Source organism: Dyadobacter sp. HNCC25DJ184 (genome assembly GCF_056895215.1).
The window spans coordinates 115,343-299,107 of the sequence record NZ_JBXHAQ010000008.1; the positions used below are offsets into that span (position 1 = coordinate 115,343).

Below are 183,765 nucleotides of genomic sequence, written 5' to 3' on the forward strand. Positions count from 1 at the left end.
TATTGAGTCTTGCTACTCCGAGCGCAAGCCTTTTCTCCGGATCCAATGCTGACTTTGGTGGGTTTGATATTACTAAAACCGAAGCAGGGCACCCAATACAATCTTTCTATGGATGGCAGGTGGACGGAATCTTTCAAAGCCAGGACGAAATTAACGCGGCCAACGCACTTGATGGCGATGACAAGACCAAATATCAGGATCAGGCTGCACCGGGAGATATTCGTTTCAAGGACTTGAACGGGGATGGTAAAATTGATGCTTCCGACAGAGCTTATAACGGTAGTTTTATACCTAAATTCAGCTATGGTGCCAATTTTGGAGGCAGTTTCAAAAACTTCGACTTCACATTGTATCTCCAGGGAGTTCAGGGCAACAAGATCTACAACGGGACCAAAGTGATCGAGCAGGGTATGCTTCGATTGTTCAATGCCGGAACTGACGTGCTAAATGCTTGGACTCCCACGAATACTGATACTGACGTGCCAAGAGCCATTAGCGGAGACCCGAACAACAATAGCCGTTCGAGTGACAGATTTGTCGAAAACGGATCATATATGCGTGTTAAAAACCTCAGCATCGGCTACAACGTACCTACTAAAATGTTATCCTCGCTGACGAAACAGTTCATTACCAAGGCTCGTATCTACGTTTCTGCGACTAACCTTCTGACTTTCACAAAGTATTCAGGACTGGATCCGGAAGTTGGGGTTAACGGCTCTTCTACGGACACTGCAACTCAGCTTATCAATGGAATTGATTACGGAATGTATCCACAGCCAAGAACCCTCCAAGTGGGTTTGAGTGTAGGGTTTTGACATTGAAAAATTTTATAAAAGGAACTGAAATGAAAAAGAAACTAATCATTATTTACGCCTTACTGTTGGGGATAGTATTTGCCTGCAACGATGATATCCTTGAAAAGACGAACCCGAATGGGGTAACCGTGGACGGCTACTACAAAAATGGTTCTGAGCTTACCAGTGGAGTGACGAGCGTATATTCCATGTTTAAATCCAATAATCTGGTTGCAAGGGAATGGTTTTTCCTCCATGATCTGCGTGGCGATGACGTTTCGGCGGGCGGCGGACAGCTGGAAACACCGCGAAACCAGTTGCTGCTGGGTACGCACGACACCGGAAACTCAGTATTGGGAACCATATGGCTTGCCTACTACCGGATGATCCACAGAGCCAATGCGGTGGTAGATAACTCTGAGAAAGTGACTGATCTGGCGGATGCAGACAAGAAAAGGCTGCTTGGAGAAGCACGTTTTTTAAGGGCTTATTCTTACTATGAGCTGGTGAGTCTTTGGGGTGCTGTACCACTCTACAAAAATTATGTGTTGACAGTAGACGGAAGTTTGCCAAGGTCTCCGGTCGAAGAAGTTTACGCTTATCTGATCTCCGAATTGACGGAAATTCAGGCTGATTTACCGGCTACTTACGATGCCGCAAACCAGGGGCGTGCGACCAAAGGCGCTGCCCAAATGCTGCTTGCACGGGTTTATCTGCAGAAAGGAGATTATGCTAACGCGAAAACGGAACTTTTGAAGGTCTACAATTCGGGAGTATATTCATTGGTCGATAATTACAACGATAACTTCCTGGAAGAAACGGAGTTTAACAATGAATCCATTTTCGAGGTAAATTTCTTTCCTTCGGGCGGAGTTTATAATTGGGATGGAGATGGCAACGGCGCCACAGCCGGTACAGAGACGGTGCGTACACAAGAATATTCGGCCATCGGCTGGCGTAACCTGATCCCTTCGAATTCCCTTTTGGCGGAATTTGAAAAAACGTCGAAAGGCGATGCCAAGACGGACCCGCGTTACGACGACTCTTTTTATTTTACAGGCGAAAAATACAACAAGGGTGCCAATACCCTCACCGACGGACAGCAGAATGGCAATTCGTCGGTGGTGGATGGCGTTACACAGAAAGTGAGCTGGCAAAAATATTCGCTCATGTACAAAATGAACGAATCATTTTTAACAGGAGCTATCAATCAGCGGATTATGCGGTTTGCAGAAACTATTCTGTCGCTGGCCGAAGTGGAAAATGAGGCTGGGAATATTGCCGAAGCAGTTAAATACCTTAACATGATCCGCGCACGAAAAAGCGTAAGCATGCCAGCATATCCAACCGCTAATTATCCGGTTTCAACCAAAGATCAGGTATTCACGGCGATCGTTCATGAAAGACGTGTGGAGCAAAACGGAGAACAAATCCGGAACCGAGACCTTTTGAGATGGAGGGAGCTGGATAAATTGAAGGTGGAACCAATCACCTATTTCCAGGCTAACAAACATGAATTGTTACCAATTCCGCAACAAGAAGTGGACAACAATGCCAAAATTGAGCCTGCCGACCAAAATCCTGGCTATTAGATCAGCGTTTTTCTTCTTAATTTAACCATCAGCAACATCCTAACTGTTGCTGATGGTTTGTAATCGGGCATGTGTTTTTCCTTATGCGTATATTTTTACTTCCAGTCTGTATCTTCATCATTGTTACGCTTTGTTTTTCCTGCAAAAAAACAGAAGAAACCCTGTTCGTCTCTCACACTGCTGACGAAACCGGAATTTCTTTTTCCAATAATTTAACACCCAATGACTCTATCAACCCATTCACTTTTACCAACTTCTATAATGGTGGCGGCGTCGGGATTGGTGACGTTAATAATGACGGAAAACCGGATATCTTTTTTGGCGGAAATCAGGTAAGCTCCCGACTATATCTTAGTAAAATTGATACACTTTCAGGAAAATGGGCATTTGAAGACATTACCGAATCGGCGGGTGTGAAAACAAGCCGCTGGTGCACTGGTATTTCGATGGTGGATATCAATCAGGATGGCCTGCTTGATATTTATATAAGCGTCGCCAAGCATGTGAAAATGGCTTCAATCGATCCTTCTGCAAGTGAGAATTTGCTTTTTGTAAATCAGGGGTTAGGAGAGAATAAATTGCCGAGTTTTCGCGAAATGGGGAAAGAGTATGGTTTGAACGACCCTTCTTTTACAGTACAAACTGCTTTTTTCGACGCGGATCTGGACGGCGATCTGGACGCTTTTATGATGAACTCAGCGCCCGATCTACAGAATCCCAATTACCTCCGAAAGACTTATAATGATGGCTCTTATCCCAGTACCGGTAGGCTATACCGCAACGAGGGAACTGGAGGAAATGGAATTCCAGTCTTCACTAATATTTCCAAAGAAGCCGGGGTCAGGTACGAAGGACTTGGTCTTGGACTGGCAATAAGTGATTTAAATAAAGACGGTTATCCTGATATATATTGTTCCAATGACTTCATTAGCAGCGACATTCTTTACCTGAATAATGGTACCGGTGCACCTGGATTTAAGAATGTAATTCGCGAAGCGACCGCCCATACAAGTTTATACGGCATGGGTCTGGATGTTGCCGATATTAACAATGATACTTATCCGGATATTTTCCAATTAGATATGCTCCCGGAAGATAATTTCCGTCAGAAAAAGATGCTCGCCGGGCAGGACTATGATCGCAAGGAGATGAGTATTTCTGAACAGTATGCCTATCAGCTTCAGTACATGCGGAATATGCTGCAGCTCAACCTCGGACCGTCAACCGAAGAGGGGCAAAACGGGCTACCGAGGTTCAGTGAAATCGGGTTAATGGCGGGCATTGCGAAAACTGATTGGAGCTGGGCACCTCTTATCGCTGATTTTGATAACGACGGACTGAAAGATGTGTTTATTACCAATGGGTATCGCCGTGACGTGACAGACCGCGATTTTATCCAGTTCAAGGAGGACTTTTCAAGTTTTGGCACCAATAATTTCAAGCAACAAAATGCCCTGGAGCTAATCGAAAAGGTACCTGAGGTACAGATTGCCAACTATGCCTACAAAAATTCCGGTAATCTTTCGTTTTTGAATAGCTCCAATGAATGGGGACTTGACCAGCTATCTTATTCGAACGGAGCGGCCTACGCGGATCTGGATGGAGATGGGGACTTGGATTTGGTGGTTAACAATATTGATTCAGAGGCGTTTATTTATCAGAACAAAAGCCGGGAAAGGGGAGGCTCAAACTTTCTGAGTATCAAGGCGGAGGGAGTTAAAGGTAACCTCGCCGGAATAGGCAGCAAAGTGACGATATGGGCGGGTGAAGAGGTTCAATATGCAGAGTTAAGCGTTGTGCGAGGATTTCAATCGTCTGTAGATCCTGTACTTCATTTTGGCATCGGGAAAAAAAATCAGATTGATAGTCTGGAAGTTGTCTGGCCGGGAGGTAAGGCTCAAAAAATTTACAGAATCAAGGCAAATAGGCATCTTGTTTTGAAGCAGAAAGACGCATCAGATTCTAAAAAAGCTGATATGAAATCCTTACCGGCCTATTTTACAGATATATCCACGCAGGCAAATCTTGATTTTAATCATAAGGAAGGAAACTTTGTCGATTTCAAGCAAACGGCTGCAATGCATAAAATGCTTTCTAAAAGTGGCTTTCCGATTGCAACGGGTGACGTGAATGGGGATGGTTTGGAAGACATTTTTGCCGGTAGCAGTTATCAGGGAGGTAACCCGACGATTTTTATCCAAAAGGCTGGCGGGTACTTCGAAAAGAGAATAGTAACGAGAGATTCCTTGCATGAAAACACGGCAGCCGCGTTTATAGATGCAGACAACGACGGCGATCAGGACTTGCTGATCACCAACGGGAGCAATGAGCTTCCCGCGACAGATAAATCATTTTACAAAATACAACTGTATTTAAATAATGGCACTGGTAGCTTTACGCCAGCCCCGTTGACGGCGTTGCCAGAGCTTGCTTTGAGCAGTTCCTGCATTGCTGTCAATGATTTTGACAAAGACGGAGATTTGGATGTATTCATTGGCGGACGTAGTATCCCGGGAAAATATCCCTTGCCGGCCAGCAGTTATCTGCTCAGAAATGATTCGAAAGGCGGAACTCCTCAGTTCACAAATGTGACGTCGGAATACTGCCCGTCATTACTCGACGTAGGCATGGTTTGTTCGGCTTTGTGGGCTGATATCGATAAGGATGGGTATGAGGATCTCCTACTTGCTGGAGAATGGATGCCCATCAGGATTTTCGAAAACAAAAAAGGTAAATCATTGCAATCCCCGACCGCTCCAAACGGGCTGGGCCAGTTTACTGGTTGGTGGAATTCCTTAGCCGCCGGTGATTTTGATCACGACGGCGATATCGATTTCATTGCAGGAAATGAAGGACTAAATACATTTTACCGCGCCTCGGAAAAGGAACCGATCAAAATTGTGGCGAAAGATTTCAACGGTGACGGCACTTTCGACCCTTTGATGGGCTATTTTATCAAAGGTAAACGGTACCCCAGCATTCCTCGGGATGCCTTGAATCAGCAGGTAATCCAGTTCCGCCGCAAATTTCCGCATTACGCCGACTATGCCAAAGTAACTTTCGATGACTTACTTACTCCCGAAGAAACTAAAGGCGCATACAGTGCCGAGGTGACTTATCTGGAAAGTGCGTATATTGAAAATATGGGCAACAAGAACTTCAAAATCCATGCACTGCCAATCGAGGCTCAGAAGTCTCCCGTTTTCGGGATCGTGACTGATGACATCAATTCTGACGGGCATCAGGATGTAATCCTCACCGGTAATTTTTATCCGAATGAAGTAAACATGGGCAGGCAGGATGCGTCCAACGGACTCTTGCTCTTGGGAAATGGAAAGGGAAATTTTACGTCAGTGCGGAACTCGGAAAGTGGATTGATGATCCGCGGTGATGCACGTAGAAGTGTATTTATTAATAGGCCTGACCAACAGAAATGGCTTCTTACTGCCATTAATACCGGGTCAATCCAAATCAATAGATTAAATAATATCAAACAGAAATAACTATCATTATCAATGACTTACAAGTACAAATTAGCATTAGTCCTGACAATTTTTTGCTGCAGTCTGGAAGATTTGACAGCACAAACGTCAACCACAAAGCCAAAGCCATTGGTATCAGATATATATACTGCTGACCCTTCGGCTCATGTCTTCAATGGAAAGATATACATTTATCCTTCCCATGACGTGGAAGCTGATGTGCCGCAGGACGATGAAGGGGGACATTTTCAGATGAGGGATTACCATGTCTATTCAATGGATAAGATCGGAGGGAAAGTAACCGATCACGGAGTGGCACTAGATGTAAAGGACGTTCCCTGGGCGGAACGACAAATGTGGGCACCGGATGCTGCCTTTAAAAACGACAAGTACTTTCTCTACTTTCCTGCAAAAGATAAAGAGGGGGTTTTCCGGATAGGCGTCGCAACCAGTAAGTCGCCGACGGGACCTTTCAAGGCGGAAGCCAAGCCCATTCCGGGAAGTTTTAGTATCGATCCTGCCGTATTTACGGATACAGACGGCAAGTCTTATATGTATTTTGGAGGTATATGGGGCGGTCAGCTTCAGCGGTGGCATTCGGGAACTTATGATAAAACGTTGATGACCGATCTTGGGAAAGGTCATGAGAATGAGCCTGCGTTGAACGCCAAGGTTGCATTGATGAGTGGGGATATGTTGTCGTTTGCAGAACCGTTGCATGATGTTCAGATACTTGACGAGCATGGAAAACCTTTGCTGGCATCAGATACGAAACGACGTTTTTTCGAGGGAGCCTGGATGCATAAGTTCAATGGAAAGTATTACTTCTCATATTCAACGGGTGATACCCATCTACTTTGCTACGCCGAAAGTCCTTCTCCTTATGGGCCTTTTACTTATAAGGGCGTGATTATGAACCCGGTGGAAGGATGGACCACTCACCATTCAATCGTCGAAATAAAAGGGAAATGGTATATATTCTACCATGACTCAGAACTCTCAGGTAAAACACATCTTCGTACAGTCAAAGTGAGAGAACTGCTGAGAGACGCCGAGGGAAATATAAAAACGATTAATCCCTGACTAACTAAATATCAAATAAATTCTTCATGTGTAACCTTACCAAACATTACAATGCAAATCGAAAGGCGTGATTTTATCTCCACCTTGACGCTGGCAGGAGTGGCTACTTTATTTTCTGGAAATACATTATTGGCATCAACAGGCCCCAACAAGGAAAAGCTTGGAATCGCTTTGGTGGGACTGGGATATTACAGCACGGATCTGCTGGCGCCTGCGCTCCAGTTAACGGAGAAATGTTACCTGGCGGGCATCGTGACGGGTACACCTGCGAAAGCCGAAGCCTGGAAGGCCAAATATAATATTCCGGACAAGAATATCTACAACTATCAGAATTTCGACAAGATCGCAGACAATCCGGATATAGATATTGTTTATGTTGTCCTGCCGCCGTCAATGCACCGGGAGTTCGTCGTACGAGCAGCAAAAGCGGGCAAACATGTGTTCTGTGAAAAACCCATGGCACCCTCAGTTGCTGACTGCGAGGCGATGATCAGTGCTTGTAAGAGCAATAAGGTGAAGCTTGCCATAGGATACCGTTGCCAGCATGATCCGAATATTCAGGCAATAATGAAGATTGCGAAAGAGCAGAAGTTTGGTAAAGTTAAAATGGTGAACAGTGCAGCAGGATATTTCGATGCGCGTACCGATCACTGGAAGCAGAAGAAAGCACTTGGAGGAGGAGTCATGGGTGATATGGGCGTTTATGCACTGCAGGGGGCTCGTCTTGCCACAGGTGAAGAGCCGATTAGCGTAATTGCGCAGGCTTCCACAACGAGACCGGAGATATACAAGGAAGTGGAGGAAACGATGATGTTTATGCTGGACTTTCCGAGCGGAGCACGCGCGGCTTGCCAGACAAGCTTCGGCATCAATATGAATCATTTACAAGTCAATTATGAAAAGGGATGGGCGAAATTAGAACCCCAATCCGGATATAACGGCAATAAGGGCAGCATGTCGGATGGGACGATTATTAATTTCCCGATTAAAAGTCAGCAGGCAAAACAAATGGACGAGGATTGCACTGCACTTCTCACCAATACAGACCTGATAGCACCCGGGGAAGAGGGTCTTCGTGATATCCGTGTTGTGGAAGCGATCTACAAATCGGTGGCCTCGGGCAAAATGGTTGAAATCTAATTTGTTACTCATTCACTTTAATCATCAATTTTAAAATATTTATCCTATGCGATCTATATCGCTTATAGCAGGCATGCTATTATTCACATTCGCGTCACTTGCGCAAGAATCGTTGATGCAAATGCCAAAGGGGTTTGACGCCAGGCGAGAAGGAAATGCTGCCGGAAAAATTGACACGGTCGAATATCAATCCAAGACAGTGGGCAATCCAAGAAAAGCAGTTATTTACACTCCTCCCGGTTATTCAAAAAAGAAAAAGTACCCGGTTTTATATCTGCTGCACGGCATTGGCGGAGATGAGAAAGAATGGCTTAATGGTGGGAACCCGCAGCTAATCCTGGACAACCTCTACGCGGAGAAGAAAATCGAACCTATGATTGTGGTCTTGCCGAATGGAAGAGCCATGAAAGACGATCGTGCAACAGGCAATATAATGGCCCCCGATAAAGTCGCAGCTTTCGCAACTTTCGAACAGGATTTACTAACCGACCTGATTCCGTTCGTTGAAAAAAAATATGCTGTATTGACGGACCGCGAACACCGTGCAATCGCCGGATTGTCGATGGGAGGTGGGCAGTCGCTCAACTTCGGGTTAGGCAATCTTGACAAGTTTGCGTGGGTTGGCGGGTTTTCTTCTGCTCCAAATACCAAAAAACCTGAGGAGCTGATCCCAAATCCTGCGGAAGCAAAACAGAAATTAAAATTACTCTGGCTGTCATGTGGTGATGACGACAGGCTGATTTCTTTCAGCAAGCGAACTCATGATTATCTTTTCGAAAACAGTGTACCCCATGTTTATTATGTAGAACCGGGCGTCCACGATTTCAAAGTTTGGAAAAACGGACTGTATATGTTTTCTCAGTTTTTGTTCAAACCAGTCGATATATCCTCTTTGTCTAAATATACTATCCTCGGAACTCCCGCCGCTACAAATGTGCGGTCTGCCAAATATCCGCAGATATTGCCGGACAATCGCGTGGTGTTCCGCGTGAAGGCACCCAACGCTCAAAAAGTACAAATTGATCTTGGGAAAAAGTACGATATGGTAAAAGATACTTCCGGACTCTGGTCAGTTACTACAGATTCTGTCGGCAAAGGATTCCACTACTATTCACTATTAATCGATGGCGTGGCGCTGGCCGACCCGGCGAGTGAATCATTCTATGGAATGGGGCGCATGGCAAGCGGTATCGAGATACCTTATCGTGAAGGTGGCTATTATGCGATGAAGGATGTGCCTCACGGACAAATCAGTATTAAGCGGTATTTATCGGAGGCAAGTAGGGGATGGCGGGAAATGTACGTGTACACGCCGCCCGGTTATGAAAAATCCGGCGAGAAATATCCGGTGCTTTATCTGCTGCACGGAGGAGGTGAGGATCAGCGTGGCTGGGCAACCCAGGGGAAAACGGACATGATACTGGATAACCTGATTGCAGAAGGGAAGGCGAAGCCGATGCTGGTGGTCATGCTGGATGGTAATATGGGAGGTACTGGGGGTATTGCAGGCTTTAATGAGAACGCATTGAAAATGTTTGAAAATGAGCTGAAACTCGGAGCTCTGCCATTTATAGAAACCAACTATCGTGTAGAAACCAACGCTGCCGGGCGCGCATTGGCGGGGCTATCAATGGGTGGGTTGCAGACGTTATATGCAGGGGTAAAAAATAGTAACATGTTCTCTTATCTGGGTGTGTTCAGTTCCGGATGGTTTGCCAACAATCCAACACTTTCAGGGCCGCATTATGATTTTATCAAAACTAACGCAGCCACTATCAATTCTAATTTGAAACAGTTCTGGATCTCAATGGGTGGACAGGAAGACATTGCATATCAAAACTGCAAAATCATGCTTTCGAAGTATGACGAGCTTGGTATCAGATATAAATATAGCGAATATCCTGGCGGCCATACCTGGCCTGTGTGGAGGCATGATCTGTTCGGTTTTTCGCAGCTTTTGTTTAAATAAATTTACAATCAATACATTTCCTGTATGAAAATATTAGCCAACCTGGGGCTTCTTATCTGCGTCGTAATCCTGTCGGATCAAGTTTGGGGGCAATCTCAAAAGTCCCTGAAAGAGGCCTATAATGGGTATTTTCCTATTGGAGTAGCCGTATCGCCCAGGAGTTTGAAAGGTCCTGAGACCGCGCTGATCATTCAGCAGTTTAATAGCCTCACTCCTGAAAACGCGATGAAGATGGGTCCGATCCATCCTGAACCAAATCGGTACGCCTGGCAGGGGCCGGACGAGATCGTAGCTTTTGCATTGCAAAACGGGATGAAAGTACGCGGGCATACCCTTTGCTGGCATAATCAGACGCCGAAGTGGTTTTTTACAGACTCCGTTGGAAATCAGGTAAGCCGTGAAGTGCTTCTCGGCCGACTTAAAGAGCATATTAGCGATGTGGTGGGCCGGTACAAGGGTAAGATATATGCATGGGATGTAGTCAATGAAGCAGTACCAGACACGGGTACCAGCATATATCGCCGATCCAAATTTTACGAGATCATTGGGGAAGATTATATCGAAAAAGCATTTGAATATGCTCATGCCGCCGATCCGACGGCCAAATTGTTTTATAATGACTATAATACCGAGAGCACTGCGAAAAGAGAGAAGATCTTTCTTTTGTTAAAAAAATTGAAAGAGAAAAATGTGCCTGTACATGGAGTTGGTTTACAGGGCCATTGGTCTATATATGAACCTACGGCAGCCGAGTTGGAAAAATCTATTACTCAATTTGCAAGTCTGGGACTGGCGGTACAGATCACCGAACTCGATGTCTCGGTGCATCCGAAAGAACATGAACGACGCGAAAAAAAGCCAACGGATAACGGCGAGCTGACCGCAGAAATGCAAGAAAAACAGGCCGCCCAGTACAAAATGCTTTTTGAGATATTCAGGAAACATAAAGACGTTGTCACGGGTGTCACTTTTTGGAATGTGTCAGATAAATACAGTTGGCTGGATAATTTTCCGGTACCCAACCGAAAGGATTATCCGCTTTTGTTTGACCAGGACAATAACCCAAAAAAGGCTTTTCAAGGTGTCGTCGATTTTAAATAAAGGGCGGGCAAGTAATGGACAACTATCTTACAAATAAGCCCACCATATTTATGGGCTTACAATGTTCCCCTGACTATTCTCATCGTCGATAACCTCCTGGATCGCAGATTTTGATACGGGGTCACTGTCATCTTCTCCCAACAAAATCCCCCACGGATTAAGACCGTTCACACGGTCAAAAATAACCTTGAAAATAGCAATTACCGGAATGGATAAGAACATTCCGGTAATTCCCCAGATCATCTCACCAAGTACCAGACCGATCAAGGCAATAAGTGTATTGATCTTGACCTTGGAGCCAACGATTTTAGGCATGATGTAATTGCTGTCGACCAGGTGTAGGGCAACTATGGCTATTACAACGAAAATTAACTGACTTGTCCCCGCCGTTGCAAATGTGATCAGACAGGCCAGCAGCAGGGCTGTAAGAATGCCGATATAAGGGATCAGGTTTAGTATTCCGGTGATAAGTCCAAGCAATAGTCCGTATTTAACACCGAGCAACCAAAATGCCATACAGGAAAGCCCGGTTACCAACAGCATTTGTAAAAACAATCCAAAAACATACTTTTTTACAATGTATTGAATCTGGCTTACGATATCGTACACAATTACACTATGCTCCTGGTCAAACACTGAAATGATAAAGCGCAGCAGCAAGCGTCGGTGCAAGAGTAAGAAAAATGTATACAGGAAAGTAAATAGCAGAAACAACAAAACTGACGAAACCGAAAGGATCGTGTGACCTAAAATAGTAGTTCCGTTGTTGACTGCCTTTGATGCTGAATCGTTGATATAACTCATCTGCTCCTGACTATCCATGTGAAAAGTTACCTCGATCCATTTTTGAAGATCAACTGTCGTGTCGAGAACCTGCTGCCTGAATGCCGGCCAATCCTGGGCTAGTGCCGTAAGCTGTGAGCCAAGAAGAGTAAATATTCCGGCTATTGCACCGATCAGAGTCAGCAGAGAAACTATGGAGGATAATGCTCTGGGGAAACGAAGCCGAATTTCAAGAAATCCTGCAAGGGGGAGAAGTAAAAGCGAAAACAGGAATGCAAAAATCAATGGGGCCAAAAGCGTCTGGCCTATAATTGCAATGTAAAAGATGCATATGATGCTAACCAGCACCTGAGCAAGCCGCGTGTAAAAAGGAGGAGAGATTACCATATTGATTATATTTCCGTTGAATTTAAATTGTATTGATTATCGCACCGGATAAAAAAGTACGGTTTTGTAAAAGTGAGCTCGTGCACTAAAATAATGCCGGGCAAAATAAACCTCAAAATTTGCGACCAGGCTGATCGGCAACATCTCAGCCAACCCATCGGGTGGAGAAGGCCTCCAGCGTTTTATCAGATACGAATAAGGGAATGGAGTCAATTCCACGCTGTTACTTGTGCACTTTGAAATTATTGGATAACGCGGATATTTCAGCATATTATTGATAATTATTGGCTAACTCAGTATCCTGTTTGATTTTAATAGTTGCCCTGTAAAAACCTGATGTGAACCAACTATGAAATTTAGCTTTTCAATGACGCGCTACACATCGTCCTTCTTGATCGTTTCAAGATCCTGCTACACTCTCCAGATAAGCGTCAGGTGACAAAATGAGCTTAGTAAAACCGCTTAATAAATGAAACAAGAAGTATATGGCTTATTGTATTGATTAGTAGTACCTTATCGCATATATCGGAAGGCTTTGAGACGATGATTTGTTGGAATGTGCCGTGTTTTTACACCGTTGGCTGTATTATTTAACTCTTATATCTCAATCCTGAATCGTTATGAAACAAAGTCTGCTTCTTTTCGGCTTCCTTCTGTGGCGGCTTTTTGCTTTGGGTCAATGCGATACTACCCTGAAACCATCTGATAACGCAGCTGTTGCGTATAGGGATATAGGTAACAGATGTGAGGGAGCGTATGCTGCGAAAGTTGGTGCACCGACACTCGATCTCGTGGGGTTTACAATTGGTATTTTGGCATACAAACTGGATAGAAACGAAACCATTAAGATAGAAAATTTAACCGGTGCCGATTTAAACGTGCGATCTTCTGCTCTTCCATTAAATACTTATTACAGAATGGATGCGGTTTTGCCAAATGGTCAAACGCTGGATTGGGGAGTAAAGGATGTCCTTTTGGAATTGAAGATTCCATCAGGTTCTTTTGGCGTATATGGATGGAAAACAGTGGGAAAGGAAAAAGTGTATATTCCTGTCAAACCAGTATCGTCGTCATACAACGATGCTGACAAGAATTACTACCTGGTAGTTCGACCCAACGCCAGAGTGCTCGGTGTTAAGTATCGTTACGCGCCCGTAGGAGCATCGCTCAGCACATATCAGGAGGTGAACAAGTCTTTTAAGTCCGGGCAAGCGATTAGCCTCGCATTACCTCAAAGTTTGCATGGATCTTACCTTGTTGAAGTGGCGGCTATGCTGGAGGCGGGCACGGATTGGATCAAAGTGCAGTATAAAGTGGCAATCAAATGAAAGACGATCACACTTTAATAAGATTACAGCAGGAAGCCAATCGACGATTGAAGTTGGCGAAAGATGCATTGCTGAATGACGATAAAGATACTGCCCGAAATAATATTGAATGGGTAAATCTCTCGTCCTCGATTATTGAAAAATATAATAAAAAACCTGATATCAGAAAATTGTCGATCCTGATCGGGTTGGCAACTATCATGTTGATTGGAGCGGGATTGGTGATAAAAATTCCTAAAACGAATGTTTCTATCGATCTGACTACCAGAAGTGTAAGCATTAAATTGAAAAAGGATTGGACAATCAGTAACCGGTTCGTTCAGTCCAATTTAAGTATCTCAAATGTAAATGAGGTATATGGAGCGGGTGCGGAGGTGAATGTGAAAAATAAAGAGCCTTTCGGCGTAGATTTTACCGGTAAAAAGATTGTGGTCAACGAGCTCGATTTTCCAGTGAATTCGGAAATAACAATTCTGATAAAAGACACAATTCAAAATTGGATTATTAAAAATGCCCCGCTGGCCACCGATGTTCAGGTCGGCAAGGCACGAATGGATATAAACGATGGACAGGAAGATCGGAATTTCGACTACCAAATTCCGGAAATTATTACGGTTAAAACGTTTTCTTCTATCGCAATACCTGTTATAGTATCGATGAGCGATACGAGCAGTTGGTCGTTCAGAGGGATGTCTGTTTCCGATATTAACTTTCTGGAAGAAAGCCCCGTCGGTTCAGGAAAATTCACATCATCCATACGCTCCGGAAAGGTAAAGATTTTAGAAACAGAACAGGAATATGCTCTGGATGAAGCCGATTGGCTTCATTTGTCAGATCTTGAAAATAGAAAAATACAATTATCGAGAACAGGGCAGGTATTGAAACTGCACCTCGAAGGTGAGGTTTCTGAGGTTCGTGCCGGATCAGAATTGTTCGAGAAAACGCTGAATCCAAGTGTCGCTGAGTATATGTATTATGCAAAATCGTTCGCTTTCTTCTGGAGCTGTGTCGTCTTTATCTGGTCCATGATCTGGAGTGTCAAAAATTCGGTTTTCTCAAAGTAAGACTTACCATCATCGCTATGAAATTATGAAAAAGGGAATATCAGTAATCATCGGCATCACGTTGTTAATGAGTCGGTTGGCTTGTGCGCAAAATCAGTGTTCGTTTTGCCCGGAATTGAAAAATAACGTTGTTCAAATAAAGACAACGCTCTCTGACGGATCAGACGAAAATGGCTTTGGGACGGTCATATCCGAAGTGTCTGACAAGTTATATATCATGACTGCAAAACATGTGGTTTATCGGCTGGATGGCCGGGGATTTATTAGTGATGAGGCAAAACCAATAGCCGTCAAGGTGCGTTTTTTCAAAGATCAGGGTAAGGTATATACTGCTACACCGCTCCAGCTAAAATCTAATAATTTAGATATTACCCTTATCGAGATTGATAAACCTCGGAATTTCAAATGGACGAAGGAGTTTTATTCGAAAGCAATTGAGACTGGTACCAAGGTTTGGTTTATTGGGCGAGCGCAGGATTGGTATGTTCCAACCGGGGCGGCTGCAGGGTCTATAAATGATTTCAGCTCAAACGATGAAATAATTATTGATATCAACAGTATTCAGCCTGGTACATCCGGTGCTCCGTTGATAAGCTCTGATGGAATCGTTGGCCTGATTTACGAAGATTCACCCACCGGATCAAGAGCATATGCCATTGAAAAGGTAATGAAAGTGATCACGAGGGATTGGAGATATCAATGGCAAATGGACCTGAATTCTAATATCCCCCAGCCAGAAGTTTCGGACGCAGAGGACAAAGCCTGGGTTGAGATTGTGAAAGAAAAAAGGTCGAAAAACAAGATCGAGAAGCTGTCTGACTATGTCTCCAAAAACCAGGGAGGTCATATTGATGATGCAAAGGTGCAGCTTGAAGGGTTGCTTTTCGCGGACATCAATAAACCAAAATATCAGGAGCTGTATGTCAAACACTTTCCATCGGCTGCTCATATCAATGAAGTGGAAAATATTGTTTGGAAGACAAGTTCGAATGCAATTGACGATTTTAAATATACCACCTATTTGCAACTGTTTCCAACCGGCAGATATTACGACCGTGCATCGAAGGAACGAGAGAAAATTGATGCCGCCCTGAAGGTGAGCGAAGAAGATGCGATGTATGCGGATGTAAAAAAAGGACAGGTTTTTGCAGTAGAAAGGTATTTCGAGAAATACCCGCAGGGAAGGTATTTAGACGAAATTGATGAAGTATTATGGACGCAGGCGCTAGCCGATGAGACCAAACCTGCGTTTAAGGAACAAGGGTTTGAAGAGTATCTGAAGTATTTTCCAAAAGGAAAACACGCGTCAGCCGCTTTACAAAAAGTCAGACAATATAAGCGGAATTGAAAAATTTTTAGAATAAAACGTATGCTTTCTAACAGGACTCAATAACCGTTGTTTTTACGACGGCGTGAAAATATTGATATATACTGCCGACAGATTACGGCTTTTTTTGCTAACCAAGCTCGTTTTGCCTATTTTGTCTCAGTTTAATATCAGCCCTATGCAGCCGGAGCGTATCCCCACCATCGATTTTACCAAGCTTTATGAATCAGGGCAGGAGGATGTGTTGGCCAGACGATTTGCAGATTATTTACAGCAGCACCACAAAAATCTGGTGATGGCGCACCGCCACAATTTCTATCACCTTGTTTATTTTACCAAAGGCACGGGGAGTCATACAATAGATTTTACAAAATTTACTCTTGTGACTGACCAGATTTACTTTATGATTCCTGGTCAGGTTCACTCATGGGCCTTTGAAGGTGAGGTGGATGGTTTTGTTGTCAATTTCACTGAGTCTTATTTTAAAACCTTTCTTCTCAACGCTGATTACCTGGCCAATTTTTCATTTTTCAATGGGGTGGCTACGGATAATGTGATAAACATTCCGCCCGAACCGGCAGGGGATATCAAAGCAATATTTGAAAAAATACTCAGTCAGCGGGTTGGCGATGAGTTGTACAAGGATATGATCAGAGTATTGTTGCTGGAGTTGTTTATATTGGTTGAGCGTACGACTTTATCAGCAAGGATAGAGAGCATACCGCCTCACAATTATACAGTTATCCGAAATTTTCAGAAACTGGTCGAGGAGAATTATCTCACGTTACGATTACCAAAAGAATATGCAGAACTCCTTTCGGTCACGCCAAATCATCTCAATGCAGTATGCAAAGCATATTTGGGAATTCAGGCGGGCGAGCTGATCCGGAATCGCATTATTCTTGAGGCAAAACGACTTTTGGTAAATCTAAACCTGAATATTGCGCAGGTGGGATATGAGCTCAACTTCAGTGACAATTCCTACTTTACAAAATTTTTCAAAAAGCACACAGGATTAACGCCTGAAGAGTTTAGGACGCAGTATGTCTGATCGAAGGTATCGAGTAGTAATCAAGGTATTTTTCGAATCGTTGATTTTTACCATCAATCAAGTAAACGGTCTTTTGTTGACTTCCTGAAATCAGGGAAATTTGTATTGGGAATATCACTTGAATACAGAAGATCATGAGCAGCCATAGCAGATTTCACAGCGTCGTTTTTAACAAATGCCCGCGTTGCGGCGAGGGGGATTTTTTTATCACCAAAACCGCCTATTCCAGAAATTTTGATAAGATGAATAAATCGTGTCCGCATTGCGGGGAGAATCTGGTGCCGGAGCCAGGTTTCTACCAGGGAGCTTTATATATGAGCTATGCATTTTACGTGGCATTTATGCTGATATACTTCTTTTTGTTTAATTTCTTTTTCAGTAATTACTACAACTATTTTCTACTCACTATCATACCAATTCTAATCATCCTTACCCCGCTTGCATATCGGCTAGCCCGAAGAAGCTGGCTGGCGATTTTTATCAAACCAAGAGAGGCAAATGTAAAAGCTTAATTTTCTTCGTGCAGAAACTGTGAGACAAGTTCACGGGCCATCTTAATCAGACCTTCAAAACTGGACGGTTTAATAAAAAAGCTGTTGACCCCGCATTCGTATGCTCGGGCACTGAGAATCCTGTCGCTCGAGGTAGTGATCATTGCAAGGGGAATTTCGTCCAGACTGGGATTGGAACGAATAGCCGCTGCTGCCTCCAGCCCGTTCATTCGGGGCATATTCATGTCCAGAAGGATCAGGGCGGCAGATTTGGCATTGGAACCGACTATTCTATCCAGTAATTGTCTCCCATCAGTAACTTCAATAATATTGATCGTTGGTAAAATACTTTTTATGGCTTCGCAAATCAAGAACCGGTCATCGTCGTCGTCATCGGCCAGGTAAACATTTTTAATAATCGATTCCTTACTTATCATAAAGGTTGTTTGAATGGTGTAAAGATATCAAAGTTTTCTGCGAGCATTAATTATTTTATTTCTGCTGACGCATTTCCACAGGTTTAGTAGCCGACTCGACCTAATCAGGTTCGGAATGGTTATTGATCATACTTGGTTTAAACTAAGTATGTTATGAAAAAAGATTTCCTGCTCGTGGTGTGCATGATCCTGACTTTCCATTCCGGGCTGTTTGCTCAGCTGACGGTGTTTAATGTATCTTCTTCGGAAATCACCGATTATAGAAAGGTGAGTGTTCAGGAGCAGCTTGAAATTCAAAATGAGATAGAATCTTCTACTACCATGACCTATGGCTTAGGAAAAGGTTGGGAAATCGGGGTCAACCTGATCAATGTTGTGTACGGATTAGAAAGTAGGCACTTCGAAAGCAATGACACTTCGACAATCACACCATATGCTCCTGTTTTACTTTTGAATGCCCAAAAAGTGTTTCAGATCAACCGTGTTCTGTCTTTTGGATTAGGAGCTCTGGGTGGCACAAGCATACGTCATATTTCATCTCCAAAGCTGGTTTATTATACCTATGCGAATCTCAATGCGTCTTTTGGAGATCATGACCGTTTTCAGATTGCTGCCGGACCTTATTACGGGAATCACAAATATCTGAGTGACGGCCCAAACCATGGTTTTCAAACCGGAATGGATTTAGGGATATGGTACGAAAAATTACATTTTCTGGCCGATTGGATATCTGGTAGTCATGCGAAGGGCAGGCTGACAGTCGGTATCGGGATATTTCTGACGAAACAGTTGCCATTATCTCTTGGCTGGCAGCGTGCAAACGCCGATGGCTCGCAGGGAGGTGTATTGCAGCTTACGTTTTTACCCAAATAAATTGGGTATTAAAATTTGCTTAATTTAAACTCCTTACAATGTTTCCGACTCTCTAATGGCGTTTTTATGATAGTCGCCGTAGAATTAATTGTTTATTCTAAATAAATCACTGAAATTTATATACTTATTGGGCTCAAATTTGAGTAAATTAGTATAGGTCAATGAGGAAACGACACATTTAAACTGAGATATAAATTGACTTCACCAACACCGGAGACGCTGGATGAACTCAGAAATTTTGAGATTTTGTTCAGCCAGTCGGAAGACCTGCTTTGTATTGCAGGAACCGACGGATTCTTTAAAAAAGTGAACCCGGCTTTCACCCAGTTACTAGGCTGGGATGAGACCACTCTGCTTAAAACTTCCTATTTCGAATTGGTTCACCCCGACGACCTTGAGGTTTCGTATGATCAACTGTCCAGGTTGTTGTTGGGCGAAACGGTAAAGAACTTTATTACTAGATTTAAGAGTAAGAACGGAGAATACTTTCATATACAATGGAATGTTAAACCTAATGTCGAATCAGGGAATCTTATAGCGATCGGCCGGAACGTGTCTGCCCAGAAAATTACAGAAGATAAATTAAGGGCAAGTGAAGCACATTTCAGATCGTTTTTTGAAAATTCGCTTGGGCTAATGTGTACACATGACATAGATGGAAATTTTTTGACTGTAAATTTTTCCGGTGCCAATTTATTAGGGTATACTCCGGAGGAACTGTTGGGAACAAATCTTATATCGATCGTCCCACCGAAACACCATGGGGCCTTTCAACAATATCTGCGCCAAATCAGGGAAACAGGAAAGTCGGTTGGGCTGATGACCACACTGCATAAAAATGGCTCATACCGCATTTGGAACTACAACAATACGCTTGTTACCGATAATTATGGATCAACATATGTGGTAGCTAATTCGATTGATGTGACCGAAAGTTGCCATATGGAAAGAAATTTGCAAAGGACAAAGGAAATGCTTTTGCAAACAAATCAGGTCGCTCGTGTTGGTGGATGGGAGGTTGATACTATTTACAATACAGTTTTCTGGACGGAAATCACGAAAGACATTCATGAAGTTGGCCAGGCTTACATCCCGAATTTAGCAGCGGCCATGGCTTTTTACAAAGAAGGCGATAGCAGGAACCGAATGACAGCTGCTTTTGATGGGGCTGTTGCAGGGAGAGGCGATTTTGCAATTGAGGTAGAGTTAATAACGAGCAAAGGCAGGACGGTATGGGTGAGGGTGATTGGTAACGCGGAGTTTGAAAATGGTATTTGTAAAAGGGTTTATGGAACATTTCAAGACATAGACGAAAGAAAACGAATAGAGCTTGAAGTCAGTAATTCTCGGAGAATGCTGGCGAATATACTCGATTCGGCTTCCGAGGTCAGTATAATTGCGGCAGACACAAGTGGACTGATCACGTTGTTCAATAAAGGTGCTGAAAAATTATTAGGGTATACGCCCGAGGAAGTGGTCGGGAAAATGAACGTCGCTAAAATCCATTTGACTAGTGAAGTGGAGGCCCGTAGTGAGGAGCTTTCCAAAGAGTATGCAGTGCCAATATCAGGTTTCAGTACGTTTATTTACAAAGCAAAGCGAGAAACGTCAGAGGTTCGTGAATGGACGTATATCACCAAATCAGGTGCTGCAATACTGGTAAGCTTGGTTGTTACAGTCATTCGGGATCATCAAAATCAAATCATAGGCTATTTGGGCGTTGCGAATGATTTGTCAGCGAGACGAGAAGTAGAGCTTCAGCTGAAAGAGGAAAGGGCAAGGCTGATGGCTTTTGTGGAACATGCTCCGGCCGCCGTTGCAATGTTTGATAAGAATATCAAATATCTGGCAACGAGCCGAAGATGGATGGAGGATTATCGGTTAACGGGCAAAGAAATAATAGGATTGTCTCATTATGAGGTATTTACAAATATATCGGACGAATGGAAAGACATTCATCAGAGAGGCCTGCGCGGAGAAGTGATCATCAATCAGGAAGAAATGTGGCGCCCGATTGGTTGGGAAACAGATCAGTATCTAAACTGGGAAGTACGCCCATGGTTTAATTTCGAAGGTAAGGTTGGTGGGATTATGATGTTCACCCGTGATGTGACCGAATACGTCAGGCAGAGAGAAGAACTCAAACACGCACGCTATCAATCGGAGCAGGCGAGTGCCGCTAAATCTGAGTTCCTGGCCAATATGAGTCACGAAATTCGTACACCGCTCAATGGAATTATTGGTTTTACGGAACTCGTATTAAAAACCGGGTTGAGCCAGACGCAGAGTCAGTATTTAAATATCGTCAACCAGTCGGCCAATGCGTTATTGGCGGTCATCAACGACATTCTAGACTTCTCTAAAATAGAGGCAGGAAAACTCGAGCTGGATGTCGAGCGTTGTGATATATATGAGATACTGTCGCAGTCGTCAGATATTATTTCTTTTCCTGTTCAGAAAAAAGGTTTGGAAATGTTGCTGGATATACCCTCCAATCTTCCCCGATTTATCTGGGTCGACGGGGTGAGGTTGAAACAGGTTTTGATCAATTTGCTCAGCAACGCGGCAAAATTTACGGAGAAAGGAGAGATCGAGCTGAAAGTTGAAATACTGAAGAACCTTGATCAAGTGTCGGGTGAAGTTACCTGCAGATTTTTGGTAAGAGACACCGGAATCGGGATCAGGTCTGAAAAACAGACTAAAATATTTACTGCATTTGCGCAGGAAGATGGTACAACTACAAAAAAATACGGAGGAACAGGTTTGGGGCTCACCATATCCAACAAGCTTTTGGGTATGATGGGAAGTCGGCTGCAGTTGAGCAGTACGCATGGGAAAGGCAGTATTTTTTATTTTGACCTAACTTCAAAGGCAGAGCAGGGTATGCCTTCTGTGTGGGATCAGCCAGACGCCGTCAAAAAGATACTGGTGGTTGATGATAACGAGCATAACCGCCTCATCCTGCAAAAAATGCTGCAGTTTTTCTCTATCGATTGTGACTTGGCAGAAAGTGGCAACAAGGCTTTATCATTGATCGGGAGCAACGACTACGATGCAGTGCTGATGGACTACCACATGCCGGATATGGATGGCCTCGAAACCATTGCAGGTATTCGTAAAATTACTTCTGCGGAGCACATTCCGGTGGTGTTGCTGACCAGTTCGGCGGATGATGCCTCGGTGAACGCGGTAAGTGAATCATTGGGTATCAAACACCGCGTCACAAAACCGTTGAAATTAAACGACGTGTCACTGTCTCTTTCGCGGTTATTCAGGGAGGAGAAACTGTTGCCGGAAGAGCCGGTATCGCCTGATACCCTTCCGTTGTTGGAACAGAAAAATTCGATTCTGATTGTGGAGGACAATCCCGCCAATATGTTCCTTGCCAAAACAATTGTTCGACGTATCATGCCCAACTCGAGGCTATGGGATGCCGAAAATGGAATTGAGGCAATTAAGGTCTGCAAGTACAAATTTCCTGACCTCATCTTTATGGATATACAGATGCCGGAAAAAAATGGTTACGATACGGCAAAAGAGCTTAGATTATTACCTGGGGGAGCTGCGGTGCCCATAGTAGCCTTGACGGCAGGGAATGTTAAAGGCGAAAAAGAAAGGTGCCTGGAAGCCGGGATGAATGATTTTATATCCAAACCGTTTGTCGAAGAAAGCATAAGGCAGGTATTGGGAAAGTATCTCGCGAAATCTGATACCAAGTTGGAACAATTAGAAGTCGCCGATGTCCAGCATTTTGATATGGAAAAGGTGAAGGCCGTGTATATGGATGATGACTTGTTTATATCAGAATTTCTGATCCTTATTAAACAAACGCTGGCAAATGCATTACTTGATTTAAGAGCTGCGTTTGCAGAAGAGGATTTGAAATCGATCAAAGCTCACGGTCATAAATTAAAGGGTGCTGCTTCTTCTGCCTACCTGGGCGAAGTCACCAGAATTGCTCAGCAACTTGAAAACTCCATTTCTTTCGAACACCATAAATTGTTAGACCTGATTGACCAGCTGGAAAAGGAAATCGAGCTTCTAAATCCAGTGTTGGTTGAAATAATAAATTAGATACCCCATTGACATGAAAAGCCGGCAGATTTTCGAATTGCCGGCTTTTTTTATGTGTAATTGACGAATTTAGGTCCTTTATGTAACTATTTTATTAGTGGTAATCACAATATGTTGTGGTTTTGGAGTAGCATCAAATATTAATTAATTGCGTATGCTCTCTTTTATTTTATGTGAAAAAACATATAATTTGTAATACTACAATTATATATAACCCTCTATCGTGAAATTACCATTACTTCTCTTTTTTGCTACATTTATTTCTATATCGTCCAAAGCTCAAGGAATTTATCAGCTTTGGGGTATGTCCAGTCGGGGAGGTACTAATGATATCGGAACAATCTTTAGTACGGACGGTCAAGGTCGAAATATCGTCAACCGGCATAGCTTTGACATCGCAGTTCCCGGGCAAACTCCTGCTCATACTGAGCTCACCGAATACAATGGCCAATTGTTTGGAATTACCGCTGCTGGCGGGAAAAACCAGCTGGGAGTCATCTTTAAGTGGGATCCGGTAGCGAATATTTATACTGCTCTCTATGATTTTTCGTATTTAAATGGTGCTACACCACGTGGCAAACTGGCATTTTTTAACGGCAAATTCTATGGAATGACAGCGGACGGCGGCAGCAATGGACTCGGTGTAATTTTCGAATTTGACCCTTTATCTAATGGATATCTGAAAAAGCAGGACCTCACGTATACTTCCGGGTGTGTGCCTTCAGGAAGCCTTACCGTGCAGGGCGATAAATTATATGGAATGACCAATCAGGGCGGTGACGGCGGCAACGGGGTCATTTTTGAATGGGATCCCGTCCAGAATGTTTTCACAAAAACTTTTAAGCTAAGTTCTTCTGCTGGTGCCCATCCATTGGGAAGTATGACTTCATTCAATGGCAAACTTTATGGACTCACGTATGATGGAGGCGCAAACGGGTTGGGGGTTATTTTTGAATATGACCCGGCGACGGGCGGGTATACCCAAAAGCAGGATTTATCGCAGGACAGCGGATGTAATCCCTGGGGGAACCTCGTTTTAAAAGGGGAAAAGTTTTATGGGATAACTACTCGCGGTGGGAAGGCGGAAAATGGTTCCGGAGCCATCTTTGAATGGGATCCGATTGGGAATACTTATATCAAGAAACAGGTGCTAAGTGAACCTTCGGGAGAGTATCCATTTGCCAGCCTGACATTAGCAGGAGACAAATTTTACGGATCCGCCACAGGCGGTCCGAACCACTATGCCGTTATTTTTGAGTGGGAGCCCACTGGAAACGTATATCAGGTAAAGCAAAGCCTCAGTGAAGCAACCGGTTCACCTGTTACCAATAATTTGTTGTCATTTAATGGCAAGCTTTACGGGCTTACCTCAGACGGTGGAGTAAATGGAGCTGGCTCTCTATTCGGTTTTGACCCGATCAGCAATGCATATGAAAAAAAGATTGATTTTTCTGAAACCAACGGTTCGATGCCTCATGGGAGCCTGACCTTTAAAGATGGGAAGCTATATGGGATGACCACCGCCGGGGGGAAGTTTGGGAATGGGGTGATATTTGAGTGGGACCTGGCCACGAACAAGTACTCCCGTAAGCAGGATTTTGAGCCTTCCAAGGGTATCACGCCGTATGGAGATCTGACACCTTACGGAAACAAGTTGTACGGAATGACCAATCAGGGAGGGGATAATAATCTCGGCGTTATTTTTGAGTGGGACCCGGTTAGCAATACCTACACGAGAAAGGAGAGCTTTGAGTCTGGTAATGGCGCAAATCCATATGGCAGCCTGGTTGTTAAAGATGATAAATTATACGGGCTTACAAGCCTTGGAGGTAGCAATGGATATGGGGTAATATTTGAGTGGAATCCGCAAACAAGCTCATACCTGAAGAAACAGGACTTATCGGCGGCGAATGGCGGCAAACCGTTAGGTAATATGACGCTCAGAGATGGAATTTTTTATGGACTGAATAGTGCGGGGGGGAAGAATCAGGATGGTGTTCTGTTCAAATGGGATCCGGTTCGCAACTCCTACACGAAATTGTATGAATTCGTTGATTACGCAGATGTCAGCCCGTCAGGGAATTTGATATGGAAAGACGATGCATTTTACGGCATGACTAAACGAGGAATTTTTAAATATGGATTTACCTCCAATGTTTTTGCTGAAAAGAAAAATTTTGAAAGCTATGGCTCGGGAATCACACCACTCGGTAGTCTGACGCTGAGCGGCGACAAGTTTTACGGAACAACCTCTGACGGAGGTGGGCTCGGATATGGTGTTATTTTCGAATGGGATGCCGCTGGCAACTTGTATAAAAAGACGATCGATCTGGACTATAATTCAGGAACCCAGCCGCAATCAGGCGCGTTGACGCTTGTGCCTGCGCCTGTTTCATACGGTAACCCAGGCACTTGTCTATCAGCATCCGCTGTTTCGATTGACATTTCAAACAATAGTTCCTGGGTACCCATTACTGATTCGAAAGGGGATGCCATAGCCGAGATAAATGCCAACGGGAATAATCTGGGCAGTGTTCAGGCGTCTCTTTATGTCAATGCCGGAATCATACGAACTGACGGTCAGCAACGACTTTATCTGAATCGGAACATCACGATAACTCCCCAAAACAAAGTACTGAACCCGGGTACTAAGGTTGATGTTCGTTTCTACATTCCTAAAAGTGAGTACGAATCGGTCGCAGCAGCGTCGCAACAGTCGATTAGTACACCCGTTGAGTCCATTGCTGATGTAGGTATTTTCAAAAGTGAGGATAATACTTGCCAAACCAATATTAATTCGGCTGCTACTCTGATCGCTTCGACAACGAGTTCATGGGATCAGGATTTTGTTTTTACTACCAGCGTCACCTCTTTTTCAACCTTCTTTTTCGCAACAAAAAATGGTACCTCGTTGCCTGTAACACTTCTGTCTATGGAGGCAAAGCTGGTCGAGAGGCAAGGACTTATTACCTGGAAAACGATAAACGAGGTTGATTTTTCGCACTTTGAAATAGAACGCAGCGAAGATGGAAAGATTTTTGCGACAGTTGGCCGCGTGGAGTCCAACGAAAAGGCGGGCATTGGAAGTTACACATATTTGGATCAGCTTCTTTCCAATATATCATCTGCTACGCTTTACTATCGACTGAAAATGGTGGATCTGGATGGAAGCTACGCATACTCCGGAAAGATAGCGCTGAATCTTGGGGATATTGCAGGGACTTTGGCGGTATATCCTAATCCTTCAGGTGAACGCATTTTTATAAAGGCAAAATCGACGGATAATATTTCATGGAAAATATTTAATTCCAATGGAAAGAATGTGATTGGAGGGAGCGCGATAACCTCGGATTCCAGTATCGATATCAATTCTCTCGTCCCTGGTGCCTATATTCTAAGATACGAGTCTGACAACCAAATTTATACGTTCAAATTTGTGAAAAATTGATATGGGTATAAGCATATTAGGCACAACAAACAGCATCTTGGCGGGTATATCAAACCGGGGTAATTTTGTTTATTCTGGAAGGAATGCGGCCGAATGTTGCACCTTTAGAGGCTCAGTTTGCAGCAACCCGGTTAGACTATGACACCTCCGCAGAAGACGAAGAAATAGTGCACTCCCGATCTAGGGCATTGCCATTCTGTGTTCTTTAACCGTACAGCCACTGTTCGATATCGGACGTAGCTAGTGCGGTTAATTTTTTATAATACACTGATTTTTAATGGTTTGATAGTAGCCCAATGCGCTGGCAAGCTATTTTATCAGCAAAAATAGATTTAATTAGTTTGTATGAAACGCATATATCTTGGTGAGTTTGAGGAAATCGTATTGCTGGCCGTTGCCGTCATGGATGGACAGGCATATGGAGTTTTGTTGATGAACGAAATTTCGGAACAATCCGGCCGTGAGCTTCGCTTGAACCAGGTACATTCAGCCTTGCAGCGTCTGGAGGAAAAGGGGATGGTGAAGTCTAGCTTGGGAGAGCCTACTGCCGAACGTGGGGGGAAAAGGAAACGCATCTTTTCGATCACGGCATATGGACAGCGAACCTTGCATGAAATCAATCAAGTGAGGGTTAGTTTTTGGGAAAGACTAGTAAGTCCTCTTAAACTGGCTACCAATATATGATCGAGCCTAATCTTAACATAAAGCCTCCGAAGTGGGCAATCCGTTTCTTCAAATGGTTTTGCAGACCTGACCTGGTCGAGACCATCGAAGGAGATCTTCATGAAAGTTTTATACAACGGGTCAATAGGGTTGGGGAGGCGAAAGCGAATCGGCTCTACTGGCTGGAAGTTTTGGGATTTTTCAAGCCGGCATATATCAAGAAAATACCCTTCAGATCTTCCATATTTTTATTTAGCCATGATATGATACGTAACTATTTCAAAGTCGCCTGGCGTAATCTCGTCAAAAACAAGGCTTTTTCTTTTATCAATGTGGCCGGCCTTTCGCTCGGAATGGCGGTCGCGATACTGATCGGATTATGGATATATGATGAAGTAACTTATGACCGGTATTTCAAAAATTATGATCGCATTGCCAAGGTAATGCAGGGCGGAAGCTATGAAGGAACTGTCTTCAAAGGCGGCCATATGCCGTATCCGATGGGCGAAGAGCTCAGGACAGTTTTTGGGCAGGATTTCAAGTCTGTTGTGATGTCGTCGTGGACGAATGGCCATATCCTCGCTTATCAAGACAAAAAGTTCACCAATACCGGCAACTATTTTAGTCCGGAAGCTCCGGAAATGTTATCCCTCAAAATGATAGAAGGAACCTGGCAAGGGCTCAAAGATCCTGCATCCATTATGTTGTCGCAGTCGGCAGCAGAAGCCTTGTTTGGAACGCAGGATCCGATGGGCAAGATTGTAAAAATTGATAATAAATTCAACGTGAAAGTAACCGGTGTATATGAGGATTTGCCTTATAATACCGAGTTTCGCGATGTCAAATTCATAGCTCCGTGGGATTTATATGTTTCGTCGGAAGACTGGGTAAAACGGGCCCGCGACAATGCGGAATGGGGCAATAATTCATGGCAAATTTTGGCTCAAATCGCTCCCAAAGCCGATTTCGAACAAGTATCGAAAAAAATCAGGGACTTGCGTATCACACATGAACCGGAGACGGCATTCATGAAACCAGAGATATTTTTACATCCAATGAGCAAATGGCACCTTTACACCGGCTGGGATAAAAAAGGCAATCTGGATGCGAGGATTCAATATGTGTGGCTGTTTGGTATCATCGGCATTTTTGTTTTGTTTCTGGCCTGCATCAATTTTATGAATTTGTCGACGGCCCGTTCCGAAAAACGTGCCAGGGAAGTCGGAGTGCGGAAGGCAGTTGGCTCTCTTCGGGCCCAATTGGTTGGGCAGTTTTTTAGTGAATCGCTGCTGGTAGTTGGATTGGCTTTTTTATTTTCCATATTACTGGTGCTGCTCATATTGCCGATTTTCAACGAGGTAGCAGACAAGGATATAAGCATATTATGGACTGAACCTGTGTTTTGGGTAGTTGGTATTGCCTTTTGTTTTCTTACCGGAATCATCGCCGGTAGTTATCCTGCTCTATATCTTTCATCATTTAATCCGATCAGTGTTTTGAAAGGAACGTTTCGGGTCGGACGTTTCGCCGTGCTTCCGAGACAGGTGTTAGTTGTGATTCAGTTCACGGTTTCAGTTACGCTTATTATTGGTACTGTTATCGTTTTCCGACAAATCCAGTTTGCCAAAAATCGGCCGGTTGGGTATGACCGTGACGGCCTGATTACCATCGCGATGAATACTCCCGAACTTTTCCAGCATTATAATTTGCTGCGAGACGAGCTAATTAAAACCGGCGCGGTCGTGGATATGTCCACTTCTTCGGCGCCAACAACACATTTGAACTCTCAGAACGGAGGTTTTGAATGGGAAGGGAAAGATCCGGGACTGAAAGCGAGTTTCGGCACCATCGCCGTCTCTCATGATTTTGGAAGAACTGTCGGGTGGAAGTTTAAACAAGGGCGAGATTTTTCCAGACAATTTTCAACAGATTCCAGCGGAATAGTCCTGAACGAAACGGCGATCAGGTATATGGGGTTGAAAAATCCGATCGGAAAGTTGATAAGCTGGAACGGAACCCCGTTTCATGTAGTGGGTGTGATTGAGGATATGATCATGAGCTCGCCCTTCGAGCCGCCGTTGCAAACCGTTTTTATGTTGGACTACAACTGGGCTGGGGTCATCAGTATCAAACTAAATCCAGCAAAAAGAGCTACGGAATCTATTGCTGCCATTGAAAAAGTCTTCCGGAAGTTCAATCCCGGCAGTCCTTTTGACTTTCAATTTTCAGATCAGCAATATGCTTTGAAATTTGCAGTGGAAGAGCGGATCGGAAAACTTGCTTCGGGATTTGCAATTCTGGCTGTGGTAATCAGTTGTCTGGGCCTGTTCGGTTTGGCGTGGTTTGTTGCGGAACAGCGGACGAAGGAAATCGGTGTCCGGAAAGTATTAGGCGCTTCCGTTCTCAACTTGTGGGGGTTGCTGTCGAAAGATTTTCTCGTACTTGTCGTGATCGCCTTGGGAATTTCGGGACCAGTAGCTTATTATTTTCTCAACAATTGGCTCGAAAAATACCAATACCGGACAGAAATTTCATGGTGGATTTTCGTTTCTGCTGGCGCGGGAGCAATTATAGTAACCTTATTGACAGTTAGTTATCAAAGTATCAAAGCGGCGTTGCTGAATCCGGTGAAAAGTCTGCGTAGCGAATAATTCACTTTTGACACGATATAGGTGTCGCGCAAAGCAAAAAAAGTTAAGGGCAAAGTTCGCAAAGTCCATCGTTTTCGGTCCTTTGCGAACTTTACCTTTTGCTCATTTTGCCGTGCATGCAAATTGATCCAAACAATATTCTCGATTTTTGCCTGAATGTTAAAGCCAACAATTAATTCAATCAAAATACGATTAGTAGCGATCAAATCACAGGTTTAATTTTGCATTATTTAGATCTAAAATTACATTCCATATTCTGTTGAGCAGCCAGGAGGTCACAGGATTTGTACGATCAATAGCTCTAAATATACCCCGACTGTGAAAAGGCCAACTTTAATTTTCCTTCTTCCTGTATTCCTTCTTTTTGGAATCGCGCAGGGTCAGAATATGCAACTCGAAGCATTTTCGCTTTCGACTGTTCGGCTTTTAGACGGGCCATTCAAAGAAGCCCAACAGACTGATTTGAAATATATCCTTGAACTCTCTCCGGATCGTTTATTGGCTCCTTTTCGCAAAGAGTCATCGGTCAATTCGCCCGCAAAAAATTATCCAAACTGGGAAAATACCGGACTGGACGGTCATATCGGCGGCCACTATTTGACTGCGCTCGCTCAAATGGTGGCCGCGACAGGCAATCAGGAAGCAAAAAGAAGACTTGATTATATGGTCAGTGTGCTAGACAGCTGTCAGCGTGCAAATGGTAACGGATATGTTGGCGGAATTCCCGGAGGAAAGGCGATGTGGCAGGAAATTGCGAATGGGAAGATTGATGCCCATACTTTTTCTTTAAATCAAAAATGGGTTCCGCTATACAATATTCACAAACTTTTTGCCGGACTGCGGGATGCATATGTCATTGCTCAAAATCAGCAGGCAAAGCAAATTCTGATCAAGCTAACCGACTGGTTTACAAGTGTTACTGCTAATATCACGGATGTCCAAATGCAAGACATGCTGCGATCGGAACACGGGGGTTTGAATGAGGTTTTTGCGGATTTGGCTGTCATAACCGGTGATAAGAAATATTTGAATCTGGCGATAAGATGTTCGGATAAATCGACACTGATACCACTTCTGAAAAATGAGGATAAACTCAATGGTCTGCATGCCAATATGCAGATTCCGAAAGTGATTGGATATCAGCGGGTAGGGCATGAAGAAAAAGATTCCACCTGGACGAACGCGGCTAATTTTTTCTGGCAAACCGTGACTGATCATCGCACTGTTTCTATTGGAGGAAATAGCGTTCGGGAACACTTTCATCCGGCCGGTAATTTTTCATCCATGATCAATTCCGTGGAAGGCCCGGAAACCTGCAATAGCTACAATATGCTGAAACTGACCAGATTATTGTTTCTGGATAATCCGTCGGGCAAGTATATCGACTATTATGAGCGCACACTTTACAATCACATCCTTTCTACACAGCATCCTGAAACGGGCGGATTTGTCTATTTTACACCTATGCGCCCACAACACTACCGCGTTTACTGCAAGTCTCAGGAGGGTTTTTGGTGCTGTGTTGGCTCGGGAATGGAAAATCATGGGAAATATGGGGAGCTGATTTACGCGCACCATCAAAATGATCTATATGTCAATTTGTTTATTCCGTCAGTATTAAACTGGAATCAAAAAGGTATTGTGCTGACTCAGAAAACGGGTTTTCCTTTTGAGGAGAAAACAGAACTGCATTTGAAAATCAACAAACCATCTACATTCGGATTACATATTCATTACCCTGGCTGGACCTCGGATATGCGGGTTTTGATTAATAATCAGCTAGTTAGAGTCACAAAAGATCGATATTCATATATTATAATTAATCGTTTATGGAAATCAGGCGATAAGGTGCAGGTGGTTTTACCCATGTCGACGAAAACGGAAATGTTGCCAGATTCTTCGTCGTGGGTTTCATTTGTGCACGGCCCGATCGTCTTGGCCGCGGTTGCAGATAATCAAAATTTGACGGGGCTGTTTGCCGATAGCAGTCGCATGGGGCATATAGCCAGAGGTCCGCTTTATCCGTTGGCAAAGGCGCCGATACTGGTCAGTAATACCAAAGATTTTGCGAAATATCTGCAACCGGTTGCAGGTCAAACGCTGACATATTCTGTTGCAGAGATTTTGCCTCAAAAGCAATTCAGGAACTTGCGGTTGAAACCATTTTTCCAGATTCATGACAGTCGTTATGTGATCTATTTCCCATATTCAAGACCAGCGGAATTGGAAAGCACAGTTAAAGAGCTGACGAAAAACGACGACCTGACATTAGCACTCGAAAAAGAGACTGTAGACAAAGTGGCGCCTGGCGAGCAGCAACCGGAGTCAGATCACAACTTCAAAGGTGAGGATACAGAAATAGGAGTGTTTGAAGATGTTCATTACAGGCGAGCAAAAGGGTGGTTTAGTTATGACCTGAGAAATACCTCGAAAGCAGCGCAGGCGGTTCGCGTGACTTATAACACTGACATGAATCAGGACTTTGAGCTTTATTTAAATGATGTTCTTCTCAAAACGGTAAATCTGCGGCGCAAAAATGAAGCAATATTTTTTGAGGAACGCTATATGATCCCCGACGCGTTGAGGAAATCTGATATCCTGACAATCAGGTTTAAAGCCCTTCCCGGATCAGTCGCAGGTAATGTATACGATATTAGATTGATGAAATAATTCGCGATTCTTTCGGTTTTCGCCCCCCCGCCTTATCAGTTCGTTTCACAATTCTTGATGGAATTGATTTGATATTCAGCGCGTTACCAAATATTTATTTCCTACTACATGAAAAAAATATCATTTTTTTTCTGCGATGGTATTTTCCAAAAGTTCGCTGGTTTAGTTATATAAATAGTTCAACTATAGGCGTAAAGTTTAAGTTGCTGTTGTTATAGTTAAAAAAGTCCAACAGGCTTCGTTGAAACGTTTCAACCGCGGACGATTGCAGTTTAAACTAATTTATTTTTCCTTTCGTTACCCCGGTAATGTGCAATTATATTGCCAGAGTTTTTCTTTCACCAATTTTCATATGCATGGAAAAGAAAGCATCTTTAAAAAGTATCGCTGACAAAGTTGGAGTTTCTACTACCCTCGTTTCTTATGTTCTTAACAATAAAATGCAGAACCGGATCAAACCTGAGGTAGCTCAAAATATACGTGACACGGCCAAGGAACTAAATTATTACCCGAATCAGATCGCCCGTAGCCTTAAAAGTAAAAAGACCAATACGTTCGGTCTTATCGTGGCAGATATCTCAAACCCTTTTTCTTCCAGTTTAGCTCGCATTATTGAAGATGAGGCTGATAAAGCCGGATATACAGTACTTTACGGAAGTAGCGACGAAAACCCGGAGAAGTTCAGAAAGCTGATCAACACTTTTCTTAACAGACAGGTAGATGGCCTGATAATAGTACCATCAGAAGGCACAGAGCAGCAAATCGCAGAGCTGGAAAGTCGCGGAATACCATTTGTATTGCTGGATCGCTATTTTCCTGAAATCGCTACTAATTATGTGGCAATCGATAATTTCCAGGCTTCCTATATGGCCGCCAATCACTTGCTTGACCATGGGCACAAACGCATCGCGATGATTACGCTGGACACTCCGCTATATAATATGCAGGAAAGAAAGCGTGGTTTCGTGAAAGCGATGACCGAATACGACCGGGAAACGGAAGGCCGGATTATCGAACTGAGCGAAAAGTCATTGGCAACAGATATTGAAAAGACTTTTGACGATCTGCTAGGCAAAGAACTAGCTATTGATGCCCTGTATCTGACCACAAACCGTATAGGAATGTTTGGTTTGAAGTATATCAATTCCCGAAAAATCAAAGTGCCTCAACAGTTGGCCGTCATAAGTTTTGATGAAACCGAATTTCTGGACTTATTCAGTACTCCTGTGACTCAGCTGAGACAGCCACTTTTAGAAATGGGGCAGTCAGCGACCCGCATACTGATCGAATCAATTGACAATATTCACAAAATCACCCAGTTGAATCTTCAGCCGCTTTTGGTTATCAAAGGCTCTTCAACGATGAGGGCTGAGATCAAGGAGGTGGAGATATTGCCAAAAAGACCGCCGATTTTCGAGGCGGCTGTTCAATTGGAAACAAGGGCTGCTAAAACAAAATCAAAACCTAAAAACGGGTTGATCAAAGTTTATCCGAAGGAGGAGGCACTCCTGACGATATAGGTTCAAAGTATGTAAGATAGTAAAGACGTTGTCAACTCCTATGCTTTTTTGGTTAGGGCTTCTGGAATCACTTTATGTTGATGATCAGAAGCCCTTTTTTTGTTTTTGGCATTCGAAGCTATATTCTTGCCAAACACTTAAATAGATTTGAGCCACGTCCATTCCTGACAACAACTGACAAAACCTTATAAACGAGACAATCAAAACTTCAATTTCCTAAGATAATCGCGCGCCCCACTTCAATCTGCTCCAGAAAAACTTCATCGTGCGATATCACCAGCAATGTTCCGCGATAGTCATTAATTGCGGCGGTCAGTATTTCAGTGTTTTGAATATCCAGATTGTTGGTCGGTTCATCCAGTATAATCATATCTGGCGCCTGTTGGCTTATGGTTAACGAGCAGAGCATCAAGCGCATCTTTTCGCCCCCGCTAAGCGCCTCACAAGGTTTGTCCCATGATTCCCTGGTAAATAAAAATCTATTGAGACGAATCTTGATATCATGTTCCTGAAGTTCCCCTGAGTTAAACCGCTGTGCCTGTTCATATACACTAAGCATTTCGTCAATCAGCGAATAATCCTGATCGATGTAGATGGCTTTGGAAACCGCGGTGAAAATAGTGCCGTGAGTAGGTTCGAGTAGACCCAGTATCAATTTAATAAAAGTAGTTTTTCCGGCCCCGTTTGAACCTTTGATCGCGATTCTTTCGCCACTGGTGATTTCGATTGTTAGCTGCTGCCTCCATAGCATTTCGTCGCCATACCCAAAATTGATATCCCTGGTTGAAATCAAGACCTTTCCCTGATGCAATTTTGAGTTGTCAAACCCGATTTTCATTTTATCGATATCCGGTAATTCCCGTCGTAAATGGCTTATTTCCTGGGAAATATTGCCCACTTTTTCAGCATGCACACCCTTTATCCTGGAGGTGCTTTTCTCCGCACTGTTTTTTAGCGCACCCATCAAAATCGCCGGGAGTCCAGCCTTTTCCTGTTTCTTTTTCCCTCGTGCATCCAGCTTTTGCTGCCGTTCTATCGATTCCCGTTCAACCTCCTGAGCCTTTCGAAGTGCCTTTTCTTTGACTTTCAGATCCTGATTCAATGCCTCACTTTCTGCGTTTTTTTGTTCACGATAAAAATCATAATTACCTCCATACATGGTTATTCCACGTTTGCTAAGTTCGAAAACGGTATCCAGCATATTCAACAAATTCCGGTCATGGCTGACAATCACCAGCGTATCGGTTGTGGATTGTATATAGTGATAGAGAATATTTCTTGAGGATACATCCAAATGATTACTGGGTTCATCGAGCAGGACGATCTCGGGTTCGTGGATCATGATACCGGCCAAAAAAACCTTAGTTTTTTGCCCGCCACTGAGTGTCTCCATTTTTTCGGTTAACTCAAACTCGTCCAATTGCCAATTTGAAAAAGCTTGCTGACAGCGTTCCTCAATATTCCAATCGTCGTTTAGCAACGTCAGATTTTCATCTGTTACGATTCCCTCGAGAATTGCCCGCAAAGCAGAAAGTTTCCCGTCTATCCCCAATGCCTGCGCAATGGTGAGGTCATTGAACTGGCCAAAAATCTGAGGTATATAATATGGCTTCGAGTCGGCTCTGACAATACCTTCTGACGGAGGCAATAATCCTGCTAAAATTTTAAGCATGGAAGATTTTCCGGTGCCATTGTTGCCAATTAAAGCAACCTTATCTTGTTTGAGAATTGTGAGATTTATGTTCGCAAACAACACATCCCGATTCGGATGTGCATATGCGACACCGTGAAGAAAAAGCATAATTTCTTTCTTTTAAAGATGAATAATCGCACCCTCCGTTTTCAACGGAACCGCTTATTGTTCAGAAAAGAAATTATATCTCACATGCAGGTGATGTCTTTTTTAAAGCACAAAGTTAAAAAATTAATAGGAAAACGACAGTCGCCTCTATCAGGGCTTCCAAACTAATTCAGGCTAACCCACTGGTAGCCAGCGACCACGGCTCATTCATCCATTCAAAATTCACTCATTGTTCCTCTCTCGCGTCGGCCACGGCTCCGCCTGTCATTGTCTTTAGCAGTCCGAAAAACGCCTTCTTTCGATCACTGTTAATTCCCCAATCGACAGGCAAGTTTTGATACCCCTCCACAAAGGCTTCGTCAGTCCTTCTAAAGTCGAAATACCCCCAGGACGCGTGCATTTTTGTAGCTGATAGGAAGTTGTTCTCGGAGTTGTCGAAATTGTAATGATCATCTTCATTAAAAACGATAGGCTGACCGGCATATAAGGAATGATTTCGAACAGTTCTGACCATCCTTTCTATTTCCGCAGGGTTTCCCACACCGTTTCCGTGCAGCAGAATATAATCAGAAGCGGTAAGGACATTATCTGTCGGGATTTCGCCCCCGGTAAAACTTGTAGACACGGGAAGTCGCCTTCCTTTTAACTTGATAGACTTCACAAGTTCCATGAGCTCGTGTACCCGGGTTGGCGTCAAAATCGGGTGATCATACCTAAGGTCACACTCATTATTAATTTCAATCAGAATATTTTGATTTCGTGAGTAAAGAAGCCACTCCGTCAAATTGGTAACTGCCGCAATCACAGCCTTTTCATCTGTAATTCTTTCATCCTGACCAAAGTAGAAATAACCGACAATAACCACCATGCCCAACTGATCGGCTCTCTTAATGATTCTTTCCAGCCTTTTCAGATAGGCGCTATCAAGCGACCCGTCGGCATTAAATCCCGAATTATGCCAGGGCTGGGCACCCGAATATCCCTGTGGACTTCCTCCCTGAAAGTTTACCGTGATAGCCAAAAGTCCATGAGCTCGCCAGAGCGGCATCGCCTCAATGAATTCGTCGATATTACGCTCCGCGTCCCACACACCCGTATCCGGATATTTCCAACGACTGCGAGTTGCAGGATTTCTGTCATCAAATGTGCCCTGAACCATACGTGAGTTTGGTAGAAGCCCCTGCAAATTCATGCCTTTGTAGCTTTTACCACGCAGTGTAATCTGATTATTGATATAAAAATTTTCCCCTTTTATGGAAACTTTGGTGGCTGATATCTGAGCATAGGAATTTGTGGTTGTGCACAGAAAGGCAACAATACATAGATTTTTGAGAGTCATAGGATTGACGATTAAGAAAGTTGAGGTTTTATCAATTGGAATTAAAAACATGCCAGCTCAGGAGATATAATCAAAATAGCCTTCACTTTTATAAAATACTGAAAAATAGGGTGATAGGCTGAATTTCGAGCCCGTTGTAGTTCCGGTTTTGACGGTCGGTTAAAATCCTTCAGGTTTGAGTATAATAGTCTTAATTGAACGGATTTTAATTAAGCTTTCAACCATATTCACAACTCCTTCTGTGTCCGTTATCGGACGTTTCCTGTTCTTTTACGAACAGAAAACACTTTGTAGAAATACGCAAAAACGCCTTTTTGAGCGAATGGAGGGTCGTTTTAGGAAATGGCACGAGTTTGTACGATAAAATAGAAACTAATAGCAAATGTGTATGCGACACCACTGTTCAGAGGCGTTTCCGAATGTAGTTGCTGAGCTGACAATGTGTAGGTCATGAGAAGTAATATGTCCGTCCGTCACGACCCGCCTCGCTGGATGCTTTCGCTTTTAAAATGGCTTCACCCTGAAGATACCCTCGAAGAAGTGGAGGGTGACCTGGATGAGCTATATCAAGATTGGTATGCAAAATCCGGAAGAACGGTAGCGAATTTTCAATATGTACTGAATGTAATATCCGTATTACCGCCTTTTGTGCGGAAACGGAAATATAGTGCAGACTCCATTTGGCATGAAGCCGAAAATACCTCTAATTCTCAAATTATTATGCTCAGCAATTATTTCAAAATCGCATTCCGGAACCTCTCCAAAAGTATGAGGTTTTCGATGATCAATATTAGCGGTATGGCCGTTGGTATGGCTTGTGCCCTATTGATATTTATGATTGTCAAACATGAAACGGAATATGACTTGCACCAATCAAATCGCGACAGGATTTACCGGATTGAAAATCACAATATCAAAGAAGGTCACACATATCCCGGCACTTATACGGGAATGTTCAATGCCATAGCCAACGACTTACCTGAGGCCGAGCAGTTTGTTCCGATCGTACAGATGAGGGGGAGTACTTTTTCTGCCGGCGAAAATCGTTTTAAGGAAAGCTTTGTTTATACTACCCCAAGTATATTCAAGGTTCTTGATTATCAATGGATAGCAGGTAATAAGGAAAAGGCGCTGGACGAACCTAATACAGCTGTCTTATCTAAAAAATATGCTGAAAAATATTTTGGGAAAACAGATGTAGTCGGTCAGACTTTAAAACTGGATAACAAACAGGACTTGCGTATTACCGGGGTACTGGAAGACTATCCGTCCACTACGAGTTTTCCTTTTGATATTCTGATATCGATGCAAACTGTGAAAAATGTAAACCCTGATTACGATCTCAACAAATGGAACGGCTGGAATGATAATTCGCAAATGTACGTGTTATTGAAACCCGGTATGAAGCCGGAAAAACTGACCAGAAAGATGTCGGGTATTCTGGTCAAATATATGGGAAGAGAAGCCTTGGCAGAGAAGCGTTTTTTGTTCAATCCACTTTCTGAAATCCATTTTTCCGGGAATTTCAGCGGGCGGACGGCCAATGTAAAAATGCTAAAAACCTTATCGTTTATTGGTTTGCTGGTCTTACTGATTTCGTGTTTTAATTTCATTAATTTAAGTACCGCTCAAGCATTCCGTCGGGCGAAGGAAGTAAGTATCCGAAAAGTGGTGGGAAGCAATAGAATGTCACTTATCAATCAGTTTTTAACAGAGGCCGGGCTGATCAGCGCTTCAGCGGTTCTTCTTGCTGGTTTAATATCCTGGCTGACACTTCCTTATGCGGCCGCTATGCTCGATATCCCACTTTCAACTAATGATCTTTTCAATTGGCAGACAGCCGTTTTTGGCGTTGGTCTTGTGCTTATAACCACTTTACTGGCAGGTCTATATCCAGCACTTAGGATATCGGGCATGGCACCGATTCTGGCTTTGAAAAAGAATAATACGAAATCTGAAACCCAGTGGATTCCGCTACGACAAAGTTTGGTAGTAATGCAGTTTACAGTTTCGTTGGTGTTGATTATCAGTGCCTTATTAATCAATAAGCAGTTGGCGTTATTCCAGAATGCTGACCTCGGATTTAATAAAGAAGCGATTATCACCACAGGTTTGCCAGAAAACAGTCCTGCGAAATTAAGAGTACTTCGAAACCAGCTTTCGGATATACCTCAAATAAAAGACGTTAGCTTTTCACTTAACAGTGCCTCTTCGGAAGGCAACTGGATGCAGGGGATGGAGGCGAGAGACGGAGGCAAAACAGTCCCTATCAAAACTCAGATGAAACTCGTAGATGAACATTTTTTCAATACCTATGGAATACAACTGCTTGCGGGGCAATGGCTCAAAGATGCAGATACGCTTCACCAGGTTATTGCCAACGAGATAATGCTGGAAAGAATGGGAATCATCAACCCTGAGAAAGCAATCGGGCAAAAGATATATTATGGAGACGGGCCGGAGTGGGCGACTATTGTTGGTGTAGCTAAAAACTTTAATGTCAACTCATTGCACCAAAACATTGACCCTACTTTGATGGAGATAGTACCAAGACATTACTATCAGGCCGGCATAAAACTGGGAAGCAATGCGATGAATGCAGAGAGTTTGAAAGGAACGATTGAGCAGATAAGAAAGATTTGGACCGCGTCATTCCCCGGTCAGGTATTTGACTATAAATTTCTGGACGAGGAACTTCGCCTTGCCTATAAGTCGGAACTCCGCACTGCTCAACTCATTGAGACTGCTACGGTTATGGCTGTTTTGATTGCCTGTTTGGGTTTATTCGGATTGGCGACTTTCATGGCCGAACAACGAACCAAGGAAATCGGCGTTCGAAAGGTACTGGGTGCAAGTATTGGAAGTATTGTCGGTTTACTTTCAAGCGAATTTTTGAAACTGGTACTCATCGCCATCCTGATTGCCTCGCCGCTCGCATGGTTTGCGATGGAAGAATGGCTTGAAAGTTTTGCCTACAAAACCGAGATGGATTGGTGGATATTCATAATTGCAGGTTTGTCGGCAATTGTTGTCGCGTTGTTTACAGTTAGTTTTCAAAGTATTAAAGCTGCATTGATGAACCCGGTAAAAAGCTTGCGAAGCGAATAGTTGAACTGCGTTTGAATACCATGTTTTTAACTTAGTGAACACGAAGGTTTAAATATTTTTTTAACCTGAAAGTGCCTCAGTTTCGTCGCTGAGGCACTTTCGTGTTATTTATAAAATTTTTTCTTCCAATCTGTCCAAAACCGAAAACCCGATTGTCAGTTGGTTTTTACATTAACATTAATCAAAATGGAAAACAGACTGAATGTTCAGGAAAAAGGATTAAATGCGTTGAAACCACTTTTTGGAATAGGTGCATATTTGCATAAGTCACCAATTGAATTGGCTCTCAGAGAGCTGGTTAATTTCAGAGTATCTCAAATGAATAGCTGCGCATTTTGCCTGGATATGCATTACAAAGATGCCCGCGCAAAAGGTGAGACTGAACAAAGACTATATGGATTGAGCGCTTGGCGCGAAGCTCCATATTATACCGATCGCGAAAGAGCGGCATTTGAATGGGCGGAAGCAGTCACCAAATGTGTCGTGACGGACGAAATTTACAATAAAGTGAAACCCGAATTCACAGACGAAGAGCTTATTGACCTCACTATGGTGGTTACAACCATCAATACCTGGAACCGAATCAATATCTCTTTCCCGAACGTTGCAGGGACTTACAAAGTTGGGCAGTTTGGCTGAGATGCTTTAAAATGTCTAATTTCAAACTGAATTTCAACGACAAAAAAATAGCGAAATGGAAGAATTTATGGTGGCGATACACAGGGATATGAAAAGCAAAGATGCAAGTCCCTCGCCTGAACAGATGCAGGCTGCAATAAAGCCTTTTCAAGATTGGATCGGTGGTATTGCTGCTCAGAACAAACTCGTAGCTCCTCCCAGGCGTTGGGATGGGGACGGGAGAGTTGTGAAACCGAATAACTCGGTGACTAATGGCCCATATGCAGAAGTAAAAGAGTCGATTGGAGGGCTGTTTTTTATAAGAGCCGAAAATTACGATGAAGCTGTTGAGATTGCCAAAGGCTGTCCGATTTTGCAGTGGGGCGCGACGGTGGAAGTTCGAATGGCGCTGACTGCGGGTCAATAAGCTGCTACATAATATTCAATATTGTTTAAAGAAAGCAAACGTGAATGCCTTTGAAATTAGAAAGGCATTCATGTTGATTTTATGGAAGAACGAGAGCTCATACCAAAATTGTTCAGAACTGAATATCGGAATATTGTTTCTGTTCTATCATATCTGTTTGGTATTGAGCATATAGAAGTTGCTGAAGATATTGTCAGCGACACTTTCCTGACGGCAATGGAGACATGGAGCCTGAAAGGTATACCCGAAAATCCCACTGGCTGGCTCTATACTGTGGCGAAAAACAAAACATTGAATTACCTGAAAAGAAATTCGCTGTTCGAGAAAAAGCTGGTAGCAGAAATCGGACATACCTCGGAAAAAAGTGAAGAACTTGAGATTGATTTGTCAGCCAAAAACATATCCGATAGCCAGCTGGCGATGATTTTTGCCATATGTAATCCCTGTAATGCCAGCGAAACGCAGGTTGCCCTGGCGCTCAATATACTTTGTGGATTTGGAATTCAGGAAATTGCGGATGCATTTCTGACGAATAAGGAGGTAATTTATAAAAGGATTAGCCGTGGGAAAAATAGATTAAAAGAGAAGAAGATAAAGATCGAACAGCCTTCAATAAGTCAGATTAACGAACGACTTGACTCAGTTTTGACGACGGTATATCTGCTTTTTTCGGAAGGGTATTACTCTACCTCTCATTATACCTTGCTTCGGAAGGATCTCTGTGACGAAGCGATTCGTTTGACACAGCTTTTGGCAGAGAATGAAAATACCGGGAAACCATCTGTAGAAGCATTATTGGCATTGATGCACTTTCATTCTTCGCGGTTTGAAGCCAGAATAAACGCAGACGGAGAGGTGATTTTGTATGAAGATCAGGACGAAAATTTGTGGGATCGGCAGCGCATTGAAAAGGGGATATATTATCTGAATCGGGCGTCGCGGGGCGTTGAATTGATCAAATATCATCTTGAAGCCGGTATTGCTTACTGGCATACTTTGAAAGAAAATATTCCTGAAAAATGGGAGGAGATTTTGCAATTATACAATAGCCTGCTTATTCTGGAATACTCGCCAATCGCGGCATTGAACCGTACGTATGCGCTTTCCAAAGCCCGCGGCAAACTGGCCGCAATCGGGGAAGCAGAAAAATTAAACCTTAAAAGCAATCACTTTTATTACTCGTTGCTTGGAAATTTATACACAGAAATTGATAACAAGAGAGCGCTTCAACATTTCGAAAAAGCATATGAACTCGCCGTTTCGCCCATCGATAAAGCGACGGTCAACTCCCATATCCTCAAACTTCGCCATAGCATGTGATAAGGATAATATTAACTTTGTCAAAGGCAAATCTTTCAGAAAGGTATCCTTTAGACTTATCTAACGGTAACGACTACCTACCTGCATTTCATTAGATTTATATTGGATTAAGTATAAGACAATCAACTAATTATATTCTATCGATTGTCGTGATTCAGGTATCCCTTGGATTCCGGACAGTCCATATTCGATATATTCCAATTAATATAAATCATGGAAAAGAAAGCATCGGCCTTTCTCGAATTCGAACCTGGGCTCAACCAGGTTAATTCCAGGAAACAGCTTCGGCAAGGATTGTCTGTGTCTGTTCAGGTGGGCAATACATTATGGGTTGCGAATGACGAAACGATCACACTGGAGCGCCTAACTTTTCAGAGTAAAGACGAAAAAGGGAATATCACTTACGCCAACCATACCCAATTTGATTTGAAGGATTTTCTCGATCTACCCATATTGCCGACAGTCGACGAAAAAGGTAAACTGAGGATTGAAGAGATCGATATCGAAGGCCTCGATTATAAAGATGGCTATATATGGCTTATTGGTTCGCACAGTTCAAAAAGAGCAAAATTGGATAGCAGCGACTTCGAGTCTATTGCGGAGAGTTTCAAAAGGCTACGCAAAGTAACCCGCGAAGGCAACCGCTTTTTACTGGCGCGGATTCCGCTGGAAAAAGAAGGAGAAACATTTGTGCTGAAAAGGAAGGCTGAGGATAACGGCCGGAAGCGAACCGTTGCCCAATTGGTCGGAGGAACGGACGGAAATGAACTAACAGAAGCACTAATGGAAGACAAACACTTGCAGAATTTTTTGAATATTCCAGGCAAGGATAATGGTTTTGATATTGAAGGTTTGGCAGTAGCAGGTAATAAAATATTTGTCGGGCTCAGGGGGCCGGTGCTTCGTGGTTGGGCATTCATCCTGGAGCTAAAGCTAAAGGAAGAAAAGAAGAATGAACACACGATTTTGAAACTAAAAGGATTTAAAAAACACGCGCTTCAGTTGGATGGTCTGGGGATCAGAGACATCGCAATCCACGGTTCCGATTTGCTTATTTTAACGGGTCCGACAATGGACCTGGACGGACCTGTGCGTATATATCGTTGGGAGGGAGCAGTCAATGCCAGTGAAGAAAGCATAATTTTCAGGGGAGACAAAAAATTGATAAGGGCAGGAGAAGTTGCCTTTGGTGAGGGCAGCGACCACGCCGAAGGCATTGCATTGCTAACACCCGAAGGAAGTGATGAGGCAGATTCAATATTAGTCGTATACGACTCTGCGTCATCTGAGCGAAATATAGGTACTAGCGGAACTGAGGTGGATGTTTTTAGCCTTTAAAGAAGTGGTTAAAAGGTGAAAAGATGAACGGAGCATCGCTTAACCTACTAACCATTAACCGTTTTTAACCCTTTTCCACTTTAAACTCCTTGATATCTGCGTAAAGCTCCATCGACCTGATTATTGGATCCCATTCTTTTCCTGAGAATATTAATTTGAACCATGTTTGGTCGCGATTTTCATATTTAATGTTTATGAACAACCATATGGCCAAGTACGTAAATGAGAGCGTGATGAGTCCATTTATCAGGATGTAGGTAATGTTCCCACTCAGGATGGTACTTGAGGATAAATAAAAAGTTGTCCAGAGGGGTAATTGCAGAAAAAGAATACGTGCTGACCAAAGTGTGGACGATTTCAATTTGGTGAGCTTGCTTTGGGTTTCGATTATGTCCATTCCGATATCGACCTGGTGTATTAATACTAATTGGTAAATATAGATCACGATAGCAATGGCTGTTATAATGAGTTGAATAGCAGCTGAATAGAGGAAAAATAGGCTAATATGGTCATATGCATGAACAAAAAGATTTCCGGTTATAATACTTCCCAAAACAACCCAGATAATACCAGTCAGTAAGGTGAATAATTTTGCCGGGCGCATCGATTTCAACAGAGATTCGGTCTTCAGTTTTGTTACTTCCAACACCATATGTTTATTTATTGATATAGTCTCTTCCAGTTTCTTGTCGTGCGATTTCCAAAGATTTATCATGTTAGAATTTTCCATGTCAGCTATTTTTAATGGTCGCGAATTTAGTTTTTAAGAAACTCTTTATTCTGCTGATTTTCGTTGCCACATTGGTCTCAGTGATACCGATAATTTCAGCTATTTCTTTATAACTTTTTTCTTCCAGATGGAGTAAAATAAGTGCCCGATCCAGTTCTTTTAAGTCTCTGATGAAATCCTGTAATTTGCTTAGATCCTGATTTTCTTCTCCTGAAACCGAATCGTCAGGGAACTCCAATATACTTTCAGTTATCGACAACCTATTTACCCGATTATTCCTCTCCTTGCGATAGAATGAAATGGCGACGTTCAAAGCGATGCGGTATACCCAGGTGGAGTATTTGACTTGCCCATTATATTTATCGAGCGATCTCCAGAGTTGATATACCATTTCCTGCATAAGGTCCTTTCTGTCCTCATGGTCTTTGCAGTAGCAGTTGGCCACTTTGTACAAAATACCTTTGTGGCCTTCAAGAATTGTCAGGAAAATTTCCGTCTGCGTCACAAGCCTGAAAGAAATATGTGGGTATTAAAGGCGAACGAACAACTGTATTGAGATTTCATAGTGGACTGTTTAAATGCGTTAAACATATGTTTCTCAATTATTCGCAAAGGGGCTCAAAAAATCACAGTTTTTTTTTAAAAAAGTAGTGGTGGGAGAAAAACTTGCCGGGTTTTGAGACTATCAAGGTTTTGAAAACATTGATAGTCGGCAATGCGAGAGTCTAGAGGACGGAAAGGGATTCTTTGAACTGAGTGGGTTCGAAGTTCGGCCACCTTAATAGTTAACTCCTTCTCCCTCAATCCAATCGTTTTAAAATCCCCTTCTCCACACTTTCGTTGATCAGATCTTCGGCGAAGTTCCAGAGTGTAGCAGAACCATTTTTTATAGCTTTTTTCTTTTCATATACCTTTTGGTAATCGACATCAAATTCTCGCCATGTACCGCCATTGTTGGAAGTATTTTGCAGTAATGGTTCCAACCTGTCCATCGCACGGGCAAATTTTGCTTCGTTTGTTATACCCTCCTCAAATTCCTCCCAAACTGCAATAAATTCGTCAGCTTGCTTTGCGGGAAGCAGACCGAAAATCCGTTTGGCGGCAAGTAGTTCTTCGTCGGTATTAGTGTGGTTTTTCGTGGTGTCATATATGAAAGTATCACCGGCGTCGATCTCGACGACATCATGAATCAGCACCATTTTCAATACTTTAAGTACATCAACAGGCGTATCAGCATGTTCTGCCAAAACAATCGTCATCATAGCCAAATGCCAGCTATGTTCCGCATCATTCTCAGGTCTGTCGCTGTTGAACAACTTAGTCTTTCGCTGAATGTACTTCAACTTGTCGATCTCCTTTATGAAGTTGATTTGATTTATGAGTTGGTCGGAATCCATATTCTTGGGGTAAAACGGTTTATATTGGCTCAAATACGGGTGAAAGGTCAAGGGATAAACAGTTAACGGAGTTGCGAGTTTCAATAGGCCTTCTTTATTCACTTTCGAAGCTGAGATCAAGAACTTTCCAGCTAACTCGTTATCCCTTAACCTGTTAGTTTTTTCATCCTTTATGACGTAAAGTTTAGGACAAAAACTCAAAATCTGCACCCGTTAGCCGTTACCTTTTCACGGTTAACCCTGGGTCAACATTTCTTTCAATTCCAGATCTTCCGCTTCTGCCAAATCAAATATGGTTTTGCCATTCGCGTTCGGGACGCTTTTATCACCACCAGCTTGAATCAATAAGCGGACGCATTCCAAATGATTTGGCAAATCAGTTTTGTCGCCTTCCTTTAATCCATGAACTGCCCAAAAGATTGGAGTCGATTTGAAATCTATACACAGTTTATTTATCTCGGCACCCTCTTTAATCAATCTTGCCACGACCGCCGGTCGGCCACACCACGCGGCCCAATGCAAAGCAGTTCCGCCATGCGTTCCTGCGTGGAAGATATCCGCACCATTTTCTATATAAAAAACAGCCAGCTGATCGGCGTGTAAACTTGATGCTGCGATGAGAGGTGTATCCTTTTTTAATATTAATTCATTGCCATTAACATTGGCACCATATTCCAGAAGAATCTTGGCCATCTCAATGGCTTCTTCATCAGTACACTGACCGGTAAACACGGCGTCACAAAGTCTGTGAAGCGGGTGGGCTTTGGTGGTATTTGCTTCATCGTATGGAATTCCCTCGTTGGCAAGGGCGGGGTTTTCAGATAAGGCCCGTCTGAGGCCATCGTGATCTTTGTTCGCGAAGAGCTGTCTTATTAAGATTGAGTTCATAAATGGCGTTTGAGGCTGTGACGAATATAAAATTACTCATTTTCTAAAGGTTATAGCTCATCAAATTCTTTCGGATATCGAACTATACCTGTCACATTTTTCAATGAGCCTTCCTCTAATTCAAGCCCCATAAATACATTTGGGGGAACGTCAAAGGGGGCTCGGATATTCCATATACTGGTCGGTACGAAGCCGAAGCGTGGGTAATAATGTTCATGCCCGAGTACAATGACCGACGTATAGCCCAGGTTTTTAGCCGTAGAAAGGCCATAATGAACCAGTTTTTCACCAATTCCATGATTTTGATGCTCAGGAAGGACGGCCATCGGAGCCAACGCCAGACTCTCAGCTACTAAATCACCTTCTAAGATTTGAATTTTAGTAAAAAGAATATGTCCAACAATCTGATTTTCAAGAACAGCCACAATTGAAAGCTCCGGCACAAAAGCATCGTCATTTCGCCGCAACGCGTCTACCAGTCTGGCCTCGCCATCTTGCTCAAAGGCAAAGTGGTTCACGTCGAAAACTTTGGGGTAGTCGGAGGAAGACTCTTGTCTCAGGATCAGGTTTTCGTGCATCGGTATAAGCTTCTATCTATGTTAGAACGAATTCAAGTGGGTATTTTATTAAGAATTTGCGCCTTCTGGAAAACATTATCAAACTAAGTCATAATGATTTTATACTTTCCGAAATGGTTAACTATTTTGCTTTTTCATACACAATCCCTTCGCATTCATCTCCATCTCCGAGCGTAATCAATAGGGCAATATCTGATCCTTTGATTCCCAAACGTTCGACCGTAATTCCTTCTAATTCCATAGCGCAATCGGATTTTCCGTCGCAATAGAGTGACCATTTGCCTTGTTTGAGGTAGTTTTCCAATTGATTAAAAAATCGATATTGACCATCATTTGACAAGCTTAGGTTTATCGGCCAGCTCGTGAAATCTCTTTCGAGAAATTCTTGCGAATCCTTGCTGAGGACGTAACTCCCGACAATTTTTTCCCGTTCAGGAGGATTTATAACATTATCGTAATCAGAACTCCATCCACAATATATTGGATGACAAGAGGTTAGTAAAAGAGTGAAGATGATGGTTAATGATTTCACTTATGAGGTTATTAATTGCTGCCGGCTTCAAATACAACATATCCTTAATTGAGGGGAGGTTAGGACCCCAATTTAATTTGAATTTGCAAAATTTGCATAAATAGTGATGAATGTCGCTCGAGTAGTCAAAAATTGTCGGCCGATGAAACCTCCTACCCTGTTTCCATTGTTCCCCTCCTAAAATTGAAAAAATGATTCGAATATCTGCTCTCCCTTTGATTACTGACAAAGACCAGTTTTTGGCAGCTCAGCAAATATTACTGGTTGATGTACTGAATGTTGGCGATTCGCCGCGCGCGATGCGGGAGTATATCAAAGCAAATCACGGTGGATTTGTGTATAACAAACAGACTTATATGCCAATCACGCTTTCGGGCAATCCGGAGAGCTTGATCAAAAATGCGGAGAAGGGGATATTGTTCAAATTCGATAACGGTTTCCAAAATCTATACTCCTTGGCACCAAATCTGGACGCTATCATTTGGCATAAAAAGTTATATGATCTGTCGACATTTATCGGTCAGACTGATCTTCGTTTTGAACAGGAGGTGGATTTTATAATTGAGAGATATTTGGTTGGCTATCAGCCATATCCTCAAATTGGAGACAGTCTGCTTAAAGTGCCGACCATGCTTCCTGCAATTGGCAAAAAGGCAATGACTGGGTTGAAGTTGGTGAGGAAGTAGAACCAAGGCATTATGAAACTAGTCTACTCCATCTACCTCGATTTTCTTCGGAAAGTTTTGCTGCCTTTGCCGGAGGTGGTGGAGAAATTTTGTTTTGACTCGCCCGCCTTTTATGTTAAAGACAAGCTGTTTACCTTAGTTAAGGAAGACGGTGAGACATTGGCGTTATATCACGAAAACCGTGAGCCGCTTATGGAAGCAGACCCTGAAACGTTCTTCATCACTGAGCATTACCGGAACTACAAGTATGTGCTCATTAATATGAACAATATCAAACCGGATCTCCTTGAAGAATTGCTGGTGGAAGCCTGGCGGAGACGGGCTCCGAAGAGAATTGTCAGGAATATGGCCGCACGGACTAAGCATGATCAGTTTTCAGGGCGCAACATTGATAAAAACTTTTGACAATCCTCGTGCCCGTCGTATATTGCCTGCCTAACTCCGTTATGTATTACAATGGTTCACATTAATTTTAAGCTCTCCAAAGAAGAATTGACCAAAGGGCTGGTTGCATCGTCAAGGTCCCGATTTGTTACCAAATTGTTCCGAATTACTGGCAGTATCCTCTTGGCAGCCCTTGTTTTTTTCGTAACGGCGACGCTTGTGAAAGGGACATTCAAGTTCAGTGGAGGAATGATCATCGTCTTTTTACTGGCTGTTCAACAGTATTTCCTAGCCGAGATTTCGGCTTTAATTCAGGCACCGGCTTTGATCAAATCTAAAAATGCAGTGACTCAACAAATAGACGCCAAGATGGGTCGCAATGGAATTACGCTTAAAGGTGACGATTTTCAGAATCAGCTACCTTGGGAGAAACACCATTCAGTTATAGAAACAAATGACTTTTTTCTGATCAAACCCACAGAAGGAAGTGCCAATATTCTCCCTAAAAGAGCTTTTAAAGAAGAAGAAATCGCTGAACTAAAAGCAATATTGCACTCAGTCGATGGTCTGAAAATCAAACTGTTACCTTAGATAAACAAAGGCCGGGGAAAACGAACTTGAGTTGTCATATAAAAAAACTCTGCGTAACACCGCGTGGAACTCCCCTTAACACCGCGTTTAAACAGCTTACCAAAAGCTAACAGCTAAAACCTAACAACTAACTAAAAACTGTATTTTTGAATTCTATTCAATAGGATTCCAAAATCGCATGCATATGACTCCCGAAGAACAGATTCAACAACTGAGCGACAAATTAGAATATTACAATTCAAGGTACTATCAGGACAGCGTTTCCGAAATATCCGATTTGGATTTTGACCAATTACTGGAGCAACTCAAATCACTGGAAAATCAGTACCCGGAATTCCGTTCTCCTGACTCACCAACACAGCGTGTGGGCGGGACGATCACCAAGAACTTCAACGCGGTATATCACCGATATCCCATGTTGTCGCTCGACAATACTTATAACGAGCAGGAGCTTCGAAACTTTGACGAACGTGTGAGAAAAGGGCTGGATGGGGAGCCATATGAATATATTTGTGAATTGAAGTTTGACGGAATATCGCTCAGCTTTACATATGAAAATGGTATTTTGGTAAGAGGGGTTACTCGCGGAGATGGAACCCGTGGCGATGAAATCACCCACAATATAAAAACCATCAGAACTTTACCGTTAAAGGTGAAATCGGCTGCGGTACCACCATTATTTGAGATTCGCGGAGAAGGGTTTATGCCATTAAGTTCTTTCAAAAAACTCAACGATGAAATGGAGGCACTCGGTGAAAATCCATATGCAAATCCAAGAAATGCAGCTTCTGGTTCTTTTAAACTACAAGATTCCGGCGAAACGGCGCGCCGGGGCCTTGATTGTTATTTATATTCTTTTTTGAGTGATGTAGATACTTTCAAGAGTCATGAAGAAAGTTTGCTGCAGCTAAAAGCGTGGGGTTTTAATGTTTCTCCGGGCTGGAGAAAGGTATCGAGTGTTGATGAAGTAATTGCATTTATCCACGAATGGGAAGACAAACGTGGGACGCTTCCTTTGGCTACGGACGGTATTGTAATCAAAGTTAATTCTTTTGAACAACAGCGCGAGTTAGGTTTCACAGCCAAGAGCCCGAGGTGGGCGATAGCATTTAAATATAAAGCCGAAAATAAGCCGGCAGTTTTACGATCCGTTAACTTCCAGGTCGGTCGTACCGGTGCGGTTACACCCGTTGCCAATTTGTGCGATGAAACTGAAAGGGAATTGCCATATAATAAAGTAAAAGGTGTGCATTTGTCTGGTACACAAGTGAAACGGGCAACTTTGCATAATGCAAATGAACTTGAACGTTTGGGGTTGGAGCTAGGAGATACCGTTTTTGTTGAAAAAAGCGGTGAAATCATCCCCAAAATAACGGGTGTAGATTTTTCAAAACGAGAATTATATCCTACTCAGCCCATCATATTTCCGACAACATGCCCCGAATGTGGAGCGGGTTTGATGAGAAATGAAGGTGAAGTGGCATATTTCTGTCCGAATGACAGCCATTGTCCGCCACAACTGAAGGGTCGGATAGAGCATTTTATCCATCGGAAAGCGATGAATATTGAGAGTTTGGGTGAAGGAAAGATTGAATTGCTTTTCGATCTTGGGTTGGTTACTACCCCTGCAGATTTATATGATTTGAGATATGACACGCTTCTCGGACTGGAGAAAAGCATAGAAAATGAAGAAACCGGAAAGGTCAAGAAGATAAGTTTCCGTGAAAAAACGGTGGAGAATATTCTGAAGGGTATCGAACTTTCGAAAACGGTACCGTTCAAAAATGTGCTTTTCGGACTGGGTATTCGATATGTCGGAGCAACGGTCGGAGAGAAGCTGGCGACTTACTTTAAGTCTATGGATGCTTTGCAAGCTGCTACATATGAGCAACTTATAGGTGTTCCTGAAATTGGAGGGAGGATTGCGATGAGCATTGCGGAATATTTCTCAATTCCGGAAAACATTCAGTTGGTTGAGCGGCTAAAGGCAGCTGGTGTCCAAATGGAAACGGATGAGAAACCGATTGAGGTGGAAAGCAATGTATTGGAGGGGAAAACTTTCGTCATTTCGGGTGTTTTTGAGAATTTCGAAAGGGATGATTTGAAGGAAAAAATTGAAGCCAACGGAGGAAAAGTTTTGAGTGGTGTTTCCGGCAAGCTTAACTATCTTCTGGCAGGGGCGAATATGGGCCCGGCAAAGCTTGAAAAGGCCAGAAAATTAGGAGTTACGGTCATTTCAGAGGAAGAATTTTTGCAGATGCTGGGCTGACTTTGATCATCAATTTGCCATTTTTCGAAAATTATATAACTGAATATCAATACAATAACAAAAATTAGATTGTCATATCCCCCTTAAATCGGTTTATGACGATTTACCTTATTACCTTTGCGTTTTAATATTAAACATTAATATCGGAATAATGCCATTGGATGAACGTTTCAAAGGGGTTGGCGCAGCACTGATAACACCTTTTGATGAAGAGAACGAAGTTGACTATGCAGGTTTGAAAAATCTGATAGATCTTGTTTTGGAAGGCGGAGTTGACTATCTGGTTGTTCAGGGAACAACGGGGGAGTCGCCGACAGTAACTTCCGAAGAAAAGGATAAGATTCTTGAGTTTACGATAAAGCATAATTCCAAGTCCCTGCCGATCGTTTACGGCATCGGCGGAAACAATACCAAATCAGTTCTTGACACGATCAAAAAGACCAACTTCACTGGAGTTGACGCTATTTTGTCGGTTTGTCCATATTATAATAAGCCTACCCAGGAAGGTATTATAGCGCACTTTACTGCGATTGCTGATGCTTCACCAGTACCGGTTTTACTTTATAACGTACCGGGAAGAACGGTTACGAATATGAAGACGGATACAGTGGTGGCACTTTCAGCGCATCCGAATATCATAGGAATTAAAGAAGCCGGCGGGAGTATCGAGCAATGCATGGAGTTGGCGGCGAGAGCGCCAAAAGATTTTATCTTGCTTTCGGGTGACGACAATCTGGTAACGACGATGGTAAGCGTAGGCTGGCATGGAGTTATCTCGGTGATTGCCAATGCATTCCCAAGAGAGTTTACTGACTTAACCTGGCACGCGCTGGAAGGTCGTTTTAGCGAAGCGGCAAAATTACAGCTTGCTTTCCTTGAATTTGATACCTTACTATATATTGAGTCGAATCCGGTTGGAATCAAAAAATGCCTTGAAATAAAAGGAATTTGTAGCTCAGACGTTCGCCTGCCTTTGTTGAAAGCCTCAAAAGAATTGGGCGAAAAACTGGAAAAGGCGATGGTGAGAGAGGGGTTTATTTAGCTTTTAGCGGTTAGATTTTTTGCTGCCGACTTTTGCGAAAGCCCTTTAAATATTTTGCGTAAACAACAAAGGCTCTGAAAGGGGCCTTTGTTGTTTTAAGTTTTGTTGCCAAAATTAGCTGATATTCATATGATTACGTTCTATCCAGGTCCTTCCAAAGTTTATCCGCAGGTTGGGGAGTATATGCAGGATGCCGTCAATAGTGGTATTCTCAGCGTTAACCATAGGAGCGAGCCTTTTATGAAAATGCTTCGGTCGACGATTGAGTTAATGAAGGAGAAGCTGAATATCCCTGCTGATTATGAGGTGTGCTTTGTGTCGTCAGCCACCGAATGTTGGGAAATTATTGCTCAATCGCTCACAACTACGAGTTTTCATTATTTTAATGGCGCTTTTGGGGAAAAGTGGTCGGAGTATACCGGCAAGCTGATTGATAAAGTTACAGCTCGATCTTTCGATATCGGTTCCAATCCATCAGTAGATATTGTTGCCGACATTCAGTCAGAGGATATTGTATGTTTTACTCACAACGAAACCTCGAACGGAACTGCTATTTCTGATGCTTTTTTAAAAGAGTTCCGTTCAAAAAGTTCAAATATCATTGCGATTGATGCGACCTCTTCGATGGCGGGCGTAACCCTTCCCTGGGAATGTGGTGACGTTTGGTATGCATCGGTACAGAAGTGTTTTGGGTTGCCGGCCGGAATGGGGGTAATGATATTATCGCCAAAAGCGATTGAGCGTGCTATTCAGCTTAATGAAAACAACCATTACAATAGTTTGCTTTTCGTGCGAAACAATTTTCTGAAGTTTCAGACTCCATACACGCCCAATATCCTTGGTATATACCTGATGCAGAGGGTAATGGATCAAGTGGAGGGTATTCCGGAAATTGACGCTCTAACGAAGGAACGTGCAAAAGACTTATATTCGTTCTTTACCCAAAACGGACTTGATATTTCCAGTAATAATCCTGAAACCTGGTCAGACACAGTTCTGTCTGTTCAGGTCGAGGCTGAATTGTTGAAGACTATAAAGTTCAAAGCACTGGCAGCGGATATCACGCTCGGTAATGGATATGGCAATTGGAAAGACAATACTTTCAGAATCGCTAATTTTCCTGCAATTGACGATTCTGAAATTGAGACCTTAAAGAACTTTTTTACTGCGAATGTATTCTGAGCAATAAGTAGTAATTGATTGGAAAAAGTCTTTATGGGTTAATGAAGACGGAAATAAAGGTTTTGAATACTTTTGAAGGCAATGCTTCAATGCTCAGGCAAGTCCGTTAAAACACGAAATGAATCTGTTTATTTTCACTCACAAAAGTTGTGCAATTAGATATATTAAGGCAGTATCAAACTCAAACCAAAGTTCTAGTTGCTATCGATTCCATAATTTTCGGATTTGATGGTGAAGAGTTGAAATTGCTTCTGGTAAAAAGAGGTATTGAAAATGAAAGAAATACCTGGTCCTTAATGGGCGGCTGGGTTTTGCCAAGTGAGAGTCTGGAGCAGGCTTCTGCTCGTATTTTATATGAGCTGACTAGTTTAAAAGACATATACCTAGAGCAGCTCTACACTTTTGGAGCCCCTGAACGGGATCCCGTAGAGCGCACAGTATCAGTAGCTTATTTCGCTCTAATCAATGTGGATGACTACGAAAATACGATATCAAAGAACTACGAAGCACAATGGTTTTCGATGCAGGAGCTGCCGACACTCCTGTTTGACCATGGACAAATGGTACAGAAAGCCATCGATTATCTGAGATATAAGGCCTCTCAGCACCCAATCGGTTTTGAACTTTTGCCGGAGAAATTTACGATTCCCCAACTTCAGAAGTTGTATGAGGCGATATTCGGCACGGAGCTCGACAAACGGAATTTTAGCCGCAAACTGATGTCAACCAACCTGCTCGTGAAGTTGACGGAAAAACAAAAAGGATACTCCAAGAAAGGTGCCTTTTTCTACAAGATTGATGAAGAAAAGTATAAGAAGCAATTCAATACCTTCCTGAATTTCCTGCCAGGAAGTTTTGGTTGACAAGCAAATAATTCTCCTTTCTAATCCTTTTAGGTTCATCTCTTTAAAGGGAACTGGCAGCTAAATGACACTTTTACTGTGATGATCCTGGTAAAATAGGTTTGGGTATGCAAGGGCTTTTCATCAACTTTGCACCGAAATTTTATTTTCCCGGAGTTCGCGTTATGTTCGATTTTAAAGAGATCCTTTCTGTCACCCTCATTTTGTTTTCTGTCATCGACGTGCTGGGTTCAATTCCTGTGATCGTAGATTTTCGGCAAAAATTGGGGCATATAGAATCCGAGAAAGCGACGCTTGTGGCTGGATGTATCATGATTATTTTTCTCTTTTTGGGGGACAAACTTCTTGGACTTTTCGGGGTTGATGTTGCCTCCTTTGCCATTGCAGGGGCGATTATCCTATTTATTCTGGGATTGGAAATGATATTGGGAGTAACGATATTCAAACACGATGATTTCTCCGGCGGAACCGCCTCAATCGTGCCAATAGCCTTTCCAATCATTGCAGGAGCCGGGACTATGACAACCTTGTTATCACTTCGATCTGCATATGAAATCAGTAATATTCTGGTCGGTGTTTTATTAAATCTGGTTTTTGTATTTATTGTACTTAAATCATCCAACTGGATGGAGAAGAAACTTGGTAAGGGCGGAATTAATATTTTACGTAAGGTCTTCGGTATTATACTTTTGGCCATTGCCATTAAACTTTTTAAAACAAACGTTTTCATTGCTTAAAATCGAAAGACTGATTCACTTCTTTCATTCGTTTTGATATTCAAATTCTATTTAATATGCAGCAACTAGACAGCCTTAATCAGGTAGCAGAATTCCACAAAACATTCAAGCACCCAATTCTTGATATTCCAACTATTCCTTCTGAGGAACGCAGCCGGTTACGTGTGGCACTTTTGGCAGAAGAGTTAAAAGAACTGGAAGTAGCGATATTGGAAAAGGATATCGTTGAAGTCGCTGATGCGCTTTGTGACCTGCAATACGTATTATGCGGAGCAGTGTTGGAATTTGGCCTGGGAGAAAAATTCAGGACTCTTTTTGATGAAGTGCAACGGTCTAATATGTCCAAAGCATGTAATTCGGTTGCCGAAGCGGAAGCTACAGTGGCGCATTATCAGGCAAAAGGCACAGACTGTTATTTCAAGGAAGATGATGGCAAATACCTTGTGTATCGGGCCGGAGACAATAAAACACTGAAAAATATAAATTACTCTCCCGCCGATTTGGCATCAATAGTTCAAAAATAATTTATTTAGCCAGATACCATTATGTCCTCAGTATTGGAGCGATTTCTTCGTTACGTCAAGATTGATACGCAGTCTGATCCGCAGTCGGAAAGTTTCCCAAGTACTGCCAAACAGCGTGACCTGAGTAATCTGCTTGTTTCCGAATTGCAGGAGTTGGGAGTCGAGGATGCGCATTTGGATCAGCACGGATATGTGTACGCGACAATTCCTGCGACCTCGCAAAAGCCGAATATTCCAGTGATATGTTTTTGCTCGCATGTTGATACATCTCCTGATGTGACGGGCCATAACGTAAAACCGATTGTTCACGAAAATTGGGATGGTTCAGATATCGTATTGCCGGACGATCCGACTCAGGTGCTTCGGATGAGCGAACTTCATGATCTGGATCAACAAGTCGGCAATGATATCGTGACAGCCAGTGGCACAACTTTACTGGGCGCCGATAACAAAGCAGGCGTTGCAGAAATAATGGCGGCGGCAGAATATCTGATGGCTCACCCTGAGATTGCGCACGGCAAAATACGGATCCTTTTCACGCCTGATGAAGAAGTTGGGCGTGGAACCGAAAAGGTGGACTTGGAAAAATTGGGCGCTGATTTTGCATATACCGTAGATGGAGAAGCTATTGGTACTCTGGAAGATGAAACATTCTCGGCGGACGGCGTTCGAATTACAGTTCACGGTGTAAGCACACATCCCGGATACGGAAAAGGAAAGCTCGAAAACGCGCTGAAAATTGTGGCTGATATTCTGGCACGACTTCCGAAGGATTCTTTGTCGCCGGAAACCACAGATGATATGGAAGGCTTTATCCATCCCGTTCATTTTGAGGGAATTCAGGAAAAAGCGACAGTCGATTTTATTATTCGGGATTTCACAACCGCAGGCCTTATTGCAAAGGAAACGCTGCTTCAGGACATTGTAGATGATGTAATGAAAGCGTACCCGGGCTCATCGGCAGATATGAAGGTTAATCATCAATATCGCAATATGAAAGAGATATTGGATCAGAATCCTCAGGTAATTCAGAATGCCTTGACGGCAATGGCAAAGGCGGGTCTATCGCCGATTCAGCGCAGTATTCGTGGGGGAACAGATGGTTCGAGATTATCTTTTATGGGATTACCTTGCCCGAATATTTTTGCAGGAGAACATGCATTTCACTCCCGTTTAGAATGGGTTTCCGTTCAGGATATGGAAAAGGCGGTGGAGGTTATTGTAAATATTTGTGGGGTGTGGGAGGAGAATGCCGAATAAGCCGGGGGCGATTGGCGTATGAATGAATATATGGCGCGAATTTCATAGGCGGAATTATAAAATGAAGAATGCCGCTAATCGGCAATTTAACTGATAGCTAACAGCTTACCGCTAACAGCTAAAAAATGGCAAAAAAGACAAAATTTTACGTGGTTTGGCGAGGGCGACAGACAGGTATATTCACCGACTGGAAGGAATGTGAGCAGCAGATCAAAGGATTTGACGACGCGCAATTCAAGTCCTTTGATTCTATTCAAGAAGCAGAAAAGGCCATCCAACGTACATATTGGGAGTTTGTGACAAAAAAGGAATCCGGTCAGACTACAACTTTGAAAGAAGCACCGGCTAACATAGGGAAGCCTATAAAAAATAGCATTGCAGTAGATGCGGCCTGGAATACAGCCACTGGCGATATGGAGTACCAAGGGGTATATTTGGCGACCGGAACTCGAATCTTCCTTCAAGGTCCATTCAAAGATGCAACCAATAATATCGGTGAATTTTTGGCGATAGTGCATGGTTTGGCATACCTTCAAGGCAAAAATAGTGATGTGCCGATATATTCAGACTCGCGGACTGCGATCAGTTGGGTTAAGAAGAAACACGCGAATACAAAATTGGCGCTCACACCCCGCAACAAACCAGTTTTTGAGATGCTCCAACGTGCTGAACGCTGGCTGGCTTCCAACAAATTCCCGAACCCGATTCTAAAATGGGAAACTGAATATTGGGGTGAAAACCCGGCAGATTTTGGGAGGAAATAGCGATGGCAGGAAATTCATTTTTTCAATTCAAGCAATTCACGGTACATCAGGATAAATGCGCGATGAAGGTCTGTACTGACGCATGTACATTCGGAGCGATAGTTGATATCGCGTCAGCGGAACGAATATTGGATATTGGAGCTGGAACAGGATTGCTTTCACTTATGTCCGCTCAACGCAATTCAGGTGCGTTAATCGATTCCGTTGAAATTGATAAAGATGCATTTGAACAGGCAGTTGAAAACGCTGCTGCCAGCCCATATTCCGACAGGATATGTGTATTTCAAAATGCTATTCAGTATTTTCAGCCAGGCATTCAATATGATGTCATTATAAGCAATCCGCCTTTTTTTCAAAGCGATTTGAAGTCGCCATTTGGTAAAAAGAATGTTGCGCATCATGCGGAAACCTTGTCTTTCGATCAATTGTTGACCGATGCTGCTCGATTGCTGACGCCCAATGGAACGTTTCACGTATTGCTTCCTGTCGACGAAGCTCGGATTTTTCAGGAAGAAGCGGAAAAAAAAGGATGGTATTTGGCGGAAGAAGTAATGCTAAAACATGATCCTGTCAAAAAACCTTTTCGTCGTATTTTGACTTTAAAAATGGGTTACTCTGCTGATATACAAGCTCATAAAACTTGGATTGAGATATATGAAATCGCTGGTAAAGCCTATACCCCGGAATTTAAGAAATTACTGAGTCCTTTTTATTTGATATTTTGATCAGGAAAAAAGCGAACTTTGCAGCGAAATTAAGGTGTAATTCTTATCGCCCACGAAATTCATGACCGACTTGCCTATTCAGATATCCGTTTTGATTCCTCTTTATAATGAGGACGAATCTTTACCAGAACTCTGCGAATGGATTGAGCGGGTAATGGCTGAGAATAATTACAGCTATGAAATTCTGTTTGTGGACGACGGGAGCAAGGATAACTCGTGGAACGTCATTACGCGTCTTGCAGCTGCCAATCCAAATATAAGAAGTTTCCGCTTCGCAAAGAATTATGGTAAAACCGCCGCGTTGCAAACTGGATTTCAGGCGGCTCGCGGACAGGTAGTGATCACGATGGACGCAGATTTGCAGGACAGTCCCGATGAAATTCCAGAGTTGTACCGGATGATTACCGAGTCGGGATATGATCTGGTATCGGGATGGAAAAAGAAACGATATGACCCGATTACAAAGACACTGCCAACGAAACTTTTTAATGCTGCCACGAGAAGTATATCAGGTGTATCGCTGCACGATTTCAATTGCGGGCTAAAGGCGTATCGTTTGGATGTGGTTAAGAATATCACCATTTATGGCGAAATGCACCGATATATTCCGGTTATCGCCAAATGGAATGGTTTTGCAAAAATAGGAGAGCAAGTGGTGCAACACCGCGCAAGAAAATACGGTTACACAAAATTTGGGCTTGAAAGGTTTATTTTTGGCTTCCTCGATTTGCTTTCGATAGCCTTTGTTAATAAGTTTGGGCGTCGGCCGATGCATCTTTTTGGAAGTCTTGGGACATTGATGTTTTTTCTTGGAAGTGTGATAGCTCTCTGGCTGATTTCCTCTAAAATTTATAAAATATACATCTCCCACGAACAATACCGGAACGTGACAGAGAATCCCATGTTTTTTTTAGCATTGGTTTCAATCGTAGTCGGGTCGCAACTGTTTCTGGCAGGCTTTCTGGGTGAATTACTCGTGAAGCAATCTATTAACAAAACAGGTGATTATCTGATTTCGGACGTTACCAACAGTGAAAAGTCAGTCATAACAAATTGATATATAATTAAATAAGTAGTAGACATAGTACACATATAATGATAGCTAACGTACATAAAGCCCATCCCTGGCATGGAATTCCGATGGGAGAGAATGCGCCTGAACTGGTAACAGCATTTATTGAAATTGTTCCGACTGATACCGTAAAATACGAAATTGACAAGGCGACCGGCTATCTGAAAATTGACCGTCCTCAGAAATATTCGAACATTGTTCCGGCACTTTATGGTTTTATTCCGAAAACTTACTGCGCTGAGAAAATAGCTCAATTAGCACGTGAGAGATCTGGAAGAGACGTTACTGAGGGCGATGGTGACCCGTTGGATATCCTGGTTCTTTGTGAAAAGTTCATTTCCCACGGTGATATCATGTGCGAAGCGAAGCCAATTGGAGGAATTCGTTTACTGGATGGGGGCGAAGCAGATGATAAAATCATCGCTGTTTTAAAGGGTGATGGAGTATATGGAGGTTTCTCTGATCTGAGCGAACTACCTGATGGTATTGTTGAAAGGTTGAAACATTACTTTTTAACATACAAAAACCTTCCTGGAGAAAAAGCACATATCGAAATTACCAATGTATATGGCCGCGAGGAAGCGCATGAGGTGATCATGACTTCTGTTGAAGACTACAAGCACTCGTTTTATTGATCTGAAAATAAGATCGTTAAGATAAAGATCAAATTGAGCCGCTCCGGATTGGGGCGGCTTTTGTTTATTCGTATCTTTGTGGAAATTTAGAAGTAACCGACTTAATTCGGTCTCTCTCTCTATCCAAAAAGGTTAGCCAAAGCTTTCAAAAATATTTCAAGAGTTGTTAAAATCGGTTGCAGAAAGGGAAGCCGATTGCCGAAAGCCGATAGCAAAAAAAATTATGAGTAATATACAGGAAATAAAAAAACGACGGACTTTCGCGATTATAAGTCACCCCGATGCAGGAAAGACAACTTTGACCGAGAAGTTGCTTCTTTTCGGTGGTGCAATCCAGACGGCGGGGGCGGTAAAGTCCAACAAGATAAAGAAGACGGCGACCTCCGATTTCATGGAAATTGAAAAGCAAAGAGGTATATCAGTGGCGACTTCGGTAATGACATTTGAATATAATGATCTGTTGATCAATATATTGGATACGCCGGGACACAAGGATTTTGCGGAAGATACTTACAGAACTTTGACGGCTGTCGACAGCGTTATTTTGGTGATCGACTGTGTAAAAGGGGTGGAGGAACAGACAGAGCGGTTAATGGAGGTTTGTCGTATGCGTAAAACTCCTGTGATCGTTTTTGTCAATAAATTGGACCGTGAAGGTCAAAATCCGTTTGAGCTTCTCGATGAATTAGAGACAAAACTAGGTATCAGGGTAAGACCCTTAACCTGGCCGATTAATATGGGGGTGGAATTTAAAGGAGTATATAGTTTGTATGAGCAAATGCTATATTTCTTTAAAATCAATAAAACCAAAATTGAAAGAGACGTCGCGAAGATCGGTCTGGAAGATGATGGTCTGGCTGATTTATTAGGGGAGCGTGACGCTTTGCAACTTCTTGAAGATGTGGAATTGGTGGATGGAGTTTATGATCAGTTTTCGCAGGAAGCATATCAGAAAGGGGATTTAGCTCCGGTGTTTTTCGGAAGTGCAATTAACAACTTTGGTATTAAGGAGTTATTGGATACATTTTGTGAGATATCACCAATTCCTCAGCCGCGTCCGACAGATGTAAGAGAGGTGGAACCAATGGAGCCGAAATTCACCGGCTTTGTTTTCAAAATCCACGCTAACCTTGATCCACGCCACCGCGATCGTATTGCGTTTTTGCGTATATGTTCAGGTAAGTTCGAAAGAGGGAAATTTTATAAGCATGTGCGGTTAGGAAAGGAAGTGCGCTTTTCAAGTCCGTTTGCCTTTATGGCCTCTGATAAACGTGTCTTGGAAGAAGGTTTTCCAGGAGATGTGGTTGGTCTTTATGATACCGGAAGCTTTAAAATCGGAGATACTTTAACTGAGGGTGAAATTCTTCAGTTTTCAGGTATTCCAAGCTTCTCTCCAGAGATTTTTAAGGAATTGATCAATATGGATCCGATGAAATCCAAGCAATTGGAAAAAGGTATTCAGCAGCTGACCGATGAAGGAGTGGCTCAGTTGTTTACCATGGATCTGGGTAATCGTAAAATAGTGGGTACGGTTGGTGAACTTCAGTTTGATGTAATCCAATATCGTCTGGAACATGAATACGGTGCAAAATGTCGTTGGGTTCCAATGAACATCTCCCGCGCATGCTGGCTTACGGCCGATGAAAAACCGGCTATGGACCAGTTTATTCGCCTTAAAGGAAATCAGATTGCATATGATAAGGATAGAAATCCGGTTTTTCTGGCTGAGTCTGATTGGATGATACGGATGAACAGGGAGAATAATCCTGCTATTCATTTCCACTTTACGTCTGAGTTCAAAACAGAGGTAGCATACTAGGGGCGATAGCTATTATAAAAAGATATGATTTTGAACAACAAAAAAGAGACACCTTTCAGTGTCTCTTTTTTGTTGTCGTTAGTTCTGTGGTCGTCCACCGCCTCCACCGCGATTTCTCATTTCAGCAGCGAGCTCTTTGTATTTTTCCTGTTGCTCAGGTGTTAGTACTTTAGCAAGATCGGTATTGAACTTGTCCATTGATGCTCTCATTTTTTCACGGTCGGGATTTTCAGCACCACGAAGTGCATCCATTTCCTTAGCGCGCTCCAGATTTAGGGCATACACCTGTTTTTTCTGATCTTCGGTTAGTTTTAAACTTTCCGTTAGCCTTGTTGTTTGACGCTCCGCCCTTTGCTCAGGGGTCGCGTTGTTGTCTGGGCGCTGTGCAAAGGTGGTAAGACCTGCAAAAGCCAGAAACATTAAAATCATTACTTTTTTCATTGCTTTTCCATTTTTTGATACCAGTCTTAGAGTGGATAGAGGTGACTAGGTTTAATGAATAATGGAAATTTAATTTAAGTCAAGTTTAACAATATCAATACTCGCTAGCAGGTATATGAATATTACCGCACCAGTTTGACTAGCAAAGCCAGCAGTATCACACAAGTATAGCTCATCAACGTGCCTACGAGCACATATTCTGATTTTTTACTGATATAAGCGGCTGGAATTTCAGTGCCGATGGCCTTGTCGTTGTAACGTAACAGCGATTTGGCAGCTATCAGAAAGCCGATCGAAGAATACTCTCCGATCATGACAAAGAGGAAGATTAATATTCTTTCCGACATTCCTATCCAACGGCCGGCATTGGCTAAATTATCATTTGCGTTCGGAACGAGGCTTTCCAGTTCATCGCGCCAAGGCTTTGTGAGCATTCCTACTAAAAAGGAAATGGGTGTGAGACTGGTGAGAAGCCCCGCTATGGTCGCCACGATTTTGGGCGTGTGGTACCATTCCGTTAGTCGTTCGAAAAGGACATATGAGTCACTGCTTAGAAATATCGCGACAACGGCAATGGTGAGAATATGTAACGCTTGATCGGCAACGAACCATTTGGTGCTTCCGGTTTTGTCGTATTTAAGTTTGAATACATCAATCAAGCCATGAATAAGAGCAATTATGATTGCAGGCAGGGGATTAACCCAGTATCCGAGGAGGATGTATGAGCATACCAAAACTACGCATATGTGATAGTACAGATACTTGGAGTTTTGAATATTTTTTCGTTTTTCTATTACCCATTTTGTGGGCTGGAAATAGAAATCGGCCAATATGTGTGCAGCGAGAAGCAATAGAAATGGGGTCATATTTTAATATATCTGTTGATGAGTTCAGGGAAAGTTTGGATAAGCCGTTCTACGGCCCACCAGTTAGATGTTTTAAGTCGTTGACTAACAGCAGATCGGCTAATATTTAGCTTGGTGGCGAGCGTACTCACCGATTCGTTATTGAGTATACCTGATATAACTTCACATTGGGGTGCCGACCAGGTGCCGACCAAAGTCTCAAGAATATCCATTACAGCCGATAATGAATCGGTTTGTGATGGTAATGCAATCCCGATTCTGGCTTTATTTTGTTTAATTCGGTCGGCCAGGCTTCCTGATAGTCTGAAGGCTTCTCCATCTGATGTGCCCGGCCTATCGGTCATTCTATCAACTTTGCCTATTCCAATTGCGATTCGTATATCAACCTCAGGTATCTCTTTGTTTAAGGGAAGTGCAGCGTTTGTAATTCTTGCTATGTATATGGGCTCATCTGACCGTTCTTCGACAACGTTTTTCATACGAATCTTACTAGCCATTTTGATAGGGTTTGTTTTTCGTGATCTCAGAAATGTACGTGCTGAAATTGCAACTTTTAGTGAGTCTTCGGGATGTTCCAGAACTCCCTGAAAACTATCCCCTCTGTATATTTCCGGCGGCAATGCCCATTTAAATTCTTTTGAATTTTTTAGTATTAGTATGAGCTCATTTAGCCAGCGGTTACTAATATCCGGTGCAAATTGGGTTGAATTGAGTATATCCGCTGTAATTACTGCCTTAAAGTCGCTCATTTTGTTAAGTATTTTGCCTTAATTCACTCAAAAATAAGTCATTTGGCTTGTATTTACAAATATTAAGCCATTTAACTTAACCATTATTTAAGTAAGGCATATGGCTTAACTACAAAATTGAATTACCAGCGCCTCCCATTCGTCTTTGACAGAGCCTTTGAACACTTCGGCTCCGGCTCTTCTATACCAGTAACCAGCATTCCAGGTATCACCTTCTACCCGGTGAAGGTATGCGTGTATTCGGTCATAATTTTTAGTGCCTTCTTTACTCTGGGCAATTTCGTGTGCTGCTTCCCAGTTTCCGTTTGCATCATGCCAGAGTGCCAGCAGCCAAGGCGAAATATTATCGGGAGCAGTGGGGTGGGAAAGTGTAGATTTGAATTGTTCGGGCGTCATGCTATTAATATCTGAATTTCGGTTTATATGGGTTAAGTTGCGAAAATTTGAACCAACATAAAAATTTACAGAGGCTATTGCATGTTCCCGCGATTTAAAGCCGTATGAATAACAATGTATTTAATTGATATTATATTGTGTTTTAAAATCGCGCTAAAGCCTTATTATATGTTTAAAAAACTATCAATTATTGCCATCGGATTTATAGGGAGTGTCTCATGTTTCGCTCAGGAAACGTTTCCCGTAAACGGTGCAGTTGATGAACGAACGGGTCGGTATGCATTTACGAACGCAACTATCGTCGTTGATCCCAAAACCACTCTGACGAATGCTACTCTCCTTATTGAAAACGGAAGAATTCTGGAAGTAGGCCAGCAGGTCAAAATTCCAGCTGGCACAGTAGTAACCGACCTCAAATCAAAATATATATACCCGTCATTTATTGACCTTGATTCTGACTACGGTATGCCGGAAGTACGCCAGGCGGCCAGATCAACGGGCAGACAAACTCCGCAATTAAACTCCAACAAGAAGGGTGCATATGGCTGGAATCAGGCTATACAGCCAGAAATTGATGCAAGTCAATCATTTGCACCGGATGCAGCGAAGGCTCAAACGCTTCGAAAGCTGGGTTTCGGAACGGTGTTGATTCACGCGCACGACGGTATCGTCAGAGGCAGCGGTGCATTGGTGACATTGATTGATGAATTGGCGAACAAAGCATTAATTAAACCAAAAGCGTCCTCACATTTTTCTTTTAGCAAGGGAACTTCGTCCCAAACGTACCCTTCCTCAGGGATGGGCGTTGCTGCGCTGATACGCCAAACATATTATGATGCAGACTGGTATGCTAAGGCAAAAAATCCATCAGAAAACTTATCACTTGCCGCATTCAATAATCTCAAAACTTTGCCTTCATTTTTTGAAACACAAGACAAGTTCAGCTTGCTTCGGGCAGATAAAATTGGAGATGAGCTGGGAGTGCAATATATTATTCGGGGGGCTGGGGATGAATATCAGCGGATTGCAGAGGTAAAAGCCACGAAAGCGGCGGTAATATTGCCTCTTAATTTTCCGGCAGCCTACGACGTAGCAGATCCATGGGACGCAGATTTGATTTCAGTATCGGAACTAAAACATTGGGAACTGGCTCCTAAAAATGCTTCGGAAGTGGCCAAAGCTAATATCCCGTTTGCACTTTCTCTGGCAACATTAAAGAATACAAGTGATTTTTGGAAAAATCTCAGATTGGCTATTGATTATGGTTTGAGCAAGGAACAGGCCCTCGAAGCATTGACCGTAACGCCAGCCAAACTGATCAAAGCTGATAATGAAATCGGAGTGTTGAAAGCTGGATACCTGGCTAATTTTCTAATTACTTCGAAAGATATTTTCAACGCGGATAATATCATTTACGAAAACTGGGTACAGGGGAAAAAGTATATCAGTGCTCAGCTAAATGCTCCCGATATTCGTGGTACATATTCTCTATCGATTGACAATAAGCCAAGCGGGAAACTGCAGATTTCAGGCACCGTTGAAAAGCCGGATTATAAGGTGATTATTCAGGATAGCATTAAAATTTCGCCCAAAACGGAATTAACAAATAATCTATTGACACTGAGTTATCAGCCGGATAAGAAAATAAGCGGTAATATCAGATTGACAGGCTGGACAACTGCAACAGGTTTTTCGGGTGAAGGAGTTTTACCGGATGGGGTTACAGTACCATGGTTGGCAAAATTGACAGAAAAATACACTGCCACTGTACCTAAGGATACCCTGGCGAAATCAGTGAAAGAAACCGGAAAGGTTACATTTCCTTTTAATGGATATGGTAACGAATCCCTGCCAAAACAGGAAACCATTCTCGTAAAAAATGTAACGATATGGACTAATGAAGCCGCCGGAATAATTCAGAACAGCGATGTTTTGGTTCAAAATGGTAAAATAACGAAAGTTGGAAAAAGTCTTTCTGCACCTTCAGGGTCAAGAATAATCGACGGAACGGGCAAGCATTTAACCAGCGGCATTGTCGATGAACATTCTCATATCGCACTTTTTGCAATCAATGAAGGAGGTCAAACCAGTTCGGCCGAGGTGAAAATGAGCGATGTGATCAATCCGGATGACATCAATATATATCGTCAGCTGGCTGGAGGGGTTACAGCTTCTCACTTACTGCACGGTTCTGCCAATTCGATTGGTGGTCAGAGCGCATTCATTAAACTCAAATGGGGAGCGACTGCCAGCGAAATGTTGGTTCCCGATGTAAAAACGATCAAGTTTGCTTTGGGCGAAAATGTTAAACAATCCAACTGGGGTGATGTCGCAAGGGTTCGTTTTCCGCAAACTCGAATGGGTGTGGAGCAAGTATATTTTGATCACTTCCTTCGTGCAAAAGAATATGCCAAGAGCTGGAAGGATTACAAAGCTCTGAAAAACAAAGGCAATGTAACTCCTCCACGAAAAGATCTTGAGTTGGAAGCACTAGCAGAGATATTAGCCGGCGAAAGATCGATCACCTGTCACTCCTATGTGCAGTCTGAAATCAATATGCTGATGCACGTTGCTGATTCATTGAACTTCAAAGTAAATACATTCACGCACATTTTGGAAGGTTATAAAATGGCTGATAAAATGGCAAAAAGGGGAATTGGTGGCTCAACCTTCGCAGACTGGTGGGCTTATAAAATGGAAGTGAAAGAGGCGATTCCATATAATGCAGCTTTGATGTATAGCCAGGGAATTACCGTCGCAATCAATTCGGACGATGCCGAAATGGCTCGAAGACTGAATCAGGAAGCGGCCAAAACAATGGAATATGGTAATGTTCCTGAACAGGAAGCCTGGAAAATGGTGACACTCAATCCTGCTAAACTATTGCATGTCGACAACAGAATAGGAAGCGTAAAGGAAGGTAAAGACGCAGATCTTGTTTTGTGGACTACCAATCCGTTGTCGGTTTATGCCCGTCCGGAGTTTACGATGGTTGAAGGAACAATTTATTTTGATCGTCAGACAAATGAGAACAAACAAAAGGAAATTGCGATCGAACGTGAACGAATCATTCAAAAAATGATAGGTGATAAGTCGGAAGGAAAACCAACTCAAAAACCACAGGGAGTTCAACCGAAAATGTGGCACTGCGAAGATATCATTGGCGTATATACTGAACACGAAAACCATTGATCATGGGTCTCTCATCTTATTAGTAATCATCCGAACAGAATGAAAAATATAAAATATAATCTATCAGCGCGTACAATTGGCCTGTTCATGACGGCCGTGTTCTCAGCAACGACAATATTTGCGCAAAATCCGGCTCCGGCCAAAAAACAGTCCAGGGCGATATCCGTTACTGGTGCAACAATTCATGTCGGAAATGGGCAGGTATTTAAAAACGGAACTATATCGTTTGACAACGGCATCATCACTTATGTTGGCGATGGTGCCTCTCCCCAATCAGGCGCAGAGTTGATCGATGCAAAGGGAAAGCATATTTTCCCCGGAATGATATCACTGAATACAACGGTTGGTTTACAGGAAATCGCCACTGTGAGAGCGACCTTGGACTATGAGGAAGTAGGGGAGGTCAACCCTCACGTGCGTGCTCTGGTTGCCTACAATACCGACTCGGAAGTAATTCCAACACTTCGTGGAAATGGAATTCTGGCTTCGCAGGCGGTACCTCAAGGTGGGGCAATATCTGGGTCGTCATCAGTGTTTTATTCGGATGGATGGAATTGGGAAGACGCTGTTTTAACGAAGGACGATGGCATATGGCTTAATTGGCCTCCATTTCTGACAACAAAATTCAATTTTGACGACTTTACGACTTCTGTCAAACGGAATGACAAAAGACAGGAAGTAATTGATCTATTCAAATCAACATTTTCGGATGCAAAAGCATATGCGGAAATATCTGCTCCAAATCCAGTTAATCTGAGACTGGAAGCTATGAAAGGGCTGTTCACCGGAAAGCAAAATCTTTATGTTCGTGCGGACTATGCCAAGGATATCATCGAATCTATTGGACTTGCAAAAGAATTCGGCATAGCGAAGGTGGTGATTGTCGGCGGTAATGAATCGTTTAAAGTAGCTGCTTTTTTAGCAGAAAACAAGGTTCCGGTCATATTAAACCCGACCCACCGACTACCCGACCGTACCGATGAGAATGTATATCTTCCTTATGAGCTACCCGGAATTTTGCATAAGGCAGGAGTGAAAGTTGCCTTGACTTATGCCGACGAATGGTGGAGAACCAGAAATTTAGGATTCTTGGCTGGCACCGCTTCAGGTTTTAGCGGCATTGAACCAGAATTAGCACTACAATTTGTGACCAAAAATCCAGCCGAAATTATCGGATCAGACAAGTATGTCGGTACACTTGAAAAAGGAAAGCATGCATCTTTTGTAATATCGGAAGGTGATATTTTGAACATGAATACCAACGTGATCTTAGCTGCCTATATCAAAGGAGGCAAAGTCAATCTGGATGATAAGCAGAAGCGTTTGTATGAAAAGTATAAGGAGAAATACGGAACGAAATAGACTTTGCTGTTGATTTATAGCAATAAAAAAACGGTTTGAAAAAATGCCAGTCTGGCGTTTTCTCAAACCGTTTTTTATAAACAATGTATCTGCTACTCGCTCGGAATCAAATAAATCCCATCCGTCGCGATTTTGATCATGCCTTGTCTATACAACCCGCCGATTGCTTTTTTAAACACCTTTTTGCTCATTTGAAGATGTTTTTTGATCTCCTCAGGGTCGCTGTTGTCAGAAAGTTTCATATAACCATCACCCTTTTTTAGTAAATCCAGTATCTTTTGGGTTTCTGGTTCAACTGCCACGTAACCCTGTTTTTGCAAACTTAGGTCTAGCTTGTTTTCTTCGCGAATTTTTTTCACAAAACACTTTATCGTATCTCCGATTTGAATGTCTTTGAAAACTTCGTTGGCGTAAATCAGCCCCTTGTGATATTGGTTGACAATTATATTAAAACCGAGATCCGTTTTCATATATACCAATCCCTCCACTTCATCACCTTCTGCGACTGTGAGCCTTTCATTATCCAGGAATCGATCGATTTTGGTTGAGGCGATGAGTCGTGAAGATTTCTGATCCAGATAAAGAAACACAACGTACCATTCTCCGATCTGCATGGGAGTGCTTTGCTCTCTGAAAGGAACGAAAAGGTCTTTCAGTAATCCCCAATCCAGAAATGCACCATGTTCGGAAACGTCTTTAACCTCAAGATATGCGAATTCATTACGGATGATCTTCGGAGTTTCCGTTGTGGCAACGGGCCGATCCTCTGAATCGTTATATACAAATACCTTCAGCGTATCGTCAAGTTTCATATCGTCCGTCAGATATTGATTTGGAAGCAAAACTTCTTCGCCTTCTGGATCCGCTAAAAAGAGGCCGACACTTGTGACACGCTGAACAGTGAGATAATTGTATTTTCCGATAAAGAGCATTCCCGCTATAAATTTAATGAGTTCGCAAAGATACCAGATTCGTCGATAGAATCATTCACCTGTGCGAACTCATTAAAGAAGTGTTGGTACAAGATTCTAGCCCCAATACCTCGGGCCTAAAAAAATACAACAGGATTATTCCAATGTATTGGTTAGTCTTCTCAACTCTATTTCTGCGGATTTTGCAGCATAATTCAGGTTGGTAAGTCTATATCCGGAGTCCTGAAAACTGCGTTGCGCTTCGCGTACATCAATAATTGTTGCCTGAATAAGCTCAAATCTTTGCAAAGTCAGATCCAGAAGTTGTTGGCTCAATTTGTGATTTTCCATCTGAATTGCCAGCTGATCTATCGAGCTCAGATAAGTCTGATACCGCTGTACAATACTCGCATTGTAATCTCTCAGGAGTATGTCCCTCTGAATTCTGGCGTTAGATGTATTAATGTCAGCCACCTGTTTCTGCCTCTTGAAAACTGTTCCGTTATAGATTGGAACGGCTAAACTGACACCGGCATTCGGTCCAACCACCTGGTTTAAAAGTGTTAAACCAGCACCACTTTGGTTTCGGGAGTAGTTATATGCAAGATTTAATCGGATAGTGGGATATCGCAATGCGTTGGTTTCTTTCGCAATGAGTTCATTGATACGAATCTGCCCCTCTGCTGCTTTCACGTCTGCATTCTGGGCTACCTTATCCAAAATGGATTCCAATGGTACCCGTTTGTCAATTACAATCGTATCCTGGATAGCTACTTTTGACGATGGATCTAGTGTAAGAATTTTCAATAATTCAGTTTTAGCAACATTGGCAATCATTTGCTGATCCAAGAGGGTCTGATTGAGCGTATTGAGGTCAATCTGTGCCTGAAAGATATCCGCATTATTGGCCATGCCGGCAATCTTACGAACCTCCAGTATCTCGAGGCGTTTTTCAGAAGCTCGGATGGAAGTTCGAACCGTATTCAGATAACTTTGTTGACGCACAACATCATAGTAGCTTGTCATTACCAGAGCCATAGTGTTCTGAATCTGAGAGTTAAGGAACTCCTTGCTTTGAGATTCGAGCTCGCCAAGTCGTTTTTTTGTTGCGACAACCCGCCGTCCATTGTACAGTAATATACCTGCATTCAAACTGGCTTGGGTGTTGTTACCGGCGGCGCCATTTCGGTTAATTTCAACGCCCGTATTCAGCTTCTGCTTAACATTGGTAATTTGTTCTGTATTGGTAAGATTTCCAGATACAACAGGAAGCCCGCCTGCGACACCATAATTATTTAATATCGTGTTGGCCTCTACATTGTTTTTAGCGATCTGAATTTCAAGACTATTTTTAAGTGCTATGGATATCGCATCGTCTAATGTTAAACGTAACGTATCCTGTGCGTTTTGAGCAAAGCCGGAAAATGGTAGTATTGCCAGGAGACAAATCTTCAAATTAAGCTTCTTGGAATGGAAAGGGTTCATGAATGACCAAAAATTGAGTATGCAGGAATGTTTAAAATAGTTAGGCTACTAGTTCTTCTGTCAATTCTTCTTCCTTGAATATCTTATGTGTTTTTGGAGATATAAAAGTGTAAATGGCAGGAATAACCAATAAAGTGAGTAGCAGCGAGAACATTAGTCCGCCGACAATAACCACACCGAGCGGAACACGGCTGGTAGCAGCCGCCCCTAAACTCAATGCAATCGGCAATGCACCAAATGCTGTCGCCAGACTGGTCATTAAGATGGGCCTCAATCGTTGAGTTGCCGATTCTATCGCAGCCTCACGTCGTCCCATTCCAAGTTCTCGCTTCTGATTGGCGAACTCTACAATCAGGATACCATTCTTGGTAACCAGCCCGATAAGCATAATCATACCGATCTGAGAGAAGATATTGATCGTCATATCAAACATATATAAGCTAAGCAACGCACCGGCCAGCGCCAATGGCACGGTGATCATGATAATGAAAGGATCCGTAAAACTTTCAAACTGACCTGCCAAAACCAGATATACTAGAAGCAAGGCAAGTCCAAATGCAAAACTGGTATTGGATGAACTTTCCTCAAAGTCACGTGAGGGACCCGTAAGCGAAGTTTGGAAACTCTCATCGAGCAAGCGATTGCCGATGGCTCTCATGGCTGCTACACCGTCGCCAACTGTTTTTCCTTCTGCTAACGATGCTGATACTGTTGCACTTTTATATCTGTTGTAGTGATATATCGTTGGCGGACCGCTTTCTTCTTCCATATTTACAACAGCCGAAAGCGGTATGTTTTCACCTCGCGAATTTCTGACGTACAACTTCGTAATATCAGTTGGTTTATCTCTTTCAGCCTTTTCCACCTGTCCAATTACCTGATATTGCTGGCCATTCATGATAAAATATGCAAGTCTTCTTCCACTAAAAGCAGCCTGTATCGTAGCCGCAATATCAGAAGTGTTCAAGCCCAGATCTTTCGCTTTGACCCGATCAATTGTGAGCTGCACTTCCGGTTTGTTGAATTTTAGGTTGACGTCCACATTCTGAAAAGTGGGATCTTTACGAGCTTCATCCAGAAATTTCGGAAGTACTTCACTCAACTTATTAAAATCAAGATTTTGTAAGATAAACTGAACAGGAAGTGCTCCGCGGGAACCTATACCCACAGCGATCGTTTGCTCTTGTGTTGCGAAGATACGGGCATTATTAAACTCAGGAAGCCTCCTGCTAATAGCCTGGGCAATATCGTTTTGGCTCCTGATTCTGTCTTGCGAAGGCACAAGCCCAATCCGGCCAAAGGAACTGTTTACTCCTGAACCCCCGAAGCCAGGAGTAGATGAGAACGTAAACGATTTTTCAGGAATAGAATCATCCAGATACTTTGTGACGTTATCCGTAATTTGTTGCATTTGCTCAAAACTGGTTCCTTCCGGCGCAGTCATACTAAAACGTATACTATTGCGATCTTCCATTGGGGCCAGTTCACTTTGCAGATGACTGTAAGTAAACCATATGACGCCACCGCATATCACAACCAGTACCCATGCAGCCCATCTGATTTTCATAAAACCACGCAACGTACGATTGTAGCCGCTTTCCATTCCTTCAAAAAATGGTTCCGTTTTGTTGTAAAACCAGCCATGACCCGCATTTTTTCTATTCAATAAAACGTTCAGAACAGGGGTGATGGTCAGGGAAACAAATGCTGATATTAATACCGCCGATGCGACGACGATCCCGAATTCCCGGAAAAGACTACCTACAAAACCCTCCAGAAAGATCACCGGCAAAAACACCACAGCCAGTGTGAGCGAAGTCGATATAACTGCAAAAAAGATTTCCTTACTTCCTTCCAAAGCGGCCTCTCGAATGGGAAGTCCCATCTCAAGCTTTCGAAATATATTCTCCGTCACAACAATACCATCATCCACCACAAGACCAGTTGCCAGAACAATGCCTAAAAGGGTAAGGATATTGATAGAAAAACCACAAAGATACATCACGAAGAAGGTCGCAATCAATGAGATAGGTATATCAATCAGCGGCCGAACTGCCACGAGTATATTCCGGAAGAAGAACAGGATTACAATTACAACGAGGGAAAAAGCAATAATCAATGTCTCTTCCACTTCCTCGATGGATTGTTTAACCAAACGCGTATTGTCGATGAGAACACTAAAGGTGATATCCGACTTGTTCGACTTTTTGATTTCTTCAAGTCGCTTATTGAACTCCTCAGAGATCTGAACATAGTTGGCACCGGGTTGCGGTATAACAGCCAGACCGACCGCATATACACCATTGTATTTCCAGCTTTGTTCTTCATTTTCAGGCCCCAATTCTACCTTCGCAACATTACTAAGCCGAACAATTCCTGTGCTGTCATTTTTAATAACCAGGTCGCTGAATTCCTTTTCAGTCTTAAGTCGACCCATCGTTCTGATCGTCAACTCCGTGTTGTTTCCATAGATCTTACCAGCAGGAAGCTCGACGTTTTCAGCAGACAATGTGTTACTGATATCATTAAAAGAGACATTATATGCATTCATCTTATCGGCATCGACCCAGATACGCATCGCATATCGTTTCTGTCCGAAGATATTGATGGAGCTCACCCCGTTGATCGTTTGCAGGCTTTGCTGCAAGACGTTTTCTGCATATTCACTCAATTCCAAAAGTCCTTTCGTCGGACTTTGAACCGCAAGCATTAAAATAAAGTCGCTGTTGGCATCAGCTTTGCTCACGACGGGAGGCGCATCGATATCCTGTGGCAAATTTCGTTGAGCCTGACTCACTTTGTCACGCACATCGTTGGCAGCGGCTTCAAGATCAGCTTCAAGGTTGAACTCAACTGTGATATTGCTGGAACCAATCTGGCTGGACGAACTGATACTTTTTACACCCGGAATACCGTTGATACTTTTTTCAAGAGGTTCGGTAATCTGGCTTTCGATGATATCCGCATTGGCACCGACGTAGCTGGTACGCACGTTGACAATCGGCGGATCGATGGCGGGGTAGTCCCGGAGGGAGAGAAAACTATAACCCACTACCCCGAACAGGATAATGAGCAAGTTCATAACAATGGCCAAAACCGGCCTGTTAAGTGATAATTCTGAGATATTCATTGGCTTAGGAATGTATTAAGGGTTTGAAGCGAGCGCTTTCTTACCCTTTTGATTTCAAATTTCTGACACTTCTCACTTTCACAGGACTATCAGGTTTGGTAAACAATACACCTGAAACTACCACAGTGTCACCTGGCGCGACACCGCTCGTTATTTCTACGAAATCTGCTTGACGGTCGCCCGTTTCCACGACAACATATTGAGCTAAACCATTTTTTACAGTTACAATTTTTTTGCTTTTAGCCTCTGGAATGATGCAGTTGGCAGGAACAAGGATCGCGCTTTTATCCGTATTCGATGTTAAATATACTTTTGCAAATGCACCGGGGCTTGCGTTATTGCTGTTGCTCAACACAGCTCGCACCGTGATATTTCTCGTGCTCTGGTTTACCTGCGGTTCCAGAGCAATAATTCTGGCTGTTTCCGTCGACTGGTCGTTCAGACTGATGCCCACCGTACCGCCTTTGGAAATGTATTTCTGATAAACCTCCGGCACGGTAAAATCGACGCGAAGCTGGTTCAATTGCTGGATAGTGGCCAAGGTAGTAGCGGGAGTCACGTACGATCCTTCACTGACCTTGCGCAAACCAATTACTCCGGTGAATGGAGCCTTCAAAATCGTTTTATCAATCAAGGCTTGATAGTACGCAATGTCAGCTTTCAGCGTATTGGTTGTATTAATGGCCGCATCATAATCTGCCTGATTCACACCGTTAAGATCTATCAGCTTTTTCAGACGTTCCTGAGTTACTTCTGCCAGATTAAGCTGAACTTTTTGTTTGTTTTGCTGAGCGATCAGATCGGCATTGTTAATCTTTGCGATTATTGTTCCTTTTTCAATAGTTCTGCCTTCGGGGATATTCAAATAAGTTAGAAGGCCGCTTACCTCAGGCTTCAATTCAGCATACTCATTGGCGACAACCGTTCCGTTAACTTCAACACGGCTGCTCACTTTTGCAGTTTGCGCGATAATGACGTCCACGATTGCCGGGCCACTGCCTCCTTTTTTTTGAAAATTGTCTTTCTTTTCCTTGCAGCCAATTATAAGCAAGCATGCCGAAGTAAGTAGGATAGGGAGTGGATTCTTAATTCGTGGTAAAACCACGGGTAAATGATCTGAAAGTGGCCAATTCATAGGGGTGGGAAAAAATACACTTGATAGGTTTAGGATAAATTTATTAAAGGGGATATCTAATAAAACTGATTTGACTTCATTCTACCCTTTGGGTTTAAAAGCGTCGCTATATTTTAATATTGAGAAATGACCTGAAGCACCGTGTCACATTTCATTTCGGTCTCATTCCATTCACTTTCCGGGTCAGAATCTTCGGTGATGCCCGCGCCGGCAAAAAACGTGGCGCGATTGTCCTGAATGCGAACTGTTCTGAGATTTACATATATATTCGTTTCTCCATCAACCTGCACTGGTCCCAGAAAACCACTGTAATAGCTTCTGTCATATCCTTCAATCTGCGTTAAAAATTGAAGGCTGGGCTCTTTAGGTGTACCGCATATCGCAGAAGTCGGGTGGAGGAGTTTAATCATCACAGATGGTAGCTCCGGAAAGTTATGCTCGTTTGTGTCAACCTCAAAATTGGTTTGCAAGTGATAAAGGTTTCCAGCGAGAACCGTCTTCGGCCCTGTTTCTGTGTATTCACGTAATCGTATTTTCTTGAAGCATTCCACAATATAGCGGCTCACCAACGCCTGTTCTTCTATCTCTTTGCCACCCCATTTGATATCATTCTTCGGTAATACAAGTCCTTCTTTATCTTTGGAAGTCTGAGTTCCGGCCAGAGACATGGTTTTAAAAATGCCATTTGCTTTTTGCTGAACCAGCAATTCAGGAGAAGCCCCCATCCATATCTGTTTCTCCTCGGGTAAATTAACCATTGACACGAAGGCATGGGGGTATTCACCAGCCAACTTGCGAAAACCTTTGATAGGTTCAAATGCTTTAGATACTTCTAATTCCTTGGTTCTTGAAAGTACGACTTTATTAAACTGGTTTTGCCTGATCGCCAGGACCGCAATTTCAACCGCACGTTTGAAACGATCAGCTGTTGTTTGATTTTCAAGAAAAACCGGATTGAAAAATGTGCGCGGCGTGGTAGTTTCGTTTTTGGCGACCGTTTGGCTGAGGGCCAAAGAAATTAGTTGTTTAAAAGTCGGGTGGTCTTCTCCCAGACGATTTTCTATATGCGCTAATTTCCCGGACTCAGCATAGGTGACAATAATATCGCCTTCCACAAACTGAACATTCTGCCTCTCCTCCCAAATGAAACGACTAATAACAAACCCGGGCGACATTTTTTCGAACTCTGGCTGACAATGTTTGATGCTCTTATTGGTAGAAATAAGCAGCTTTATCTCTTTGCCAAGAGGCAATTTCCAGATGGCCGCGGGAAAGCCAAGGCCGATTGCCGCCTGCCACAGGGCGTCAATTTCGATTAATTCTGATATAGATACTGTAACTTCCTTCTGAACTGAAATCATTTTAGCCTGTAATCAATTGCGCTATCCCCAAACTCTCTGCAAATTACTTCTAACGATTTGCATCTACAATAGCAACCGTCAGCCTGCTTATGCATACAAGCTTGTTTTCTTCGTTAGTAATTTTTATTTCCCAAATATGAGTACTCCTACCCACATGAATCGGTGACACTCGACCATATACAAAGCCAGATTTAACCGGTCTTAAGTGGTTAGCATTGATCTCTAGCCCGACCGGATTTTTACCCGGCGTCTCTTTTATTATCATATACGATGCAATGCTCCCAAGAGTTTCAGCAAGGGCAACAGAAGCTCCGCCATGTAAAATTCCAAAGGGCTGATGCGTGCGGTGATCAACCGGCATTTTTGCAATAATATAATCTAATCCAACCTCAACAAACTCTATGCCAATAGTTTCCGCCAAAGTATTTTTTCCGAATTTTTCAAGTTCTTCCGGCGAAATGAAATTTGTGAACATATCTAAAAAATGTATAAATTTGTAACGGCTATATTAATCAAAAACAAGGTATTCGCAAAAAAAATATTTAAATAATACAAAAAATTGAAAAGAAAATCTATCTACCTGATCCGTCACGGAGAAACTGATCTAAATAGAAGGGGTGTGGTGCAGGGAAGTGGCGTAGATGCTCCTTTAAATGAGTGGGGTAAAGCACAGGCCGAAGCATTTTTTAATGCATATCAGCATGTTCCTTTTGATAAGATTTATACATCCAATTTGCAACGGACCCATCAGTCAGTGAAGGACTTTGTGAGGCTCGGAATTCCAAACGAGAGTTACGCGGGCTTAAACGAGATCTCGTGGGGAAGCAGAGAAGGCAAGGAGCCGAACACTGGTGACAGTACCTATTACAGAGAGCTGACCACTGCCTGGAGAAATGGACAGGTTGATATGGCAGCAGAGGGGGGAGAAAGCCCGGTCGATGTTCGTCTCAGGCAAATACCGGTAATTGAAACTATATTGAGCCGCCCAAGTGAACGTAATATTTTGGTGGCCATGCACGGTCGCGCCATGCGTGTTTTCCTGACAACTTTATTTAATCAGCCGCTGGTTCGTATGGATGATTATGAACATAGTAATTTATGTTTGTATAAAATCAATTACTGTTACGATACTGGCTTGTTTGAACTTGAAGTGTCTAACGATATTACACATCTTCTTTCACTGGAAATTCCCCAAACTTTATAAACACCGCTTATACATGGTGAACCCCTTTGATGTAGTTGCACTACGGAAAATGGGGTGCAGGGTTACTTTTGTCAATTAGTCAAAAGGGAATACATCAGCGGAATGAGCCATATGTCCAAAAGGAAAGTTTACTGGACCCTTCAAATTCTTGGGTGGACATTGCTCATTATGTTTGAATATCTGCCATATACCCTCGAATACGGGTTTGAGGTAGATGCTTTTTATGTAGCACTTACAAATATTTTCCTGGCAATAACGCTTACGCATGTCTATCGTCTTACGGTCAGGAAATGGAATTGGTCTTCGCTGCCATTGCCGCGCCTGGCTTTGAGGGTGATTATTTCAGTGTTGGTTTTGGGCTTTATAATGTCTATGATCAACGAGCCTTTGGATGCTGAAATTTTGGCCAATAACATTAAGAATCAGCCACTTGTATTTTGGGGTTATTATTCCAATTGGTGCAAGATCATGATGTCATGGGTATTGTCTTACACAGTATATCATTATGTTGAACAAACGAGAATTGCGGGATATGAGAAGATCATGCTCAAAATGTCGATGCGCGAGACTGAGGCGAAAGTACTAAGGTCCCAACTCAACCCGCATTTTACTTTTAATGCATTGAATAGCATCAGAGCGCTGGTATACGAAGATCCGGCCAAGGCTCAGGTAGGTATTACGCAGTTATCCAATATTTTACGAAACTCTCTTTTGGCAGATAGACGAAAAACGGTTGATCTGCAAGAGGAATTGAAAACGGTGGTTGACTATCTCGAATTGGAAAAGGTGAGATATGAAGACCGTCTTAAGTACACAATCACAACCGCGCCGCAATCAATATATTGGCAAGTCCCTCCGATGATGCTGCAGACTTTAGTCGAAAATGGAATAAAACATGGTGTGAGTAAAGAAGTTGCTGGAGGATTTATCGAAGTCACATCGGATATTGTTGAACAGGATTTATTAGTTAAAATCAGAAATTCGGGAAACCTTCTTACAACAGATTCGGGTGGGGTTGGACTAAAAAATACTGCAGAAAGACTTTCTATATTATATGGTAAAGAAGCATCTTTTAAGGTATATCAGGAAGAGAAGAACATAGTATGTGCCGAAGTGAAAATTCCTATGCTTTCCGACGGGATTATGGGTGGAACGCCCAGGAACGACGGGAGTGAAATTTGAAAGTTTGAATTCGAAGCCATATTTGTAAATTGCGAAAGCTATTAGTTTCGATAATACAAGGCCATTGTTCTTGAAATGGCGCTAAAATTGAAACGCGCTATTTGATATTTCTTTAAGAAATAACGAATCAAATCTAATTCCATATAACTAAAAGCTACAACCTAAAAGCTAAACACTACTTACCTTTTGCCATGAGAACACTGATTGTTGACGATGAGCGTCTTGCACGTAATGAACTGAAAAGACTTCTTGAGCCATACACAAAAATTGAGATAGTGGGCGAGGCGGCCAACGCGGACGAAGCATTGGGTTTGATTGACAGTTTGCAACCCGAATTGTTGTTTCTGGATATTCAAATGCCGGGGAAAAATGGTTTTGAATTGCTGTCTTCTATTGAAGGCAAAAGTCCTGAGGTGATATTTACCACTGCATATGATGAATATGCTATTAAAGCATTTGAATACAATGCGCTTGACTACCTGCTGAAGCCGATCGATGAAAACCGGTTGAAAGATGCGATTAATAGGATCGAGGAAAACCAGTCGCATGCCGAAGCACCGGTGTCAGAAAATGATCGTGCTGAGAAGATACTAGGTGAAAATGACCAGGTTTTTGTTAAAGACGGCGAAAAATGCTGGTTCGTTAAACTCGGAAAGATCAGGTTGTTTGAATCGATGGGCAATTATGTGAGGTTGCATTTTGATGATCAGAAGCCGCTTGTACTCAAATCATTGAATAATCTTGAGGAAAGACTGGATCAGAATTCTTACTTTCGTGCCAATCGCAAGCATATTATCAATCTCCAGTGGATTGACAAGATCGAACCTTGGTTTAGCGGTGGGTTGCTGGTAACACTGCACGGTGGTGATAAGATTGAAATATCGCGCAGACAGGCGATCCGTTTTAAAGAGTTAATGAGTTTGTGAGAAATAAATGGAAGGTGAGATTTGGAAAACGTTATGAATAAATGGCTGGTGATCGTTTTTGTGTTGTTTCTGGCCGCGTGCGGGAAACAGGAGGAGCAGCAAAGCGAACACACTAATAAAAAGGTTCAAGGCCTGAGCGATGGCAAGATTATAAGCGAATCGTTTGGAAATTGTGATACAATTACCACTTCCGGCGCGCGCATCGGTATCAAAATATGGGAATCTGTCGATAGTTCTTCCGTAGCACGTTCAATCAACGAAGTTATCAGAAGCAAAGTCATCGATCGAATCAATTCTCATGCGGATTCCGCTAGCCTGGATTCAGTTCCCAACGTACGGAAAAAGGCAAGTGTCGCTTACGAGGTTTTTGCGACCAATTACAGAAATTTTAAGGCTGATTTCCCGGACGCTCCGGGCTGTTGGGAGATCGATATTGCGGGCGATACGGTTATGGTAACTCCGAAGTTATTAATGTATCAAATTGATCATTATGCTTTTACGGGTGGCGCTCATCCTAATTCTTTCCGATCTGAGCATATTTTTGACGCTGCTTCCGGAAAGGAGTTAAGCCCATATACATTTGTCACCGATACGTCTGCTTTGCTGAAAATTGTTGAAAGGCAATTCCGAAAAACGGAAAAACTCTCAGACACGGCTGATTTAGAGGAGGCAGGATATTTTTTACAAGATCACCAGTTCTTCCTGCCAGCCAATTTTACGTTTGATCGCAAAGGGGTCGTATTTTATTACAACGCCTATGAAATTGCGGCATACGTTCGTGGAGTGATCGAATTTGTGATTCCCTACGATCAGCTGGAAGGGATTGTGAACAAGGAACAGATATTCTGACGGTGAGTATGTGTAGTCAGAAAATGGTCGTGCGTAGCGGAAGTTAAGAGGTATATGGTTGGAATATTTTCAGTTTAAAGCTCACCGCTTTCTGTGAAGCTGTAATATCCCTGATCAGCGAAGATGATATGATCCAAAACAGGGATATCCATAATCTGTCCGCTTGCAACAAGCTGTTCGGTTAGCTTAATATCTGCTCCACTAGGCTTTAACTGACCGGATGGGTGATTGTGAACCAATATGATTGAGCTTGCCAGATTTTCAACAGCCATTTTGAAAATCATCCTCGTATCCACGACAGTTCCGCTGATTCCACCGGCACTGATCTGGGCTATTTTGATCGCTTCATTGGCGCGATTCAGCAGAATAATCCAAAATTCTTCGTGTGCCTTGTCGAGCAGATATGGTTTCATTTCATCATATACATACCGCGCCTCTGTCAATTTCCGTTTTTTCTCTTCCGCATGATCCTTTCTGCGGCGTCCAAGTTCAAGTGCGGCAATAATCGTGATCGCTCTTGCTTCGCCAATACCACGATTGACCATGAGGTCTTTAACCGAAAGTTTGGCTAGGTTGTTTATATTATTATTCACGGATTGCATCACTGCCTTTCCTACATCCACGGCTGTCATTTCCGCAGTACCGCTACCTATTAATATGGCTAGCAATTCAGCATCAGTCAGTGCAGAGCGACCTCGTTGAAGCAGTTTTTCTCGCGGACGGTCCTCCTCCGCCCAACTCAGGATCTTTCTGGTATTGTTGTAATTTCCGTCCACTGCTGCTGGATTATGATTAAGCTTTCTGACGGACGTATATGGATAAAGTAATGATTCAGAATGCTTCCTGATTTCAGAACGACTATCTCCCTAATTCGGTTAACGCGGCCTGCGCCTTATTGTCAACGCTGTTTTTGTACTCGTGATTTTTGAAAGAAATGGCTTTGTTGAAATAGTAGGCGGCTTTGTCTTTATTATTTTGGTCCATATATATATACCCGCATTGCAAAGCGGCCGAGGCTGCAAAGCCAGCAGAAGTGCCATCAGCCAAAGCCAGGGTACGATTGTAAAATGGAATTGCCTGAACCGTTCTGCCTTTTTTCTGGAGAATCCTCCCTTTTCGATAATTCAATTCCGTTTTTTCTGAAATACTTTGAAAATCGGGCTCGCTATATTTTGAAATATATTCCCAAGCTTGGTCTAAATATCCGCCATCCGTAGTATATCTTGCCTTGAACAAAACTTTTTGAGAGGAAGTTATCTTTCCTTTTTTGTAATCGTCTGCCATACGCTGCGCAAATTGATCGGCCTCTAATACAGTTGCTCCTTTCTTCCCTATCTGAGAAATAAAAGTTGCCGCTTGGGCATCCTGGTTATCAAGCCAATTACACATGAAGAGTTTCAAATTGGCGTCTTTGATATAATTGAAACCCTTGTACTGATTAAGGAACAGCTTATATGACTTTTCCGCCAACTCATATTGCCCCTTTTGCAGCAATATTTCTCCTCTGAGGTATTCCAAAAAAGGAAAAGGGATATAAGCAGGACCTCGCGGAGCGTCGTTCAGATAAGTCAGAGCCTCTTCACTTTTGCCTTCCTTCATCAACGTCGTAACAGCAAAAAAATGAAATAGCAGATTGTCGGGTTGGTCCTTTGTTATTTCTATCAAGCGATTCAGTAAAGGAGGCGTTATCTTTAATGTGTAGGCATGAATGAGGATGTTGATCAGCTCGGCTTCCTGGCGAAAGACCGGCTCCTTTTGAATGACTGTATTGATTTCCGAAAGTCCAAGAGAAACGCTTCCTTTTAATCCCAGTATTTTACTAACCCATTGATACTGATCGGGAACCGAACCTATCATGATGTGGAGCAGGCCCAGGGTTTTATATGTTGGGTAGAAATTGGGAAACTTCTTTTTGTTCTCCTCGAGAAGTCGATAGGCTTTAATCACTTCCCAGGCACCACCGACCTGGCTCCCGAATTTGATTTTTGCGAAAGCCCAGTGTACCCTGATCTCTGCTAACAAAAATCTTTTATATGGTGATGAATCTGGTAAATCTGAAATCAGGTCCAGCCTTTCGTCTTCCTTTTTAATTAAAATTTGAAACGCCTGCTTATCCTCCGATATCATCAGATAATGCAGATCGGCATAGTTATCCATATATGCGATGACTGCATTGTTTTTATTTTTAACTCTTGCCTCGTCAATTAGTTGTCTGGCTGGCTCAATACGCAGTTTTTGAATTTCGAAATATGCCCGTTGCAGGGTAGGCGAGAAGTCAACTCCGTTAGAAGTATCGTCTGCCTTCAAAATATGAGAGGCCAAAAGGAATGTTAGTAAAAGGAACGAATACGCGGCGCTCGCAACTCCTTTTATACAGTTTTTTTGAAAGTGCATGTTTTGTTTAAACATGTACATATGGGTAGAATGTCTAATAAAAAAGGTTGCCTGGATAGACAACCTTTTTTGTACTTTATCAATATCGATTCAACTATCTGCGTTGGTGAACTGGTTCCACGCTTTCAACATCGGCGAAGATTCTTCCGCAGTGTTCGCAAACAATTAGTTTCTTTCTTTCACGGATATCTGCCTGCCGCTGAGGAGGAACGATGCTAAAGCATCCACCACAAGCTCCACGGGATACATTCACAACCGCCAGTCCGTTCATGGAATTGTCACGGATTTTTTGATATGACTTCAAAAGACGCTCTTCAATTTTCTTGATATGCTTTTCTCTTTCCGCCAGCAAACTTTGTTCATCCGCTTCGCTTTCGCTGGTGATAACCAACAATTCACCTTTTTTTGCTTTTAGATCTTCATTACGATCATTCAACACTGCCTCAGCACGATTTGCATCTTCTTCGATCAATCTGATGCGCGCACGTGCTTCGTTGATTTTCTTATCAGCCAATTGCATATCCAGTTCTTGCAATTCGATTTCTTTCGTAATCGCGTCGTATTCACGGTTGTTACGAACATTCATCTGCTGATCTTTGTATTTTTTGATCAGTTTCTCGCCATCTTTTTGAGAGCTTTTGAAGTTGTCCACCTCAGAATTAAGATTGCTGATCTCACTTTTAAATTTGCTCAACCGAGTTTCAATTCCGGCTATCTCATCTTCCAAATCTCTAACTTCTTCTGGAAGATCACCCCGGGTCTTACGAATTTCGTCTAGGCTTGAATCAATTTCCTGCAGTTTCAGGAGAGCGTCTAATTTTTGAGCTATTGTGTTTTCCATGTATGTCTTTTATGGACTTTGTTTCAATGCGATTGATGAAAGCTTATCAGCTATTTGAAATGGTGTATATCAGAGGTTAACAAAATCTCATGAATAATAACTCACGGGGTTAGTGTTGACGTCTGACAAACAGAGTGCAAAATTACTAAATTTTCCTGATAAATAGTCATATAGTAAATCTTTCGTAAACACTTCACTTTCATAATGACCAATATCGCAAATCATGAGGTGATTTTCAGCGTCAAAAAATTCATGATACTTATAATCGGCCGTAACGAAGACATCAGCCTGCTGCTTAACGGCATTGCCAAGTAAGAAACTTCCGGCCCCTCCACAAACGGCTATTTTACGGATCGTTTTGTCCAGTATGGCTGTATGGCGAATCACGGAAAGCTGCATTCTGGTTTTCAAGTACGCCAGGAATTCGCTGCCCGAAAATGGCTGTTCAAGCTCTCCGATCATTCCTGCGCCTACATCCTGATTTTCATTTTCCAATGCCTGGCAATAATAGGCAACCTCTTCATAGGGGTGGCTGCTCCGCAAAGCTCCCAGAATTTTATGTTCAAGATATGATGGCAAAATAACCTCAATCCTGGATTCTTCAACTTCTTCCAAAATTCCGCGTGTACCGATCACAGGCGTTGCTTTTTCGTTTGGAAGAAATGAACCAATACCTGCATTGGTAAAACTACATTCACTATAATTACCAACCTTACCAGCACCCGCCGCGAAGAGGGCATTCAAAACCTGATCACGATTTTCGCGGGGGACAAAAGTGGTAAGTTTAAGTAAAATGTTCTTCTTCGGCGCCAGAATACGGGTATTTTTCAAGCCAAGTTTCTCAGCAATCTTGTAGTTGACTCCATTTTGAACATGATCAAGATTGGTGTGGATGGCGTAGATGGCGATATCGTTTTTGATGGCCATCAGAACAGTCCGTTCCACATAATTGCGACCCGTTAAGCCTTTCAAGCCCTTGAATACGATCGGATGGTGGGCGACAATCAAATTGCAGTTTCGTCGAATCGCCTCTTCAACAACCGTCTCTGTGCAATCGAGCGAAATTAGCACACCGGATACTTCACAATTACTATCACCAACGATCAATCCCGAATTATCATATCCTTCCTGATAAGAAGGCGGTGCCAGCAATTCTAGTGCGTCGAGAATATCTTTAATTTTTTTTTGCATCCGGTAAAATTGCAACTAATTCAAAATCATCTGTTTCTCTCACCCTGAGAAGAACCGCTGCAAAATAAACAAAGATTCTCGCTCAAAAGTAGTTGCATGTAAAAAAATAAGTCTTACTTTTGCCCCACGTTTCAACGGAAACGAAATCTGGTTTGGTAGTTCAGTTGGTTAGAATACATGCCTGTCACGCATGGGGTCGCGGGTTCGAGTCCCGTCCAGACCGCCAGATACTTTGAGAATGACCGAAATTCACTGGGAGCCACATAGTCAACTATGTGGTTTTCTTGTTTTTACGCTCATCCATTCACGTGTTTTTTTCAGGTTACGGCATCGGTTACGGCACTTTTTCCCGGGTTACGGCAAAAGGTAAAGACTTTTTCCACCTCTACAGAAAATCGTGATTCACCAATTAACGTCTATGAAAATCTTATTCTGGTTTCGTAAGTCAGAAGCAAAGAATCAAATTAAAGAAGATGATCCTCTGGGGACCATCCAATGCCGCATTACTATTGATCAGGAATACATCGAAATCGGTGCGACAAAAGCGACTTGTAAGAAAAGCGCATGGAATGCTGCAAGCCAGGTGATCCTGGGATCCACCACACGTGTAGTAAAAGCAAACAAAATCCTGAACGAAACATCCGTGAACTTGTCACGGCTTTTTGATGTACTGTGCAGTCGCTATGAACATGTATCTCCGGCGATGGTGAAGGAGTATTACCTTGATAGAAAGAAGTTTATCTATTCAACCGATGAGATATTCAGCGCTTTTATGCTGCACCGTGCTAAAATGGTAATTCAGAAAACACTCGAGCCGGCTACTTATTCGATCAACGAAAATTATCTACGCCACATTAAGGACTACTTGGCCAGTATCGGGGTCGACCGGCCAATTGAATTGAAAGAAACCTTCTTTTCTGACCTGTTTGATTTCATGGCAGATACTGAGCGATCCGGTCAGCGGTTTGCTCGGAAGGTTTGTTCTTTTGCCAAACGTATATTAAAATGGGGGATAGGTAAAAAAATGTCTCCGGCATTGGCCTGTCTAAAAGAAAATCTTCCAGGTAAATCGGATTCCGAGGACTACATCGATACAACACACCTCTCGATTTTTCAGCTGGATCGTTTACTTAAATATGACTTTGACAAGCTGGTTACAGAAGGCCTAATCACTCAGCTTTCTGCTGACGTGCTCAGCGAGGAGCGGCACGCATTTGTTTTCAACTGTTTCACCGGTATGCACCACGTTGATTATACTCGCAAGGAGTTTTACATTGAGGAATACCGGGGAAGTATTTTTTTAAAAGGTAAACGCAAAAAGTCAAAAAAGCCTTTTACAATAAAGCTACTCGAACCTGCAGTTAAGATCCTCAATATCTACGGAGGTGACCTGAAAAAACTACCGGTGAAAAGCAATCAAAAACGTAATGGTACTCTCAAACTGATTGCAATGTATTGCAAAATACCTTTGCTGCTCACAACCAAAGTAGCCCGAAAAACCTTCTGTGACCTTGCATTAAATGAAATGCTAATGTCAGCTGACGACGTAGCTGCATGCTTGGGCCTGACGTCCACCAGGTATTTAAAAAACTACGGTCGGATAAGAGAAAAGCGATTAATGAAAGTAATGAAAAGCTGGGGAACGTTGCTCAGCGCTTCTTGAACAAAAGATCGCCCCTGAGAGGGCGATCTTTTTATTTAGCTCAATTCAGAAGAGATCTTACAAAATCAACTAAATGAGTAGTTAAAGTTTTTACGGTGCTTATCTTGTAAAACACTGATACTAAAATGAGATATTTTTATCAATGGGCCATTATAGCTGTTATCTTTTCAGGATGCGTTAGGCAACCAAGACTACCTGAAAATAGTGTCTTTAATGTGACTAGTGTTCTTAATGACACAGTCTGGTATGGCACCGGGAAAGTGTTACGCCTAAAAAAACGTGAGCAAAACCCAAATGATGTTCGAGAATTCAATTTGCTTGTCTACACCGACATCGATGTTCCCGGACTGGGCGACGAACCTAATCCAAATACTGAAAATGGTTGTCTGGACTTCGAATGTACGAGAACCCAAGCACTAGCTATCTTTAATATACCCCTAAGAAAAGGACGCTCCAAAATCTCAAAGCTCGATAAGCGCCGCCATTTTGACAATGAATATGCCAGTCTTTCGTACATAGGTAATTCTGGAGGTCTTCTGAACGAGTATGTATATAGCGGGTTAAAACCTGGCTGGATTAAGGTAACAAAGTTCGATAAGGCATCCGGTATAGTGGAAGGCAGGTTCGCAATTTCTTTTAGCCAGAATATGAAGAGAGATGTGCTGCCCCTGAGAAATCATATGGGGAAGACGGCTCGTTTTACGGACGGTCTTTTTCGAATCAAAATCACAGATGTTGTGTTAAAATAGTCAAATCCTTGAATAATAGGCATCTGGCGAAAGGCCAACTTCGCTCTAAAGCCGATTACAATGCATACAGAAACACCTTTGTAATCTACGGTTCATGTCGTTGGTCTTATTGAATGATAGGAAGTTATGTGAGAAATTCTCATTATTTTTAATCATAAATATGAGAGTTATGTGCTACTACATTACAACGGATTCGAAGCAATTGGCAATGTTCGGTCTTCCAGAGACGAATATGCATCGCGTGTCCAGAAAATACATTTATAATGGTTTCGAAAAACCCTTTATTCCGACTAGGGGGATTGAGAATCCGGGTGTCATTGATTCCTTTCAATGGGGTCTGATTCCCGGCTGGGTGGATGAGCCGGAAAAATGGAGGGCAAATACGCTAAACGCAAAAGCACATGAATTATGGGACAAGCCTTCCTATAGAGCCTATTGGGGCAATCGGTGCGTTGTATATGCGACCGGATTTTTTGAACCTCATTACGAGAATCTTTCTGACCCTAGCAATAAAAACCAAAGCTGGTATATCAAGCGTCGAGACGGAGAGATGATCATGCTCGGGGGGATTTATAACAATTATCGAGGCGTTAATACTGTTTCCATCATAACTGTAGATGCCAGTCCGTTACTTGCCTGGGTGCATAACGACGGCGAACGGGCTCCTTTTATACTGGAAGAAGAAACTTTGGACGACTGGTTTGATCCGAAATTGACCAAGGATGACATGCTGGGAATAATGGCACCTTATGACTATGACTACAAGCTTCTGGCATATAGAGTGAAGGACGGCGTATTCAGCACCAAGGTTAATTCAAACGTTCCGGAGGTAGCGGTACCAATCGGAGCTTCCACAGACGACGATCTCAAGGATGAAAATGGCCAACTAAATCTGTTATGATTATTTTTCCGGGCTTCTGCTCCCGTCAGGATGTTCGATCATTATCCCTTCCGGTGTCCATACTCTGAAGGGTCCACTATCATCGACGGAATGCTCAAGAACTGGCTCAATACCTACTGATATCAAAAACATTGTGGCCGCGTGGAAGGTATCATCGATATGCGGGTGGGTCAGATCGTGCTGTTTCATAACTGAGTCAATCGCCAGTTCGAAATATTTTTTGTTGCGCACGACTAGGTCACGGGCGGTCATTCCTTTTTCATACAAGATCTTGTCGCGAATCATCTGGATGCGACTGTGTATGGCATGGGCGTAAAGCGTATACTTCTTTTTCATGAAGGTTTAAAATATTAATAATCAATGCGTTTAAGTCAAATTGGCTAGCATTTTACGATAGTAAAAAATTCGGCCTTTCCTGAGCTGACGTAATTGTAGAGGGCACAAGCTTCCTTAAAATTGAGCTTCGTTTTATTGAGGTTATTTCCGGGCTCCTGTGTCACATCCACCCAGCCGGACTCGGTGAACTTCTGCACTTTGTAACGATCTGTTTCGTTCCGTGGTTTAGACTGTTGGCTGCATAGAAACAGCTCCATACCATCCATTCTGTCACGATCAGAGAGTTTAATATTGAAGTCTCTTTCAATCGATTCGCTCACCTTCCTGATTAACCAACTGTTATCAAAACAAATGTTTTGACTTTTTGGCGTCTGCTCCCACATTTTCTCACTAATCTTGACAACGATATCTGCTCGGATCATCTCCAATCGGGAATGTATGAGATGGGCATTAATGGAGTATTTTTTCTTGTTATTCACAGCAACAATTTTATGTTGCTTAAAGTATAACGTCGCATTCAAACTCTCAATACTTGTTGCTATTTTATTTTGAAAATATTCCAATGGGATGGAGTAGTCCATTAATTTGATCAAGGAAAACCAGGGACGTTATGCGTCGCATTACTTCTACTGTCGTTTCGCCAAAGACGGTCTGGCGGGATGATATTAAGGACGGAGCCAAGAATGTGAAGGACCTCCTTGGAAAACAGAGGGGTGAGATTTTAGAATAATTGAGGACGCAGTTCCGTCGGGGGATTGTGTGGCGACGGGTAAACAGCAAGAATTTTAAAAAATTGACTCCGATCCTTTCTTATTTGAAAGGATATACTGTTTTTTTAACAGAATTTCAGGAAACCCTACCTTTGTAATTTGAGTTTCGCATTGCCATCCACTTGATACTCTTTCCATGGAAAGAGTTTGAGTAAAGGCTCCGTTTCTAGCAGTGATATTGAATGTGAAGTTTTTTTTGCCACTACTAAAATCAGTGCTGAGTTTATTGCGATCCAAACGATTTACATTTGGATTGAGATTCCCAACTTCTATATTTACAATATTGTCTAATAAAGTATTAGCCGTAAAAGTGCCGCCGCCGTTGGTTTTAAAAGGTGGTTGATCAAGATCAACCATTGCAACATTTATTTCGTAGAGCGGATATTTGCCATGATTATCAAAACCAATGTTTGCCAACTTGTCAGTTTGCGGAAAAATAACTAACTCAACAAAACCATTTCCGCCTGTTGTCATATTTAGGGCCTCTTCCTGTTTCTTAACAGTCTCTTTCGATGTTTCGAGCGTCTCCTCAAGTGAAATCAATTGCATTCGTTGACTGTTCTGAATATCCTGAGTGCCAATAATCACATCCTGAAGCTTCCCAACTAAGTCTTCGTATTGTTGTATCCTGGCATCCTCTGCAATCTTGGCTTTGGCCGCATCTGTTTCTGCTTTTTTTACAGCCAAATACTGGGTAAACGCAACGCCTACGAATGATATTAGGGCTAAGAAGGTCAAAATAGCTGCACCAAAAGCTGTATAGTTCACCATTTTCTTTTTGGTAGATTCATTGGTCATGGAACACGCGAGATTCGTTGTTCCAAAAATACATTAATTCTCGATTTTTTTTCTTTGCAGTTCTGCCTTCAAATACGGGAGCTTGAAAAAGTTATTGAGCCCAATTGTGGCTGCGTATTTGAAACATATACTAAACTGAATGTACGGTTGTTATAAAAACTAGTTAGAAAAGGATCTGAGGCCATTCAATACAAGCACGCTTAGCATTAGGTCAAAAAGTCTGATGTTTAATTGCAAGATAGCCTGTTAGTCCTATCGCTGTATATTTCCAAAAATTCGCCCAAAAAAGTTTCTGTTTCAACAGCTTTATCGTCGCAGCATCTGCGTTGTTTTTATCTTTTGCTATACCCAGCTCAACAGCCGTTTTAAGCTGCTCACCGGTTTTTCGTGAAAGTGCATCGGAAGCCTGTTTGTATTGCTCAAGATACGCCTGGGCGTCAATCTTCGCCTTCAGACTGAGCCGCGCTCCCTGCTCATTTAACAAATAATAACCGCGGGGCAGGATCTGCTGAATACTATCGAAGGTTGTTCGCTGGAGCGTGTCCGGGGAAGTTATAGACACTGTCAAGGAGGCTTTGCAGGTCTGACACTGGAGCAATGTCAACGCGCCGACTAGCAGCATTACGGCCGTTTTCGATAGAATCCAGGGCTTTACTTGTAGCGATATCATAAGCGGTGATAATTGTGGGTGGTGGGGATAAATTCTCAAACTTCTGATTGACTTCCTGCTCAATAGATCGGACCTGCCGGCATGTCTGGACTGCGGACGCAATAAAGAATATCAGTAATAGTCCGGCGGGAATACTCGCGATAGCGAAGGCACTTTTAGAAGGTAGTTTCATGGCGTAAAAAAGTGTATGACCAGGGCGGTCCCCAAAAAGGTGCTGTAAAAAAAGGATATAAGCCAGGCTACTGAGCAGAGCCATTAATAATGGCCGCTTTTGTTTTAAGCATAGCCCGGCGGTTGTGAATGATTGAATCATATTCAATAATGAGCTGATCAAGTGAACGGACTGCGTTTTGAAGCTGCTTTTTTGCCTCCCGTGGATCTTCTGACAAAAACCTGTAATTGCACCGATCAATGACTTTCGTAACATAGACGGTATCGGCAATCTCATCAAAACCGGTCTCTGACCGGGGCGCTGTGCAGCTGATCAGTGTCAGGATACCGGCTAGGAATCCAGTACCCGGATAACCCATGTGACCTGGCGTTTTAATCGGTCCTTTACCCAGACCCCTTGTTTATTAACGTCGGCTCCCTTTGGCGCTCCGGTGTTCCCTCCGATGACGGTTACATATGGAAAGCCGGGGTTTGGGTGCCAATTGGCGATAATTTCAACATGATCAATGCCGGTGGACCGGCCGGAAAAGTTATAGCCGGCCACGTCCCCGGGAGCAGCAATTGTCCCGGGCCTGGCGCGGGTGACCCTTTCGCGGATCCGGAGCCAGCTCACGGTCTGCGCTGGTGATTTGATGGGGTTAGATATCCCGCAACGTTTGAGCATGGCGGCTACAAAAGCACCACAATACGCCCGGCCATTCCATGCAATTTTGCGGACATTCATTCCGATCGCATCGAAATAGCCAATGATGGCCGGGTGATCATTTTTGTTGGTGGCTTCACGGACGTAGGTTGCCTCATAGCGGGCAGTTTCAAGAAAACACTTCCTCTTTTCCTGAATTGTGTCCGTGACACCTAGCCGAATATTACCTGCATCAGCTCTACAAAAGCCCATACAGGAAGCCCAAAAGAGAAGGCAAAAAAGCCCACGCGTTGATAAGGTTCGCATTGCTGTAGATCGGTTATAAGTGAAAGATTGGTTGCTACTTTGTTATGCCAGTAGGCAAATACGGAAGGGAACAACAGCCAGATAAAGCCGATGGCGGTTAGAAACACAGCCGAGAATGGCAGGAAATTGGTGAGCACCCTAAGTCCTACTGAATTCATCATCCGGCGGGCGGAATCGTTCATGGGATCATCCTGGATAACGGCCGTTCCCATCAGCCAGAAAAGGATAAATGAAATCAGCGTCAGTGCTCCGATTGTCCACAGGGCCTTGGAGCTCGAAAGCCCAAATGTTTTTGTAGTCTCTGTTTTAGGATCCTCAATCACCCGAAAACCCAGCTCCTTTTCGACCTGTTCCAATTGCTTTGTCAAGTCCTTTCTACGTTTGACAAATTCCATCGCCGCATCCGGAGTAAGTTTACCGGCCAGGGTATTGGCTTCACTGATATCAGAGAGCTCCTCCTGGATCTTTGAGCGTAACTTGAATTTTTCTTCCCGGGCCTGAGCAAGCTCGAGTGCATTTTTCTTGCGGGTTTCTTCCCGGAGCTGATCAGATTTTTCTTTGAGCTGCGAAATTTGGTTGTCGAGCTGCTCAATCTGCTGCGCGTTTTCGTCCTTTACGTGGACACTTTTAAAAATGGGTGGTGGTGGGGCAATTCGTTTTGTTTCCATGGCTAATAGATTCTTTTTGAGTTCACATTTAGCAAAGTTTACAAGAGCGGCTCTGCCGACACAGGACGTATTTATGCTTTCCATAGCTCGACGGTAGTCGCTTCATCGATGGGAAGGGATGGCGTAAGACTATCGACATAGTAGTCCACCCCGTTGATATGGACCTTATGTCGAAAGTTGAAACCAGCAAGATCTGCGGCATTGATCAGGATTGGTTTTGAAAGTCTGAAAGTGGATCCGCGCCAGGCTTCGAACCGGGTCCAAAAGCGGTCCCTGAGATTATTTTCGCCATGCCATGCAAGCCGGCAGCTGACGGCGGTATTGGTTGCCGTCGGGATATCATCTACCAGACCGTTCCAAAACAAAAGGCGGGGCGCAAACTTTTGATTGAGCTGGTTAAAACGGGGTGTGATCCCGGCTTGCAACGTTCGGGCAAGACCGGTGGTCTCATCGGTGATCAGAGAGGAGAACTTGCTTTTGATCGTGAAAAGGTCCCCGGAATTCGAAGACTGAAATTTCTGAAAATCCTCTGGAATAACCTTCATGAGCTCGTCTCCGGAGTCGAGCGCCCAATCCAGCTCCAGACGGGAGTTGAGCACCGGCGTTCGCTTGTGGACTGGACTGGCCTTTGAGGTCCAGTTGATCAGTGTGGGCCTGGCCATGATGTCTTCCGTAAAATCCATTCGCAGGATCCGCCGGCTTACGTCAAAGTCCAGATATAGGTTAAAGAGAGATCGGAGCTCCTTTAAAAGATCCGGAATAGTCAGCTCCGGAAGGTGATTAGCGTAGGTAAGCTCTGAGGCATCATCCAGGCTGAAAGTGTTGTAAATAATTAACCTGGCTAAATCCGGATGCGAGAAAAAATCACCGGTGAAAGTGAAGTCACAGAGCTCAGCAATCTTCGAAAGTACAAACCGTAAAAAGAGCATCGGTACGCGTGCGACCGTATTGAACTCAGCTTCAGCCGGATCATATTCGTTGACAATCCCGTTATAGCCTTCCTGGATATTGGTCCCGTAAAACGAAGGATTGACAATCGAGGGAAAGCAGTATTTGTCGTTAAGATGGTCGGCCGCTGCGGCCGGATCCGAGAGCGGCTCCGGAAGGGGCTCGGATCCTAGTGGAAGCAAATTCAAAAGCACCGATTGATAAGGACCAAAGATATCACCCAGGTTCTGGGTAAAGTAAATGGTGTAACTGGATTGGGTTGCCTCCCTGAGGGCGACAAAACCTTTTTCGATCAGCTGCCCGCCTGCATACTTTTCAGCCCTCAATACCTGGTTTTGGTACCCCATCTGAGGGTTTTCGTACCAGCCAAAAAACTTTTGATTGACAGGAACCACCGGCAAAGTAAAGTCAGTTGTTTTCATCCCCCGGATCTGGCCAAAGTCAAAAGCCGGGTTATATTTTTCGAGTTGAACGCGAAGGTCCGGTGCGGTCTGCACCGGATATCCTTCAATCCTTAATTGATACATTAGTGAAAAGATTACATGTTTGATCTGAGAGCGCTGCCGATGGCGCCGGCCACAGCTCCGCCAATTTCCCCGGCTCCGGGTGGGCTTGGTTTACCGGCAACCTGCTCGAGCAGCTGGATCATACGACCAGCACTGCTGGCCAGATCCTTCAAGGTGGCCGCCGATGCCCTGGTATTGCTTTCGGTGTCTTTGGCGATCTGAGTATTTTCTGCGATCGCCGCCTGGCCGTCGTCTCCGGAGTAGGCCTCGCCGGTGTAATCGGATCCGTCCCCGCCGTCCCAGCTTGCGCCGGCGGCAGCTGCTTCCTGTTCGGCTTCTGCCTGGGCTGCTTCGGCGTCGGCTTGTGCCTGAGCGGCTTCGGCTGCTGCAGCTGCTTTCTTTTTCTTGGATCCGAAAAGCATCATGGTTGGAGTGTAGTAATCCTGCCAGCCGACTTGTCCGATACCTCCATCCCGGTACTGGACTTTTGAGACCGGTGCCCCGTTTTTATGAAGACTGGAATGCATCAAACGATCGATGAGCTTTCCATTGTTTTTAACCGTGTTCCGGCTCAGGATCATGAAGGCTTCGCCGTCTTCGGCTTCACCGATTTCGAGCCCTGTTTTGCGGTCGATCATCGAAATTCCACTGTCACCGTAGCGGCTGCCGTGACGGCTTCCCTGCATAATGCCGGCATTTGTGAAATGGCTAGCGGATGTCCGGATCCCTTTTTCTGCTGTGAACTGCTGACGTCCGATCGCGGCAATCTGCAGACCGGTGGCCACAGCGGTCGCGGCTGCAAATACCAGGTTTAAAGGAAAGAATCCGGATGCAAGCGCTTTGATGAAAGCAAGAGCTCCGGAGATCAGCGCCTGAGCCTTTTGCAGCTTCTTATCACGCTCAAAAGCTTTTTTCTTTTCGGCCAGCTGTTTGTCGTCTGCTTCCTTGTTAATCTTTGCAATACCGTCCTCATAGTCTTCTTTGGAGATCAGACCTTTTTTGTATTTGGTCTCCCAGGATGCAAGCTCCTTGTTTCGCTCTTTATCGATCCGGGCCAGCTGAGATTCCAGAAACTTCTGATTAAGGTTTTGCAGCACATTGATACCCTGCATGGCCGCGTTTCCGATTTCCTGTGTTTTCTGACTGAACTGAGCGAGGCGCTCATTTTCATGCTGGGTTTCGGCAGCCTTGCGCTGCGAAAGTAGATTAGAGAAATAGCTGAAATCCCCATCCATCAAAGATTTTACCCCGCCAAAAAATTCGTTTGTTTTCGCCAGGCGGGCATCAGATTGCTGCTGGTGCAAAGCAGTTTGATCCTGCTGGTACTGGGTATCCAGGGCGAGTTTTTTGGCGTTGAATTCCTGGGTAGTGGAGCGCTCCAGTTCCAGATACCGGTTCTTAATCGAGGTCGTTTCCTGACCTGATTCTTCGGCCGTCCGGATATCATCCGCTTTACGCTTGGCCAGGTCAGCTACTTTCTGATTATAGAGGTCCTGCAGCTGGATGAGCTCAGCTGAGCGCTCCAGGTTGAGCCGATTAGTTTTGGCCTCAAAAATGGCTTTCTGGTTGTTACCAGCTGCGAGCAGCTCATAGTCATTAATGGCCCTGGCAGCATCAAAGGCAGCTGTTTTCTCAGCTGCTGTGAGCTCAGCCTGGCTAGCTGCCAGCTTAGCTGCGAGCTCCTTGTCTTTGGTCTCTTTTTCGGTCCGGTACTGGGTTTCGACAGCTGCTTTGTCGTTAACGAGCTTGCGGTGAAGAGCGTCAATGTATTTGACCTTGAGATCTTCATCCATTTTCTCCAGGGCAGTCTCATTGACCTTACTGACATATTCAAAATCGAGCTGAGCGAGCTTTCGCGCCTTTTCATCTTTGATGGCTTCGATGTCCATCTTTTCCAGCTCAGTGCGGGCTTTGGTCTCAGCTGCCAGCTTTGCGTCGGCTTCATCCTGAGCTGCTTTTTTAGCTGCAGCCAGCTCAGTGGCCCGGTGCGTTTTATTCTTACCTTCTTTGGATTTGTTGGTTTTCTCGTTCTCATCCAGCTCGGCTTTCCCGGATTCGGATCCGAAATTCTTGCCGGCCGTTTTCCCTGCGGTCAGTGCGTCAGTAGCTTTTTTGTCGAGCGTTTTTTTATGCTCAGCAACTACCTTCGGGGATTCTTCGCGGATCTTATCCGCATAACCTTTTGTAAAAGATGCAGCAATCTGTGTACCGGCATCGCCGATCGTCTTGGCGACTTTGGCGAAGTCCATATTTTTCAGCGCTCCCAAAACGTTGGATATAACAGTGCCTACCGTTTTGATCGATTCCCATAGTCCCGCGATGCCGGCGCGTAAGGTCTGCGAATGGTTGTAGAGATAAATAAAGCCGGCGCCCAGGGCCAGTGCTGCTGTTACCACCAGCCCGATCGGACTGAGCCGCATGGCTGTATTTTGCAGGTTTTGTGCTACCGTCACGGCATTGGTCCAGATGACGGCTCCTTTGTCGACAGCTGCTTTTTTCAAAGCGCCGGCGGTTGCCAGGAGCTGCTCCCGGTTAAAGGAAACTAACGCTGCAGCCAATAGGGCCAGGGAGACCTGGTTCTCTTTTAAGAATGCAGGAACGGCACGGATCGTATTAATAAAGGCGACACCACCGGCGATTACCTTGGTAACGACCGGCAGCAGACCGGTACCCATTTCAACTTTGAGCGCGTCGACTGATTTCTTAGCTTTTTCGAGCTCAGCAGCTGCATTTTTATTTTTGATATTAAACTCGTTGGTCAGAGAGGTCCCATCTTTCATGGCCTTTGATGCCAGCTCCTGTTTCTTTCGGACGTCATCTGTCTGCGTTGAAAGAAGCGACATCACCTTTGTGGCTTCCTGGGATTTTATTCCCAGATCTGCCAGGCTTTTGACCACCTGATCCGTCGGCATTCCTTTGAAGCTGGCCGCCAGCTGCAGGATCACCTCGTTAGGGTTGGTGTTGATCAGGTTTTTGAACTCGTCATCGGTTATCCCGATCTGAGTCGCGAAGGCTTCGGTATCTTTCGCAGCGCCGAGCAAAATATTGCTTAGTCCACCGGCGGATATCTCGGCCGAAAGTCCCAGTTCCTCGAATGCAGCACCGAGTCCCATGGTCTGGGAGATCTGTGGACTCAGGTCACCGAGCTGTCCCATCCGCATGGCAAAGTCAGCGATGACCGGACCCGTCGCGCTGCCGGCAGATCCGAGCTCATTGATCGCGGATCCGATCTGATTGATGGCTTCGCCGGCTTCGAGCTCTTTGGTTTCTTTAAAGAGTTTTGAAAGTGTTCCCATGGTGCCAGCCACTTCTTCGGCACCTCCTTTAAACTCATCGCCCAGGGCAACGACAGCTTTATCGGTTGAGATGACAAAACCATCCATTTCATCCGCTGCGACACCGATCTGGCCTCCGACTTTGGCGATCTCGAGGAGCGCTTCCTGAGCAGTACGGGTATCGACTTCTTTTAACCGGTCGTTAAGAGCCTGAACTTCGTCGGCAGTCATGCCGGTGGTTTTCTGGATATCGCCAAAAGCGTCGGTGACTTCGGCAGCCATCTCGACGGATTCAGTGCCAAACTGAATTACTTCCTGGATGACGTCAGTCAGGTTGACGGCCAGGAATGTGGCGGCAAAATCGTCTTTGAATTGTTTCCAGTAGCCGCCTTGCTTTTGAACGGCTCCACCGAGCTCGTCTATTTCCTCACGAACGTCGTGAAGCCTGGTGTTTACGTGCTGGATTTCGCCGAGCTTGTCGACCCATTCATCGGAGTCGACTTTGAGCTGTTTGAGCTCGGATTGCAGCAGCCGGCTATGAGCTGTGAGCTCGTTTAGTGAGGCATCATTAAGATCCAGGGCGCGGGTGTATTCCTTTACTTCTTCTTTGAGCTCCTTTTGCTCAGCCCTCAGGTCATGGTACTGTTTTTTTTGATCCTCACTCCATTCTTCGGAGTATTTGCCCATTGATTTGAGCTCCCGGTTAACCTCGCTGAGCTCGGTCTTGAGCACCTCCAGATTCCGGGAAGCGTCATCGGTTTCAATCTCGGTTTTTAACCGAACTATTTCATCATTCATAGCTGTAAAAACATTAAGTCACGATGCAAAGCTGCAGCGCGACTTAATGGATTGACAGGACGGGGTCTTGAGGATTGATAGGATCGTATATCAATTTCTAGTGAATTTTACCGTATAATAAGTTTGTAGTATATTTTTTACTCAATGTCATTATCGTAATGAAACTAATAGTGACTTTTGTTGTCAAACCCATGGTTTAATTTATAGAATTGTTTCACTAATTTTTTTATCATTATGAGGAAAAGTTTTAGAAATTTCGCAGTGTTTTCCCTTTTAATCGTTTTCCTAACTCAATGTCAAGCTCCAATCGAAAATAATTGGACGCCACCTATAACCGAAAAAACTCCTTTGAGAACGCTCCAAGAAAGAGCTATGATCGAAATTCTAACATTGGCTAAAAAAGATGATTTTCGAAAATTTATTTTAAAGGAGTGCTTAAAACAAAAGCATGGCGATTACAACGTATTCATCCAGGATATTATCAACTCATATAACGAGATTGATGGATATAAAGAATCAATGCAGAGACTGCAAACGATTGTTGATTTTATCAAACCGCTAGCTGACAATAGGGAGCCGTTGATTTTCTACCCAAGGGCTGAAACAATTGAAGACAAGATTGGGCAATCAGAATCTGCCGCGCGTATTTCTGAGGTCGAGTTACAGGAGCCACTCGGGGTGTTTCAAGTTCCAGACGATGTTAATTATTTGCGAATAAACCAAGAGCCTCCGATTGACCAACAAGATGCGTATAGAGTAAATAGTGGTAATGGTTGGGTCTGGGTACAGTATGTCACTGAGGACTATGCCTGGGAAAATGATGTGTGGGTGATTGGAAATGATGAAGGTGTTGAATTAAATGGCAATTTGAGAACAGACGGTGGTGCGGAATATGGTGGATTTATACAGATTACAAATCTAAATGCAGTAGAGCATTGGACTAGTGGTAAACTTGAACTTCATATTGTTGTTGCTAGCTCGAAAGGGGCTGAAGTGTCAAATAAAAAGTTTGATAAAGTTAAGAGGAAGCATTTTAGAGATAATCAATGGTATGATTATAATCATTTTTTAGGTTATTGGAACAAGGCAAACCTTGGAGACTATGAGATCGAAAACTGGATTGAAAGGGATGGTGGTGGCTCGTCATCGGCAAGTATTGCAATTCCATCAAGTAACGGCGGGCCTGGCTACACGTATACTTTTAATCTTGGGGATAGGGATGACAATTTAGGTAAAGCGATGGTTCAATTTACGGATCCGATATCCACGATTTATCCAATCAGTTATATGAACTTCAAGAGAAAATAATATTGTTACCTTTGGGGAAATGTACTCATGAAAATTATGAAAAGCATACTATTAATAATTGTTTTCTGTATATCATACCCGGTGACAGCTCAAACGGATTATGGTCCTCGTGTACTATCATTTAACGTTGGTAGTTCGAAAGCCGGATCAGGAGATATGTCTGGTATTCGTGTCGGTTTTGGGTACGAAAAGTTTTTCAAACGGCGATTGTCATGGTCATTAGATTTCACTACGACTATTAATAATTCTCAGGAAAAACGTATTTTGACGGACGAAGCTGGTAAGACTTACGACTTATCATCTAGATACACGACTGCGGGGATTCAACTAGGAGGCAAGGCGAGTTACTACATTTTTCGATCAAAGCAGTGGGCAGGTGGAATTAGACTTGGGACAGTATTGAGGCGCCAGTCAAGCTCGCTTCCGGATGCTGAAACAACGGTATTTCCGATACTTACTAATTATCCTGTACCGTTAACCTATGTTGAGAACAATTCCCCTCAAACAACTTACTCCGTAGGAGGTACGTTTGACCTATTCGCCAATTATACAATTAAACAAAAAATTTTGTTAGGGGTTGGAACCGCTGTCCAGCTCGATACAAAAGGAGATTCATTTTTTCCACAAGTATTTCTTTCTATTGGTCGTCGCTTTTAATTAGAGTTTGCGACTGTTCATCAATGAAATTTAGAAAACCGGTTTTTCAATTTAGAAAAGCCGGTTTTATTCTCCAACTCCTTTCAAATGTGAATAAATCAGCTCTGAGGTCCTCCAGCGCAGCTGGGCCTTTGCCCGGTTGATCATAACAGCCTTTTCGGTGTTGTACCAGGTTCCCCGATATCCACGCTTTACATTGACCTGACGTTTCATATTAAACGCTATACCGGCAGCGATCCTAGCCACAGCTGTGGAAACCGTCGGCGGCCGGACCGATGTTTTGTATCCGGGAACGTAAGAGAAAGCATTGATCCCGGTTTTTGATACAAAAAATTCCATGGCTTCTGTGGGGGGCTGGTGAGCTGAATAGCGCAACTGAGCCATATCCCGGAAACGACCATATTCGCGAAACTCGATCTCGGCCGACACTTTGCCGGCCGAGCGGATAATATGATACTGAAAATCTTCTTTTAAAGCATCGGTGAGCTCAATTCCGTAGTTAACGATCGCGCGTTTAAACTGCTCGATCACATCAGCAGTAACCTCACTGAGCACCTGATAGGAAAGTTCTTCAAATTCGATCTGATCCATGATTTACACGTTCTCGCAAAGGATTAAGATTTCGGTTTCACCTGGTTCAATCACCAAAACAAACGGCCAGTTAATCGCTCCGGTGAAGGTTGGACTGATCAGCGCGCGCGATGGGATCCGGAATCTGAAATTAGAAGCTTCGGCGACAGAGTTTTTAAGTGTCAGACGGTAGGAGCCTGGCGCCAGCGTAGTCGACTGCATTCCACCGGTGGCAGTATTGGGAATAATCTCACCATCCGGAGGGTGGCCTGGCCCGTATTCGATCAAAGTCATTTCATCGGTTTTAAAAAGACTTGCGACCGTCAAAGGTGCGTAGGTTACCGATAACTTAATGACTGCGGGCGCTGGGTTAACACAGGCCCCGAAACGGTTGGCGTTTTCCTGAGTGTCTGTCGCCGACCAGGCTGCGAGGGCTTTGGCGTCGGCATCTGCCTGGCTTTTGGAGCTTCCAAAAGTAGCCGCCGGCACAATGATACTCCAGCGCGTTCCGGCCAGATCGCCACTGCAGTTTTGACGTTTCAATGTTGAAAGCTTTGATATCTCAGCGCTTAAAAATGGGGTAGTGACGGCCGCGCAATCCTCACTGCTCCATTTTTCAATATATCCCTCGGTGCCGGGCGTATTGGGTTTTACAAAAGTGGGTGTTACATCCTGGTTGTCATCGACGTAGTAATTTATCAGCAGCTCATATCGCTTATATCCGGTGCGAAGGCCGGTTGACTCATCGAGCTCACAGCTGAGCCGGTCCCCACGCCAGGCTGTTTCCCTTGTCGGAACCAGTGGAGCGGTCGGCAGAAAGCTGGCATTGGTTACCGGGTTCGCATACAAAAAGGTGAACTGACGCGCTGGCAGGTCTTCCTGATCGTCGTGCTGGATAAAATCAGAACTGGAAAGGTAAAGCGCCTTGTGAGAATCGCTATCCACCAAAATGATCTCTTTGGAAAATAGCAGCTCTTCCAGATATTGCCTTTGCTGCTTGCTCATATAGCCGGTATTGATAGCCAGGCCCTTTTCTCCGATCACTTTTGAGACCACGATCTCGGCAAATGACGGATCACTGTCCAGGGCGGGATACCGCTGAGAGGAAGTTTTATAATAGCTTCCCTTCATCGAGCTGCTGCCGACACACCTGAGCGTGTCAAAACCGCCCAGGGAATTACTGAAAAGAATGTATCTGCAGTACGGCTGAAACGAGGAGTCGACATAGAACATCCTGGTTTCAGAGATCCGCAGGCTCGCCTCATTGGATAGCCATACCCGGTAGTGGGTAATTACCCGCTCATGAGCGGATATCTGCGGGATGGCAGGGATACCTACCGGAACACAGTAAACCGACATGGGTGTCACAGTGCTCAGGCTGCGGACCGTAACAAACTCGGATCCGCCGCCCTCAAAAAAGAGCTCAGCGCGGAGCTGAATTTTTGCGGGCGACGGGTTAAGGTTGTTTAAAAAGTATAGGTATTCGGGCTGATCCGGGAGAACGGATTTCCCATCAGGCTGCCAGGTCAAAAACTTGCCTGCTTTGCCGAGTTTGTCAGTAAAGATCAGATTTCCCCAGGCTTTGAACTGCGTTTCTGAAATGCCGGCCTTTATGGCATATCCCAAAACGCTTTCCTGGAATGAGATCAAAGTATCACCGTTAAAAACTGATTTCTCGGTGAAATAGGACCGGATCATATCCGGGCATAGCGTGATATCGGTTTGATTGAAGGCCGGCTGGGTGAGCTGCAGGAAAGAATTTAAAATATCCTGAATCTCGATATAAGCACCCACATAGCGCATGGCCTGACCGACCTGCTCAGGCGGGTATTCGCTCGCCTGAGCGGACGGATCCGTCAAAAGAATATAGTCCGTCGCGCGGAAATGCTCCTGGATATAAACGTCCATCAGGTAGCGCAGATCGGTGCGGTCTGGAAAGTCGATCACATCAGCGGCCGCGATATTTTCCAGCAGCCGGTTTTGAGCCAAAGAGACCGGTATATAACTGGCAATAGCAGGTAAATCCATCAGCAAAGAAGTTTATTAGCGTTGATAGCCATCCGGAATTCGAGCCGGTATCCGGCGTGGTTGTCGATCCATAGATCACTGACGGGCTCTTTTTTCATTCCGTTGATTGTGGCCAGGATCAGACCATCGTTAACGTCGTGACGGATTTTCTTTTGAAGCCGGTAAAGGATGGCCAGCGCGTCTGATTGAGCCAAAATATACTGATCATGTTCGCTACCGTCGTAGTGATACAGAACAGAGAGACCGCACACAAACTCTTCATTTGTATTGGCCATTTCATTGTCCTGGGAAAGAATGGACGGCTGCTCGAGCCAGGCAAAAGGGTATCCAAAATCATCATGGCCACGGGCGAAAGCCAGCCCGCGTTCAATGCCGCCATACTGGAAATATTTCAGGTCCGGATCAGACTCGGCCCAGGTGCGGATATAGTCAATAAATGTGCGAAGGTCTAAAAGTTCAATCATTTTCTGCATCGTCTTGCGCCTTTGCCCTGGCGCGGTTAATAACCAGTTTGTGGCGGATGTACATAAATATGGTGTGAGCGTTGGTGGAGCAGACTTCGCTGAATGTTCCGTGTGTGCCGGTCTCGGCCACTTCTTCCAGTAGCGCAATTATGCCGTCACCGTTGGGGAAAAGCGTGGGAACATCGCTTTCATCTTCGCCGTAATTGTCTTTATAGCGCTGTGAGAACTGCTCCTGCATGAATTCGTAATATTGCAAAACAGCCATCACCCCGCCCTCAGGCAGACCACTAAAAGAGCGCTCGCCGGCAACGATCGAATTAAACTCCTCGCGTACATCTCCGTTCCAGTCTTTTGATCTTCTGAAATATTTCAGATCCGGGCGCTGCGGCCGGCATAAAGTGGCCACGATTTTGAGCACCGCATCTTTATCGGGGTTTTCTGCCCTGGTGAAAGCCAGGTAGTAAATACTGGAAAGTGCCATCTCGATACAGCTGGTGTCGGAAAAGTTCTCGGAAGGCAGATAGTATCTGACGCCCTCGTGCTCAAAGGATTCAAACGGTTTGGCTTTGATCCGTTCATTTCCGGCCCAAGAAATGAAGGGTTTGAGTTGATAAATTTGCTCACCAGTCAGCTGGTAAAAAAGCTCTTCCGGCAGCTCTGGCAGCATCACTTTCAAAAGTCCGACCCAATAGTTTGCGATCACTTTTTTGTCATCGGCCGCCTGCAGATATAGGGTAATGGTCAGACCGTTTGTGACCTGCTCAAAAGAGCACTCTGCCCAGCTTTGAGGGATCAAATATTCGATATCATTAATCCAGACTTTTTTCATAGTACGAAGGGAATGGCCGGATCACAGTTAAGGGGCGGCTGGTAAGTTTTGCGCTGGGTAGGTCGAAACAGATCCGAGCTGAAGTACTGACTGAAAATCTCGGCGCTGGCCTTTGCGTCCATCAGGCGCTTTAAACGGTTGGCGTATTCGGCAGCTTCTTTATCCGCATCGGAGCGGATGGCATTGAGCTTCGAATCAGATAGAAGATCTTCGTTTTTTACGCCATCTGTCTCTGAGATTAGACGGAAGTCGGCGGATAGATTCAGATAGGGGATACCCCTTTTGAATGCGTCATTGGCCAGCGCGGTGCGAAGCAGAGAAAGCGCCTCTATCTCCGGCGCTGACCAGGTTGCCGCGTTATCAGTCAGTTTGTTTTTCCAGTGCTGAAACTGCGCCTGGCCGATGAGCGGCTGAATAAAATCGGTTTCGGATTTTTTGACAAAACCACGCAGGGCCACATACAGCCGGCGGCTCTGACGGATCGCAGGGAAATACTCACTATACTCGGTCGCAGAAGACAAAAACAAGCTATGCGACATGGTATAGGCGATGCTGGCCGTCCAGGTTGAAAAGGCTTCTTTGTTTGTTTCCAGATACTGCAATGTAGCCTCCATATGCCGGTCTGCTTTATCGCGGGATTCGGCCATCTTACCCACGATTGCCCATTTCCCGGGAGCCTGAGTGTTAGGTGACGAAGCGACCACAATACCGGCATCACCTTTAATGAGCATCATCGAAAGAACAGATTCCAGTTCGGTATAATGGCCGATGGTGTTCCGGATCTTCGAAATCAAAGCCTTTTGCGCGTCGGTTCCGGAGACGACATCCGTGGCCGGATCAACCAGGGCGCTGAGCTCGTCATAAAAGTCCTGGCCGATGGCCTGGATGATGTAGGTGTTTTCGGCATCGCGCACGAACGGGCCCCACGTTTTCCAGTTCATTTCCTTTTGTATCCCGCCCAGGATTGATTTCAGTGTTTCGTTGGTGTTGATCAGCATCTTAGGAACCTGTTTGAGAGTTGTCGTTTGAATTAATACCTGCCTTTTTGGGTGTGACATCCGGTGTATAAACCTCGATATCCTCAAACCAGAATTTAATTTCCCGGTCCCAGCTGTTGATCTGCTGCTGGATCATCATCGGACGCAGTAGCAGCTGGCGGTCGGAGCTGGTGCGGAAGCCCTGTTGAAACCGGGCTGTGACCTCGATCTCTTTTCCGGAGCTGCCCAGCCCGTTACCAGTATCCACGCCGGCCAGTGAGGCCATGATCCCGTGTCCGGAAGCCTGAGCAGCTTTCGCGGTATTGTAAAGCTTCACATAGGCATCGTCGGTCATTTCGTTTTTCAGCGGAATGATCTCCACGCCTGGGAGGGCTTTCATTTCCGTCAGATCGTGTTTGTAGAAAGTCACGATCGCCCGGTCGGACTGGCCGGCCAAACTGTTTTTCATGCTTTCCAAAACCTGTTTTTGATAGGCATCGCGCTGTTCGTCGGTTTCCAGCCCTTCTTTATCAAAGTAATCATCCGGCATCCGGATCAGGTATTTGATGTTATATCCGTTCGTGAGTCCGGAGAGGTGATAATGCGGGATCTTGTTAGCGACTTCGGTCCAGCTCTTGGTTCCCCACCAGGCGGCAAAGGCATAAAAGGGCTGACCTGGTTGCCGGTGCTTTCCGTGATAAACGCTGACCGGGAAAGACGCCGGCGCAGAAGGATTGAAAACCGGTATTGGAGCGGATTCATCCTTTTTAAATCCCCGCTTTCCAAAAAGCGGATTCAAAAGAAAGGCCCGGGGAAAGCGCTCACCGCTCTGAGTGGCCCGGTAGCGGATATCAAAACAATCTTCCAGGCCCAGCGGCAAAGAGCGGCCGGATGAGTCGAGCGTGATCCGGCTGAATACGTTTCCCGAGTAACAGGCCTGCATCGCCGCATCGATCCAGTAGCCGCTCAGGTTCATTTCCCAGATGTGCTCAGCAATTTCGCCGTAGTTTTTGTGGGTGGTTGGCAGCGGTTCTTTGATATCGGTCAGCCCGTCTTTTTTAATGTATCCAAAGCCCATTCCTTTGCCGACAATAAAGTCCCGGCGCGTGTTCATCAGCTCCCACTTCACATCGTTATCCGTTGCGAGCTGGTGCATCAAATTGGGCTGATCATTGTTTTTGCCCCAGCGGACAAAATCCTTTTTGTCGGTGCTAGCGCCGGCCGGGCTGGTAGTCGAGTTGGCTTCGTCTTTCCAGCGGGGAGTAACTTCGACATAAGCAGCCGATTTGGAGGGCTCATCGCGGAGCAGGAAAAGATTATGATTGAGTTTGGTTACCATGGCTAGTAGTTATGAAATACGGTCATACCGTTGAATTCCTTAATGAGATCAATATAGATTTCGAACTTGTGCGAACTCGCGGGCTGGAACAGTTTGAGAAGGCCTGACCGGTTATAAATTTTATGCTCATTGAGCACGTTAGCTGAGCGGATCGCGACGCAGCCGGTCTTCACAGTGATATCACCGCCAACTTTTCTGGCTTTGATCGAAAACACCGCTCCGGGCTTGTTGATCTGGGCCAGAACTCCGCCTTGGCCGAGCAGTGGGATTGTCTTCTTCATGGGTTCAAAATTTCCAATTGGGCACAAAAAATTTCCGTTTTGCAAGAATAATGGTCCGTTTTGGCGGGTAACAGGACATATTTTAGTGGGTTTTGATAGTGTTTTTTAATCATATTTTTTTCAATGGCTTCATTATTAATGTTTTAATTCAAAAACTGGAAAAATAAAGGTGATTCTCACGCTCCAGGGTAACCCGCCCTTTGACGAGGGCGGCCCTTGCCGGATTTTTTTTCAGGAATATAGTCCCCGGATTTCCCCAAAGCCCAGTGCCTTTTTCAGAATGTGACAATCGTATTTCTTTGTGACATTTGGTTTACGATGAAGCGCTTGTACTTGCCCCATAGGATGTAGTCGAGTGCATCCGTACCGTCGGTTGCGTACTCCCTATTCTTGGCTTTGCTCTCACTTGACTTGTCCTTGCGGTATGAGCCGTCAGCCTTCACTGGGGTAGCCTGCTTAGCCAGGATGAGCACCTTGTTGTTGTCTTTATTGATCAGGATCCGGGGGGTGCGGGTAGACTGCTGCTCATAGAGCAGGTTGATCAGATTGTATTTGTGCTTATGCTTTGGGTTACGGCCTCCCGCTTCCAGGTACTTGCGCACGACCTTCCAGCCGTTCTCTTCCAGCACCTTCACATAGGTTTCAAAAAAGGGTTTATTATCACCATCATTTGAGGCCGAGCGGTTCTTTCCTGAGAGATCACCCCACACGTGGACCGCCTTACGCTTATGACTATGATAGCGGTCACTCCACGCCTGGGCCGATGCTTTGATCAGGTTCTTATCAGGCTCTAATACTGAGCTCTTTTCAAAGTGAGAGTGAAGGATCCTGCATTGCATACCCACTTCCTGAACAGTGACCGTCCAACAGATATCCGCGTTAAAATCCAGGGATATTTCAAGGTCTTTATCTTCCTGGTAATCGTTGGATTTATAGAGTACTAATCCCGTTTTATCATCATGCTCATAGCTATAAGCAGGCGTATAGGTATGCACCTGGGTATTGAATGCATAGTAGTAACAATTAGGCAGCTTTGAGATCCGGACGTTATCCACTTCGACAGAATACTGCAGATCAGTGAGCAGCTCCCTGAGCCCGTCTGCGAAATCGTCCGGAAGGACCGTAGCATTGTCCCGGTATGTGGATTCCATAAAAAGATGGCTCGGCGGGATTCTTTCCTTTTCTGATCCGCTCATTTTAGAGCGTTGATCCATCATTTTAAGGTACGCTTCCTCTGTCTTATAAATCCATTGACCGCGCTCAGTCCAGGCCGCAGATGAGAAATCGTAGAAAGATTTCCATTTCACTGACTGAGCAATTTTCCGGAATTTGTTCGCTCTCATGGTAGGCACAATGATCTCACCCATGAATTCCTCGGAGATCTGGGCGGATTCATCAGCGCGGACCGCGTCGGAGTTGATACCCCGGTGCGTCTGGGAATTGTCTTCGCTGGCAAAGTGAATACTAAAGCCGTTGATAAACTGCATCGTGTAGGCGATGGCTCTTTTCCCGACCTTTTCCCAGGGATCCTCCCAGTGAGTGGGAGCCTTGCTGCCGAGCACGTATACACCCTCAGGTGTGTCTTTGTTGTACTCTTTAAATCCGAAGGTTTCAAGGCCGGCTTTGATACCAGGTATCACGACCGCGTCGAGCTGTACATAGGTCTCACCGGCAAGTACCAGCTTGCCTTTGGGAAGCTCCCAAAAGCATTGATAAATATCGGTGGCCAGCGTCCGGGTCTTTCCGGATCCGCGTCCACCATGAAAGGTTTTCCGCTTTGCCCGGGAACGCAGAAACTTGCGCTGTTTGTCATTGGCCCAGACTTTGATTTGATCCGGGCTACTCATCGTCTTCGCGCTGTTGCTGTTTTAAAACATTGGCATCACCGGTAAGAATCACCATCTGTGGAGCGGTCCTAAAATCAGCAGGATTCCAGCCGGCGCCTTCCTGGTCATAGAGCCCTTCGAGCTTTTTGGCTTCCACCCAGCACTCTTTCGCCGTCTTGTAATCACGCTCGGCCCTTGCCAGATTGGAGAGCATTTCCAGATAAAGAATTGCCGCTTTTGTCTTACCTTTTTTGGAAACGGCATCACCATCACCAAAGAGGTAATAAGCTTCCCGAAGAATAATACGGGCCATTCCTTCTTTCAAAGCGAACTGTTTTTCGATGGCTGAGATGATCATCGAATCAGGCCGGCCCATCGATGCCTGGGCGAAAGCAAAGGAATATTTTTGATACATATCCCGCTGCTCGGCGGTCATGTAGGGGGAGTTAGGTAGATCGAAATCGGGTTCAAATAGCAGCTCGTCGTTTAAAAAAAGCAGGTATGCATCCATTTTATCAGGATCCACGCCAATCTTTTTAGAGACACGCTTAAGCCCCATCGTTTTTTTTGCCATGGCGTAAAAAAAGTTAAGTCACGATGCAAGCTGCAGCGGGACTATGGGCTTTGACAGGACGGGAACAATAATCACAGGTAGAAGAATATGAAGCCTGAATTTTTTGACTTTTTTACCTAGATTTGTGGTGCTTAGAATTAATAGGAGAAATCTTGTTAATCGAAGAAACCACGTTTGCAAGGCGTGGTTTTCTTTTTTTAAGGGCGCTTCAGCTTTTCCCTTCTCTAACATTACGGCAATATTCTACCGGAAGATTATATGCTCTTCATGTTTGTTTTCTTTGGAATCACCTTTACATCCTGTAACGATGAATTTTGGCTCAAAACATTATAAAATGGTTCAAATGAGTAGCTGACAAGCCTCTCGGATCCAAAATAGGTGTTAAAAAATTATGCAATTAGTCCTTTAGTTCATAGTTTTGTAACAAAAAAGATCTTACATGACAACTGTAAATGACATTATTGGCAATAACCTACGCCAATTTAGAGAGCGTTTAGGTTTAAGTCAGGCGGATTTAGCAAACTATCTGGACATCACCCATGCTTCCGTTAGTAACTATGAAAACGGGAAAAGGGTTATCCCAACTGATATTATCAATAAAGCTGCGAATCTATTCGGGATTGATAGCTACGATTTTTATGAAGAGAATTCCGCGCAGCAACAAAGTAATGTAGCGTTTGCATTCCGGGCGCATGAGTTAAATAAGGATGATCTTGATCAAATAGCAAGTTTCCGTACAGTGATTCGGAATTATCTTAATATGAAAAGGGTATTGAAAGATGGAGAAGAGACTGACCAGTAATATCCTCGAAAAAAAAGCATACGCGTTACGCACACAATTTGGTTTCAACAATACCCAACCCATTGACCTGAAACCATTATTGCGCTCTGCGGGCGTTCTTGCTCTTTTTCGCCCTCTATCAGATAAGTTTTCTGGAATGGCACTTAGGCTCGAACAAGACGGTGAAACCCACCGTTTTATGATGGTCAATTCTGATATGAGTTTGGGGCATCAAAGCTTCACAATTTGCCATGAGCTTTATCATTTATTCGTTCAAACGGATTTTCAAAGCATGGTTTGCACGGTAGGAGAGTTTAATCGAAAAAACCCAGAGGAATATAACGCAGATACCTTTGCTAGCTATTTCCTTCTTCCGACGGCCGCTGTGCGTGAATATGTACCCGACGACGAGCTAGCAAAGGGACATGTGACCCTGAACACGATCTTGAAAATTGAAAATATTTTTTCATGTTCACGTAGATTTTTATTGATTCGATTGAAGGAAATGAAGCTTATTTCCGACGGATTGATGGAAGACTACAAGCATTCTGTTAAAGCTAGTGCCCTTATACACGGTTACTCCCCTTATTTGTACGAAGCCAGTAAAAGTGATTCGGTTGTGGGTGACTATGGAAGCTTAGCCAATGAACTTTATGAAAAAGAAATAATTTCTGAAAGCCATTTTTATTCTCTCATGGGGGCTATAGGAGTTGATTTCGATACGATTGAACTGATCCCCGATGAACAAGGCCAGTAAGCTTATTTTAATTGATGCAGACGTTGTTTCACATTTCATCGTAGGGGGATATATCCATCTGCTACCCAGAATTTTTAAGCACAAGCTTGTGATTTTAAACAAAGTACTAGCCGAGCTGAATCGATTCAAGAACAAAAAGAAGGAGGTTGATAATCTGATTGATTTTGGCTTGATTGAAATGATTGATTTTCCGGAGGACAATTTATCAATTGTTAAGGAATATCAGCATCTCAAGAAGGTTATGTTTAAGGGAGAGGGAGAGAGTGCTTGTTTAGCGTATGTAAGATACACCGATAATATATTGGCAAGTAGTAACTTAAAAGATATAAAAAACTATTGCGAAATGCACAAAATAAATTACCTGACAACTATGGATTATTTGTGCGAGGCCCTGAAAACGGGGAAAATGAGTGTCGAAAACTGTAATGAATTCCTGGCGAGGTTGAAAGCTGCTAATCAGAAGTTACCGACGTATACAATGGAAAGTTACGAGTGCCGGCTTATTTCTATATAGAAAATACGCCTTATTAATAATTCGTCCTATGAAAGTCTACCGAAAAGACTTTGCTGGCCTAGAAAGGAATTTTCTGATAACCGATTAATAAAATCATTCATTAACAACTAAAAAGGAGAGTATGGCAATAAAACATGATGATTTGGAAATCAGCGACGCTAAACCATTTTTGACATGTAAATTAGGTCGAGAGAAATATGCGGAGATTTTGACAAATATCGTCGGGGTGCATTCTAGTGGCCTCGTGCTTGCGATTAACAATGAATGGGGTACGGGTAAAACCACATTTGTCAAAATGTGGAAACAGCACTTGATAAACAATGATTTTACGACATTGTATTTCAATGCTTGGGAAAATGATTATGAAAGTAATCCAATGGTTGCAATCATGTCGGAATTGAAAACCCTCAAGACAGGGGATAACGAAAAGACCTTCCAATCACTTTTGGAAAAAGGGGCAGTAATTACAAAACATGTTTTGCCGACAATTGCGAAGGCAGTTGCCAAGAAATATGTTGACATTGATCTGATTCAGAATGTGATAGCGGATTCCGCGGAAGCGGCTGGCGAGATCCTTAAGGAGGAGATCGATCAATATTCAAAACGTAAGAAAAGCCTGACGGAGTTCAGAGATGATTTGAAAGAGTATGTTGAAGTGGCAGGAGATGGAAAACCAGTTGTTTTCATTATCGATGAGCTGGACAGGTGCAGACCAAATTATTCTGTGGAAGTTTTGGAACAGGTTAAGCATTTTTTCGCAGTTAAAGGCATAGTTTTTGTGCTTGCAATCGATAAGATCCAGTTAGGACATGCGGTTAGAGGGGTCTACGGGAGTGAGCAACTAAACGCGGATGAGTATCTTAGACGATTTATTGATATCGAGTATTCCATACCTGCACCGGAACCCTCACAATTTACTAGATACCTATTCGACTACTTTGCCTTTGACGACTTTTTCAACAACAAAGGAAATGAGAACGAAAGAATCGCTGCGGCTGACAGAGAGAGTTTTCTTAAGCTTTCTGACGCATTATTTGAGTTGAAACAACTGACATTAAGACAGCAAGAGAAAATATTTGCCCATGCTCGTTTGGCTCTAAAAACGTTTACATATACTAACTATTTATTCGCAGACCTTTTTCTGTTTTTGATATACCTCCGTTCTAGTGAAACAGAATTATATAGAAGGATAGAAAGTAGGCGACTTTCGTTAGAAGATCTTAGTAATGAATTGTTAAGAGTTTTCACAACCGGAAAAAAGAACGTCAACCTTATTCATGAGTTGCTGTATGTAGAGGCCGAATTGATGATAATGTACAATACCTATAAAGTAGGTTCTTTTCAAAGTTTTCTGATTAACCCGCAGGACTTCGAAAAAACGGTACCTATGGTAAAGTCAAAATTCGACCAGTCTAATAATAACAGAGATTACGTAGACGTAATTAGAGACCTGCAACGGGATCCACGAAGGATTAGCGTACCTCTAGGTATAATATTGAAGCGAATCGAGCTTTTGGAACCTCTACGTACCTGAGCTTTCCAACGGTCGGTTGACCAATTTTTCGGAACCGACCGTTGAGATTTGACTTACAGTTAAATAGCTTATCCTGCCATTGCAAGCTCAATTCGCTTCTGACTCAAATCGTAATACTCCTGGTCAATTTCATAACCAATGAAACGCCGACCGGAATTAAGACATGCGACCGCCGTCGAACCGGATCCGGAGAACGGATCTAAGATCACGTTACCAGGTTCGCTGGTTATGGCCAGCAATCTTTCCAACAGCCGGACCGGCTTCTGGGTCGGATGAATGGCCGTCAAATGATCACGCGTCTGGCGAATAATGGTTTTCTCATTCATACCGTTATCCATAGATGATATCATGCAGGCAACCCGGTTAGTATCCTTCATAGTTGGGCCGGTAGAAACATGAAATTTGCTTTTGTGATCTCCTTCCAGGGCGATCTTCCCAGTCTCTACATACCGGAGCGCATCTTCCAGAGATTTCGGGTTTTTAAAGATGGCTTTCAGTCCGTTGATATCCTTTACGATCGAGGGGATATCCCCTTGTTTCATCTCGACATAAGGCACTTTGACTTTATTAATTTTCCCTTTACCCAGGCTGTGGATCGATACGGTCTCGTGTACACGTCCAAGCGGCAGCAGCGGGCTGGTGGATTGCCCTTTATCCCAGATAATCTCCTCTTTGAATTTGAATTTAAGATCTGCCAGTATCGTGTTCCAACGGTAAAAGGAGGTCCCACGGCCAAAGAGAACGATTATGCCGTCTTTCTTGAGCACCCGTTTACACTGGGTAAAAAACAGTTTTTCGTCGAATTGACGTTCGAGTTTTTGCCCTTTGAGATACAGATACGGTGGATCGGTAAGAATACAATCGATAGAGTGATCCGCCAGGGCGGCCATGCCTTCCAGGTTGTCCTGGTGGTAAATTTTGTTAAGTAACATTTAAAAAAATAGTAGATGTGGTTGTTGTTAAATCGCAGACAACTGAAGCCGCATCTGTTCAATCTCCATTTTCCAGCGAACGATCTTATCCTGGTTCTGCCTTTGTGAAACAGGCGTTTTAGACTGTGCAACGCGCTTTTCGGCTTTACGGATATTACTCTGCAGGTTTTGGATCCGGAGCCGCAATTTCTCGGCGTCCTGCGGGAGGGTTTGTCTGAAAGTCTCGCCATTAAAATCAGGCTCAGCCTGAGGGAGCCGGCCGGTGCTCAAAATGGCAAAAACTTCGTCGGCTTTGTTTTTCCATTGTGCACGCAGCTGCAGGATCTGGTCGACCAGGCCTTTACAGTTAACTTCATCGGGGACCGATGTGAGCTCATTGCAAAGTTTTGTTTTCTCGGCATGGATCTGGTTTTGCTGTGTTTTTAGCTTCTCAATGGCCTCAATAACTTCGAACGGTAAAGAGTTAGGATCGACCTGCTTTCCTTGTTCTATGGGCTCGGGATGGCTGTCTTCCGGCTGTTTTGAATCCGCGTCCGGATTATAATCAAAAATAGCCTGGTAGTGTTTACGGGTTTCGGCCAGGTAAAGACCCGTCACCATGCCTTTTTTGTGATCCTGCTCAGCGCGCCTGAGAAGGGCTTTAGCTTTTATTTTTTGCTCGTGGAGCTCAGTGGCATTCATTTGTCTGCGTGTTTGAAACAAACATAAAAAAGCCCTTTACGCTCTGTTAGGACGTAAATACTGCTGCGTCCGGGTCAACACATCCAGATAGTCAACAATTTGCAGATAACTGATCGGATCCTCGAACTGGTCAAAGTCGCTTTTCAGCACCGCAAAAGCATCGTTAATATGAAACTCGATTACTTCGAGCAGAACTGAGCTGTCTATGCCGGCTCCCTGCAGCTGCCGGGGCAATGACGGGATTCTTAAAAGTGGGTCTTCACTGTTTAGTGACATGGCCTGTGAGGTTTTGGGAAAAATAAAACCCCGCTAGAATAACGGGGTTTTAAAGTGGTTATGCCCGGTCGGGATTCGGGTCCTTTTCGACCGGGTTAACAATTGAAATGAGTGCATCCTGGAATTTAACGGCTGCCCTGACGGCATTTCGCATTTTAGCTTTCAGGATAACGCGCTGCTCAAAACTAAGCTCCCTCGGTTCGCTTTTTTGTGGCTCGGGCTCGCTTTGTGGTAGCTGCTGAGCTTTTTGAGCTAGCTGCTGAGCTGTTTGAGCTGTCTGCTCCTGAGTGCTCGAGCTGAGCTGCTGAGCTGTCTGGTCCAGCTGCTGAGCTGGCTTTTGAGCTGCAATCTGGGTCGCTGCCGGATCTACCAGCGCTATTGTTTTGTTCTTGGCCATTGGGCTGATTGGTCAAAGAGGCGAAGTATTTGCAGACGCCCAGGCCGATAAGCTCATCAGCCTGGGCGTCGCTCATTTGATCACAGATCACTACCCGGCGCCTGCCTGGTAAGATGTGAAGTACTCCGCCTTGTGGAATATTGATTAATCTGTATTTAGTGAGCATAAAGGGCAAGGGTTTATAAGCTGTTAAGCACCACCGCCGCCTTCAACCGGCGCTACCAGAGGGGCCACCGGAAGTGTAGCGACCATGGCCGCTGTCATTACCGGCAGATCAAACGGAATCCCGTCGACCTCGCCTTTGAGGGTATAGCCGCGCTTATCGTTTCCTTTCTTGCCACCTTTGAAGGATGGTTTGATAAAGATTGGATCATCGCTTGTTCCACAGACCAGGTACTGACCGTCTTTCATTTCGGCCAAAAATACAGATCCTGCATTCAGGTGTTTTCTCACTTCACGGCGTACCTCTTTGGAGAAACCGGCTAGCGCCACTTCGATAGAATGTTTGTAGGATTGATATCCCGGATCACCGCCGCCGTCGGAGTTGATCTCAGCTGTTCCGTCCGGAAAGTAGATCTCGGCAAACTTAATGCCGGCGTCAAATTCAGGGGCCTCTGTGATCACGTTGTCTTCGTCAAGTGTTCCCAGATCTGTGCCGTCCTGGCTTTTGGCGCGAGGCCACGGCGACTTAAAATTACGGGAGATCATCACCAGCAGACGGCGAAGCCCGCCCGGGTTGGGCGCCTGAAAACACTGCGCGTCGATCGTGGCGAAATTAAGAACAGTGCCCAGGGCAACAGTGGCAGCCGCCGGGCAAAACAAATTACCCAGCTCGGTGGGAATAATGACGGCCAGGGTAAAAACCGCAACGGCCGAAAGGATTTCTAAGAACTTTTTCATGCTGAAATAGAAAAATTAAAATGGTTTTTCTGGAAAGGCCAGGGGGTTAGACCTGGCCTAAAAAATTAAAAGTGGGACTTTACCCGACTGTTCCCTGCCACACTTCTTTTCCAAAGGCGATGTTTGGCGCCAGTTGGAATTTGAGGATATAGGCAAGATCCTCGGAGCGCTTGTTGTAGTCGAAGCTCAGATCCAGGGAGCTGAAATCATCGTCATACTGCCAAACGATGTTACCCTTCCGGATAAAGATTGGTGTCTCGATATCGGTCAAACCCGGCTCAACGTAGAATGGAATCATAGTGCCTTCAACGGTACGCTGGTTGAATGCCAAATTGTATGGAATCGCTCCGCGCGAAGTCTGGTAGTGGGTGTCATAGGCCTGCATCAAAGATGGTGAAACCAAACAGATCACATTTGGATCATAAATCACCTCGCTAGGAAGGCTGGCCATGATCTTTTTAAATTCTGTGACCGCGTTTGACGCTGTGATCGGGTTAATCTCAGTAAAGTTACCGGCCGGGATCTCACCAGAAATAGTCATGTCATCGATCAGCTTTTTAAGACCGTCAAAAATACCCGCTGCCGATTTGTCATTTTCGTTTCTAACCCCGTTCCAAAGAGACGTGTTACGTAGAAGGGACTTTGCTTTTTCGATAATCTGATCATTGATCTGGGCCTCAAAAACCGGGAAACGGTCCAGAATCATTTTCGAGTTCGGGCCTTTGATCTGTGCCTGGTAGGTTTTGTTAAGCAAAGCCAGCTGCTTTTCCGTGAAAAGCAAATTGATTTTTACAGCCTGGACTTTACCGATACGTGGCTTAATTGATACCACATCATCCTTTTTGGTGAAGCCTTCGCGCTTGTCGGGTTGAAGCGGATCCCCGATGTTAAGCTCCGTAAGAACGATTTCGTCCTTACTTGGAATCTCGGTCACAAATTCGCTTAGAGGGCGAATAGGGGAGCCTTCAATCCCGTTTAAACCCGGCGCCATGAGCTGCGTGTAAAGGTGCTCTTTGTTGTCGCGGGCAAAGTCAGTGCTGGTTTCAGCGAACTGACTTAAATTGAGTGAATCTGCCATTGGCTAATAGAAAAATAGTTAATAAATACTTGAATTGAGGAGCCTATTTCGAGCGCTTTTCGATCGCCTTTTTATTCCAGGGCGCCGACTCATAACTTCTACGGCCAGAGGCCGTTTCTGAGTTTGTGGTCGTATCGTCTTCGGAGACAATGCCCACATTTTTAAGCGCTTCCACAAAGCCTTTGTTTCGCTGGGCCTCGGTTCGGAAAGCTGCGCGGAGCTCAGGGGTGGACCCGAATAAATTCAGCTCTTTGGTGATGGCGTCGAGCGCGGCCTGATTAGCCTGGGTGGTTGTTTCGGGCTGTGGCTCTGGAGCCGGATCAGTGGTCTCAGTACTTTGTGGCTCGGGCTCGGGCTCCGGTTCAGGCTCCGGAATCGCGCTGTCCGGATCTGCCGGTTCGTCTTTTGGATCCGTCTGCTGGCCACCGGCCGGGTCGATGTCGGCATCGGTGGCCAGCGATATCTGTTTTTTGAAAAACTGGCTTAGAGAAATTCGATTAAAATTCATGGTTATTGGTGATTAAGCTGATTTACGTGATAATGCTTCGACCCGGCGGACAGCGTCTCCCAGGTATCCGATGCGGTCGGCCATCTTGTTTTTTACTGCAGCTTTTCCGTTGAACATCGCGCCGTCATAGACGTCGGCAGTGATCTGCGGCCGGCCGGCTTTGACTTTGCCCACAAAGGCGTCGCGGATCGGCTTCATTTCGGATTGAACCTTCCCAATCATCTCTTCCGAAAGCGGCTCGATGCTGTTAAAGAGGGCTTTGTTTTCGCTGCCTTCGGAGCGGATAATGGTCACTTTGTAGCCTTCCTTTTCGTAGGCCAGACTTGCGTCGACGTGCATCGAAAGCACTCCGATCGAGCCGACTTCACTCGATGTTTCGCTTTCCATAATGATCTCACTGCACTGACTTGCGACCCAGTATGCAGCGCTCGCAGCCATCCCGGCCACATAAGCCACAACCGGCTTTGGGCTTTGTGCCACGATATCACCGAGCAGCTCGGTTCCATCGACTTCACCGCCCGGGCTGTTGATCTCCAGCACGATGCCGCATACGTTAGGATCTGCATTGGCTTCCATGATCCAGGCGCCGATGTCTTCGGTACCATAGGAGCACCAGTCACCGTAACGGCTCATCGATCCGATGATGGGTATGATGGCCACAAATCCTGATTTAGTCTGCATGCGGGGTGTGTATTGGTAACCACGGCCATCGCCCACGGCCTGCACTCCTTGGAAGTAAGGTGTTTTGCGGCCTTCCTTGTTGATCGAAATGCCCAGCGTTCCTTTGCCGGCCGACGCGATTACGATCCCGGCGATACGCTCGTGGTAACGGGGCTCAAGTGCCCAGGATTTGGTAAGAAATTGTGAAATCATAGTAACGTCTCAAATATTGACGTTACGAATGTGCAAGGAGGTAATCAGAAGTAGCAGGACGACAAAAAGCAAAAAAGCATGTTCACGACAGAAATGTCGTAAACATGCCAAGTCAACGCTGTGATGGCTATCAGCTGAATGCTGCTGTTAAAAACGTATGCATGGCGGCCGCTTCCGTAGCCGTCAGCGCATCATCATGGATGACCATTTGACCCAGCGATCCGTAAAAATCACCGGTTTCATCAGCAATGGTAAGACTCACGCCCAGGTACATATCGCCTTTCAGTGGGCTTACAAAGCTGGTGTTGAGTGTATCGGTCAGAACGCCATTAGTGTAAACCAAAATCCGTTGAAGCTCAGAATCACCGACCAATGAAACATTGATCCTGGCCGCATTGCTCGAAGCCTGTGTTAATTGATTATCCAGTGAGGCAACGTTTGTCGCACTACCGAAGATAAGCGAACCGGACGTCTGAGACATTAAAAGCCTCGTTTTTCCGGAAGAGCCTGTCGAGTAATATCTCAGGATGTTTTGCTTGCCATTTTCGAGATCTGCCAAGAAGGTGAACAAAACCCGGTTTGTATTCTGAGCGAGGGCGCTGCTATTGGCAAATGAGAAAGAGATAGTCCACTTTGTGTTTTCACAGTTCAGCCTCCCTTTCAAATCCTTTCGTTTGCCCGTTTCCCGTACAAACGACAAACACGCTTTCAGTGCCATCGCTGCCGGCGTTGATAATACTGGTTTTTCGCCGTTGGTCACGAATGCCGAGTGCGTCCAGTCCCCGGCGACCGGGTCAATTAAAATGCCGGTTACTTCTGTATACTTGTTTGCTATAAGTATATGTTTCAACGCGCGTCCGATCGGTGGTAAATTCAGTTCCGGAATAGAGACCCTTTGCACGGAATAGTCCACTGAGGGAATGATGATCGATTTCATTTATAGATATTTATTAAGGTTGAGAATACGAATACTGGACTGGAAAGTGCGGAAGTTGTTAAAGGAGCTCGGGTTGATCACCAGCAGATAAGGAGAATTTTGAACCTTGAGTGGCCTTCCGGCTTTGCCCGGTATTTTTTCCAGCTCTTTTAAAACCACTGCGCCGGGAGTGGTAAGATCTGCAGTTTCAATGGCTGTGTATCCATCGTTGCCGTTGATATCTGTCCCACCTGTCAACATGGATTTGTTTTTATAGGTAGCGACACACACTGTTTTGGTATCAATCACGCAGTTACCTGAAAAATACGACCATTCATCCACATCGATCCGGCGATCAATCGGCATACCACCGTCCCGGATGAGTACGTCGTAGTTGATAGCACCTGTGTCCAGGTTGAAGCTCACCACCCGGTGCTGAGACTCGTTAAAAGCGCCCATATTCCTGCCTTTTGGGAACTGGTTATAGCTCACCAGACACTCTCCGGAGACGGAGGTGCCGATGTCCCAGATCCGGGTTTTGATTTCCAGTTCCGGGGTAGGGGCTGGAGGTGTAACGATGGCCAGCGCTCCGACGCGCGGATCGATCGGGGTAAAACTTCCGTCGGCCATAGCTGCCCGGAAATCAGCGCAGATCGGTGAACCGGTATTACCTGGTGCATAGATCGCGCCTGTTGCCCAGTCGAGCACCATTACAAAGATACTGTGGTCGGTTGAGTTGTCCGGGTGAGCATAAAAAGTGATATTGATCTTTGAGCCGTCATCGTTGTTTTTGCCGAGCATATACATCCAACCATCACCAGCAAAAAAGGGCTTTTCTACCCAGCTCGCTCCGTTGTTGGTCGACCTGGCCAGCCGCCAGCTGCGCGGGATCGCTGAATCAAGACGGGAGAACACCAGGATCTCATCTTTATTGGCTCCGTTGACATTTACCTGAGTGTATGAAGCATTCGCGCCAAAGGTCGTATAGGCTTTATCCCACTTGAAAACACTTTTGCTGGCCTGCTTGAAGATCCGCGTCGGGTGGGTGTTATGCTCGGTCTGGTAGACCGAAATTGGATAAGCCGCACCTGCCCGGTCATCGTAGCGGATCACCGGCACATTATGATCATCGGTCGGACCATAAGAAGGATCCGAGCGGACATTGCCCAGGATCACCGACCTGATCAGGCCATCGACGCGCTTTTGTGAAACCTTGATCTCGCCCTGGTTGCCGTACTTACCCGCTCCAACACTTCCCACATAAAGACATTCGCCATCATCGACGGCAACCGGCCAGCTCCATTGACCGTAAATCGAATTCTGGATGACATCCATGCCCCCGATATAATCATAGAAATCATCGAAGTACAGCTCCTTTTGAGTAGCAGCCACTTTCTTTGCCTGGGCACTGGAAGGCGGGTAGGGATATCCGTCGGCGTGTACCGCGCTGAGCAGGTTTCCGGTAGTATCCTTGATGGCAGTGATGGCGTTGGTGAGCGGTGAATCGACATATTTGTTTTTGTCGATCAGTGCCGTTACTGCAGCTGAAAGTTCAAAAGGCTGCAATTTGGCTTTGAGGGTAGGAGGAAAGGTTGAACCGTCATTGTAAAATGCAAATGCGACATTGCCTGTAGCGTCACGGAAGATGAGTGTAATTCCGGACGCTGTCATTTCCGCTGCTTTGGCCGCCAACCCCTCCAGAGCGGTGACTTTGGTCAGCGACAGATCCGAAGGCGGCTGATAATACCACTGTGTATTGCTTTTCTTGATCAGACGGCCACCAATAGCTAATACAGTTCCGGAGGTAAAGTTACTTCCGGCAAATCCCACGGCACCGGCTTTGGTGATGTTGTAAAATGAATCGTTGGCCACCACCGGTGGGGTGACCGTTAGGGCTGGCAGGTTTGCCAGTGCATCATATTCGCCCAGCGGGTTTTGAGCGAGTACTGCATTGGCTAAAACAAGTTCTGCATCGGATTTGGCCGTTTCGGCTCCGGTCCTGGCGGTTTGCGCCAATTCTTTTTCCGCCTGAGTCTGGGTTAATAGCAAAGCTGCAGCGGCTCTTTTTGTTTCCGCGTCAGCTGCCCAGGCCTGCGCCTGGGCAATTGAATCCTGGATAAAGACTGAGGAGTTTGTTTCGGCCACAAAGTCTTCTGAAATCTGAGCCCGTTCATCTAAAAATTGAACGATGTGTTTGAGGTAAGCGCTCAGGGCGGTCGGTGATACCGGGTTAAGCCCTGTTACCGCTTTTAGCAGCTCGAGCTGGGCGTCGAGCTGCTCTTTTGTTAATGTAAGTGCCATGGATTAGTGAAAAGTAAGATTGTCAAATTCGGGGGTGTACAAATCCTGATTAAAGAATTCGTCACGTATCGATGTGATGTATGGAGAGGGCATCAGGCAGCTGGCAGTTAACCCGAAACTTCTCAGGTTTTTGCCGGTCCGTCCGGATCCGGCTCCCCAGGCGCTGGCCAGCCGGAGCGGAGTTTGCAAATTGCCATGCAAACGGCAAATGAAATTACGGTCCTGGCTAAGGGCCAGCCACCGGACCTTTTGGTTGTGCTGGATCCAGTTCCGGAGCTCAGAGCGCTCAGCGGGAATGCTAAAAGATATGCTGCTCGTATAGACAATGCCGGCAGTGGTTTCGCTCATGTCTTCGGACCAGGTGCATGAATCTGCATCCGTCTCGATATCGATGGGCAGCGCTCCGGATAAAAGTCTGAGATCGCCCGGGCTCAAACGGGCTTTGCCAGTGTCGAGCCAGCTGACCAGGTGCGCGGGGATCAGCCGGATCAGCCGGAGTCCCGAAGCGTTTGCGCCGGCTGGCCGCTCTAAACTGGAAAGGTCAATGATTGCTTTCTTTATCATAATGATAAAGATGCTGCTGAGCCGGTGAATTCAACAGGACACAAATACGGCAAAAAGTCAGGGGAAACAGCCGGTTGCAGCCGTTAAAACCGTCCATTATGGCCCATAAAAAAAGATGTCCTGAGCGCAGGACATCTTTGTATGAAAATAGGACGAAAGTCGCGCATTCAGGACAACTTTTACACGTTTGCATGAACCCGGGCGCCTCGCTCACGCTGGGCCATTTTAATGGCGGTCTCCTCAGAAAGATCATTTTCCTTAATGCCGTAGAGCATCAGGAAATGTTTGACAGCTGCGCTTTCGGAGTTATGGAATACCTGGCGGCCCTTGCAAAAATAATACATCGCCTTTTCGAATTCGGCATCCAGAGCCAGACTCATCTTTGCTACGTTGTCCGGGGTGATGTTATAGCGTCCAATCCGGAAGGTAACCTGGAATTCACATTCGCAAGTTTTCTTGCTGTTTGGATCCGGCTCACCTGTCGTGCTATCGTCCTGGATATCGACCATCGTAAGGCCCGTACTGCTGAAACCATGACTGAAACTGAGCCCGAACAAACGGCCGAGTTTGCTATCGGCACGAACGTAAATTGGTTCTTTGCCGTAATCCTTTTTTAAAAATCTTTTAACGTGCTCTGATACAGGAATTTTTACAATCATATCTGGAATGGTTATATTGCGTCACCAGACATTATAACCCCACTGTTATTATAGGTCGTCCGTGGCTAATGGGCGACCTACTACTGTAAATTTCAGATATCGAAAGATTTTCCGAAAGGACATCCAAAGCCACACCACGGCGGAGATACAAAAAACGAGCGCGCCGGCGATAACAGCAGCCAGGGAAAGGATCATTGCAAACAGTCCTTTTAAAATCGAGGTAAATAGAGATTCAATCATTGGTTTTTTTTAATTAATAGGGGTTACTTGTTTTGGCCTCATATTCATTGCCAGCAGCTGGTAATCCAGTTTGGCCAGGATCCACTGGGTTACCGGGTGATAATTGGTCTGCTGAAACCTTTTGTGCAGAATTCTTGCATTGCTGAGCGGGAGCGAAAGAGCAGCTCCCTTTAACGGACTTCCACGCAGCAGATATGTCCGATATGCCGTCTCGATCCTGGGAAAGTGTTCAACTAAAACAATCGTATCGTCGCTGACATCTGATTTTAATTCAAAGAACCGGTAGAGTTCATTTTGATAGTGATTGAAAAGAATGGTCATTTCGTGACCATTCAATTTTAGTTTGACTGCAATCATGGCAGATTATATAAGAGATTCCAGCTGAAACAGCAGCGCTCCATGGTGATGCATACTGATCACTTTATTGTCCCGGCGGATCGTTGTCGGTGCGTTCCGGTATCGGATCCGCTCGCGCTTCCAGGTCTCGAGCTCGAGCTGCAAGCGCAGATCCAGAAAGAGAATATCCTGACCTTTGCCAATTTCTGCGATCGCAAGATCCAAAAGTGATTTCTCCAGGTGCGTCATAGTTGTGCTGATAATTTTTACTTTGACCTTCTTCATTGTCTACAGTGATACGCTGGCTTCAAGCTTCCAGCAGTTGTTTTCGTATTGATAGATTTTGTTGGCAGCGCTGCTATTCTTGTGTGTCCGGGCGTCAAATATGGCGGCTCTGTGAACGCAACCTGCCCATTTTTTATAACCGGTTACCAGCCACATCAAGTGATTAATTGCGTCGTTGATATTACGGTGCTTTTTCTGTCCGCACTTACTCCAGAACCGGCGCGCTCCGGGGCTGTTGTGAAATTCAACCTCAATGAAAGCCATGCTTTCCTGTTTCATTTTATCGAGTTTTCCGGCTTCCATTGATTTAGCCGGACCGTTTTGAGATGGCAACTGGCGGCCGCGAATTGGATTGGAATAATTGTTCATGATGGTAAGGAGTTAACGGGTTAGAGATAATTGTCAAATAAGATTTTCATCACTTGGGTGCTCGACTGGTGGATCCGGCAGTAATTGTCATTTGCACCAAAAATCATGATGGGCTGACCGATTTCGAATACCTTGTGCATTTCTTGCCTGCGGCCGATTCCGACTTTTAGCGCGGTGCAATAGGCGGCAATTGCCATGGCCTGGTGTGGTTCGTCAAGATCTCGCCAGGCTGTCGTCGTTTCTTGTAATTCATTAGTCTCCATGTATATTTCACGTTAAAATTTTTAGTGAATCAACCAGGCTTTCGTCAGGCTGTATAGTAGCCTTCGCCGTCTCCTTCCATCCAGTCTTGCACGTAAACAACTGTCGCCGGTGAGGGTTGGTGAGATAGGCACGGTGCAGCCATTTGTTTCATCCGTTTTGCCCTATTGTATTTTGGCGCAGCGAAATTTCGGGCCTGTTGCTCAACGAATTGTTTTGCAAGCATATCAGAATATTGTCTGCCGATTGATCTGAGAATCACGTCATAGTATTGATAAATACCGATGATGTTTTTGCCTTTGGTGGCGTTTCGAAGTGGCAGACCAGCTTTAAGATTTTCCATATCAATCCGGGCCTCACGCAACAGCTTGCGACATCTGCGGTCCTGTTCGATCGAAATTTCGAGCTTTTTGTTTTCTCGGCCAGCCCGGTTGATTGCCTGTTGCAATAGTTCCTTTTTGACCCATCCGTCGATGGCAGTGAATCCTTTCAGGTTGATAGCTGAGAAATATCCTTTGCCGGCCACTGCGATATCGAAAGGATCCGGGGCATACTGCTCAGGGTGATGATCATAGTATTTGCCCGCTTTGTCGAGTTTTGATAGTTGAAGTATTTGAAAATCAACCCATTGTCTTTCGCTTCTTTCGCCCTCGAAATTGTTGTAAACACCCTCTGATATTGCAATCAGGGCTTTTTCCTGTTGCTCTTTGCTAAACTCACGGTTAGGGTAGAGCACTTTCCAGGCATAAAACCAAAACTCCAAAAGCAGATTTAGAAATTTGGCTTCCAGGTGCTTAGGTCCTTTCAGCATTCGAGGTTCAAGTAAATCGGCCGTTCTCTGGCGACGCTTTTCGTCATTTTGAGCGACGATCTCCGCCCGGGTTAAGATCCGCGGCGCCCCCTCAGTTTGTTCTTTCTCCGTCCCCATCCCGGCATCTTCTGACGGGGAGGGGTTGATCTCTGGCCGACCCCCTTCTCCGTGAATGCGTTCTCCGTGTTTAATTAACATATCCGCACTTCCTTTTTCCTTTTCAAGTAATTCTCTGTGGGTATTATTAACCGGAAAATTTTTCATGTTCAGGGAAGAAAGATCGGTTTTTAGCCCGAAATCGGCTTTTTTCAAAACTCCTTCGCCCTCGCCGCCGTATAGCAATTCCTGGCTTATCCACAGCTCATAATCGTGTTTGCGGCCATGAAATTTCGTGTACAGTACGCCCAATTCACGCAGCTGAGCGAGGTGGTTGCGCACAGTGCGGTCGCTGCAGTCGCAAAGAACACCCAGTTTAACGCTGTTCGTTAAAAGTGATGGTGGATTTGCATTCGTATACATTCCGGCTGGCATAGTGACGGCCGTCTTTACGTAGCTTTCCACGTACTCGCGAAGGATCATATAAAAAGTTGTTTTCACGCTTTCGGTGATCACTCCCTTTTGACGATTGAATTCTGTGATCCGGCCCGTGGTTTTGCAGGTCCTGGATACAGTAAAAATCGGGCACTGAGCATTGTGATTGCGGTACAATACCATGAAGCGCTTAAAAACCTGCGCATTCTCGATTCGGCTAAGCATTGTATTGTAAAGAATAATTCATAAAAATCTGATTCTAAAGCGCATAGATTCCCTTACCCGTCCGTGTGACGATTAATGCTATACGTTATAAGTGTTTTGTTGTTTTATTTCTCCAACACCATGCACCAGCGCGACCCGATGCATGGCGTTGAAGATTAGCGGATTTCCGCCGTAGGAATCTGGCCTACCCCGCGAGAATACCGGGATTCGAACCCGGACAGAATGATGCTAGATCAAACGCGCTACCGTTGCGCCATATCCTCTTATATTGCTTTTAGCCATGGGCTGCGGCAATACTTTAAAAAACCCTCCTTTTCCTACCCATCCGCATGAGCGGGTGGATTTCTTTGATATTTTATTGAGTCAATAAACTGCAGTGTGTCGTATTGAAATTCTGATTGAATGGTCGTTTCTCCTAATAGGCTTATAATGGCTATAAAGGAATCTTTTAATCCGGATGTGTCGACCGCGCAGTAAAAGCACCAGCGGTCCTCAAATGGTCCGTAGGGCTGCTGCTCGATATATTCACCGTTAAAACGGAATTTGACAAACAGCATTCGTTTTCCAAAGAATGGCTGACCTGAAAGAAAGCGCTCTTTATTGTTCACTTTTTACCTCCTTTCTGTGAATGCGCTGGTGGCCGTTTAACGCGGCCCTTGTGTTAAAGGATTGAGAGCAAGTAGCGCACCGGTGAGCAGCTGACTCGGCCTTACCTGTTTTGATAGCAGGGGTATTGTTTGTAGTCTGTAATTGCTTCAATAGCCAGTCAATCACTGGAATGCGATTTTTTCTCGCATCGAACAGGATAAACCGCAGCTGCTCGTGTTGAATCATTTCATCACCTGGATATTTGAGACACCGCCTTAGAGCAGATTCCATTTTGGAAAGATCGGGAGCTGTAATCGTCATTTAAGTGCCCGGTTAAGGTTGCGAACCAATAACCCAACATGCTTTTTCATGGGTGTTGTAATCATAACGTTATCTTCAATTCTGAAACCTCCTGTGGCTCCTATGGTCACAAAAAGGGCTTCGCTAAACTTTTCTGCAGGGATATTCCACTCCTGGGATACGCCGGTCAGGGCTGGGTTAATCAGTCTGATTTTCATTTCGCTTAGAATTATATTTAAGAAAATTGTTAATACTTGTTGGTATCCGCTCGGACGTTAATCCGATCCCGTTGCAAGCGGCGGATATCTACTCGGTTACGAGTTCCTGGCGTAACTCCAATAATTCAGGTTTTAAGATTTTCGCACTCCCAGGGATATGCTTAACAAACACATCCATCATGTTACCGGGCATTTTCACCAGGTCTCCATCGGGGATATTTCTCAACCAATAACCTATTTTGCCATCCTTAATACCTCTATCATGAAGGTCTTCCAGGATCAGCTTTTTGAGGCTTGCTTTCTGTCTGTGGTATAGCTGGCCTAGTATGTTATGGTTTGCTCTGGGTGGTCTCATCTTGCGCCTTGGAAATTAAAAATTACCGTTTATGTAGTTTTTTGTTGGTGAATGTCGGATAATTGCGTTAGTTTGTTAGTGAATTGATATGCAATGTTAGCGTAATTATTTTAATATTAACAATAATAACGCGAATTATATACTTTATTTTTCTAGAAAAGTTACAACTACTTGATTATGAGTGTAGAAATAATGCAATAAAAATTGGCATATATCGATAGGTATCTGCCTTAAAATGGGCCTCACGTTGAATTTGGAGGTCTTGCTGAAGAATAAGGTTAAAAGTTTTTAGACAGATAGTTCAGTTAAAAAAGGATTATCTCTTGTTTTTGAATCAATTGGGTAAAGGTTAACTTAAAACTAGAATGTATGGAGAATACAATTAACACGAGGATAGCATCCCTGATCAAATTTTTGAAAATGTCGAACAACTCGTTCGCAAAATCGATTGGCAGAACTTCATCCACGATAAATCAAATAGTCGATGGAAGAAGTAAGCCTGGCTTTGAAATTTTAGAAACAATATGCTCGATCTATCCAGTAAACACTTTATGGCTTGTGAGAGGCGAGGGTGACATGATAGTGACATCAAAAGCAGAATCAGAAACGGCATCTGATCAATACCTACAAGATCATATCAGGCACCTTGAAGAAAGTTTCTCCAAGCTTGCGCATCAGCTTGAGGTGAAGGACAAACAGATGGATGGTATGCAAAGAACCATTGACTATCTACTGGGAAAGCCTAAGGACGTAATCCGTTTGACCGAGCGTAACATATTCCTGCGTCCAGAAATGGATTTGCAAGCGTAGGTTACGGCTCAGGTTACGTCCCAGTTTTGCTCCGGCAAAGCAAGGTCATTCTCAGGCGATTAAAACAGGGGTTCGCGTCCCGTCCAGACCGCCAGATACAATATCAAAATGCATCAAAAGCCTGTAAATCATACATTTACAGGCTTTTTCTTTTTCTGAAATACACCAAAATATTCAAATTTTCACAAAATTCTGGTGAGCATTTGGTGAGCAGAAAACGAAGAAAAAAAGTGCTCACCAAGAATAGGTATAACTGGCTGATTTGCAGCCTGTTCATCCGGTAAACATCTTGATTTTTATATAGCTGCGATCGTATTTTTAATCACTTAAAAATCGTATTGTTATGTTAGCTAAAAATTTCACATTGCTTTTTTATTTAAAGAAGCGGAGCACTTATGTAAGTGGGAATCTGCCAGTTTATCTTAGGATTTCAGTCAATGGCACTCGGACAGAAATGTCAATGGGGCGCGAGTGTCCACCTGAGAAATGGAATAATGTTTCGGGCAGGCGGCTAGGTACCAAATCAGAGGTGAAGGAATTTAATGCGTATCTGGATGCCGTTCAGACGAAAGTTTATCAGGTATACCGGAGACTGCTTGAGACGGGATCGGAGCTTTCAGCGGAATCTGTCCGTAATCTACTGACGGGAGCCAGTGGAAAGTCGCAGATGATTCTGGAAATTTTCAGGGATCATAATAAGAAGCTTCAACAACTGGTCGGCAAGGGGTTTGCCAAGAGTACGGTGACGAAATACGAAACCTGTTATGACCATACAGCAGCCTTCATAAAGGCGAAATTCGGAAAACAGGATGTGGGGATACAAAAACTTAGCTACGAATTCATTTCTGAATTTGAATTCTGGCTAAAGTCAGAAAAGTCATGTGCCCATAACACCGTGATGAAATACCTGACCAATTTCAAAAAGGTGGTGCTGGTCTGTGTGAAAAATGGTTGGCTTACCCAGGATCCATTCGCCAGCTATAAAATGAGCAGGGAGGCAGTTAACCGGAATGCACTGACCGAAATCGAGCTCGATAAGATATCTCAAAAAGACTTTGAAAACGAAAGGCTAAGCCTGGTCAGAGACGTGTTTTTGTTTTGCTGTTTTACTGGTCTGGCCTATATCGATATTTATCAGCTCAAACGCAGTAATATCATTGACGGTATTAATAGTGAGAAATGGCTCATTGTAAACCGCCAGAAAACGGATTCTCAATCCAGGGTTCCCCTACTACCAATTGCTCTGCAACTCTTGAACAGATATGCAGCTCATCCCCAGGTCGCTACTACAGACCGGCTTCTTCCTGTATTGTCAAATCAGAAGATGAATTCCTATTTAAAAGAAATTGCCGATGTATGTGGGGTCAATAAACGGTTAACATTTCATTTGGCAAGACATACGTTTGCGACTACGATCACCTTAACCAATGGTGTTCCGATTGAAAGTGTTTCGAAGATGCTTGGACACACCAGCATCAAGACAACCCAGATTTATGCGAAGATTGTGGATCGGAAGGTTAGTGAGGATATGCAAATTTTAAAATCAAGATTCTCTTTACAAAGTCAAGGCAAATGACACTCGGGTTTTTGATTTCCAAAGCTATTAAGTCAGAAAAATCAACAGGTCTTAACGAAATGCCGGGGAGAATCAAAACATCTAAAAGGAAGTATCATCATGTATTTTCGTTAAATTCGCTGTATGGACAATGGATCTTCATACAAAGCAAACGAGGTATATCTTATAAGCTGGAAAAAGCAGAAGGGACACAATGAATTGTTTTCGAACCTGGAGGTTTTTGTGAAAAGTTATCCTGCTTATCGGCTGGAGGAGTTGGAGAAAAACTTCGCCTTCGGAAAAACCGTGTTTGAAGACGAGCAGATTTATATGGAGAAGAAGGCCATTATCAGCATTCCGAAACCCGGGTTTCCACGGGTCTTTTTCTGGGATTTCGACGACGACAGAATTGACTGGGATTCCAATTCAACGATGGTTATTCAGCGTATTCTAGAGCGGGGCTTGCGGCCTCATTGGGAGGAGCTCGTAAGATTTTATGGGACTGACCGAATTATAGAAGCACTCAAAGACAAGATAACCTTTCTTGCTGACGAAATGATCGATGATGCTTCCTCTTTTTTTTACCTACAAAAAGAGGAAATGCTATGTTACAAACGCAAACAATCACAGCCGAAACTCTGGCTCTGACCAAAAAATTAATGGCTGACACCTGATTTGAGGATTTTACCCTTGTTGGTGGTACGGCATTTTCTCTCAGGATAGGCCATCGTCAATCGATCGACATTGATTTGTTTACAGACAAGCCATTTGACGCTGCAAAAATTGCGACAATTCTGACAGATGATTGCGGAGCAGAATTTATAAAGGTGTTAAAAAACGGTGTGTTCTGTGCTATTGATGGGGTTAAGACGGATCTGATTTCCCATGTTTATCCGTTTTGTCCAGCCCTCAGAAACTTGGGATGTTATAAGGCTCACTTCACTTCTCGATATTGCAGCAATGAAAATGCATGCGGTTGTTCAGAACGGTCCGAGGGTAAAGGATTTCGCAGACATTTACTTTTTGTTGGAAAAGATATCGCTTGCAGAAATTTACAAGGCTTATGAAACCAAGTATCATCCTCATAGTAATTCTCAGGTGGCGAAGATGCCGTTGAGAGATTATTTGATGGTGAATTTTACGGAGCTGGATCGTTTGCTCAAATACATCGGCCGGACTTTCCTTTCAATAAAAATAGCCCTTCGAGCAAAATATCAGAATTTCATTCAAGGTCGTTTTGAAATCAGCAACAGTGCCGGCATCGAAAAATCGGTGATCAAATCTAATGGGATGCGGATGGGTTTTCTGATCCAGAATGAGTGTCTTAGAACACATTTTATCAAGCTTTTTTGTTTCGGTCTTGACGCTCTAGATTTACTTCCGAAGTTTCTTACAGGCGGTCTCAGCTGCAACTGAGAATTTTAGCCCGAAATGACTATTTAGCTTTGAAAGGTAAGTATCACCAATACCTTTGTGAAATGACAGCCAAAGCAGATTGCATATCGTAACATAGTAAGAAATTAGTGTAAATTAAATTATTAGCCTTACTCCCCCTAAATCAGAAACCCTATGCGAAAACCGGTCGCTTGGTGAGCTGATAAACATAAAGTTAATCGGAATATTCCACTTTTGGCTCAGTCTTTGAATTAATTCAGGACCAAATACCCCGTAAATTTGTACATATTCGATTTTAATCTCTGGGTACGCCCGGTCAAGCACCTCAAGGTCTCTCAAAAAGTCTTCCGAGACATGACCGCCATCCTGTAATACCGTAACTATTTTTAGCTTTTTGGTAATTTCGTTTTCCTGCACATACATCATTACTTTATTAAGAATTGAAATATCATCTCCTTTGGTGAAATAGACAAACTCCTGCTCGGTTAAAGATTTTATCGCCCGAGTTAGATGGAGTTTACTTAATGCAGCGATGCGCTTAACAGAAGTGAAAAAACTGTCAACCACAATAAGCATATACTGCATAAGCTCATTTCGATTAAGAAGCAAAGAAATAACTACAATAGATGGTATAAAATATTGCAGGAAAACTATTAGATATTCAGCATGAATTGAAACATTTCCATACAAGGCTATCATTACCGCGATAATGGCCAATGCAACGGTCGGAATGGATGCGCGCTCCGGCCTGGGTAAGCGGCTACGTTTAATTTTCAAAAGAAAGTTACCGAACCCAAAATATACCATTACCAAAAGAAAAGATATTGTATATACTCCAGCTAACGGCCCTAGTTGTCCGTTTGTGATAAAAAGTACAGAAAGACACAATAAATAAAAAAGCAGGAGTATGCGCGGAGAGCTACCTTTCGAATTTTCCTTTAAGAGGAACTGCGGTAAAATGCGGTCTAGGGTCATCCTTTTTATCAATCCATTTACGCCGACATAAGAGGTCAATAGCGCGCCACTTAAAACGAGTACAGCGTCAATAGTAATGAATGTTCTTAACCATGGTCCAGCGGTTACATTTCCTAAATGTGACAGCAAAGCTTCTTGGTTGATTGCGACTTCAGTCAATGGTAGTACCGACACTGCTACCAGTGCCATCAAAGGATTGATAACGGACACCGCTGCCCACATATTTCGAAGCGTTTTTCTAAAAACTCCAGGCTGCTGTTCTTCAACGAAATTCGCCGAACTTTCAAAACCAGATATTCCCAGCATCGCTGTGCTGAAACCCAGAAAAAGAGCGGTTGCGAAACTTCCGTGAGCGGGCATTTCAAAGTTCGTTCTAGCAACTTCCAGACCATTGATATTAACATACCATATTGCACTGATGATAAGGGTCAACATGGCAACAATATGAAGTACAAAAATAACGATAGCAACAATTGATGATTCGCTAATTCCTGACATAACCAGAAAAAGGAATGCTGTAATCAGTACTCCGGTGGACAACACTACGGGTAGCGATGGCACAATGCCATGCAAATAGTGCATCGCTTCACTTGCAGAAATTACCGCAGTTGCCATATATGACAAAATGGTAAGGCAGGCAGCTACTGACGCATTGCTTTTGCTAGTCGTATTTAGAAGCACGTTGTAGGCACCACCATTTAGAGGCAGAGCTCCAACGACTTCTCCATATATTTTTCTAAATAAAAAAAGTACAATGGCAACAATAATTAACGCCAACCATGCGTACTGACCTGCGTAGATGATGGTCAACGACGAAACATATAAACAAGAAGATGTAATGTCATTCCCGCAGATTGCTGTTGCAGCCAATTCATTTAGTTTTTTGTGCTGATTCATAAAAAAATTGGTCTTGATATATCTATTGCCAAAGCCATGCCAGAAGTATTTCGCTCGCGAAAAATAGACTTATCACCGAAAACCTAGCAGGACTCATTCTGGGATTGAAGATTTTATGAAAGTTAAAAAATGAAAAACCTCATTCTGGCTTTTAATCTGGTTTCTTGCTGCTGAAAGATTGTCGCCGATCTTAATCGTAAAAGAGGTGTCGGGCAGGGCTTTAAACATGTCTTCATCCGTCGTATCGTCTCCCATTGCCAGTATAAAGTCATAATCAAAACGATCGACAAAACTTTTTGCCGCGGTACCTTTGTTGAATGCAGTTTTTTTAACTTCTACAACCTTATTGCCATCGATAACCTGTAGATTAAGCTCGGGTTGAATATAGTTCTTGAGTTGCCACAACAGTTCACGTGCTCGACGATCGGCATAATCCCCATCGTCGGCGACGCGGTAGTGCCAGGCAAGGGAAGTTTCCTTTTCTTCGACAAAAGCGCCAGGACAGCGTTTTATGTAAAGATCAAATATCGGCTTGATCGTTTCTTTCCAATTTTCCTCGTAGTTTTCATTAAGTATCCAATCATTTTCACCCTTGGCTTTAATTAAAGCACCGTGCTCTGCGATGATGTGAACAGGAAGGTCGCCGAAGTTTCGTTCCAAAAAATTACGGTCTCTGCCGCTTATGATCACCACCGTATTTTGTCTTGCAATATCATAAACAAGGTTTTTAACCTCATTTGACAGTAAAGCCTTTGCCGGATCGGATACAATAGGTGCCAGTGTTCCGTCATAATCAAGAAAAAGGATCCTGTTGTTGCTTTTTTCGTAAGCAATTCTTATTGCATCAATTCCTTTAGTCGTTAGAAAGACCTGTTTTAATCTTTCGTGTTCTAGTTCCAGCATATTCATCTGTGTAAAAAAATCATTTGTCCAAGCGAAAACATCGTAGTCTTTGATACGCACCCTCATGGCGCTCATCCTTTTAATTTGTTCATTTTTGTCCATTTGAAAGGCTGTTAAAATCGCGTCTGAGATTTCCTGGGCATCCAGTGGATTGATCACCAAGGCTTCACCCAATTCAGCTGCGGCACCAGCCATTTCACTCAATATCAGTACACCTAAGGAGTCTTTACGGCTTGCCACATATTCCTTGGATACTAGGTTCATCCCATCACGGATGGGAGTGATCAGAGCTACATCGCTGGCAGTATACATACCGACCAATTCTGAATAGGACATGGATCTGTACTGGTAAATAATAGGCTGCCAGCCTATATGGCCATATTGAGAATTGATTCGACCAACTGATTGGTCTATTTCCATTTTCATGTTTTGATATTGCTCTATCGTATCACGTGAAGGTACAACAACCATTACGAGTGATACCCGGCCATGCCATTCAGGCTGTTGTTCCAGAAACCTGTTAAATCCTAACAGCCGATGTCGTATGCCTTTTGAATAATCAAGACGGTCTACCGAAAATATGATTTTCTCAGGTAGCGACTTTCTGGCTCTGACGCGGACCTCTGTTACATCTGTATCGTCAAATGCTGCATTTAAGTGTTCGAAGTCTACACTGATGGGGAAAGAGTCTACTTTGACGATCCTATTTCCCATATTAATATAGTGCAGTTTATTGCCATGACCGGACACTAGCTTAACGGCTTTAAGGAAATATTCAACGTAATCGTTGGTATGAAATCCTACTACATCTGCACCCATGATTCCGTCGATCAGTGCTTTGCGCCACTTTGAGGGGAGAAGCCTGAACAATTCATAGGATGGAAATGGTATGTGGAAAAAGAATCCAATCTGATTATTTTGAAATTTCTCCCTGATCATTTCTGGTAGGAGCATTAGCTGGTAGTCTTGGACCCAAACTACGTCTCCAGGACGAATCACCTGCGCGAGTTTGTCGAAGAAAAGTTTGTTGGCTTTCTCGTAGGCGTTAAAATAGGTGTCTTCAAACCGTGCCAGGGATGGAAAATAATGACAAAGGGGCCAGATCAAATTATTGCAAAAACCCTCGTAATAATTTTCATTAATTTTATCGGGAATAAAAACTGGATGAGCCTGAAATGATGCGTTGGCAAGGTTTTGGCCCTCTAATTCTTCCCTGGTATTGTCTGAAAACCCAATCCACTGAATTTTCTCATTTCGATTGAAAAAGGAAGTTTTCTGGGCACCGACAAGTGAAAGTACGGCAGATACCAACCCACCCGAATTCTGTTTCAATTCAGTATACCCATTTTCATTTACTAATTTAAAAGGTAATCGATAGGCCACGATTATTAATCTTCGCCCACTGCTTTCTGTGGTTAGTTTTTCAATCATAATATTTCAATCCTTTGACAGACCGCGTTTTGTTAAATATGTGGGGCCACAGGACAGTGTCCGTATGGCATTTTTCCTAAGGAACCTAGGAATAACAGGTCAATTAAGAGCGTAGTTATTATTTTCCGTATCCAAGAATTTCAAGGTAGGAAATGCTTCAAAAAATGACTTTGGCTAATAAGCGTAAAACACGTTGTGGGGGGACGAAACTGTCCTACTGAGCACTAAAACTAGTTGTCTAATAAGGTGGGATCAGATATGTATATGCCTGATTGCCGGATGATATGACTATGCGGGTCACGCCTAACCAGTCGAATCTGAAAACCTTAGACAGGCCTCTTACCGCTATCCAATCTAAATTGGATAGCGGCACACTTGACGATGTCAAAAGGCTAAAATGCGCAGAGTCGGTGAAGGAAATCATAATAACCCGGAAGGGTCACCAGCCTCCTCAAATTCAAAGTTGTCAGAAGGTTACTTTTGCCCACCTTTGCTGCGGAAAAGCAGTAAAAGACTGTAGAAAGTTCACATTCAAATGAGGGATATGTGTAGGGAGTATGACGATGCCCAAGGAGTCTGGAGAGATATTCTCTCCACTTTGCCTGGTCTGCTCGGATTATCGTTTTAATTCTGTTCTTATTCTTTTTGACCAGCAAGAATTCAATTTTACTTTTTACACGGTTTTTTAAATAGGGTGAGAATTTCGAGTATCGGGCTTTTTCGTGGTCTGCTGATTTAATTTCTTCAGCAAGGGACTGATAACCAAAAAAGTGTAAAAGAAAAAGAAAATATATGTAAGCCTCTTTGGTCATGATGCTGATTTTATCAGTTCATTAAAAATTATAACCTAATTTTAGATACAGAACAGCTCTATAACCTCGGTTCGAATGCTATGAAGAATTGCAATTTCATGATTTTTTTTAACATCTGCGCTATTTGATTGCAAACTAGTGTCCTTAAACTGGTTTCAATACTGGTTTTTCAGGTTTTTATCTAATTTTCTTTGATGCCTATTTCTCCAGTCAAAAATTATTACATCCTATATCAATTAGGGTAAATGACTTGGTATATAGTTTTAAAGTTGACTATTTCTCGACGTATGATGATATAAAATTTTCTCGTTTGTTCATTCCTTTTTTCCCAAGTTTCACTTTTTTAGCAACGCTCAAGACGGCAATTGGGGGATGTTTCCATTGAGGGAGAATTGGAAGACTTCCCATTCAGCCTGTCTTTTTTTGCAAATGTTACACTTACTAATCCCCAGATTTAGTGTTTCATACAAACTGAATCGGTCAAAACAAGCAGGAAGAATGAATTCTGATGAAGGTAGTGCGCAGTACGATATGTAAGATCAAAACAAAAAAATCCGTGGAGTTTTACTTTTGATGGCTAGTGCCTGTTTTTCTGGTGATATCGCTGATTATTTATTTTTAGGGTCTCTGCCATCAGCTTGATGATACTCCCAGTCTCCTAAGAAAACTGAAAAAATAAAATACTCCAGCTGCCTCATATTGTTCACGAGACGAAAATATCTTGTTTTTCAATAATATCGGTCTCTTATTAAGCACTCATAATTATTTTAATATAAATGCCTGAATCTCCGATAGACCAAATCCTCAAACCTGTAAGCAAGTTTATACATCAGGAGTTTACTGGGGGGATCATACTATTTGTTTGTGTAATTGTTGCTATTGCTTGGATCAACTCTCCCTGGGGCGAGTCCTATCATCAGGTTTGGGAAACAAAGTTATCATTTGGTTTCTTTGAGTTCATTTTCAATCAGACACTTCATGTCTGGATTAACGATGGGCTAATGGCCATTTTCTTTTTTGTCATTGGCCTGGAGCTGAAAAGGGAATTCATGGCCGGGGAATTGTCTACCATAAAAAAAGCATCCCTTCCCATGATGGCGGCATTAGGTGGCATGTTGGTGCCTGCTTTGATCTATCTTGCGCTCAATAAAGGGCTCTAATCCGAGCATGGCTGGGGCATACCGATGGCAACTGATACTGCGTTTTCTCTTGCTTTATTATCAATGGCAGGAAGTGATATTCCAAGTTCTGTGAAGGTTTTTCTATCGGCGCTTGCCGTTGCGGACGATCTTGGAGCAGTTTTGGTGATAGCTTTTTTTATACCGCTCATATTGCATACATGTCCTTGATTGTTGTCGGATTATTGTTGATTGTACTTATGGCCGGTAACTTGATGGACGTGAGGGTACGATTTTCTATCTCATCATAGGTATTGCGGTGTGGGCAGGTTTTCTTTTCTCTGGGGGTGCACGCCACGATAGCGGGCGTGCTCGTTGCATTTACAATTCCAGCAAGAACAAAGATCGATGAAACAGAATATATCGGAAGAGTCAGAAAGTATATTAGCGACTTTGAAAGTGAAATTCCTCAAAACGGTACCCTGACTACTTCTGAGCAACACCATACAATACAAAAAATCAAAAAGCTTAGTATGGACGCTGAGACGCCGCTCCAGAAAATAGAATTCGCACTTCATCCTTGGGTAGCATTTTTAATTATGCCTCTTTTTGCATTGGCAAACTCAGGAATGCATATTAGTAATGACTTCTTTACATCGTTGGTGAATCCAGTGAGCATCGGCGTCACCGTAGGTTTGTTAGTGGGCAAACTAGCTGGGGTATTTTCATTTACCTGGATGATGGTTCGTTTTAAATTTTCAAATCTCCCTGACAGGGCGAAATGGAGTCACATCTTGGGCGTGGCGATGCTGGCGGGGGTAGGTTTTACCATGTCTTTATTTGTTACTGGTTTGGCTTTTAACAGCTCAGAGTTTGTTGACCAGTCAAAGTATGGTATATTGGTCGCTTCCATAATAGCAGGAACCAGTGGCATATTTTATTTAAGGAGTGTCAAATCTTAATGTCGTATGGGAATTTCCAGTATTTTAAAGAGGTTTGATATCTCATCTGAGCGCGAAGATTATTCGATTATTCATGACATAGTTGAGGGTGGGATCGAGTTTAAAGGTACCAATTTATGGATTCTTATCTTTGCGATATTCATTGCTTCTGTAGGCCTCAACGTAAATTCAACCGCAGTTATAATTGGAGCGATGCTTGTTTCTCCCTTAATGGGACCGATTCTTGGGATGGGTTACAGTATCGCAACGTATGATTTTGCGTTGTTTAAAAAGGCATTTGTCAACTACCTATTCGCCGTATTCGCTGGGCTTCTGACGTCAGCCGCCTATTTTTTTGTGACGCCTATTTATCAGGCTCACTCGGAATTGCTGGCTCGAACCCAGCCAAGCATTTATGATGTGATCATTGCTTTGGTGGGTGGACTGGCTGGGATTGTGGCTATTTCCAGTAAAAACAAAGGAAATGTGATTCCAGGAGTTGCTATAGCAACTGCCTTGATGCCCCCGTTGTGTACTGCGGGATACGGCTTGGCGACCGGCAACTGGGCGTTTCTTTTTGGTGCTATGTATCTGTTAACGATCAATACCGTATTTATCGGTAGCGCAACACTGATAACTGTCCGATTACTTCGGTATCCAATCCGTGATTACGCAGATAAAGATCAAAAGAAAATGGCCAATAGATGGGTGTCGTTTATCGTTCTGCTCACGATGGTTCCCAGCATCTATTATGGCTATCTTCTGGTGCAAAAGGAAAACTTCATTCAGAATGCTAATAATTTTATCACAAATGAGAGTTATATAGAAGGGGACTTTCTTCTGAAAAATGAACTGGTGCCAGCAAAAAAACAGATTAAGCTAATTTATGGAGGCAAGACTATCGATGAGCCTGAGAAACAACGCTTGGTAAAAAGAAAGGCAATCTATGGGCTTCATGATGCCACCTTAATTATCCAACAGGGTTTTTCAATCAGTGACGTCTCAAAGGATTTAACTCAAAGCGAGCGATACCAGGCCGAAATAAACAGATTAAAATCTGATCTAAGCTCGAACATTCATAAACAGGACAGCCTAATGATTATTAAAAGACTTGGCAATCCACTATTCAATGAGATGAAACCACTTTTTCCGGAGGTGAAATATTGTTCCGCTGATCGCCAGTCGTTCTTCACTGAGGGAAATAAGGCAAAACAATATATGGTGGTTGTGTTGGGTAGCTCAAATCCAAGAAAAACGACCCGTGATATCTCTAGGATCAATGCCTGGCTGAGGGTTCGTTTTAAAAGTGATTCGATAAAATTATATGTCGAGAAATCTACTTTTTAAATTTTTAAATCGATCTTGAGGGTTTTCGTTCCATAGGTAGAGGTTTGCCTTTCAACACAAATTCCCTTATATTGCGTCATTCAATGGAGGCAAGGGTCTCCTGCGAGCTACCTTATCTTGCCTGATCAAGGCAAATGACAATCTCCACACGGCTATTTTGTTGCTTCAAAGCGATTTGCGACAAAGGTGATTAATTCAAATAGGATTTTGTTCTCCTCATTCCGGTAGCTGGCTTCGTCTAAATTTCAGTCTAGGTCAGATTATTTATAATCTGCACAAGTCAATTCTTATGGATAATATCTTAAATACTTTTTTTCTAGGGAACACATTTATTTCATGGCTACTAGCAATTTTGCTTCTGGTCGGACTATTTATTTTGGTACGCTTTTTCAAGTCGATAGTAATTGTAAGAGCAAAGGCATGGTCATTAACTACTTCCACCACTTGGGACAATTATCTGGTTGATCTGATCGAAAAATCAGTCGTTCCGATGTTTTATGTAGGAAGTGTATACATCGCTATTTCCACGCTGGAGCTTTCTGAGAAGATTGATAGGATAGCAAGGATAGTATTTTTGGTTGCACTGACTTTCTTCGTACTTCGTATTTTGAGTTCGGCCTTCAAGAAATTTGTTTTTTCCTTTATACAATCTCAGGAAGATAGCGAAGCAAAAGAAAAACAGGCGAGTGGACTCATCTTGATTGTCAACATCGTGATCTGGATTGTCGGAATTATATTTATGGTCGATAATCTTGGCTACAACGTAACGTCTCTCATTGCGGGGCTGGGTATCGGGGGTATTGCTATCGCACTGGCAGCACAAACGATACTTGGTGATCTGTTCAGTTATTTTGTTATATTTTTTGACCGGCCATTTGAAATAGGTGATTTTATTGTAATTGAAGACAAATCGGGGGTAGTGGAGTACATAGGTATCAAAACTACACGAATTAGGACATTGGGAGGAGAACAACTGGTCTGTTCTAATACCGATTTGACTAATTCAAGATTGCATAACTACAAACGGCTTCAAAAAAGGAGAATTCTTTTCAATCTCGGTGTAACTTATGACACAACCCATCAGAAAATTTCAGAGATACCAGAAATACTCAAAAAAATCATTGAATCTAAGCCTTATGTAACCTTTGATCGTGCCCATTTTTCAGGTTATGGTGACTTCAGTTTGAATTTCGAGATCGTTTATTACATTTTGGATTCTGACTACACTGTTTATATGGATAAACAACAGGCCATTTATCTAGATATTTTGAAAGCTTTTGGAGAAAGAGGTATCGACTTTGCTTATCCCACGCAGACGCTGATAATGCAGCAGGAAAATGTAGCCGTAAAATGAGAGTAGGGATTTGAGGTATAGACGGACGTTAACTGGGAGATTGCGAATTATCCCTAGCAAAAATCAAGATTTTATTCCAATGACCCGAAATTAGGGGATCCGGTATATTCTATCACTAAGCCTTGTATTAAAAGTATATGCAACTATTTGTACTCTTTTCCGTTCTCATAACTCTCGCCGCCTTCTTCTCCTACATTAATGTACGCATTTTAAAACTCCCTTCGGGTATAAGTCTCATGCTTATGGGGGCAGTCGCTGCCCTTGGTGTGATAGCTTTAGGCCAAACTTCGCCCCAATTTGAACAACTTGTTAAAGAAAGGCTGGCATTAATCGACTTTTCAGAATTTCTATTAGGCATATTGTTAAGCTTTCTTCTTTTTGCAGGTTCTCTTCATGTCGATTTGGGGGATTTAAAAAAATCTGCGAAAAGTATTACCAGTTTTGCTTTGATTGGTACGGTGTTATCTACATTTATTGTCGGTTATGGATTTCATTTCTTGATGCAATTGTTCGAGCAACCTATACCAATCTTATATTGTTTTTTACTTGGGGCTCTTATTTCACCAACTGATCCTATAGCAGTAATGGGGATTCTCAAGAAGGCGAACTTGACAAAAGTGGTTGAAACCAATATTGTTGGCGAATCTCTTTTTAACGATGGTATTGGCGTTGTGATTTTCGCGACTTTACTCCAGATTGCCTCAGTAGGTATTGAACAATTTGGCGTATTTGAAATCAGTCTACTGTTCGTTCAGGAGGCAGTTGGCGGAATAGTTGCAGGATCGGTCATCGGACTTGTAGGATACAGACTGATGAAATCGATTGACCATTTTCAGACGGAGATTTTGATTTCGTTGGCAATGGTAATGGGTGGATATTCCCTGTGCCATTATCTGCATGTCTCAGGACCGCTCGCAATGGTTGTCGCTGGAATCATGACCGGGAATCGAGGTAAGCAATTGGCAATGAGTGATATCACGCGGGACTATCTTGGTAAATTCTGGGAGGTTACAGATGAAATCCTCAATGCAATCCTTTTTATGCTAATTGGTTTGGAAATTGTAACGGTGGACTTTGAGGTCCACTTCATAGTGTTTGGTATAGTTACGGCCCTGGTGATAGTTGTCGCCCGTTTTATTTCACTCTTCTTCACTGCATCTGTTTTTGGGTTTATTAAAGATCTGGGGCCTCGAACACTAAAAATTATGACATGGGGTGGCTTACGGGGAGGCATTTCGATTGCCTTGGCACTCTCATTACCCGCTAACCCATACAAAAATGTTATTGTCTCCGTCACGTTTGTGGTGGTTTTGTTTTCAATTCTGGTTCAGGGATTTACGATTGGCCGGCTAATAAAAAAATTAAGTTTATGAACTTTTCTGATACGATCTTGTATGCATTTTTGATGTCCATCATAATTAAAAAACCACTTAATTCTTATGTTAACAACTCGGCGGACATTCCGCGAAAAATGAATCATGGTATGCTGTGGTATTAAATGGGCAATTTTCGTATTAATCAGGTGCAGGACTGAATAAATTGTGCTTTGCTGCTATTTCACTTAATATGCGATCGAAGGCCGTGCTGGATGTCAGTGTCCTTAATTGTATACAAATCAAATAGAGTTCTTTGCATAGCAACCGGTCACTTTTTCCATAATCCCAGATTGGGTCAATGCTTTCAGAACTAACTTTTTCAAAGCTGATTTCGGGAATAACTATCAGAACTAAACCTTCTTTATTTCGAACGATATTTTCAGGGAAATGACAAGCCCGGTAATTGATCAGCGAAGACAGGTGCCGCAGGCTGATGATTGCAGTCCCAGGGTCATTGATTCCCGGACTCAAGGCCTTAAGAGCGATTTCCCTTAGCTGACTGAATCCGTAAAAATAATTTCCTTTGATTGTCTCTGTGAGTGGCAAAGAAGCTAAGCCGACGAGCTTATCCTGAATCGCTTTCGGTAAGTTTTCACTTATTGACATAATGGGTGTACCTGGTAATACAAACGTGCCCGGGGTAATCAGGACAGTGGTTTGAAAGCCATACTCAATACAAAGCGATTTTAAAGCGTCTTTCTCAACACCTTCGAAAATACCGGATTTAGCAGATTTGATGGTAAATGGGGTAACAAACTGGGCAGGTATGGGCGATGGGTGGATATTCCGGACCAAAGAGAGCCACTAATTCCGTTGAACTTGAGCCAGCATTCCGGGCAAACAGAGCCACTTGAGAGGGCTACCGTATAGTGATTCCGGGTAATCAGAGCCAGTTTGTTACTGACATTCCGGCGTAATTGAGCCACCCTGATCGTTGTGCGATGGCATTCCGGGCAAAGAGAGCCACCTCATACTTGGTATTGAAGAACTTCAACATCCATCTTTTGCAAAAAAAACGCACAAGGGATGGCTAACAAAGTTACTTCGATGCAAACACTACGCTTGATTATACAGTTGCTTGACCGTAACACTTCGGAACGGAACATTTCCCGGCAACTCCACATTTCCCGTAATACAGTTAAATTTTACAGGGAGCGACTGCAACACAGGGTTTATTCTTACAAGCAATTGCAGGGACTGGATGATGAGTTGCTGTCAGAGATTGTTTATGCAGACTTACCTTCAACTCAGGATGAAGATGAGCGTAAGCAGGATTTTCGCCAGCGCGTACCTTATTTTCTTTCAGAGCTGGAGCGGACTGGTATGACACGCCAACTACTCTGGGAGGAATATATCAACCAACATCCTGACGGTTACCGGTACTCGCAGTTTTGTCACCATCTTCACGAGTTGGGTAAGGTATTACAACCCAGCTTTCATGCCTGCTATAATGCCGGCGAATTGATGATGATCGATTTTGCTGGGGCATCGATGTATTATGTTGACCGGCCTACCGGCGAGCAGATTAACTGCCCCGTCTTGATATGCGTTCTTCCGTTCAGTAACTACACCTATGTAGAAGCGCTGCCTAATGCAAGATTGCCTGCCTTGATTGCAGCGCTCAACAACTGCCTGCGCTACTTCAAAGGCGCACCGTTGTCGTTAAAGACCGATAATATGCGGCAGGTAGTGCAAAAAAGCAACCGCTATGAGCCTGCGTTCACTGAGCTGATCCAGCAGTGGGCACTGCACAATAATATTGCTCTGGTCGCTACCAGGCCTGGTAGACCCAAGGATAAGGCACCGGTCGAAGGCCACGTCAAGATCGCCTATCAGCGCATCTATGCGCCTTTACGCGATCAGGTGTTTTTTAGTGTCCAGGAGTTGAACGAAGGCATCCGAAGGCAGCTGGAAGTGCACAACACTAAGAACTTCCAGGGCAAAAGTTACAGTCGACTCGGGCAGTTTTCCCAGCAGGAGCGGCACCTGCTGCAAACACTGCCCGACCAGCCCTTTATGATCAAGCACAGCACTTCAGCCAAGGTGCAGAAGAACTATCACGTCACCTTAGGCGAGGACTGGCACCATTATAGCGTCCCCTTCCATCACATCGGCAAACAGGTAACCATCATTTATGATCAACAGACCGTCGAGATTTATCTGAATCATCACCGGATTGCAGTTCACAAGCGCTTTTTCAATGAGCACGGCTACACAACTCTTAAGGAGCACATGCCTGAGAACCACCGCGTCTACCAGCAGCAAAAGGGTTGGGACAGCGATTACTTCCTCAGGCAGGCCCTTCAAATCGGCCCGGCAACCCGCTCATATATAGAAGGGGTATTGAAGGGACGGCAGTTCACCGAGCAAACCTTCAACTCCTGCCGTGGGATATTGCGTCTGGGCTCCATTTACGGCAAAGAGCGTTTGGAAGCCGCTTGCCAGCGCGCCACCCATGCCGGCTCTTACAGCTACAAAACACTATCGAATATCCTTGCCAATAACTTGGACAAGGCTCCCGATATGGTCCAGATCACACTATTCCAAACGCCTGATCACGATAATATTCGCGGCGCAGCCGCATACGAGTAAAGATTTTATCAATTAAACCAAGCAACAATGAATACCGATCAAACTTGTCAGCAATTGACCCAACTGAAGTTGCAGGGCATGGCCTCGCGTTATGCGGCCATAACCGAGCAACCAGTACACCAACAGCCCGAAGCCCACGCCATGGTAGCCATGCTGGTACAGGCAGAATATGAACAGCGCATCCTTCACAGGACACAGCTTTATTTAAAGCTGGCTAAGTTGCGGTACACTGCATACGTCGAGCAGATAAGCTGTAAACCTGAAAGGGGCATCACTTCCGAACAACTAATCCGGTTAAGTGACTGCTCTTTTATTCAAAAGGGCGAGAACGTGTTGATCACAGGTGCAACGGGTTGCGGAAAATCTTATCTGGCTTGCGCCTTCGGGCGGCAAGCCTGTATTAAAGGTTATAAAGTGCTTTACTATCCAATGAACCGTTTTATTGAACAATTAGCCCTGACCAGGCTCGATGGAACCTACATAAAATGGCTCAATCAGATCGCCAAAGCGCCTGTGCTGATCCTGGATGACTTCGGCTTACAGCCGCTCAGCCACGATACTAAAATGGCCTTGCTTCAAATATTGGAAGACCGGTACGCCTCCGGATCAACGATCATTACCGCGCAGATGCCCGTGGGAAACTGGCACGAGTACATCAATGACCCGAGCCTGGCTGATGCGATATGTGACAGACTGACAGCAAATGCCCACAGAATAAATCTGCAGGGAAGCTCTATGAGAAAGACAAAAACTAGTTAATTTTAAACTCTCCAATACCAAGCAACCGCTGGCTCAAGTTCCGCGGAATGCTGGCTCTGTTTTGCCGGAATCTCCAATGGGTTCTCATTTACGCATATTTTCTTAAGAGAATTAAGGGTATCATCAAATATCCGCTGAATAACCACTTCATATTTGACGGATTGCGTGATGTAGTGCAAAAAATAAATGAAAAGAAAAATATCGAAAATGGTAAAGAATATAAGCAGGTAGGTACTCAATGCAGGTATGTAAATCCCAGAATCGATATCCCTGATAGTACTCAGGAGAAAAAATGCGTAGATAATTGTACCGATATAAATACCTAAAACGACCTGCTGAAATTTATTTCCAATTAGTTGCCCTAATATCCGGTTACTCATCTGAGATGCCGCCTGGTTGAGCACGATCATCACCATCGAAAAACTAAATACAGTAAGCGATATGATGCCGGAAGCGACGGCACCGATGATGCTTCTTGCAGTGGAGGCATCTTTTAAACGGAGCCAGTTAACCTCACTTTTTAATAATTTTCCTTGTTCTGACTGATCGACAGACAGCATGAATCCACATAAGACAAGAAATCCGATTGCGATGATGGCGGGATAGAAAGCGATACTATTAACCGTTTTCTGGTATCTTCTTTGAAAAAAATTATTCACTTTATTCTTATTAGGATATGTTACTTATTAAACCAAGTGCGTGCGACAGTTCCTACGAGATGGTTCGACCGTAGTAGTCGACAAAAGTGCCATCTACTAATGCATTAGCTGGCGCCTCTGGCCTATACCCAATACTTTTTTTTATTTCTTGCTTATTGAGTGTGATACTTATTTTCGAACGAGACCAGCTGATTTCAGATACAGTGCGTACTGGTAATAGGACTTTCTCAGAAGAAAGCCAACTCCCTATTTCAACCACCAGAAATATTACCTCCCAGAGATCAGTGTCAATAATAAAATCGATTAAATGTCCGATAGGGCCATCAGATGCCTGGATTTGATAACCGACAAGCACTCTCGAGCTTCTTAAATGAGGATTTCCAGCGTCCTCATTATGCCTGGCACCATTGAGTAATGCTTCATTCTCAGAGTTTGTGAATGGTGAAAACCAGTAGTTATGCCAAGAAAAATGTTCATATAACTTTGCTTCTTGCTGGCGCGATACCGGCTTGTCGGTATCAATGTCAGGACTATTCTTAATTTGATCAAGTGTAAGGTTAGTTTCAAGTGTCCTGTTTTTCCAATCTGGAAGCAATAAGGACTGCACCGCAATCAATACTTTTTTGTTTGGCAACCAGTCTCCTGTGTCTACAACCCAATAACGGATATTCCAGAATTCATCGTCCAAATACAATTCTTTCACCTTACCGATCTCTCCATCGGTTCCTCCCAAAGAAAACAAAGAAAGGCTTTTAAGGCTCCTTTTCATCCTATATCATGTTTATTAACCTATTTTGTGGTCAAGATAACCTGTCGTTCCGGATAGAGGATTTTTGCCTCTTTTTTAGCAGTGATAAATAGGTTCACAGGCTCAAACGTGGTAACTGTTTTCAATCTACCAGTGAGGGCCTTTGAGAATAACCCATGTCCACTTTTTAACCGCCCCACATTCCAAACTCCGTTATCCTTTGTATTGGCGAAAACAACATATAAGTTTTTGGGTTCTACCAGCCTGTCTGGTTCGGAGAGATGACGTACAATCAGATCTACCGCGTAATTTTCATTTTTATCCTTTTTGATTTTTACGGATCCTTCTGCCGCCGGCACAATTGCAGAAGTTGAAAAATTTAGTTTTTTTGAACAAGAAGATAAAATTCAAAACATGCACAGTATAAAAACAATAGAGTTACTGGCTGCTCTGAGTGCAAATTGGTGATTCATAGAAATCGGAATTTATTACATTTAAGTACAAAATCCTTATAATCATGCCAGTAAATACCTGGCTTTAGGCGCGGGTCAGGCATAACGTGAGGTTTCCGTTTGCGGGACGAAACTTTCACTAAGTGTGGGTAAACAATTGCTCAAAGAAGCAGAATGCCTAAGATTTGAATTCTTAAAGCTGTTGGTATGGTTATATACCATTAATTTCTATGACTTAAGGATGAAAAATTTTTGCGTCAGTTTACAATTTTTTATTAAACAATCTGAATTATGACAAATAACAACATTAAATGTGAAAAGAGTAGCTGGTTTAACGGCTTGGTGAGTATGTCAATTGTATTTCTAATGGCAATATCAATCAGTTGTAAGGACAAAGAAAAACAGGAGAATACCATGGAAATGAATTTGACCGATGCTATGAATGTAAAGGAAGATAATAGCACGGTAAATGTATACGTCACTTTTATAAATGACGATAAAAATAAAATGGCACTCGACCATGCCTATACAAACGAAGCCCTTTTAAAATTGACTGACGCAATTGAAGCAATGGCCGGTGAAGTTGACTTCGACATCAAAGCAGATTTGGACAAAGCCAAACAGAGTGCTAGTAAGATAACACAAAACCCTTTTGAAACTTCTCATGCTGACGAAATCAGGAAGGCAGCGGAAATATTATCAACTTCATTGCAAAATATACAAGTTGCAAAATTCCCTTCATTGTCAAATGAGGCAGAAGAAGTTAAAACCGCAGCGAGGGTTATTGATCCGAAAATCTTAACCCTTGACCAAAGGGATGCTGTGAAAACCTTTTTTGTCAAAAGCGCGGATCTCCTAAAAAAAATGAATTAACGATGTAACGGTTTAAGCGAGACTACACTAAGCAGCACATTGTTAAGAATCTTTATTTGCCGCCTTCCTTGCCACCGTTCAGAGCCCAGCTAGTTTATACAATATCTCTCATATATACAGGATAAGAGTTACGCTGCACGCTAACCTCCTTCAATCAGGGCGATAGCGTTGTCTATCCCATTCTCAGTATGGAGCAAATCAGCCATTTTTATGCTGTTACTATAAAGTTCGGGAGTTGTTAAGAGTTCATATACGGCAGTGATTAGCTGATTCTCTGTTAATTTCTTCAAAGGTATAGGTTTGACTGCACAGCCTTTTTGGTACGCCATTTGCCCCCAAAAATGCTGATCGCCCATTGGGTAGAGTACCGGACAGGTCAAGGATGGTTTTCCTGCTCGGAGACATTCTGCCAATGTGCCAATTCCGCCATGATGAACCACTGCTTTTACAAGGGGCAGTAGTTTCTCATACGGGGCCGACTCGATAATTTTGATAGATTCATGATGCTCCAGATCGGCGGTATCATCAAATCCCCACCCTTTTACAATAATTATGCGTGTGTTTAGTTTCTCGGCGAGTGTAATCATTGCTTGTTGCATATTCAGCTTGGTAGCAAGTGGCATGCTGCCAAAGGTTATCAGCAAAGGAGGGGGGCCTTGTTCAAGAAATTTTAAAACGTCGGGACTTAATGAGGCAGGAGATTCTCCATACCAAAATCCTGTGAAATGGCTGTTAGCAGGGTAGTCACGTGGCTTTTTTAAGAGGTGGTGGCTGATACCATAAATAGATGGGAGTCCTTTATAATCGGCTGCCAGCAAAGACAAGCCATTTGCTTGCCTGAAGTTCCGAATAGGTTTGTGCATCATCTGATAGCTAAATTCAGTCAGTTTATAGCTGAATTTATTGAGTATAGATGGCAGACCCACACCACTTAATACAGGGTTGACGAATTCTGATGTTGACTCAAACGCCGGAATTACGTTGGCGCGAATCATTTTTTCTGGAAACTGATCGGCAAAGTAACCTGCCAGAGTTTTTCCATGAAACAGCACTTTGTCGCTTTGTAGGGATAACTTATAAAATGTATCCAAGGCACTTTGGATCATAGGATGCACCCAATGACTAAAATTTCTTTGCGCAAGAATTGGATTTTTCATCATTTTTTTGCCTTCATCTGAATCAAGAAGTGCCTGAAAATCGGCGTCAACAGGCGCAAAATCCAGGTTGTACGAGTTGGACAAGGATTCGAAATTTTTCGCCGTTGACAATACAACATGATGCCCCCGCTGCCGAAGAGCCTTTCCTAATACAGCGTATGGCTGAACATCGCCGCGAGTTCCCAAGGTCAGTAGTGCTATTTTCATGAATGAATTGATTTAGGTGTTCAAAAATAAAAAAGTTCTTTTAGTTCTTGATTAAGAGAACCAACTATATAAATTTTAATCTGCAGCATTATTCAGGATGCTCATCTGTCGCCATCGTTCAAGTATGATCGGGAATTCAATGATCATCATTTTGTACAGATTGGAAACATTATTAAGCTCTTGAGAAAATTTGTCGTCCAGTCCCCGGCTTTGACGGATGTCATCCAGCATACCACAGTAAGTTTGAAAGCGGGAAGTCATTTCCTGCTGATCGAGCATTTTCTTAAAATTAACCATAAAATAGCGTTTACGCTGTCCACCGACTGTTTTTGATTCAATCATATTAGTTGCCGTCAAAAATTTAAGTGCATTTGAAACCGCACTTTTACTTACATTGAAAAAGCTAACTAGATCCTCAAAAGTGGAAAGTTCCTGTTTGCTAAACAACAGATAAACAAACGCGCGAGCTGCTACGGGACTTAGTCCCATAGTTTCCATGACTACACCATACTGCTCTATTTTTTCGCGATGATTATCCAATCTATTTGCCGTTTATTTTCAATCAAAAATACCAATACTTTTTGGTTCTCAAAGGTAAGAACTAAATAAAGGTTGAGCTCGCTATTTAAGGTGAGACTTCGAAAGCAATGATCGGACTGCTATAAACAAGCCAACTTTGCGTTTTTTGTTCAGGGGGTAGACAGCGTTTTGATATTGAATTAACAAAAGAACGTTACCTAAACTATATATTACGGTTCCGGGCATGGCTTTGACGCGACGAGGGCAGAAGCCTTTAATCAATGCTCAACATAGACGACTTGGGCACCAACGTATCGAATAAATCATGCAGAATTTAACCACAAATACCATTCTAGCCGAGCTGAGGAAAAACGGGACTGTGGAACTCTTTTCTCCGATTTAAAGGGGGTTAGTGTAACATATTCTTCGTCGAGTGAGATTTTTATCGAGTCAAACTGCACAGGTTCACTGGACCATCTGGCCATGGCTGATAACTTCTGATTGTCGTCTTTTCGCGCTTTATTGGATATTAAAATCACATTTCCGGAGACCAGTTTGATCGTTGACTCGAAAATTTGAGAGTAGATTTAGACTTGATGTAATCCCGTTCACCCACCTTTTTTGCCAAACGACTTCACGACAAAATAGATTTTAATATGATCGCTATTAAATATTCTTTTACATAAAAAAGGGTTTACTTTTTAGGGATAGGCTCTCGTCTTAGTCTTAGAGTCTGGGTTGGGGGAAATTTCTTTGGAGCTGTAGCGTTTTTTTTCAACCATTCACGATATATTTTTCTCTCTTCTGCTTTGTCAATTTTTTTAATTACAACGGTCATATGACAAACAAGAATTTCTTTCAAAAGATCAGCAACGAATTTTTCTTCCTCTTCTTTTGAACCTATACGATGACCTGCCTCATCGATAAATATTTGATATGGATAAATTTCTTCGGGCCAATTTTCCTCCAGCTCCGGTAACTTCTCCATATCCACATCTTCCAGAAACCGGTTTTGGACATGTTCACATTCTTTGGTCGACCATATCGAATGCTCATTCTTTAACCAATCTGTAATCTCTGTACTTGTCTTCATGATTTCACCCAGGTACAAATACTCCCCAAGATCATTGTCTTTCAAATTTGGGTGTCTCCAGGCCGCTGCCGTTTTATAGTAGCTAGGGAGGTCTGTGATTCGACCATACTCATAAGGTTGCCACAACGTACCACGTGAATTCGGTGTTATACACGCGATTACATGTGAGCAATTAATTATAGCCATCTCAATAATGCAGGCTGTCAACATTGAAAGAACCGAGGCAGAAACGCCACTGAGCAGCGGAATGCTTTTCAGCGCTGGATCCAGAATATCAATCCAATAGTCGAATTTCTCACTCTCGGCCAGCTTTGCTATTTGCAGTGCATGCATCCAGTCACATTGTCTATGCGAGATGAAGAGCCTTGGACATGAAGTGCGAAGCGGTCCCAAAGTGCGTAGCCTTCTAAGCAGAAGAATTAATATCTGTTCTTCGATGGATTTTACCTCGGAGTAGTAGTTCAGATAGTCAGTCGCCATAGAGAAAGTACTCCGGATTTCGTCATTGATCTGAAGTTCAACATACTCTTTGTTGTCTTCTAACGGATCCTCGGATAAATAGGATTCAAGCATGCGTACATACTTCCGCCATTCGAAGATTCCCCTTACGCTATCTGAACTTAGATCAATCGAGTCAAATCGTCCAGAAAGTAGTTTCTGTTGAGAGTAAATGAAGCTGCTCACAAGGGGTGCATACTTTTATCGAGTGGTAAGCAAAAATGTTGAGGCATTGTAATACTAAGACAACTCACCTGTCAGATCCAGTACTGACGATTACAAATCATTTTACCTGTTTTCCATCTTTTACCACCATTTTAATCTGCGATAGTACGTTAACAAAGTTCTTCTCCAAGTCACCGTCAAAGAATACAAGATCCGCTACCATACCTTTTCTTATCGTTCCAATCCGGTTTTCTGCACCTATTGCTTTGGCAGCATTCAAAGTAGCATACTGCATTACCTCAGTAACAGGAATGCCCGCCTCATAATATGATAATAGTACATCAACCGAACTTTTTCCACGGTCAAGCCCAATTATATTAAGGTAATAATCTGAGCCGAAAACAATATTAACTCCTTTGTCCACAGCTCTTCTCAACCGATCATGCGTTGCTTGCAAAAAGCTTTCAAGATAATCATCCGCCTCCTTTCCATGCATGCCTATTCCTGCGACCATAATTTTTCCTTGCTTGCGAGATATATCGGTGGGAATAAGGTATACGCCACGTTTGGCCATTAGTTGGATTGTACTGTCAGACAGCGTGTATCCATGTTCAATTCCGTTTACACCAGCAAGTACTGCATTACGCGCCGCTTTGTCTGAAACAGCATGAGCTGTTACCTGCAAATTATGCGTTTTTGCAGATTCGACAATAGCGGTAAGAAATTCTTTTTCTAACATTCCGTTATCTGTGTCGGCGCAAACTTTGATTACATTTACCCCTTGCTTTGCATGGTTGTCTACAGCTTCTTTTGCATCTTGTGAATTACGTATTACGCTATATTCCTGATTGACCAGAAAAGTGTCTGCGGGGACAAGCTTGGAAAATTGCCCTCCAGGACCACTCAATATGGGGCCAGAAACATACATAGTGAGGTTGCCTTTTTTACGTGCAAGTTCTTTTTGTAATGTGATATCAAGATACTGACCAGAGTTCCCTAAGTCCCGACTGGTGGTGATTCCAGCTTCAAGGCAGCTTTTTGCTAGTTTGAGGCCCTGCGATATGCGTTCTTGAGAAGGTACCTTTGAAGCATTATTAAAGCCTTCATTTGTTTTTGTTTGCTTTTGATTAAACAGCAAATGCGAATGCATATCAATTAAACCCGGAGCGGCAGTACAACTACTTAAATCAATCTCTTTTACATCTTTGGGTTTTTTAAGATCTTTGCCTACTTCCTGAATTATTCCGTCAGAAATCAGTATCTGCTGATTTTTTATAAATGTTTTTTTCTCAGAGTCATAGAGTTTTCCAACCCGGATCAATAAAGATTGTGAAGTTTGGGCGTAAACAGTGGTAGAAATAAGAAGTGCAACGACGATCGGGAAAAAGGGCATATTTCAGATTTGACGATATTTTATAGAAAGCGAATAATGCACGTGATCTAATATTGTAGACCATACTAATGACTAAAAACAGCGCGACGCTAAGTTGGGTTCACATTTAGATCCTTTAAGCTTCTACCCGGAACCTCCGCCCAGGAAGATGTGGAGTTACCATTAATGTGCAAATACAAGATTGACAGTCCAAACCGGGCTGAAAGTGCATTTCAGGCACAGAAATCGGTAGTTCTCAGTCTCGGTTACCGTTGGGGCTCTACGCCTAAAGAGCTTTCCGGCTGGAGAGGGGAGTGGCTATTGTGAGCGAATTGTTCGACGATCCGATGATCATTATGGCTGACGGGCCGACCGGGAATCTTGATTCGAGAATAAGCTATGAGATCAGGGGAATTTTCAAAAGCCTAAAGACTCAGGTATCACCCGTTCGAACCCTGTCGTTTGGGTTGATTTTTTTCCGATTAGGAACGAGTCACCTTTTCTTTCGCTACGCATTTATAATTATTCCCCTGAATCCTTCTTCAGGCATGGTTTGGTTAACCCATCACCACTTCTTTACATCGTACTGGAATTCGGCACAATTAATTCGGGCTTAGTATGGCTTTCGAAGGATAGTAATTTCGAGGTGATGGTTGGGGCCGATATCATTGCAGGATGTAGCAGGAAAAACAAAAAGGGTCGAGGACCGGCACTCGCCTGGTTTCAAATCAATCTAACTCCACTTCCAATATATGGATTGAAAGAAGGGAAGTAATGAATGTATCCAAACCGCTGTAAATCGCTCAAATACTTATGATAAGTCACGGCACTTTTTACCCGGGACATTCGCATCACTTTCTTTCTGGTAATATGGAAATACGGCTCCTGATTATTTTTTAACCATATCTGGATTAGCGCATTGTAAATTCCAATATGCCATACAGTGATTCTGGGATCAGCATTGATCCTCGATAAATAACTATTGAGTTTTTCTTGTAGCATTGTTATTTGCGATTTAGCATGTTTTCGATGTCGGATAGGCGGTAATAAAAAGAGCCACCTATTTTGGTGGGTGTGAGACTTCCATTGATTCTTAGATTTTGCAAAGTGCCAGGTGAAATTTTGAGCATTTCACGGACTTCTGATCCTTTAAGCCATTGATTTCGCTTCGGAGCTTTATCGATCAGCAAAGCTTTGAGATCACCTACAATTTGCTCCCTAAGTGTCTGTAGATCTTGCAGGGTAATTAGTTCTATTTTCATAAGTATTCGAGAAATCCGAGATGTAGATTCTGCTCGCCCTTTTTTTAGAGAACGAGGGCTCATATTTGATGTAACCATACCGATTCAGATCATGAAGAAGCCGATGGTAAGTGGCGCTGCTGGAAATTTTGGCAAGCGGCATAATTTGCTTGCCAAACATTTCCAGATAATTTTTCCCTGGGGTCGAAGTTGAAATCGAGACCAGCGTGGCAAAAAGTCCGATATGGGAAATTCCTATGCGAGGGTCGCATTGTGCGAGCGTGAAAAATCCGCTCAATTTATCGTCCGACATAATTATAAGGAAACCCCTTTTCGTCTGGAAGGTTTGTCGACCTTCTCAGACTCACCGTCCTTCACCTGTTTTTTCTGATCGACTTTTTCCGACTGCTTTTCGCTGTTCTCGGACTGGATCTGCTGGGTTGGACGGATGCGTTGCTGCTTTTCATCGTAAATATTCAAGGACTTGAATTGCGGACTTGCCTCGATGAATCGTTTTTGTGAAGTGCCGTTCTCATTGAAGGTCACCATTTGACGGTTACCTTTTTGGAGCGATTCAATCAGGCGCTCACGAGCAGTTGGATCAGAAAGCTCGGCGATAGGGTGCTTTGAAAGAGATTTTTCCAGATCAAAGCCGTAGTTCTGGCTGAACTGTTTGACTGCAAAATTGCCCTGCTGGGTAGATTGTTTAAAATCAAGCTGCTGCCACGCGTTGTAGAGTTGTCCTTCTTTATTAACCAGATCTTTGTTTACTGCCCGGCCTTCAAGAAGGTTAAAGGCTTCTTTCAAAGTGATATTGCCGCCTTCCCGGTTAATATAAAAAGTCTGAGAAAGCGCTTCCTTGTTGTCTTTTTTTGGAATCTCCGCTTTATAGCTATTGAAAAAGTACATATCGCTTTGAGCAGATTTTTTAAAATGCAGCGAGGCTTCTATTTGTTTATCACCGAAGCTGGTCTGATGTTGCAAACGAAATTCTGGCTTATCCCCAGCTAGATTTGCCTTTAGCTGACTTTCAAGATTCTCACCGAATCCAGTGAATTTTACTTGATCCCTGAGATATTCAAAATTTTTCTGATTCATGATTTTACTTGTTTAAAGCTTAAAAAGTGAGATTTAGTCGAGACGATTGGCGTGGATGAGATATCGATTGGGGACTTTGATATCCATATGTCGAGATCCATTTTTCTCTGTCAGCCGCACCAAGAGGTATTTTTTACTAGGAATGGTAAATTTGGCAAGAGCGAAAACAAGCTGCCGCTGCTGACCACTGCCAACGGACTCGCCCATCCCGTCCTTATAAATAATTGCGAGATTTGCGAACTGAAGGGCACCGCGTTTCGCCCTCCTTTTGTCGGCCAGAGAAAAATTCAAACTTTCCGGTTCATAGGATATATTCGAGCCGTTGTAAATCATAAAGTCAAAAAACATGACATCTGATTTGACATATACATCTCCCAGACTTAGCATCGCTCCTTCATTTCGGGCTCGCTTTTTGAACCCCGAACTAGACATTTCTTTCACCTGTCCAACGGTAGCCGAAAGCCAGCTTTCAGAAAGTCTCCCTTCGAGTTTAACTTGAGGGCTAGCCTGAGGCACGATCTGGATATTTAGTTGCAAAGGGTCAGCTGCATATTCTGCCAGAAATGAAAAAAGTTGACCATCCGAGCTTACCACCGTGATATTGGTAGGCTCGAAATCAGTGCTAGCCGCCTTTACCTGCAGTATATTTTCTGCTCCGGTAATCTTTTGAACCAGAATATGCTCACTGCCACGGTCGACACTTTTGATCGGGTAGGGGAAAATCAGATTGACTGTCTTTCCTGTTGTGATTTCAAGCGGATAGGTCTGGATGGCGAAAAGCTGGATGCTCTGCGCTGTTCCCCTTTGATGAAATAGGAAGGCGAGAACCAGAAATTTTAAAAGCGTTTTCATAACTGAGATGTTTGCGATATTGAAGTCAGATTTGAACCTCGTGAATTCGAATTGCCGCTGCTAAGAATGACCTGATAACCAGCACTCACCTGCACCCTTAGCATTCTCGCTTTTTTACCGAAGAGCGTTTTTGCTGCCTGGATGCCGGCATTGGCTGCCTGTGCGCCGAGCGATGGATCTAAGGAGCCCAGACTCAGCCCCTGGATATCCTGACTTAGTGATTGCTTGGCTACGTCTCGCGTAATGGCTCCCGGAACATAGATGCCCAGAATTCCATCGAGATCATATACTCTCAGATCAACTGGAAGAATGATGTTTCCTTTGGCGATGGTGCTGATCTGAACATGGAGCCGCTCGGAGTTGATATTGGCAATACCATATATAAAGTTGTTTCTCTTGATCACCGAGCCTGCCACCTGAATGTCATTAAGGAGCCGAAGCCGAATGGTTGACCCGTTTACAACGGTGAGATCCTGATCGATTTCTGCACGAATGCCCTCTTGCACCGCGGGCGCTTCGGGTTCATCCAGTGAGAAAAAACCGTTACCCTTTACCGTGATCGTGGAATCTTTTTTTATATTTTCACCCAAACAGGTAACAGAGATAGTGTTTGAGACCGGCTGCACGGCAAATGCCTGACGAGAAACATTATTGGTTACGGGCTGGTTGCCAGCATACCGCTCAGGCTGCTGTATTTCGAGTATTTTGTCAAGCATTCCTTCTAGCTGTGAGAGCTCCGGATCAGGGGTATCCATCTCATCCAGAGACGGCGCAGCAATCTGCTCTAAATCAGGAAGCTGGGATCGGAGTTCAAATAGCTGAGGTTTACTGCTGGTTTTTTCCAAAACAACAGGCCCTTTAAATTCAGGTTGAGTGGCACTAGCCAGCACCTGATCTAGCTCTTTTAATCTCGAATATACAGCGGCTTCACCGGGGTCAGAATAAGTTTTGCCCTGATAGGATACCGGTTTTACTTTTCTCTTTTTACCATACGGTCCGTCAAGCCCCTGAAGGACCATGGAGTCGTTGGAGGCGGCCGCGAGAAGCTGATGGTTGCGATAGGGATCTTTCTTTATCTGCTCACGGATACGGGCAGAATCGGCAGCTGCGATCTGATAGAAGCTCATTTTGTTAAGCTGCTTATCATCTTTAAAGACCGCATCAGGAAGCGTCGTAAGAAGCCCTGATGCAGCCGTCTGATCGACAGGGTTTTTCTGGATGCGCTTAATCCACAACACATAGTAAAGCATGGTCAGAAAGGGTAGAGCAAGTAGTGGTAGTACAGTATAAAACTTGCGCTGTTGGAGGAATTTTTCGGAGTAGGATGTAGTGTTCATGATTATTTGGAGCTTTGGGAAGAATTAATACTGTCTGATACAAAAGCCTTTTCCAGACTATCCAGATAGGCAACCGTTTGGCGGGAGTGATCAGGTGCGTTTCGGTTAAATGGCCAAACGGATCGGAGTGTTTCCAAAGAAATTGCGGTAGGGGTCCGTCCTGAAATCCCCTCAGCTAACATGTTCAAACAGAAGCCCGAGCTGACAATGCAAAAGCTCAATAGCAGTTGCCTTAGCTGTGATCTGGAAAATTTAGAGGCCAGCTTTCCGGCGTACCTGGCAAAACGGGTTTGTAGCCATTTAATTTTCGCTGCGACCGCCGTGGCCATTTTGTCTTTTGCAGCATCAGGCTGGACATCGTTCTTTGAGTGGTGGGCGTTAAAGTTGTAGAACATGGTTGAAATAGTTTTGAGTTATAATATTTAATGAGATTAGCGGCTTTCAACGCCGATATCTTCGTTTTTCAGAGTGATCCATCGCTCGATCAGAAATCCGTGCGGGTTATTATCGCTTCGTGAAGTGCTTCTTAAATAACCGCTTGTTACAAGGCGGCGTGAGACTATACTTGTCGGTCGGATGATACGCTGAACCGCCGTGCATGTAAAAAAATAGGGGTAGTCATCAGTGCTTACTTCAACACTATCGACGGTAAGCTGTTGACTGATATTGCCAGAAATGATGCCTGTATAAAATCCTGATTCTTTTAAATTGTCATACTGCTTTTTGGCGGATGCGTCAGCGAGATAGAGTGCCTGTGAAACATTGGTTGCAATCACTTTTTCATCCGGATCGAGCGTAAAAAAGAGCCGATGGAATGTCGCGATATGATCACGTGCTTCTACGGGAATGTTGTCGCTGCGCGGAGAAGCCTGGGCCTGCAGGATCTTGCCGTCCGAAAGAATATAGATTTTTGATTGCATCAGCGATAACCTACTCTGACTTTGGTAGATGCTAAAACAGGTCAGGGCTAAACATCCTGCTACAATCACCAGGGTGAAAACACGGATGTAGCGAAATGCGGTATCGATATTTTTTGCTTTACTAAACATGTGTTTTACGTTAAGAAGGTGAACCAGAAGAGTTTTGCGGAATTCTGCCGAATCCACCACCGGCAGGAAAAGCCGCCCGGCCAACTGCGCCTGCTGAGCCAGCAAAAAGACTCGTCACCTTATGTAGCAGCGTGTTATTTCCACCAGCTTGTATGATATAGCCTGCAACTGACGGGACAGAGAAATACCCTGCTATGCCAATGATCAGAAAGATCAGGTAAGCCATATCATAAGCACTGAAAAAGGTATCTCCATTCACGCTAACCTGGTTAATATCCAGGCTGATCATTTTCTGCTGCACCTTTCCTATGATCGCGCCAAAAATGTTTGCGACGGGCAGCCAAAGATAAATGTTGATGTAGCGGGCAATCCATGCGGTGAGCGTGTACTGAAAACCATCAAAAACCGCAATTCCGAAGGCGATCGGACCGACAATTGCCAACACGATCAGAAAAAACGTACGGATTGTGTTGATACAGAGCGCTGCCGATTCAAAGAGAATACTCAGAATTTCACTAACTGCGGCTTTGATCGAATTTCGGAAGTTATAGGATTGTTTAGCCATGTAAAATTTAAGATCATTGGCAATCCCCTCCCCGAAGCCCTCCGAATACCCGTCCCCGTAAGTGTATTTTAGCCATTTCTCCCGGTCGCCATTTTGGTTATCTCCTACATACATTTGCCAGAAATCAGAGTTTTTGACCGCCTGCTCCTTTTGTTTCAACAGCACAGCAATGGCTTTGTCTGAGTCCTGAACCATCCCCGCCGTTCCTCGTACAGTAGGGGAGAGCACTGCATTGATCATAGCGATTACTGATGGGAAGATCAGAATGGCAAATCCTAAAACGAAAGGACGGAAGAGGGGATAAAAATCAATCGGTTCAGCATTTGCCAGATGCCTCCATACCCGGTGTGCTATATACCAGATCGCTGCAAATCCGGCGATCCCTCGACCTACATTGATCAGCCTGCTGCACAATGGGATCATTTCACTGTAAAGGTTGTCGAGTACATTATGAAGGCCTTTAATCTGGGGGCCAAATCCTTGAGCGAGCACCGGGTTTGGACACAGCCAAGCCATTAGCACCAAAATGGTGAGACAAACAATGTTTCTCATGGGACTATTATTTAAGGGGTTACATCAAGGATCTGCTGTAGACTTTCAGTGTCATCTTCTTCTCTGCGCCGCTGTCTACCTAAAAGAGCGGTGTTACTATTAAAATGTCTGAGAAAAACGAGTTTAACAGTCATGTTTTCATAAATCGAGTCGATCATCGTAAGCCGCTCGTCATCGGAGGCCCTGAGTTTTTTCGCAGTTAGAACCTGAGTCAATGCATCGAGATTTTCCAGGCTCTCCGAAAGAAGCTGACCATAAACCTTCTCGATATACGCAAGCTCCTGACTGCTGAATCTGCCGCTGGAGGAAAAATGCTGATAGGCATTTTTGTATTCCTTTACCAGGGCAAGTTGACAGCTGATGATCTCGGGAATTCGCTGGTAATTTTTTATAGCCGGGCTCACCTGCAACAATCCGTTGAGAAACAGCTCATGCAGTTTGAAATTCCCTTCTGATAGATTTTTAATGGTCGTGTATCCCTGAAACAGAATTTCATAACCCTTTTTAAGCTCTTTAAGAATTTTGCGAAGCTCATTAAGTTTTTCAATATTGAGAATCAGCTGGAGCACTTCCGGGGTTTGTGCCCTAAGCGAACTACCGGATACCGAGCCAAACAGTAAGGCTATTATTAGACAGACCTTTTTCATTGTCTTTCAGTTTAATCCGTGCAGTGCCCGGACGGTGTTGATTTCATTCTGATTGTTTTTTCGCCTGATTGCCATCAGCTTGGCATCCTTTTGAAAACTTTGAGCAAACTGAAAATTGGACTGCATCTGTTGATAATACTGATCGAGCCGGGCGATCCTCTCATCATCACTCATTGTGACCTGACCGTCTCTGACAATCGTTAGCATGTTGCCGGTTATGATTGAAGATTGATCATAGAGATCTTTGAGCAAGGTCTGAACGTATTTAATCTCCGAGTCAGAGAATTCTTCACTAGCTCTAAGCTCGCCAGCAAGACTATTACAGATTACATTGATCTCATCATGCCAGTCAGTAAGCTGCTTTAAAACCGGATACGCAGCAATTTTTGGATTGACTGTTTTAAGCGAGCCGAAGTAGGTCTTATGTAGAGTAAACTCACCGTCTTTAATATCCGAAATAAGCGTCAGCCCTTCCTTGGCAATTTCATATCCTTTCTCTGTCAGCTCGAGGTAGATTTTAAGCTGGGCAATCTGCTCGATCAGATACTGTCTCTGGGTCTTCTTTTGACGAAACCATTCTTTAAACTTTTGACCGTAAACATTCTGGGCGCACAGCACTAGAAATAAAATGAAAGTTTTCATCACTCAAAGATTTAGGGTAGACCATAGATGGCTTTGATACTCTTGGCATCAGCGTCACTTTTAGCTCTGGACAGGCTCAGCAATTTGTTCTGATTGTTGAAGGTGCCAAGCTCGTCATGAATCCTGTCGACTTCTGCCGCAAGGTTCTCAATGATTTGAATTCTTTTCACATCCGTCATTTGTGTGGTAAAGGACTTGACAACCAGCAGCAGCTTATCAGCAGTTTTGGCGGTCTGATCGAGCATCCCCGCATATACCTTTTGCATATAGAGCAGCTCGTCCAGGGAGAAATGACTGTCTTTTTGAAAGAGGGCGAACGCCTGAGCATATTGCTTGGTGATCGAAGCCTGTTTTTCGGCAATCTGTTTGATACGGAAATAATAGGAGATGACCGCCTTCACCTTTTTGAGCTCATCGTAATACTCTTCATACAGATCCCGCTGCTTTTTTACCCAATCAGCAATCTCGTCCAGTTGCAGTTTAGACATCGTATTTTCAATCACTTTTTGGGCATTTTGAAGTTTGATGACCGCATTCTGTCTGCGCTGAATAAGAAGATCCACCGCCTTTACAACCTTTTTAATTGCCTCTTTGATAATGACTGCCCAGGGGTTAGCCGCCTGAACATTGGGTGCGGGAATAAGCGTTGCGCTTACAAACACCACTATAAAAATGACTCTCTTTGTCATGACCTAAAAGTTTGAAAGCCTTAACTTAACTTGCTGTGCGCATCTGTTTTGCCAGCATTTTAATCCCGAGCTCCATACTCCCGTACTGCTTAGCAAACTGACTTACCTTAAGTTTTTCGGTCTGCTCGGTTGTATAGGTTAAATATTCTTCCAGGCTCACTTCGGTGCGGTAAACCTTTGAATGTGTTCCGCCCAAACTGATAAAGACCTCTTTGTATTTTCGAAGCGGATCATTTGCCTTGTTGAGTGAAAGTACCTGGGCTTTTTCTTTTTCGGTGAGTCCCAATAGTTCCTGTATCTGGTCAAACTTGTTTTGATATTTAGATTGATCCAAAAGGATTTTGCAGTCACTGTTATTAATGATGGCCTGTTTGACGATAGGTGAGGAGATAATATCTTCCACTTCCTGGGTAACGACAATGGCTTCTCCGAAAAACTTTCGAACCGTTTTAAAGAGGTATTTGATGTATTCAGCCATTCCTTCTTTGGCAATGGCCTTCCAGGCTTCTTCAATCAGAATCACCTTCCTAACGCCGTGGAGCTTTCTCATTTTACTGATAAAGACTTCCATGATGATAATGGTGACGATCGGAAAAAGGATGGGGTGCTCTTTGATATTGTCGAGCTCGAATACGATAAAGCGCTCTGATAATAGATCCAGATTTTCTCTGGCATTGAGCAGGTAATCAAATTCCCCTCCCTTGTAATATGGTTTTAAAACGTACAGGAAATTGCTAATATCAAAATCCTTTTCTTTAACCCTATCACTGGCAAGAATGTCTATAAATCGGTCGCTGAGAAACTCATAAAAACTATCAAAGCAGGCGAATACGTTTGGATTGGTTTCCAGCCAATCATAGTACCGCGTCAGCGAATTGGACAATGCCACATACTCTGACCGTTTAAAGTGCTCATCATCTTTCTTCCAAAGCGCGACCAAAAGTGTTTTAATACTTTCTTTTTTTTCTGTGTCCAGAACTTGTCCGTCGGGTAGAGAAAACGGGTTAAAACGGATCGGGCTCGTTTCATCGTAGGTGAAATAATAACCACCGACCATATCGCACAGTCCTCTATAGCTATGACCGACATCGACTATCACCACGTGTGCCTGATGCTCATAATAGCAGCGGTTTAGGTGATTGGTGAAAAAGCTTTTCCCACTTCCGGATGGCCCTAGAATAAACTTGTTACGATTAGTGCAAATCCCCTTTCGGATGGGTTCATCAGAGATATCTACCTGAACGGGCTTGCCTGTCAACCGGTCACCGAGCCTGACACTAAAACTGCTCTTGGAAGACTCGTATCCTGATTCAAGATTAAGAAAACAAGCTGCCTGTTCTGCGAATGTATCAAAGGTCTCATTCATTGGAAAGTCTCCCTCATTGCCAGGAATGCCAGCCCAAAAGATCTGGGGAGCTCCGCTGACTTCAATTTTAACAGTGGCATCCATTTGAGCCAATGCCGAGGATACTTTGCTTTTAATGTCTTTTAGACCACTCCGCTGATCAGACCATGCCAACACATTAAAATGTGCTTTCACGGGAAGGCGCTGTTCTTTAATGGCCTCGTTTAAAAAGGCGTTGGTTGCATCAAGTGCCAAGGTGTTCTCGCGAGAGTAAAGTGACAGCGACTGCAATCGAAGCCGCTTACTTTCCAGTCGTTTTAAAGTTTTCTCACTGTCGCCAATAATGACATACTGATTATAGATATGATTACAGTGCAGCAGTTGACCGAGATTTGATGCAAAACCAGTGCTAAATTTTGTCCTGTCGGTTGAATACTTGTCATAATCAATCCGTGAACTGCACTGGCCGGGAAGGTCTGCTGAGTCCGCCAGCGAGTAGAGCTGACAGTATCTGTCGCCGATCTGAATTCCATCAGAAAACTGCATATCACGAACCAGACGGCCCTGATCGCCGGTGTCTAAAAAACAATACTTTTCGATTAAACCCACCGATTGGGCGTGGCTTAAAAGCTCATCACATGTTAGCTGAGTAATCTCGATAAGACCAGAATCTTCCATTACCCTTTTAAACTGACCTGACGTATCCAGAAAATCATGTAGAAACTGCTGACTTAATGCCTGCGGCGGAACGATTGTTGGCTGGATCAAATTGGAAAGCATTGAGCTTGACAGTTTACGCCCAGCTGGTTGCCTGGTAAGAAAAACATAGCACTCGTGATGCAGATAGGGCCGTCCCAAAAAGAACTCGTAACTGCTAGCGGACAAGAAACTTTGATCAGAAAGTTCACCTGGTTGATACTTGCTTTCGACAAACCAATCCTGTTTATGAAAGATGCTTCCCGCTGGTAGTAGCTTTAAAGCCTTTACCCAGTTCTGATGGAAAGCTTCATACTGCTGATCCGATAATGTAAAGATCTCCGGCAGCTGAACTTTGAACGCTGCGGTGATATCTCCTTTTTTGGAGAGTATTAAGTCGTGCTCAACATCGAGCACTGGGATGATATCTTCTAACAGAGTTTCCATCGAATGATTTGATTACGGTAGGCTATGTACGTTTTGACATAAATGGCTTGTGAGATCTGCTGCGAACAAGTCTCGGAAGTTTACGGGCGGCTATTGCCTTGGTCAGACCATACTCGCCGTAACTGGCGCTTAGCTGATAAATACCCATGATGCTACCTGTTGCAAGACAAATGATAACACCCAAACTGATAAATGTATTAACCTTGAAAAGGTACATCAGCGCATACAGGATAAGAAGAGCAAACATGGCACCACCCATATACCATATGTACTGGGATTTCAAACCTTTAAAGACAATGCTTCGGTTGATGCCTTTATTGATCTCAAAAGTTCTAGGTGCCATGCTTTAAATTAGTAAAGTTTCTCAGACGTGCTTAGAGCCCAAAGAATGATTGTAACACGGTAGCTACTACGACCAAAAAGATACAGCTTCCAAACCATGCTGCGGCCACTTTGCCGGTATCCTGATCGCCAGCGTTCCATTTTTGGAAAACTTTCACTGCCCCAACCAATCCCAATACAGCCCCGATGGCATACATCAGATTTGTTCCTGGTTCAAAGTAGGATCGGACCTGCGTGTCTGCTTCCTGGATACCTGCTGCTCCATCCTGCGCTTTTGCCACTACACCCACTGAAAGTGCAAAGAGGGTCATTAACAGCTTTTGTCTGCCTTTAAAATCCAAACGCCACATTTTCATCTCACTATTATTTAAAAGTTAAACATGCTGGTTAAAATTTCCGGTTATCCTCCCCGCCAAGGCGGGAAGGGACCGGATGTAAGGCTCCATCACTCAACCTGATTCCACATCATCACCTTATCATTTTCACCCAGGTGAATGGAGCTGTATCTTGCACATTGTGTTGTGATCACATTGTTAATTGCCAGTTGAAATGGTGTCCCTTTTATTGACGTGTGATCGCGAAGGGTCATTTGTAAAAGAAGGAGCATCTCCGATTTATCATATTCTTTTTCGAATGCTTCTGAAATCACCGATTTAAGGTGATCTGAAAGTGCTTCGACCCTTGCGAACATTTCTTCGTTTTGCCAAGCCGGAGCTTTTTCTTCCAGAAGCCCGGGGTCATTGGTGAACGTCGAGCTACGAACTTCTTCATTGATTGTATTAGCCGAAAAGTTAGTGACCTGACTCTTCTTTCTCAGCGTTCCTTTACGAAACTTTGAGCTGATGTCGGAGCGATAAAATCGCAAGCCGACAACTAAATAGTAAGCCGCAGTGAGAGATGATGCCGTCAGCAGATAGTCTCTCCAGTAAAACACAGTAAACATATACCATTCATTTTGCTTGTGAATAAGAACCAAGGTTTCTGATCGAAAGCCTGGGTTGTTTCAAACTGATGGTACAAAGTAACTTTTGGAATGGGGTAGCAGAAAAGTACAAGTTTTGTTGTACCTGGTTGGTATGTCGACGTGTTCGCATTTAAAATAATTACAGGCAATTCTGAAAACCCGCGTTTTGAGGATTCCCATCGCTCATAACAGGTGCTTCCTGGGTTATGAAAGCCAGATTCTGAACTTGTTAAAATTAGCAAGTATTTCTTGAACGTCATTGTCAAATCTCTCTTTCCTCATTAGATTGAAAACGTCAAGCAAAGCGTTATCAGATTATTTGGTATAAGTGTTGACAAGATACCCTCTAATATAATTTTATTCTCCAACAAAATAGTCAGGAACAAATGGATCGTTATCGGCAGGTTTTGTCTAATTGCTGTGTTTTGAATCCGTTGATCGACTTAGCAGCACTCGTGGTCGCTTAATGTTTCTACTGCACAGAATAATGAAATAGTTCAGGTGAAATTCGAAATTCATTAAGTTACCGGGACTTTAGAGAAGCTTAACGCGAAACTTGGTGAGGTCAAGAACCAGTACCAACCAAAAATTTTGAAGAAGCGGTATAAGAGGGCTGAATTGCTTGCGGAGAAATCTAAAGTGGCTTTTCAGGTAAAAAATCCTTGGGGGAGCAATCAAGGATATGAGCCAGTTTATTGAGGTGATTCAAGTTGTACTTTGCTCTTTTAGAAGGGGCCTCAACGTGTGAAACAAAGCTGTCACTCATCTCCAGTTTTTGAGACAATGCAAGCTGTGAAAGACCTAATTCAGTTCGTCTTTCTTTCACTTTATCAACGATATATTGCTCGATTTGTGAAAACACAGCTTGTTTTTTCACAAAGAGGGTGATTTATAAAAATTTTTACAATGGTATATGTACCATTGTTGCGAAACTTTCGTATCTTTGTAGTAAGTCACTAACATTATAATTAAGTCTAGGTTTCTCACACCTAGCACAATACCAATTTTTCCATAATTCGTACTACGAACATTATCAACTTGTTACGCTTATGAAGAATTTGTTGATTTATCGTCTGATTATTAGAAAGCCGCAATAGGGAAATCCGGACCATATAAGGGTGGGGAAAAGGTACGTTTGAGAATTTTTCAAATGGATGCCTTGCTGCGCCTTTACATCACGGTTCCGGAGCCGATTACTTTTTGTTTTTCTCTTCACTCCAATTATTGATGCAATGAAAGTATTTTATTGTTGCCCGGGAAGGCTATGGCTATACCTGGCGCTGATGTATTTGTTATGCTGGTACAGGATTCCACTGCACGCGCAAACTGTTTTTAGTCTAAAAGGCAAGGTTATTGGCCAGAACGAGCAGGTACTTACGGGTGCGAATGTCCAGCTAAAAGGAAAGCTTAACGGAGCGACCACGGATTCTAAGGGAGATTTTGAGCTCGCTAGCTCAAATGGCAAGGCTAATCTGATAGTGTCGTTTATAGGATACCGTTCGATTGATACGCTTGTTGTTCTGCCGTTAACACAGCCGCTCGTTCTGACCATGACGCAAGATAAAACGGTACTGGACGAGGTGAAGGTTTCAACGGGGTATTGGGAGACTTCGCGACGATCCTCGACCGGAAATATCAGCAAGGTCAATGCTGATATCATACAAAAGCAGCCAGTCTCCAACCCACTAGCTGCGCTGGCCGGACGTATGCCCGGTGTCTACATTCAGCAGACAACAGGAGTAGCGGGAGGTGGAATGAACATTAGTATCCGGGGGCAGAATAGTCTTTTAAATGGTAATATGCCTCTCTACGTTATTGATGGTGTTCCTTTCACAGCTCAAAGTATTTCATCGTTTACAGACAACGATAATATTATCGCTTCAGCAAGCCCGATCTCTATGATCAATCCTTCGGATATTGAGAGTATTGAAATCCTCAAAGATGCCGATGCGACGTCCATCTACGGGTCCAGGGGAGCAAACGGAGTGGTTTTGATTACCACAAAAAGGGGGAAGGAGGGTAAAACCAGGATAGATGTAAATGTGTCTCAGGGCTGGGCAAAAACTGCTACCCAACTTGATTTTTTGAATACCCAACAGTATTTACAGATGCGAAACGAAGCATTCGCAAATGATGGGGTCCAGCCAAGGGCCACAGATTATGATGTGAACGGAACATGGAGCAGGGAACGTTACACCGACTGGCAAAAAGTACTCACCGGCGGCACTGCTCATACGACCAATGCCCAAATGTCGCTGTCTGGCGGATCGGCAAATACTCAGTTTATCTTGGCAGGTGCTTATTACGGCGAAACCACAGTTTTTCCTGGCAATAACAAATACGGGCGCAGCTCCGTTAATTTCAACTTGAACCATAGATCGACCGATCAAAAATTTACAGCAGTATTTACAGCGTTATACAGTCTTGAAAATAACAATTTGTTTAACGCCGACCTTACTCAGTATATAAATTTGCCGCCCAATGCCCCAGAGCTGTATGATAGTAACGGAGATCTAAACTGGGAAAACGGCACGTTTAATAATCCACTTGCCCAAATCAGAAAACGTTTTAAAACCCAAACCAATAACATGGTGGCCAATACGGTAATGGGGTTTGAGATTACCAAGGCATTAAAGGTCCGTATGACGATGGGGTATACCCGTATGTTTAAAGATGAGCAGCAGACAAATCCCTTATCAGCATATAGTCCATACTCGTCGGTCACTTCCCAGAACATTTCCTCAAATTTTGCGACAGGCAGCGTGAAAACCTGGATTGTCGAGCCCCAACTTTCATGGGAGAAAAAACTGGGAACTGGCATTTTGAGCGTACTTGCAGGTATGACGATGCAGGAGAGCATTGATCAAAAGCAGCGTCTGCGGGCTGTTGGTTTTAGCAGTGATGCCTTGATCAATCAGATTTCTGCGGCTAATTCGGTGACAGTTGTTAGCGCACCTTATGAGCAGTACCGTTACAGCGGATTCTATGGCAGGCTTAACTACCAACTTAAAGAAAAATACCTGATTAATGTGACAGCCAGGAGGGACGGATCAAGCCGTTTTGGCCCAGCTAACAGGTACGCAAATTTTGGAGCAGTAGGAGCGGGCTGGATATTTTCTCAGGAAAGGCCTCTGTCACGGTTATCGTTTTTGAGCTTTGGAAAGCTCCGTGCGAGCTATGGGACCACCGGCAATGACCAGATCGGAGATTACCGTTATATGGAGCTCTGGACCCCTACGGAGTACGCCTATCAGGGAAGTTCAGGTTTGGAGCCGGTGCGCATTGCAAATAACAATTACGGATGGGAGATTAACAAGAAAGCGGAAGGCGGGCTTGATCTTAGCTTTTTTGCAGACCAGATTCAGCTCTCGGTGGCTTACTTTCGAAACCGATCTTCCAACCAGTTGATTTATTATACACTTGCTCCAAGTACAGGTTTTGATGGGGTGCAATCGAATTTATCCGCAGTTGTTGAAAACAGGGGATGGGAATTTGAGCTCAACACTAAAAATATTGTAACTGGCAGCTTTAGTTGGAAGACGGCATTAAACCTAACCATCCCGAAAAACAAACTACTGGAATTTGAAGGATTAGAGCAGTCGGCATATGCATCCAGTTTTGAAGTGGGAAAACCAACCTCGATTCAAAAGCTATATCATTTTGCAGAGGTTGATCCTTCAACCGGACTGTATATGTATGAAGGATTTAACCAGCAGTCAGAAAAATACCTCGGGCTGGCAACAGATCTGAATTATCCGTCCGTTCTTCAGGCGATCAAGAAACTCGACCGAAATCTATTTGGAGGGCTTAATAACAGCTTTTCATTCAAGGATTTGCAGCTGGATGTGTTTTTTCAATTCGTAAGTCAGACTGGGCGAAATTACCTGACCGGTTTTGAATCACCGGGTACGATGGGCAATCAGCCGACGGTAGTTATGGACAGATGGCAAAAACCGGGCGATAATGCGAGTATTCAACGCTTCTCAAGGGGCGGAGAGGGGGCATTGCAATATTTGTATGGGGCCAGGTTCTATGGAGATAATTCCATTAGTGATGCATCTTTCATCCGCCTTAAAAACGCGCAGTTGTCCTATCGCTACACACCCAAGTTTCAAAATAAGGATGTTTCTTTCAGGTTGTACATACAAGGACAGAATTTATGGACATGGACTAAATTCTTGGGCACAGACCCGGAGAGTCAGAACATTCTCAATATACCTCCACTGAGGGCTATTACTGCTGGCGTTCAAATCACTTTATAAAACCAGGAAAACAATGAAAAGGATATATTTATTAATTGTAATTGGGCTAATCGGCTGCCAGGGATTTTTGGAGATCGACGCTCCTAAAGATCAGATCACACCCGCGGCAGTATTCGAAAATGATAATTCGGCAACAGCTGCCCTGACGGGTATTTATGCAAGAATGGCGGGCAGCTCGGCTGGTTTTGCAAGCGGCGGAATACGCAGTGTGACCCTGCTTGCGGGTCTGTCCAGTGATGAGTTAATTAGCTTTAACAGCAATACAACCGATTTTTTTGATAATACCCTTACTCCTTCCAATGGCACGGTTCAGGCTTATCTTTGGAAAGAGCCGTACCAATATATCTACACAGCTAACTCAATTCTTGAAAATCTGTCCGGGTCAGATGGTGTGAGTGCTGGGGTTAAAATGCAGCTTCGCGGCGAAGCGCTCGTGATCCGGGCATTTTGCTATTTCTATCTGGTAAATCTTTTTGGTGATGTGCCGCTGCATTTGAATACGGAATACCAGGAAAATAATTCAGCCACCAGGCGCAGTGCCGATCAGGTGTACGAACAGATTGTTTCGGATCTAAAAGAAGCTGCTGAGCTCTTGGATGAAAACTATGTAAACAATCAAAGAGCAAGACCTAATAAGTGGGCGGCGAAAGCACTTTTGGCCAGGGTTTATCTTTTTCAAAAGGATTGGGAAAACGCGGTTTTGACAGCATCGGAGGTTATCGGTCAAAGTCAGTTGTATCTTCTAACGGATCTTTCGGATGTTTTTCATGCAGATAGCCGTGAGGCGATCTGGCAGCTGATGCCGGTGATTCCAGGTATCAACACACAGGAAGCAGGTGTTTTTATTGTCAACGGCTCGCCACAACAGGTAGCACTAGATTCTTCGTTGTTAACGAAGTTTGAAAAGGGAGATCAACGAAAAAGCAGTTGGATAGCCAGGACTTCTAGCGAAGCTGGCAGTTTTTACTTCCCTTTCAAATACAAAGTTAGTAGTAGTGAACAGATAACGGAAAGCTCCATGGTCATCCGGCTTGCGGAACTGTATCTGATCAGAGCAGAGGCAAACTTTCAAATCAATCAATTCACCTTGGCAGTAGCGGATATCAACAAGATCAGGGTAAGGGCGGGACTAAGCGAGATAGGGATAACATCAGGTGAGCAGCTCCGGTCTGAAATTGAGAACCAGTGCAGGCTGGAGTTATTCACAGAGTGGGGGCACCGCTGGCTGGATCTAAAAAGATGGGGTAGGGCAGACGCTGTACTTGCTCCTGTCAAAAAGCAAAACTGGCAGCCAATTGACGCGCTGTACCCAATCCCTTTGGCGGAGCTCTCGGCCAATCCTAAAATTGTTCAAAACCCTGGTTATTAAATCTAAAATGATGAAAACTAAATTCTTATACGTGCTTTTTGTAATAGTTGCCTTGGGCCCGTGCGCATGGGCCAGTCCTCAAAATAACCTCGGTAAGGTGAGCATTCATGGGCATATACAAAGTATGAGCGCTTTGTCAGCAGACAGCGTGGTGGTACTCTATGGGGACAACCAACAGCTTGACCAGCCCAATCCTCACAGTCTATCTGTTCGCGTTTCTTCGGAAGGTGATTTTAAGGCCGTAATTAGCTGTCAGGACAGCTTAGGTATGCTTGCGATTTATGTATATGGTAAAAAGGTGTCGCTACTTAATGAATACTACTTTGAGCCGGGTGATGATATTATGCTGCAAATCAACCAGAGTCAGAATCTGACAACATCGATTTTCTCAGGTAAGGGAGCTGAAAAATACAATCATATTAATTTTATCAATCAGCAGCGCGACAAATACTTTGAAGGTGATGTTAATTTTCAAAGCGACCCCGAAAAATGGCTTGCATGGATGCAGACCTTTGTGACAAGGGACATGGCAAGACTTCAGAGCCACAAGCAGCAGATCTCTGAGACTATGTTTGATCTGCTTGAAGCAGAGTCTGCTGGTTTCTACTATACCCAGTGGCTGACCAACGTTTCGTCGTCCTGGCAGTCGTCTGATGATGCCTCCTTCAGAAATCAGGTTCGGCAGCTATTCGAAGATCACAAAATCATAAAAGGCATTAGTCAGCAAATCGGTAGCGAGTCAGTCTACTATCTTTTGTACCACCTTAAAAAATCGCAGCTTGACCTACTTTTCGCAAGCGAGGGTGCTGGATACTCCTATGAGGTACTTTTTGAATATTTAGAGAGTAGCTATAATAATGCGCTTAGAGACCGCCTTCTCGTTATTTGTCTGGACAATGCCCGTGCGATGGCTAATGTGCAAAATTTTAGCCAGGACGAGTATTTCGAGTGTGTACAAAAGGCGAAAGCTGAGATTAAAGATCCTTATTTATTAGAATTTCTTTCCTCAAAGATGCTTCTGAAAAAAGGTGCGCCGGTTTTTAATTTTCAATTACCTGACAGCTCCGGCAGCATCGTTTCGCTCTCGGACCTAAGAGGGAACGTCATCATGCTGGATCTTTGGGGTAAAGGTTGCAGTGGCTGCGCACAATTCTCGCGCATGTTTGAAAATCAGATATACCCAAAGCTCAGTGGTAATTCTGATTTTAAGGTTGTAAGTGTCGGCGTTGATTCAGCAAGGGAGGTCTGGCTGGGAAGCGTTGAAAGCGGAAAGTATACAGCGAAGCACAATTTAAACCTGCATGCCAAAAAGGGCATGAAAGAAGATCTTCTTCGCTATTATCATCTGAACGCGGTTCCTTTCATACTTCTCATTGACAGGGACGGCAAAGTATATGCCCAGCTGACAGGAACGATGGGGGCTGAGCAGATTCAAGGTTTGATCACACAGGCCCTGGCTCAAAAGTAGAGAATTGCAGACAAGTGTTTCAGATCATATTCTTTAACCCAGAAAAATCCAGCTGGAAACTAAGAAGATGGTGCTCGTAAAGAATCAGGATGATGCCATTTTGGACAGCAAATTGCCTTAGTTTTTTGCCATGATGGCTTGGAAGATAAAAGCTGAATAAGTATCTTGAATTTATTGCGCTGTAAACATCTATCACTGATGATTCCTCGAAGCTATTGGTGGACTCGTTATCCGCTTTTCTAAGAGAATGGACAAATATGTACCCTTGACTGATGGTAGCGGATGCATTAATTCTGAGCGGCGGGGCAGATAGTATTGCTTTGAGCTGGCCCTGTTTTTGAAATGTACTAACCTTGATCTGAGCCTTGCTGACAGTGTCAATGGTTTTTACATTAAAAATGGGAGTCAAAGTGCTATCAAAAACAATGACCTGGTTTCTGTAATAATACATGTATAACCCACTAGCAGAAGCCGGGTCATAGCTTAGCATTCCATCCGTGCAAAAGCTGCCATCTATTTGTTTGTCTAAGATAAGCTGTTTAAGTGTTTTTCCGGTTGCAAGGTTTTGTTTGCTTAGAATATTCTGGGAGAGGCTGGTGTTGTAGTTTCTAATAATCAGACTTGACGGTGAGACGGGTGCTGCCATATCGAAGTGAATTGAAGATATGCGCTCGTCTTCCAACACAGTGGACGACAGAAGTGAGAAGGCAGTAAACCCAGTGTTATTTTCATGATAATAGATGTAGGGTGGAGCGGCGGTGATACGAAGGGCTGGCCATACGAGCTTATTTTTTAATGGAACTGCGATTAAATGAGAGCTTGTATCAAAGGAATGTAAATCGATAGCCAGCAATTGGTTTACTGCGACAGAGTTTGCCAGATAATAGACTGAATCTTTACCTCCGGCGAGATAATATGAGTTCCAGCCCAGGTCGAGCTCATTTCTTCTTCCTAAAACGTGGGAAGGGAAGTGTCTTATAAAACCAGTTTTCGCGTTCTGTATAGAAAGATAATAGAGCAATAGCATTGCAGCAACTGATGCCGTGCAGCTCAATAATAGGAGTGTGATTATGTTTTTCATGATCAAAGAGTGTTTCCAGGGAGACGACTGTCTCCCTGGAAATTTGTTTATTATGGCCGTTTCATACCGGTAACATCCGCAGTCTGATTACAAGTCGCATTGCTGTGGATTGGATAGGTGAGTTGACAATTGGAGCCCGTGTTTGTGGTGCTACAATCAATCTGTACACAGCTTGACACACTTCTTTTTTCCCAGAATGCAGCGAGTGCTTCTGTCTGTGACGGTTTTTGGTGAGTGGCAAAAGCTGCGGCAACCGCCATGATTACAACTCCAAATGGCAATAAGATTCTCGAAGTTTTCATAATTGTTTTTGTTAAACTGCATAAGCCTACTCTTTGAACAGGTTTTCGGCTGCCCCTGACCCTTGTTGCGCAAAAGAATATCTTGGTTTGCTATCGTGACTTTTCTGTCTGGTTTGACTCTACGACAATTATCGCAGCTGCGCCAATTACAAAAAGCAGATTGAAAATCAGATGCTGTTTCCATCCCATCTTTTCAAGGATCCCGCCGCAGCTGCATGGGATGTAATCGCTGAAATTGAGGATGAAAATGATGTAGGCAGTAAAAAGCACCATCATCGAGAAAAAGCCATAAAGTGCCAAAAGCCTCATCCTGGGTACGAAAAGAAAAATTGCGATGGTAAGCTCTGAAATCGGGACGAGCCAGAAGGTCTGATCAGCGAACGAAGTGAGAAGCGGTGATTGCCCGAGCTGTGCACGGAAATTATCAGCATCCAACAGCTTGCTAATCCCTGCATAAACAAAAAGGAAAGCAAACCCGCCACAGAAGATATTCACGAGTGCGGCTTTTGAAAAGCCATTAAAAAGATGGAGATACTTTTTTGAGAAAATGTGCATTCGCCATTGTTTTTGTGTCCGATGTGAAATTAGCTCACAGCATGGCGGATGTACTACACAAAAGGCAATTAGTGGAAAGTGCAGGGACTTTATCTTTTTCTTCTGATCCTGCTCAGCGTATAGGGGCGAATATTTAAGTAATACGCGATGTCCCGCAGCATAATTCTTTGACAAGGAAAATGAAGGCAAAACTGCTCATATGCTTTAGTAGCTGGCAGAACAAGCAGCGAGGAGCGGATCGCCCAGCCTCTGAGGTCGGCGACATAGATTTTTCGAAATAAGCTGCCGCATCCCGGAAGACGCTCTAACATCCAAGAGAAATCCAGCTGTTTTGCGGCAATGAGTTCGGTGTCTTCAAGTGTGAGAAGGTTTTCCACAGGGAGATTGCTGCCCGTATCAGTATCCTTCTTTTTTAGTAGTACCACCTCATTTTCTTTCCAAAAACGGGTTGCGATCTGAACCCCGCTTTCATCATGGTAGTAGGATTTGATAAGCCCTTTAACTATAAAATATGCAGTGCCACTGCCAACAATGGCATTAATGTGCTGCCCTTTTTTAAGGTGCACATAGCTCAACCTCGATTTTAGATACTCATTTAACGCGTCCTGAGAGGATTGAGTTAGCTGTAAATATTCAAAGAGTTTTTCAAATGGCATGACTAAGCATTTGTTTAATACTCCCTGATCCAGACAATGACAGACTCGAGGATTTTAATTAGTTCAGCCCGACCATTTTCCTCAATGGTGTAAGATTTGCTTCTCAGACTCTGCCATGAGATATCCTCTTTTCTGGGCGTCGCGAGATAGGGAGTGATGTTTTGAATGAGGGAATTGAAAGATTTGACTTGAATGATCCTGAGTGAATCCAGTGCCCGAAGCAGAACCGAGATTTGATCCACAGAAAGCAGGCATAATATCTTGGAGATTTCCGACTGCTTGTTGTTGGTTGGGAGCGGGCTGTCAGCTTGCTGAACATTGCAATTACCGGAGTTTTCCAGAAAACGAAACTCCTCTTTAAACCAGGAGCCAATAACTTTCTTAACACTATCAAAAGCCGGGTTGTAAATTAGATGGCGGCTGTGATGAAGTTGTTTAAACTTTTTCTGCCAGCTTAGCAGTGCTATTAGTTTCTGGGATCGATCTTCCTGGTTTTGAATCGTTTGGCTTACAAGCGATGCATAATAATCCAGAAATGTTCGACTGTTAAAGTTGTGATATACCATAGTGGCGATTAGCTTATGATGGTTTTGCTCATCATCAAAGCTGAGTGGTAGATCCAAGAGTGCTTTTAAAAGCTTCATCTTGTAGTGTATGTCCCTGCCCGTGACAACCATTTGTGGGTCTGAACGCTCAAAATAAAATAAGACGATATTCGCAAGCTGATCACTACCGATTTTTGACAGCAGATTCTCTTTCAAAGCTGCCAGCTGACTGGAGATGAAATCCTGATGTTTGCGAAGCTCGATTAATGGCAGCTTCTGGCTCATAAATACGTTGTTTGAAAATAGCTGATCAAGAAGCTCCAATATTTGTTTTAGGGAACGTATCATCTGCTGATTGACTGAGGTGAGATCCGGTCCAAGTGGATCAGTTAACTCCATGTTGAAATAGCATTGATCCAAAAGTCGGATAATCATCATGCGGTAGTGGTAAACTAGTTTATGATTAGCAATTCTTAGAAGAGCCTGCTTTTTTAGAAACAGCATTTGCTTTTCGGTTTCGATTTTGAGCTGTATACCAAGCTCTTCCAGGTTGGTATTTTCTAAAAGCTTGGAATTGGCATTCTGTAGGTTGAGAATGCCGCTCACGACGGAATCCAGCCATTGCAGCTGATAATAATGATTTTGCATGGAGCGGTTACAGGTAAGTGAATTAGCGTTAACTCCACGCAAAATCATCAGTTGCGGCATCCCCGAAAACTTTGAGGGTTCAAGCTCGAAGTTTTCGGGATGTTCCTAAGCCAAGCTCCTATTTGGCCGCCTGAAAGGTACAAATGATGCCGCTGGTTGTCGGATAATCTCCGTCGGCTCCAAAATTGGGACGAGTCAGAACACGGACAAACGTTCTTGTTTTGAGCTGTGGTTTGTGTGAGTTTTGCATGAGCTTTGTGATTTGAGATGTGGGACAAAAACTGATCTCAAAAAAACGCGATCGCAGTCGCATCACTAAATTCTAGGGACCAAACCAGCATAATGCGGGACGAAAAGCTAATTAGGAAGTTAGGTGAAGGCGGAGAGAAACCCTGTAGCTTTTATCGTCTTGTTTAATAACCAGCTCATGATTTTGAGGATATCTTAGCTCAAGCCCTCGTTTGATATTCTTTTGGCCAATCCCCGAGCTGAGATTTTGCTTGGCCGTTTGATCTTTAAAGCTTCGATTATTCTTGATATCAAAATAAAGCCAGTTGCCTTTAACCACCGCAAGCATTACTACGTAGCTTTCTCTGGCATCGTCTTCCATTCCGTGCTTGATTGCATTTTCAAGAAGGCTGACAAGCGTCAACGCAGGGATGCGGTGTTTTTCAGAGACTATGCCTTTCTGAAATAGTCTGATGCGGGTCTGGTGTTGAAACCGGACGGATTGAAGTACTATCAAATCACGTAAACAGCCTAACTCAGCCCCTAACCGAATCATGCCATTTGGAGCATGGTAAAGCGTAAATCCTAGTATACCAGATAGCTTTGATAAATAATCTGCCGCCCGTGTTGATACAGGTAAGATTTCGGCGAATGCCGCATTTATTACATTGAACACGAAATGTGGGTGAAGCTGATTTTTGAGCTCGGTGAGCTCTTTTTTGATTTGCATCTTTTCAAGCTCTGCGCGTCTGCGTTCATGGAGAATTCCGAACTTTACCATTTTAATTCCGATAGGGAGTATTAGTAACTGAAGGTCTTGAAGATCAAAGATCAAAAGCAGATAATCTTTTGTTTGAAAACCATTTAAAAAGGAAAGAAACAAATCTGAAAGCATCTGAAAGGCGGTGCCCGACAGGCTGTCTGCAAATAACCTTTTGGCCGTAGAGAACATCAGAACGCTGCTTAGGTGCATGATGATGATTAATGCAGCCACCGATGATATCATTAGCACCCAGTTTTTTAGCCGCCGCTTAAGTACTTGATAAACACCCTGCCATCCGTAGAATACCGGAATGTACCGTGCATAGTAAAGACTATAAGCCCAGACGACATTGACGGGTAAGGAAACCGATTTGGAGATCGGGTAGAAATACATTAAATGGTACGCTACAAATCCAGCCCAAAACAAACTGTGGAGCACAATTCTATTCCTTGGCGTCCTGGGAAAAAGAATTCTGAACGGCCCTGAAATATGCTCGGTGTTAATCATTGCCATTTGTCAAAAGTCTTAATACTGTATTTCTCTCTTGAGGTGAAATACTGACCCGGTAGCTATTTTTGAGTGTTATTTGATTGCCGTCAATCTGCTCGATCTGATGCCGATTAACTATATACGATTTGTGTGTCCTGACAAACAGTGCGGATGGTAATTTCTTTTCCAGTTCTGCTAATGAAAGCCTGGTTATGACGTCCTTGGTTTGATCATAAACAATTTTTACATAATTCTTCTGCCCCTCAAAAAGAGATATTTGACGGTAATCAATTCGGAGCATTGTCTTTTCCACCTTTACCCATAAAGCCTCCTGGTTGTAGTAATGAGCATCTGATTCATCATAGTTAATAACGGGAGTATATTCAGACTCAATGCTTTGATTATTTACGCTTATAATAGGGGCAGGGGGCGTTTGATGCTCGACCCTTGCTCTTGTAACAGCTTTTAAAAACCGATCGAAAGTCACTGGTTTCAAAAGGAAATAAGTCACTTCGTAGTGGTAGCTGTCGACAGCGAAGCAGGCATGAGCAGACGTGAGAATGATACTTGTTTTTGAAAGCTGTAATATGTCCAGCAATTGCAGTCCTGACAAGTTGGGCATCGAGACATCCAGAAATATAATGTCAGGCTTCAAAGACGGAATACTTGACACTGCGTCAACGGCACTGTAAATACTGCCGGAAAACTCTAGCCAGGGAATTTTATCTAAATGAAATTTGATGGCCTGATGCGCAGGGGCCTCATCGTCAATTATGACACATGAAAGGCGGGTTATAGCGTTCATATCCAGTTGTGGTTAAGTAAATAACTACATCGGAGATATGTGCGGCGATCTCTTTGATGATTCTTTGTTACGAGCTAAATTAAGTATTTATCAGTTACTTACAAAATTAAAACCTGATTTTTCGTCCCGCTGATTGTATTTTCTGGTTTCGAAAGTAAGGATCGATAGTATTTGGATAAGAAGTGATACACGATCATTTCCTGATGACGGGCGTGACTCACAAACAATCGGTTAAGCATCATGTGTGTCAGACTGATTATTGTGGAGGACTCAATCGGGGTTGAAAACTCTCTTGTGTTTCGTTTGAGATGTGAGAGGATTTTAAAGTAGACATGAAAATGGGAGAGAATACCAACTATTCCTGAGATCGAATCCTGACGCGGATCAAGCACCGTATTAACGATATGTTTGACACTTCGATATTTTTCATCAATGTTTATTTTCAAAACTTTGGAATTATGATACTGTGAAAGCAGTCCTTCAAACGCCTGTCGACACAAAATGGTTTTACGGCTGTTGTCCAAATCCAGACTGGAAAGCATTTCATCCACTAACCTGAGGGCAACCTGCCACCGCGGCAAGTTAGTTGACTCGTTGAGCGCGTCGACAATCGCGGTGGTCTCACAGCAAAATATAGATTCTGTGAAGTCATAGTCCAGCTGAGCGTAACGCTCCAGTTCCCTCTCATAAGTGTCCAGGGTAAGTTTAAGGATCTGTCGTCGGTGCATCAATGGCGTGATCATTTGGTTAAAGCAGTCCATTATATAATAATAGTGCGCACCCTGACCAGCTATGTGCAGGCGGATTCTCAGATGGTGATCAGGGTCGTGGTAGCGGATAAAGAACCATTTATCAATTATACGTTCTGAAATCAGCATTTGGCATATGGGGTTAACATGGCTTGTGAGTAGCCAGTCCGCGGTCTGTGGACCGCAGTAGATTTTCATATATAACCACTCTGAACCAGGCAAAAAGTGACGCTGCTGATCGAAACCCCGTGTAAAAAGTTCGGTGGTTTTGGGCTCTTTGGCCGGTAACAATGGTATAATAACTTCGTGATGATATGATTCGTTTTCCTTTAATGTAAGCGTTTTCGAACTGATCTCGGGACACTCAGTCAAGCGCAGCTTGCCTTTTGATTTAAATAGATCAAGGGCTAATCCAACTGAAATTTCATTTTGATTGTCTATCAGTAGGAGGTTATCGCCTTCGTTGATTTGCACATACCTGGGAATTGAAAGGGTACTACAAAGATGCTGCCAGTCTGCTACCCCAGAATGTGTGGATAAGGACGACGCTGAAATGTTCCAGGTTGCTTTTGCAAGAATTAAATGCTTGTATGTGATACGGGGTAGAAACACCCGGTCGCTGAGAATTCCCCAGTCCCAGTTCAGATGCGGGTTTGCATTTTGTCTGGCAAGATCACAGAGAAAACGATAGACCGGCAGCCCGCCACTATAATTGTGCGCATTAGTAAGACGGGGACAGATGATTTTATTAAGCCGTTTAGAACGCAGTTTGATCTGCCATTTTTCATCGACGGAGATTACCAGATCAGACGGTTGGATCTGATGCCCTGTTGTAGCATGGCTGACTGTCAAATACGGTATTTCAAACTGCCTTAGGTGCGGTCTGATAAGCACATTGGCTGATTTGATATCAGAAACATGGTTGATCTCGGCATATATAACAGAAGGTTCGCGAAGCGCTTCCCAAGAAACGGATTGGGTGACCAGACTTTCTAGCACATGAGAATGGTTGCAAAACCTGGCCATCAAATTAAAACCGCTCGGCCCTCCGCTGGCCTGATGTACAAAGAGAAAATTGCCTTTGTCAAGCTCCTGCGAATTTTCTGACAGGAAGTTTCCCATGATATAACCTCCTTCTCTTTGATGATCGGACTCGTCGCCCTCCTTTGCGAAAGATTTGAGATCCGTTTCTGAAACTTCTACGCATTGAGACTTGGTCGCAAGAGCACGCTCGTAACACTGTAATTTGAGCCGGTCGAGTTTTTTAAACACTTCTGGTTTATTTTGTTTTATGGATAAATCCATGTTATCGAGTAGTTCAATGTCATCGAATCCTGCACCCATATCCCCGTATCCAATGCCATAGTCGGTATCCAATGCCGTCAATAGGTCAACTTCCTGATGCTGATAGCGATCATAAAACTTCTTTGCGAACGAATCCAGCCCAGAGCTTGAAGCACTACTATTTAAGACCTGTAAGGCTTCAAGCTCACCTATAACTGTTCTGACGGCCTTGCCTGAAAGCGTACAGGTCAGATTTTCGCTGGATAGATCAGCCTTTATCCAGGATTTTTTCTGATCTATGATGTTAAAATTGGCAAGAAGTTCGGTCAATATTTGAGCCTTTTTCGCAACCGGCCCGTCAGTTTTCAAGAGTTCTTGAATTTGAGTTAAGGTCGAAATCTGGGTCTCACAATCCTGAAAATCGTTTATACGGTTAATCAGGTGTTTGATGGGATCGATAGTCACAGTGCTCAAATCGAGCTCACTTATTAGCACCCCTGCATCGACTAGCGATTCGACAAACGAGCTGGCGTCGTCTGCTTCAACGCCCTGGAGCTGCATAGAATCAGCGATGTCACCCAACCCTGCTCCAAACCGTGCCTTCTCAATGGCTATTTTTAAGTGGACGCTTATTTGTGCCTCCGCCAAATCATAATGTGATCTCACTTTGTCATGCCATTTGTAGTAGCGCGCAAAATTATCATTGTAATGAATGCTGGAATTGGAAAACACGCGCATTTGTGCCCGGATTTGGGGCGTTGATGTTAAATAATCTGATATTTGAAAAAGTAGGCCTGCATCCAGTGATAAATTTCTTTTTGGCGATGATGTGTTGGTAGCAAAACTCGTCTTTGAGCAAATAACCCCATCCACCCAGCTGGCAAAAAGACCAAATGGCGTCGGGCGAGTAGTCATTCTGATCAGATATTTGTAAAGCGTACAGCAAAGCTGGAAACGGCCATTTTGGTAATTGCCCTCTAAAAGGTCAATTAAAGATTTGTGAAGTGAAGGTGAAGCAAGATATATGGCATCGATAAGCTGCGCCGAAGAAAAGATCCGGATAAGTTCCTGCTGAAAGAGCTCTTTATCGCCAGACGTTTTCTGGTTGAAATCAATAAGCGTCTGATATGGCAAAAGCGGTTTTCTGAGCAGAAAGAAATCGTGAAGCTGAGTTTTCATAGTGTCGGTGTCAATGTTGAGATTAACCCAAATTTGAATAGTGCTATCCTCAATTTTAAATTTGTGGTATCAAAGCCCGTCAACATGGGGTGAAATGAAATAATAAGCATCAGACGAATTTGATCCCTAAAAATGGTGTGTTTGTCCCTTCTCAACACAAACCGTAGCTTGAAGTCTTCTTTTAGGCCCAGTTGTTTCTTCCAACCAAGGATCACTGTTAGTTTTGGCTGCTGACAAAAGGAGGCTGCTCGAGATTTTTGACCCAAATAACAAGTCAAAAAGTGCAGCTAAGGTGGTGGCCCGTATGATTTTCAGTCAGGTGAGGCCAGCCAAAAGAGTTCGGCATAACAGCGGCGAGGGGAAATTGGTTACCTGAGATTTCGCCGCTGACTTAACAGTACTTATTCCGCTTCCTTTTGGCTTTAAGGCTGGCCACCCGAGAGGCGCTTTCTTTTTTTCTTGTTTTTTCTTTGGGTCAAAATTTTGTTTGA

Annotated in this window: 168 protein-coding genes, 2 tRNA genes and 1 pseudogene (1 of these 171 running past the window's edge); 70 read left to right on the forward strand and 101 right to left on the reverse strand. The window is 43.6% G+C overall.

Translation table 11 applies throughout. The annotated features are described in order from the left end of the window. The 7 genes from AC1XUD_RS13880 to AC1XUD_RS13910 form a co-directional block, all read left to right on the forward strand. Positions 1 to 815: the 3' portion of a SusC/RagA family TonB-linked outer membrane protein gene (locus AC1XUD_RS13880; protein WP_483361616.1), read on the forward strand. It extends 2,329 nt beyond the left edge of the window; only the last 815 of its 3,144 coding nucleotides appear in the window; its start codon lies off the left edge, out of view; its stop codon occupies positions 813 to 815. Positions 816 to 844: 29 nt separating this feature from the next. After that, positions 845 to 2,386 carry a RagB/SusD family nutrient uptake outer membrane protein gene (locus AC1XUD_RS13885; RefSeq protein ID WP_483361617.1) on the forward strand — a complete coding sequence of 514 codons (1,542 nt, stop codon included), beginning with the start codon at positions 845 to 847 and terminating at the stop codon, positions 2,384 to 2,386. An 83-nt stretch (positions 2,387 to 2,469) separates the two neighbouring features. Beyond that, on the forward strand, positions 2,470 to 5,889 hold the full coding sequence (locus tag AC1XUD_RS13890) for a VCBS repeat-containing protein (protein ID WP_483361618.1): 3,420 nt from the start codon (positions 2,470 to 2,472) through the stop codon (positions 5,887 to 5,889). A 12-nt stretch (positions 5,890 to 5,901) separates the two neighbouring features. After that, positions 5,902 to 6,951 (forward strand): glycoside hydrolase family 43 protein, encoded by a 1,050-nt coding sequence (locus AC1XUD_RS13895; RefSeq protein ID WP_483361619.1) that lies wholly within the window; start codon positions 5,902 to 5,904, stop codon positions 6,949 to 6,951. 51 nt (positions 6,952 to 7,002) lie between these two features. Then, positions 7,003 to 8,091 (forward strand): Gfo/Idh/MocA family protein, encoded by a 1,089-nt coding sequence (locus tag AC1XUD_RS13900; protein ID WP_483361620.1) that lies wholly within the window; start codon positions 7,003 to 7,005, stop codon positions 8,089 to 8,091. A gap of 46 nt (positions 8,092 to 8,137) precedes the next feature. After that, entirely contained in the window at positions 8,138 to 10,060 is a 1,923-nt protein-coding gene (locus AC1XUD_RS13905; RefSeq protein ID WP_483361621.1) for an alpha/beta hydrolase-fold protein, read from the forward strand. A gap of 24 nt (positions 10,061 to 10,084) precedes the next feature. Next, a complete protein-coding gene (locus AC1XUD_RS13910) occupies positions 10,085 to 11,161 on the forward strand; it encodes an endo-1,4-beta-xylanase (RefSeq protein ID WP_483361622.1) in 1,077 nt (358 codons plus the stop codon). A 48-nt stretch (positions 11,162 to 11,209) separates the two neighbouring features. On the opposite strand, the gene AC1XUD_RS13915 is transcribed toward AC1XUD_RS13910, so the two are convergent. Further along, positions 11,210 to 12,331 carry an AI-2E family transporter gene (locus tag AC1XUD_RS13915; protein WP_483361623.1) on the reverse strand — a complete coding sequence of 374 codons (1,122 nt, stop codon included), beginning with the start codon at positions 12,329 to 12,331 and terminating at the stop codon, positions 11,210 to 11,212. A gap of 620 nt (positions 12,332 to 12,951) precedes the next feature. Here AC1XUD_RS13915 and AC1XUD_RS13920 point away from each other — a divergent pair. The 5 genes from AC1XUD_RS13920 to AC1XUD_RS13940 all read left to right on the forward strand — a co-directional run bounded on the left by AC1XUD_RS13920 (position 12,952) and on the right by AC1XUD_RS13940 (position 17,613). After that, entirely contained in the window at positions 12,952 to 13,659 is a 708-nt protein-coding gene (locus AC1XUD_RS13920; RefSeq protein ID WP_483361624.1) for a hypothetical protein, read from the forward strand. Further along, complete coding sequence (locus tag AC1XUD_RS13925) at positions 13,656 to 14,723, forward strand: hypothetical protein (RefSeq protein ID WP_483361625.1); 1,068 nt, start codon at positions 13,656 to 13,658, stop codon at positions 14,721 to 14,723. The genes AC1XUD_RS13920 and AC1XUD_RS13925 overlap by 4 nt, the downstream gene beginning before the upstream one ends. 25 nt (positions 14,724 to 14,748) lie before the next feature. Next, positions 14,749 to 16,071, forward strand: coding sequence for a S1 family peptidase (locus tag AC1XUD_RS13930; protein ID WP_483361626.1), 1,323 nt, complete (start codon positions 14,749 to 14,751; stop codon positions 16,069 to 16,071). A 64-nt stretch (positions 16,072 to 16,135) separates the two neighbouring features. Beyond that, a complete protein-coding gene (locus tag AC1XUD_RS13935; RefSeq protein ID WP_483361627.1) occupies positions 16,136 to 17,101 on the forward strand; it encodes an AraC family transcriptional regulator in 966 nt (321 codons plus the stop codon). A 134-nt stretch (positions 17,102 to 17,235) separates the two neighbouring features. Then, a complete protein-coding gene (locus tag AC1XUD_RS13940; protein ID WP_483361628.1) occupies positions 17,236 to 17,613 on the forward strand; it encodes a DUF983 domain-containing protein in 378 nt (125 codons plus the stop codon). On the opposite strand, the gene AC1XUD_RS13945 is transcribed toward AC1XUD_RS13940, so the two are convergent. Next, a complete protein-coding gene (locus AC1XUD_RS13945) occupies positions 17,610 to 18,029 on the reverse strand; it encodes a response regulator (RefSeq protein ID WP_483361629.1) in 420 nt (139 codons plus the stop codon). The genes AC1XUD_RS13940 and AC1XUD_RS13945 overlap by 4 nt on opposite strands. Before the next feature lie 153 nt (positions 18,030 to 18,182). Between AC1XUD_RS13945 and AC1XUD_RS13950 the strand changes: the two genes are divergently transcribed. From AC1XUD_RS13950 to AC1XUD_RS13980, 7 genes are all read left to right on the forward strand, one after another. Then, positions 18,183 to 18,902 (forward strand): hypothetical protein, encoded by a 720-nt coding sequence (locus AC1XUD_RS13950; protein WP_483361630.1) that lies wholly within the window; start codon positions 18,183 to 18,185, stop codon positions 18,900 to 18,902. A 195-nt stretch (positions 18,903 to 19,097) separates the two neighbouring features. Further along, on the forward strand, positions 19,098 to 22,976 hold the full coding sequence (locus AC1XUD_RS13955) for a PAS domain-containing hybrid sensor histidine kinase/response regulator (protein WP_483361631.1): 3,879 nt from the start codon (positions 19,098 to 19,100) through the stop codon (positions 22,974 to 22,976). 223 nt (positions 22,977 to 23,199) lie between these two features. Further along, positions 23,200 to 26,424 carry a choice-of-anchor tandem repeat GloVer-containing protein gene (locus tag AC1XUD_RS13960; protein WP_483361632.1) on the forward strand — a complete coding sequence of 1,075 codons (3,225 nt, stop codon included), beginning with the start codon at positions 23,200 to 23,202 and terminating at the stop codon, positions 26,422 to 26,424. A gap of 345 nt (positions 26,425 to 26,769) precedes the next feature. After that, positions 26,770 to 27,108, forward strand: coding sequence for a PadR family transcriptional regulator (locus AC1XUD_RS13965; protein WP_483361633.1), 339 nt, complete (start codon positions 26,770 to 26,772; stop codon positions 27,106 to 27,108). Beyond that, a complete protein-coding gene (locus AC1XUD_RS13970; RefSeq protein WP_483361634.1) occupies positions 27,105 to 29,738 on the forward strand; it encodes an ABC transporter permease in 2,634 nt (877 codons plus the stop codon). Before AC1XUD_RS13965 ends, AC1XUD_RS13970 begins: the two co-directional genes overlap by 4 nt. A 318-nt stretch (positions 29,739 to 30,056) precedes the next feature. Further along, positions 30,057 to 32,408, forward strand: coding sequence for a beta-L-arabinofuranosidase domain-containing protein (locus tag AC1XUD_RS13975; protein WP_483361635.1), 2,352 nt, complete (start codon positions 30,057 to 30,059; stop codon positions 32,406 to 32,408). A gap of 356 nt (positions 32,409 to 32,764) precedes the next feature. Beyond that, the gene (locus AC1XUD_RS13980; protein ID WP_483361636.1) at positions 32,765 to 33,928 is read left to right on the forward strand and encodes a LacI family DNA-binding transcriptional regulator; all 1,164 of its coding nucleotides are present in this window, start codon (positions 32,765 to 32,767) and stop codon (positions 33,926 to 33,928) included. Between the two features lie 208 nt (positions 33,929 to 34,136). Here AC1XUD_RS13980 and AC1XUD_RS13985 read toward each other — a convergent pair whose 3' ends face one another. Next, positions 34,137 to 35,729 (reverse strand): ABC-F family ATP-binding cassette domain-containing protein, encoded by a 1,593-nt coding sequence (locus AC1XUD_RS13985; RefSeq protein WP_483361637.1) that lies wholly within the window; start codon positions 35,727 to 35,729, stop codon positions 34,137 to 34,139. 226 nt (positions 35,730 to 35,955) lie between these two features. Then, complete coding sequence (locus AC1XUD_RS13990; RefSeq protein WP_483361638.1) at positions 35,956 to 37,068, reverse strand: hypothetical protein; 1,113 nt, start codon at positions 37,066 to 37,068, stop codon at positions 35,956 to 35,958. A gap of 450 nt (positions 37,069 to 37,518) precedes the next feature. Here AC1XUD_RS13990 and AC1XUD_RS13995 point away from each other — a divergent pair, with 450 nt between their 5' ends. From AC1XUD_RS13995 to AC1XUD_RS14015, 5 genes are all read left to right on the forward strand, one after another. After that, entirely contained in the window at positions 37,519 to 40,176 is a 2,658-nt protein-coding gene (locus tag AC1XUD_RS13995) for an ABC transporter permease (RefSeq protein ID WP_483361639.1), read from the forward strand. A gap of 186 nt (positions 40,177 to 40,362) precedes the next feature. Beyond that, the gene (locus AC1XUD_RS14000) at positions 40,363 to 40,815 is read left to right on the forward strand and encodes a carboxymuconolactone decarboxylase family protein (RefSeq protein WP_483361640.1); all 453 of its coding nucleotides are present in this window, start codon (positions 40,363 to 40,365) and stop codon (positions 40,813 to 40,815) included. A 55-nt stretch (positions 40,816 to 40,870) separates the two neighbouring features. Then, on the forward strand, positions 40,871 to 41,221 hold the full coding sequence (locus AC1XUD_RS14005) for a YciI family protein (protein ID WP_483361641.1): 351 nt from the start codon (positions 40,871 to 40,873) through the stop codon (positions 41,219 to 41,221). 81 nt (positions 41,222 to 41,302) lie between these two features. Continuing rightward, positions 41,303 to 42,541 carry an RNA polymerase sigma factor gene (locus AC1XUD_RS14010; protein WP_483361642.1) on the forward strand — a complete coding sequence of 413 codons (1,239 nt, stop codon included), beginning with the start codon at positions 41,303 to 41,305 and terminating at the stop codon, positions 42,539 to 42,541. A gap of 213 nt (positions 42,542 to 42,754) precedes the next feature. Continuing rightward, positions 42,755 to 43,879: a DUF3616 domain-containing protein gene (locus AC1XUD_RS14015; protein ID WP_483361643.1), complete on the forward strand. Its 1,125-nt coding sequence runs from the start codon at positions 42,755 to 42,757 to the stop codon at positions 43,877 to 43,879. Positions 43,880 to 43,943: 64 nt separating this feature from the next. Here the strand turns inward: AC1XUD_RS14015 and AC1XUD_RS14020 are convergent, their stop codons facing one another. The 6 genes from AC1XUD_RS14020 to AC1XUD_RS14045 form a co-directional block, all read right to left on the reverse strand. Further along, positions 43,944 to 44,609, reverse strand: a complete 666-nt coding sequence (locus AC1XUD_RS14020; protein WP_483361644.1) for a hypothetical protein — start codon at positions 44,607 to 44,609, stop codon at positions 43,944 to 43,946. Position 44,610: 1 nt separating this feature from the next. Further along, entirely contained in the window at positions 44,611 to 45,114 is a 504-nt protein-coding gene (locus AC1XUD_RS14025) for an RNA polymerase sigma factor (RefSeq protein ID WP_483361645.1), read from the reverse strand. A gap of 295 nt (positions 45,115 to 45,409) precedes the next feature. After that, positions 45,410 to 46,006, reverse strand: a complete 597-nt coding sequence (locus AC1XUD_RS14030; protein ID WP_483361646.1) for an HD domain-containing protein — start codon at positions 46,004 to 46,006, stop codon at positions 45,410 to 45,412. 234 nt (positions 46,007 to 46,240) lie between these two features. Beyond that, positions 46,241 to 46,894: an ankyrin repeat domain-containing protein gene (locus AC1XUD_RS14035; RefSeq protein WP_483361647.1), complete on the reverse strand. Its 654-nt coding sequence runs from the start codon at positions 46,892 to 46,894 to the stop codon at positions 46,241 to 46,243. A gap of 50 nt (positions 46,895 to 46,944) precedes the next feature. Continuing rightward, positions 46,945 to 47,472 carry a GNAT family N-acetyltransferase gene (locus AC1XUD_RS14040; protein ID WP_483361648.1) on the reverse strand — a complete coding sequence of 176 codons (528 nt, stop codon included), beginning with the start codon at positions 47,470 to 47,472 and terminating at the stop codon, positions 46,945 to 46,947. A gap of 121 nt (positions 47,473 to 47,593) precedes the next feature. Continuing rightward, a complete protein-coding gene (locus AC1XUD_RS14045; RefSeq protein ID WP_483361649.1) occupies positions 47,594 to 48,004 on the reverse strand; it encodes a hypothetical protein in 411 nt (136 codons plus the stop codon). A 191-nt stretch (positions 48,005 to 48,195) separates the two neighbouring features. Here AC1XUD_RS14045 and AC1XUD_RS14050 point away from each other — a divergent pair, with 191 nt between their 5' ends. The 15 genes from AC1XUD_RS14050 to AC1XUD_RS14120 all read left to right on the forward strand — a co-directional run bounded on the left by AC1XUD_RS14050 (position 48,196) and on the right by AC1XUD_RS14120 (position 62,557). Further along, positions 48,196 to 48,690: a hypothetical protein gene (locus AC1XUD_RS14050; RefSeq protein WP_483361650.1), complete on the forward strand. Its 495-nt coding sequence runs from the start codon at positions 48,196 to 48,198 to the stop codon at positions 48,688 to 48,690. Positions 48,691 to 48,702: 12 nt separating this feature from the next. Beyond that, complete coding sequence (locus AC1XUD_RS14055) at positions 48,703 to 49,095, forward strand: MmcQ/YjbR family DNA-binding protein (RefSeq protein ID WP_483361651.1); 393 nt, start codon at positions 48,703 to 48,705, stop codon at positions 49,093 to 49,095. 51 nt (positions 49,096 to 49,146) lie between these two features. Beyond that, positions 49,147 to 49,665, forward strand: a complete 519-nt coding sequence (locus tag AC1XUD_RS14060) for a YcxB family protein (RefSeq protein ID WP_483361652.1) — start codon at positions 49,147 to 49,149, stop codon at positions 49,663 to 49,665. A 184-nt stretch (positions 49,666 to 49,849) separates the two neighbouring features. Further along, positions 49,850 to 51,934, forward strand: a complete 2,085-nt coding sequence (ligA, locus tag AC1XUD_RS14065) for an NAD-dependent DNA ligase LigA (protein ID WP_483361653.1) — start codon at positions 49,850 to 49,852, stop codon at positions 51,932 to 51,934. A gap of 151 nt (positions 51,935 to 52,085) precedes the next feature. Beyond that, positions 52,086 to 52,976, forward strand: a complete 891-nt coding sequence (gene dapA / locus AC1XUD_RS14070; RefSeq protein WP_483361654.1) for a 4-hydroxy-tetrahydrodipicolinate synthase — start codon at positions 52,086 to 52,088, stop codon at positions 52,974 to 52,976. Positions 52,977 to 53,105: 129 nt separating this feature from the next. Continuing rightward, positions 53,106 to 54,158: an aminotransferase class V-fold PLP-dependent enzyme gene (locus AC1XUD_RS14075; protein ID WP_483361655.1), complete on the forward strand. Its 1,053-nt coding sequence runs from the start codon at positions 53,106 to 53,108 to the stop codon at positions 54,156 to 54,158. Positions 54,159 to 54,307: 149 nt separating this feature from the next. Continuing rightward, positions 54,308 to 55,021 (forward strand): NUDIX hydrolase, encoded by a 714-nt coding sequence (locus AC1XUD_RS14080; protein WP_483361656.1) that lies wholly within the window; start codon positions 54,308 to 54,310, stop codon positions 55,019 to 55,021. Positions 55,022 to 55,185: 164 nt separating this feature from the next. Continuing rightward, the gene (locus AC1XUD_RS14085; protein WP_483361783.1) at positions 55,186 to 55,758 is read left to right on the forward strand and encodes a MarC family protein; all 573 of its coding nucleotides are present in this window, start codon (positions 55,186 to 55,188) and stop codon (positions 55,756 to 55,758) included. A gap of 56 nt (positions 55,759 to 55,814) precedes the next feature. Then, positions 55,815 to 56,282 carry a pyrophosphohydrolase domain-containing protein gene (locus AC1XUD_RS14090; protein WP_483361657.1) on the forward strand — a complete coding sequence of 156 codons (468 nt, stop codon included), beginning with the start codon at positions 55,815 to 55,817 and terminating at the stop codon, positions 56,280 to 56,282. A 21-nt stretch (positions 56,283 to 56,303) separates the two neighbouring features. Then, entirely contained in the window at positions 56,304 to 57,542 is a 1,239-nt protein-coding gene (gene pepT / locus AC1XUD_RS14095; RefSeq protein WP_483361658.1) for a peptidase T, read from the forward strand. A gap of 125 nt (positions 57,543 to 57,667) precedes the next feature. Next, on the forward strand, positions 57,668 to 58,306 hold the full coding sequence (locus AC1XUD_RS14100; RefSeq protein WP_483361659.1) for a ribonuclease H1 domain-containing protein: 639 nt from the start codon (positions 57,668 to 57,670) through the stop codon (positions 58,304 to 58,306). A 2-nt stretch (positions 58,307 to 58,308) separates the two neighbouring features. Continuing rightward, on the forward strand, positions 58,309 to 59,031 hold the full coding sequence (locus AC1XUD_RS14105) for a tRNA1(Val) (adenine(37)-N6)-methyltransferase (protein ID WP_483361660.1): 723 nt from the start codon (positions 58,309 to 58,311) through the stop codon (positions 59,029 to 59,031). A gap of 61 nt (positions 59,032 to 59,092) precedes the next feature. After that, positions 59,093 to 60,088, forward strand: a complete 996-nt coding sequence (locus AC1XUD_RS14110) for a glycosyltransferase family 2 protein (protein ID WP_483361661.1) — start codon at positions 59,093 to 59,095, stop codon at positions 60,086 to 60,088. 38 nt (positions 60,089 to 60,126) lie between these two features. Next, positions 60,127 to 60,738 carry an inorganic pyrophosphatase gene (locus tag AC1XUD_RS14115; protein ID WP_483361662.1) on the forward strand — a complete coding sequence of 204 codons (612 nt, stop codon included), beginning with the start codon at positions 60,127 to 60,129 and terminating at the stop codon, positions 60,736 to 60,738. A gap of 223 nt (positions 60,739 to 60,961) precedes the next feature. Further along, positions 60,962 to 62,557: a peptide chain release factor 3 gene (locus AC1XUD_RS14120; RefSeq protein WP_483361663.1), complete on the forward strand. Its 1,596-nt coding sequence runs from the start codon at positions 60,962 to 60,964 to the stop codon at positions 62,555 to 62,557. 78 nt (positions 62,558 to 62,635) lie between these two features. On the opposite strand, the gene AC1XUD_RS14125 is transcribed toward AC1XUD_RS14120, so the two are convergent. From AC1XUD_RS14125 to AC1XUD_RS14140, 4 genes are all read right to left on the reverse strand, one after another. After that, the gene (locus AC1XUD_RS14125; RefSeq protein WP_483361664.1) at positions 62,636 to 62,998 is read right to left on the reverse strand and encodes a hypothetical protein; all 363 of its coding nucleotides are present in this window, start codon (positions 62,996 to 62,998) and stop codon (positions 62,636 to 62,638) included. 122 nt (positions 62,999 to 63,120) lie between these two features. Next, complete coding sequence (locus tag AC1XUD_RS14130) at positions 63,121 to 63,864, reverse strand: DUF3307 domain-containing protein (protein WP_483361665.1); 744 nt, start codon at positions 63,862 to 63,864, stop codon at positions 63,121 to 63,123. Then, positions 63,861 to 64,613 (reverse strand): hypothetical protein, encoded by a 753-nt coding sequence (locus tag AC1XUD_RS14135; RefSeq protein ID WP_483361666.1) that lies wholly within the window; start codon positions 64,611 to 64,613, stop codon positions 63,861 to 63,863. The genes AC1XUD_RS14130 and AC1XUD_RS14135 overlap by 4 nt, the downstream gene beginning before the upstream one ends. A 105-nt stretch (positions 64,614 to 64,718) precedes the next feature. Further along, positions 64,719 to 65,009 (reverse strand): hypothetical protein, encoded by a 291-nt coding sequence (locus AC1XUD_RS14140; protein ID WP_483361667.1) that lies wholly within the window; start codon positions 65,007 to 65,009, stop codon positions 64,719 to 64,721. A gap of 168 nt (positions 65,010 to 65,177) precedes the next feature. Between AC1XUD_RS14140 and AC1XUD_RS14145 the strand changes: the two genes are divergently transcribed. Together AC1XUD_RS14145 and AC1XUD_RS14150 are read left to right on the forward strand one after the other, a co-directional pair. Then, the gene (locus AC1XUD_RS14145; RefSeq protein WP_483361668.1) at positions 65,178 to 68,201 is read left to right on the forward strand and encodes an amidohydrolase family protein; all 3,024 of its coding nucleotides are present in this window, start codon (positions 65,178 to 65,180) and stop codon (positions 68,199 to 68,201) included. Positions 68,202 to 68,288: 87 nt separating this feature from the next. After that, positions 68,289 to 69,563, forward strand: coding sequence for an amidohydrolase family protein (locus AC1XUD_RS14150; RefSeq protein ID WP_483361784.1), 1,275 nt, complete (start codon positions 68,289 to 68,291; stop codon positions 69,561 to 69,563). 92 nt (positions 69,564 to 69,655) lie between these two features. Here the strand turns inward: AC1XUD_RS14150 and AC1XUD_RS14155 are convergent, their stop codons facing one another. The 6 genes from AC1XUD_RS14155 to AC1XUD_RS14180 all read right to left on the reverse strand — a co-directional run bounded on the left by AC1XUD_RS14155 (position 69,656) and on the right by AC1XUD_RS14180 (position 78,060). Beyond that, entirely contained in the window at positions 69,656 to 70,495 is an 840-nt protein-coding gene (locus tag AC1XUD_RS14155; protein WP_483361669.1) for a CvfB family protein, read from the reverse strand. 135 nt (positions 70,496 to 70,630) lie between these two features. Beyond that, positions 70,631 to 71,959 (reverse strand): TolC family protein, encoded by a 1,329-nt coding sequence (locus AC1XUD_RS14160; protein ID WP_483361670.1) that lies wholly within the window; start codon positions 71,957 to 71,959, stop codon positions 70,631 to 70,633. A gap of 40 nt (positions 71,960 to 71,999) precedes the next feature. Then, a complete protein-coding gene (locus AC1XUD_RS14165) occupies positions 72,000 to 75,089 on the reverse strand; it encodes an efflux RND transporter permease subunit (protein WP_483361671.1) in 3,090 nt (1,029 codons plus the stop codon). 40 nt (positions 75,090 to 75,129) lie between these two features. Next, positions 75,130 to 76,224, reverse strand: coding sequence for an efflux RND transporter periplasmic adaptor subunit (locus AC1XUD_RS14170; RefSeq protein ID WP_483361672.1), 1,095 nt, complete (start codon positions 76,222 to 76,224; stop codon positions 75,130 to 75,132). A 113-nt stretch (positions 76,225 to 76,337) separates the two neighbouring features. After that, the gene (locus AC1XUD_RS14175) at positions 76,338 to 77,585 is read right to left on the reverse strand and encodes a chorismate-binding protein (RefSeq protein ID WP_483361673.1); all 1,248 of its coding nucleotides are present in this window, start codon (positions 77,583 to 77,585) and stop codon (positions 76,338 to 76,340) included. Between the two features lie 49 nt (positions 77,586 to 77,634). After that, complete coding sequence (locus tag AC1XUD_RS14180) at positions 77,635 to 78,060, reverse strand: hotdog fold thioesterase (protein WP_483361674.1); 426 nt, start codon at positions 78,058 to 78,060, stop codon at positions 77,635 to 77,637. Positions 78,061 to 78,144: 84 nt separating this feature from the next. Between AC1XUD_RS14180 and AC1XUD_RS14185 the strand changes: the two genes are divergently transcribed. From AC1XUD_RS14185 to AC1XUD_RS14200, 4 genes are all read left to right on the forward strand, one after another. Then, a complete protein-coding gene (locus tag AC1XUD_RS14185) occupies positions 78,145 to 78,789 on the forward strand; it encodes a histidine phosphatase family protein (RefSeq protein ID WP_483361675.1) in 645 nt (214 codons plus the stop codon). Between the two features lie 111 nt (positions 78,790 to 78,900). Beyond that, on the forward strand, positions 78,901 to 79,971 hold the full coding sequence (locus AC1XUD_RS14190; protein WP_483361676.1) for a sensor histidine kinase: 1,071 nt from the start codon (positions 78,901 to 78,903) through the stop codon (positions 79,969 to 79,971). A gap of 191 nt (positions 79,972 to 80,162) precedes the next feature. Next, entirely contained in the window at positions 80,163 to 80,897 is a 735-nt protein-coding gene (locus AC1XUD_RS14195) for a LytR/AlgR family response regulator transcription factor (protein WP_483361677.1), read from the forward strand. A gap of 33 nt (positions 80,898 to 80,930) precedes the next feature. Beyond that, complete coding sequence (locus AC1XUD_RS14200; protein ID WP_483361678.1) at positions 80,931 to 81,746, forward strand: DUF3298 and DUF4163 domain-containing protein; 816 nt, start codon at positions 80,931 to 80,933, stop codon at positions 81,744 to 81,746. Positions 81,747 to 81,820: 74 nt separating this feature from the next. Here the strand turns inward: AC1XUD_RS14200 and radC are convergent, their stop codons facing one another. From radC to AC1XUD_RS14220, 4 genes are all read right to left on the reverse strand, one after another. Then, the gene (radC, locus tag AC1XUD_RS14205) at positions 81,821 to 82,522 is read right to left on the reverse strand and encodes a RadC family protein (RefSeq protein WP_483361679.1); all 702 of its coding nucleotides are present in this window, start codon (positions 82,520 to 82,522) and stop codon (positions 81,821 to 81,823) included. A gap of 82 nt (positions 82,523 to 82,604) precedes the next feature. Next, positions 82,605 to 84,155, reverse strand: a complete 1,551-nt coding sequence (locus tag AC1XUD_RS14210; protein WP_483361680.1) for a tetratricopeptide repeat protein — start codon at positions 84,153 to 84,155, stop codon at positions 82,605 to 82,607. Positions 84,156 to 84,234: 79 nt separating this feature from the next. Then, the gene (locus AC1XUD_RS14215) at positions 84,235 to 84,981 is read right to left on the reverse strand and encodes a zinc ribbon domain-containing protein (protein WP_483361681.1); all 747 of its coding nucleotides are present in this window, start codon (positions 84,979 to 84,981) and stop codon (positions 84,235 to 84,237) included. A gap of 87 nt (positions 84,982 to 85,068) precedes the next feature. After that, entirely contained in the window at positions 85,069 to 86,172 is a 1,104-nt protein-coding gene (locus AC1XUD_RS14220; protein ID WP_483361682.1) for a Nif3-like dinuclear metal center hexameric protein, read from the reverse strand. Positions 86,173 to 86,321: 149 nt separating this feature from the next. Between AC1XUD_RS14220 and AC1XUD_RS14225 the strand changes: the two genes are divergently transcribed. The 4 genes from AC1XUD_RS14225 to AC1XUD_RS14240 all read left to right on the forward strand — a co-directional run bounded on the left by AC1XUD_RS14225 (position 86,322) and on the right by AC1XUD_RS14240 (position 89,485). Next, positions 86,322 to 86,398, forward strand: a tRNA-Asp gene (locus tag AC1XUD_RS14225). A gap of 192 nt (positions 86,399 to 86,590) precedes the next feature. Beyond that, positions 86,591 to 87,835 carry a site-specific integrase gene (locus AC1XUD_RS14230; protein ID WP_483361683.1) on the forward strand — a complete coding sequence of 415 codons (1,245 nt, stop codon included), beginning with the start codon at positions 86,591 to 86,593 and terminating at the stop codon, positions 87,833 to 87,835. A 125-nt stretch (positions 87,836 to 87,960) separates the two neighbouring features. Continuing rightward, positions 87,961 to 88,584: a hypothetical protein gene (locus AC1XUD_RS14235; RefSeq protein WP_483361684.1), complete on the forward strand. Its 624-nt coding sequence runs from the start codon at positions 87,961 to 87,963 to the stop codon at positions 88,582 to 88,584. Between the two features lie 169 nt (positions 88,585 to 88,753). Beyond that, positions 88,754 to 89,485, forward strand: a complete 732-nt coding sequence (locus AC1XUD_RS14240) for an SOS response-associated peptidase (RefSeq protein ID WP_483361685.1) — start codon at positions 88,754 to 88,756, stop codon at positions 89,483 to 89,485. Here the strand turns inward: AC1XUD_RS14240 and AC1XUD_RS14245 are convergent, their stop codons facing one another. The 10 genes from AC1XUD_RS14245 to AC1XUD_RS14290 form a co-directional block, all read right to left on the reverse strand. After that, positions 89,486 to 89,821: a hypothetical protein gene (locus tag AC1XUD_RS14245; RefSeq protein ID WP_483361686.1), complete on the reverse strand. Its 336-nt coding sequence runs from the start codon at positions 89,819 to 89,821 to the stop codon at positions 89,486 to 89,488. Between the two features lie 44 nt (positions 89,822 to 89,865). Next, a complete protein-coding gene (locus tag AC1XUD_RS14250) occupies positions 89,866 to 90,402 on the reverse strand; it encodes a hypothetical protein (RefSeq protein ID WP_483361687.1) in 537 nt (178 codons plus the stop codon). Positions 90,403 to 90,606: 204 nt separating this feature from the next. After that, the gene (locus AC1XUD_RS14255; RefSeq protein ID WP_483361688.1) at positions 90,607 to 91,389 is read right to left on the reverse strand and encodes a hypothetical protein; all 783 of its coding nucleotides are present in this window, start codon (positions 91,387 to 91,389) and stop codon (positions 90,607 to 90,609) included. A 211-nt stretch (positions 91,390 to 91,600) separates the two neighbouring features. Further along, positions 91,601 to 91,951, reverse strand: coding sequence for a hypothetical protein (locus AC1XUD_RS14260; protein ID WP_483361689.1), 351 nt, complete (start codon positions 91,949 to 91,951; stop codon positions 91,601 to 91,603). Beyond that, positions 91,905 to 92,231, reverse strand: a complete 327-nt coding sequence (locus AC1XUD_RS14265; protein WP_483361690.1) for a hypothetical protein — start codon at positions 92,229 to 92,231, stop codon at positions 91,905 to 91,907. Before AC1XUD_RS14265 ends, AC1XUD_RS14260 begins: the two co-directional genes overlap by 47 nt. A 67-nt stretch (positions 92,232 to 92,298) precedes the next feature. Then, positions 92,299 to 92,589, reverse strand: coding sequence for a hypothetical protein (locus tag AC1XUD_RS14270; RefSeq protein ID WP_483361691.1), 291 nt, complete (start codon positions 92,587 to 92,589; stop codon positions 92,299 to 92,301). Further along, positions 92,562 to 93,125, reverse strand: a complete 564-nt coding sequence (locus AC1XUD_RS14275) for a hypothetical protein (RefSeq protein ID WP_483361692.1) — start codon at positions 93,123 to 93,125, stop codon at positions 92,562 to 92,564. Before AC1XUD_RS14275 ends, AC1XUD_RS14270 begins: the two co-directional genes overlap by 28 nt. Beyond that, on the reverse strand, positions 93,086 to 93,847 hold the full coding sequence (locus AC1XUD_RS14280) for a prefoldin domain-containing protein (protein ID WP_483361693.1): 762 nt from the start codon (positions 93,845 to 93,847) through the stop codon (positions 93,086 to 93,088). The genes AC1XUD_RS14275 and AC1XUD_RS14280 overlap by 40 nt, the downstream gene beginning before the upstream one ends. Positions 93,848 to 93,918: 71 nt before the next feature. Then, complete coding sequence (locus AC1XUD_RS14285; RefSeq protein ID WP_483361694.1) at positions 93,919 to 95,322, reverse strand: hypothetical protein; 1,404 nt, start codon at positions 95,320 to 95,322, stop codon at positions 93,919 to 93,921. Positions 95,323 to 95,333: 11 nt separating this feature from the next. Further along, positions 95,334 to 99,374, reverse strand: coding sequence for a phage tail tape measure protein (locus tag AC1XUD_RS14290; RefSeq protein ID WP_483361695.1), 4,041 nt, complete (start codon positions 99,372 to 99,374; stop codon positions 95,334 to 95,336). 372 nt (positions 99,375 to 99,746) lie between these two features. Between AC1XUD_RS14290 and AC1XUD_RS14295 the strand changes: the two genes are divergently transcribed. Together AC1XUD_RS14295 and AC1XUD_RS14300 are read left to right on the forward strand one after the other, a co-directional pair. Further along, a complete protein-coding gene (locus tag AC1XUD_RS14295) occupies positions 99,747 to 100,682 on the forward strand; it encodes a hypothetical protein (RefSeq protein WP_483361696.1) in 936 nt (311 codons plus the stop codon). A 36-nt stretch (positions 100,683 to 100,718) separates the two neighbouring features. Further along, positions 100,719 to 101,339 (forward strand): hypothetical protein, encoded by a 621-nt coding sequence (locus tag AC1XUD_RS14300; RefSeq protein WP_483361697.1) that lies wholly within the window; start codon positions 100,719 to 100,721, stop codon positions 101,337 to 101,339. A 66-nt stretch (positions 101,340 to 101,405) separates the two neighbouring features. Here the strand turns inward: AC1XUD_RS14300 and AC1XUD_RS14305 are convergent, their stop codons facing one another. The 9 genes from AC1XUD_RS14305 to AC1XUD_RS14345 all read right to left on the reverse strand — a co-directional run bounded on the left by AC1XUD_RS14305 (position 101,406) and on the right by AC1XUD_RS14345 (position 110,227). Further along, positions 101,406 to 101,930, reverse strand: coding sequence for a hypothetical protein (locus AC1XUD_RS14305; protein WP_483361698.1), 525 nt, complete (start codon positions 101,928 to 101,930; stop codon positions 101,406 to 101,408). A gap of 3 nt (positions 101,931 to 101,933) precedes the next feature. Beyond that, positions 101,934 to 103,937 (reverse strand): DUF5977 domain-containing protein, encoded by a 2,004-nt coding sequence (locus tag AC1XUD_RS14310; RefSeq protein ID WP_483361699.1) that lies wholly within the window; start codon positions 103,935 to 103,937, stop codon positions 101,934 to 101,936. Then, entirely contained in the window at positions 103,937 to 104,401 is a 465-nt protein-coding gene (locus tag AC1XUD_RS14315; protein WP_483361700.1) for a hypothetical protein, read from the reverse strand. Before AC1XUD_RS14315 ends, AC1XUD_RS14310 begins: the two co-directional genes overlap by 1 nt. Then, a complete protein-coding gene (locus AC1XUD_RS14320; protein ID WP_483361701.1) occupies positions 104,394 to 105,230 on the reverse strand; it encodes a hypothetical protein in 837 nt (278 codons plus the stop codon). The genes AC1XUD_RS14315 and AC1XUD_RS14320 overlap by 8 nt, the downstream gene beginning before the upstream one ends. Next, positions 105,227 to 106,228 (reverse strand): DUF6712 family protein, encoded by a 1,002-nt coding sequence (locus tag AC1XUD_RS14325; protein ID WP_483361702.1) that lies wholly within the window; start codon positions 106,226 to 106,228, stop codon positions 105,227 to 105,229. The genes AC1XUD_RS14320 and AC1XUD_RS14325 overlap by 4 nt, the downstream gene beginning before the upstream one ends. A gap of 1 nt (position 106,229) precedes the next feature. After that, complete coding sequence (locus AC1XUD_RS14330) at positions 106,230 to 107,546, reverse strand: hypothetical protein (protein WP_483361703.1); 1,317 nt, start codon at positions 107,544 to 107,546, stop codon at positions 106,230 to 106,232. Positions 107,547 to 107,548: 2 nt separating this feature from the next. Further along, positions 107,549 to 107,827, reverse strand: coding sequence for a hypothetical protein (locus AC1XUD_RS14335; protein WP_483361704.1), 279 nt, complete (start codon positions 107,825 to 107,827; stop codon positions 107,549 to 107,551). Positions 107,828 to 108,102: 275 nt separating this feature from the next. After that, on the reverse strand, positions 108,103 to 109,674 hold the full coding sequence (locus AC1XUD_RS14340; protein ID WP_483361705.1) for a terminase large subunit domain-containing protein: 1,572 nt from the start codon (positions 109,672 to 109,674) through the stop codon (positions 108,103 to 108,105). Beyond that, the gene (locus tag AC1XUD_RS14345) at positions 109,667 to 110,227 is read right to left on the reverse strand and encodes a hypothetical protein (RefSeq protein ID WP_483361706.1); all 561 of its coding nucleotides are present in this window, start codon (positions 110,225 to 110,227) and stop codon (positions 109,667 to 109,669) included. The genes AC1XUD_RS14340 and AC1XUD_RS14345 overlap by 8 nt, the downstream gene beginning before the upstream one ends. 439 nt (positions 110,228 to 110,666) lie before the next feature. On the opposite strand from AC1XUD_RS14345, the gene AC1XUD_RS14350 reads away from it, so the two are divergent. From AC1XUD_RS14350 to AC1XUD_RS14365, 4 genes are all read left to right on the forward strand, one after another. Beyond that, positions 110,667 to 111,029 carry a helix-turn-helix domain-containing protein gene (locus AC1XUD_RS14350; RefSeq protein WP_483361707.1) on the forward strand — a complete coding sequence of 121 codons (363 nt, stop codon included), beginning with the start codon at positions 110,667 to 110,669 and terminating at the stop codon, positions 111,027 to 111,029. Then, positions 111,007 to 111,765, forward strand: a complete 759-nt coding sequence (locus AC1XUD_RS14355; protein ID WP_483361708.1) for an ImmA/IrrE family metallo-endopeptidase — start codon at positions 111,007 to 111,009, stop codon at positions 111,763 to 111,765. The genes AC1XUD_RS14350 and AC1XUD_RS14355 overlap by 23 nt, the downstream gene beginning before the upstream one ends. Continuing rightward, positions 111,749 to 112,279, forward strand: coding sequence for a hypothetical protein (locus AC1XUD_RS14360; protein ID WP_483361709.1), 531 nt, complete (start codon positions 111,749 to 111,751; stop codon positions 112,277 to 112,279). The genes AC1XUD_RS14355 and AC1XUD_RS14360 overlap by 17 nt, the downstream gene beginning before the upstream one ends. A gap of 121 nt (positions 112,280 to 112,400) precedes the next feature. Further along, positions 112,401 to 113,813: a KAP family P-loop NTPase fold protein gene (locus tag AC1XUD_RS14365; protein WP_483361710.1), complete on the forward strand. Its 1,413-nt coding sequence runs from the start codon at positions 112,401 to 112,403 to the stop codon at positions 113,811 to 113,813. 68 nt (positions 113,814 to 113,881) lie between these two features. On the opposite strand, the gene AC1XUD_RS14370 is transcribed toward AC1XUD_RS14365, so the two are convergent. The 23 genes from AC1XUD_RS14370 to AC1XUD_RS14480 form a co-directional block, all read right to left on the reverse strand. Then, positions 113,882 to 114,745, reverse strand: a complete 864-nt coding sequence (locus tag AC1XUD_RS14370; protein ID WP_483361711.1) for a DNA-methyltransferase — start codon at positions 114,743 to 114,745, stop codon at positions 113,882 to 113,884. Between the two features lie 27 nt (positions 114,746 to 114,772). Then, entirely contained in the window at positions 114,773 to 115,426 is a 654-nt protein-coding gene (locus tag AC1XUD_RS14375; RefSeq protein ID WP_483361712.1) for a hypothetical protein, read from the reverse strand. Positions 115,427 to 115,462: 36 nt separating this feature from the next. Further along, the gene (locus AC1XUD_RS14380) at positions 115,463 to 115,702 is read right to left on the reverse strand and encodes a hypothetical protein (RefSeq protein ID WP_483361713.1); all 240 of its coding nucleotides are present in this window, start codon (positions 115,700 to 115,702) and stop codon (positions 115,463 to 115,465) included. Between the two features lie 58 nt (positions 115,703 to 115,760). Beyond that, on the reverse strand, positions 115,761 to 116,099 hold the full coding sequence (locus AC1XUD_RS14385) for a hypothetical protein (protein ID WP_483361714.1): 339 nt from the start codon (positions 116,097 to 116,099) through the stop codon (positions 115,761 to 115,763). 189 nt (positions 116,100 to 116,288) lie between these two features. Continuing rightward, positions 116,289 to 116,999 carry a hypothetical protein gene (locus tag AC1XUD_RS14390; protein ID WP_483361715.1) on the reverse strand — a complete coding sequence of 237 codons (711 nt, stop codon included), beginning with the start codon at positions 116,997 to 116,999 and terminating at the stop codon, positions 116,289 to 116,291. A 79-nt stretch (positions 117,000 to 117,078) separates the two neighbouring features. After that, positions 117,079 to 118,077, reverse strand: coding sequence for a hypothetical protein (locus AC1XUD_RS14395; RefSeq protein ID WP_483361716.1), 999 nt, complete (start codon positions 118,075 to 118,077; stop codon positions 117,079 to 117,081). A 43-nt stretch (positions 118,078 to 118,120) separates the two neighbouring features. Continuing rightward, complete coding sequence (locus AC1XUD_RS14400) at positions 118,121 to 118,585, reverse strand: hypothetical protein (RefSeq protein ID WP_483361717.1); 465 nt, start codon at positions 118,583 to 118,585, stop codon at positions 118,121 to 118,123. 12 nt (positions 118,586 to 118,597) lie between these two features. Beyond that, a complete protein-coding gene (locus AC1XUD_RS14405) occupies positions 118,598 to 119,458 on the reverse strand; it encodes a S49 family peptidase (protein WP_483361718.1) in 861 nt (286 codons plus the stop codon). A gap of 130 nt (positions 119,459 to 119,588) precedes the next feature. Then, the gene (locus AC1XUD_RS14410; RefSeq protein ID WP_483361719.1) at positions 119,589 to 120,395 is read right to left on the reverse strand and encodes a hypothetical protein; all 807 of its coding nucleotides are present in this window, start codon (positions 120,393 to 120,395) and stop codon (positions 119,589 to 119,591) included. Next, positions 120,396 to 122,675 (reverse strand): hypothetical protein, encoded by a 2,280-nt coding sequence (locus AC1XUD_RS14415; protein ID WP_483361720.1) that lies wholly within the window; start codon positions 122,673 to 122,675, stop codon positions 120,396 to 120,398. Positions 122,676 to 122,678: 3 nt separating this feature from the next. Beyond that, the gene (locus AC1XUD_RS14420; RefSeq protein WP_483361721.1) at positions 122,679 to 123,110 is read right to left on the reverse strand and encodes a hypothetical protein; all 432 of its coding nucleotides are present in this window, start codon (positions 123,108 to 123,110) and stop codon (positions 122,679 to 122,681) included. Positions 123,111 to 123,418: 308 nt separating this feature from the next. Beyond that, complete coding sequence (locus AC1XUD_RS14425) at positions 123,419 to 123,898, reverse strand: hypothetical protein (RefSeq protein ID WP_483361722.1); 480 nt, start codon at positions 123,896 to 123,898, stop codon at positions 123,419 to 123,421. 48 nt (positions 123,899 to 123,946) lie between these two features. Further along, positions 123,947 to 124,138 (reverse strand): hypothetical protein, encoded by a 192-nt coding sequence (locus AC1XUD_RS14430; RefSeq protein WP_483361723.1) that lies wholly within the window; start codon positions 124,136 to 124,138, stop codon positions 123,947 to 123,949. Between the two features lie 9 nt (positions 124,139 to 124,147). Beyond that, positions 124,148 to 124,495 (reverse strand): hypothetical protein, encoded by a 348-nt coding sequence (locus AC1XUD_RS14435; RefSeq protein ID WP_483361724.1) that lies wholly within the window; start codon positions 124,493 to 124,495, stop codon positions 124,148 to 124,150. Positions 124,496 to 124,501: 6 nt separating this feature from the next. After that, the gene (locus tag AC1XUD_RS14440; protein WP_483361725.1) at positions 124,502 to 124,759 is read right to left on the reverse strand and encodes a hypothetical protein; all 258 of its coding nucleotides are present in this window, start codon (positions 124,757 to 124,759) and stop codon (positions 124,502 to 124,504) included. 3 nt (positions 124,760 to 124,762) lie between these two features. Continuing rightward, complete coding sequence (locus AC1XUD_RS14445) at positions 124,763 to 125,128, reverse strand: hypothetical protein (RefSeq protein WP_483361726.1); 366 nt, start codon at positions 125,126 to 125,128, stop codon at positions 124,763 to 124,765. Between the two features lie 20 nt (positions 125,129 to 125,148). Then, entirely contained in the window at positions 125,149 to 125,391 is a 243-nt protein-coding gene (locus tag AC1XUD_RS14450; RefSeq protein WP_483361727.1) for a hypothetical protein, read from the reverse strand. 44 nt (positions 125,392 to 125,435) lie between these two features. Further along, on the reverse strand, positions 125,436 to 126,956 hold the full coding sequence (locus tag AC1XUD_RS14455; protein ID WP_483361728.1) for a hypothetical protein: 1,521 nt from the start codon (positions 126,954 to 126,956) through the stop codon (positions 125,436 to 125,438). Positions 126,957 to 127,148: 192 nt separating this feature from the next. Next, positions 127,149 to 127,219, reverse strand: a tRNA-Leu gene (locus tag AC1XUD_RS14460). Between the two features lie 54 nt (positions 127,220 to 127,273). Then, entirely contained in the window at positions 127,274 to 127,564 is a 291-nt protein-coding gene (locus AC1XUD_RS14465) for a hypothetical protein (RefSeq protein ID WP_483361729.1), read from the reverse strand. Then, positions 127,554 to 127,865 (reverse strand): C2H2-type zinc finger protein, encoded by a 312-nt coding sequence (locus AC1XUD_RS14470; RefSeq protein ID WP_483361730.1) that lies wholly within the window; start codon positions 127,863 to 127,865, stop codon positions 127,554 to 127,556. Before AC1XUD_RS14470 ends, AC1XUD_RS14465 begins: the two co-directional genes overlap by 11 nt. After that, positions 127,862 to 128,062, reverse strand: coding sequence for a hypothetical protein (locus tag AC1XUD_RS14475; RefSeq protein ID WP_483361731.1), 201 nt, complete (start codon positions 128,060 to 128,062; stop codon positions 127,862 to 127,864). The genes AC1XUD_RS14470 and AC1XUD_RS14475 overlap by 4 nt, the downstream gene beginning before the upstream one ends. An 88-nt stretch (positions 128,063 to 128,150) precedes the next feature. Then, the gene (locus AC1XUD_RS14480; RefSeq protein ID WP_483361732.1) at positions 128,151 to 128,417 is read right to left on the reverse strand and encodes a hypothetical protein; all 267 of its coding nucleotides are present in this window, start codon (positions 128,415 to 128,417) and stop codon (positions 128,151 to 128,153) included. A gap of 369 nt (positions 128,418 to 128,786) precedes the next feature. Between AC1XUD_RS14480 and AC1XUD_RS14485 the strand changes: the two genes are divergently transcribed. The 4 genes from AC1XUD_RS14485 (at position 128,787) to AC1XUD_RS14500 (ending at position 132,198) form a co-directional block, all read left to right on the forward strand. After that, positions 128,787 to 129,227, forward strand: coding sequence for a helix-turn-helix domain-containing protein (locus AC1XUD_RS14485; RefSeq protein WP_483361733.1), 441 nt, complete (start codon positions 128,787 to 128,789; stop codon positions 129,225 to 129,227). A 343-nt stretch (positions 129,228 to 129,570) separates the two neighbouring features. Then, positions 129,571 to 130,803, forward strand: coding sequence for a site-specific integrase (locus tag AC1XUD_RS14490; protein ID WP_483361734.1), 1,233 nt, complete (start codon positions 129,571 to 129,573; stop codon positions 130,801 to 130,803). A gap of 123 nt (positions 130,804 to 130,926) precedes the next feature. After that, the gene (locus AC1XUD_RS14495) at positions 130,927 to 131,430 is read left to right on the forward strand and encodes a DUF6922 domain-containing protein (protein WP_483361735.1); all 504 of its coding nucleotides are present in this window, start codon (positions 130,927 to 130,929) and stop codon (positions 131,428 to 131,430) included. 237 nt (positions 131,431 to 131,667) lie between these two features. After that, positions 131,668 to 132,198 carry a nucleotidyl transferase AbiEii/AbiGii toxin family protein gene (locus tag AC1XUD_RS14500; protein WP_483361736.1) on the forward strand — a complete coding sequence of 177 codons (531 nt, stop codon included), beginning with the start codon at positions 131,668 to 131,670 and terminating at the stop codon, positions 132,196 to 132,198. A 114-nt stretch (positions 132,199 to 132,312) separates the two neighbouring features. Here AC1XUD_RS14500 and AC1XUD_RS14505 read toward each other — a convergent pair whose 3' ends face one another. Both AC1XUD_RS14505 and AC1XUD_RS14510 read right to left on the reverse strand, forming a co-directional pair. Next, complete coding sequence (locus AC1XUD_RS14505) at positions 132,313 to 134,049, reverse strand: APC family permease (protein ID WP_483361737.1); 1,737 nt, start codon at positions 134,047 to 134,049, stop codon at positions 132,313 to 132,315. Positions 134,050 to 134,142: 93 nt separating this feature from the next. Beyond that, positions 134,143 to 136,383, reverse strand: coding sequence for a bifunctional alpha,alpha-trehalose-phosphate synthase (UDP-forming)/trehalose-phosphatase (locus tag AC1XUD_RS14510; protein ID WP_483361738.1), 2,241 nt, complete (start codon positions 136,381 to 136,383; stop codon positions 134,143 to 134,145). Between the two features lie 1,588 nt (positions 136,384 to 137,971). Between AC1XUD_RS14510 and AC1XUD_RS14515 the strand changes: the two are divergent. The 5 genes and pseudogenes from AC1XUD_RS14515 (at position 137,972) to AC1XUD_RS14535 (ending at position 143,328) form a co-directional block, all read left to right on the forward strand. Further along, a pseudogene (locus AC1XUD_RS14515) lies at positions 137,972 to 138,544 on the forward strand (Na+/H+ antiporter NhaA). 116 nt (positions 138,545 to 138,660) lie between these two features. Then, on the forward strand, positions 138,661 to 139,275 hold the full coding sequence (locus AC1XUD_RS14520; RefSeq protein WP_483361739.1) for a Na+/H+ antiporter NhaA: 615 nt from the start codon (positions 138,661 to 138,663) through the stop codon (positions 139,273 to 139,275). Between the two features lie 6 nt (positions 139,276 to 139,281). Then, the gene (locus tag AC1XUD_RS14525) at positions 139,282 to 140,601 is read left to right on the forward strand and encodes a DUF389 domain-containing protein (protein WP_483361740.1); all 1,320 of its coding nucleotides are present in this window, start codon (positions 139,282 to 139,284) and stop codon (positions 140,599 to 140,601) included. Positions 140,602 to 140,890: 289 nt separating this feature from the next. After that, a complete protein-coding gene (locus tag AC1XUD_RS14530) occupies positions 140,891 to 141,955 on the forward strand; it encodes a mechanosensitive ion channel family protein (protein WP_483361741.1) in 1,065 nt (354 codons plus the stop codon). Positions 141,956 to 142,092: 137 nt separating this feature from the next. After that, on the forward strand, positions 142,093 to 143,328 hold the full coding sequence (locus tag AC1XUD_RS14535) for a cation:proton antiporter (protein ID WP_483361742.1): 1,236 nt from the start codon (positions 142,093 to 142,095) through the stop codon (positions 143,326 to 143,328). Positions 143,329 to 143,469: 141 nt separating this feature from the next. Here the strand turns inward: AC1XUD_RS14535 and AC1XUD_RS14540 are convergent, their stop codons facing one another. Beyond that, positions 143,470 to 144,126 (reverse strand): DUF2254 family protein, encoded by a 657-nt coding sequence (locus AC1XUD_RS14540; RefSeq protein ID WP_483361743.1) that lies wholly within the window; start codon positions 144,124 to 144,126, stop codon positions 143,470 to 143,472. A 231-nt stretch (positions 144,127 to 144,357) separates the two neighbouring features. Here AC1XUD_RS14540 and istA point away from each other — a divergent pair, with 231 nt between their 5' ends. Together istA and istB are read left to right on the forward strand one after the other, a co-directional pair. Further along, entirely contained in the window at positions 144,358 to 145,923 is a 1,566-nt protein-coding gene (gene istA / locus AC1XUD_RS14545; RefSeq protein ID WP_483361744.1) for an IS21 family transposase, read from the forward strand. A 27-nt stretch (positions 145,924 to 145,950) separates the two neighbouring features. Continuing rightward, entirely contained in the window at positions 145,951 to 146,682 is a 732-nt protein-coding gene (istB, locus tag AC1XUD_RS14550) for an IS21-like element helper ATPase IstB (protein ID WP_483361745.1), read from the forward strand. A gap of 2 nt (positions 146,683 to 146,684) precedes the next feature. Here istB and AC1XUD_RS14555 read toward each other — a convergent pair whose 3' ends face one another. Genes AC1XUD_RS14555 through AC1XUD_RS14565 form a run of 3 tightly spaced genes read right to left on the reverse strand, consistent with a single transcriptional unit; the run spans position 146,685 to position 148,448 of the window. After that, positions 146,685 to 147,341: a DUF2254 family protein gene (locus AC1XUD_RS14555; RefSeq protein ID WP_483361746.1), complete on the reverse strand. Its 657-nt coding sequence runs from the start codon at positions 147,339 to 147,341 to the stop codon at positions 146,685 to 146,687. A gap of 52 nt (positions 147,342 to 147,393) precedes the next feature. Continuing rightward, positions 147,394 to 148,110, reverse strand: a complete 717-nt coding sequence (locus tag AC1XUD_RS14560) for a PRC-barrel domain-containing protein (protein WP_483361747.1) — start codon at positions 148,108 to 148,110, stop codon at positions 147,394 to 147,396. A gap of 20 nt (positions 148,111 to 148,130) precedes the next feature. Beyond that, positions 148,131 to 148,448: a hypothetical protein gene (locus AC1XUD_RS14565; RefSeq protein WP_483361748.1), complete on the reverse strand. Its 318-nt coding sequence runs from the start codon at positions 148,446 to 148,448 to the stop codon at positions 148,131 to 148,133. Positions 148,449 to 148,832: 384 nt separating this feature from the next. On the opposite strand from AC1XUD_RS14565, the gene AC1XUD_RS14570 reads away from it, so the two are divergent. Further along, positions 148,833 to 149,414, forward strand: coding sequence for a hypothetical protein (locus AC1XUD_RS14570; RefSeq protein WP_483361749.1), 582 nt, complete (start codon positions 148,833 to 148,835; stop codon positions 149,412 to 149,414). Positions 149,415 to 149,554: 140 nt separating this feature from the next. Here the strand turns inward: AC1XUD_RS14570 and AC1XUD_RS14575 are convergent, their stop codons facing one another. The 20 genes from AC1XUD_RS14575 to AC1XUD_RS14670 form a co-directional block, all read right to left on the reverse strand. Further along, complete coding sequence (locus AC1XUD_RS14575) at positions 149,555 to 150,778, reverse strand: glycosyltransferase (protein WP_483361750.1); 1,224 nt, start codon at positions 150,776 to 150,778, stop codon at positions 149,555 to 149,557. 75 nt (positions 150,779 to 150,853) lie between these two features. Continuing rightward, positions 150,854 to 151,318 carry a GbsR/MarR family transcriptional regulator gene (locus AC1XUD_RS14580; RefSeq protein ID WP_483361751.1) on the reverse strand — a complete coding sequence of 155 codons (465 nt, stop codon included), beginning with the start codon at positions 151,316 to 151,318 and terminating at the stop codon, positions 150,854 to 150,856. Positions 151,319 to 151,991: 673 nt separating this feature from the next. Further along, positions 151,992 to 152,963, reverse strand: coding sequence for a hypothetical protein (locus AC1XUD_RS14585; protein WP_483361752.1), 972 nt, complete (start codon positions 152,961 to 152,963; stop codon positions 151,992 to 151,994). Positions 152,964 to 153,171: 208 nt separating this feature from the next. After that, positions 153,172 to 154,374, reverse strand: coding sequence for an amidohydrolase family protein (locus AC1XUD_RS14590; RefSeq protein ID WP_483361753.1), 1,203 nt, complete (start codon positions 154,372 to 154,374; stop codon positions 153,172 to 153,174). 774 nt (positions 154,375 to 155,148) lie between these two features. Beyond that, complete coding sequence (locus tag AC1XUD_RS14595) at positions 155,149 to 155,427, reverse strand: hypothetical protein (protein ID WP_483361754.1); 279 nt, start codon at positions 155,425 to 155,427, stop codon at positions 155,149 to 155,151. A 2-nt stretch (positions 155,428 to 155,429) separates the two neighbouring features. Further along, positions 155,430 to 155,687 carry a helix-turn-helix domain-containing protein gene (locus tag AC1XUD_RS14600; protein WP_483361755.1) on the reverse strand — a complete coding sequence of 86 codons (258 nt, stop codon included), beginning with the start codon at positions 155,685 to 155,687 and terminating at the stop codon, positions 155,430 to 155,432. 294 nt (positions 155,688 to 155,981) lie between these two features. After that, the gene (locus AC1XUD_RS14605; RefSeq protein ID WP_483361756.1) at positions 155,982 to 156,764 is read right to left on the reverse strand and encodes a hypothetical protein; all 783 of its coding nucleotides are present in this window, start codon (positions 156,762 to 156,764) and stop codon (positions 155,982 to 155,984) included. Positions 156,765 to 156,797: 33 nt separating this feature from the next. After that, positions 156,798 to 157,616, reverse strand: a complete 819-nt coding sequence (gene traN, locus AC1XUD_RS14610) for a conjugative transposon protein TraN (RefSeq protein WP_483361757.1) — start codon at positions 157,614 to 157,616, stop codon at positions 156,798 to 156,800. Next, a complete protein-coding gene (traM, locus tag AC1XUD_RS14615) occupies positions 157,613 to 158,953 on the reverse strand; it encodes a conjugative transposon protein TraM (protein WP_483361758.1) in 1,341 nt (446 codons plus the stop codon). The genes traN and traM overlap by 4 nt, the downstream gene beginning before the upstream one ends. A 2-nt stretch (positions 158,954 to 158,955) precedes the next feature. Further along, entirely contained in the window at positions 158,956 to 159,348 is a 393-nt protein-coding gene (locus tag AC1XUD_RS14620; RefSeq protein ID WP_483361759.1) for a hypothetical protein, read from the reverse strand. A 36-nt stretch (positions 159,349 to 159,384) separates the two neighbouring features. Then, positions 159,385 to 160,002, reverse strand: coding sequence for a conjugative transposon protein TraK (gene traK / locus AC1XUD_RS14625; protein WP_483361760.1), 618 nt, complete (start codon positions 160,000 to 160,002; stop codon positions 159,385 to 159,387). 10 nt (positions 160,003 to 160,012) lie between these two features. Then, positions 160,013 to 161,119 carry a conjugative transposon protein TraJ gene (gene traJ, locus AC1XUD_RS14630; protein ID WP_483361761.1) on the reverse strand — a complete coding sequence of 369 codons (1,107 nt, stop codon included), beginning with the start codon at positions 161,117 to 161,119 and terminating at the stop codon, positions 160,013 to 160,015. Positions 161,120 to 161,130: 11 nt separating this feature from the next. Next, positions 161,131 to 161,766: a TerB family tellurite resistance protein gene (locus AC1XUD_RS14635; RefSeq protein ID WP_483361762.1), complete on the reverse strand. Its 636-nt coding sequence runs from the start codon at positions 161,764 to 161,766 to the stop codon at positions 161,131 to 161,133. A gap of 6 nt (positions 161,767 to 161,772) precedes the next feature. Continuing rightward, positions 161,773 to 162,408 carry a hypothetical protein gene (locus tag AC1XUD_RS14640; protein ID WP_483361763.1) on the reverse strand — a complete coding sequence of 212 codons (636 nt, stop codon included), beginning with the start codon at positions 162,406 to 162,408 and terminating at the stop codon, positions 161,773 to 161,775. Between the two features lie 11 nt (positions 162,409 to 162,419). Next, positions 162,420 to 163,097: a conjugal transfer protein TraI gene (locus tag AC1XUD_RS14645; RefSeq protein ID WP_483361764.1), complete on the reverse strand. Its 678-nt coding sequence runs from the start codon at positions 163,095 to 163,097 to the stop codon at positions 162,420 to 162,422. A 25-nt stretch (positions 163,098 to 163,122) separates the two neighbouring features. After that, complete coding sequence (locus AC1XUD_RS14650; protein WP_483361765.1) at positions 163,123 to 165,585, reverse strand: TraG family conjugative transposon ATPase; 2,463 nt, start codon at positions 165,583 to 165,585, stop codon at positions 163,123 to 163,125. Between the two features lie 22 nt (positions 165,586 to 165,607). Continuing rightward, positions 165,608 to 165,928 carry a DUF4133 domain-containing protein gene (locus tag AC1XUD_RS14655; RefSeq protein ID WP_483361766.1) on the reverse strand — a complete coding sequence of 107 codons (321 nt, stop codon included), beginning with the start codon at positions 165,926 to 165,928 and terminating at the stop codon, positions 165,608 to 165,610. Positions 165,929 to 165,959: 31 nt separating this feature from the next. After that, positions 165,960 to 166,283: a DUF4134 domain-containing protein gene (locus AC1XUD_RS14660; RefSeq protein WP_483361767.1), complete on the reverse strand. Its 324-nt coding sequence runs from the start codon at positions 166,281 to 166,283 to the stop codon at positions 165,960 to 165,962. 89 nt (positions 166,284 to 166,372) lie between these two features. After that, positions 166,373 to 166,870, reverse strand: coding sequence for a hypothetical protein (locus AC1XUD_RS14665; RefSeq protein WP_483361768.1), 498 nt, complete (start codon positions 166,868 to 166,870; stop codon positions 166,373 to 166,375). 655 nt (positions 166,871 to 167,525) lie between these two features. After that, the gene (locus tag AC1XUD_RS14670; protein WP_483361769.1) at positions 167,526 to 167,768 is read right to left on the reverse strand and encodes a helix-turn-helix domain-containing protein; all 243 of its coding nucleotides are present in this window, start codon (positions 167,766 to 167,768) and stop codon (positions 167,526 to 167,528) included. A gap of 355 nt (positions 167,769 to 168,123) precedes the next feature. Between AC1XUD_RS14670 and AC1XUD_RS14675 the strand changes: the two genes are divergently transcribed. The 3 genes from AC1XUD_RS14675 to AC1XUD_RS14685 are packed head-to-tail and all read left to right on the forward strand — an operon-like array spanning position 168,124 to position 173,990. After that, positions 168,124 to 171,153 carry a SusC/RagA family TonB-linked outer membrane protein gene (locus AC1XUD_RS14675; protein ID WP_483361770.1) on the forward strand — a complete coding sequence of 1,010 codons (3,030 nt, stop codon included), beginning with the start codon at positions 168,124 to 168,126 and terminating at the stop codon, positions 171,151 to 171,153. A gap of 13 nt (positions 171,154 to 171,166) precedes the next feature. Next, complete coding sequence (locus tag AC1XUD_RS14680; RefSeq protein WP_483361771.1) at positions 171,167 to 172,522, forward strand: RagB/SusD family nutrient uptake outer membrane protein; 1,356 nt, start codon at positions 171,167 to 171,169, stop codon at positions 172,520 to 172,522. Positions 172,523 to 172,529: 7 nt separating this feature from the next. Beyond that, the gene (locus tag AC1XUD_RS14685) at positions 172,530 to 173,990 is read left to right on the forward strand and encodes a TlpA family protein disulfide reductase (RefSeq protein ID WP_483361772.1); all 1,461 of its coding nucleotides are present in this window, start codon (positions 172,530 to 172,532) and stop codon (positions 173,988 to 173,990) included. A 19-nt stretch (positions 173,991 to 174,009) separates the two neighbouring features. Here the strand turns inward: AC1XUD_RS14685 and AC1XUD_RS14690 are convergent, their stop codons facing one another. The 9 genes from AC1XUD_RS14690 to AC1XUD_RS14730 all read right to left on the reverse strand — a co-directional run bounded on the left by AC1XUD_RS14690 (position 174,010) and on the right by AC1XUD_RS14730 (position 183,274). After that, on the reverse strand, positions 174,010 to 175,071 hold the full coding sequence (locus AC1XUD_RS14690; RefSeq protein ID WP_483361773.1) for a hypothetical protein: 1,062 nt from the start codon (positions 175,069 to 175,071) through the stop codon (positions 174,010 to 174,012). A 50-nt stretch (positions 175,072 to 175,121) separates the two neighbouring features. Then, on the reverse strand, positions 175,122 to 175,373 hold the full coding sequence (locus AC1XUD_RS14695; RefSeq protein ID WP_483361774.1) for a DUF6520 family protein: 252 nt from the start codon (positions 175,371 to 175,373) through the stop codon (positions 175,122 to 175,124). Positions 175,374 to 175,463: 90 nt separating this feature from the next. Further along, positions 175,464 to 175,928, reverse strand: coding sequence for a MauE/DoxX family redox-associated membrane protein (locus tag AC1XUD_RS14700; protein WP_483361775.1), 465 nt, complete (start codon positions 175,926 to 175,928; stop codon positions 175,464 to 175,466). Between the two features lie 89 nt (positions 175,929 to 176,017). Next, positions 176,018 to 176,584, reverse strand: coding sequence for a Crp/Fnr family transcriptional regulator (locus AC1XUD_RS14705; RefSeq protein WP_483361776.1), 567 nt, complete (start codon positions 176,582 to 176,584; stop codon positions 176,018 to 176,020). Between the two features lie 14 nt (positions 176,585 to 176,598). Further along, complete coding sequence (locus tag AC1XUD_RS14710) at positions 176,599 to 177,777, reverse strand: hypothetical protein (RefSeq protein WP_483361777.1); 1,179 nt, start codon at positions 177,775 to 177,777, stop codon at positions 176,599 to 176,601. 118 nt (positions 177,778 to 177,895) lie between these two features. Beyond that, entirely contained in the window at positions 177,896 to 178,027 is a 132-nt protein-coding gene (locus tag AC1XUD_RS14715; RefSeq protein ID WP_483361778.1) for a hypothetical protein, read from the reverse strand. Positions 178,028 to 178,138: 111 nt separating this feature from the next. Next, positions 178,139 to 179,281 (reverse strand): sensor histidine kinase, encoded by a 1,143-nt coding sequence (locus AC1XUD_RS14720; RefSeq protein ID WP_483361779.1) that lies wholly within the window; start codon positions 179,279 to 179,281, stop codon positions 178,139 to 178,141. Then, positions 179,268 to 180,062 carry a LytR/AlgR family response regulator transcription factor gene (locus tag AC1XUD_RS14725; protein ID WP_483361780.1) on the reverse strand — a complete coding sequence of 265 codons (795 nt, stop codon included), beginning with the start codon at positions 180,060 to 180,062 and terminating at the stop codon, positions 179,268 to 179,270. The genes AC1XUD_RS14720 and AC1XUD_RS14725 overlap by 14 nt, the downstream gene beginning before the upstream one ends. 98 nt (positions 180,063 to 180,160) lie before the next feature. Next, positions 180,161 to 183,274: a lantibiotic dehydratase gene (locus AC1XUD_RS14730; RefSeq protein WP_483361781.1), complete on the reverse strand. Its 3,114-nt coding sequence runs from the start codon at positions 183,272 to 183,274 to the stop codon at positions 180,161 to 180,163. Positions 183,275 to 183,765 lie beyond the last annotated feature (491 nt).

Coding starts and splice junctions, on each gene's coding strand:
- AC1XUD_RS14135 (WP_483361666.1), bottom strand. CDS start 64,613: ATGAGCGACTTTAAGGCAGTAATTACAGCGGATATACTCAATTCAACC.
- AC1XUD_RS14015 (WP_483361643.1), top strand. CDS start 42,755: ATGGAAAAGAAAGCATCGGCCTTTCTCGAATTCGAACCTGGGCTCAAC.
- AC1XUD_RS14405 (WP_483361718.1), bottom strand. CDS start 119,458: ATGATTTCACAATTTCTTACCAAATCCTGGGCACTTGAGCCCCGTTAC.
- AC1XUD_RS14110 (WP_483361661.1), top strand. CDS start 59,093: ATGACCGACTTGCCTATTCAGATATCCGTTTTGATTCCTCTTTATAAT.
- AC1XUD_RS14280 (WP_483361693.1), bottom strand. CDS start 93,847: ATGGAAACAAAACGAATTGCCCCACCACCACCCATTTTTAAAAGTGTC.
- AC1XUD_RS14690 (WP_483361773.1), bottom strand. CDS start 175,071: ATGAAAAACATAATCACACTCCTATTATTGAGCTGCACGGCATCAGTT.
- AC1XUD_RS14395 (WP_483361716.1), bottom strand. CDS start 118,077: ATGGCAGATTCACTCAATTTAAGTCAGTTCGCTGAAACCAGCACTGAC.
- AC1XUD_RS13925 (WP_483361625.1), top strand. CDS start 13,656: ATGAAAGACGATCACACTTTAATAAGATTACAGCAGGAAGCCAATCGA.
- AC1XUD_RS13885 (WP_483361617.1), top strand. CDS start 845: ATGAAAAAGAAACTAATCATTATTTACGCCTTACTGTTGGGGATAGTA.
- traJ (WP_483361761.1), bottom strand. CDS start 161,119: ATGAGAAACATTGTTTGTCTCACCATTTTGGTGCTAATGGCTTGGCTG.
- AC1XUD_RS14170 (WP_483361672.1), bottom strand. CDS start 76,224: ATGAATTGGCCACTTTCAGATCATTTACCCGTGGTTTTACCACGAATT.
- AC1XUD_RS14655 (WP_483361766.1), bottom strand. CDS start 165,928: ATGGCACCTAGAACTTTTGAGATCAATAAAGGCATCAACCGAAGCATT.
- AC1XUD_RS14310 (WP_483361699.1), bottom strand. CDS start 103,937: ATGGATTTACCTGCTATTGCCAGTTATATACCGGTCTCTTTGGCTCAA.
- AC1XUD_RS14290 (WP_483361695.1), bottom strand. CDS start 99,374: ATGAATGATGAAATAGTTCGGTTAAAAACCGAGATTGAAACCGATGAC.
- AC1XUD_RS13930 (WP_483361626.1), top strand. CDS start 14,749: ATGAAAAAGGGAATATCAGTAATCATCGGCATCACGTTGTTAATGAGT.
- AC1XUD_RS14570 (WP_483361749.1), top strand. CDS start 148,833: ATGACAAATAACAACATTAAATGTGAAAAGAGTAGCTGGTTTAACGGC.
- AC1XUD_RS14370 (WP_483361711.1), bottom strand. CDS start 114,745: ATGTTACTTAACAAAATTTACCACCAGGACAACCTGGAAGGCATGGCC.
- AC1XUD_RS14720 (WP_483361779.1), bottom strand. CDS start 179,281: ATGGCAATGATTAACACCGAGCATATTTCAGGGCCGTTCAGAATTCTT.
- AC1XUD_RS14535 (WP_483361742.1), top strand. CDS start 142,093: ATGCAACTATTTGTACTCTTTTCCGTTCTCATAACTCTCGCCGCCTTC.
- AC1XUD_RS13980 (WP_483361636.1), top strand. CDS start 32,765: ATGGAAAAGAAAGCATCTTTAAAAAGTATCGCTGACAAAGTTGGAGTT.
- AC1XUD_RS14675 (WP_483361770.1), top strand. CDS start 168,124: ATGAAAGTATTTTATTGTTGCCCGGGAAGGCTATGGCTATACCTGGCG.
- AC1XUD_RS14490 (WP_483361734.1), top strand. CDS start 129,571: ATGTTAGCTAAAAATTTCACATTGCTTTTTTATTTAAAGAAGCGGAGC.
- AC1XUD_RS14140 (WP_483361667.1), bottom strand. CDS start 65,009: ATGACGCCCGAACAATTCAAATCTACACTTTCCCACCCCACTGCTCCC.
- AC1XUD_RS13905 (WP_483361621.1), top strand. CDS start 8,138: ATGCGATCTATATCGCTTATAGCAGGCATGCTATTATTCACATTCGCG.
- AC1XUD_RS13950 (WP_483361630.1), top strand. CDS start 18,183: ATGAAAAAAGATTTCCTGCTCGTGGTGTGCATGATCCTGACTTTCCAT.
- traK (WP_483361760.1), bottom strand. CDS start 160,002: ATGTTTAGTAAAGCAAAAAATATCGATACCGCATTTCGCTACATCCGT.
- AC1XUD_RS14375 (WP_483361712.1), bottom strand. CDS start 115,426: ATGAATGCCACTGAGCTCCACGAGCAAAAAATAAAAGCTAAAGCCCTT.
- AC1XUD_RS14020 (WP_483361644.1), bottom strand. CDS start 44,609: ATGGAAAATTCTAACATGATAAATCTTTGGAAATCGCACGACAAGAAA.
- AC1XUD_RS14715 (WP_483361778.1), bottom strand. CDS start 178,027: ATGCAAAACTCACACAAACCACAGCTCAAAACAAGAACGTTTGTCCGT.
- AC1XUD_RS14475 (WP_483361731.1), bottom strand. CDS start 128,062: ATGAAAATCAGACTGATTAACCCAGCCCTGACCGGCGTATCCCAGGAG.
- pepT (WP_483361658.1), top strand. CDS start 56,304: ATGTCCTCAGTATTGGAGCGATTTCTTCGTTACGTCAAGATTGATACG.
- traN (WP_483361757.1), bottom strand. CDS start 157,616: ATGAAAACGCTTTTAAAATTTCTGGTTCTCGCCTTCCTATTTCATCAA.
- AC1XUD_RS13945 (WP_483361629.1), bottom strand. CDS start 18,029: ATGATAAGTAAGGAATCGATTATTAAAAATGTTTACCTGGCCGATGAC.
- AC1XUD_RS14000 (WP_483361640.1), top strand. CDS start 40,363: ATGGAAAACAGACTGAATGTTCAGGAAAAAGGATTAAATGCGTTGAAA.
- AC1XUD_RS14055 (WP_483361651.1), top strand. CDS start 48,703: ATGAAACTAGTCTACTCCATCTACCTCGATTTTCTTCGGAAAGTTTTG.
- AC1XUD_RS14400 (WP_483361717.1), bottom strand. CDS start 118,585: ATGAATTTTAATCGAATTTCTCTAAGCCAGTTTTTCAAAAAACAGATA.
- AC1XUD_RS14435 (WP_483361724.1), bottom strand. CDS start 124,495: ATGATTGCAGTCAAACTAAAATTGAATGGTCACGAAATGACCATTCTT.
- AC1XUD_RS14040 (WP_483361648.1), bottom strand. CDS start 47,472: ATGCACGAAAACCTGATCCTGAGACAAGAGTCTTCCTCCGACTACCCC.
- AC1XUD_RS14595 (WP_483361754.1), bottom strand. CDS start 155,427: ATGCTACAAGAAAAACTCAATAGTTATTTATCGAGGATCAATGCTGAT.
- AC1XUD_RS14275 (WP_483361692.1), bottom strand. CDS start 93,125: ATGGGCTTTTGTAGAGCTGATGCAGGTAATATTCGGCTAGGTGTCACG.
- AC1XUD_RS14010 (WP_483361642.1), top strand. CDS start 41,303: ATGGAAGAACGAGAGCTCATACCAAAATTGTTCAGAACTGAATATCGG.
- AC1XUD_RS14155 (WP_483361669.1), bottom strand. CDS start 70,495: ATGCTCTTTATCGGAAAATACAATTATCTCACTGTTCAGCGTGTCACA.
- AC1XUD_RS14730 (WP_483361781.1), bottom strand. CDS start 183,274: ATGAAAACTCAGCTTCACGATTTCTTTCTGCTCAGAAAACCGCTTTTG.
- traM (WP_483361758.1), bottom strand. CDS start 158,953: ATGAACACTACATCCTACTCCGAAAAATTCCTCCAACAGCGCAAGTTT.
- AC1XUD_RS14450 (WP_483361727.1), bottom strand. CDS start 125,391: ATGGAGACTAATGAATTACAAGAAACGACGACAGCCTGGCGAGATCTT.
- AC1XUD_RS14150 (WP_483361784.1), top strand. CDS start 68,289: ATGACGGCCGTGTTCTCAGCAACGACAATATTTGCGCAAAATCCGGCT.
- AC1XUD_RS14480 (WP_483361732.1), bottom strand. CDS start 128,417: ATGAGACCACCCAGAGCAAACCATAACATACTAGGCCAGCTATACCAC.
- AC1XUD_RS14605 (WP_483361756.1), bottom strand. CDS start 156,764: ATGAATCAGAAAAATTTTGAATATCTCAGGGATCAAGTAAAATTCACT.
- AC1XUD_RS14360 (WP_483361709.1), top strand. CDS start 111,749: ATGAACAAGGCCAGTAAGCTTATTTTAATTGATGCAGACGTTGTTTCA.
- AC1XUD_RS13910 (WP_483361622.1), top strand. CDS start 10,085: ATGAAAATATTAGCCAACCTGGGGCTTCTTATCTGCGTCGTAATCCTG.
- AC1XUD_RS14505 (WP_483361737.1), bottom strand. CDS start 134,049: ATGAATCAGCACAAAAAACTAAATGAATTGGCTGCAACAGCAATCTGC.
- AC1XUD_RS14650 (WP_483361765.1), bottom strand. CDS start 165,585: ATGGAAACTCTGTTAGAAGATATCATCCCAGTGCTCGATGTTGAGCAC.
- AC1XUD_RS14620 (WP_483361759.1), bottom strand. CDS start 159,348: ATGTTCTACAACTTTAACGCCCACCACTCAAAGAACGATGTCCAGCCT.
- dapA (WP_483361654.1), top strand. CDS start 52,086: ATGCCATTGGATGAACGTTTCAAAGGGGTTGGCGCAGCACTGATAACA.
- AC1XUD_RS13995 (WP_483361639.1), top strand. CDS start 37,519: ATGAGAAGTAATATGTCCGTCCGTCACGACCCGCCTCGCTGGATGCTT.
- AC1XUD_RS14240 (WP_483361685.1), top strand. CDS start 88,754: ATGTGCTACTACATTACAACGGATTCGAAGCAATTGGCAATGTTCGGT.
- AC1XUD_RS14430 (WP_483361723.1), bottom strand. CDS start 124,138: ATGATTGAATCTCTATTTACCTCGATTTTAAAAGGACTGTTTGCAATG.
- AC1XUD_RS14180 (WP_483361674.1), bottom strand. CDS start 78,060: ATGTTCACAAATTTCATTTCGCCGGAAGAACTTGAAAAATTCGGAAAA.
- AC1XUD_RS13990 (WP_483361638.1), bottom strand. CDS start 37,068: ATGACTCTCAAAAATCTATGTATTGTTGCCTTTCTGTGCACAACCACA.
- AC1XUD_RS13985 (WP_483361637.1), bottom strand. CDS start 35,729: ATGCTTTTTCTTCACGGTGTCGCATATGCACATCCGAATCGGGATGTG.
- AC1XUD_RS14270 (WP_483361691.1), bottom strand. CDS start 92,589: ATGGGTTATCCGGGTACTGGATTCCTAGCCGGTATCCTGACACTGATC.
- AC1XUD_RS14695 (WP_483361774.1), bottom strand. CDS start 175,373: ATGAAAACTTCGAGAATCTTATTGCCATTTGGAGTTGTAATCATGGCG.
- AC1XUD_RS14060 (WP_483361652.1), top strand. CDS start 49,147: ATGGTTCACATTAATTTTAAGCTCTCCAAAGAAGAATTGACCAAAGGG.
- AC1XUD_RS14635 (WP_483361762.1), bottom strand. CDS start 161,766: ATGAAAAAGGTCTGTCTAATAATAGCCTTACTGTTTGGCTCGGTATCC.
- AC1XUD_RS14385 (WP_483361714.1), bottom strand. CDS start 116,099: ATGGCCAAGAACAAAACAATAGCGCTGGTAGATCCGGCAGCGACCCAG.
- AC1XUD_RS14130 (WP_483361665.1), bottom strand. CDS start 63,864: ATGACCCCATTTCTATTGCTTCTCGCTGCACACATATTGGCCGATTTC.
- AC1XUD_RS14075 (WP_483361655.1), top strand. CDS start 53,106: ATGATTACGTTCTATCCAGGTCCTTCCAAAGTTTATCCGCAGGTTGGG.
- AC1XUD_RS14265 (WP_483361690.1), bottom strand. CDS start 92,231: ATGAAACTACCTTCTAAAAGTGCCTTCGCTATCGCGAGTATTCCCGCC.
- AC1XUD_RS14295 (WP_483361696.1), top strand. CDS start 99,747: ATGATCGAAATTCTAACATTGGCTAAAAAAGATGATTTTCGAAAATTT.
- AC1XUD_RS14160 (WP_483361670.1), bottom strand. CDS start 71,959: ATGAACCCTTTCCATTCCAAGAAGCTTAATTTGAAGATTTGTCTCCTG.
- AC1XUD_RS14255 (WP_483361688.1), bottom strand. CDS start 91,389: ATGACCAATGAATCTACCAAAAAGAAAATGGTGAACTATACAGCTTTT.
- AC1XUD_RS14485 (WP_483361733.1), top strand. CDS start 128,787: ATGGAGAATACAATTAACACGAGGATAGCATCCCTGATCAAATTTTTG.
- AC1XUD_RS14085 (WP_483361783.1), top strand. CDS start 55,186: ATGTTCGATTTTAAAGAGATCCTTTCTGTCACCCTCATTTTGTTTTCT.
- AC1XUD_RS14120 (WP_483361663.1), top strand. CDS start 60,962: ATGAGTAATATACAGGAAATAAAAAAACGACGGACTTTCGCGATTATA.
- AC1XUD_RS14345 (WP_483361706.1), bottom strand. CDS start 110,227: ATGGCAAAAAAAACGATGGGGCTTAAGCGTGTCTCTAAAAAGATTGGC.
- AC1XUD_RS14710 (WP_483361777.1), bottom strand. CDS start 177,777: ATGCAAAATCATTATTATCAGCTGCAATGGCTGGATTCCGTCGTGAGC.
- AC1XUD_RS14445 (WP_483361726.1), bottom strand. CDS start 125,128: ATGAACAATTATTCCAATCCAATTCGCGGCCGCCAGTTGCCATCTCAA.
- AC1XUD_RS14380 (WP_483361713.1), bottom strand. CDS start 115,702: ATGTCACTAAACAGTGAAGACCCACTTTTAAGAATCCCGTCATTGCCC.
- AC1XUD_RS14525 (WP_483361740.1), top strand. CDS start 139,282: ATGGGAATTTCCAGTATTTTAAAGAGGTTTGATATCTCATCTGAGCGC.
- AC1XUD_RS14685 (WP_483361772.1), top strand. CDS start 172,530: ATGATGAAAACTAAATTCTTATACGTGCTTTTTGTAATAGTTGCCTTG.
- AC1XUD_RS14335 (WP_483361704.1), bottom strand. CDS start 107,827: ATGAAGAAGACAATCCCACTGCTCGGCCAAGGCGGAGTTCTGGCCCAG.
- AC1XUD_RS14340 (WP_483361705.1), bottom strand. CDS start 109,674: ATGAGTAGCCCGGATCAAATCAAAGTCTGGGCCAATGACAAACAGCGC.
- AC1XUD_RS13970 (WP_483361634.1), top strand. CDS start 27,105: ATGATCGAGCCTAATCTTAACATAAAGCCTCCGAAGTGGGCAATCCGT.
- AC1XUD_RS14210 (WP_483361680.1), bottom strand. CDS start 84,155: ATGTTTAAACAAAACATGCACTTTCAAAAAAACTGTATAAAAGGAGTT.
- istB (WP_483361745.1), top strand. CDS start 145,951: ATGAATACCGATCAAACTTGTCAGCAATTGACCCAACTGAAGTTGCAG.
- AC1XUD_RS14510 (WP_483361738.1), bottom strand. CDS start 136,383: ATGATTGAAAAACTAACCACAGAAAGCAGTGGGCGAAGATTAATAATC.
- AC1XUD_RS13940 (WP_483361628.1), top strand. CDS start 17,236: ATGAGCAGCCATAGCAGATTTCACAGCGTCGTTTTTAACAAATGCCCG.
- AC1XUD_RS14425 (WP_483361722.1), bottom strand. CDS start 123,898: ATGATTGTAAAAATTCCTGTATCAGAGCACGTTAAAAGATTTTTAAAA.
- AC1XUD_RS14105 (WP_483361660.1), top strand. CDS start 58,309: ATGGCAGGAAATTCATTTTTTCAATTCAAGCAATTCACGGTACATCAG.
- AC1XUD_RS14325 (WP_483361702.1), bottom strand. CDS start 106,228: ATGCTGATCAACACCAACGAAACACTGAAATCAATCCTGGGCGGGATA.
- AC1XUD_RS14705 (WP_483361776.1), bottom strand. CDS start 176,584: ATGCCATTTGAAAAACTCTTTGAATATTTACAGCTAACTCAATCCTCT.
- AC1XUD_RS14215 (WP_483361681.1), bottom strand. CDS start 84,981: ATGGAAAACACAATAGCTCAAAAATTAGACGCTCTCCTGAAACTGCAG.
- AC1XUD_RS14250 (WP_483361687.1), bottom strand. CDS start 90,402: ATGGACTACTCCATCCCATTGGAATATTTTCAAAATAAAATAGCAACA.
- AC1XUD_RS14100 (WP_483361659.1), top strand. CDS start 57,668: ATGGCAAAAAAGACAAAATTTTACGTGGTTTGGCGAGGGCGACAGACA.
- AC1XUD_RS14700 (WP_483361775.1), bottom strand. CDS start 175,928: ATGCACATTTTCTCAAAAAAGTATCTCCATCTTTTTAATGGCTTTTCA.
- AC1XUD_RS14035 (WP_483361647.1), bottom strand. CDS start 46,894: ATGAACTCAATCTTAATAAGACAGCTCTTCGCGAACAAAGATCACGAT.
- AC1XUD_RS14410 (WP_483361719.1), bottom strand. CDS start 120,395: ATGAAATCGATCATCATTCCCTCAGTGGACTATTCCGTGCAAAGGGTC.
- istA (WP_483361744.1), top strand. CDS start 144,358: ATGGCTAACAAAGTTACTTCGATGCAAACACTACGCTTGATTATACAG.
- AC1XUD_RS14560 (WP_483361747.1), bottom strand. CDS start 148,110: ATGAAAAGGAGCCTTAAAAGCCTTTCTTTGTTTTCTTTGGGAGGAACC.
- AC1XUD_RS14415 (WP_483361720.1), bottom strand. CDS start 122,675: ATGGCACTTACATTAACAAAAGAGCAGCTCGACGCCCAGCTCGAGCTG.
- AC1XUD_RS14575 (WP_483361750.1), bottom strand. CDS start 150,778: ATGAAAATAGCACTACTGACCTTGGGAACTCGCGGCGATGTTCAGCCA.
- AC1XUD_RS14315 (WP_483361700.1), bottom strand. CDS start 104,401: ATGATTGAACTTTTAGACCTTCGCACATTTATTGACTATATCCGCACC.
- AC1XUD_RS14145 (WP_483361668.1), top strand. CDS start 65,178: ATGTTTAAAAAACTATCAATTATTGCCATCGGATTTATAGGGAGTGTC.
- AC1XUD_RS14330 (WP_483361703.1), bottom strand. CDS start 107,546: ATGGTAACCAAACTCAATCATAATCTTTTCCTGCTCCGCGATGAGCCC.
- AC1XUD_RS14680 (WP_483361771.1), top strand. CDS start 171,167: ATGAAAAGGATATATTTATTAATTGTAATTGGGCTAATCGGCTGCCAG.
- AC1XUD_RS14455 (WP_483361728.1), bottom strand. CDS start 126,956: ATGCTTAGCCGAATCGAGAATGCGCAGGTTTTTAAGCGCTTCATGGTA.
- AC1XUD_RS14440 (WP_483361725.1), bottom strand. CDS start 124,759: ATGAAGAAGGTCAAAGTAAAAATTATCAGCACAACTATGACGCACCTG.
- AC1XUD_RS14090 (WP_483361657.1), top strand. CDS start 55,815: ATGCAGCAACTAGACAGCCTTAATCAGGTAGCAGAATTCCACAAAACA.
- AC1XUD_RS14660 (WP_483361767.1), bottom strand. CDS start 166,283: ATGAAAATGTGGCGTTTGGATTTTAAAGGCAGACAAAAGCTGTTAATG.
- AC1XUD_RS14640 (WP_483361763.1), bottom strand. CDS start 162,408: ATGAAAACTTTCATTTTATTTCTAGTGCTGTGCGCCCAGAATGTTTAC.
- ligA (WP_483361653.1), top strand. CDS start 49,850: ATGACTCCCGAAGAACAGATTCAACAACTGAGCGACAAATTAGAATAT.
- AC1XUD_RS14165 (WP_483361671.1), bottom strand. CDS start 75,089: ATGAATATCTCAGAATTATCACTTAACAGGCCGGTTTTGGCCATTGTT.
- AC1XUD_RS14365 (WP_483361710.1), top strand. CDS start 112,401: ATGGCAATAAAACATGATGATTTGGAAATCAGCGACGCTAAACCATTT.
- AC1XUD_RS13895 (WP_483361619.1), top strand. CDS start 5,902: ATGACTTACAAGTACAAATTAGCATTAGTCCTGACAATTTTTTGCTGC.
- AC1XUD_RS13920 (WP_483361624.1), top strand. CDS start 12,952: ATGAAACAAAGTCTGCTTCTTTTCGGCTTCCTTCTGTGGCGGCTTTTT.
- AC1XUD_RS14245 (WP_483361686.1), bottom strand. CDS start 89,821: ATGAAAAAGAAGTATACGCTTTACGCCCATGCCATACACAGTCGCATC.
- AC1XUD_RS14125 (WP_483361664.1), bottom strand. CDS start 62,998: ATGAAAAAAGTAATGATTTTAATGTTTCTGGCTTTTGCAGGTCTTACC.
- AC1XUD_RS14200 (WP_483361678.1), top strand. CDS start 80,931: ATGAATAAATGGCTGGTGATCGTTTTTGTGTTGTTTCTGGCCGCGTGC.
- AC1XUD_RS14500 (WP_483361736.1), top strand. CDS start 131,668: ATGTTTATCCGTTTTGTCCAGCCCTCAGAAACTTGGGATGTTATAAGG.
- AC1XUD_RS14470 (WP_483361730.1), bottom strand. CDS start 127,865: ATGACGATTACAGCTCCCGATCTTTCCAAAATGGAATCTGCTCTAAGG.
- AC1XUD_RS13965 (WP_483361633.1), top strand. CDS start 26,770: ATGAAACGCATATATCTTGGTGAGTTTGAGGAAATCGTATTGCTGGCC.
- AC1XUD_RS13900 (WP_483361620.1), top strand. CDS start 7,003: ATGCAAATCGAAAGGCGTGATTTTATCTCCACCTTGACGCTGGCAGGA.
- AC1XUD_RS14530 (WP_483361741.1), top strand. CDS start 140,891: ATGGATAATATCTTAAATACTTTTTTTCTAGGGAACACATTTATTTCA.
- AC1XUD_RS14235 (WP_483361684.1), top strand. CDS start 87,961: ATGAGATATTTTTATCAATGGGCCATTATAGCTGTTATCTTTTCAGGA.
- AC1XUD_RS13890 (WP_483361618.1), top strand. CDS start 2,470: ATGCGTATATTTTTACTTCCAGTCTGTATCTTCATCATTGTTACGCTT.
- AC1XUD_RS14300 (WP_483361697.1), top strand. CDS start 100,719: ATGAAAAGCATACTATTAATAATTGTTTTCTGTATATCATACCCGGTG.
- AC1XUD_RS14050 (WP_483361650.1), top strand. CDS start 48,196: ATGATTCGAATATCTGCTCTCCCTTTGATTACTGACAAAGACCAGTTT.
- AC1XUD_RS14305 (WP_483361698.1), bottom strand. CDS start 101,930: ATGGATCAGATCGAATTTGAAGAACTTTCCTATCAGGTGCTCAGTGAG.
- AC1XUD_RS13915 (WP_483361623.1), bottom strand. CDS start 12,331: ATGGTAATCTCTCCTCCTTTTTACACGCGGCTTGCTCAGGTGCTGGTT.
- AC1XUD_RS14005 (WP_483361641.1), top strand. CDS start 40,871: ATGGAAGAATTTATGGTGGCGATACACAGGGATATGAAAAGCAAAGAT.
- AC1XUD_RS14285 (WP_483361694.1), bottom strand. CDS start 95,322: ATGTATCAATTAAGGATTGAAGGATATCCGGTGCAGACCGCACCGGAC.
- AC1XUD_RS14355 (WP_483361708.1), top strand. CDS start 111,007: ATGGAGAAGAGACTGACCAGTAATATCCTCGAAAAAAAAGCATACGCG.
- AC1XUD_RS14495 (WP_483361735.1), top strand. CDS start 130,927: ATGGACAATGGATCTTCATACAAAGCAAACGAGGTATATCTTATAAGC.
- AC1XUD_RS14645 (WP_483361764.1), bottom strand. CDS start 163,097: ATGACAAAGAGAGTCATTTTTATAGTGGTGTTTGTAAGCGCAACGCTT.
- AC1XUD_RS14390 (WP_483361715.1), bottom strand. CDS start 116,999: ATGAAAAAGTTCTTAGAAATCCTTTCGGCCGTTGCGGTTTTTACCCTG.
- AC1XUD_RS14220 (WP_483361682.1), bottom strand. CDS start 86,172: ATGCAAAAAAAAATTAAAGATATTCTCGACGCACTAGAATTGCTGGCA.
- AC1XUD_RS14585 (WP_483361752.1), bottom strand. CDS start 152,963: ATGCTTGAATCCTATTTATCCGAGGATCCGTTAGAAGACAACAAAGAG.
- AC1XUD_RS14030 (WP_483361646.1), bottom strand. CDS start 46,006: ATGGATTCCGACCAACTCATAAATCAAATCAACTTCATAAAGGAGATC.
- AC1XUD_RS14195 (WP_483361677.1), top strand. CDS start 80,163: ATGAGAACACTGATTGTTGACGATGAGCGTCTTGCACGTAATGAACTG.
- AC1XUD_RS14190 (WP_483361676.1), top strand. CDS start 78,901: ATGTCCAAAAGGAAAGTTTACTGGACCCTTCAAATTCTTGGGTGGACA.
- AC1XUD_RS14725 (WP_483361780.1), bottom strand. CDS start 180,062: ATGAACGCTATAACCCGCCTTTCATGTGTCATAATTGACGATGAGGCC.
- AC1XUD_RS14175 (WP_483361673.1), bottom strand. CDS start 77,585: ATGATTTCAGTTCAGAAGGAAGTTACAGTATCTATATCAGAATTAATC.
- AC1XUD_RS14600 (WP_483361755.1), bottom strand. CDS start 155,687: ATGAAAATAGAACTAATTACCCTGCAAGATCTACAGACACTTAGGGAG.
- AC1XUD_RS14230 (WP_483361683.1), top strand. CDS start 86,591: ATGAAAATCTTATTCTGGTTTCGTAAGTCAGAAGCAAAGAATCAAATT.
- AC1XUD_RS14665 (WP_483361768.1), bottom strand. CDS start 166,870: ATGTTTACTGTGTTTTACTGGAGAGACTATCTGCTGACGGCATCATCT.
- AC1XUD_RS14115 (WP_483361662.1), top strand. CDS start 60,127: ATGATAGCTAACGTACATAAAGCCCATCCCTGGCATGGAATTCCGATG.
- AC1XUD_RS14320 (WP_483361701.1), bottom strand. CDS start 105,230: ATGAAAAAAGTCTGGATTAATGATATCGAATATTTGATCCCTCAAAGC.
- AC1XUD_RS14350 (WP_483361707.1), top strand. CDS start 110,667: ATGACAACTGTAAATGACATTATTGGCAATAACCTACGCCAATTTAGA.